The organism is Bacteroides sp. HPS0048 (assembly GCF_964240755.1).
In the GTDB taxonomy this organism is placed as follows: Bacteria; Bacteroidota; Bacteroidia; order Bacteroidales; family Bacteroidaceae; genus Bacteroides; species Bacteroides nordii.
Genome location: NZ_CAXSVC010000010.1, coordinates 1 through 181,515, shown reverse-complemented (window position 1 = coordinate 181,515; position 181,515 = coordinate 1). Strand labels below are relative to the sequence as shown.

Annotated in this window: 145 protein-coding genes, 2 tRNA genes and 6 pseudogenes; 57 read left to right on the top strand and 96 right to left on the bottom strand. The window is 39.3% G+C overall.

Going from position 1 to position 181,515, the window contains the following annotated elements; all coding sequences use genetic code 11:
• The 18 genes and pseudogenes from ACESQI_RS10630 to ACESQI_RS10545 all read left to right on the top strand — a co-directional run.
• Window positions 1-126, top strand: a pseudogene (locus ACESQI_RS10630) (glucose-1-phosphate thymidylyltransferase); the annotation flags it as partial.
• Between the two features lie 138 nt (window positions 127-264).
• Window positions 265-834 (top strand): dTDP-4-dehydrorhamnose 3,5-epimerase, encoded by a 570-nt coding sequence (gene rfbC, locus ACESQI_RS10625; RefSeq protein ID WP_007486813.1) that lies wholly within the window; start codon window positions 265-267, stop codon window positions 832-834.
• 2 nt (window positions 835-836) lie between these two features.
• Window positions 837-1,691, top strand: a complete 855-nt coding sequence (rfbD, locus tag ACESQI_RS10620) for a dTDP-4-dehydrorhamnose reductase (RefSeq protein WP_025867615.1) — start codon at window positions 837-839, stop codon at window positions 1,689-1,691.
• Window positions 1,692-1,695: 4 nt separating this feature from the next.
• Window positions 1,696-2,769, top strand: coding sequence for a dTDP-glucose 4,6-dehydratase (gene rfbB / locus ACESQI_RS10615; RefSeq protein WP_223382295.1), 1,074 nt, complete (start codon window positions 1,696-1,698; stop codon window positions 2,767-2,769).
• 661 nt (window positions 2,770-3,430) lie between these two features.
• The gene (locus tag ACESQI_RS10610) at window positions 3,431-4,540 is read left to right on the top strand and encodes a polysaccharide pyruvyl transferase family protein (RefSeq protein ID WP_002561540.1); all 1,110 of its coding nucleotides are present in this window, start codon (window positions 3,431-3,433) and stop codon (window positions 4,538-4,540) included.
• Between the two features lies 1 nt (window position 4,541).
• A complete protein-coding gene (locus ACESQI_RS10605) occupies window positions 4,542-6,053 on the top strand; it encodes a lipopolysaccharide biosynthesis protein (protein WP_237977469.1) in 1,512 nt (503 codons plus the stop codon).
• Between the two features lie 5 nt (window positions 6,054-6,058).
• A complete protein-coding gene (locus tag ACESQI_RS10600; protein WP_025867611.1) occupies window positions 6,059-7,252 on the top strand; it encodes a Coenzyme F420 hydrogenase/dehydrogenase, beta subunit C-terminal domain in 1,194 nt (397 codons plus the stop codon).
• Window positions 7,253-7,385: 133 nt separating this feature from the next.
• Window positions 7,386-8,606 carry an O-antigen ligase family protein gene (locus tag ACESQI_RS10595; protein WP_025867610.1) on the top strand — a complete coding sequence of 407 codons (1,221 nt, stop codon included), beginning with the start codon at window positions 7,386-7,388 and terminating at the stop codon, window positions 8,604-8,606.
• A gap of 31 nt (window positions 8,607-8,637) precedes the next feature.
• Window positions 8,638-9,540, top strand: a complete 903-nt coding sequence (locus tag ACESQI_RS10590) for a glycosyltransferase family 2 protein (RefSeq protein ID WP_025867609.1) — start codon at window positions 8,638-8,640, stop codon at window positions 9,538-9,540.
• A 2-nt stretch (window positions 9,541-9,542) separates the two neighbouring features.
• The gene (locus ACESQI_RS10585; protein WP_025867608.1) at window positions 9,543-10,061 is read left to right on the top strand and encodes an acyltransferase; all 519 of its coding nucleotides are present in this window, start codon (window positions 9,543-9,545) and stop codon (window positions 10,059-10,061) included.
• A gap of 70 nt (window positions 10,062-10,131) precedes the next feature.
• Window positions 10,132-11,238 (top strand): glycosyltransferase, encoded by a 1,107-nt coding sequence (locus ACESQI_RS10580; protein WP_195348609.1) that lies wholly within the window; start codon window positions 10,132-10,134, stop codon window positions 11,236-11,238.
• A gap of 29 nt (window positions 11,239-11,267) precedes the next feature.
• Entirely contained in the window at window positions 11,268-12,350 is a 1,083-nt protein-coding gene (locus tag ACESQI_RS10575) for a DUF1972 domain-containing protein (RefSeq protein ID WP_002561533.1), read from the top strand.
• Between the two features lie 130 nt (window positions 12,351-12,480).
• Window positions 12,481-13,260: a polysaccharide biosynthesis/export family protein gene (locus tag ACESQI_RS10570; RefSeq protein ID WP_002561532.1), complete on the top strand. Its 780-nt coding sequence runs from the start codon at window positions 12,481-12,483 to the stop codon at window positions 13,258-13,260.
• 15 nt (window positions 13,261-13,275) lie between these two features.
• Window positions 13,276-15,741 carry a tyrosine-protein kinase gene (locus ACESQI_RS10565; RefSeq protein WP_195661080.1) on the top strand — a complete coding sequence of 822 codons (2,466 nt, stop codon included), beginning with the start codon at window positions 13,276-13,278 and terminating at the stop codon, window positions 15,739-15,741.
• 71 nt (window positions 15,742-15,812) lie between these two features.
• Entirely contained in the window at window positions 15,813-16,478 is a 666-nt protein-coding gene (locus tag ACESQI_RS10560) for a tyrosine-protein phosphatase (protein WP_229105836.1), read from the top strand.
• Window positions 16,479-16,517: 39 nt separating this feature from the next.
• On the top strand, window positions 16,518-17,213 hold the full coding sequence (locus ACESQI_RS10555; RefSeq protein WP_195449939.1) for a CpsB/CapC family capsule biosynthesis tyrosine phosphatase: 696 nt from the start codon (window positions 16,518-16,520) through the stop codon (window positions 17,211-17,213).
• A 56-nt stretch (window positions 17,214-17,269) separates the two neighbouring features.
• The gene (locus tag ACESQI_RS10550; protein WP_373126027.1) at window positions 17,270-17,746 is read left to right on the top strand and encodes a UpxZ family transcription anti-terminator antagonist; all 477 of its coding nucleotides are present in this window, start codon (window positions 17,270-17,272) and stop codon (window positions 17,744-17,746) included.
• 560 nt (window positions 17,747-18,306) lie between these two features.
• Window positions 18,307-20,295, top strand: a complete 1,989-nt coding sequence (locus tag ACESQI_RS10545) for a glycoside hydrolase family 97 protein (protein WP_373126026.1) — start codon at window positions 18,307-18,309, stop codon at window positions 20,293-20,295.
• Window positions 20,296-20,503: 208 nt separating this feature from the next.
• Here ACESQI_RS10545 and ACESQI_RS10540 read toward each other — a convergent pair whose 3' ends face one another.
• Window positions 20,504-21,829 (bottom strand): PhoH family protein, encoded by a 1,326-nt coding sequence (locus ACESQI_RS10540; protein ID WP_195661082.1) that lies wholly within the window; start codon window positions 21,827-21,829, stop codon window positions 20,504-20,506.
• A 133-nt stretch (window positions 21,830-21,962) separates the two neighbouring features.
• Here ACESQI_RS10540 and ACESQI_RS10535 point away from each other — a divergent pair, with 133 nt between their 5' ends.
• Window positions 21,963-23,261: a folylpolyglutamate synthase/dihydrofolate synthase family protein gene (locus ACESQI_RS10535; protein ID WP_373126024.1), complete on the top strand. Its 1,299-nt coding sequence runs from the start codon at window positions 21,963-21,965 to the stop codon at window positions 23,259-23,261.
• On the opposite strand, the gene ACESQI_RS10530 is transcribed toward ACESQI_RS10535, so the two are convergent.
• The 8 genes from ACESQI_RS10530 to dnaN form a co-directional block, all read right to left on the bottom strand.
• Window positions 23,229-23,603, bottom strand: a complete 375-nt coding sequence (locus ACESQI_RS10530; protein WP_002561524.1) for a RidA family protein — start codon at window positions 23,601-23,603, stop codon at window positions 23,229-23,231. The two genes, ACESQI_RS10535 and ACESQI_RS10530, sit on opposite strands and share 33 nt — an antisense overlap.
• Window positions 23,604-24,086: 483 nt before the next feature.
• Complete coding sequence (locus ACESQI_RS10525; protein WP_025867606.1) at window positions 24,087-25,790, bottom strand: serine protease; 1,704 nt, start codon at window positions 25,788-25,790, stop codon at window positions 24,087-24,089.
• Between the two features lie 130 nt (window positions 25,791-25,920).
• The gene (gene rlmB / locus ACESQI_RS10520; RefSeq protein ID WP_373126022.1) at window positions 25,921-26,679 is read right to left on the bottom strand and encodes a 23S rRNA (guanosine(2251)-2'-O)-methyltransferase RlmB; all 759 of its coding nucleotides are present in this window, start codon (window positions 26,677-26,679) and stop codon (window positions 25,921-25,923) included.
• 122 nt (window positions 26,680-26,801) lie between these two features.
• Complete coding sequence (gene recN / locus ACESQI_RS10515) at window positions 26,802-28,466, bottom strand: DNA repair protein RecN (RefSeq protein ID WP_002561521.1); 1,665 nt, start codon at window positions 28,464-28,466, stop codon at window positions 26,802-26,804.
• Between the two features lie 144 nt (window positions 28,467-28,610).
• Window positions 28,611-29,519, bottom strand: a complete 909-nt coding sequence (locus tag ACESQI_RS10510; RefSeq protein ID WP_007486805.1) for a DUF4835 family protein — start codon at window positions 29,517-29,519, stop codon at window positions 28,611-28,613.
• A 38-nt stretch (window positions 29,520-29,557) separates the two neighbouring features.
• A complete protein-coding gene (gene coaBC / locus ACESQI_RS10505) occupies window positions 29,558-30,751 on the bottom strand; it encodes a bifunctional phosphopantothenoylcysteine decarboxylase/phosphopantothenate--cysteine ligase CoaBC (RefSeq protein WP_373126020.1) in 1,194 nt (397 codons plus the stop codon).
• Between the two features lie 63 nt (window positions 30,752-30,814).
• Complete coding sequence (locus ACESQI_RS10500) at window positions 30,815-31,600, bottom strand: 3'-5' exonuclease (protein WP_002561518.1); 786 nt, start codon at window positions 31,598-31,600, stop codon at window positions 30,815-30,817.
• A 130-nt stretch (window positions 31,601-31,730) separates the two neighbouring features.
• The gene (gene dnaN, locus ACESQI_RS10495) at window positions 31,731-32,855 is read right to left on the bottom strand and encodes a DNA polymerase III subunit beta (RefSeq protein ID WP_002561517.1); all 1,125 of its coding nucleotides are present in this window, start codon (window positions 32,853-32,855) and stop codon (window positions 31,731-31,733) included.
• Window positions 32,856-33,008: 153 nt separating this feature from the next.
• On the opposite strand from dnaN, the gene ACESQI_RS10490 reads away from it, so the two are divergent.
• A complete protein-coding gene (locus ACESQI_RS10490) occupies window positions 33,009-33,380 on the top strand; it encodes a DUF3127 domain-containing protein (protein ID WP_002561516.1) in 372 nt (123 codons plus the stop codon).
• A gap of 404 nt (window positions 33,381-33,784) precedes the next feature.
• Here ACESQI_RS10490 and ACESQI_RS10485 read toward each other — a convergent pair whose 3' ends face one another.
• From ACESQI_RS10485 to ACESQI_RS10465, 5 genes are all read right to left on the bottom strand, one after another.
• Complete coding sequence (locus ACESQI_RS10485; RefSeq protein WP_002561515.1) at window positions 33,785-35,407, bottom strand: DUF3352 domain-containing protein; 1,623 nt, start codon at window positions 35,405-35,407, stop codon at window positions 33,785-33,787.
• Window positions 35,408-35,460: 53 nt separating this feature from the next.
• The gene (locus tag ACESQI_RS10480) at window positions 35,461-36,228 is read right to left on the bottom strand and encodes an MBL fold metallo-hydrolase (protein ID WP_002561514.1); all 768 of its coding nucleotides are present in this window, start codon (window positions 36,226-36,228) and stop codon (window positions 35,461-35,463) included.
• Between the two features lie 48 nt (window positions 36,229-36,276).
• Complete coding sequence (gene murB / locus ACESQI_RS10475; RefSeq protein ID WP_320970799.1) at window positions 36,277-37,278, bottom strand: UDP-N-acetylmuramate dehydrogenase; 1,002 nt, start codon at window positions 37,276-37,278, stop codon at window positions 36,277-36,279.
• Between the two features lie 719 nt (window positions 37,279-37,997).
• The gene (locus ACESQI_RS10470) at window positions 37,998-38,852 is read right to left on the bottom strand and encodes a DUF4348 domain-containing protein (protein WP_007486796.1); all 855 of its coding nucleotides are present in this window, start codon (window positions 38,850-38,852) and stop codon (window positions 37,998-38,000) included.
• Window positions 38,852-39,805, bottom strand: coding sequence for an NAD-dependent epimerase/dehydratase family protein (locus ACESQI_RS10465; RefSeq protein WP_007486795.1), 954 nt, complete (start codon window positions 39,803-39,805; stop codon window positions 38,852-38,854). Before ACESQI_RS10465 ends, ACESQI_RS10470 begins: the two co-directional genes overlap by 1 nt.
• A gap of 134 nt (window positions 39,806-39,939) precedes the next feature.
• Here ACESQI_RS10465 and kbl point away from each other — a divergent pair, with 134 nt between their 5' ends.
• Both kbl and ACESQI_RS10455 read left to right on the top strand, forming a co-directional pair.
• Complete coding sequence (gene kbl / locus ACESQI_RS10460; RefSeq protein WP_007486794.1) at window positions 39,940-41,127, top strand: glycine C-acetyltransferase; 1,188 nt, start codon at window positions 39,940-39,942, stop codon at window positions 41,125-41,127.
• A 145-nt stretch (window positions 41,128-41,272) separates the two neighbouring features.
• Window positions 41,273-41,674, top strand: coding sequence for a DUF2721 domain-containing protein (locus ACESQI_RS10455; protein ID WP_002561509.1), 402 nt, complete (start codon window positions 41,273-41,275; stop codon window positions 41,672-41,674).
• A 38-nt stretch (window positions 41,675-41,712) separates the two neighbouring features.
• Here the strand turns inward: ACESQI_RS10455 and ACESQI_RS10450 are convergent, their stop codons facing one another.
• From ACESQI_RS10450 to purU, 11 genes are all read right to left on the bottom strand, one after another.
• The gene (locus ACESQI_RS10450; protein WP_373126017.1) at window positions 41,713-43,956 is read right to left on the bottom strand and encodes an ATP-binding protein; all 2,244 of its coding nucleotides are present in this window, start codon (window positions 43,954-43,956) and stop codon (window positions 41,713-41,715) included.
• Window positions 43,957-43,966: 10 nt separating this feature from the next.
• Window positions 43,967-47,233 carry a carboxypeptidase regulatory-like domain-containing protein gene (locus ACESQI_RS10445; protein ID WP_373126016.1) on the bottom strand — a complete coding sequence of 1,089 codons (3,267 nt, stop codon included), beginning with the start codon at window positions 47,231-47,233 and terminating at the stop codon, window positions 43,967-43,969.
• Between the two features lie 218 nt (window positions 47,234-47,451).
• The gene (locus ACESQI_RS10440) at window positions 47,452-47,931 is read right to left on the bottom strand and encodes a ferritin (protein ID WP_002561504.1); all 480 of its coding nucleotides are present in this window, start codon (window positions 47,929-47,931) and stop codon (window positions 47,452-47,454) included.
• A 144-nt stretch (window positions 47,932-48,075) separates the two neighbouring features.
• Window positions 48,076-49,236, bottom strand: a complete 1,161-nt coding sequence (gene lysA / locus ACESQI_RS10435; RefSeq protein WP_025867597.1) for a diaminopimelate decarboxylase — start codon at window positions 49,234-49,236, stop codon at window positions 48,076-48,078.
• Window positions 49,237-49,345: 109 nt separating this feature from the next.
• Entirely contained in the window at window positions 49,346-50,665 is a 1,320-nt protein-coding gene (locus ACESQI_RS10430; protein WP_002561502.1) for an aspartate kinase, read from the bottom strand.
• A 31-nt stretch (window positions 50,666-50,696) separates the two neighbouring features.
• On the bottom strand, window positions 50,697-51,392 hold the full coding sequence (locus ACESQI_RS10425; protein WP_007486789.1) for a cell division ATP-binding protein FtsE: 696 nt from the start codon (window positions 51,390-51,392) through the stop codon (window positions 50,697-50,699).
• On the bottom strand, window positions 51,377-51,985 hold the full coding sequence (hisIE, locus tag ACESQI_RS10420) for a bifunctional phosphoribosyl-AMP cyclohydrolase/phosphoribosyl-ATP diphosphatase HisIE (RefSeq protein ID WP_007486788.1): 609 nt from the start codon (window positions 51,983-51,985) through the stop codon (window positions 51,377-51,379). The genes ACESQI_RS10425 and hisIE overlap by 16 nt, the downstream gene beginning before the upstream one ends.
• Window positions 51,986-52,094: 109 nt before the next feature.
• Window positions 52,095-52,856, bottom strand: a complete 762-nt coding sequence (hisF, locus tag ACESQI_RS10415; protein ID WP_002561499.1) for an imidazole glycerol phosphate synthase subunit HisF — start codon at window positions 52,854-52,856, stop codon at window positions 52,095-52,097.
• A 48-nt stretch (window positions 52,857-52,904) separates the two neighbouring features.
• On the bottom strand, window positions 52,905-53,624 hold the full coding sequence (gene hisA / locus ACESQI_RS10410) for a 1-(5-phosphoribosyl)-5-[(5-phosphoribosylamino)methylideneamino]imidazole-4-carboxamide isomerase (RefSeq protein ID WP_025867594.1): 720 nt from the start codon (window positions 53,622-53,624) through the stop codon (window positions 52,905-52,907).
• An 82-nt stretch (window positions 53,625-53,706) separates the two neighbouring features.
• Window positions 53,707-54,297, bottom strand: a complete 591-nt coding sequence (gene hisH, locus ACESQI_RS10405) for an imidazole glycerol phosphate synthase subunit HisH (protein ID WP_373126012.1) — start codon at window positions 54,295-54,297, stop codon at window positions 53,707-53,709.
• A 101-nt stretch (window positions 54,298-54,398) separates the two neighbouring features.
• Window positions 54,399-55,256, bottom strand: a complete 858-nt coding sequence (gene purU / locus ACESQI_RS10400) for a formyltetrahydrofolate deformylase (RefSeq protein WP_025867592.1) — start codon at window positions 55,254-55,256, stop codon at window positions 54,399-54,401.
• Between the two features lie 645 nt (window positions 55,257-55,901).
• Here purU and ACESQI_RS10395 point away from each other — a divergent pair.
• Window positions 55,902-55,975 (top strand) — tRNA-Asp (locus ACESQI_RS10395).
• 58 nt (window positions 55,976-56,033) lie between these two features.
• A tRNA-Asp gene (locus ACESQI_RS10390) sits at window positions 56,034-56,107 on the top strand.
• A 118-nt stretch (window positions 56,108-56,225) separates the two neighbouring features.
• Here ACESQI_RS10390 and ACESQI_RS10385 read toward each other — a convergent pair.
• From ACESQI_RS10385 to ACESQI_RS10355, 7 genes and pseudogenes are all read right to left on the bottom strand, one after another.
• Complete coding sequence (locus ACESQI_RS10385) at window positions 56,226-56,738, bottom strand: GNAT family N-acetyltransferase (RefSeq protein ID WP_373126011.1); 513 nt, start codon at window positions 56,736-56,738, stop codon at window positions 56,226-56,228.
• A gap of 122 nt (window positions 56,739-56,860) precedes the next feature.
• Window positions 56,861-57,391 carry a GNAT family N-acetyltransferase gene (locus ACESQI_RS10380; RefSeq protein ID WP_122200619.1) on the bottom strand — a complete coding sequence of 177 codons (531 nt, stop codon included), beginning with the start codon at window positions 57,389-57,391 and terminating at the stop codon, window positions 56,861-56,863.
• 17 nt (window positions 57,392-57,408) lie between these two features.
• Complete coding sequence (locus ACESQI_RS10375; protein WP_025867589.1) at window positions 57,409-57,996, bottom strand: DNA-3-methyladenine glycosylase I; 588 nt, start codon at window positions 57,994-57,996, stop codon at window positions 57,409-57,411.
• 68 nt (window positions 57,997-58,064) lie between these two features.
• Complete coding sequence (locus ACESQI_RS10370) at window positions 58,065-58,673, bottom strand: type 1 glutamine amidotransferase family protein (RefSeq protein ID WP_234130194.1); 609 nt, start codon at window positions 58,671-58,673, stop codon at window positions 58,065-58,067.
• A gap of 2 nt (window positions 58,674-58,675) precedes the next feature.
• Window positions 58,676-58,843: pseudogene (locus ACESQI_RS10365) on the bottom strand (GNAT family acetyltransferase); the annotation flags it as partial.
• Window positions 58,844-58,970: 127 nt separating this feature from the next.
• Complete coding sequence (locus tag ACESQI_RS10360) at window positions 58,971-59,480, bottom strand: GNAT family N-acetyltransferase (protein WP_195661105.1); 510 nt, start codon at window positions 59,478-59,480, stop codon at window positions 58,971-58,973.
• Between the two features lie 103 nt (window positions 59,481-59,583).
• Window positions 59,584-60,333, bottom strand: a complete 750-nt coding sequence (locus ACESQI_RS10355; RefSeq protein ID WP_025867585.1) for an N-acetyltransferase — start codon at window positions 60,331-60,333, stop codon at window positions 59,584-59,586.
• A gap of 340 nt (window positions 60,334-60,673) precedes the next feature.
• Here ACESQI_RS10355 and ACESQI_RS10350 point away from each other — a divergent pair, with 340 nt between their 5' ends.
• Window positions 60,674-63,043, top strand: coding sequence for a sensor histidine kinase (locus ACESQI_RS10350; RefSeq protein WP_373126008.1), 2,370 nt, complete (start codon window positions 60,674-60,676; stop codon window positions 63,041-63,043).
• A 152-nt stretch (window positions 63,044-63,195) separates the two neighbouring features.
• Window positions 63,196-63,705 carry a 4-fold beta flower protein gene (locus ACESQI_RS10345; protein WP_373126007.1) on the top strand — a complete coding sequence of 170 codons (510 nt, stop codon included), beginning with the start codon at window positions 63,196-63,198 and terminating at the stop codon, window positions 63,703-63,705.
• Here ACESQI_RS10345 and ACESQI_RS10340 read toward each other — a convergent pair.
• The 4 genes and pseudogenes from ACESQI_RS10340 to ACESQI_RS10325 all read right to left on the bottom strand — a co-directional run.
• Entirely contained in the window at window positions 63,702-64,550 is an 849-nt protein-coding gene (locus ACESQI_RS10340) for an alpha/beta hydrolase (RefSeq protein ID WP_373126005.1), read from the bottom strand. The genes ACESQI_RS10345 and ACESQI_RS10340 overlap by 4 nt on opposite strands.
• Before the next feature lie 109 nt (window positions 64,551-64,659).
• Window positions 64,660-66,903 carry an outer membrane beta-barrel protein gene (locus ACESQI_RS10335; protein WP_373126035.1) on the bottom strand — a complete coding sequence of 748 codons (2,244 nt, stop codon included), beginning with the start codon at window positions 66,901-66,903 and terminating at the stop codon, window positions 64,660-64,662.
• Between the two features lie 313 nt (window positions 66,904-67,216).
• A pseudogene (locus ACESQI_RS10330) lies at window positions 67,217-67,522 on the bottom strand (AraC family ligand binding domain-containing protein); the annotation flags it as partial.
• Between the two features lie 134 nt (window positions 67,523-67,656).
• A pseudogene (locus ACESQI_RS10325) lies at window positions 67,657-67,755 on the bottom strand (cupin domain-containing protein); the annotation flags it as partial.
• A gap of 291 nt (window positions 67,756-68,046) precedes the next feature.
• On the opposite strand from ACESQI_RS10325, the gene ACESQI_RS10320 reads away from it, so the two are divergent.
• The 5 genes from ACESQI_RS10320 to ACESQI_RS10300 all read left to right on the top strand — a co-directional run bounded on the left by ACESQI_RS10320 (window position 68,047) and on the right by ACESQI_RS10300 (window position 73,199).
• On the top strand, window positions 68,047-68,967 hold the full coding sequence (locus ACESQI_RS10320) for a DMT family transporter (protein ID WP_373126004.1): 921 nt from the start codon (window positions 68,047-68,049) through the stop codon (window positions 68,965-68,967).
• An 86-nt stretch (window positions 68,968-69,053) separates the two neighbouring features.
• Entirely contained in the window at window positions 69,054-69,641 is a 588-nt protein-coding gene (locus ACESQI_RS10315; protein WP_007486745.1) for a DUF3575 domain-containing protein, read from the top strand.
• A gap of 23 nt (window positions 69,642-69,664) precedes the next feature.
• On the top strand, window positions 69,665-71,122 hold the full coding sequence (locus ACESQI_RS10310) for a DUF3868 domain-containing protein (protein WP_195449950.1): 1,458 nt from the start codon (window positions 69,665-69,667) through the stop codon (window positions 71,120-71,122).
• 208 nt (window positions 71,123-71,330) lie between these two features.
• Entirely contained in the window at window positions 71,331-72,830 is a 1,500-nt protein-coding gene (locus tag ACESQI_RS10305; RefSeq protein ID WP_122200627.1) for an L-lactate permease, read from the top strand.
• A 27-nt stretch (window positions 72,831-72,857) separates the two neighbouring features.
• Window positions 72,858-73,199 (top strand): N-acetyltransferase, encoded by a 342-nt coding sequence (locus tag ACESQI_RS10300; protein ID WP_341459119.1) that lies wholly within the window; start codon window positions 72,858-72,860, stop codon window positions 73,197-73,199.
• 98 nt (window positions 73,200-73,297) lie between these two features.
• Here the strand turns inward: ACESQI_RS10300 and ACESQI_RS10295 are convergent, their stop codons facing one another.
• The 15 genes from ACESQI_RS10295 to ACESQI_RS10225 all read right to left on the bottom strand — a co-directional run bounded on the left by ACESQI_RS10295 (window position 73,298) and on the right by ACESQI_RS10225 (window position 87,664).
• Window positions 73,298-73,645 (bottom strand): nucleotidyl transferase AbiEii/AbiGii toxin family protein, encoded by a 348-nt coding sequence (locus tag ACESQI_RS10295; protein ID WP_373126003.1) that lies wholly within the window; start codon window positions 73,643-73,645, stop codon window positions 73,298-73,300.
• A complete protein-coding gene (locus tag ACESQI_RS10290; RefSeq protein ID WP_025867577.1) occupies window positions 73,600-73,905 on the bottom strand; it encodes a hypothetical protein in 306 nt (101 codons plus the stop codon). The genes ACESQI_RS10295 and ACESQI_RS10290 overlap by 46 nt, the downstream gene beginning before the upstream one ends.
• A 74-nt stretch (window positions 73,906-73,979) precedes the next feature.
• The gene (locus ACESQI_RS10285; protein ID WP_195661113.1) at window positions 73,980-74,930 is read right to left on the bottom strand and encodes a glycosyltransferase family 4 protein; all 951 of its coding nucleotides are present in this window, start codon (window positions 74,928-74,930) and stop codon (window positions 73,980-73,982) included.
• A 58-nt stretch (window positions 74,931-74,988) separates the two neighbouring features.
• On the bottom strand, window positions 74,989-76,011 hold the full coding sequence (locus ACESQI_RS10280; RefSeq protein ID WP_195661114.1) for an NAD-dependent epimerase/dehydratase family protein: 1,023 nt from the start codon (window positions 76,009-76,011) through the stop codon (window positions 74,989-74,991).
• Window positions 76,008-76,772: a glycosyltransferase family 2 protein gene (locus ACESQI_RS10275; protein WP_195661115.1), complete on the bottom strand. Its 765-nt coding sequence runs from the start codon at window positions 76,770-76,772 to the stop codon at window positions 76,008-76,010. Before ACESQI_RS10275 ends, ACESQI_RS10280 begins: the two co-directional genes overlap by 4 nt.
• 26 nt (window positions 76,773-76,798) lie before the next feature.
• A complete protein-coding gene (locus ACESQI_RS10270; RefSeq protein ID WP_195661116.1) occupies window positions 76,799-77,902 on the bottom strand; it encodes a glycosyltransferase family 4 protein in 1,104 nt (367 codons plus the stop codon).
• Window positions 77,903-78,007: 105 nt separating this feature from the next.
• Window positions 78,008-79,228, bottom strand: coding sequence for a hypothetical protein (locus tag ACESQI_RS10265; protein ID WP_195661117.1), 1,221 nt, complete (start codon window positions 79,226-79,228; stop codon window positions 78,008-78,010).
• 100 nt (window positions 79,229-79,328) lie between these two features.
• Entirely contained in the window at window positions 79,329-80,537 is a 1,209-nt protein-coding gene (locus tag ACESQI_RS10260; RefSeq protein ID WP_195661118.1) for a glycosyltransferase, read from the bottom strand.
• 9 nt (window positions 80,538-80,546) lie between these two features.
• Window positions 80,547-81,740: a hypothetical protein gene (locus ACESQI_RS10255; RefSeq protein WP_195661119.1), complete on the bottom strand. Its 1,194-nt coding sequence runs from the start codon at window positions 81,738-81,740 to the stop codon at window positions 80,547-80,549.
• Window positions 81,737-83,179: a lipopolysaccharide biosynthesis protein gene (locus ACESQI_RS10250; RefSeq protein ID WP_195661120.1), complete on the bottom strand. Its 1,443-nt coding sequence runs from the start codon at window positions 83,177-83,179 to the stop codon at window positions 81,737-81,739. The genes ACESQI_RS10255 and ACESQI_RS10250 overlap by 4 nt, the downstream gene beginning before the upstream one ends.
• Window positions 83,172-84,269 carry a glycosyltransferase gene (locus ACESQI_RS10245; protein ID WP_195661121.1) on the bottom strand — a complete coding sequence of 366 codons (1,098 nt, stop codon included), beginning with the start codon at window positions 84,267-84,269 and terminating at the stop codon, window positions 83,172-83,174. The genes ACESQI_RS10250 and ACESQI_RS10245 overlap by 8 nt, the downstream gene beginning before the upstream one ends.
• Window positions 84,270-84,278: 9 nt before the next feature.
• Window positions 84,279-85,541, bottom strand: a complete 1,263-nt coding sequence (locus ACESQI_RS10240; protein ID WP_195661122.1) for a nucleotide sugar dehydrogenase — start codon at window positions 85,539-85,541, stop codon at window positions 84,279-84,281.
• 22 nt (window positions 85,542-85,563) lie between these two features.
• The gene (locus ACESQI_RS10235) at window positions 85,564-86,535 is read right to left on the bottom strand and encodes an SDR family oxidoreductase (protein ID WP_025867567.1); all 972 of its coding nucleotides are present in this window, start codon (window positions 86,533-86,535) and stop codon (window positions 85,564-85,566) included.
• 84 nt (window positions 86,536-86,619) lie between these two features.
• A complete protein-coding gene (locus ACESQI_RS10230; RefSeq protein WP_195661123.1) occupies window positions 86,620-87,108 on the bottom strand; it encodes a UpxZ family transcription anti-terminator antagonist in 489 nt (162 codons plus the stop codon).
• 19 nt (window positions 87,109-87,127) lie between these two features.
• Window positions 87,128-87,664: a UpxY family transcription antiterminator gene (locus tag ACESQI_RS10225; RefSeq protein ID WP_195661124.1), complete on the bottom strand. Its 537-nt coding sequence runs from the start codon at window positions 87,662-87,664 to the stop codon at window positions 87,128-87,130.
• Window positions 87,665-88,420: 756 nt separating this feature from the next.
• On the opposite strand from ACESQI_RS10225, the gene ACESQI_RS10220 reads away from it, so the two are divergent.
• Both ACESQI_RS10220 and ACESQI_RS10215 read left to right on the top strand, forming a co-directional pair.
• Window positions 88,421-88,768, top strand: coding sequence for a hypothetical protein (locus tag ACESQI_RS10220; protein ID WP_025868328.1), 348 nt, complete (start codon window positions 88,421-88,423; stop codon window positions 88,766-88,768).
• Between the two features lie 141 nt (window positions 88,769-88,909).
• Window positions 88,910-91,135: a VapE domain-containing protein gene (locus ACESQI_RS10215; RefSeq protein ID WP_195449967.1), complete on the top strand. Its 2,226-nt coding sequence runs from the start codon at window positions 88,910-88,912 to the stop codon at window positions 91,133-91,135.
• Window positions 91,136-91,398: 263 nt separating this feature from the next.
• On the opposite strand, the gene ACESQI_RS10210 is transcribed toward ACESQI_RS10215, so the two are convergent.
• On the bottom strand, window positions 91,399-91,635 hold the full coding sequence (locus ACESQI_RS10210) for a DUF4248 domain-containing protein (protein ID WP_007486702.1): 237 nt from the start codon (window positions 91,633-91,635) through the stop codon (window positions 91,399-91,401).
• A gap of 231 nt (window positions 91,636-91,866) precedes the next feature.
• On the opposite strand from ACESQI_RS10210, the gene ACESQI_RS10205 reads away from it, so the two are divergent.
• Both ACESQI_RS10205 and ACESQI_RS10200 read left to right on the top strand, forming a co-directional pair.
• Window positions 91,867-92,331, top strand: coding sequence for an HU family DNA-binding protein (locus ACESQI_RS10205; RefSeq protein ID WP_025867616.1), 465 nt, complete (start codon window positions 91,867-91,869; stop codon window positions 92,329-92,331).
• Window positions 92,332-92,535: 204 nt separating this feature from the next.
• A complete protein-coding gene (locus ACESQI_RS10200) occupies window positions 92,536-92,631 on the top strand; it encodes a smalltalk protein (protein WP_007486699.1) in 96 nt (31 codons plus the stop codon).
• Between the two features lie 138 nt (window positions 92,632-92,769).
• Here the strand turns inward: ACESQI_RS10200 and ACESQI_RS10195 are convergent, their stop codons facing one another.
• The 14 genes from ACESQI_RS10195 to ACESQI_RS10130 form a co-directional block, all read right to left on the bottom strand.
• Window positions 92,770-95,436 (bottom strand): carbohydrate-binding protein, encoded by a 2,667-nt coding sequence (locus ACESQI_RS10195; RefSeq protein ID WP_373125997.1) that lies wholly within the window; start codon window positions 95,434-95,436, stop codon window positions 92,770-92,772.
• A 181-nt stretch (window positions 95,437-95,617) separates the two neighbouring features.
• Window positions 95,618-96,742, bottom strand: coding sequence for a T9SS type A sorting domain-containing protein (locus tag ACESQI_RS10190; protein WP_234130221.1), 1,125 nt, complete (start codon window positions 96,740-96,742; stop codon window positions 95,618-95,620).
• Window positions 96,743-96,795: 53 nt separating this feature from the next.
• Window positions 96,796-99,984: an FG-GAP-like repeat-containing protein gene (locus tag ACESQI_RS10185; RefSeq protein WP_373125995.1), complete on the bottom strand. Its 3,189-nt coding sequence runs from the start codon at window positions 99,982-99,984 to the stop codon at window positions 96,796-96,798.
• A gap of 17 nt (window positions 99,985-100,001) precedes the next feature.
• Entirely contained in the window at window positions 100,002-101,534 is a 1,533-nt protein-coding gene (locus ACESQI_RS10180) for a RagB/SusD family nutrient uptake outer membrane protein (RefSeq protein WP_025867619.1), read from the bottom strand.
• A 12-nt stretch (window positions 101,535-101,546) separates the two neighbouring features.
• On the bottom strand, window positions 101,547-104,666 hold the full coding sequence (locus tag ACESQI_RS10175) for a SusC/RagA family TonB-linked outer membrane protein (RefSeq protein WP_373125993.1): 3,120 nt from the start codon (window positions 104,664-104,666) through the stop codon (window positions 101,547-101,549).
• 203 nt (window positions 104,667-104,869) lie between these two features.
• Window positions 104,870-106,300, bottom strand: coding sequence for a sugar porter family MFS transporter (locus ACESQI_RS10170; RefSeq protein WP_007486691.1), 1,431 nt, complete (start codon window positions 106,298-106,300; stop codon window positions 104,870-104,872).
• A 41-nt stretch (window positions 106,301-106,341) separates the two neighbouring features.
• Window positions 106,342-107,121 (bottom strand): glucose-6-phosphate isomerase family protein, encoded by a 780-nt coding sequence (locus ACESQI_RS10165; RefSeq protein WP_007486690.1) that lies wholly within the window; start codon window positions 107,119-107,121, stop codon window positions 106,342-106,344.
• Between the two features lie 13 nt (window positions 107,122-107,134).
• Window positions 107,135-108,910, bottom strand: a complete 1,776-nt coding sequence (locus ACESQI_RS10160; RefSeq protein WP_025867623.1) for a class I mannose-6-phosphate isomerase — start codon at window positions 108,908-108,910, stop codon at window positions 107,135-107,137.
• Complete coding sequence (locus tag ACESQI_RS10155) at window positions 108,894-109,856, bottom strand: ROK family protein (RefSeq protein ID WP_195661205.1); 963 nt, start codon at window positions 109,854-109,856, stop codon at window positions 108,894-108,896. The genes ACESQI_RS10160 and ACESQI_RS10155 overlap by 17 nt, the downstream gene beginning before the upstream one ends.
• Before the next feature lie 6 nt (window positions 109,857-109,862).
• Window positions 109,863-110,420, bottom strand: a complete 558-nt coding sequence (locus tag ACESQI_RS10150; RefSeq protein WP_007486685.1) for a glucose-6-phosphate isomerase family protein — start codon at window positions 110,418-110,420, stop codon at window positions 109,863-109,865.
• Between the two features lie 162 nt (window positions 110,421-110,582).
• Window positions 110,583-111,467, bottom strand: a complete 885-nt coding sequence (locus ACESQI_RS10145) for an AraC family transcriptional regulator (protein ID WP_002561484.1) — start codon at window positions 111,465-111,467, stop codon at window positions 110,583-110,585.
• Between the two features lie 353 nt (window positions 111,468-111,820).
• Complete coding sequence (gene uxuA, locus ACESQI_RS10140; protein WP_002561483.1) at window positions 111,821-112,990, bottom strand: mannonate dehydratase; 1,170 nt, start codon at window positions 112,988-112,990, stop codon at window positions 111,821-111,823.
• A gap of 89 nt (window positions 112,991-113,079) precedes the next feature.
• Window positions 113,080-113,892 carry an SDR family oxidoreductase gene (locus tag ACESQI_RS10135; protein ID WP_002561482.1) on the bottom strand — a complete coding sequence of 271 codons (813 nt, stop codon included), beginning with the start codon at window positions 113,890-113,892 and terminating at the stop codon, window positions 113,080-113,082.
• Between the two features lie 19 nt (window positions 113,893-113,911).
• Window positions 113,912-114,985, bottom strand: coding sequence for a substrate-binding domain-containing protein (locus ACESQI_RS10130; protein ID WP_373125989.1), 1,074 nt, complete (start codon window positions 114,983-114,985; stop codon window positions 113,912-113,914).
• A gap of 491 nt (window positions 114,986-115,476) precedes the next feature.
• On the opposite strand from ACESQI_RS10130, the gene ACESQI_RS10125 reads away from it, so the two are divergent.
• The 4 genes from ACESQI_RS10125 to ACESQI_RS10110 all read left to right on the top strand — a co-directional run bounded on the left by ACESQI_RS10125 (window position 115,477) and on the right by ACESQI_RS10110 (window position 122,408).
• A complete protein-coding gene (locus ACESQI_RS10125; RefSeq protein WP_373126032.1) occupies window positions 115,477-117,777 on the top strand; it encodes a TonB-dependent receptor domain-containing protein in 2,301 nt (766 codons plus the stop codon).
• 222 nt (window positions 117,778-117,999) lie between these two features.
• Window positions 118,000-119,397, top strand: a complete 1,398-nt coding sequence (locus ACESQI_RS10120; protein WP_373125988.1) for a DUF4374 domain-containing protein — start codon at window positions 118,000-118,002, stop codon at window positions 119,395-119,397.
• A gap of 85 nt (window positions 119,398-119,482) precedes the next feature.
• Window positions 119,483-120,706, top strand: a complete 1,224-nt coding sequence (locus tag ACESQI_RS10115) for a PepSY-associated TM helix domain-containing protein (RefSeq protein WP_373125986.1) — start codon at window positions 119,483-119,485, stop codon at window positions 120,704-120,706.
• A gap of 523 nt (window positions 120,707-121,229) precedes the next feature.
• Entirely contained in the window at window positions 121,230-122,408 is a 1,179-nt protein-coding gene (locus tag ACESQI_RS10110; RefSeq protein ID WP_373125984.1) for a DUF418 domain-containing protein, read from the top strand.
• 218 nt (window positions 122,409-122,626) lie between these two features.
• Here ACESQI_RS10110 and ACESQI_RS10105 read toward each other — a convergent pair whose 3' ends face one another.
• Complete coding sequence (locus tag ACESQI_RS10105) at window positions 122,627-124,093, bottom strand: RagB/SusD family nutrient uptake outer membrane protein (protein WP_195348569.1); 1,467 nt, start codon at window positions 124,091-124,093, stop codon at window positions 122,627-122,629.
• A 50-nt stretch (window positions 124,094-124,143) separates the two neighbouring features.
• A complete protein-coding gene (locus ACESQI_RS10100; protein ID WP_195661200.1) occupies window positions 124,144-127,272 on the bottom strand; it encodes a TonB-dependent receptor in 3,129 nt (1,042 codons plus the stop codon).
• A 249-nt stretch (window positions 127,273-127,521) separates the two neighbouring features.
• Between ACESQI_RS10100 and ACESQI_RS10095 the strand changes: the two genes are divergently transcribed.
• On the top strand, window positions 127,522-128,613 hold the full coding sequence (locus ACESQI_RS10095) for a DUF4421 domain-containing protein (protein ID WP_007486674.1): 1,092 nt from the start codon (window positions 127,522-127,524) through the stop codon (window positions 128,611-128,613).
• An 18-nt stretch (window positions 128,614-128,631) separates the two neighbouring features.
• On the opposite strand, the gene ACESQI_RS10090 is transcribed toward ACESQI_RS10095, so the two are convergent.
• Window positions 128,632-130,191: an ATP-binding protein gene (locus tag ACESQI_RS10090; RefSeq protein WP_007486673.1), complete on the bottom strand. Its 1,560-nt coding sequence runs from the start codon at window positions 130,189-130,191 to the stop codon at window positions 128,632-128,634.
• A gap of 108 nt (window positions 130,192-130,299) precedes the next feature.
• Between ACESQI_RS10090 and bioA the strand changes: the two genes are divergently transcribed.
• From bioA to bioD, 5 genes are all read left to right on the top strand, one after another.
• Window positions 130,300-132,744: an adenosylmethionine--8-amino-7-oxononanoate transaminase gene (gene bioA, locus ACESQI_RS10085; RefSeq protein WP_373125981.1), complete on the top strand. Its 2,445-nt coding sequence runs from the start codon at window positions 130,300-130,302 to the stop codon at window positions 132,742-132,744.
• Between the two features lie 115 nt (window positions 132,745-132,859).
• The gene (locus ACESQI_RS10080; protein ID WP_373125979.1) at window positions 132,860-134,032 is read left to right on the top strand and encodes an 8-amino-7-oxononanoate synthase; all 1,173 of its coding nucleotides are present in this window, start codon (window positions 132,860-132,862) and stop codon (window positions 134,030-134,032) included.
• A 338-nt stretch (window positions 134,033-134,370) separates the two neighbouring features.
• The gene (locus tag ACESQI_RS10075) at window positions 134,371-135,024 is read left to right on the top strand and encodes a DUF452 family protein (RefSeq protein ID WP_007486665.1); all 654 of its coding nucleotides are present in this window, start codon (window positions 134,371-134,373) and stop codon (window positions 135,022-135,024) included.
• Between the two features lie 2 nt (window positions 135,025-135,026).
• Window positions 135,027-135,782 carry a malonyl-ACP O-methyltransferase BioC gene (gene bioC, locus ACESQI_RS10070; protein ID WP_320969627.1) on the top strand — a complete coding sequence of 252 codons (756 nt, stop codon included), beginning with the start codon at window positions 135,027-135,029 and terminating at the stop codon, window positions 135,780-135,782.
• Window positions 135,779-136,432, top strand: a complete 654-nt coding sequence (gene bioD / locus ACESQI_RS10065; protein WP_007486663.1) for a dethiobiotin synthase — start codon at window positions 135,779-135,781, stop codon at window positions 136,430-136,432. Before bioC ends, bioD begins: the two co-directional genes overlap by 4 nt.
• A 138-nt stretch (window positions 136,433-136,570) precedes the next feature.
• Here bioD and ACESQI_RS10060 read toward each other — a convergent pair whose 3' ends face one another.
• Window positions 136,571-137,200, bottom strand: a complete 630-nt coding sequence (locus tag ACESQI_RS10060; RefSeq protein ID WP_369880842.1) for a DUF1349 domain-containing protein — start codon at window positions 137,198-137,200, stop codon at window positions 136,571-136,573.
• Between the two features lie 58 nt (window positions 137,201-137,258).
• On the bottom strand, window positions 137,259-137,831 hold the full coding sequence (locus ACESQI_RS10055) for a sugar O-acetyltransferase (protein WP_002561465.1): 573 nt from the start codon (window positions 137,829-137,831) through the stop codon (window positions 137,259-137,261).
• Window positions 137,832-137,997: 166 nt separating this feature from the next.
• On the opposite strand from ACESQI_RS10055, the gene ACESQI_RS10050 reads away from it, so the two are divergent.
• A complete protein-coding gene (locus ACESQI_RS10050) occupies window positions 137,998-139,173 on the top strand; it encodes a clostripain-related cysteine peptidase (protein WP_373125977.1) in 1,176 nt (391 codons plus the stop codon).
• A 263-nt stretch (window positions 139,174-139,436) separates the two neighbouring features.
• Window positions 139,437-139,919: a thioredoxin gene (gene trxA / locus ACESQI_RS10045; protein ID WP_320935685.1), complete on the top strand. Its 483-nt coding sequence runs from the start codon at window positions 139,437-139,439 to the stop codon at window positions 139,917-139,919.
• Window positions 139,920-140,126: 207 nt separating this feature from the next.
• Here the strand turns inward: trxA and ACESQI_RS10040 are convergent, their stop codons facing one another.
• From ACESQI_RS10040 to ACESQI_RS10030, 3 genes and pseudogenes are all read right to left on the bottom strand, one after another.
• The gene (locus tag ACESQI_RS10040; RefSeq protein WP_195661191.1) at window positions 140,127-141,722 is read right to left on the bottom strand and encodes an arylsulfatase; all 1,596 of its coding nucleotides are present in this window, start codon (window positions 141,720-141,722) and stop codon (window positions 140,127-140,129) included.
• 130 nt (window positions 141,723-141,852) lie between these two features.
• Window positions 141,853-141,963, bottom strand: a pseudogene (locus ACESQI_RS10035) (DNA-binding response regulator); the annotation flags it as partial.
• A gap of 3 nt (window positions 141,964-141,966) precedes the next feature.
• A pseudogene (locus ACESQI_RS10030) lies at window positions 141,967-142,128 on the bottom strand (histidine kinase); the annotation flags it as partial.
• Between the two features lie 120 nt (window positions 142,129-142,248).
• Between ACESQI_RS10030 and ACESQI_RS10025 the strand changes: the two are divergent.
• Window positions 142,249-143,151, top strand: a complete 903-nt coding sequence (locus ACESQI_RS10025) for a hypothetical protein (protein WP_278508432.1) — start codon at window positions 142,249-142,251, stop codon at window positions 143,149-143,151.
• Between the two features lie 38 nt (window positions 143,152-143,189).
• Here ACESQI_RS10025 and ACESQI_RS10020 read toward each other — a convergent pair whose 3' ends face one another.
• From ACESQI_RS10020 to ACESQI_RS10005, 4 genes are all read right to left on the bottom strand, one after another.
• Complete coding sequence (locus ACESQI_RS10020) at window positions 143,190-145,610, bottom strand: ABC transporter permease (protein ID WP_373125974.1); 2,421 nt, start codon at window positions 145,608-145,610, stop codon at window positions 143,190-143,192.
• Window positions 145,607-146,323 carry an ABC transporter ATP-binding protein gene (locus tag ACESQI_RS10015; RefSeq protein ID WP_044166630.1) on the bottom strand — a complete coding sequence of 239 codons (717 nt, stop codon included), beginning with the start codon at window positions 146,321-146,323 and terminating at the stop codon, window positions 145,607-145,609. The genes ACESQI_RS10020 and ACESQI_RS10015 overlap by 4 nt, the downstream gene beginning before the upstream one ends.
• Before the next feature lie 156 nt (window positions 146,324-146,479).
• Window positions 146,480-147,727 (bottom strand): efflux RND transporter periplasmic adaptor subunit, encoded by a 1,248-nt coding sequence (locus tag ACESQI_RS10010; RefSeq protein WP_007486651.1) that lies wholly within the window; start codon window positions 147,725-147,727, stop codon window positions 146,480-146,482.
• Window positions 147,728-147,732: 5 nt separating this feature from the next.
• On the bottom strand, window positions 147,733-149,040 hold the full coding sequence (locus ACESQI_RS10005; RefSeq protein ID WP_278508435.1) for a TolC family protein: 1,308 nt from the start codon (window positions 149,038-149,040) through the stop codon (window positions 147,733-147,735).
• Between the two features lie 375 nt (window positions 149,041-149,415).
• Here ACESQI_RS10005 and ACESQI_RS10000 point away from each other — a divergent pair, with 375 nt between their 5' ends.
• The 5 genes from ACESQI_RS10000 to ACESQI_RS09980 all read left to right on the top strand — a co-directional run bounded on the left by ACESQI_RS10000 (window position 149,416) and on the right by ACESQI_RS09980 (window position 155,279).
• Window positions 149,416-150,753 carry a sigma-54 dependent transcriptional regulator gene (locus tag ACESQI_RS10000; RefSeq protein ID WP_007486648.1) on the top strand — a complete coding sequence of 446 codons (1,338 nt, stop codon included), beginning with the start codon at window positions 149,416-149,418 and terminating at the stop codon, window positions 150,751-150,753.
• A gap of 5 nt (window positions 150,754-150,758) precedes the next feature.
• Window positions 150,759-152,009: a PAS domain-containing sensor histidine kinase gene (locus ACESQI_RS09995; protein ID WP_007486647.1), complete on the top strand. Its 1,251-nt coding sequence runs from the start codon at window positions 150,759-150,761 to the stop codon at window positions 152,007-152,009.
• A 54-nt stretch (window positions 152,010-152,063) separates the two neighbouring features.
• A complete protein-coding gene (locus ACESQI_RS09990) occupies window positions 152,064-153,074 on the top strand; it encodes an AI-2E family transporter (protein ID WP_007486646.1) in 1,011 nt (336 codons plus the stop codon).
• 70 nt (window positions 153,075-153,144) lie between these two features.
• Window positions 153,145-154,317, top strand: coding sequence for a glycosyltransferase (locus ACESQI_RS09985; protein WP_373125970.1), 1,173 nt, complete (start codon window positions 153,145-153,147; stop codon window positions 154,315-154,317).
• A 29-nt stretch (window positions 154,318-154,346) separates the two neighbouring features.
• Window positions 154,347-155,279, top strand: coding sequence for an endonuclease/exonuclease/phosphatase family protein (locus ACESQI_RS09980; protein ID WP_025867637.1), 933 nt, complete (start codon window positions 154,347-154,349; stop codon window positions 155,277-155,279).
• A gap of 175 nt (window positions 155,280-155,454) precedes the next feature.
• Here the strand turns inward: ACESQI_RS09980 and ACESQI_RS09975 are convergent, their stop codons facing one another.
• On the bottom strand, window positions 155,455-156,699 hold the full coding sequence (locus ACESQI_RS09975) for an ABC transporter permease (RefSeq protein ID WP_373125968.1): 1,245 nt from the start codon (window positions 156,697-156,699) through the stop codon (window positions 155,455-155,457).
• Between the two features lie 200 nt (window positions 156,700-156,899).
• Window positions 156,900-158,099, bottom strand: coding sequence for a pyridoxal phosphate-dependent aminotransferase (locus ACESQI_RS09970; RefSeq protein ID WP_122200668.1), 1,200 nt, complete (start codon window positions 158,097-158,099; stop codon window positions 156,900-156,902).
• A 198-nt stretch (window positions 158,100-158,297) separates the two neighbouring features.
• Between ACESQI_RS09970 and ACESQI_RS09965 the strand changes: the two genes are divergently transcribed.
• The gene (locus ACESQI_RS09965; protein WP_002561445.1) at window positions 158,298-159,533 is read left to right on the top strand and encodes a hypothetical protein; all 1,236 of its coding nucleotides are present in this window, start codon (window positions 158,298-158,300) and stop codon (window positions 159,531-159,533) included.
• 78 nt (window positions 159,534-159,611) lie between these two features.
• Here the strand turns inward: ACESQI_RS09965 and ACESQI_RS09960 are convergent, their stop codons facing one another.
• From ACESQI_RS09960 to ACESQI_RS09950, 3 genes are all read right to left on the bottom strand, one after another.
• Window positions 159,612-160,448, bottom strand: coding sequence for a histidinol-phosphatase (locus ACESQI_RS09960; RefSeq protein ID WP_373125966.1), 837 nt, complete (start codon window positions 160,446-160,448; stop codon window positions 159,612-159,614).
• Entirely contained in the window at window positions 160,445-162,310 is a 1,866-nt protein-coding gene (gene abc-f, locus ACESQI_RS09955) for a ribosomal protection-like ABC-F family protein (RefSeq protein ID WP_320997321.1), read from the bottom strand. The genes ACESQI_RS09960 and abc-f overlap by 4 nt, the downstream gene beginning before the upstream one ends.
• A gap of 132 nt (window positions 162,311-162,442) precedes the next feature.
• Window positions 162,443-163,267, bottom strand: coding sequence for a DUF3805 domain-containing protein (locus ACESQI_RS09950; RefSeq protein ID WP_002561442.1), 825 nt, complete (start codon window positions 163,265-163,267; stop codon window positions 162,443-162,445).
• A 168-nt stretch (window positions 163,268-163,435) separates the two neighbouring features.
• On the opposite strand from ACESQI_RS09950, the gene ACESQI_RS09945 reads away from it, so the two are divergent.
• Entirely contained in the window at window positions 163,436-164,155 is a 720-nt protein-coding gene (locus ACESQI_RS09945; RefSeq protein WP_373125963.1) for an SIMPL domain-containing protein, read from the top strand.
• Between the two features lie 26 nt (window positions 164,156-164,181).
• Here ACESQI_RS09945 and ACESQI_RS09940 read toward each other — a convergent pair whose 3' ends face one another.
• Window positions 164,182-165,375, bottom strand: a complete 1,194-nt coding sequence (locus tag ACESQI_RS09940; protein WP_025867641.1) for a hypothetical protein — start codon at window positions 165,373-165,375, stop codon at window positions 164,182-164,184.
• A 231-nt stretch (window positions 165,376-165,606) separates the two neighbouring features.
• Here ACESQI_RS09940 and ACESQI_RS09935 point away from each other — a divergent pair, with 231 nt between their 5' ends.
• Window positions 165,607-166,296: a response regulator transcription factor gene (locus ACESQI_RS09935; protein ID WP_221649456.1), complete on the top strand. Its 690-nt coding sequence runs from the start codon at window positions 165,607-165,609 to the stop codon at window positions 166,294-166,296.
• 17 nt (window positions 166,297-166,313) lie between these two features.
• Window positions 166,314-168,092 carry an ATP-binding protein gene (locus ACESQI_RS09930; RefSeq protein ID WP_025867642.1) on the top strand — a complete coding sequence of 593 codons (1,779 nt, stop codon included), beginning with the start codon at window positions 166,314-166,316 and terminating at the stop codon, window positions 168,090-168,092.
• A gap of 63 nt (window positions 168,093-168,155) precedes the next feature.
• Here ACESQI_RS09930 and ACESQI_RS09925 read toward each other — a convergent pair whose 3' ends face one another.
• From ACESQI_RS09925 to ACESQI_RS09870, 12 genes are all read right to left on the bottom strand, one after another.
• A complete protein-coding gene (locus tag ACESQI_RS09925) occupies window positions 168,156-169,286 on the bottom strand; it encodes an ATP-binding protein (RefSeq protein WP_002561437.1) in 1,131 nt (376 codons plus the stop codon).
• A gap of 81 nt (window positions 169,287-169,367) precedes the next feature.
• Complete coding sequence (locus ACESQI_RS09920) at window positions 169,368-170,318, bottom strand: glycosyltransferase family 4 protein (RefSeq protein WP_195661182.1); 951 nt, start codon at window positions 170,316-170,318, stop codon at window positions 169,368-169,370.
• Between the two features lie 97 nt (window positions 170,319-170,415).
• Window positions 170,416-171,312: an NAD(P)-dependent oxidoreductase gene (locus ACESQI_RS09915; RefSeq protein ID WP_195661181.1), complete on the bottom strand. Its 897-nt coding sequence runs from the start codon at window positions 171,310-171,312 to the stop codon at window positions 170,416-170,418.
• Between the two features lie 8 nt (window positions 171,313-171,320).
• The gene (locus tag ACESQI_RS09910; protein WP_195661180.1) at window positions 171,321-172,139 is read right to left on the bottom strand and encodes a glycosyltransferase family 2 protein; all 819 of its coding nucleotides are present in this window, start codon (window positions 172,137-172,139) and stop codon (window positions 171,321-171,323) included.
• 462 nt (window positions 172,140-172,601) lie between these two features.
• A complete protein-coding gene (locus ACESQI_RS09905) occupies window positions 172,602-173,693 on the bottom strand; it encodes an acyltransferase family protein (RefSeq protein WP_195661179.1) in 1,092 nt (363 codons plus the stop codon).
• A gap of 12 nt (window positions 173,694-173,705) precedes the next feature.
• On the bottom strand, window positions 173,706-174,809 hold the full coding sequence (locus ACESQI_RS09900; protein WP_195661178.1) for a glycosyltransferase: 1,104 nt from the start codon (window positions 174,807-174,809) through the stop codon (window positions 173,706-173,708).
• 14 nt (window positions 174,810-174,823) lie between these two features.
• The gene (locus ACESQI_RS09895) at window positions 174,824-175,804 is read right to left on the bottom strand and encodes a glycosyltransferase family 1 protein (RefSeq protein ID WP_195661177.1); all 981 of its coding nucleotides are present in this window, start codon (window positions 175,802-175,804) and stop codon (window positions 174,824-174,826) included.
• Window positions 175,805-175,820: 16 nt separating this feature from the next.
• Window positions 175,821-176,927, bottom strand: coding sequence for an EpsG family protein (locus tag ACESQI_RS09890; protein WP_195450312.1), 1,107 nt, complete (start codon window positions 176,925-176,927; stop codon window positions 175,821-175,823).
• 89 nt (window positions 176,928-177,016) lie between these two features.
• Complete coding sequence (locus tag ACESQI_RS09885) at window positions 177,017-178,297, bottom strand: hypothetical protein (RefSeq protein ID WP_195661176.1); 1,281 nt, start codon at window positions 178,295-178,297, stop codon at window positions 177,017-177,019.
• Between the two features lie 10 nt (window positions 178,298-178,307).
• Window positions 178,308-179,177 carry an alpha-1,2-fucosyltransferase gene (locus ACESQI_RS09880; RefSeq protein WP_195661175.1) on the bottom strand — a complete coding sequence of 290 codons (870 nt, stop codon included), beginning with the start codon at window positions 179,175-179,177 and terminating at the stop codon, window positions 178,308-178,310.
• A gap of 15 nt (window positions 179,178-179,192) precedes the next feature.
• Entirely contained in the window at window positions 179,193-180,710 is a 1,518-nt protein-coding gene (locus ACESQI_RS09875) for a lipopolysaccharide biosynthesis protein (protein ID WP_195661174.1), read from the bottom strand.
• 17 nt (window positions 180,711-180,727) lie between these two features.
• Entirely contained in the window at window positions 180,728-181,450 is a 723-nt protein-coding gene (locus ACESQI_RS09870) for a hypothetical protein (RefSeq protein ID WP_007486619.1), read from the bottom strand.
• Window positions 181,451-181,515: the final 65 nt, after the last annotated feature.

Genomic DNA, 181,515 nt, shown 5'->3' with positions numbered 1-181,515 from the left:
CTGGAAGGTATTGCATTACGTCAAGGCTGGATAACGGCAGATAAAATGCAGGAACTGGCAAAGCCGATGCTGAAGAATCAGTACGGGCAATATTTACTGAAAGTAATAGACGAGTTAAAGCATTGAATATCAACTGATATAAGAATGTACATTTTTGTATAACAAGAGTGTACACTTTTGCAGTGTAATAATGTACATTCTTGTCACACAAAAATGTACACCTTTATATTTCTCTTTTAAATCGTATACTTTTCCTATCAAATTATGAATATAATAAAGACTTCCATAGAAGGCGTAGTCATTATCGAGCCACGTCTTTTTAAAGATGAGCGTGGTTACTTTTTCGAATCTTTCAATCAGAGAGAGTTTGAAGAAAAGATCTGTAAAACGACGTTTGTTCAGGATAATGAATCCAAATCCGGTTATGGTGTAATTCGCGGGTTGCATTATCAGAAACCTCCTTTTGCACAGAGCAAACTGGTACGTGTGATAAAAGGTGCAGTACTGGATGTTGCCGTAGATATCCGCAAAGGTTCCCCTACTTTCGGACAGCATGTGGCTGTGGAATTGACGGAGGAAAACCATCGCCAGTTTTTTATACCCCGTGGGTTTGCACATGGGTTTAGTGTATTGAGCGAAGAGGTTATTTTCCAATATAAATGTGACAACTTTTACTCACCACAAAGCGAAGGTGCTCTGGCATGGAATGATCCCGCTCTGGAAATCAATTGGAAAATACCGGCAAACGATGTGGTTCTCTCAGAAAAAGACAAAGCCCATTCCTGCTTGAAAGATAGCGAATGGCTCTTTAATTACGATGAAAAACTGTATTAAGAATGAATATACTTGTGACGGGAGCCAACGGACAATTGGGTAACGAAATGCGTAGAGTGTCCGCAAGAAGCTCCGATCATTACATATTTACCGATGTAGCAGAACTAGACATCACCGATTTAGCCGCCATACAAAGAATAACAATAAATAATCAGGTGGATGTTATAGTAAACTGTGCTGCATATACTAATGTAGACAAAGCCGAAGAGGACGAAGCAACAGCAAATCTAATCAATAACCTGGCAGTAAAATACCTGGCAATTGCCGCCAAAGAAATAGATGCAACTCTAATTCACATTTCTACTGATTATGTATTTCAAGGGGATAAAAACACTCCCTGTCAGGAAGAATGGGATACCAATCCATTAGGAATATATGGAAAAACAAAATTAGCAGGTGAACAGTCTATTCTGGAATCCGGATGCCACTACCTCATATTTCGTACTGCCTGGTTATATTCGATGTTCGGTAACAATTTCGTAAAAACAATGCAACGGCTAACCCAAGAACGCGATACACTAAAAGTCGTATTCGATCAGGTAGGTACTCCTACTTATGCAGGAGACCTGGCTGCACTCATAATCAAAATTATAAATGAAAATCAATTAGCCAAACAGGGTATCTATCATTTTAGTAATGAAGGCGTATGTTCATGGTATGATTTTGCTAAAGAAATAGCTGCATTAAGCAACCACACATGCGATATTCAGCCCTGTCACAGTAATGAATTTCCAAGTAAAGTAAAACGCCCGCATTTTTCCGTTTTAGATAAAAGCAAAGTAAAAGAGACTTTTAACATAACCATTCCTCATTGGAAAGATTCGCTTATCAAATGTATTAACGAATTAGAAGCATAACACCATGACATTCAAAAGAAATATAATGATTACCGGCGGAGCCGGATTTATCGGTAGCCATGTAGTACGTTTGTTCGTAAATAAGTATCCTGATTATCATATCATCAACCTCGACAAACTGACCTATGCCGGCAATTTAGCTAATTTGAAGGACATCGAAAACGCTCCAAACTATACATTCGTGAAAGCAGATATCTGCGACTTCGACAGGATAATGGAATTGTTCAACCAATACCAGATAGACGGAGTTATTCATTTGGCAGCCGAAAGCCATGTAGACAGAAGTATTAAAGACCCGTTTACTTTCGCAAGAACCAACGTAATGGGAACCCTCTCCTTACTACAAGCTGCCAAGTTATTATGGGAAAATTCTGAAGATGGCTATCAAAGCAAACGTTTTTATCACATATCAACCGATGAAGTATATGGAACATTAGAGTTTGACGGTACATTCTTTACCGAAACAACAAAATATGATCCACATTCCCCCTATTCAGCGTCAAAAGCTTCATCGGATCATTTCGTACGTGCTTTTCACGACACATATGGTATGCCGACAATTGTAACCAACTGTAGTAACAATTACGGTCCGTATCAATTTCCGGAAAAACTAATTCCACTATTCATCAATAACATTCGTTGCAGAAAACCATTGCCAGTATATGGTAAAGGTGAAAATGTACGCGACTGGCTGTATGTGGTAGATCATGCACGTGCTATCGATATCATTTTCCACCAAGGAAAAATTGCCGAAACTTATAATATTGGCGGATTTAATGAGTGGAAAAACATAGACATCATCAAGGTTATCATCGAAACCGTAGATCGCTTACTGGGAAATCCCAAAGGCCATTCACTTGACCTGATTACGTATGTTACCGATCGTAAAGGACACGACCTTCGTTATGCCATCGATTCTACCAAATTAAAAAATGAGCTGGGTTGGGAACCAAGTTTACAATTTGAAGAGGGAATTGAAAAAACGGTAAGATGGTATTTAGAAAACCAGGATTGGATGGATAATATTACTTCAGGGGAGTATGAGAAGTACTATGAAGGTATGTATAAAGGAAGATAAACGGATTTAACAACATTCAAATAAAGGGTGACCACACTCCATGAATTATATAAATCATAATATTGCCGGGTTATTCATTCTAACATTGGCACTTATTGCTATTTATTTTTGGTATTTATTTATCCCCCAAACAATCCTCATTGAATACTCTGCCTCTATCATGACAACCGGTTCACTCATGTTGCTTTTGGGATACTTAAACACAAAAAAAGCACCAAGTAAATCATACAATATTACAATATGGATAATTATCCTTTTTATCAGTTATTTAATAATAAGATTATCTTTAAAACAAGATCTATTTTCCGAAAGTTATTTACACCCATCAATTTATACATTCTGTTTAAGATATCAGGTTCCGATGGATTGGCTCCTATTTTTATTACTTCTCCCAGGTATGAATACCAGTCTTGAGAAAGTACCTAAAAAACATTTGAGCACCTTCATACTTTGCTTATTTTCCATCAGCAGCATAGAACTATTCATTGCTAATCAGAATTTCAATATTTATTTTCAGATTCTTTTATTAATGTATCTGATAGGCAAGTATTTTAAATTATATGGTTTTATACTCAGCAAAAGAGTTTTGTTTTTAGTTTGGACTATTCTAATGGTAATATCTGCTTATAAAATCTGGATATTACTTTAATAAAATAACAACATGAAAAAAAACATAGGTTTAATAACCTGGTATGGAAGCAAAAACTATGGAACAAATGTTCAAGTTTATGCATTATATAAAAAAATCAAAGAGTTAGGATATCCGTGTGACTTAATAGCAGCATTTAATTCAAATAATTTTTCCTGGAAAGCTCACCTCAGATATGTACTATCCTTTTTCAACTTTGAAGAAACGATAAAATCAGTAAAAGCCATAAACGATTTAAAACAAAAAAAAATTCTCAAATTCATTCAGGAAGATATATCAATAAAACATGTATATACCCGGAAACAATATAAAGCTTTACTAAAAAACTATCCCATCTTTATCACAGGGAGTGACCAGATATGGAACCCTTTCCATTTAAGTGAATTTTACCTACTAAATTTTGCCAGTTCAAATAAAAGAATAGCATATGCCTCCAGTATTGGAGTAAAAGAACTTCCTAAAAATAAAATTGAATTATATAAAAAGCATATATCATTATTTGATCACATCGGACTACGGGAAAAAACAGGTTGTGACCTTATAGGTAAACTCCTTAACAGACAAGATATCGCTAATGTACTAGATCCAACATTCCTGTTAACACCTCAGGATTGGATTACATTTGCCCAGAATGCAGTTATAGAGTTTGTTACTCCTCAGAAATATATACTTTGTTATCTTATTGGAAACCGAGATAATTATGAACCTCAAATAATAGATATACAAGAGCGAACCGGGATTCAAAGCCTTATTATTATCCAATCTGCAGAGAACAGAAATTTTAATATCGAAGGAAGCATCGTATATACAAATGCAGGGCCCAAAGAGTTTGTTTGGCTAATTCAGCATGCTGAATTAGTATGTACAGATTCATTCCATGCTACGGCTATCAGTATCAATCTCTCTATTGATTTTATAGAATTTCTCCGTTTTAATAATGATGATAATAAATCGCAAAATTCCCGAATTTATGATCTTTTAGAACACTATCAATTACAAGAAAGAATATACACACCCCACAAAGATATTACACAAAAAATCAAATATGATCCAATTAAATGCATCTTAGAAAAAGATCGGATCGACTCCATGGCTTATTTGATCAATGCAATAGAAAGTTGAGATGAAATCCAATTATTACATATCCTCTTTTTTCTGGAGTACATTATCTAAGATACTTAATGCTATTATAAATTTTATCTCCGTACCCTTACTGTTAGGTGTATGGGGACAGGCAGACTATGGAGTACTCTCACTTGCTACAGCTTGCAATGGATATATGCATCTTCTGGATTTGGGAATGAACACAGGAGCGATTAAGTTCTACTCACAGTGGAAAACAGAAGGAAAAATAAATTTAATCTATCGCGTAGCACACTCAAATACGACATTCTACATGTTAATATCTCTAATTAACACTATAGGTCTATTGGCAATAGCTATTTGGGGAGAAGGATTATTCAACATCACTCATGAGCAATTTCTCACACTTAGACTCTGCTTAATTATTCTTGCTCTCTTCTCATTATTGACATGGGTAACAACATCGTACAATCAATTATTGGTTGCAGATAAACAAATGGCTTATACCCAACAGATACAATGCATCATCTCTGTCTTAAAAGCCATTTTGATTATTGCTACCCTATTCTTCAATATAGGCTTAACTAATTATTTCTTTTTCTTTAATTTAATAGTAGCACTTCTATTAATCCCTTATGCATATAAATGTAAAAAAGATAATTTAATCGATAATTTTAAAATAAAATTTTATTGGAACGATTTCAAAATCGTATTAATGTATAGCCTCTCATTATTTGCATTATCTCTATTTCAAGTTACAGCGACACAATCCCGTCCGTTAATATTAGGAATGCTTGCAAGCAATGCTGCCGATATAGCAGCAGAATATCGGATTATAGAAGTCATACCATTGTTTATTATTGTGGTTGGAGGTACTTTGACCGGAATATTTTTACCTAAAAGTTCTGAGTTAATTGCCCAAAAGAACCAAGATGAAATAGAGAAATTCGCATATAAGGGAACAACTATTACCACCATTTTAGCCAATATATTATGTATTCCTTTTATATTAGGAGCTAAACAAATTATCTCTGCATATGTGGGAATAGAGTATCAATACTTGTACATTTGGCTAATACTATGGTGTGTAACTGTTCTTATACAAATCCATACAACTCCCGGAAATAGCTTAATATTAGCTTATGGAAAAACGAAAGTATTAGTATATATTTCTGCTACATCATGCATAATCTCAATGATAATAAATGCATTACTCTGTAAACACTATGGAGTAGGTTCTGCTGTAATCGGTTATTTTATATATGTCATTATAGTAATAGGTTCTTATTATGTAGCCTATTACCAGAAAATACTCAAATTAAACCGACAGAAGATGTTTATCGCTTTCATCAAACCTACATTATTCTCTCTAATAGCATTTGGGGTAACATATCTACTTCCCTATGAAGTAATTCACATAGATAATATAAGTAATAAAATCACATACCTGTTTATTTTTACATTAAAAGGTATTATTTGGTTTATTCTATATTGTTTGCTCTTATGGGTATTCAAAATCATACAATTAAAAGATAAAAAAATTAGTATATAAGCTACATGATTATTTGTCCAAAAGAAAAATGTACAGGCTGCTATGCCTGTATCAATGCATGTCCATGCCATTGCATTACAATGCAAAATGATTCAATAGGAATATTACACCCCACTATAGACTACAAAAAATGTATACATTGCAATCTCTGCATTAAATCATGTCCAAATAACTGTGAGTTTGAATTTAAATCACCTATAAAATGCTATGCTACCTGGACCAAAAATAAAGAAAAACGGAAAAAATGTGCATCTGGAGGTATAGCAACTGTATTTTCTGAATACATTATAAAACAAAAGAAAGGGGTTGTATACGGAACACGTTATACAAAAGACCTGATCCCAATTACTACACGATCTGAAACGTTAGAGGATTTAGAATATTTCAAAGGATCTAAATATACACAAAGTCTGGTAGGAGAATGTTTCAAAGATATAAAAAAAGATTTAACACAAAACAAAGAAGTTCTTTACATAGCAACTCCCTGCCAGATTGCCGGACTTTATTCTTTTCTAAAAAAAGAGTACTCCAATCTTCTAACTATAGATCTTATCTGTCATGGTGTGTCTCCCACATCTTATTTTATAGATGAGATAGAGTATCTAAAACAAAGAAATAAAATTCCTCATATTACAGACGTCCGATTTAGAGGAAATGACAGAAAAAATTTTCAATTATCACTATGGGATGATAATACTCTCAAATATTGTAAATCTGCATACTCTCAATATTACTTTTCCGGATTTCTAAAAGGAATCACTTTGAGAGAAAATTGCTATACATGCAATTATGCTCGCCCAGAAAGAATATCAGATATAACCATTGGAGATTTCATCGGATTAGGGAAAGAAACTCCATTTAAATACAATCCTTATAACGTATCCATAGTATTGCCCAACACTGATAAAGGACTTACTATCTATAATACTATACGATATGATGAAACAAACGAAATACAATCGGTGGAACGTAAATACGCGGAAGCTATTAAATACGGACCTTCATTAAGAGCACCCTTTCCGAGGCATCCATATCAAAAAGAATTTATCTACTTATGCGAAAGTAAGGGATATCTGTTTGCTATAAGAAAGGTACTCAAAAGAAATATAATACAGAATCAATTATTATATATACCCGATCTTCTATTTAGAAGAATACCAAGAAAAATTTTAAAAACGATTCGAATAATTAAGATCTGAACTGAATATAAAAATGAATGATGCAGATATAAATGACACATTCAAAATCTACCAATAAGTTTAATCTCTATACTATCAAATAATCAGCACATTATTCCAATCATTGCTATAATTACTCGAATTCATACTAATTATGTCTAAATATATAGTTTTAATAACAATTTTATATGTAACAGATTGCCTACAATTTTTTAAAAGTGGAGCTCTTCTTTCTATTTGTTTTTATGGAATTATATTATTGGGAACACTGTCTTTAGGACGCGAATTATTCATAAAAAAGAAACTATCAAAGTTAACTTTTGCACTTATCCTATATTGTTTTTTATTTCCACTTTATGGTTCCTACAAAAGTTCTATTATTTTTGAACAACCCATATTCATGGGAATCGTTTCTCTAAGATACTTATGGGTTATCCTATTCGGTTTTTTTCTCTATTCTATAAAATATGATTACCGGTTATTACTATTACAAATCAATAATATAAATATCTGCATAGCTATAGTCTCAATTATAGCATTCTTTTTCTTTGGTATCAACCATGTCACAATTGAACCATATTTATTTAGTACAGACTCTGTAGAAATAACTTCTACAGAAGATTCTATAAAAGGAGCTAAATTATTCACCGGTTCAGCTATGATGCTTATATCTTATATATACTATTTACTAAAGTTCATGGATAATCCTAATGATAAAAAGATATTTATCCCCTTTATTATTTTAATGGTATATCTTATTTTTGTCAACAAAGGCCGACAACCCCTTGCATTAGTTGGAATAATCTATTTCATATATTATATTAGAATGAAAAGATTAACTATTAAACGCTTTGTATTAGGATTATCACCCATAGTGATTATTATAGCTATTATTTTATATGACTCTTCATTTTTGGAACGATTCTTTAGTATTTTCGAAGGGATAAAAACATCTGACAATTCAACGTTAGCACGTCTAAATTCGATAGAAAGTGTAATACCTTATATAATAGACAATCCCGTATTGGGCTTTGGAAATCTATCTTACAAATTTCGAGAATTCGGTTTTCATGCTTTTTTTGGTTATCAATTCTATTTAGCAGACATTGGTGTATTTGGTACAATAGCAAGAGGAGGAATAGTTCTTCTAACTATCTACTTCGGCCTATATTATTATGCATATAAACGAACCAAAGCAATGGATAATATAGAATATAGAAAATATATGAGATATATGATAGTATCATTCCTGGTGATGTTGATATTTTTAAGTAATGATACGTTGTTTTCAACAAACTGCATTAGATTTGCTTTCGTTTTCTATCCATTATTTTCAACATCGAATAATATCAATATCTTCTTTAAGAAGGCTTAGTTTATTTTACATATTCTAAAAATAACATTAAATGGACGTATCTATAATAATCGTAAATTACAATACTTGTGATTTATTAAAACAATGTATCCAATCTATTATCACAAATACCAGAGAAGTAGTATATGAGATAATTGTTATAGATAATGACTCACACGATGAATCATGCCAAATGCTCAAAAATGACTTTCCGACAGTAAAATTGATAAGAAGTAATATTAATTTAGGTTTTGGAAAAGCCAATAATTTAGGTATCAAACAAGCTTCCGGGAAGTATCTGTTTTTCCTAAATTCTGATACAATATTATGTAATAATGCTATAAAAAACTTTTTTGAATTTTCTATTTCTTATACAGACAAGTTAGGAGCAACAGGAACTATTCTGAAAGATAATAATGGAAATAATATTCATTCATACGGCAAATTCATCACAATAAAATCAGAACTCAAAAATGTCCTAACCAAATACTCTAAAATATTCGGTGTCAAAAATAATACTGACTATTTATATCCACCAGCAATAAAAGAATCAAAAGAAGTGGACTACATAACTGGAGCAGATTTATTCATTCCATATAAAGTATATCAAGAATTAGAGGGTTTTGACCCGATGTTTTTTATGTATTGTGAAGAAGTAGACTGGCAATATAGGATGGCTATAAACGGATATAAAAGATTAATAATCAATGAGCCAGAAATTATACATTTAGAAGGAGGTAGCGATCCATCCCAATCCAGTGCCTGGTCATTTAATAGAATGAAGAATATATTTACAAGTAAGCTATATTATATTAAGAAGCATAATAAGTATTCCGCTTATATATGTTTTCGTTTTTTCTATTTAGGCCTTTGGATTCCTTTAATTTTATTGAGAAAAGACCTTTTCAGCAACAAGTTAAAATTAATTCAATTACTATTTACAAAAAATATATAATTGTGGATATAAATAAATCAAATCGTGCTAAATATGATTTTAGCATAAAACGGTATATAAAAATTCTGATTTTCAAAAGTTGCAATGTTATACCCGTTTCCAGATTTTTGCGAGCAAAAATTTATCGTATTCTGGGCGTATCTATTGAAAAAGGAGTAGTACGTATTGGAAAAATATCAATAGACACGATTCACCCTGAAGATATTTTCATCGGAAAAGGAACAGCAATAGCTGATGGTTGTATTCTCTTATCTCATTACTATGATGTCTACAATCTAAAAGAGCATGCATACTATCGTGGCCAAATTCATATAGGAAGAAATGTATATATAGCAAGTAATACTATATTTACCAAGCCTGTTACTATCGGTGATGGAGCTATAATCGGAGCTGGTTCTATTGTAAATAAAGATATACCTCCTTATACAGTTTGGGGAGGGGCTCCTGCACGATTTATCTGTAACAGATATAAAGAAGAATTAGAAATCCCTGTAAATACAGAGCTATTCAAGCCACGTTAATTATTATATACCCCCAATTACTTATAAGACAGATATTATACGAAATCACTAATCTATCTCAGTTATAGAAATGAAACAAATCTTTATTGTTGATTATTTAGGTATTCATTGTGGTATGCATTATTATAATGATGCTTTCAAGAAAGTACTATCCAACCCTTTACCTAATGAAAAAATAAATATTTTATCTAACTATCCGGAAGACAAAGCTACGTCTTTCTTTTTAAACTTCTATTCAGTCAATAAGCTCATTGGAATTATTTTCTTAGTATATAATTACATTAAGTTATATATCAAGGTTCTATCTAATAAAAAAGCCTGTTTCATATATTTGACTTATGGAAATAGTATTGACATTCCCTTTCTATGGATAATTTCTAAGGCGCCAAAGCATATAATCGATATTCATGAAGCAATAGGACAGAATGTAGATGCAAATCTACGATTAAAAAAATGGTTCAAAAACATATACTCTTCTAAAATAAAAAGTGTAATAACGCACTCACAACGCACAAACAACTTTCTTAATGAATATGATTTTCAAGGATTGAGATTATCTGTTCCACACTTTAAATATTGCTTCAAAAAAACATGTAATGAAAATCAGGTAGAAAAAGAGATTCAACATTCAATTGCAAAAGATAAAATAAATATATTATTCTTCGGAAATATAAATTATAATAAAGGAATAGACATACTAATCCAAACAATTAATGCATTACCTCAAGAACAAGCTGAGAAGTTAAACATCATCATTGCGGGTAAGGATTTTGATGGGACAATTCATAAAATTCCTCTCATGCATCCACAGTCTTTTCAAGTTTTTCTAAAACATATTAATGATGACGAATTAGTATTCTTATATAAAAATACTGATTATGTAGTACTGCCATATAGAAAAACATCACAAAGTGGAATTTTAGAAATGGCCTTTTATTTTAAAAAGCCGATTATCGCAAGTAATATTCCATATTTCAATATGATGTTATCTAAATTCAAAAGTTTTGGAATGCTTACGGACTTAGATATTCCATCTTTTACCAATACTTTCTCTAAAATTATACAAAGACATACCAAGTATACAGACTACTATATAGATACAGAATATAGCACCTACACTAACAGGCAAGAAATTACATCATTCTCCAATGAATTCTCTAAATGGATAAAAAAATAATCCGTATTTCTATTATAATATTATAATTAATGAAGAAAGTTGCAATCATAGGTATACAAGGTGTACCCGCAAAATATGGTGGCTTTGAAACACTGGTAGAGAATATGATCGGTGAAAACACACCCTCTGATATTCAATATACCGTATTTTGCAGTAGTAAAGATTATGAAAAACAAATGAAAGTTTATAAAGGAGCTGTTTTGAAATATATCCCCTTTTTCCATGCAAATGGAATACAAAGCACTCCATATGATATCTATTCATTAATGAAAGTAATCAAAGGCTACGATACTATTTTAGTTTTAGGGGTATCAGGATGTATCTTCTTACCCTTCTTCCGTATGTTATGCCACAAACAATTAATAATAAATATAGACGGGATAGAACACAGACGGGCTAAATGGGGAAAGTTTGCAAGAAAGTTCCTCAAATATTCTGAAGCAATGGCCATAAAATATGCCGATGTGATAATAGCAGATAACAAAGGAATACAAGAGTATGTAAAAAATGAATATGGTAAAGAAACCGTGTTAATAGCATATGGAGGTGACCATGTACAACAAACCATATCCAGTGAACAACAATATGACATTTTAAACCATTATAATTTATCTGCTGGTGAATATGCCATAACTATCTGTAGAATTGAACCAGAAAATAATTGCCATCTAATATTGGAGGCTTTCGCACAAAGCAATATACCAATGATATTTATTGGCAACTGGGAAAGAAGCGAGTATGGAAAAGATCTGAAAAAAAAATATATTTCACATAATAATATAAAGATATTAGATCCTATTTATGATTTGCAGAAACTATATGCACTACGGAAAAATTGTAAATATTATATTCATGGGCATAGTGCAGGAGGCACAAATCCGTCATTAGTGGAAGCTATGTTTTTCGGTGTACCCATTCTTGCCTATGACGTTATATACAATCGCGAAACTACTCAAAAAAAGGCTTGCTATTTTCAAAATGAAAAAGATCTTCTTGAATTAACTCAAAAAAACAATACTATCTTACAACAAAACGCCAAAGACATGTTAGAGATTGCCAATAGAAATTATAAATGGGAAACAATTGCTAATCAGTATAGTATATATTATTAAAGCAACTATTATTTTACACTTTTATTAATAAAATTTCCAGTAGTCCCCTCCAATTGACAAATTCTCTTTTCAAATTTCTCAAATATTAATTTAAAATTCAAACAACAATAACTAATTATTTTATTAAAAAATGAAACATACATTTTTAATCTGTATGGTCGTTTTACTTGCGGCCTGTTCAGCTCCAAAAGAAGTGCTTTATTTACAAGACATTTCTCTTATCAAAGAAGAAGCAATTGATAAGAGTTATGAGGTTATCATCCACAAAGATGACCTGTTAGCCATTATAGTAAACAGTAAAGATCCTGAATTAGCTTTACCTTTCAATATGCCATTAGTAAGTTATCAGATAGGTGGACAGAACGTTAGCCAACAACGGTTAGTTGGTTATCTCGTTAATCAAGACGGCAATATTGATTTCCCTATTTTAGGAGAAATCCATGTAGAAGGGTTAACCCGTATGCAAGTGACCGAGTTAATTAAAAAGAGATTAATTGAAGAAGAATTAATCAAAGATCCTATTGTAACAGTTCAATTCCTTAACTTCAAAGTTTCTGTAATAGGTGAAGTAGGACGTCCGGGAACATTCGATATTTCAGGAGACAGAATAACATTGCTTGAAGCATTGAGTATGGCTGGTGATTTAACTATCTATGGCCGCCGTGACCGTGTAGCCGTAATCCGTGAAAAAGATGGTAAACGTAGTATCCTATATCATGATTTACGTTCATCAGATATCTTTCAGTCGCCTTGTTACTATCTACAGCAGAATGATATTGTATATGTAGAGCCAAACAATGCAAAAACGGGACAAAGTCGTATCAACTCCAACAATTCTGTCGGTGTATGGTTGTCCGGAGTATCCGTACTTGCCTCTATAACCTCACTCTTAGTGACTATGTTTAAATAAAAATGCCTTTAAATAATGAGTACTGAACAAAAAATTAATAAAGAGTCAAAAGCCTCCAAATCTTCTGAAAAGGAAGAAGAAATTAATATTGCTGATATTCTACAGCTAATATGGAGTAACCGTTATTGGTTTATACTATCTATTTTCCTGTGTGTAGGTATTGCCTTCTTTTATTTACAATCTTCATCCAAAATATATAGTCGTAAAGCCTCTGTTTTAATACGTGATGATTCAAAAGGAGGTGGGATAAGTGAATCTTCTGCCTTTGCAGATTTAGGACTTTTCGGAGGAAAACGGAATGTTGACAATGAGGTACTTATATTTCAATCCCGACATTTAATGGAAGAAGTTGCACGTCGGCTGCATTTAGATATTAGCTATAAAATAAAAGAGGGATTAAGGAATAAAGAACTTTATACACACTCTCCAATAATACTTTCTTTCCCTGAAGCAGAAGAGAGGCAATCAATCCTTGTAACAGTAACTCCAATTGATTCAGCCAGAGTCAGGCTATCTGATCTGAAAATGAGTGTTGGAGATGGAGAAGTCACTTCAAACGAGGTACTGGAAGTAAACTTACACGATACAATACAAACTCCAGTTGGTACAATGGTAGTAATGCCAACTTTGTATTATTCAGACAATTTTTACGAGAAACCCATCTCAGTCACTAAATCCAACATGGAAAGGGTTGTAGATGCTTATCAAAGTAGCATGGAAGTGTCCCTTGCCAGTAAAACTGCCACAATCATTAATCTTACTTTAAAAGATGTCTCAATAGCACGTGCAGAAGACGTAATCAATATGGCAATTGCCATTTATAATGAAGACGCTATTAATGATAAAAATCAGATAGCAGTAAACACTTCAAATTTCATCAATGAACGTCTGATAATTATCGAACGTGAATTAGGTGGAGTGGATGCCAACATTGAAGCATTCAAACGTGAAAATCAACTGACCGATATCACGTCAGAAACAGGCATGTATCTGGCAAACACAAGCCTTTATCGCCAGGAAGGACTTAGCCTCGAAAATCAACTAAGCATTGCCAAATATATTAAAGATTATTTAGTAGATCCTCAAAAGAATGCAGACCTAATTCCTGCCAATACCGGTATTTCTGACAACAGTGTGGAATCTCAAATCAGTGAGTACAATGAAATGTTGCTTAAACGTGATAAATTGGTTTCAGGCAGTAGTAGCAAGAACCCCATTGTTATCGACCTGAATAATTCTCTGGCTGCAATGAAACAGACGATTATCCGCTCCGTGGACAACCTAATCGTTGGATTGAACATCAAATTAAAGAATAACCGGGAACATGAAGAGCAAACCCAGAAACGTATTGAAGCTGTACCTGCTCAACAAAAATATGTACTAACGGTAGAACGACAGCAAAAAATAAAAGAAGAGCTTTATCTCTATCTGCTGAACAAACGTGAAGAGAATGCTTTAACACAGGCTATCACAGAAAGTAATGCACGTATTATCGATCCGGCATCGGGTAGTAGCAAGCCTGTAGCTCCCAGGACAATGGTTATTTTATTTGCAGCCATTCTGATAGGAGGCGCTATTCCTATGATATTCTTCTGGTTACAAAAGACATTGGATACCAAAGTACGTACCCGTAAAGATTTGGAAGATGCTCTAAGTGTACCCATTCTGGGTGATATTCCCCAATGTAGTGAGAAAGACAGAAAAGAATCTCCTATCATCGTTCACGAGAATAGCCGTAGCCCAATATCCGAGGCATTCCGCATTATCCGGACTAATATGGACTTCATGCGTGTGAAAACTGAAAACCTTCAGGTAGTAATGCTGACATCCTCTAATCCCGGAGCCGGAAAAACATTTATCTCATGTAACCTGGCTATGAGTATCGCACAAATGAATAAGAAGGTTATCCTGGTCGATGTGGATATCCGCAAAGGTACTTTGAGCAATATTTTCACTGATATTCCGGCTCGTATGGGACTTACCAACTATTTATCGGGAAAAACAGATAAGATTGAAGATATTATTATCACAAATGATAAATATAAAAATCTCGATATCATCTTTGCCGGTCCTGTTCCTCCCAATCCTGCCGAACTTCTTCTGAGTGAACGTTTTGACCGCATAGTTACAGAGTTAAAAAAACACTATGACTATGTTATTCTGGACAACGTACCGGTAGACATCGTAGCCGATGCTTCAATTATCAATCGAGTAGTAGACCTAACTATCTATGTAGTACGTGCCGGAATAATGGATCATCGCCAGCTTCCGAATCTGGAACGAATGTACGAACTGGATAAATTACGTAATATGGCCATCGTGCTTAACGGAGTCAATTATGACCGTAAAGGTTATGGTTATGGATATGGGTACGGTTATGGATACGGCTATGGATATGGAAATGATGAAGGACGAAAAAGTAAAAACAAAAGTTTGACAAAGCGTTTGAAAAAACGTATCTCCAATCTTTTTAATAAATAATCAAAAACTACTCTATGTTTTCCTGGCTTTCATCAGAAACAAATATCTTAAAATCGGGACTCTTAAAGGGCATGACAGACGTTCATGCCCATCTCCTTCCCGGAGTAGATGACGGGATGGCTTCTGTAGAAGAATCTCTTGCTGCCATTGAATACCTGTATGAAATAGGTGTCAGAAGAATCTTTCTCACACCTCATATTATGGAAGATATCATTGAAAACCATCCCGACTTTCTTCAAAAGCGTTTCGAAGAGTTTTGTAAAAAGAATAAATCTCCTGTTGAGCTCCGGCTGGCCGGCGAGTATATGCTGGACACAGGATTTAAGAAACAGACGGAAGAGGGATTGCTGACTTTAGGGGATTGCCATGTATTAGTGGAGACCTCCTATCTATCGGCACCTCCTGACCTCCGTCACATGCTTTATGAGTTACAAGTAAGTGGCTATAAACCCATTATAGCACATCCGGAACGATATTTGTATATGCGCGAAGAGGAACTGGTTGCACTAAAGAAAAATGGTTGTAAGTTTCAGTTAAATCTGATGTCGTTGGCAGGTACATATGGCAAAAGAGTATTACAACGGTCTCAAGTATTATTAAAAGCAGGTTTTTACGACTTTGCCGGTTCTGATCTTCACCATCTGGAGATTTATATGGATGCCCTTTCACGAATACGGTTATCACGTTCACAGCAACAGTTAGTAAAGACATTAATAGACAACAACAACCTTCTTTAATAAAATAAGGAAACTGTACCTACATTAAAAGCAAGATTAATGATTTATACTGACTTTCAGCCCTACCTCTTACCAGGTACAGATGCCTGGGCCTTATCTCCGGACAAATCAATGGAACTGTTGAACTATCTGGAAGATATAGGAATAAAGCAGGTGACATGTGTTCCACCTGTGAAAAAAGAGAATCCTGAGAACACAACAGAGAATCTCGAGAAAGTATTCAATAGTTTAAAAAATCAGTATAATGGAAGCATTGAACTGAAACTTTCTGCCAGATATCGCCTGGATAATGCTTTTGAAAAGATGCTGGACACTGAAGATCTACTGACCATTGACGGGCATAAAGAATTGCTTATTGATGTTCATCCCCTGCTAAAAAATGATAGCTTTTGGGAAGTGCTTGACTCTATTATAAACATAGGTTATATCCCTGTAGTCATGCAACCGGAACGAAGTATTTATTGGGGAACAGAGGACTTTGTACGGCTCAAAGAAAAAGGTTGCAAGCTCATGATGAATCTCTATTCTTTCTTTGGATACAATGGTGATGATGCACTGAATTATAGTAGAATGTTACTAAGAAGAGACCTGTACACATATGCTTTTTCCGGAATAGAAGATACCAAAATAATGCACTACAGTGAGTATTTCAATTCAAATGAAGATGAATGGACAGCAGGTTTGTCTAAATTAGGAATTACCATCGTATGCAATAAAGTAAATACTCTACAATAAGAAATAAATAACGAAATCACTCTTTTAAATGCTACTAATTTAAATTCAATAATCATATGCTAACAAATCAAATTCAAGAATTAAAACATTTAGCCCACGAGCTGTTATATCTGGGTGTAAATGATTCACCTATATATGCAGATTCACTCTGCCAACAGAACAAAGAAGTGCTGCAAAAAGCAAATGTTTTGTTCACAGCTCAAGCCTCTACCGATGAAGAAGAAGCACTCCTTTGCCTCGCTTTGTTGATGGGATATAACGCTCTTATCTATACCAATGATATAGAAACCCGAAAGCAAACAATTCTGGAGCGCTCATGGAAAGTATTGGAAAAACTCTCTCCTTCTCTTTTGAAATGTCAACTACTGACTTACTGTTATGGTGAAGTATTTGATGACGAACTGGCAGCAAAAGCTCATGCTATAATAGACGGTTGGGGGAAAAGAGAGTTAACAGCGGAGGAACAAGAGATTGTAGATACACTGACAAATCTGGAAAAATATCCTTATCCATGGAGTGAAGTCACCGAATAAGTATCTACAATAATAAGAAAATGGCACAACAACAGAATTAATAGTTTTTTGAAGGCATATAGTACTGTTATTCAATCTCAGTACTGTATTTTCCCGAAAGGGAAACAGGGAGTTGGTCTGATGTGAATCACGCCAGTTTCTTAATATTATTGTTTGTTTGTGTTTCCCCCTTCTGACCAGGCGTGGCCAGTAAAGGGGGAATTTTTTATTCACTTCTGTATGGTATTTCACCACAGAGTAACACAGAGTTCCACAGAGTTTAAATCTTTATTGAAACTCAGATTAACGCAGATTTTCGCAAAGGGAAACAAATCTAAGATAAAGAAATACAGTCTTTTAATCTGTGTTTATCTGTGTTAATCCGCGTTTCATCAGATAAATAATACTCTGTGCTACTCTGTAGTGAGTTTTGCTCATATCTATTCAATTATAAATCAAATCTATCTCAAACTCAGTTTTTTATATTTTTTCATTGTATATTTGTAACAACTTTATATATCACAACACGATTTCATATTAGCAACCTAAATAACCAAGGTCTAATTAAACATTTATATACCATGAGAAAACTAAAAATGACCCTGCTGTGCAGCCTGTTTCTGATAACCACAGCTTACGCACAAAAACAATTTACGTTGACTTCACCCAACGGACGTATCAGTACAACTATTAACATTGGCGAAAAAATCACCTATGACATTACACATGATGGACAATCCGTCCTGTCCCCCTCCCCCATTTCATTAATGTTAAGTGATGGAGAAGTATGGGGTGATAATGCCAAACTATCCAAAAGCAACAAACGAAACGTGAATGAAACAATCCTTTCACCATTCTACAAGAAAGATAAAATCCAGGATACATATAACGAATTGAAACTGACATTTAAAAAACAATGGGGATTGGAGTTTCGTGCATACGACGATGGAATAGCTTATCGTTTTATCAATCAACGGAAGAAGCCATTCAATATCCAAAGTGAAGAGGTCAACTACCAATTTAACGATGATGCCATGGCTACAGTGCCCTACGTAAGACCCGGAAAAGATGGAGATTATGAGTCTCAGTTTATGAATTCATTTGAGAATGCTTATACCACCGACCGGCTTTCAAAACTAAACAAAGGAAGAATGATGTTTCTGCCGTTGGTAGTTGAAGTAGGAAACGGTAAAAAGATCTGTATCACAGAATCGGATCTGGAAAGTTACCCCGGACTCTATCTGACTAATGCAAACGGTAATAACAGCCTGACCGGTAAGCAAGCGCAATATCCTAAAGTTACCAAACAGGGTGGGCACAACATGCTACAAATGCAAGTACAACAACGCGAACACTATATAGCCAAAGTGAATGGTCCACGAACATTCCCTTGGCGCATAGCGCTCCTCTCTACTACAGACAAAGATTTGGCAAACAGTGACATGACTTACAAATTAGGAGCAGTCTCACGAGTGGCTGATATCTCATGGATCAAACCCGGTAAAGTGGCATGGGACTGGTGGAATAATTGGAACATTGACGGAGTAGACTTCGTATCCGGAATCAACAATGCAACTTATAAATATTACATAGACTTTGCAGCAGCACATGGTATTGAGTATGTTATTCTCGATGAGGGCTGGGCAGTAAACCTGAAAGCTGACCTGATGCAGGTTGTGAAAGAAATCGACATCAAAGAACTGGTAGATTATGGTGCGAAAAAGAACGTAGGTATCATCCTATGGGCAGGTTTTCACGCATTCAACCGGGATATGGAGAATATCTGTAAACACTATGCCGATATCGGTGTGAAAGGATTCAAGGTAGACTTTATGGATCGTGATGATCAGGAAATGGTAGACTTTAACTACCGTGCTGCTGAAACCTGTGCAAAACACAAACTGATACTCGACCTGCATGGCACATACAAACCTGCCGGAATGAACCGCACATATCCCAATGTTCTGAACTTTGAAGGAGTGCACGGACTGGAACAGATGAAATGGAGCCCTGCTGTAGACCAGATGAAGTATGATGTCATTATTCCTTTCATCCGCCAAGTGGCAGGACCAATGGATTATACGCAAGGTGCCATGCGCAATGCGGCAAAAGGTAACTATTATCCTTGCAATTCAGAACCAATGAGTCAGGGTACAAGATGTCATCAATTGGCCATGTACATCATACTGGAATCTCCGTTCAACATGCTTTGCGATGCACCAAGCAACTACATGCGCGAACCGGAATCACTGGATTTTATTGCAAACGTACCTACCGTATGGGACGAAAGTATCACTCTTGATGGCAAGATCGGCGAATATATAGTAACAGCCCGCAGACACGGCAATACCTGGTATGTGGGTGGAATGACTAATTGGGATGCACGCGATATAGAAGTCGATTTATCATTCTTAAAAGAAAAAGGAAAAACAGTTACCCTGTTTAAAGATGGTATAAACGCACATCGCAGCGGACGGGATTATAAAAAAGAAAACATCAAGTTGAATGATAAAGATAAAGTGAAAATACATCTCGCACCCGGAGGTGGATTTGCAATGAAAATAGAATAAGGGATCAAATAAAAATCTTTGTTAGTGTTATTTTTAACACTTTTGACAAACCAGTTTTTTATTGCTTAAAAGTACGTACTTTTATACTATAAGAATACGTATTTAAGACGCTGTTAATATGCATTTTAACAATGTATTAAATACGTATTTTTATGGAACAAAATAAATAAGTAGGATTTATAGTGTCCCTATTCTTATTTATAAGTCATTACATCAGATTACTTGCCAATTCACTCAACTGGCTACGTTCACCTTTCACCAAATTGACATGGGCAAAGATATTTTGCTCTTTCATACGATCAATCATATAAACTAATCCATTGGATTGGCTGTCCAGGTAAGGCTGGTCGATTTGCTGGATATCTCCGGTAAACACCATCTTAGTACCTTCGCCCGCACGGGTAATGATCGTTTTTATTTCGTGAGGAGTAAGATTCTGAGCTTCATCAATGATGCAATAAGTTTCACTCAGACTACGCCCACGAATAAATGCCAACGCTTCAATAACCAATTGCTCGCTTTTCTGCATATCTTCCAGACGTTTCACTTCAGTGGAATTAGCTGCAAACTGGCGTTTGATTACATTCAGATTATCAAATAAAGGCTGCATATAAGGAGCGACTTTCTCCTTTGCATCACCCGGCAAAAAGCCCAGATCTTTATTGGAAAGAGCCACAATAGGACGTGCCAATAAAATCTGCTTATAATCAATCAGATTGCCTAAGGCAGCAGCTAATGCTAAAAGAGTTTTACCAGTACCGGCCTTACCTGTCAAAGCAACCAGTTTCACATTGGGATCATTCAATATTTCAAAAGCAAAACTTTGTTCGGCATTGCGAGGTTCAATTCCATAATTCTTCGTTTTATTGACCCGGCAAATAGTATGGGTAAAAGGATTGTAACGGGCAAGTACACTACTACGATCACTTTTCAATATAAAGCACTCGTTAGGACGAATAATATTTTTAAAATCAAACTCGTTGATATCCAGTCCTTCCCGGGCAGAATAGATCTGATCGATCAGCGTAGGATCAATTCCCTCAAATACTTCATTGGACTTCTCAAAGATATCTACATTCACCACTTTGTCAGTAATGTAATCTTCACAAATCACACCAATAGAACGGGCTTTCATACGTAGATTGACATCCTTAGTCACCAGTATAGTCTTCATATTAGTATGCTTGTGCGCCAGATAGTCTGCTACGGCCAGAATCTGATGATCGGGCTTACGCGAAGGAAAAGAATCACGTACAGCCGGAGAATCGACTTCACCCGTAATAACAAACAAACGTCCCAGCCCCTCTCCCAATGAGGCACCACTCGTGAAAAGATTATCATCTGTAATCAAATCGAGTTCTCTGACAAATTCGCGGGCATTATAATTAATCTGTTCATTCCCTTTCTTGAACTTATCCAGTTCTTCAATCACTACGATGGGGAGATAAATATCATTCTCTTGGAAATTCTTCAAGCAATTGTAGTCGTGAAGGATAACATTTGTGTCAAGCACAAAATTTTTCTTAGTTCCCATACTCTTCTTAGATTTAAAATGTTGATATTTGCAATCCGTTAAAGCAATCAGTCACTACGATGAAGGATTGTGGCACCTAAGATAAGAAATAAAAGGGCAATAAAGATTTCTTGCCAGTTAAATATTATAAAAGATGGACTATCAGAACACTTTAACGTACTTATATGAGAGTGTACCCATGTTCCAGCAAATAGGAAGCGGAGCATATAAAGAAGGACTGGAAAACACTAAAATATTAGATGAATACTTCGGACATCCTCATCGTGAATACCGTACCATTCATGTAGGAGGAACGAACGGTAAAGGCTCCTGCTCCCATACGCTTGCCGCTATTTTTCAAGAAGCAGGCTATCGGGTGGGGCTTTATACTTCTCCTCACCTTGTCGATTTTCGCGAACGTATCCGTATCAACGGAGAGATGATGCCTGAAGAATATGTTATAAACTTCGTAGAAAAACACCGGTCTTTCTTTGAACCGCTCCATCCCTCCTTTTTCGAATTGACTACGGTTATGGCTTTCCGTTACTTTGCCGATGAAAAGGTGGATGTAGCAATCATTGAAGTGGGACTGGGAGGACGACTCGACTGTACCAATATCATTGCTCCGGATCTATGTATCATTACTAATATCAGCTTTGACCATACACAGTTTCTGGGTAATACACTGGCAAAGATTGCAGGAGAAAAGGCGGGAATTATTAAAAAGGAAATCCCGGTAATAATTGGAGAAGCGACAGAAGAAACCCGACCGGTATTTGTTGAAAAAGCGACAGAAATGAATGCTCCCATCGTATTTGCAGAAGATAATACACTTGTCTTAAATGCGAACTCTCAAAGTAATATGCTGGTATACGAAACTCAGGAGTATCCCCGTTTAGAGGGAGAACTTGGAGGATGTTATCAGATAAAAAACACCAATACAATACTGCATGCTTTAAAAGAACTGAAAGCTTTGGGATATCGGATTGAAGAGCAAAGTGTTCGTAATGGGTTTTCTCATGTCAATGAATTGACAGGACTAATGGGGCGATGGCAGCAATTAAGTGATGCTCCCTTATTAATATGCGACACGGGGCACAATATCGGCGGAATTACGTATATCACCCAACAAATAAAATCGATCCCTTACCACCATCTGCACATTGTAATAGGTATGGTAAATGACAAAGACATTCGCGGTGTATTAAGTCTGTTGCCTCAGGAAGCGAGTTATTATTTCACAAAAGCAAGTGTAAAACGAGCCTTGCCGGAAGGAGAATTGCAAAGTATAGCCAATGAATTTGGCCTGAAAGGTACTACCTATCCGTCAGTGGAGAGCGCCGTACGTGCAGCACAAGAAAAAAGCCTCCCCAAAGACTTTATCTTTGTAGGAGGCAGTAGTTTTATTGTTGCAGATTTATTAGCGAGCCGCAATGCACTCAATCTCAACTAAGGCATCTTTCGGCAAAGCTTTCACAGCCACAGCAGAACGGGCCGGGAAGTCTCCGTTGAAATAAGTTGCATATACGCCATTCATACCGGCAAACAAAGACATATCCTGCAGAAATACAGTCGTTTTGACAATGTCCGCCATTGTCAGTCCGGCTGTTTCCAGGATGTGCTTAATATTTTCTAAAGACTGGCGAGCCTGTGCCTCCACTCCTTCCGGCATTACTCCGGTAGTAGCATCAATAGGCAGCTGTCCTGATACAAACACCATACCATTGGCTTCAATAGCCTGACTGTAGGGTCCGATTGCTCCCGGAGCCTTTTCACTACAAATTACTTTCTTCATTCTGTTCTCTATTTTATTATTAATGATGTATCAATGTGTCAATTAGTACACATGGTTAACCAATAAACCGGTGTATCCTGCTCATTGACACGTTATTTTACGCTTCGAAGATAGTAAAAAAAAGACTCTGATAAAAATTCTAAGAAAAAAAGCAGAAGCCAATGCAGTATTCTGCATACCTCCGTATTTATTATATAGTTATACAAGAGAAAATACAAGACTAACTTTAAGGAACTAAAACCTAAGCTTGACTAAGTAAGGAGATGAGAGAGAGAGAGTGTTTTTATAAAAATCTCCAAAAAGAAGCCCCTATCCAACTGCGTGGACAGGGGCTTCGCCATTTCTGTGAAATTTTTTAGTGAGTTTTTGAGTTGATGAGTTTTTGAGTTGGTAAGTTGATGAGCTTTTAATACATCCTTTCTATACATATAGTTATCATATGAGGATTTACTATGAGAACTCAAAAACTTACCAACTTAAAACCTATTTACAGTGTTTTTTTATCAATTCATCCACATTGGCATCACCCAGTTCCTTTGCTTTGGCAAAGTTGGCACAAGCCTCTTCCTGCTTTTTCAGTTGTATCAGGCAAATTCCTTTCAAACGATAAGCTTCAGCATATTTAGGATCAATTGCTAATACCTCATCCAGCACTTTTAGCGCTTCCTCATAACGTCCCACACGTAAATTTATTACTGCCTGTTCAGCACGATAAGTCAACTCTTTCGGATTGAGTTCAATAGCTTTAGCAATATCATCCAGAGCACGCTGATACTGACGGGCTTTAAATTCCGCCTGCTCACGGTAATAATAGAATACGTCATTCACCTGGCCATCCACTGCTTTGAAATAAGTGTCATAATCAAGCATTGCCGAACGATATTCTCCTGCATTCATATTCATCTGGGCACGCTCCAACACATAAGGAGCATTATCTGCGGAAATCGGCTGTGGACAATGTGCTACACAGCTATCCATCACAGCAAGCACTGCTTTCGGATCGGCATTCATTAATTCCATCGTTTTAGCAGCACTGAAGAAGGTAGCAGGGGACGCAAGATTGGTACGGTTCACTTTTTCGTAACTAACCAATGCTGCCGGATAATCTTGCTTTGCAAACTGAATATCTCCTTCCAACTGTACATAAACAGACAAAGAATCAATAGCCAATGCCTTATGAACATACTCTAAAGCCTTGTCATACGTCCAATCTTTATATACTTTCTCAGGTTTACCAAGTTGATAACTATAAATCTGTTTTGCCATATTATAGTACACATCATCTTTCTTCTGCGCTACTTTTAAGGCTTGCTCCATATCGGCCGCCGCTTTATCAAACGCAGCATCATCCTTTGCATTAAAAACAGTTGTTGAAGCCCGGCGAAGATATCCATCCGGACTGTTCGGAAACTGCTTCACAAAATCATCCAATAAAGACATATATACTTCGGGAGTAGATTGTGAAGAAGCCATATACAAATACACAAGTGCCTGTTCTTCTGTTTCAGGTAGTCCTTTTTTGATACCAATATTGCGCAAAGTAAGATCACCGAGAGACAGTGCACTAATGCTTTGAGACATGGCGAAAGCGGCTCCGGCAGCATAACAGATGTTGGTAGTATCCTTGCCGGATGACTTCTGTGCAAGCCCGAACACCTGACCATCCGTCGTAGCCACAGGACAGCTCACCATCTTGTCTTTCAAACGCATATCAAGCGTATAATAATTATAATTCTCTCCTACCTTAGTCACCTTTTGTACTTTTCCCGATGTACATGTACGATCTTTCTGAGTAGAATACGGTAGCAGATACACCTCTGCCCCTACAGCAGGAGCAGTAGTAGCTATTACCAGCGCAGGAACTTTCTTCTCAGTGATAGCCACGCGAAATTTGATCACATCATACATATCATCTGCTCCAAGAATGGCATTTACCGGCATCTGTTTTCCTTCAAAGTTAACAATAACGGCACGTTCCGCTCCTTTGAAAAGAGAATAATCCGACAGGGCTATACCATCTTCAGTAACGAAGAAGCCATTTCCGGTATTGAGTATTTTATCGTTCTTGTCGTAAGTCACTACAGAAAATACAGCACGTTTAGCTTTTTCCACCCACTTAGGGGCTTGTGCCATACTCCATTGTACCGACATACAAATAAGTATTAAAGGTAACAGAATCTTTTTCATAAATTAAAAATTAAAAAGTTAGTAGTTAGTAGCTGGCAGTTAAAAGTTAGTAGTTAGTAGTTAGAAGCTGGTAGCTGGAATCCATTCGGTTTAAAAGTTATCACGCTGCATAGATTCTGACTACTGACTACTAAATTCTAACTACTAGGTCACTGTGACGTTGTTTCACAGCCTCATATATCAAAATGCCGGCAGCCACAGATACGTTAAGTGACTCAATACTACCCAACATCGGAATCTTCACCCATTCGTCACAGAGTGCAAGATTCTCATAAGATACTCCCTTGTCTTCGGCCCCCATAATGATACATGTCGGAGTAGTATAATCGGCTTTCGTATAGTCATAATCTCCTTTCTCGGTGGCAGCCACAATATGAAAGCCACTATCTTTGAGGAACTGTAAAGTACTCTTCAAACTTTGTTCACGGCAAACAGGTAGAGTATGCAAAGCTCCTGCAGAAGTTTTCACTGCATCTGCATTTACCGTCACACTACCCCGGGCCGGAATGATAACAGCATCTACCGCAGCACACTCACAGGTACGGGCTATAGCTCCAAAATTACGGACATCCGTTATACCATCCAGCATAACAAATAACGGATTCTTACCCTGTTCAAACAAAAAAGGTACAAGAGCTTCCGTCTTCTGATAAGTCACAGAAGAGATAAATGCTACTACTCCCTGATGATTCTTACGGGTAATGCGGTTGATACGCTCTACCGGAACACGCTGCACCGGAATAAGCATACCTTTCAAGGCTGCAAACAACTCTTTTGACAAATCACTCTGGATATCTTTCTTTACCAGAATTTTATCAATCTCTTTACCTGCTTGTATAGCCTCTATTACGGCACGGACACCGAAAATCATTTCACTTTGATCAATCATCTTATTTATTTACTATTTAACTATATACAATTTACTATAAAAAAATACTCTCTATTTGCGATTCTTCCATTTCTACATTTACTCTTCCTGCCTTACGCAGCTAGATCGTAAATAGTAAATCATCAAATCGTAAATCCTAATAACGCTTTTGCATTACTCAACGCTGCCTCCGTCAAAGTAGCACCGCTCAGCATATGTGCTATTTCTTCCACCCGTTCTTCATCAGTAAGACGACGAATGTGGCTATTTGTCTCAGTATCACTATCACGCTTATACACCTTATAATGTGCACATCCACGGGAAGCGATCTGCGGCAAATGGGTGATACTTATCACTTGTCTTTCCTGCTCTCCCATCTCCTGCATAATGTCTGCCATGCGATCAGCAATCTCACCGGAAACACCGGTATCTATTTCGTCAAACACAATGGTAGGGAGTTTTACTGCTCCGGCTATCATTGCCTTAACAGATAACATGACGCGAGCGATCTCACCACCGGAAGCTACAGACGAGATGTTTTGTAATGCACTGTTCTTATTGGCAGAGAAAAGAAAGTTAACCGTATCCTCCCCCTGCAATCCGGGTTCTTTACGTACCCCCATCTCTACCTGAAACCGTACATTAGGCATACCTAACGGTATCAATCTGGAAGCCATCTGCTTCTCTACTTCACGGGCGGCAGCAACACGAGCCTTTGTTAGAACCCCCGCTTGTTTTTTCACTTTATTATACAGGATATCTCTTTCGGCTGTCAGAGCAGCAATACGATCGTCAAACGAAGTGATAGCCGACAATTTCTCTTTATATCCCTCCGTCAATCCTATTAATTCTTCAACAGTCTGCACACGATGCTTTTGCTGCAAAGAATAGATCAGATTCAAACGGTCATTAACTTCGTCCAGACGAATAGGATTAAATTCTATATTTTCACTCTGGGCGCTAATTTCATCTACTATGTCTTTCAGCTCAATGAAGCTACTATACATACGTTCTGCAAGTTCTGTTGCAGGTGAATACACCTTTTGCAAAGCTGAAAGAGAACCTGAACTTTCTTTTAATGCAGCCAGTAAACCACCTTCATCGGAAGTAAAGTTCTGTTCAATACGGTATAATCCAGCCTTTATTTCTTCGGCATGGCTCAACGTTTCCGACTCTTGTTCCAGCTCTTCTTGCTCACCCTCGACAAGATGTGCCTCTTCAAGTTGTTCAAGCTGAAAACGAATATAGTCTTCATCTTCCTTACTTTGTCCGGCCAACGTTATTAATTCGTCAAGCTCTTTATCCAGATGTTTCCAGTCTGTATAAAGCCGATGATAAGTACTCAACGCATCATCATTGTGTGCCAAAATGTCAAGTACGTTAAGTTGAAAACCTTCCTTATTCAATAATAAGTTCTGATGCTGGGAATGCACATCAATCAGCTGTTCGCCCAATTCTTTCATTTGTGTCAACGAAGCCGGAGTATCGTTAATGAAAGCCCTGCTCTTGCCCGACGCCTGCACTTCACGACGAAGAATACATTCGTCCTCAAACTCCAGTTCATTCTCTTCAAAAAAAGATTTCATACCATAGGAAGAAACATCAAAACGAGCTTCTATAATACACTTAGATGCCCCCTGACGGATAGCCTTCACATCAGCCCGCTGCCCTAATAGCAGACCAATAGCCCCCAGTATAATAGACTTTCCGGCACCGGTTTCACCCGTGATGACAGAAAATCCTGTATCGAAGTGGATATCCAACTTCTCTATTAAGGCGTAATTCTGAATATACAGTGAACGTAGCATATATAATAATGTGCCAATATACCAATTAATCAATGTGCCAATTGGCTGCGCACATAATTTTATTAATTATTTAATTATTTAATTATTTAAATCTCTCTAATTCTTTAGTCTCTTTTCATTAACCACATTAGCATAACCGGCACATTATTTTGATTTTATTTTGTCCCATACACTGTTTTGCGAAGGATTAATATTTGAAAGAATCTGATATACCTGTTCCCGTTCATTCTGGGCTGCAGGCGATTTTCCACCATAAATATTGACCAGTTCGTCTTTCTTTATTTCGGTAAATATTACTGGCAATGAAGACATCGGTTTAGTATCACGCGCCTGTTTCAATCCGGCAAGCGAAGCAGTAATAGTTGCACGTGCACGAGTGGCATTGGTTACCATTTCATCCATTCCCTTTCGATGGTACTCGTACATCATCTGACGAAGTGGACTCATACCCTCATCCAGATAGTCGGAAACAATAGCGTAGCGGTTACGACTGTCATCAAAAGCCTTCCATCCTTTTTCATTCAGAGACTGTGCGGCAGTCACTACATTTTCAGCAGCACGAAAAAGCTCTGTTCCGCCTTTTGGTGACATAGTATCCATATCCAGGCCAATCATCAGATAAGCATAATAGGCAATAACAGCAGTGAGATTATTATCTATCAGATTATCACGCAACTCCAACGGATCAAATTCACGATAATTGAACTCTACATTATTATCCTTGAAAGTAAACACGGTAGACTGATAACCAGACTGATACACCGGACGGGTAGATTGTACTATAAGTTCACATGTCCAGCGACCTTCATTCTCATTATATCCTTTCACAGTAAGATTCATAGAACAACGAATGCGTTCATTAATCTCGTACTGTGCTTGTGTCCAGTGGCGTTCATTGATAAATTCGGTCAGTGCGGTTTCAAGTGTTTTGAATACCTGTACATTCGTTCCCTGCACCTGAGCATGGTTGACAGTCACTTTACAATCAAGTTCCTGGGCAGAAAGAAACAAAGGAAACAACCATACCACGGAAGCACTCAATATCTTCCACATTACACCACACCTTATGTTCCGTATCCCCCCTGTATACTTCATTGCAATTCCTCCACCAAACGATTAATTATATCTTGTGCAACCTCCGACTTCGACTTTAACGGATAATCCGTATGCCCTTGCCGGTCAATAATACTGATTTTATTTGTATCATACCGAAATCCCGCTCCGGAATCATTCAGAGAATTAAGCACGATAAAGTCGAAATTCTTCCGTTCCAACTTACTCTGGGCATTGTGTTGCTCGTCATTTGTTTCAAGTGCAAAGCCTATCAATTTCTGCTTTGATGTTTTAACCTGCCCCAACATAGCAGCAATATCCTGCGTAGGCTTAAGACGGAGCGTCAGATCATCTTTCTCTCGCTTTATTTTATAACCGGCTGTCGTTTCCGGTGTAAAATCTGCTACAGCAGCACAAAGAATACCGGCATCTGCCTGCTGAAAATACAATTGCGCCTGATTGGCCATCTCTGCAGCAGTTTCCACATCAACGCGATGAATACACGGATGGGATGTCTGTAAACACACTGGCCCAGTAACCAATGTCACTTCTGCACCTCGTCCGGCACACGCTTCGGCAAGTGCAAAACCCATCTTTCCGGAAGAGTAATTACCAATAAAACGTACCGGATCTATCTTTTCATAAGTAGGACCGGCAGTGATCAATATCTTTTTCCCTGCCAGATCACCACTGGCCGAAAAATAAGCAGCAAGAACACGAATAATATTTTCGGGCTCTTCCATACGTCCCTTCCCCACAAGATGGCTTGCCAGAAAGCCCGTACCGGGTTCTATAATATGATTGCCATACGAACGTAAAATATCCAGATTCTTTTGAGTGGAAGGATGAGCATACATATCGAGATCCATTGCCGGTGCCACAAAAACAGGCGCTTTGGCAGATAGATAAGTAGTAATCAGCATATTGTCGGCAATTCCATTTGCCATTTTACCGATAGTAGCAGCAGTGGCGGGGGCTATCAGCATAGCGTCAGCCCAAAGACCAAGATCCACATGACTATTCCATGTACCGTCCCGCTGTGCAAAAAAATCACTGATAACAGGCTTGCTTGTTAATGCCGATAGTGTAATAGGAGTAACAAATTCCTTCCCTGCAGGAGTAATAACGACCTGCACTTCAGCACCCAGCTTTATAAGCCCCCGAATGATATAACAGGCTTTGTAAGCAGCAATACTACCAGTGATCCCAAGAATTATTTTTTTACCTTTCAACTTTGTAATTTTTGATTAATGAACTATAACTTAGTTAGTGCGCTATACATCGCATGCCATAAATCATAATTTATAACTCATATTACTCATTTCTCTCAGCCTGATTTTTGTCAGCATCGCTTTGGTATTGAGTGTAAAGTCACTATTCAGAATCCAGCTGTAATATCCAGGATCTTTCTTCAAAACTTCTGTCACGGACTGACCTTTATACTTACCGAAATTGAAAACCTCTACTCCGTTATCATCATACACCATACGTCCGGCAAAATCTACATTCTTGTTGAAGCTGGAGTAATCTGCCAGAAATGCAATGTCATTCTGTAATTCTTCCGAATAACGGTCAAGTTGCGCTTTCAAGACCTCATAGGTTGCACGTGTATCGGCCTCGGCAGTATGTGCATCTTCCAAGCTTTTCTCACAATAAAACTTATAGGCAGCAGAAAGTGTACGCTGTTCCATCTTATGGAAAATGACCTGAACATCTACAAACTTACGTTTACTAATGTCTATATCGACTCCTGCACGTAAAAACTCTTCTACAAGCACAGGTACATCAAAACGATTAGAGTTAAATCCTGCCAGATCGCAACCTTCAATATCATTGGCTATATTTTTTGCTACTTCCTTAAAAGTAGGGCAATCTGCCACATCTGCATCATAAATCCCATGTACGGCAGAAGAAGCTTCAGGAATATGCATCTCAGGATTAATACGCATAGTTTTAGTCTCTTCATTTCCATTTGGATATACCTTGAGATAACAAATTTCTACGATCCGGTCTGCATTGATGTTTGTACCCGTCGTTTCAAGATCGAAGAAAACGATAGGATTCTTAAGGTTTAATTTCATATTCTGTTTAAAGTCTTTATCTGTTAAAAATCGAAAACCCTTGTTTAGTTGAAAATTGAGAGTTGAAAATTAGCTGCGCTATCATACCGCATAGCAATTTTCAACTCTCAACTTTCAATTTTCAACTGAATCAATCGTTCAGCATCATCGGCATGAGCAACATCAACAGGTCTTCGTTCTCTTCCTGCTCTACAGGAACAACCACACCGGCACGCGATGGATCTGCCAATTCAATAACAACCTCTTCTGCCGAAATATTGTTGAGAATATCAATCAGGAACGTTGATTTAAAACCAATACTCATCGGAGCACCTGCATATTGGCATACCTGAGTTTCTTCTGCTGAAGTAGAAAAATCAATATCCTGTGCGGAAATTACTATTTCGTTCTCCTGGATACGGAGTTTTATCAAACTACTGGCCTGTGACGAGAAGATTGACACACGACGCAAAGCACCTATCAACTGCTGACGGTCTACAGTCACCTTGTGCGGATTATTCTGCGGAATTACCGAGTTATAGTTAGGATAACGGCCTTCGATAAGACGACATACCATACGATAACTTTCGAGTGTGAAAACAGCATTGCGTTCGTCAAACTCAATCACCACCATACCGTTTTCTTTTGGCAGCAGATTCTTGAGCAAAGTGGCAGGTTTCTTTGGCAAAATAAAGGCTGCACGTTCATTACCACGGGCAGCGAGTGTTTTACAACGTACCAATTTATGACCATCCGAAGCAACCATTGTGATATCTTCAGTAGTAATATCAAAATAAATACCATTCATCACAGGTCGCAATTCATCATCAGCAGTAGCAAATACACTGCGATTAATGCCACCCAGTAATATATCTGCACTCATTTCTACCCGAACGGCACTATCACCCAACGTGGCAGACTGAGGAAATTCATCGGCATTCTGCCCCACAAGGCTGTATTTTCCATTCTGATACTGCACAGTAATTTCAAGAGTTTCGGTGTTTATATCGAACGTTAACGGCTGTTCGGGTATCTCCTTCAAAGCATCAAGCAATGTCTTGCTAGCCACTGCAAAGCGACCATTCATATCACTTTCGTTGACCTCGACAGAGGTTACCATCGTCGTTTCACTATCAGAAACGGTCACAGACAACGTTCCGTCTTCCAGTTCGAAGAGGAAACAATCTAAAATAGGCAGCGCATTTTTTGAGTTTATCACACGGCTAATAGCCTGTAAATGGCTGAAAAGCGCAGTACTAGAAACGATAAATTTCATATATTTCCGAATGTTTAATTTTTAATTTTATCAATGCACAAAGTTACAAAAAAAGATTGGGGTGCACCAACAAAACAAAAGAAAAAACACCGGGTTGTGCTTTAGATATCCCTAAAAAATTGTAACTTCGCCGCAGAATTTAAATTTATCGCAATGGAATTTACAGGAAAAATTATCGCTATACTCCAGCCCAGAGGCGGAGTTTCTAAGACTGGGAACGAATGGAAATCGCAGGAATATGTTATTGAAAACCACGACCAGTACCCACGTAAAATGTGTTTTGACGTATTTGGTGCTGACAAAATAGAACAGTTCAATATCCAGATGGGCGAAGAGCTTACCGTATCCTTCGACGTCGATGCACGTCAATGGCAAGATCGTTGGTTCAACAGTATCCGTGCATGGAAAGTGGAACGCATAGCAGCAGGTGCACCCATGGCTCCGGGAGCTCCAGTTCCTCCTCCTGCTCCAACAGCAGCGCCAGAGTTTATTGCAGGTGACGCAAAGGATGATCTGCCATTTTAAGAAAACAGAACATAAAACACAGGTTACGCTAACCACGCCAAACAGGTATAGTGATAAAGCTTACGTCCAGCTTATACTGGTATACTGATGTACACCGATTAGCGTAACTTGTGCATTTTTTCCAAACCCATCTCTTCTTCCTCCACAAAGAATAGCGCAATCGGGAATTAGACTAAATATAACCGACTTTCATTCTGACTGAAGCATTTTCTTCAAATTTTCTTTTTCTTAGAAATCTTAATATTATGTTACAGGGGCATATTTTACATTTCACAGTGAAGTGTCTTATCCACCGCCCTTCCACAATGATACCTAAGCCCATAAAAAGACAGAAATATCTGGTTCAGATCGCTTTTGGATAGACCTGCCTGGTTCAAACACGATTGCAACCAATCCTCTCTATATCATTCCCCTTTATACTGTAAAACTACATTCGGATAAATCTGCCCATCCATACTCGTAAATTGGGCGGAAAGAACAAAATGACGGAAAAAGTCAGGATTACGGAAGAAAAAACCCGGAACAAGCCGAACGTAACTTTCAGGCTGAGCAAACATATTCTCCAAATCGGCAACAAGCATAAAATTATACACATCAGATAAACCGGATACACTCTCCTGATATGCCGGCAACTCTTCCAACACTTCTTTCTTATCCAAATGACCTATATAGCAGGAAAGACTCTCAGAATCGGGAGCTAACAATAATCGTCCATCATACAAACATGCATAAACATACAATGAAGGTTGCGTCACACCTGTTAGTTGGGCAAACAATGTGTTACGCGGGAGCACATAAAGGGTATATGCACGGTTGGGAGTATAACAAAAAGTTACAGGAGGCACAGAAGGAGCATCTTCCTCCTTTGGAGTATTATCTATCAGCGATTTCAGCATTCGTTCGGCCTGCACCATATCATCAACAGGCAGACTTGCTACGGCAGCCGGAAAAGCAAGAGTGTCATTACGGTGAAAAAGGCAAGTCATTATATCATGCTTACCATTCTCTTTCAGATAAAACAATAATGCCTCATCACGCGCACTGATATAATCGGAATAAGTGGCTGTAGCATACTCCTGCCCGCTTGTAAAATCAAACATTGCCTGTAAGTCACTTACCGAGCGCTGACTGAAAAAGAAAGTGGACACCGGAAGAATAGCCCCCGGAAAACCTTCCAGTGGCTGTTGCTGGCGCAACATGTTCATGAACGTCAGACATGTATCCGTATCGTGGCTGATACCCGAGAAATAAATAGCATCTCCATTGAGCTTCATATCAAACTCTGTCCAGCCGCCAAGATCCGTATGCGAACGGATACCATCAGTCATTTTACCCATATCCAGTGATTCCATCCGGGCATAAATCGTGGCAGCCACATTACTTTTTTTAGCCGCATGTATCTTAGAAAAAGAATCATCTTTGAGCAACGACTTACCTGACAAACGGGCATCAATCACCTGCTCTATCAATTTCTTCTGATAACTGACAGCCAAAAAACCGGAAGTAACATAACAAGCCAGAAAATCATCGCCCGGCAAGGGATAGATACGTATTTCTTCTCCTTTATAATCAAACAATTTAGAAGGGAATGTACTCGAACAATATTTTTTGATGAATTTTTCCACCAATTCATAATCTCCCGAACCAAGAGCACAATAGAGCACCTGATTACGATCGTTATCCGGTTCATGAAAACTAAGTAACATTTTGCTCATCTGCCTGCTCAACCCATGCGGAGTATCCTCGAGAAGCGTATAAAGATGCAGTTTAAGATAAGAGAAAATTTTAGAAATATACAAATAATTATTATCCCGACTACAGTTCAGTTCATTAATTTCCTGCACCAGGGCACACATGTCATCTGTCTCAAAAACAACCGTTGCCGTAGGTGGCACAAGTGCATAAAGCTCAAAGTCCTCCTTATTTTCTGCTGCCGACAACTTGAAAAATGAGAACACAACAAAACCTGTACACAAAAGCGCAACAGAAGTGGTAATTGCTATTTTGACGAAGGTACGAAGTTTCATAATATTGCTTCTTTTACCGACTGCAGGCAAAAATAAGGATTTCCGTTAAAGAATCAAAACTTTTGCGAAAATATTTCTAATCCATCCGATGCAAAGTACACATGAGGAGGCAGTTGTCTCTCAACTTCCGCCTGAAGCCCGATGTGATGGCTCATATGAATGAAATAAGTTTCTTTAGCTCCAATCCTCCGCGCAGTGTCAAGGGCTTCTGCCAGGTTCTGATGCGTTGGATGAGGAGCAATCCGCAGCGCATTTACCACCAGAACATCAAGCTGGCGTAATTGTTCATAAGATACATCAGGCATTGTCAGCATATCAGTAATATACCCTATATTCCCAATGCGATACCCCAGAATAGGAAGCCTGCCGTGCATTACACGCAAAGGGGTTATCGGGATATGATTAATCAAGAAAGTACGATTTTCTTCAATCTCCTGCAACGGAATATTGGGAACTCCGGGATAACTATGATCCACAAAACAGTAAGGCATACGGGTACGCAGACGTTCCGCCGTATGTGGCTCAGCATAAATAGGTACTTCACCAAAACGGCAAAAAGGCCGCAAATCATCCAAACCACCTACATGATCGTAATGTTCGTGAGTGATAAGTACTCCATCTATCTTCTTAAAGGGAAGTCCGAGCACCTGAGTCCGGAAATCCGGGCCACAATCAATAAGTATACGCGTATCGTCTGTTTCAATAAGAGCAGAAGCACGCAGTCGGTGATCACGAGGATCAGAAGAAGTGCAGACAGGACAAGTACAACCTATCTCAGGCACTCCTGTAGAAGTACCGCTTCCTAATATTGTTATCTTCATGAGTTATAATTTATGATTAATGAACTATGAGCTGCATAGCATAATTCATTAAACAAAGTTTACTTCCGGATGAATGTCAATCCCGAACTTTTCGCGTACGGAAGCCCGTACCGCATCTGAAAGCGCAATAATGTCACTACCTTTCGCACCGCCACAATTCACTAACACCAATGCTTGCCGGTCATGTACAGCAGCCGGCCCTAATGCCTTTCCCTTCCAGCCACACTGGTCTATCATCCATCCGGCAGGAATTTTCACCCTTCCGTCTGCCAATTCATAGAATGGCATACGCGGATATTCCTGTTGCAAAGCTTCAAATTGCTTTCGGGGAACAATAGGATTCATAAAGAAGCTACCGGCATTACCCATTACTTTCGGATCGGGCAATTTACTCTTACGAATATCGATAATCACACGGCGTACTGTTGGCAATGTCACCACCGGATACTTCTCCAACTCCTGACGAATTGTGCCATAGTCCAATGTATAATGCTCTTGTTTACTCAGACAGAAACATACATGAGTAACGAAAACATCTTTCATTTCCGCACGCTTAAAGATACTATTACGATAAGCATACTGGCATTCATCTACGCTATAAACACGCTGCTCCCCTTCTATGTTCATTGTCACCACAGCCGTAATCAGGTCTTTTACCTCTACACCATAAGCCCCGATATTCTGCACAGCACTTGCCCCCACTTCACCGGGAATCAATGAAAGATTTTCGGCTCCATACCATCCCCTGGAAACACATTCGGCAACAAAATCATCCCACTGTACACCGGCACCTACCCGTACCCGTACTTCCTGCTCATTCTCATCGAGAATTTCCAGTCCATCAATGAGGGAATGAAGAATTGTACCCGGATAATCTTTGGTAAAAAGCAAATTACTTCCACCACCAATATGTAAATAGGGTTTAACAATCAGCCCCTGAAGTATCAGTTCACGGAGTTCATCCACAGAAGAATATTCCAATAAACAGGCGGCTTTCACATCAATGCCAAATGTATTGTGAGATAAAAGAGAGCAATTTTCTTGTTTCATAATTTAACCGATTATTCAATATAATAAAAGAATATACTGACTGGTCAGAATATTCCTCTTATCTGTTGTGCCGCAAAATTAATGAAATTATTCTTTCTTTTGCCTTGATACAAAAGAAAGACAGAATAACCACACAAAATATTAAGTTCAAAACTGATGGAAAGGGACTAAATAGCTTTGTGTTTTCTACGGCAGTTTGATGCAAATCTGATTAGTAACAAAGATTATGGCATATTTTTCTGTGCCGGAAGTATCCCTAAACGGCATCATTACCGTTATACGGTGTTGTACTTTGGTTTTCTTAGAAAGGAACATTCCTTTTCCCGGTGCGCAGTCTTGTTTTACATGTACATGTAAAGCTGCATGAGATGTGCATGTCGTACTGTCCCACATGCACATGTCGTACTGCTTTACATGTACATCTAAAACAACGTTACACACCGAGGCTTCATACGTTACTCTACGAGAGGGGGCTTTATCAATACCGGAGAAAGGGATGGATAGTAATGGCAGACAACATTTAGCATAAACGGATCAGAAATAAGGGAAATTCACCACAGAGTAACACAGAGTTCCACAGAGTAGTATCTATCTGATGGAACGCGGATTAAAAGACTGTAGTTATTTACCATCTATTTGTTTCCCTTTGCGAAAAACTACGTTCATCTACGTTTTGGCGATGTAGCATCGCCTGTCGCACCTCCCTGTACGGGAAGCACTCAAATACTTACATCCTCAAACTTATACAACTCCCACTCTCCACTATTTTCTTTCCTTTTGAAATAGAGAATATTAGAAAGTCCATTTCCTATCCCCTTCAAGGCGAGAACCTTGGTGGAAGAATTATCAGTATTCTTTTGTCCGTAATTAATATTCGACAACCGATCGGCAGGTAATGTCGGTTTGAAGGCAAACCACTGGTTAAGATCAAGTGTTGTTTCCAAAACAGAGAAGTCATCGTCCGGATCGGTAGTTACAAACATCAAAGGTTGACGTACACGGCGACATTGAAAAAGACTATCCGTTGCAAAACGTCCGAAGAACTCTACAAAATCCTCAGTATCCCCTTTCTCTACAGGACGCAGATTGATAGCTTCCAGCATCCATGCCCCCTTCACCCGCTCGAAGTAATATTTCTTCACCATATGAGTACGAATAAAGATCCACTCTACCTGCACGGAAGTGAGCGCAGTATCCCCTACCAGGTCCATATCTTCCTCGCTATCAAAAAGTAAAGTGTAATAACTCTGCTTCGTAAACAGATCATCATGTTTCCAGTACTTCTTTTCAATTTTTGAAGGTTCATCTCCGTTATAATAAGCCAACGGAAACTTTACGCGCTGCTGTTGCAACTCGTCATCGGAAGCAAAATTATAAATAAAGTCATCGAATGATTCGTCAGCCTCTATCGGCTTCGGTTCCTCTGATGGCTTCGACTGGTGGAGCGTATCGGCTCTGTGAAGAGCCGAATCCACCTCATTTGTAAGTGATGCGAAGGGGTCAAGATTCGCCCTCTTATTTCCACAGGAAGCAAGAAGAGCGAGGACAACAGCCCCCGCAATAAGTTTTTTCATTATTTCAGTTTAGCTCTTAATTTCTCAAGCATATCCACCGTCATACTTTCCAAATCATAAGCCGGTTTCCATCCCCACTCTTCACGAGCGCAGGTATCATCCAAGCTATCAGGCCAGCTATCGGCAATACGCTGTTTCAAAGGATCTACCTGATAGATCATTTTGAAATCGGGCACATGCTTACGAATAGCTTCGTAAATTGCCTCCGGATCAAAACTCATGGAAGCAATATTGAAAGCATTACGGTGAACCAGTTTCTCCGGATCAGCCTCCATCAGCGAGATAGCAGCATTCAAAGCATCCGGCATATACATCATATCCATCAACGTACCTTTGGCGATGGGACATACAAAAGTTTCACCCTTCACGGCAGAATAATATATATCAACAGCATAATCCGTTGTTCCTCCCCCCGGAGGGGTCACATTGGAAATAATTCCAGGGAAACGAACAGCACGGGTATCTACTCCGTATTTATTATGGTAATAGTCACTCAATAACTCAGTGGTCACTTTGGAAATGCCATACATCGTACGTGGACGCTGAATGGTGTCCTGTGGCGTTTTCGTGTGTGGCGTATCTGCTCCGAACGAACCGATAGAACTCGGTGTAAACACGGCACATCCATGGATACGAGCTGTTTCAAGTACATTCCACAAACCATCGATACCTATTTTCCAGGCAAGCTTTGGTTTAGATTCAGCTACAACAGACAACAAGGCCGCAAGGTTGTATATTGTGTCAATATTATATTCTTTTACTACGGACTCAATCATTTCGGCGTTCGTTACATCAACTACTGCCGCGGGACCCGATTCTTTCAATTCTCCTTTAGGTTCTGCACCGGGAATATATCCGGCTACAACGTTCTCATTTCCATAGCGATTACGCAGTTCCATCGTGAGCTCCGAACCAATCTGTCCGGTAGCTCCAATTACCAAAATATTTTTCATTCTTCCAACTTATAGAGTATATTAAGCTAAATGGTGCGCAAAGTAAGCACTTTTTTTTCACTTTTATAGCAAATAGTCATTGTAATTTGGAGAAAAATAATGTCCTTTGCATAGAAACTAAAACTCCAAACGCTATGTACGGTAAAATGAAAGAACACCTCAGCAATACACTTGCTGAAATTAAAGAAGCCGGACTCTATAAAGAAGAACGACTCATTGAAAGTGCACAACAAGCAGCGATCACTGTAAAAGGAAAAGAAGTATTGAACTTTTGTGCTAATAACTATCTGGGACTCTCCAATAATCCCCGTCTGATAGAGGGAGCAAAGAAGATGATGGACCGCCGCGGATATGGTATGTCATCCGTCCGTTTTATCTGCGGAACCCAGGATATTCACAAAGAACTGGAAGCTGCAATCTCTGACTATTTCCAGACAGAAGATACAATCTTATATGCCGCTTGTTTTGATGCCAACGGCGGTGTTTTCGAACCATTATTCACAGAAGAGGACGCCATCATTTCGGATTCACTGAATCATGCTTCTATTATAGACGGTGTACGCCTCTGTAAAGCTAAACGTTATCGCTATGCCAATGCTAATATGGAGGAACTGGAAAAGTGTCTTCAGGAAGCTCAGGCACAACGGTTCCGCATTATAGTGACAGACGGTGTGTTCTCAATGGATGGCAATGTGGCCCCTATGGATAAGATCTGTGATCTCGCCGAGAAATACGACGCACTGGTTATGGTAGATGAATCTCACTCAGCCGGCGTGGTAGGTGCAACCGGTCACGGTGTAAGTGAACTGTACAAGACCTACGGACGTGTGGACATTTATACCGGTACATTAGGCAAAGCTTTTGGTGGTGCACTGGGTGGATTTACCACTGGACGTAAGGAGATTATCGACCTGTTGCGCCAACGCAGCCGCCCCTATCTGTTCTCTAACTCATTGGCTCCGGGCATTATCGGTGCAAGCCTTGAAGTATTCAAAATGCTGAAAGAGAGTAATGCACTGCACGATAAGCTGGTAGAGAACGTCAACTACTTCCGCGACAAAATGATGGCTGCCGGATTTGATATAAAACCGACGCAGAGTGCAATCTGTGCCGTTATGCTGTATGATGCCAAACTTTCTCAGGACTATGCTGCCCGCATGCTCGAGGAGGGTATCTATGTGACAGGGTTCTACTATCCGGTAGTTCCGAAAGAACAGGCACGCATTCGCGTACAAATTTCTGCCGGACATGACAAAGAACACCTGGACAAGTGTATCAATGCCTTCATCAAAGTAGGCAAAGAACTTGGGGTGCTGAAATGATCTTTAAATAAGTAATTAAGAGTAGTCAAGTAGTAAGTAGTTGAGTAGTAAGTAGACGATAGCCCCGTTTCTGCGATCATACACTCAATCACTATCTTCTACTTACTACTTGACTACTTACTACTTACTACTATCAAAATACATTATGGAAGAACTTACACTCACAACGCCTGCCCTACTCTTTTCGGCAGTTTCACTTATCCTATTAGCATACACGAATCGTTTTCTGTCGTATGCCCAGTTGGTACGTCAATTGCGTGATCGTTATATGGAAAATCCTACTGACATCACCGTTGCACAAATAGAGAATCTACGCAAACGACTCAACCTGACCCGTACTATGCAAGGGCTGGGCATTGCAAGTCTGTTCTTTTGCGTTGTCAGCATGTTTCTTATCTATATCGGACTGCAGTTACTATCTGCCTATGTGTTCGGACTGGCACTACTCTTGCTGATAGCTTCATTGGGAGTTTCTTTCCGGGAGATACAAATATCTACCCGTTCACTGGAGATCTATCTGAGCACAATGGAGAAAAAGATAAATTGACCAAAGTATGAACCGGTAGCGGTTTTAGAAATCACGATTTAAGATACAACGTGGCAGGGAAGTATCACTGTAAACCGACTTCCCTTAGACGGTTCGGACCAAAGTTCAATACTCCCGCCGGATTTCTCGACAATCAATTGACAAATGGATAGCCCAAGTCCTGTCCCCTGTGCAAATTCATCCTGTTTGTAGAAGCGGCTGAAAATAATACGTTGTTCTTCTATAGGAATACCAATACCGGTATCCTCCACATAGATACGTACCTGACTTTCTTCGGGTACATAGCAATAACCCAATTTAATATATCCTTCTTTTGTGAATTTGGACGCATTGTTCAGAAAGTTAGTCAACACTTGTGTCAAACGATCCTGATCTACTTCTATTTCTATCGGAATATCATCCACCTCTTCAATAAAATCCAATTGAGCAGGAATCAATACCTTATGAGTCGTATAAACCTTATTAACCAATTCCGACACCTGGCATTTGCTCATTTGAAAAGTCATATTCCCCGACTCAATACGTGACAGTTCAAGAATATCATTAATAAGCTTCAATAACAGTTCACTATTCCGGTTGATGGTGTCTATATATTCCATTTTATCTGATTCTTCCAATTCATCATCCATAGCCAGAATATTTGCAAAACCGACAATTGCATTGAGAGGAGTACGTATCTCATGACTCATATTTGCCAGAAATGACTGTTTAAGTTCTGCCTTTTCAGCCAGACGACGCGCATCGTCCAATTCCTGTTCGCGATCTTTAATGGATTGAATATTTAATAATAAACCGGCAGTCTTAGCTTGCCCGGAGGCTGAATGGGAAGTTGTATAACGAAATTCCCACCACTGGTACCCCTGCCCATCAAAATCACATTTTAACTGTACTATTTTCTTTTTGGCCAATGGCAGATTCTCGCGGTTCAACTCAAACCGATTACGCTGATCGGGATGAACATAACTCTCCAATTCATCGATTGTCAACTTCCGGGGGACTTCATTTATCGATTTCCAGAAAGCATTTTCAAGTACAATACATTCATCCTGCAATTTCCAGGCATATGTATTCCCACCCTCAATAGACAGTGCCAGTGTTTCCTTCTCGTCTGCTAAGGCATAAAGAGCCATTTTCTTTCTCTTCTGCTCACGCAGATAAAGAAACATCAACAAGCTGAATATACTAAACAGCAATATGAAAATAAGCACCATTAATGTGATCCAGATACCCCTATACTGTTCTTTAAAAGGCATATTGATAAAATGATACTTCTCCGGAATCCTTTTCTTATCCCACTGCAATTGCTTCAGTACCTGCCAGTCTACCAAAAACTCTTTCTTACTCTCGCATACAGGTATATCTGCCGGGGAAGTTCCTTCAAGAATACGAACAGCAACCTTTACTTCCTCACCTGCTTGTATAGTTATCGGAGTGATATATCCTCCCAGCAACCTCTCACCATATCCGAATGCTTCATTGATTACCGTCATCCCGGGGCTGGCTGAAACATTTCCCATATTGACCGTCGTAAAGTCGCGCTTCAACTGTATATAACATCCATTGGGAACATATTTGCTAAGACTCCAAATAAGTGCACCTCCATAGGCATTATTACCTCGCGCAGCCATTGTATTGAAAGGTATATAACCTTCTTTCTTTACTAATGAATCTCTCTCTGCACTGCTATATTCAGGATGAACCACGCCCGTTACCTTTTCGTCTTTCAACTGCTCCTTCATATCATCTTGTATAGCCCTGTCGAGAAACGTTTTATCCAATATTGCAAAAGGACGCACATTTTCTCCAAACAATTCTTTCGCTACATGAAAATTTGTCCTGTAATCTATCTTATCATGAAATCCGGTCACGTTAGGATATTGTTTTATCAATTCCCAATTCGGATAATTAACACCGGCAAACACTATCGGAACCTGCTTTGCCAAAGGGTGTCCACATTTCAGCAATGAATAGGTAGCCTGATCCTCATTCACCAAAATCACCTCCGGCTTCCAGTCCTTTAAAGAATTAAGTAACCGTCTCATTCTCTCCAGTTCCGGTTGCTCCTGATAGCTTTCACAATCCAGATAGAGCGTCCTTATATCCGGATCAATGCCTAATTTATTAAAATCTTCCTCTATCAACCGGTTAAAGTCAGGATAGGCAGCATAACTGAACTCATAAGAATGAATAACCAGTATACGACGCACCTCCTTTTCTGAACAGCCAGTAACAGATAACAGCAAAAAAAGCAGATATGTAAGTTTAAGAATTTTCTTATACATGTGTTTTTTACTAATTAAAGATATAACGTATACCAAACTGAAGCTGCCAGCAATTACCAGACAAACGATTGGGCATAAACGTTTCTGAAGGTAGTGTAACTATCCCGTCATTCGTCTGCGTCACCATAGTATAAACCGGCTCGTTTGTAGCATTTACTCCCTTAAAGTTCAACAACTTATTAGTTCTGACACTCTTTGACACTCCCCAAGAACTATTCAACAAATTACCAATATTCATGATATCTACACTAAACTGTAAAGTATTCATTGTCTTCCCGGCTTTTACCCGAAAATCCTGTGTGAGACGTAAATCAATACGATTGACCCAAGGCAAAAAGGCCCCATTCGTTTCGGCATATTCTCCTTTATGTTTTTTAAGATAAGGATCCTGATTTACAAAAGCCCAGAAAGCATCCCGTTGCTCTGCGGCTGTGAAGATGCGATCTCCTACTTTCTGGTCTTGGAAGTTCAGTTCCATTGAGCCGGACGGAATATACATCAAGTCAAAAATATAGCCATCGTTATTCATATCATTATCGTACAGATAAGAATAAGAACCTTCACGCTGTCCGGTATAGAAAAGAGAAACAGACGTTGCGTAATTATCTGCATACCGTATAGCATACGATGCTTCTGCTATCAACCGGTGAGGAGAATACAGATAGGAGGCATTATGCAAAGTCAGGTAGTTGGCTCCTTGCACAGAAGGTTCCTGTTTCCAGGCCCCATCTATCTGATTACTCTGATTATTAGAAAGTGTGCGCGAGCAAGTATAAGTATAGGATGCCATCAGATTCAATCCTTTTACCGGCATCATATGCAATGCAGCACTCAGGTTATAACTATATCCTTTATTCGTATTCGTCATCAGCATAGCATCCGTAATTTCCGGATGAATGTATTTCTCATTATTCCCCGGATAAAGATAACGTTTGTCGGGACCTGAAAAAGTAGACATCTTCGGATCATCCGGAGCTATCACATTAACATTCTGCTGTAGGATAGCATTGATATCTTTGATGAAAGTTCCTTCCAGAGTCATATCTGTCTTAAAGGGTAATGGCAACTGACAGTCCAGGGCCATTGATGTTTTCCATACCTGAGGAGTCTTGAAATTACGGTCGATTGTAATAATATTGTTTACAGCTCCGGGTTCTGTCGGGAAACGATCGGGAAATTGAGGAGCTACTTCCTGTAACACTTGTTGCGGCATTCGTATGCCTCCGGCCAGAGCAGCAAGCAAAGGATCTCCCACAGTGGTTGTCGAAACGGTTGTTTGCAGCATACCACTTCCTTCCTGCATCTTTGAAAGAAATATTAAAGGAAACCGACCGGTAAAAAGCCCCGTACCTCCACGCAGTTTGAGCCGGCTATCACCTAACAAATCATAATTAATACCCACTCTCGGAGAAATAAGCGGAGTGGCTTTAGGCCAACTACCGGTACTCAGCGTCTTTCCGTTAAAATCGTATCCGGTAATAGAAGGATTCTCATATCGCTTATTTACATAGAAAGGAATATCCATACGAACACCATACACAAGTTTCAGACGGGAAGATACATTGTAATCATCCTGTGCATATACCGAAAACTGATTGTAATGTACAGGCGATAATGCACGGTCTTCTCCTGTCAGTGAATAGGTCATTGCAAAAGCAACCGGAGCCATCCGGTTGACAAAGTCATCATAGCTGGCATACCGGTAATATCCCGCTCCATAACGCATGTAGCAGTTGGATACATCTTGTGATTCAAAGCTAAATCCCGTACCCAAGTTATGGGCTCCTATCTGCACGGAAAAATGATCGGTAATAGCCCATACTTTTTCTGTAATGCCATTTCTCCATGCATGCTGGTCATAACCGGCATTCATGAAAGCACGGTTTGTCCCTCCTTCATCGGGTTTCATAATATCTACTGTCGGGAAGTCTCCGTTACATTCACGTTTGTTACCATCATTAAAAGTAAAGCTTACCAATAGTTTATTATTCATCATCATCCCCAATCGGCTATTCAATTCAGCTGTCAAAGAGTTCACATTATTCGACTGCTTCCAGGTCGAATTTCGGAAGGTCATAGAGTAACGGCTCACCGGAGCCCCATTGATATTTAAAGCTGCGCCCACTACATTATTATCTTTCTGCTGAGAAGTATAGTTATAACGTACCATGAGTTTATGGCGTTCTGAAATATTCCAGTCCATACGCGCCATTGCACGGTAAGTATTTGTTCCTCCGCTAAAGTCCGTCCATGAACCTGTATCATAGCCATACATTGTTTTCAGATCATTGGAAAAGCGATGCATGTCCGCATCGGTAACACGAGATATCAAATGTTCTACGTCTTCTCTCCCATCAACAGAAAGTTTCCATTTATGCATCGGCTTCGGTTCATTCTCATACTCTCCATTGATAAAAAAGAAAAGCCGGTTCTTCACGATTGGCCCTCCCAAAGTAAAACCATAAATATTACGCCGCTCTTCCGAACGTTCACCCAAATCTTCCCCGTCCACTTTATTTCCACGGAGATTCTCGTTCTTAACATACATATATCCGGAACCACGAAACTGATTCGTACCACTCTTGGTCACCGCATTAACAGATGCTCCGATAAAGTTAGTCTGCCGCACATCATAAGGAGCAATACTCACCTGAATTTCATCCAGTGCATCTATGGAAATCGGATTACCGCCACCCGGTAAGACAGCTCCATCCAGTCCCATACTATTATTAAAGTTTGCTCCATCAATACTATAATTATTCATTCGCTGATCCCGTCCTCCAAAGCCACTGCCATTGGCATAAGGTGATAGCTTTGTTATATCACTCAAACTACGGTTAATGGTTGGCAACCGATTGATATCCTCAATAGTTATATGTGTGGAAGCACCAGTTTTCTCACCGGCAAACTTTGAAGACATTCCTATCACTACCACTTCATCCAGCTCTGTCGACGAACTCAACATAGCATTACATGAATAATTCTCAGCCAACCTTAAATAGATATCAGTAAATACAGCTCTGCGATGACCCACATAAGATATCTCAATCCGGTAAGGTCCGCCGATACGCATCCCCTGCAACTGATAATTTCCCTGAAGATTAGTGATAGTCCCATAATGGGTTCCCGAAGGTTCATGAACAGCCATAACAACAGCACCGGGTAACGGTTCTTTATTTTCATCTGATACAAGACCACTCATTGAAGACGTAGTGACCTGAGCATAACCCACTGTATAGCAGAATAAACAGCAAATTAGAAGTATTATTTTGTTCATGCTTTTCACTTTATAAAAAAGATAAACGATCTTTTATCTTCTTTATGATAATTGCGACAAAGATAAATAAATTTCGCAAGAAGAAAGGACCTTCTTAAAAAAAATCTTATTATTCATATACAAAGAAAATACTGAGTAACAGACAGCCATTTTTCTCACATAAAAAAAGTCCCGAACAAATTGCCCGGGACCTTTTTTATGTAAAAAGAATAGTTCGATCAGCGTTTACCCAACTGAGCATCAATAAAGAAGACACCTGCATCACCTGCACGTTTCAACTTATCTACAATCTCCATAGCAGTAGCTTCTTCTTCTACCTGCTCACGAACAAAGCCCCAAAGGAAATCCTGTGTTGCATTGTCTTTTTCGGAAGAAGCAATGGCTACCAGGCCGTCAATCATTTTAGAAACATGGCATTCATGTTCATATACATGCTCAAAAACTTCCAATGGCGTACCCCATCCGGTAGGTACCACATCGATTTTGTCTACTTTTGCTATACCACCACGTTTTATGATATAACCGGCAATAGCATAAGCATGCTCCATCTCTTCCTGTGATTGCTTTTTCAACCAGGAAGCAAAACCGGTATACCCTTCTCTTTCAAGATGGAAAGACATAGATAAATAAAGGTTAGCAGACCACATCTCTGCTGTAACTTGCTCATTCAGAACTTTCTGTAATTTCTCTGTCATCATAATAATTATATATTAGTGAATTAAACTTTTTACTTTGATTTCACAAGAAATATAAACATCGGTAAATCACTACCTGTAAAATCAGAATCCATTTTATATAAAAACAATTGACGCTTCTTATTTGTTCTAAACAAATTTAATTTTTCATACTAATTCATCCGATGTATACCCTTTCGGCAGTTCACGACAATTATAGGATGAAGCCATAATTTCGCCATATGCACCCGCAGAACGGAGCGCAATCAGGTCACCACGTTTCACTTTATTCAAATCGATCGCTTTACCGAAAACATCGGACGATTCACAAATAGGACCTACTACATCATAAGTCTGCATCGCCTCATCAGAAGTAAGATTCTCCATCTTGTGATGTGCCTGATAAAGTGCCGGACGAATCAAGTCCGTCATTCCGGCATCGAGAATAGCAAATTTCTTATTGGTGCCCTGCTTCACATACAACACCTTAGAAACAAGCGTACCACACTGCCCCACTACTGCACGTCCCAGTTCAAAATGCAATGTCTGATGCGGACGCAACTTCAACTGACCCGCATAGGTAGCAAAATAAGCCTTGAAATCAGGAATTGACTGACGATTGGGATGATCGTAATCAATACCGAGTCCACCACCCACATTAATATGCTTTACAAAAATCTGACGTGCCTCAAGTTTATTCTGCAATTCGTTTACCCGATTACAAAGAGCAATAAAATCACCCATATCGAGTATCTGCGAACCAATATGAAAGTGCAGACCGATAAAGTTGATATGCTTCATCCCCAAAGCCACATCTATCACTTTGTCCATATCTTCCATACTGATACCAAACTTATTCTCAGCAAGTCCGGTAGTGATATTTGCATGGGTATGTGCACCTACATTGGGATTGATACGAAAAGCAACATTTGCCACTTTTCCTTTGGCAGCAGCCAGTTCGTTAATAATCTCCAGCTCGGGGATAGATTCTACGTTAAAACAGAAAATATCATAATCCAATCCAAGTTCAATCTCCCAATCGGCTTTACCCACACCGGCAAATACAATCTTCTGTGCAGGGAAACCAGCTTTAATAGCTGCACGTATTTCGCCCCCACTGACACAATCGGCACCCAATCCACTCTCACGAATGATGGTGAGCACCTTCGGGTTTGCATTTGCTTTCACAGCATAATGTACGTCGAAATGTTCATAACGGGCTACTTCTTTATTGATAGCAGTCAGTGTGTCACGCAGCACTTTTGTATCATAATAATAAAAAGGGGTACGCAACTCACGAAATTTATCAATAGGGAATATTCCTTTCATAAAAGATACTTTGTTTTAGGTCTACCACAGAGAGGACAGAGGGCACAGAGTTTGAATTTCTTTTAATACTCTGTGTCCTCTGTGCCTTCTTATAGTAGATATGTGATTATTATTTTCCGTTGAACAGCATATCACTCAACGATTGTAACGCTACCTTCTTATCGCACTCACGGATAAGAAAAGAAATGTTGTAATTACTACCACCGAAGGAAATCATACGTACCGGAATATCACGCATCGCATCAAGTGCCTTGGCTTCAAAGCCTACATTTTCCCATTCAAGGTCTCCTACCACACAAATGATACACATGTCTCTATCAACCGTTACCGTACCATATTTCTTCAAGTCGTCCAGTATCTCGTTCAGATGCTTGGTATTATCTACGGTAACAGACACACCCACCTCTGAAGTACAGATCATATCAATAGACGTCTGATAGCTTTCAAAGATTTCAAATACTTTACGCAAGAATCCGTGAGCCAGTAACATACGGCTGGATTTAATCTTGATAGCAGTAATATTCTCTTTAGCAGCTACCGCTTTGATTTTTCCTTTCTCCGTATCGTTAGAGATCAATGTACCTGGAGCATCAGGAGCCATAGTATTAAGCAGACGTACCGGAATATTGGCATACTTGGCTGGCTGAATACAGGTAGGATGAAGAATCTTGGCACCAAAGTAAGCCAACTCAGCAGCCTCCTCAAAATGCAACTGACGCACCGGAGAAGTCTTGTCCACGATACGCGGATCATTGTTATGCATCCCATCGATATCTGTCCAAATCTGTATTTCAGAAGCATTGATAGCCGCACCAATCAAAGAAGCAGTATAGTCGCTACCGCCGCGTTGCAGGTTGTCAATCTCCCCATAGGCATTACGACAAATGAAACCCTGTGTAATATAGATCTCTGCATCCGGATAGAGTTCCAACTGTGCCAGCAATTTCTCCTTGATATAGATAGGATCGGGCTCTGCGTTTTTGTCAGTACGCATGAATTCTAAAGCCGGAAGCAGTACAGACTTCACGCCACACTCCTGCAAATAGAAGTTTACCATGGCGGTAGAAATCAGCTCGCCTTGTGCCAGCACTACTTTCTCTTCGAACAATGTGAAGAGATCCTTCGTATACGAACGAATGTAGTCGAAATGAGATTTGACAACTTCCAGAGCTTTCTGTTTATATTCCGGGGTAGCATAAAGTTCATCAACGTGCTGTTTATATTTAGATTCCAGCTTATTGATAATCTCGTTGGCACCTTCCGGATTCTTCTTGTACAGATAGTCGGAAATCTCCACCAATGTGTTTGTTGTACCCGACATAGCCGAAAGAACAACAATCTTTTTTTCACCATCGGTAATCAATTTGGCTACTTCCTTCATCCGCTGTGCAGAGCCTACGGAAGTTCCTCCAAACTTTAAAACTTTCATTTTCGTTACTGTATTAAAATTAGTATGTATATTAATTATTTTTCTCTGTAAATTCATCCGTCACATCATTGATATGATGCTCCGAACACCGGTATACACGTCCGGGATATTCGCGCAATAATTGCAGATTATGGGTAGTCATCACTACAGATGAACCCGATTCGCAAATACTATGCAACAATTCCACAATGGCCTTTCCTGTTTCCACATCCAAGTTTCCTGTAGGTTCGTCTGCCAGAATAATAGCAGGTGAATTTAGTACGGCACGTGCAATAACAATACGCTGTTGCTCACCTCCGGAGAGTTCGTTAGGCAACTTGTAACCTTTGTTGCTCATGCCTACCAACTGCAATACTTCTTCAATACGCTCCTTTATCTCCTGTTTATTCTTCCAGCCGGTAGCACGAAGCACAAACTCAAGATTGTTATATACGGTACGATCTGTCAGCAACTGGAAGTCCTGAAAGACAATACCAAGTTTACGCCTCAGCTGTGGGATGTACTTACGTTTGATCGTTTTCATATTATATCCCAGCACTTCCGCTTCACCATCAGCGATATCGAGTTCACCATAGAAGGTTTTGAGCAGGCTCGTTTTTCCCGACCCTACCTTGCCTATCAGATATACAAACTCACCTTTGTGCAACTGTAACGTAACGTCACTCAGCACGCAAAGTTCTTGCTGATGTATCTCTACATTGTTATATGTAATCAGTGCTTCTTCCATGAGGCGCTATGTCTTACCTGCAATTCGCGTGCCAGGTCTTCGATGCGATAGCCTTTAGAAGTTAGCAGCACGATGAGGTGATATATCAAATCGGATCCTTCGTAAATCAACCGTTCATTGGTTCCATTAGTAGCTTCTATAACTGTTTCTACCGCCTCTTCGCCCACCTTTTGAGCTATCTTATTGATACCCGATTCAAAAAGGCTGGTAGTATAAGATTTCTCCGGCATCTCTTCGTGACGCTTATCAATGAAATCCTGCAGCAGTTTGAGAAACATTACAGGTTCTTCATTCTTTTCGCCCCAACAAGTATCTGTACCTGTATGACATACAGGGCCAACCGGATTAACCTGAATCAACAGTGTGTCATTGTCACAATCGGCTTTGATAGAAACCACATTCAGGAAATTACCGCTCTCCTCTCCTTTGGTCCAGAGACGATTCTTGGTACGGCTGAAAAAAGTTACTTTCCCGGTCTCTACTGTCTTGTCATAAGCTTCCTTATTCATAAAACCAAGCATCAGCACCTTACGAGTGTCATTGTCTTGTATGATAGCGGGAACAAGCCCATTCATTTTATCAAAATCCAACATTTTATTTACAATTTATTCCCTACGGTCATGACCATTATCTATTTTTTAACACATAGGTACGTTAACGATTTACGATTTACGATTGAAATTACTTCTCCCTTCTCCCCTCTCAATTCTCCCTTCTTACAGTAATTCCCTGGCTGCAAAGATACGATTTTAAATCGGGAATTTTGATTTCTCCGAAATGAAAAACACTGGCAGCCAGCGCAGCATCTGCTTTGCCAAGAGTGAAAGCATCCCGGAAATGTTCCATCGTACCGGCCCCTCCCGAAGCGATAATAGGTATAGAAAGTTGCCCGGCAAGCGAAGCAAGTGCTTCATTGGCATATCCGGTCTTCACACCATCATGATTCATGCTGGTAAAAAGTATCTCTCCGGCACCCCGTTCCTGAGCCTCTTTGGTCCATGTCAGCAATTCTTTATCAGTTTCTATACGGCCGCCATTCAGGTAACATTTCCAACCATTTTCAGTCATCTTAGCATCTACGGCAAGCACGCAAACCTGCGAACCGAAGTGCTTTGCTATATCATCAATCAATTGCGGATTACGAATGGCAGAAGAGTTTATAGATATTTTATCGGCACCGGCATTCAGCAAACGATCCACATCACTCAATTCATTGATCCCTCCTCCCACTGTAAAAGGGATATTAATATTAGCAGCAATTCGTTTCACCAATTCGGCAAAGGTCTTACGTCCTTCATGGCTGGCGGTAATATCAAGAAAAGTCAGTTCATCAGCTCCCTGTTCGCTATAAGCACGTCCCAATTCAACCGGATCACCTGCCTGACGGAGGTTGACAAAATTGGTTCCTTTTACAGTCTGCCCATCTTTTATATCAAGACAGGGAATAATTCTTTTTGCTAACACGATACTAATATTTACGATTGGACAATTTACTATTTACGATTGAAAATACTATAAAAAACGGTAGAGATCTTTCAAGGTGATATGTCCTTCATAAAGCGCTTTGCCGAAAATAACGGCAGGCACTCCGGCTTCATGGAGGGCTTCAATATCATCCATGTTACTGACTCCACCACTTGCTATCAGATAAAGAGTGGGGTGTTCAGCAAGTATCTCTTTATACAGTTCAATAGAAGGCCCGGCAAGCATACCATCACAACTGATATCCGTACAGATCACTTTCTCTATCCCTTTATGGATGTACTCTTTCAGGAAAGGGAAAAGATCACAGGCACTCTCATCTTTCCAGCCATTGACAGCAATCTTATGGTCTTTGACATCGGCACCAAGAATAATTTTCTCACTGCCATACTTGTCTATCCAACGGCAAAACAGTTCAGGATTCTTCACAGCTATACTTCCTCCGGTTATCATCTCTGCACCACTCTCAAAAGCAATAATAAGATCCTCGTCACTCTTTACCCCACCACCAAAATCGATAATAAGAGAAGTACGGGCAGCTATTTGCTCTAACGTGCGGTAATTTACCACATGATGAGAGGCAGCCCCGTCAAGATCTACCACATGCAAGCGACGAATACCGTTGGCTTCAAACTCCTTGGCCACTTCCACCGGGTTCTCATTATACACCTTTTTACTGTCATAATCTCCCTGAGAAAGGCGAACGCATTTCCCATCGATAATGTCAATAGCTGGAATAATTTCAATCATATTATTATTTATAATTTGACGATTTACGATTTGACGATTGAAAATACATCAGACTGTACTCTCCATCGTATAATCATGAAAGTTATAGATCCAAAAAGTTTCTCAATATCTTCTCTCCTGTCCCACCACTCTTTTCAGGATGAAATTGTGTAGCATAATAATTATCTTTATGCAGAGCAGCACTGAATGGGTGTATATAATCAGTCTGGGCAGCCGTAAAATCACAAACGGGTACATAGAAGCTATGTACAAAATAGACAAATTCATCCTGCGTGAAACCCTTAAAAAGTTCACTATTCAGATGTCCTATCGTATTCCAGCCCATATGCGGTACCTTATCCTCATGCTTGTATGGGATAAAACGTTTTACCGGCACATCGAAAACTCCCAAACAGTCCACATCCCCTTCTTCAGAATAACTACACATCAACTGCATCCCCAGGCAAATACCTAACACCGGCTGACGGAGATTCTTGATCAATTCATCCATCCCGGTAGCCCGCAAGTGATTCATGGTAGTCTCAGCCTGTCCTACTCCAGGGAAAATCACCTTATCGGCAGCCTGCAACACCTCCTTATCGGCAGTGATCACAGCCTCCACTCCAAGACGCTTTAAAGCATAGTCTACAGAACGGATATTCCCGGCATTGTATTTTATTACTGCAACATTCATCCTTATTTAGTTGACAGTTGACAATTGACAATTGACAGTGAGTTCAAATAACCAGACGCTTACAACACAGCAATTGTCCACTGTCAATTGTCAATTGTCAACTAATTAAATATTACCGTTTTATTTTTATAAGCCAATACCTTGCGTTCGATATGCTTCTGCACGGCACGCGAAAGTACAATTTTCTCCAGGTCCTTACCCTTATTAACCAGATCTTCTATCGAATCTTTATGTGTGATGCGCACAACATCCTGTTCTATAATAGGTCCGGCATCCAACTCAGTCGTTACATAATGACTGGTAGCACCAATAATTTTCACACCTCTTTCAAAAGCAGCATGATAAGGTCTTGCACCTACAAAAGCCGGAAGAAAAGAGTGGTGAATATTGATAATTTTATTAGGATAAGCATTGATCATCTGCTCTGAGATAACCTGCATATAACGCGCCAGGACAATAAATGTGATGTTATGTTTAGCCAGCAGTTCCATCTCTTTACGTTCCTGCTCTTCCTTCGTCTCTTTTGTGATAGGGAAAAGGTAGAAAGGAATACCGAAACGCTCTGCCACATGCTGCAAATCGGGATGATTACTAATGATCAGAGGAATTTCCACATTCCACTCTCCTGCCGTATACCGTGCCAACATATCAAAAAGACAGTGCGACATTTTGGATACAAATATAGCCATTCGTGGTTTCACATCTGAGAAATAGAGACGGAAATTCATGCCATACTTCTGGGCGTAGAGTGTTTCAAAATAATCTTCAATCTTTTCCTGAGGAACCAGGAAATCTTTCAATTCCCATTCAATACGCATAAAAAAGATGTTTTCCACATGGTCTACGTACTGGTCCAGATAGATAATATTTCCTTTGTTTACCGTGATAAAGTCTGTCACCTCGGCCAGGATACCCGGTTTATCGGGACAGTGCAATAACAGTTTGGCAGTTGTCATCATTGTTTCTACTATTTTACTAATTCATGCAGCGTTGTTTCACTGCCTGCGATTTTAGCTTGCAAAAATAACTAATTATTGCAAAATAGCGAATAATTTGAGCAAAAAGTTTACTTTAAAAGCAAGAAATAGATCAGATAGAAAGATTGGAGCTCAAAATTCAAAAAGAAATAAAGAAAATAATGTCATCATTTTAAGGTATTCAACCGCACGACAGGCAGAAAAATATACATGAAACGAGATACAAAGATACAGATAGAGGCAAAACAGCACCATATATTACTGTATTACAAGCAATTAAAAACTACGTACTTTATAGATATAAACTATCTATTTTAATACTGCTTTAATTAGGTATTTAACGCACCATTAAATACGTACTTTTGCAGCACATAAAATCAATTGTCTAATCTACGAAGAAAATATATTAACAACACACACCTTTTGAAGCATTAGAATTCCTCTATTGAGAAAGAAATAAAAAGAATTTCTATTTTTTATTCCAACAGAAACACCTCATAATGAAGCACAAAGCAAAAAATGGCTATTTTATTCACAAAAAAACTTTTTGAAAGTATTGCAAATTACGTAAAAACAGCTACCTTTGCACCCGCAATCGAGAGAGAAAGCTGATTAAAATGAAATACTGGTGCGTTAGTTCAGTTGGTTAGAATACATGCCTGTCACGCATGGGGTCACGGGTTCGAGTCCCGTACGCACCGCTTCTTGATTTATCAAAGAAGTGTAAACAGTAAAATCAGATTAATCAAATAAATATTTGGTGTGTTAGTTCAGTTGGTTAGAATACATGCCTGTCACGCATGGGGTCACGGGTTCGAGTCCCGTACACACCGCAAAAATAAATAGTAAATTTAAGCAATCCTCTGTATTCACTTGAAATACAGGGGATTTTTTATTCTTTTCTAAATACGCCGAATGGATATGGCTGAAAAAGTGTTGGTTCGTGTGATTTCAGGAGATTACTTTTCGATAGTCCCCATCACTTTTTTTCTTGAAACCGTTACCAAGAAGTGTTTTTACAGAGATAACATTCTCTTCACAGGGATCTGCCACCATCTCTTTAGCTCCGATTCCAATAAGTTTTGCTTCCAGCAACTGAATGATAATCTTACCGATACCTTTGTTCAAATACCCCTCTTCGCCAATCAGGTAACCTATTTCATAAGTATGATTTTTCGCTGTAACATCGCCATACAATGACTTAAAGTCATGCCCTTCTTCCTCTAAATCTTTGATATAAAAACAATCGCCATAGAGACAATATCCGATTTTCCGGTCATAGTGATAAACGATGAAATGCGTCAAGAAACCGTATTTCCCGTTTCTTTCGCTTATCTCATATAACCAATCCTCTTTGTCACCAAACCATTTTTTGATATATTCTTTGTCAAGCCAACTTTCAAACAATGGTATATCTTCGTCTGTCAGTTGCTTTAATGTAATTTCTTCCTTATTTATTCCCATAGTGTAAAATACGTATTATTGCAGGTTAATAAAATATGCAATGAAACGACTCAAAAATCCTTCGCAAAGAAACTCTCAAAGCCCCTCAGAAGAAATTACCGGAAAGAAGATACGTTGCAGAATCACAATACTATCTTATACAAAATGTGTCTGTACAGAGGATGTTCAGGCTCCACTAACGGATGATTGAACTCTTTTATGCGTGTCATACCTATTTTTTGCATCACATGCTCTGAACGTTTATTAAGCAATGAAGTAAAAGAGACTATCTCTTTTAGCTTTAATTCCTCTTTTGCATAATTCAAACAAGCAATAGCAGCTTCCGTAGCATACCCTTTGCCCCAAAACTCGGGTAACAGTCTCCATAAGATTTCAACAGCCGGAACAAAGTCTACTTCAAATGTAACATTGTGCAATCCGACAAAACCAATAAAAACGCCAGTCTCTTTTTCCTCAACAGCGTATGCCCCAAATCCATATATAGTAAATTCCTCTTGTATTTGATTGTACAATGCAATCGTCTCTTGATAAGACAATTTTTTCAGAAAATACTCCATGACTTTATCATCACTGTTCAATCTGGCAAGATGCGAGATATCTTCCTCTTGCCAAGAACGGAAGATGAGGCGTTGGGTTTCAAAATATTGTTTCATCTGCTTTGTTTTTTATATCATTTCAATTGCTTTTCCTCTTTCCGGCATACACAGCCCATCAGGTGATCGTTAATAAACCCCGAAGCCTGCAAGTGAGCGTAACAAATCGTAGATCCGAAAAATTTGAATCCACGCTTTTTCATATCCTTACTCATCGCATCGGACTGGGGAGAAGATACAGGAATTTCGCTCAATGAACTAAAGGTGTTGACAATCGGTTTTCTGTCGGGAAAGAATGAGAGCGTATAGTTGTAAAAACTACCAAACTCTTTTTGTATAATGAGAAATTGCCTTGCATTAGTGATGGTTGATTTTATTTTCAGGCGGTTTTTCACAATACCATCAAACTGGACCAATCGTTGCACATCTTCATCGGTCATCTGTGCCACCCGCTCGACATCAAAATCACAAAAGGCTTTACGATACCCCTCTCGTTTTCTGAGAATGGTAATCCAACTCAATCCGGCTTGGGCACTCTCCAACACAAGAAACTCGAACAGTATTTTGTCGTCAGTCACCAATTGTCCCCACTCCTCATCGTGGTATTTTACATACAGTTCGTCGGTTCCACACCAACCGCAACGTCCATTTATTACATCTTTCATAAGCATATATTCTTTATTTTATCCACCGTTTGAATTTTTGAAAAAAGTTTTCAATGTTAATTATACGATTATTCTATTTCCGGTGCTTCCCAAACACCTGTTTTATTCATTCGATAGCTTTTCTCTATCTTTTTCGGAGTGTCAGCCCCTAAAGCATAAAGTATTTCACGAGTAAACTCCAAAGCGGAAAAGCCGTTAGCAGTTACAATATTACCATCTCTTACTGCTGGTTTATCGACATAGTGGCATTCGCCTTTATAGCCTGCTCCGCCATATTCTTTCAGATAATCCAATCCGTTGCTGGTATGGTTCACCTCATTCAGGAATCCGTGCATTCCAAGAAAAACCGAAGCGTTGCAGATGCCTGCAACCAGTTTTTTGTTCCTGATGGCATCTTCTACTAACGGGACAACAAGTTCGGCACCTGGAGTAAACCAGCTCATACCTCCGATTAATACTACTCCGGCATAATCGGCAGGAATATCATTGATAGTGTAATCGGGCAATACCTTGAATCCACCGCACGAGACAACAAAGCCTTTCGTTACCGATACCGTTTTAACTACATATTTGCTCTCACTTCCGGGCTCAACTCCCCAATTTAGGTTTGGAGCAATATAGGCTCCTTCCCAATCGGCAAAATTATCAAGCAGTACAAATAAAATCTCTTGTTTCATCCTTATATTTTTTGTTTAAAGTAAATCATATCTTTTAGTAATACCCCATCTTCAACCATTTGGTGATCGTAATTGTCAGTAAAAAAGTTTTCCACCAGATGGGAGTATTCAAAACCACAATTCGTATAAAAATTAACGGCACTCGGCATATCGCCCGTGCCAACTATCATTTGACGATACGTTCCAAGTAGCGGTCTATCACGGTCTCCTGCTCATCGGTAAGCAACAACAGATACAAAGACAGATTCCCACACGGCATCTTCAGAAAGAAGATGGGTTGTATTTTTCATTATCACTTTATTTAATTCTTTCATAATAGAGCATATCGACAAATTGACCATTTTTATATGCCCCTTTGGTAAAGATACACTTTAATGTAAATCCAGCTTTTTCAAGCACTTTTGCACTTGCTTTATTGTAGTCAAATGGAGTAGCGAAAAGCCGAACAACCTCCGTTGTTTTAAAATAATCTTCCACAGCTTCGCTCAGGGCAGCAGACATAATACCTTGCCCCCAATAATCTTCACCGATATAATATCCAACCTCTGCCGTAAACCGTTCAATATCCTCACTACGTGTAAATCCGATATTACCAACAACCTCACCATCCACAACAATACCATAACAAGTCAACAGTGGGTCATTTTGCTGAAAGTTGATAAACCACGCTGCATCCTGTGAAGTATATGGATAAGGAAGAGCATCACGTAAGTTGTCCCAAACTTTTTTATTATTCAATTGCCGAGCCAAACTGTCAGCATCATTATCCGTCAGTGGACGGAGCGAAAATTTATTATTATTATTCATATCATCACTTATTTTACCGCAACTATAAACATCTCACTACCAGACGTAAATTTATTATCACACAACAGTAGATAACTTGCCGCACAACAGCAAAATTTCACTGTCATTTTTTGAGTATCCTCTTTAGATAGTCGATATTCAGCAAATTCACTGTCTCAAAAACTCCTTTATAAAACACAGCAAAATTATTGAAGACACAAGGTAATTCCTTGGCTTTTTGCAACGTATCTACTTGAATTAAAGATACAGGAAAGTCATTCATCACACAATACTGCGCTATCGTCTCAATGTATTGATAAACGTAGGGGCATTGCATATCATAATAAATCGTCAGCTCTTCATTCTCTATTTTCAGCTTTTTAGCATTTTGTGCAAATGTCGGTACAGTTCCGTCAAAAGAAAGAGCAAGCAATTCATATCCGTTATCGGTAGTATCAACCACCTCAAAACCAAATTTCTTTGCAAATGATTGATCGGAAAGCCAGTTCTTCTGTTTTTTTGCCCCAAGCATACAAATACCGGACTTCCCCTTTTCTCTGGCATCAGCCAAACAATACTCCATCAACGATTTCCCATATCCGTTTCCTTTCGGACTACCCAAAACCCATAAGCAATACATATAATAATAGTTGTCACCTATTATGGGAACCCAAGCTGTCTCAAGAGGTGCATATTCAATAAAAACCGTAGCTTTTGCATTTAACTTTCTAAAGACATGCCCCTCGTTTAGCCTGTCAGAAAGCCATTTTCGTTTGGCATCAATACCTGGGTGGGCTTTCTTACTACGGATAATGCAGCACAAATGCTCATTGACAAGGTTCTCCGTTGTTAAGTTTACAAAATCAGTATTCATATGTATCTCTTACTTCAAATTGGATATTATCAATATAACCGGTCACAATCATATCGCTTTTTTACCGATGTTGGCAGATTGTAAAATACAAATATAGTGAATTTATGCAGATCGCCTCTATTTATGCAAACTGTTTCTCAATAATGAATACCTCCTCTCTTTATGTTCCTTATCGACCGAAAGGCCTGAATTCAGCTATTCCAGTTAGCCAGGTTTTATTTCATGCAATCAATATATTACAAATGAATATCTGATGTTGAAGAAAAAATATAAAATATTTTGTATAAAGCCATCCTTGCTTTACTGAAATATACTACTTTTGCACGATATGAATCAATATATGAAAATCATTGTCCCAAAATTTAAATATATTCTTGGTTTTATTCTCTTATTAGGAACTTTCTTATGCGGATATAATTTCAAACAGTGGTATGTCATAAATCACCGGGTGAAAAAACAGATATCTCTCGTATATTCTTTTTCAAGGAACAGTGTTGGCTACGGAAATTTTGAGAAACTTATCACCCGGGAACTAAGAAAAAAAGGCATAGAACCCATATTCAATCAATTTTATCTCGACTGTAATCAATTCAATCCTGAAGTTTGTCTTAATAACATAAATAAATACCTCGACGGTATTAAAAGCAAACCAATGGACCTCATTCTCGCAGTAGGAGATCAGGCTACCTTTTCTTTATTATCAACCCGGCACCGTCTCCTGTCTTCTATTCCGGTAGTAGCCTGTAATGTACATTTCCCCGATGAAAAACTTATAAAAGAATACAGTACTAAAGATATTTATATTCTCAGAGACAGTCCGGACTTTAAAAGCAATATAGATTTCATACAATCATTACAACCTAAAGCAGAAATAGAAATTGTATACAATATTGACCTGACCACACTCGGACGTAAATCTTATGATTTATTGACCAAGGTTGTGGATAGAAGGAACGTACAAATCTTAGGTCATAAGTCAGCATATTCCATGGAATATGAATACAAGGAAATGAACGAAATGATGAAGTACTACAATCTTATGGCTGCCGTAGCAAACGACCGTATCAAAGTCAAAAAAGATAAGTTAACCGTAAGCCTTTGTCCTTTCCGCTATATAAAAGGAGCTTCTTTACTTGTAATGATGGAAAAGTCAAAAAGTGAACAGAAGAAAAAAGCATTTTTACTCGATAAATTTGATTCAATGTCGCTCCCAATAGTAAATGCCGTTAATATACCTTCTTTCAGTTGTATTTGCGAGGGGTTCGACGAAGGAACCAAGATTGTGGGTGGCTATATGGCTACAAAAGAAATTTCCGCTAAAGTTGCCGCTGATCTATCCGTGCAATTAATGAATGATGAAAAGACAGACACACCTAAAATAAGTGATTTGCCCAAAGAATATGTACTCGACTGGAGTAATATTTCGGCGTATGGCAAACAGGCTACCCAGAACATTCCCCCAAATGTACGCCTTGTCAATTATCCGCTTTATGACCACTATCGTGTTGAACTCTATCTCCTTGCAATGCTATTTATTCTTGCATTCATTATCGTATCGCTCAGCTTGCTGCGAATGCGAAAACGTTCTCGGATAGAACGCAAGAATCTGCAAATACTTGAAGAAGCTCATAAACGTTTAACGCTTTCTACAGATGGAGGTCAGATATCACTGTGGAACATGCAAGAAGATACCATTGAGTTTGATACTAATTATACGCGCTTAATGGGCTTGAAACAACGCTCATTCACCAAAGACGACTTTTTACAATATGCATACCCGGATGACGTACAACTACTGAGTTCATTTTATGAAACACTTTATCAATCTCCAGGTATGGAAATACAGCGGGCACGTTTTTGCTTCAGAAAAAATGAAGACGACTACCAATGGTATGAACTACGATGCCGTAGCCTGAAAAATGCACAGGGTGAAATGATACTGGCAGGTATTATGCAGAATATCCAAAAACTGGTAGAACATGAACAACAACTGATTTTAGCCAAACAAATGGCTGAAAAAGCAGAATTGAAACAGTCCTTTCTCAACAATATAAGTCACGAGATTCGTACTCCACTCAATGCTATTGTGGGCTTTACCAACATATTGGCAGGTGAAGATGCTGATGAAATAGACCGGGAAGAAAAAGAAAGCATGCTCGAAATTATCAATCTGAATAATGAACTGCTTCTAAAGCTAATCAACGATATGCTGGAAATATCACATTTAGACTCCGGTAACATCGATTTTGAAATGAAGAATGATGATATAACAGAGATTGTCAGAGAAATATATAAGCACCATCAACCATTGATTCAACCTTCCTTAAAATTCAGTCTTGAATTGGACAACTCACTCTTCTTGCCCGCCAACATAGATCGTATTCGTTTCACACAAGTTATTTCCAACTTCCTAAGCAATGCAAATAAGTTTACCCAATGTGGCTCCATCACATTAGGATGTAAAATAGATAAAGAACATAATGAAGTTTGCGTGTACGTAAAAGATACTGGCAAGGGAATAGATGAAAAAGAACTTATGATGATTTTTGATCGTTTCTATAAAGCTGATGAATTTGAACAAGGTAGCGGTCTGGGACTATCTATCTGTAAAGTTATTATCGAAAGATTGGCAGGGCGCATAGAGGTACAGTCGGAAGTAGGCATAGGTAGTTGTTTCGCAACAATTTTACCTTTAATCCCTCTCTCTTAAGAAGCATTTATTTAGATAAATTAAGGGCTTCCCAATAGGGATATTTTTATATATCCCGGTCTTTTTATATGAGAAGGTCAACATTCCCTTGAATAAGTAAGGTAATCCATAACTTCCTGTAAATATCCATATATTAATAAATAATGCATCAAATGAAAAAATTACTCTTAGTTTTATGTGCCACAATCGGATTATTGACCGGATGTGGTGATGATGAAAATGAACCTGTTATCCTCCAAGAGTCAGAAGTGACCTTATTCGATAAAAGCACCCAGCCTATTGCCTACATAAACTATGTAGACAAAGATTCTACAATTTATATGTGGGATGGCACTCCAGTAGCTTATTTTGATGGAAAAGAAGACATTTATCATTTCAATGGTCACTTTTTGGGATGGTATATAAATGGTGTACTATATGACACAGATGGTTATGCTGTTGCAGCCCAAAAAGGGATTGTAAGAGGAGAAATCATAATGAGTAACACTCACCTGGAATCAGTTAAAGGAGTTAAGCACATAAAATCTGTTCCCCATATTCATTCATTAAAACCGATAACCCCATCTTTTAAAGATAAATGGAGTACCCGTCCACTATCCCAGCTACTTCTTCAGGAAGACAATACCTCTACAGATTCTCCAATAAAAGAGAATCAATATTAGTGTCGGAACAGAGACTTCAGACCGTCAAATATTCCCGGAAGAGCAACAGTACCATGCATCTCTTCCGGAAACTTTTTATAAACAACCCGTAGATGCCGTTTTTCCATATCGGGGACAATCTTTATTTTCAAACTATCTGCCAGCGAAAACTGATTTAATTTCACTCCGGGACGTCGCTGAGTGGCAAAAGCAACATATAGCTGTTTACCTGAGAAATCCTTCCCAGACACTTTTTCCTCCCACTGTCTCAGGAAAACTCCCTGATCCCACCATAAGCTGGGATCTATTGCCATAAACGTATCAAAGGATCCGGGATGCCGGAGAAGCATCTCTAAAGTGAACAAACCTGCATACGAGTGTCCTACTAGAATATTGCTGCTACCACCCAACACTCTTTTCTCCACTTCAGGGCGCAATTCTTCCGTCAGAAAACGATAAAATTGCTCAGCCCCTCCTCCCTGCGGTTTATCTCCGGAATGAATCGTTCCATCCCGTCGTGCTGCCGAATAAGTGGGAGTAAAATCTCTGGTACGATCCGTATTTAATACAGCGACTACAATACATGGAGGTAAAGAAGAAACTTTGGAAGAAGAGAAAAAACGGGTAAATCCTACTACTGAATGAAAAAAGACATCCCCATCCAGTAAATAAAGAACAGGAAGGTTTCTAATCGAGTCCCCGGCCTGTCTTTCGGGTTCATACACCCAATAAGCCCTCTCCTCATTTAATATCTGCGAAAACAGGGTATGCCGGGTTCCTATATGGATAGCATCCTGTACTTGCACTGAAAAAGGAATTAGCCCTCCTATCGCAACAAGCAATATTATTATATAAACATATTTCATTTATCGGATTTTTGGTGCAAAGTTCATGGAAAATATTGAGTTTATCAATCCCCACTTTTGGGTATTTATTTCCCAAAGAGTAACTCCCCTGAAATCATCCCCAAAAGACTTACATGCCAAATCGTGACGTATCTACTGATTTACTTTCTTTCTTTGTATATCCACCAAAGCGATAAGAGAAATGTACTGTAAATGCCCGTGAATAAAAAGCATTATCCATATCTAAATGTTGTCCTTTAAAACGGATTTTAATGTTAGGCATCCCGGTTTCAAAAATATCACTGCAACGGGCAGATACAGTCGCCTTGTCTTTGGCAAAGCTCCATTTCAAACCAGCCGTCAGATTAAAAACACTATTTACATCAAACGTCCCCTGTATGGCAGGTGTCTGCACATTCCCATTCAGTTCTAAAGACAAACCCTTATAAACTTTAAATGCATTATCAAGTGATCCGCTGAACAGCCATTTCTTCCGATTGAAAGGTATATCAAAAAAATTGTCACAGCGTTGATGCATTTGCATTCCTGTCAAAGTCAGCCGGGAATCCAGCCAACCCCCGCCTTTAAAAGGTAATATGACATTTGCACCCCACAAGCGCATATAGTTCCAGTTCGTATTTTTATAAATCAAAGCAAGCCTGTCCGTTGACTGATAGGCTGCTTGTACGAAGTAATCCGCCGTGTGCATAAAGAACATACCGAAAATATACTTTTGCTTCAGGATATAATTACCATTCAGATTGTATGTTGTCATAGGCCTTATCCCCGGAGTTCCCCACAATTCGGTATATCCGTCTATATAACTGACGGATGATTGCATATCCCAATAGCTCGGATAAGTCTTATCCGTTGACAGCGAAAACTGGAGAATATGCTTAGGTGTCTTCATATAAGTGAATGTTGCTTGCGGATAAACAGCCCATTTATGATAATTGCCAATGGTATAATATTCTCCCGTAGCTGAAGCTGAAAACGAAGTCCCTGTTTCATACTCCTTGCTCACCGACACATAAAAATTAGTAGTCTGCTCTTTTAACTTTGAATCCGTATTTTGTGTCTGAATACCACCGCCGACTTCATTATAAATCTGATAGTCATGGTCATTGGCAAATCTGTAGGAAGCTCCATAACCAAAGTTCCAGCCTCTGGTTAGTTGATGGCTTTGGTCTGCATAAATAGAATAACGGTCTATTTTCTGCCCGGCCAACAAATTAAAATGGCTCTGACTATTATCTTCATAATTTACGTTCAGGTTTTGTTCATTATCTGAAGTATAACGGGTATAATCTCCTCCTATTTCCAATCCGAATCCTGAATGATATTGCAGTGATATGTTATGCATACGGGTATCTATGTACTTATCAGTATTACTGGTCTGGTAGTTTCCGACAGTCCGGCTGTTATTGTGTTGATCGGGGCTAAAATTCCCTGTATAAGACACATTCAGATTGTTTTTATCATTAAAATTATATTCAAACGCTGTCCTCAAATTATGATTCCAATATTTGGTACTTATCCGGTTATTCTGATTAATCTCGTATATTTTGTTTTTCAATGTATGCCTGGAATAAATATTCATATATTCCATCTGTTTTACATCACTTGCACCATACATTACATCAAAAGCCATTTTGGGAGTAGACAACCGAAAATTACCGTTCATACTTCCACTATTGAAATAATGGTTCGTATAATCAGCATTTACTTCTCCCTGAAAAGAATAATCATTCGAACGTTTCAACACTACATTAATGACAGCCCCTCTTACATGATATTGGGGGGGGGCGCTATACATTACTTCTGCCTTTTCCACACGATCAACAGGAGTATTTCTCAATAAAGTTTCCAGCTGAGTAGTGTTCATCGTTGTAGGTTTGCCATTCAAAATAACAGTAACACTTCCGGCTCCTGCCAAAGTCAATCCCTCTTTATCTTCTTGTACGCCCGGTAACTTTGTTAAAGCCTCATAAGCATTATTCACCACCTTACCATCAGCCAATTGTGCAAGATTATACCCCAAACGCCCCTCCTCCACTTTCACAAAAGGGCGCTCCGCCTTTATGACTACTTCATCCAAAGCATAATCTTCGGGTTCTAATGTGACAATCCCGATGTCATTCTTCACGTCTGACAGCAATCTGGTTTTATATAACAGATGTTGGATGATCAGACGATATTGCTCCGGATGATGATTCAGCAGAAACACTCCATCCGTATTCGATATCGAAGCACCTATATAAACGGAATCCATCGTTTGTAACACAATAGTCGCTCCATCTATTGGTTGTTGATTACTATCTACAATCTTTCCTGTTATTGTCTGGGCTTTTAGTGCTACAGCAGCAATAAACATAAATGAAAATAAGACAAATAGTTTTCGTGTCATCGTTTGTTCTTTTAGGAAGCAAAAAGTGCTACACTATATTTGTCTGCAAAGGTATTGAATATAGTCCTGTTCTTAGAAACTAATTATGAAAGATTATGAACATATAAAAAAACTAATGAATCGGATAGATGGGCATAACCCTAAAATCAGACTATGCCCTTATTTTTATCTATCATTTGCCCAATCCTACCAAATACCCTACTATTTTGGGGTCATAATATGAAAAGAATAAACTTTCTTTTTTATCCAGTTTTGCAATTTCTTCCATATCATTAGCTGACAAAGCAGATAAAAACCGATCTTCAAAAATCAGCGCATAACCGTTTGTTATATGATTCGTATCCCAACTCCGTATTTCCCCCGGCTGAGAAAAAAACACGTCGCAAGGAGTCGCTTCATAATTCTGATTATCGATAGAGAAACTCCCCTCCCCCTCAGTGATGAAAGTGATATCATAATATGTCAATGTATGAATAGGGTTTTCGGATAAAAACCTTTTTATGTATTTTAATTCTACGACGTCAATTAATAATTCACTTCCATACTTAGTCTTGTAAAAAGTATATTGAGGAATCGGGTTCTTCATATTCTATATTTAACTTCTGAATAAATATCCAGCAAAGATATTGAATCTCACGAAACTTTTATCACTCCATATACTTTCTTTATACTCATCTATTAAGGCTCTCTCTATTGATGATTCATTTATGCTTCTATCTCCTTCGTAGCTTCTGCATATTGATTGTTATCGACCGGTTCCAGCCAGGTATTTTTATTTGTCTGTGGATTGATTTCAATAGCAAGATGAGAAAACCAACTAAACATTTCAGACTATTTATCACCTGTAAGAAATACGCTGATCTTTTTCGCTTCTTCTTTCATATCTGATATTTCACCACAGAGGGCACAGAGTTCCACAGAGTTTTTAGACAGAAGAACATTACTCTGGCTCTAACATCGCTGGCACAGGCTAAAAGAGTAACTTCAATCGTAAATAGTAAATCGTCTAATCGTAAATAGATTCAGTTTTAAACCATACAAACAATACCTACAACAAAAAATATGTACTTTTGCAAAACTTTTTTTAGACCAATTATTTTATTCGATGCAATGAGCAAAACAAAAGGTATTTTATATGCAGCAGTGTCCTCCTCTACTTTTGGACTGGCACCCTTCTTCTCCATCATGCTTCTCACAACAGGATTTTCCTCATTTGAAGTACTGAGCTACCGTTGGGGAGTCGCTTCTGCTACATTAATACTTTTCAGTTTAATATCCGGATGCAGTTTCCGGTTAAATAAAAAGGATTTCGGTACTGTGTTTTTATTGAGTTTATTCCGGGCAGCCACATCACTGAGTCTGGTGATTGCTTATCAGAATATAGCCAGTGGAGTGGCCTCTATCATTCATTTCATGTACCCGTTGGGCGTAGCTTTAGCTATGATGCTCTTTTTCCATGAAAAGAAGTCACTATGGACTATTACAGCTATCCTGGTATCTATCGCCGGAGCTGTATTTCTTTCATCGGGAGACATCAGTCACAGTGGAGGTAACACTACCGTAGGAATCATAGCCGCCTGCATCTCTGTATTTTCTTATGGAGGTTATATCATAGGAGTACGAAAAAGCCGTGCAGTACAGATCAACTCTACTGTGCTCACTTGCTATGTAATGGGAATAGGCGCTCTCCTTTTTATTATATGCGGCAGTTTCACCAGCGGTATCCGGATCGTGACAGACTGGAATACATGGCTGTATATATTAGGACTTGCCTTACCTGCCACCGCCATCTCTAACATGGCTCTGATCAAAGCAATCAAGCACATCGGTCCTACCCTTACGTCTATCTTCGGAGCCATGGAACCTCTAACAGCTGTCATCATAGGGACGCTCGTTTTTCAGGAATTGTTCACTCTAAAGAGTGTTATAGGAATTGTTCTGATAGTAACAGCAGTTACTATCGTAGTTTTTAGAGAAAAGCGATCAGCGATAAACGATCATTCATCATCCACCGCAAATCATTTACCGTAAAAAAATATCTTTATCAATCGAAAACAAATCCATTCCGGCAGGTGTTGGTATAGGCAGTAAATAATAAAACCTAGACCAAAACGGAAATGAAAACAATTAAATTAATTTTAGCAGTAGGATTTCTGCTCGCCTTTGCTACGGGTACATATGCCCAAAAGCAAAGAACTCAAACCTATCTACCCAAATTTGCCATTAAAACAAATGCCCTCTACTGGGCCACAAGTACTCCCAACTTAGGATTTGAAATAGGACTGGCAAAGAAATTAACTCTTGATGTATCGGGCAATTACAACCCCTGGAAGTTTTCGGACAACAAACAGTTCAAGCATTGGTTAGTACAGCCTGAACTACGTTACTGGCTCTGCGAACGTTTTAATGGCAGTTTCTTCGGCCTGCACGGACACTATGCCGATGTGGACATCAGTAACCTTGACATGTTCGGACTGGGGCATGACCGGTATGATGGTAAACTTTACGGTGCTGGTATATCTTACGGCTATCAGTGGATATTAAACAAACGCTGGAGTATGGAAGCCACCATCGGGCTTGGCTACGCTCACATCAAATATGACAAATATGAACCGGGGGACAACGGTCAGAAATTAGGTCATAATACTAAAGACTATTTCGGTCCTACCAAAGTAGGCCTTAGCTTCATCTACATTATTAAATAATAACCTATAAACCAACTGTAACAATGAAAAGAAATATTATATATCTCCTGCTGGCACTTGTCATAGCACTTCCCGCCAGTGCCCAGAAACTTTACAATGATGCCATCAGTTTATCTGACGTATCACTGTGGCAACAGGGCAACTCTCTTTATATCAGCATGACGATCGATATGAAGAATCTTGTAGTTAGTCCTCAACGTTCACTTACGTTGACTCCGCTGCTGACAGACGGCCAGCACAATGTGCCCTTACAGGATATTATAATCAACGGCCGTCGTCGCCAGAAAGCATATATACGTGGTTTGGCAATAGAAAAAGAAAAGCCTGCAGGTATCGTTATCCCTTATGATAAAAGAGAAGTGCTAAACTATACGCAGGTAATCCCTTATCAGCCATGGATGCAAAATGCAGCACTGAATCTGGTTGAAAACCTCTGCGGCTGTGGCAATAATGAAGAGATGATTGCACAGGAACTCATTACCAACGATGTATCTACCGAGGCGAAACGTTTGGCAGCCATGTCTCCGATAGTCGCTTATATTCAACCAGCTGTAGAAGTAGTAAAAACCCGTAGCGAACAATACGAGGCTCATCTGGATTTCCCGGTAAGCAAATCTGTTATCCTGACCGATTTCATGAACAATCATAAAGAGTTGATGAATATTCACTCTATGTTCGATAAAGTGCAGAATGATAAGAACCTCACCATAACCGGTATCAGTATTGAAGGTTTTGCTTCTCCCGAAGGTCCTTTGAAATTCAACGAACAGCTTTCTCAGAAACGTGCCGAAGCACTGAAGAAATACCTGAGTGAGAATGAAAAAGTTCCGGCCAACCTCTATAAGGTATCCTTTGGCGGTGAAAACTGGGATGGATTGGTGAAAGCCCTGGAAGCTTCTTCCATGAAAGATAAAGAGACGTTTATCAATATCATTAAAAATACCAGTGATGATGCTTTGCGCAAAAAAGAAATTATGCGTGTAGCAGGTGGTGTTCCTTATCGTGCCATGTTGAAAGATATCTATCCGGGATTACGTAAAGTAGATTGCAAGATAGATTATACTGTGGTAAACTTCGATGTTGAACAAGGACGCATCGTTATCAAAACAAATCCGAAATACCTGAGTCTGAACGAGATGTACCAGGTAGCCAACAGCTATCCGAAAGGAAGTGACGACTTTGTAAACGTGTTCGATATTGCCGTACGCATGTACCCGAATGATGAAGTAGCCAACTTGAATGCCGCTGCCGTAGCATTAAGCAAGAAAGATGTGAGAACTGCCATAAAGTTTATGGAAAAGGCAAACAAACAGACTGCCGAATACATCAATAATAGTGGTGTATACGATTTCCTTAACGGGGATATAAATCAGTCCATTGCAGCTTTCACGCAAGCTGCCCACATGGGTAATGAAGCAGCAAAAGCCAACTTGAAGCAATTGCAAAAAATACTGGATATGAAGAAGATGCCTAACAAATAGACATCCCATCTGATAAAAAAAAGTCCGGATATGGTTAACTAAATAAATCATATCCGGACTTTTTATTCAACTCCATAATGTAACTTATCGTTTTTTGTTTAAATCCGGCATATCACGGATAAAATCATAAAAAAATTTGCTTTTCGGGCAGTCAAAACGATCTCCAGTTTTGTTATAAGAATATTATACATTATTAAATCTGACGATTATGACACTGATTCTTGCTATTATTCCGGTTTTACTCCTTATTGTATTAATGGCTTTTTTAAAAATGCCAGGCGATAAAAGTAGTGTCATATCTCTCATTGTAACGATGCTGATAGCCATCTTTGGTTTCCATTTTGCAGTGGACGATCTTGCTTATTCATTCCTCTATGGTGCATTGAAAGCAGTTTCTCCCATCCTGATTATTATCGTAATGGCTATTTTCAGCTATAACGTATTGCTAAAGACCCAAAAAATGGAAATCATCAAGCAACAATTTTCCTCTATCTCTACTGATAAAAGCATTCAGGTATTACTATTGACATGGGGATTCGGAGGGTTACTTGAAGCAATGGCGGGCTTCGGTACCGCAGTTGCTATCCCTGCCGCTATACTTATCAGCCTTGGTTTCAAACCCGTTTTCTCGGCAGTAGTAAGCTTAATAGCCAACAGCGTGGCCACGGCTTTTGGAGCTATCGGCACACCGGTACTTGTATTGGCTAAAGAAACCAATCTGGATGTATTAACCTTAAGCACCAATGTCGTGCTACAGCTTTCCGTACTTATGTTCCTCATCCCATTGGTACTACTTTTTCTCACAGACCCCAAATTGAAATCACTACCCAAGAATGTGTTCCTCGCACTATTGGTCGGTGGTGTATCCCTTGTCAGCCAATATGTAGCCGCACGTTATATGGGAGCAGAATCCCCGGCCATTATCGGTAGTATTCTTTCTATTATCGTAATCGTGATTTATGGTAAACTCACAGCTTCTAAAGAAGAGAAAACACGCAAAAGTTCTCTTCGCGGAAAAGATATCCTGAATGCATGGAGTATTTATCTGCTCATTCTCTTACTGATAATCCTGACCAGTCCCCTATTCCCGGGACTGCGCAATACACTTGAGAACAACTGGATAACACGTATCAGCCTTCCTATCAATGACTCTACAGTGAACTATACCATCTCATGGCTTACCCATGCAGGTGTACTTCTCTTTGTCGGTACTTTTATTGGCGGACTAATACAAGGTGCAAAAGTCAAAGACCTATTCATCGTACTTTGGAATACTGTGAAGCAGTTGAAAAAAACATTCATCACGGTTATCTGCCTTGTCGGCCTGTCAACCATCATGGATACTGCCGGGATGATCTCGGTTATTGCTACTGCCTTAGCTACTGCCACAGGTAGTCTTTATCCGCTTTTCGCACCGGTTATCGGATGTTTAGGTACATTCATCACCGGTAGTGATACTTCATCCAACATTCTTTTCGGAAAACTGCAAGCCAGTGTTGCCGGGCATATCAATGTAAACCCCGACTGGCTATCAGCCGCTAATACGGTAGGTGCTACCGGAGGAAAAATCATTTCTCCCCAAAGTATCGCCATAGCTACTTCAGCAAGTAATCAACAGGGAAAAGAGGGCGAAATTCTGAAAGCAGCCATCCCTTATGCACTTGCCTATATAGTGATAACAGGAATCATTGTATTTATTTTCAGCTAAAAAGTTAAGTTACGGAAGAAAAGACTTATTAAACTCATCGGGCATATCTTGCTGACACGTATGTACGTCATACAGGAAGACGGAAGTAAATTTGAATCTTTATTAATCGCTCCCCTTTCCGTCCTGCTTGAATACCGGGACCAGGGAGTAGGTTCCGCACTAATCAAAAAGGGCCTGAAGCGCGGGCGTGAAATGGGATATAAAGCTGTATTCCTCTGTGGAGATCCTAATTATTATCACCGGTTCGGTTTTAAATCAATTAGTGAATTCGGACTCACCAATCCCGATATTCCCGAACCATACGTGATGGGATATGAACTGGAAGCTGGTGCATTGGATCATGTTACAGGGATAGCAAAGCTCGTATAATTATAATTTCCGGATAGGATGAAAAAGAAAGCCGATATGTCTCTTGTGAAAAGAGATGTATCGACTTATTATTTCTTGTATCGTATTAGTAAAATACCTTAGAAAATTTCAGATAGTATCTGGGATTTGATCTTCTCCCATGAAATATCAGTCAACATATACGGCATTATATCTTCTTCGGCATCATCAAAATATGCCAAACTTTTCATTGCCATAAAAGTGGAACCATCAGGATATTTCTGAGAATAGAAATCTAGAGCCATCGTCAACTCATCCTTACTTGCATCCACTGTACCAAAGAAATCTAAGTCGACAGACTTTCGATGCCCTATTTGTAAAGCCAACGCAGTACCTCCTACCAAACGAGTATTATGAAGTATAGGTATACTCTGCAACTTTTTCAGAAGTTCCAGTGTTGTGGAATCGACTGTTGATAAGTGTAACATCTGAACTTTTCTTTAGGAGTATTTGATATTGCAGCAACATAAGCCAAAGCACGAGGTTCCAATTCCCTCATTTTTTTTGCCTCCTCTACAATTTTCGGCAAACCATAATATGAACGAATTATTATCCAATCATTCCACATCCCATATTCCAGCACCCTTTTTATTATGTATTTAGGATACTGTTCTAGGTCAATATCTTCTTTCCGTATATCCCAAAAAAGATGACTGGAAAACGCATTTATACATTCATTTGCTGACATAGAAATTTTTCTTTGAAAACAAAGGTAATGCATTTTATTCAATTTACAAATCTTTCTTTCTCAGATAATAAGGATTAATTGAATTTATGTAAGCAGAAGAACCTCTTCATAAATAATAGATATAGCATGCTTAATAAAAAGACACTACCCAATAAATACCAGTATCCATATTCCCGTAATATCAAATACCCTATTACAACAATTGCCTGCATCATCATATAAATCAATGCCACCACCACATGAGGCATTCTCAGTTCATTAGCCATAATCTGATACATATGTTTCCGGTGAGGTAAACCAATGTTTTCATGCAACATCAATCGATGAACAATAGTTAACACACTATCTATCCCATACACTACCAGAAGTACAATCCAGCTAAAATCCCCAGTTTGAATAATCAACCTCCCAATCAAAAAAAGAATGGTAAATGCAATACTAACCGCCCCCACATCTCCGGCAAAACATTTCGCCCTCTTTCGGAAATTAAAGAAATTGAAAACCAGCACAGCACACAGCATTGTATAAATAAGATCCGGCTCAACAAACGAAACAACCGAATGATTAATAAATGCTAAAGTTCCAAGTATGATCAAAGAATATCCTCCCGTGATCCCATTGATGCCATCCATAAAGTTATAAGCATTGATAATACCTGTGCAAATGATTAACGCTACAAGGATTGTCCACCAGGGAAGAGAGAATAATCCCCATTGATAAAACATCAATCCCATAGCCGAAAAATGAAACACCAATCGCAACGCCTGAGAAGTAGAACGGATATCATCAATAAAACTGATTAAGGTGACCAATGTCAAGGCAAGCATGAACCAGGAATATTCAAAATGATTCGTAAGGAAATAAGCCAATACGCCAAAATAGAAAATGATTCCTCCACCCCGCAAAGTGATCCGGGCATGTGAACTACGCTCATTGGGTTTATCGATGATGTTGTATTTATCGGCGATATAAAAATAAAAAAGTTCTGCTAAGAAGAGCAGAACTAAGACTATTAAATAATACACAGCTTTATATATTTAAAAAGTATCTTCAATCGTAAGTCGTAAATTATCTAATTGTAAATCATTCAAAGGACTTTATTGTTTTTATCAGTCCTTCTTTTGCTGTAACAGGCATTTTATCAATACCTAATGCCCTTTTTATCTTGTCATTACTAACTACATAATTCTCCGTCAGTTTCCGTAGACGTTCTGTGTTCAAAGGCAAATGAAGTAAAGTACCAATCCCGGCACATCCTTCCATTATTCCCCTATTTATTTTCCAAATGTGCGGTTTCTTTCCCATCACCTCACACATAGTAGCTATCAACTCATTAGTAGACATCGCTTTATCATCCCCCATATGATAGATACCACCCGGAACGTCTTTCGTCAATAGTCCTTCTACCACGTAGCAAAGATTATCTATCGAAGTAAACGAACGACGATTCTCAAAAGCTCCCAAAGGCCACGGAATACCTTTCTTCACCACATTATAAAGCAAATTCAGGTTCCCTTTATTCCCCGGCCCATGTATCATACAAGGACGGAGGATATAAACCTGCTTGTTCAATTGACAGTGGACAGTGGACAATTGACAATTAGCTGCGCTATCATGCTGCATAGCAACTGTCAACTGTCCATTGTCAACTGTCAATTTATTAATAATGTATTCTTCCGCCTTGATCTTGCTTTCTCCATAAGGACCAACAGGAGCTGGAATAACATCCTCGGTGAGTATATCCCCCACAACGCTATCGGCAGCAGCTTTTACAGAACTGAAGAAAATGAATTTCTTGGCAGAAGATTGAAGAAAGAAATCAAAAATCTTTTGAGTCAAACCTGTGTTGATATCAAAATAAGACTGTGCTATTGATTGATTTTTTGTATCATGAGCTTTACCTGCAAGATGAATGATAGCATCAAATTGAGGTAGTTTTTGAAATAAGGAACAAGATGCTTCTATCTCTTTCCAAAGAAAAGTTTTCATCACTCCCTCTTTCTCGGGAGCAATGATATCAAGGCCGTAAAGAGTATGATGAACTTTTAAAGCCATAATAAGATTGGAACCCACAAAACCATGAGCACCGGTAATAAGTATATTCATTCTTTTACCAATAACAATTCAAATACTTTCACTAAATACTTTAAGAATAAAAGCGGCATGCAAGTCCAAATACCATTTTCTTTACAAGCTCTGACTATCTCTTTATTCAATAAAATATTGCTTCTTATAGATGCGGTACTGGTACCCCCTGTACGCATTTTCATAAAATCGAATGGCAAATATTTACTTTTTAATTGATGTACATACAAGAAACGAATAAGGAGTTCATAATCAGCAGCTATTTTATAATCGGTCTTATAGTAACCAAACTCTTCAAAATATTTTCGATAAGTAAAAAAAGTGGGATGAGCAGGCATAAAACCAAATCGAAACATCTCAGGAGTAAACCTCTTAGAAGAGTAATAACGTACTGTTTTATCTAAATTCTGAGGATTTACAAAACGCACGTCTCCATAAACAGCTTGTATATCATCATTCTTGAAGGCTTCAGAAACCTTCATTACAGTATCCTTTCTATGATAAAAATCATCCGAGTTAATAATGCCGATAATATCTCCGGTAGCCATCCGGATACCTTTATTCATGGCATCATAAAGACCTTTATCTTTCTCACTGATCCATTTTAGTCGACCATGAAACAAAGGTTCATACTCTTTTATTATATCAATGGTTTTATCTTGAGAACAGCCATCTACAATAATATATTCAATATCCGGATAAGTCTGAGATAAAACAGATTGAATGGTATCACGAAGAGTTCGGTAACTATTAAAAGTTACGGTAACTAAAGAAATTTTCATCAAAAACAGTCTGATTCTATTAGATTTTATCTCTCATACCACACCTTTTGATATTGTGAGAATATCGATTTCATGGTATAGCATGCTAGTACTTTTCTCTTTCCGTTAATAGCATAATCAAGATGATTATCAACACCGGAAAACTTATCAAGCACTTCTATTATTGCATCCGCTGATTTTGCTTCAAAACATATCCCGGCAGCCTGTTCACTATCCGCATCTATCATATCCCGAATGGCTCCTACCGGAGTAGCCAACACCGGACATCCCATCGCCATCGCCTCAAGTACTACATTGGGGAATCCCTCTGTATAAGATGGTAGTATGAGAGCATCGGCCTTGCTCATATATTCAAGCACTACCTCCGATGGTTGATTACCCAAGAGACAAAACCAGTCACCCTCTCTCCGTTGGGAAATAGTCAACAAATCATTCTTTATTTTTTCATCATAAGGACCTATCATAGTCAAATGAGACTCATTTCTCAATTGAGAAAAAGCATCTAATAATTCATATACTCCTTTAGTCCTTATTATCTGCCCTACAAAAACATAATGATTTTTTTGCTTCTCTTCCACATCTTGATTTGCCAACAAAGCTACTTTAGGCGAACAAGGATTACCTATGAGCCTTGTTTTACTTTCAAACCCGGTATCACATAAAGCCTTATAGGAAGGAGCATCTATAACAATAATCCGGTATGCATGTTTCATATTAAAGCATAACAAGTTCCATTCCCAGTTTTTGCGCTCACTTAATTCCGGTATCCGGCCAAAACGATAATGAAAAATACATTTCGCCCTAAAACACTTGGCTATAATAAGATAAAACACATCTTTGCATAGAGAAAGTGACCCCGGGGTAGCTATATGAATCACAGCGGGATGATGCTTTAAACATCCTGTAGTCAGCAAATAAAAGATACGTAAAGTATCCACTATTCCACTTATCAACCTATAAACCGGATGACGGGCTTTATTCGGACTTTTATACTTAATAGAACCGTCTACATGAATCACATTTTGAATATTCGCCTGCCGAATATACTCCAACATATTTTTAGTCCAACTTGTAATTCCTCCTGTAGGAAACAATGGAGATAAGAATATGACATTCCTTCTATTTCTCATCTTATCACTTTTGCAAGATTTCTTCCTATTACTACATGATCCGAGAAAGTTCCGGATACAACACTACCACCCCCAACAATAAATACACAAATCTGCCTCATCATTTCACAATTTCATAAATAAATAGGCAATACATAACATGAAGTAAATACCTAAACCTCTTTTTTGGTTCTTTACTATATAAAAAGGGTATCTTTCTTTTGCCATAACATAAAAAATATAGAGAACGGGATACATACAAATAAGTCGACGGGGATTTATATTACTTGAATTCGCTAATAAAAAAAACAAAAAGATTAACACTGAAAGAATAAGAATATTAGGAAGTGATTTCCGATAATCCTTAAAACGAATAATTTGAATAACACAAAACCATACAACAAACCAAAACGCAGGAGCTATCATCTGTGTTAAACCAATAATTAACTGAGGAAAATCTTTAGCATCAGCCACTAAGTTCCATGAAGGAAAAGGAAACATTTGAGAATATAATATGATTACAAGTTCTTTTATCCCCGTAGGTAATCGATAAATATGTTTCCCCAACCCACCTTCCTCTGCTACCGCCTGAGTGGTATGTTGATAGCGTTCTAAAGTTCCCTGAAAAGCCATTATATCAGGAATAATTAAAACACTCAAGCATAGCATTATAACAACACCTATGGTAATTAAACTATAACGAACAATTTTGCTTCCTTTAGTTTGCTCATATACATAAAGTAATGGCATAAAAAGCATGAATAGCCCATGTTCTACTCGAAAATAAAATGTAATAAAGGCCAATACACACAACACCAATAGCCGATAAAATTTAAAAGAAGAATATAACAAAGATAAACCAATTGTATATAATAGTGCGATATGTATATCTCTCAATATCCAAGGTGAATAATAAAATATGTATGAACAAAAAACAAAAACAATTGTACTTTTAAAAGCCCTTTTCACAGAAACAAAAGTAATTAATATACGGAAAACAAAGACAGGTATTAATGCTGCCAAAAATGAAACATTCAATATTTGAAAAAGAACATTATTACCTCCTAAACAATGATTCGCAAAATAGGAGGTGACGCCTAAATAAAAATAAGCTCCTTGATTTTCTGTTAAGATAAGATATACCTGATCAGTAAAGCAACCATCAAAAATAGATTTCAAATTGGGGAGCCTTCCTAAATATTGACTCATTTCATAGAAATTCTCCTGATCAGGATATTGAAAGAATGAATTATTATTTATTGCATACGCCCAATACGCAAATAAGGCAAAAATAAAATATAATAAAGAAGACAATAAAAATATTTTCAGTGCCTTTTTCCTCTCCACTATCGTATCAAAAATAATATAAGATATACAGAAACAAGATAAAATAAAAAAAAGGTATAGCACCGCAATTGCAAAAAAAATCATTTTCTAAATAAGTCTGCTAAGCATATGTATCATCAATCAGTCTCTCCCAATTAAACTCATATTTCATTCTGTCGATATTGCTCAATGCAAACTTTTCCAACTCATCATTAGATTTATTACATATTGTTGCCATACTATTTGAGAGTTCTAAAACATCAAAAGCACATAATAATCCATTTTCTCCCTCTATAACCAACTCATTGGTGGCTGTCAAGATATTATTTCCATCAGATTTATAACCTACAACAGGTAACCCACACGACATGGCTTCTAAAAGTGTTTGCCCGAAAGCTTCATAACGCGAAGTCATCATAAAGCAATCGGATAAATTGTAAAATTCATAAGGATAAGAAGTTGCATCAAAAAATAGTATTCTATCAATCAGTTTCTTTTCTTTAACTATTTTTACCAATCTTGGCTTATCAGGTCCGTCTCCAACTATTAAAACTTTAGATTTTCTTTTTACTTCATCCGGCAAATTATCATAGGCCAAAATTACATCAGAAAAACCTTTTGCTTCAATAATTCGTCCCAAACATAGAAAAATAAACGTATTTTCAAAACCTCGTTCTATCTTACTTTTCCATCTGTTTTCCGGATCAAATTTAAAAACATTTGTGTCAACACCGGGTTTTACCACAGATATTGTTCTTCGTCTTACTAATTTACCTATTTGATACTTCATATTTAAGCTAAAAGCAAAACAGTCCGCGCATCTATTAAAAGCTATATTTTGTAACCAAACGTCCAAACGGATATTCATATTTATCAAAAGCCACTCTTTAAATCTCTCCTTAAAAGAAAGCCCTTCTCTCCTCCTATCATTAAGCCCCTTAACCATACTTGGAACTAAATAAGCAACATTCTCCATACCTGCCAATATTGCAGCACATACCATAATATGGTGGCGTGCTACAATTCGAACATTTTTTCCATATTTTTTTTTCAACTGCCGGTATCCAATCCAAGCAGAATAAACAGCAAGCACGGAGTCAAGAAAGAAAAGAAGATTAACTGTATGAATTTTTCTGAAACGGTATATGTTTATTCGATTATTTCTTTCAAATAATGGTAGCCGTTCATTTTTATTTTTAGATAGATCACTAACATAAATAACCGATTCATATCCCATCTCCAATGCAGATTGAGACATATAGTGAAGTGAGTTTTCAACTCCACCAATTATCGGTTTATATGTTAAATTTGCAAATATAATTACCTTCATAATGTATTCTCATTTTATATGACGGAGCAAATTTCGCATAAATAATAATCCTTTTTGCTTATGCTGTGCATGACTCTCCGGTCCGGAAAAATTATGTTTTTCCATATTAAGATAACAACTTTCAATAATATCATCAAAACCACATTGAATGTTTTGCTGATAGTAGCAGCAGAAAGTATTAAAAACCCAAGCATCCGAGCGAATCATATCTTTTTTTTCCTGTGGAATACCTTCAGTATTCAAAATCGGATAAAAATAAGTTCCATTCCATGCATTTTTCACTATCCAATTAATAATCTTCTTTATCAGATCATCTGCCCCATTTATTTTTTGTTTCAAACTTATCTGAGCCATCATTAATCCTGAAGCGACCGAGCACAAACCCCAGGTATGAATATAACCTTTAAAAAAAAGATCGCTATTGGTGTAAGGTGGTATCTCAAAGTCATCAGATAGAGAAATAATATGCTCAGAAGCATTTCTTATTATGTCTTCTTGGAGTGTATCAAAACTCACCATTTGTGCCAGCGAATGCATTTCAACTTGTTGCATTTGATGATAATAATCAATCTTACCCAGAAATTCAACAGAAAGATCTGTCCGATCCTGCACCGGATAATACCAGAATTTTCCTGAATGGCTGTGAGTTGCAAACATGGATTTCTCAAGATAATTGATCATACCTTTATAAATGTCATTCAATTCCTGATCTTTAATTTTATATACACCTAAATAATATCCCAGAGCACCACAAGCAAACGACGTACCGTTATAAACCATTATTTCTTTTGTATTATATGGCGAATAAGGAATTGCAAAAATATTTTCTCCTTTTTTCCGGGCAAATTTCCTTATCCACTCTGCAGCTCTGGCAGCATAAGGTTCTATTTCATCATACTTATTAAAAACACGTGCATATTCCGTTAATGCCAATAACCCTACCAATTCAGGTGAAGTCGAATCTCCTTTTTTATGCAACATGCCAAAATTAAAATCATAACCAATATCAAATCCACCGTCCGGCCGTTGTATATGTTTCAATAGCGCTACGACTTTATCACAACGTTTCTCCCATTTACTTTCTTTTGTGGCCTCATACATTCTCAAACAGCCCAACAAAACCTCATAAATAGTTTGGCTACAATATTTTACATAAGGGAATGGAAACAACACCCTATATATCTTCAGTAATATTTTTTTCATTTTTTGCAGAAAAAAAGTAACGGTTTAATATTCACATTTAATATCTTCAACGAAAGCAGTACAGACAATAAATAAAGACACAAACGAATTACAAAAGCAATATCATAATGATTTAACGCAACAAAAAAGCACAGAACAATAAATAAAGCACCCAATGTTCTCATACTAAAAAGTCTTATCTTACATTTGTATATTAGCAAATAAATTAAATTTATTTGAGCAACCACAGTAGTAATTATAAAGGCAATAATTATACCTAAAATACCATATCGCGTTACAAATAATACAGATAATATAATTTGCAGAAGCACCATTATTGCATTCATTGTAAAATATGACCTGTTTTTTTCTTTTGCAATAATAATCATAGCATGTACATTTCCTAAGCTACCTATGAAATATCTTAATATCAATAATGAAAACCACCAATTATTGAGTGCCATTTTATTTGCAAAAAGTCCTAAAACCTCTTTATTAAACAATATAAAAGTCAAAGCAATAGAAAAAGTCAAAAGAAGCGTATATTTAGCCACTTTATGGTATTGTTTGGTCAACTGTGCATTTTCATCTTTTCCGTTACATCGCAAAAGTGACGCAAAAGTTGATTGAAAAACATTTCCAAGTTTTATAGGAATGAAAGTAACAAGACTGGCTATTTGAACGATTAAAAAATATTGTGCCAACTCATTAGCGCCTAGATAACTCAAAACGATAATCTGATCTACATATAAATATAAAAAAGTTAATATTGTACCTAAGTGAATAAATATAGCTTGACTCCAATATCCTTGTGGTAAAAACCACTTAAACGAAACAGGTAATTTTTTACTTAAAGCAAAAATAGCCGTACAAAAGACTATACACCAAACTGAACCTATTAAAAGAAAAAAACTGTTTAACTCGTTTCCCTTGAAGTAAGAAAAATATCCTCCTAAAACCAAGAGTAAAAAAGTGGTAACAGCAAAAATCTGACTATTACTTAAGCATGCAGATAATTTATATTCGCGCAAACCGATAAGAGCACTAACAGCAACTTGAGCCAATCCAAAAAAGAAAGTAAAAAAGAACATTATCCACCAATTAGAAATTCTTAATTCTCCAATAATCTCTTTCGGTAAATACGGATATAAATAATAAAATATTAGGAACATTACTAACATTAGTACTATGGAATTTACATAGCTACTAACTACAAATTGAAATTGCTTTGATTTTTCATCTATTTTAGGTAAAAAAGTAGAATATACATTAGTCGCCCCAAAAATAAAAAATGTACTTATCAAGCCTATCAGTATGTTTATCAAAGCAAAAGCAGATACTGCTTCTACACTTATCTTAGACAATAACCAATTTCTCAGATAACCTAATGGAAGGGATAAAATAGAAAAAAAGGAAAAAAACAGTACCCCTAATTTCAGTCTACTTATATCTTTATGCATTATTATATAAATTCTCGAGTTGTTGCATCATTTTTTCTATAGAATAGCCAGCATTGGATATGAATATACTCATATCTTTTCTCACATTAACTTTTGCCATACACAGAATCTTTTCAGCCCACACTTGCGGGTGTACATTTAATGATTCAAATTCTAAAAGGTTTGTAATCTTCACTTCCCTAGGAACCTTATCTGACGCTAAACACGGTAAAGATGATGCTTGTGCTTCTATAGCCACAATTCCCAGACCTTCATATAAGGATGGAAAAATAAAAGCATCCATAGCTTGCATATAAGAAGGAATGTCATAACATGAACCTGCAAATATTACATTAGACAACAGTCCTAATTCTACCACCTTACTTTTAATTTCCTCCAATAAACTTCCCCCTCCGACTAATAGTAATTTAGAATTTTTATTTACCCTAATGAGCTCACAAAAAACAGCAAGAATAAATGAATGATTTTTAACCAAATCAAATCTCCCAACATGTCCTAATACAAATTCATCATCAATATTCAAATCTGAACGTTTCTGTTTCCGTATAGATTCATCAACAACATACCTTTTTACATCTATAGAGTTAGGTATTATTCGGGTCGATGAAATAGAATAATATTTATTTATTTTTGCCAATTGTGTATTATTCAATGCTATAGGGACAATATGACTAAAACGGAAAGCAATCTTATTAAAAAAACGATCCACCAACCCCTTATTCTCAGACTCGATTATGCTATGAAACGTATAAAAATATTTAATTCGTTTATTCAAACCTATCATCGCAGGTATTATATATTTCATTGTCCTTAAATGACAGTGAACTACATTAGGATCAAATGCTTTTATTTGTTTACGGATTTTTAAAATAATTCCAAAATCATATCCTAAATGTTTATCCAAATAAATAACATCCAATCCTTCTTTACTTATTTGCTTGTTATAAATTGTATTTCTATCTGCGTATAAAGAAATTGCTCGAAACTGAATATTTGTACTCTCTGCAGATTGCAAATAGGTCAATACCACTTTTTCAGCTCCTCCAACGTTGAATGATGGTATAATATGTAGAACTCTTAATTTCGTCATTTGGACCTACTATAAACTTCCATCAATAATATTTTTATTTATGAAACCTTTCACATCATAAATAACATGAACATCATTCACTAACGACATGATATTCAAATCAGAGAATTCTTTATGCGCCACAGCTAAAATAACAGCATTGTATTTCGCAGAAGGCAATTCATTGATAACTTCTATACCATATTCATGCTGTGCAATAACCGGATTGGCCCAAGGATCATAAACTGTAATATCAATATGATACGTTTGTAATGTTTTATAAATATCAATAACCTTCGTATTACGTACATCCGGACAATTCTCTTTAAAGGTAAAACCAAGTATTAATATGTTGGAATTCAATACCTGAATACCTTTCTTTAACATAAATTTCACCACTTGGTTGGCTACATATTCTCCCATACCATCATTCATCCTACGCCCTGCAAGAATAATCTCAGGATTATAACCGTAGCGCTGTGCACATTGGGCCAAATAATAAGGATCTACACCAATGCAATGGCCACCCACCAAACCGGGTTTAAAAGGTAAGAAGTTCCACTTAGTACTTGCAGCTTCAAGTACATCCAATGTATTAATACCCATACGAGTGAATATCTTAGACAATTCGTTTACGAAAGCAATATTAATATCACGCTGTGAGTTTTCAATCACCTTTGCAGCTTCGGCCACTCGCATGGTAGGTGCCAAATGTGTGCCGGCAGTTATAACAGAAGCATATACTGCGTCTACTCTTTTCCCTACCTCAGGAGTAGAGCCCGAAGTTACTTTCTTGATTTTCTCTACCGTATGGAGTTTATCACCCGGATTAATACGTTCGGGAGAATAGCCGGCAAAGAAATCTTCATTGAATTTCAAGCCAGACACCTTTTCTACCACCGGAATACATTCGTCTTCGGTAACACCCGGGTAGACAGTTGATTCATAAACAACGATATCTCCTTTGGAAATCACTTTACCTACAGTGGTACTCGCACCATAAAGAGGTGTCAGATCGGGATTGTTATTTACATCGACAGGAGTGGGAACTGCCACTACATAAAAATTACAATCTCTGATATCTTCTATATCAGAGGTACAGGTGAAACCACCGGCAATGGCAGATTGCAACAGTTCGTCACTTACCTCAAGCGTAGAATCATGTCCTGCCATTAGAGCCTCTACCCGCTTTGAATTCATATCAAAACCAACCGTTTTGTATTTTGTTGAAAATAATCTTGCCAACGGCAAGCCAACATAACCTAAGCCGATCACACAAATTTTAGTATCCATATATGTATCATCTATGTTTTATCTATTTCAAGTTCTCCCAATACCAGGCAACCGCTTCTTTCAATCCGTTACGCATACTATATTGTGGGGTATAGTTAAGAAGAGCCTTGGCTTTGTCTATACATGCCAAAGAATGAGGGATATCGCCTATTCGATTAGGACCATGCAGTATTTCGATATTGGCTATTTCCGGATCAAAATCACTTAGAAACTCTTTTAAATAATCAACCAATTGATTTAAAGTGGTACGTTCTCCAAAAGCTGTATTGTATACCTGATTAACCGCTTCAGAAGAGATAGTTTCCAATGCCAACAGGTTCATCTGCACCACGTTCTTGATGTAAGTAAAATCGCGGCTATACTCTCCGTCACCATTAATAACCGGCGATTCATGATTCATCAATTTCTTTACAAAAAGAGGAATCACAGCAGCATATGCTCCGTTGGGATCTTGTCTTCGACCAAATACGTTGAAGTATCTCAAACCAATGCACTCCATACCATAAGTTTTGGCAAAGACATCGGCATAAAGTTCGTTTACATATTTAGTAATCGCATAAGGAGAGAGAGGCTTACCTATCACATCTTCTACTTTCGGAAGGCTTTTGCTATCACCATAAGTAGAAGAACTGGCTGCATAGACAAAGCGTTTCACGCCTGCATCTCTGGCAGCAACCAGCATATTCAGGAAACCGGAGATGTTCACTTCGTTGGTAGCGACAGGGTCTTTTATAGAACGGGGAACCGAGCCAAGAGCCGCTTCGTGTAGAACGTACTCATTACCTTCCACTGCTTTCCGGCAATCTTCCAATTTGCGTATATCACCTACAATTAATTTAAATGTAATGGGGTATTTATCAATCAAGGGTAACAAATTCTCAATATGACCTGTCATAAAATTATCCAAACAAGTCACCTGATTACCATCCTCAAGTAACGCCTCACATAAATTAGAGCCAATAAATCCGGCTCCACCTGTTATTAAAACATTCATTGCTATTCAATAAAACTTTCTTTGTATATTTTTCCGATTTTTCAGCTCTTCAATGGGAATTCGATATAACTATGCATACTATTTCTACTCGTCTATATATTCCCACGGATAAGGATTGTCCACCACATTCTGAAATTCTGTGATGGCTTCCTGCTCTTCAGCAGTAAGCGATGTGGAATCCCACGAAGCGATAATGGCACGGGCTTCATCCGCCAAAGGCTCATCGAACACTTCACCATAGCAAGCAGTAAGCAGACGGAGCTTCAATAAGGAAGCGGGAAGGCCATCAAGAAGATCCCAACAACGGTCCAGAACTTCCTGAATGTGTTGCTGTTTTTCACCATAATCGATGAAGGAGGCATTGTAACCCATCAGGAGAGCCAAGCAGACATGGGCCTGTTCTTCAAGGGTGGAACCTTTGGCACCGGAGTCATACAAGACAGTGGTCAAACGGTAAACCTCACTGTTACGACGGGACAAATCATCACTATAGATGGGACTATCGTCCATACCCAAATACATCAGTTCATGCGCAGCGCGCTGAAGAGAGGCGGCTTCTTCGGAAAGAGTCATACTATTTAAGGAATTTGAATTATTTAATTACTTCTATCAGATCCGGATGAATGGACGCCATGGCAACGGCGATGACACCCTGGATTTTTATGATCAGACGACGGTCACGGGCACCCTTCACTTTCAGAAAAATGCCTTCCTGACCCTCGAAGTCACCACCCGTGACACGGACTTTAGTGCCTTTGGACAAATTCAATTCATCAGGACGGAAGTAAAGGAGCTGCTCATGGTAAGTACCGGCCACGGCAATGAAACGTTGCATCTCTTGATCGGGGATGATGATCTTCTGACCACTTCGGGTATCGGTGATGTACTGCAAATAAGCAACCATGGACTTGACACGTTTCACTTCGGAAGGACAGGCATGAACAAAAATCAAATTGTAGATGACGGGAACCAGGACACGGACTTTTTTCCTGTTTTTTATGCTTATTTTATATTGCATGGGAACGAAATAGTCGATATGTTCCTTCGCAAACAGTCGCATGGCATCAGGCTCTCTACGGTAGGTGGCACGCATGGCATACCAGACTTCGGTCTCTTTATCCGCTTCCATTTTTCTATGAGTAGTTCAAAAAAGGGTGTTCTTTCGGGGCTTTGAATATCTTATACACTATTGATATTCAACCACTTGCGACGCATTCGTGTAATATACAGCAATATTTGCATCTCTCTTTTCTAATAGTTTTCTGTAGTTGTTCATTAACTGACAGATAAAATACTATAAACGAGTCAGTTGAAAGCAAAAAGCGTTTCAATAGACGTTCGTTTAATGAAACACCAATTTGGGGAGATTTACGGCTGGGCATTCTTACAGAATAATGCATCAAATAACTAATTTTATCAATTACATAAACCGCTGAATATAAAGAATCTGCACCTTTAACTTTCAAAAACAAAAAAAATATTTATAAGAATATTTTGTTATTCCAGATATACGTTTTAACTTTGTGCCATTAAACGAACGTCTATTGAAACACTTTTATAATTTCATCGACACCACATTAGCATTTACCGGATTCTCCCCCCTCTTTATACTCTTTTCCCTATAATAATGTACGTACGTGCTACACGCGCACAGACGCGTATTTTCTTCTTTTTTTAAAAGAAAAATCCCCGTGTATTAAATAGAGGATAGGGTACCCTACCCTCTATTTAATACACGGGGATATATTTTATAAATATTGAAGTTTTTCTCATAAAACTTGTATTCCATGCTAATAACCATTAATTTCGCATCGTAAATATTAATTTATGTTTTATTTTAAAACCATTATTAGACATTTATGATTAAAACTACAAATTTTAAAAAGTGACGGTAATAGATGGAAAAGTGTCCATTATTATCACAGAAGGAACGGAGATCGATACGGAACGTTTAGTTGCAAGCGTGAAACTGGCATTATCGGAAAAAATACCGATAGAAGATCAGAAAGAGAACATCTTAGAGGCATTTGCCAGGCAAGCGCATGAACAGAAAAAAAAGGATAAGAATCAGAATGTAAGAAAAATAGCAAGGATATTATCGTTGTTTTTCAAGTTCCCGAAAACAAAAGGGAAAGGCAATCTGAAAGAAGAAAGTGCCGAGGCGGAAATCTATAAATCCATCCGGGACATAGCCGAAGCGGAGGAAGAGGCACTCAACGATCCGAAACAATAAAAAGTTAAAAACAACCTTGGAAGATTAGGCTTTTTCACCGGAAAAGTCTAATCTTTTTTTTGAAATCTACTGTTTACCTTTGTACCGCTCAAGACAAACAAACATTGGGCACAAACAAACAGCTTAAAAAAAACGAATACCATGAAAGACATCACAATCACCACCTACAACGGTTACAGCACCGTGGCAGGAGAAACCACCCTCACGCAAGTGATAAAAGAGATACGGGAAGGGAAAAACCTGGCAATCGTACAACGGATAGAAAAGCTTGTACACCAAGGTGAGACGGAGAAAGCGGACCGGACAAAGAAGCAGCTACCCTACCTCACACTGACGGCCAATTACCACCAGGAGAGGTTAGCGTACAGTATCAAAAACTACAACCCGGTGATCACCATCGATATAGACAAACTGAAAGACGAGCAGATAGGCCCCCTACGCGAACGCATTGAAAGCGATCCGGACGTACTGGCGGATTTTCTCACTCCCAAACGACATGGATTCAAGGTATTTGTATACCTGCAATCGGCATGGGCCTGCAAAATGAGAAAGGCAACATTCTCAACCCGGGAGATCACATACGAGCAGTTGGAATATTACCACGCACAGATGTACAAGGCATGTCAGGAACACATTGAAATGCGGTTGGGAATACCCGTGGACAAAAGCGGAAAGGACATCGGACGGGGCTTCTTCACATCGTTCGATACGCAGGCTTATCTGAACACAGAGCTGATGGAAAAGATAGAGATGGTAGAAACGAGCATTATTCCTCCGGAAAAGAAGGAGAAAAAGCCCGGAAGGAAAAAGGAAAAGAGTAAAGGGCAGGCTTCTGAAGACGGAGAAACGGGCACAGTAGAACCCTGGGAGAAGTTAGAGTACAGAAAGGCATTACAAACCACCCGCCGCTCGGAGAAGTTCGAACCGGGAAACAGAAACACTTTTCTCTACACCTTAGGCAACCGATGCTACAAGAAGGGATTGAGCGAGAAAAGCGTTCAGCAGTTGGTACGGCAGGATTTCGCAGAGGCAGAGATAGATATAGCCACCCCCATACACAACGCATACCTCTATACGAACAAGACCGAAGAGGCGGAAAAGAAAAAGGAGGATAAGAAACCGGTCATCACCCAGGTACTGGAATATCTGGAGGCACATTATGACATACGCAGAAATACGATATTGGAACGGTTGGAGTTTATCGATTTTGAGGAGAATGCGTCCGGGATGAAAGGAAAATACCGGCCACTGAGAAACAAGGACTACAACTCGATATTCGTAAACCTCCAAATGGCGGGCATATCCTGTTTCCAGAACTATCTCAAAGCGGTGATAGACTCGAATTACGCGAAGAACTTCAACCCGTTTGAGAGTTATTTCTACGGACTGAAACCCTGGGACAGGACTACGGACTACATCGGACAGTTAGCGGATACGGTGAAAACAAAGGACACGGACTTCTGGAAGGAGAGCCTGAGAAGATGGATCGTGGGTATGGTGGCGTGTGCACTGAAGGAGGAGGCGGTGAACCAGTATGTGCTCATTCTATACAGCGAACAGGGAAAAGGAAAGAGCACCTGGATCAGGAAGTTGCTGCCACCCGAACTCGCAGAATATTACCGTAACGGGATGATAGACCCGGGAAACAAGGATGACCTGCTACTGCTGTCCAACCGGTTGCTCATCAACATGGAGGAGTTTGAAGGGGCGAAACAGGGAGACATAGCGGCATTGAAACGGATCATCACACAGGAGAGCGTGACGGAGCGGAAGGTGTACGACGTACAGGCGGAACGGTACACCCGCAGGGCATCGTTCATTGCCAGCACCAACAACCGACAGTGCATGCAGGACATGGGAGGAAACCGCAGGTTTCTGCTATCCGTACTCACGGAGATTGATTTCCACACACCGGTAGACTATGAAGGGGTATATGCACAGGCAATATATCTCTTACAGAACGGATACCGGTACTGGTACGAGGGAGATGAAATTACAGGACTGAACAAACGGAACGAACAGCACCGCATGAAGGAGCCGGTGGAGGAGAATCTGTACGTCTATTACCGGGCGGCTACCCCCACGGACATTGAGGTGAAATGGAGGCCGGCGGCAGCACTGATGGGAACCATCAGTTTGTACGGACGCATACAGGCGAACAGGCAGACACAGCAGGTACTGGTACAGGTGTTGGAAAGGGACGGATTCCCTAAAAGGATGAACGAAAGCGGAATAACGGAATACGCGGTGATAGAGTTCACACCCGATCAGGTGAGTGCGAACAGCAGGAGAGTTGAAGAAAAGGGAGAAGGGAGAATGGAGAAGGGAGAAGGAAAGGGAGAGAGACAGGAGGAGCTACCGTTTTGAGGAAGGGGATTCACCACAGAGTAACACGGAGTTTCACTGAGTTTTTATTATCCGGATAAAACGCAGATTAACGCAAATGATCACAGATTAAAATCCTGTTATTCTTTATCTTATACCTGTTTTTCTTTGCGAAAATCTGTGTTAATCTGCGTTTCAATTAGATAAGTATACATATCATGCCCCGTAACGTATATTCTAATGTAGCATGGAATATATTGTCACGGGGCATAATATATTAGGGCGTTTTATTTACAAATATTTTATCAGGGGGTATCGAGGTAGCGGACGATCAGGCTGACCTGACGGCGGGTATAGGAGTGGTCGTTCTTCCCTTCCCCACCCTGATAAAGGAGGCTATGGAGCTCTTTGTTCTTACGGATCCAACCCCGGAGCTTACACATGGCATAGGGAATGGGAAGGTTAGGGTGATACAGATGGGCAAGGTCGGCTTTGAGGTAGGACTTGACGACAAACTTCGTCTCTTCTTCATTTTCATTCATTACAATATGCTTTTTAGTTGTTTTTTCGTTCTTCAAATATAACAAATATTACGGACATCAGCAAGCTTATAACACAATATAAACAACTATGAATCAAAGTATTTGCAATACAGAATAATCTACAAAAAAGTACGTTCACCCACTCTTATGGAAGAGGTTATCTTTGTCACATCGGAAAGGAAAAGAAGCGCTGTTTCCTACCGGTAAATCAAATTTTAAAACTAAAAAATCATGGGAGTACCTTTTAAAAAGATTGCAAGAAAAGACCCGAGAAAGGCGGATGCGGTGGAGAAGTTCTACCCGCAATTGGTGACCACGGGGCCCAATGCGGATCTGGACGCAGTAGCGTTCAAAATGAAAGAGAAGAGTTCGCTTACATTAGGAGACATACAGAGTGTGTTGACCAACTTCGTAGAGGCGATGAGGGAAGTGTTGTACAGCGGACAGTCAGTCAATATCAAGAACTTCGGCGTGTTCAGCCTCTCGGCACGGACCTTAGGGACGGAAGATGTAAAAGAGTGCACCGCCAAGAACATCAAAGCGGTGAAAATAAATTTCCGACCTTCAACCAGCATCCGACCGGACATTACAACCACACGCGCCGGAGAGAAAATAGACTTCTATGACCTGGAAGCCTTGCTGAAGAAGAAAGAGGAAGAAGGGGGCGAAGGAGAGGGAGAAGACCCTTCGGTTTAATGGAAAATTGAAAGTTGAAAATTGAAAATGGCTATGCAGTGTAAAAGCAATGATCAATTAAGAAAAGAGTGCTTAGAAAATTAAGAAAGCAGGTATAATGCAACTACACTGCGCAGCCAATTTTCAACTTTCAACTTTCAATTTTCAATTAATTAAGTTCTTCTCATTTTCAATTTTCAACTTTCAATTTTCAATTAAATAAGTATGAAGAAATCAATCTGGGATAAAATCCTAAAAATTGTGATAGCAGTAGCTTCGGCTGTGTTAGGAGCGTTAGGGGCAAATGCGATGAACGTATAAGTTCGGAAGGCATGAAAATGCGACAGGTTCGCAGATCGTTTTAAATTGAAGGCTGCACAGTAGAAGATACTGCACAGCCTTCATTTTTAACATATCTTGCTTACACGCATGTACGTCATACAGGAAGACATTACAATGTCACTGTATCCGACTTATCTCCAGATAATCCAGATTGCAATCATTGGCATCTTCCCTGCCATGAGACATATTAGAATCAAATCCTTTTCCTTCCGGATTGAGTCGCAAACTGACCACATGACGTCCGGCTTTCAAATTCTTCAATATATAATTTGACCTCGTCCATTTGTTCCAATCACCTGTAGCTTCCAGAATAAATGTCCCGGAATCAACATTATCGACAAAGACAGAACGGATGGTGCAGTAGGTTCCATCCGGACCGTGCCCGTTAGCGCCGGAAAGGACAAGAGCATAATCACCATCAGCAGGAACATCAATTGTAAAGGCCACATCTGCCGGTTTAGTATATAAGTCCACTACAAATCCCTTCCCGGAATAGCCGGGATGAACATTACTGAACGTTCCCTTCGATACAGCATCTTCCGCTTCAAAAATTTCCCGCCAGTCAGTTTTAATCACCGGATTGGAACAGTCGGACTTAAAACCCCGTTTGTCCACCGAATACACAGAATAAAAGCCGGCAGGTTCTCGGCTAAGATCATATGGGAACGTTATTTCTTTATCTTCTATCTTTGTGCCACACAAGAAATAACGCAAGCCGGATTCTACCGGACAGTTAATAATCTGTCCTTTTTGTTCCAGTACAGGTTCCATCGGTGACCAATCCTCACGAGGTCCCGGCTGAACCAGATTCATTTTATCACTTGCGTGTGTTGCTGTCATCACAATATCAATTGTATAGTCTCCTTGTGCCGTAGCAGGCAACACATAAGGTAATTTTTGGTCTTGTCCATTCACTGTAATTTTTTTGACTGTATTCCCTTTTCCGGTAATATTGATATTCAGTACTGCATCCCGATAACGGAAGTTCTCCAATGAAATTTTACCGGCCACAAGATCGGGTACTACCGGAGTAAAAGTAATCCCTTCTTCTTCTATGGTCATGCCAAACAATACACGGTAAACCATACTGATATAAGATGCCACCGACCACAACTGACGGGAAGAATTCAATGCCGTACCGCAATCATAACCCGTATCATAGGTCATATTCTCTTTGTGAGTCAAAAATAGTGCACCGGCACGGACCAATGATTTTATCATATGTTCCACTACTTTCGTATTTTTCACATCACGGGCGGCATACATATAAGGGGTTTCCCAGACCGGCCATACACTCTTGTTATGATAAGAAAAGTCATCCGGAATACTCGGATATAGTACGGCAGCTCCATAAGGATAAAGCGGAAAGTTCTCTACCATTTGTATACTCTGTCCGGTAGTCGCTATATCCAATACAGCTGCCAGACCATTGGACATCACCCCTACTCTTTGAGTCGGCCTGTAACCCAGGTATTCCGGATAAAGATAGCAAGTATAGCATCCTTGTTTTTCATCCCAAAAGTGCTTATTTATATTCTCCTTCAAAAGACCGGAATATTTCTCCCACATAGCAATCTCTTCTGCCGGTTTCTGAATGATACGCCCTGCAGTTCCAAGAAATTGATAAAAGAATTTATGTAATGCATTAGTTCCACTGGAAAAAGAATCAGCAATCACCGAATTTATAAACCAGTTGGGATAGGTATGTGTACGCCAGTCCATCGAACAGGTTTCTCCTTTAAACAAGCCAACATTGGCATCAAATGCCACATGGATGTCTTTCAACGCCGTGTATTTCAGACCATCGTATACAGATTCCAACCAGCTCTTATCACCTGTGTACAAATAATATTCCCAGGCGGCCATTGCCCACACGACACGATCGGTAGAAATAGGCCAAGATCCGCCACTACCTGTATCCTGAAGTGCTTCTTTCGGATTTTGTAAAGTCTGTTTTTCTAATGTCTTACGCGAGACCTCCGGCAGTATCCAGGCATAAGAGAAATAGATACTGTACACAGCATCACGTGTCCATGTATCGGGCCATAAAGCGCCTGCCATAAACGTACTGTCCGTGCGGATATCAAGCTGCATCTCTTCCAGGGCCATATTATAAAGGGCTACCAACATACGGTTGTTTTCAGCTGTAAACCGAGGAAATGTAGAAATATCTTTTTGTAACTTCCAACGATTTTCTCCATGATAATTCGACTCTATTTCCGTATCAGAAATAGCAACAGCTTCTCTTGTCCCAAGGAAAGAAGCATCAATCACTTCCTCCGGAGTTATCATAAAAGAAAGGTCTGTACCTTTTTCACGTACAATATTCCAATGTGACTTAAAGTCTTTTACACGATCGGAAACTCCCATTGTAATTCCATCTCCCCGACGCATCAGATGTAAATCCCGTGAAGTAGCCTTGTTCTCAAGTGTATACCAACCGCAGTTCTTCTGAGTCAAGAAATCAAATCCACCATATTTCCATTTCAGATTTTCTTGTCCCTTACCATCAGAAGCTACGCACACAACCTCTTCTCCGTCAAACTGCAGGTATTTCCCGCTTTTCTTATTCTTGATCAGAAACTCTTCTCCGGGAGTACTTTCAATAATCCAAAAGAAATCATCTCCTGAGGGCTCGGCAGCGAAACAAAAAGTTCCCTCTTTCTCGCCTAAGTACTCTCCGGTATCACGATTCTGTAAACTCCACTCGGAATAGACTTTATCATTACGACAGGAAACCAAAGACAATAATACAATCAGACTAAAACATAAATGTAATTTCATATAAGTAGTACTTCAAATTTAATTCATACTATGACAACCTATCATTGAAACGCAGATTATCGCAAATTCACGCAAAAAATATCGTCCCTCAAGTACAGCAAACCTTCTAATTTGCGAAAATCTGCGATCATTTGCGTTTTAATAAAATGTTCATTTAATGAGGATACAGTACTTAAAGGAATTATTTTATAATCAATTTTTTAGTAACCACATTATTTCCGCATTCTACACGAACGAAATAATGTCCGCTGCTCCAACCATCCACTGGTATGTCTGTGGTAGGCCCTGCAACAATCGTTCTAACCAGTTGTCCGGTCACGTTATAAACAGAGATCCGATTATTATCAGAATTCGTCTTTACGGCAAACGAAGCATCTTTTTCAACGATTACAGGATAAACAGATACAGCCTCTTCCTGCTTTTCCGTACTTACGCCTGTCCCACTTCCCTTACCAAGTTTTACACCACGTACACAGGTCGGCTTAATCCCGGCAGGCATAAAAAAGGTTTCATCAAAAGAACCACGACCACTTTTACTATATCCGTTATTCTCAGGTTTAGTAGCCGGATTACGAAGGTTAACATTTACTTCTTCGTCGTTCACCGAACAGATTGCCATATCATCATATCCGTCACCATTAAAATCTAACAATAAAGGAATGTCATTTTTAGTTCCAAACTGCATATTCGTAATATCCTGATTTGCAAAATCCGGAGTTTTATATTCTGTAGCAGAAGGAGTAAAAGAGCATAGCCAATTTCCTTTATCATATAAAACGACATCTGCCTGTCCATCATTATTCATATCTCCAGCCAACAAATAATCGTTTTCCGTAATACCAAAAGCAAGATTTACATCCGGAGCCATTGCCATAAAATGTATAAGCCACCAAAGTCCGTACTCATTGTCACGGCGAATAGCAACATCACCCACGCCGTCACCGTTGAAATCTGCCGAGAGTGCTTTATCTCCTACTGCCATTCCATACACAACTTCCTGCGGATCAATAAAATTATTATTTCCATCGTTATAATAGAATCGCCAATGAATAAGCTGGTCTACCGAACAGGAACGGTCTACCTCGCATAAATCAAAATAACCGTCACCATTGGCATCATATACAAAGACTTCGGATATCTGCAAATCTTTAGTCTGCGTAGGAACCGTAAGGTCAATCTTTCCATCCAAATCGAAATCGAACTGATAACCTGCCCCGTAAGACCAATACACGATACCATCGGATTTTTGAGCATACATAAAAACAGCCATCAAACAGGCCAGAGTTGCAAGTATTAACTTTTTCATAACCATTAAATTTAAATTATACAATAGTAATTCATCAACATTTATTTAAAACTTTACCGAAGTACAACTGAAGAATATAAAGAGTAAAGACCCTTCTCTTCAGTATCATTAATAGTCAGCAGATAAGCCCCCTTCGGTAATGGAGGAATGCTGCAAGAGAGTATCCCGTTATTAAACCGGAGTCTGTCTTCATAACAGATACGGCCTCCCATATCCATTAACCGGATTTCGTAAAGATGTTCCTGTTGCATTCCACCAGATACAATCATCAGAGAACCTTCGTCAGTAAAACAGATTTTTATTTCATCTTTTTTTTTAAGAGAATCAATTCCTGTATACCCGTCAGACATGAAAATCAAATTATCATAGTCGGCACTATTCCTGTCTACCGGTCCCATGAAAACAGATATTACAATAGCATCCGCCCAATCTTCTCCCCACAATCCGATGAGGTCTTGCTGAATATTCCTTTCATATTCCACCCATTCGCCGTCTTTGGGCTTTACGGGTGTCAATGTAAGGTAAGCCAATCCCGGTTGAGAATATCCTACCCGATAGAATATGTCTTTCGTTTCCCATACAGGAGAACTGGCAGACGGTTTTATCAGACGGAAACCAAACCAACAAGCCGTGGTGTTGTGAGAACGAATCGCTATTTTAAAGCGGTTGAATTGATCAATAGGGACACGTATGGCACCATCCGAAGTGGTGGTGAAACGAATCATTCCCGGAGTTACCTGCAATGCCCTCTCACCTGTAAATGCATCCGCTATCCTATCGGCATGAGATACATTACCGTTATAGTCATTGGATACGATGAGAGGTTCCTGATCATCAAGAACTGTAATAGCACTGACTTTTCCGGAGCGTAGGGTTTCTCCTTTGGCATCGTATTGGAAAGGAAACAGATCAAATGTAGCAGCCTCTTTTCCGGGTTCCTGCGGTATCCCAACCGTATTGTTCAGATTCAGTACCAAGGTGGCAAATGTATCCAATGAAGGGAGTGACACCCGTATTTTAGTACCTTCCCGGGTATAATCCACTTTCCGGCTTTCTTCCAAAGTAATGCAATAAAGGTCTGTCGGAGTCACATTGTCCGGCAGTGTAAAAGATACCTCTACTGTTTTTGTCTGAGGGGCTGCATTAACTGCATCCCAGCGCAAATCTATTGTAGAACCATAATTTACCAAATCGACAATCAAAGCATCCATCCGGCGAGTTCGTTTGTCCCAGCGTCTCTTTAATTTGGCATAGATACCGGTGGCATTACTCAATGATAAATCCGAATAATTATAATCGGCAATCACATAGGCATGATTGGAATAATACAGATAGGCTCCGTAAGCCTCTGTAAACCTATTCCAGCTGGCTATCCGTTCGAGTACTTCCACCGGATAATTTACAGCATGGAAAGGTACGGGATCTGTAAAGCTTGCCACTCCGTCTACGACCTGTGCAGCCGGATAACCACCGGCAGAAAGGCAGGTAGCAAATTGATAATCGATATTCTGTTTGGGCCAGCCAGTCGTTAAATTCATCTCAGCAGGCGGATAAAAATTGGCAAATACAGGTTTATCCGGATAACGTGATTTTGCTTCATAAATATCACGGTAGAGGTCTGTATATTTGGTTCCCGTACCAAAAGGCCAAAGCTCCATAAACTGATGGTTGGCTACGGCTCCCGTAGTATAATGGGGAATGTTTCCACTTGTAGAAGGCAGTTGCAAAGCCGTCGTAGTGACATCTGTACGTACCTCTTTCACTGCCAAATCCAAACGATTAACCAATGGAGCCATTTCGGATGAAAAGTTACAAGCAGCAGAAGTTCCGTCACAAACATAGTTCTCAGGTAGTCCATACCAATCCCAACGATATCCGTCCCAATTATACTCCTTCTGCGCCTTCACAGCCTGAGATACAAAATAATCATTGAAATTTTTAAAAGTCTCCCCTCCTATTGTATAGGAGGCATCGACTGATTCGTTGGTAGACATCAAGTAAAGATAAGAGTTGCCATAAGTAATGAAACTGCGGTCAGCTACATTCCGCATAGCCCAATCGGGATAATTATGAGCGAAAGCCGGAGTGGCGGCATATATACCGGTATAGCAAACAGAACGTCCTCCGATACTACGGAATTTCTCTATTTTCTTTTTCATTGTCTCTTTGCTTGTCCAAAGGCGATCGTCTCCTACATAGGTGTTCCACGTTTCCGTTTGAGGAGCAATTTCTTCGTGAGCTCTCATCCAGGGATGATACTCCAATGTATTAATTCCTACAGCTTCCAGATTATGAGCCCATTTATCCACATTCAAAGAATTATCAAAAATACAGGTCCACCCGTGACGGAGATTCACCTCCCGCCCTGTTTCTTCAAAGGTAGCCAAAGGCAAAGCCGCAGGACGTGAATTATCCATATCAGCAGACATGACAGCAAGAACACCCGTTAGCGGTACTATTACAGTGCCATCGACAGTACCATACCCTTTTGAATCGGCATAATGTTCATAACGAGGCTTGTCTGCCGACCAATAATTAATAAGAACCTGTCCGGTAGAAGGACGATAAAGAGCCATATCGGTATAGCCGTCGCCATTAAAATCACCGGTAAAAGGAATATCTTCTGTTGTACCGAACACTACTCCGTTAATAGCCAAAGGCATATCGAATTCAGGATAACCGGTCAAAGAAGAAAACGCAACATACCAGGTTCCCGTAGAAGGACGATAAACAGCAAGGTCATCTACCCCATCACCATTAAAATCACCGGATAAAGGGATATCTCCGGGTAATCCGAATTGACCTCTGGCATCGACATTCCCCTCACAAGGGGAAAAGTCGATATACCAGGTGGCCAGTCCTCCGGCTCCGGAACGCATAACGGCAATATCAGCCTTTCCATCACCATTAAAGTCACCAGTCACGTACTTATCGGTAGCACTGATGCCAAAACTTACCGAAGGGCTTGTTATCCAATCTTTTTTACCATCATTTATTTTCCATACCCATTTTATATTTTCACCGCTAATCTCTACCTCACAAATATCTACCAACCCATCGCCATTATAATCGCCCACACAAGCTCCCCCTATAAAAGCAGCATCCACCGTTTGAGTAATATGAGACTGATTGCCGATATCATAACTCCATCCCGATTGTGTCCTGTAAATCAAATCGTCGTGCGCATTCATCCAGGAAGCGAGAGATCCAAAGACAACTAACAATAGAAATTTCTTTTTCATACTTTTTCTGATTCAAATTAATATCCGGGATTATTCGGTCTCAAATTGGGGTTGGCATCAATATCATCCATTGGAACAGGCAATAACAGATGTTTGGGAGTAGTAAAATTGGTTTTGCCTATACTGTGAAAGAAATTTTTTGCATACTCTCCGTTTTCATCATAACGAATCAAATCGAACCAACGGTGACCGCCTTCAAAAGCCAATTCCATACGACGCTCGTGACGAATGATTTCACGCAACTCTGCCTGGTCTTCGGTAGTAACATTAGGTAATCCCGCCCTGACACGAACACGATTCAACGGCCCTCCTTCTTCATAAGAAGCAGCAGGAGCACATGCCTCTTCGGTATGCCCGGTTTCATTCAAAGCTTCGGCATACATCAGCAACACATCGGCATAACGCAATACGGGAAAGTTCAAAGGACTATCCATTGCACGGTCCTGCCCAATATCTTCACACAAGAATTTCTTCACATTATGTCCGGTTTGAGAAACCGAAGGGTTATAGGCCCATCCTTTATACTGGTCGCCCTGACACCAGACAGATACTACCTTACGTAAATCTCCGGCTTCATATGAATTCACAAATTCCGGGTAAACGGCAAACCAGCCAAAGTTTCCCCATCTGCCACCAATGGCTACCGGAGCCAAAGGAGCCATATAGTCATTGTGCCAAGCTCCCTGTCCAAGTATGTCAAATTCGGAATAGGTAGTTATATCTTTTTCGTACTGTACCTCAAACAAGCTTTCGGGGCCATTCTCACGCAAATAATCAAAGTTCCAATCGTACCTTCTGTTTAATGAATACACATTCAAAGCATTCAATTCTTCGATGGCCTGAATGGTATCATCATATCTTTTCAGCGTAAGATAAACCTTTGCCAATAATCCTAAAGAAGCACCTTTGGTAGCACGACCAATGTCGGAAGATTGTTCATATTGCACAGGCAGCATGGTAGAAGCATCTTTCAAATCCTGTATAATCAGTTCATAAACCTTTTCTTTGGGTGTACGATGAACCTGTAAGTCGTCTCCTGCTGTCTGCTGAGTCTTAATCAGCGGAACATCTCCAAACAAACGTACCAGATTGAAATAATACAGAGCACGAAGGAAATGTGCTTCTCCCTTATATTGAGTAATCTTATCCGGACTTACATGGACAGCATCATCTATGTTATTCAAAATCCAGTTCGTACGACTGATGCCTGCCCAAGGGCCCCGCCATAATTCTTTTGCACCAGAGTTATCACTGGTAGTTATAAAATTGGCAAGTTGGGTAGTTTCCAACCCATTGCCTCCCGCTTCATTGCCTACACTACCCTCTCCGGCCACAATATCCAGTGTCCACATACGGAGATTGTACATATACGAACTTTGCAGACGCTGGTACATGGAGTTGACTCCACTTTCTATTTCTTCTGCCGTACCTTTCTCGAAGAAATTATCGGTAATAATCTGGTCACTGGGTAATATTTCCAGCTTATCCATACAACTCTGACTACAGAGTGACAGTCCTAAAAAGGCGAATATATAAATATACTTTTTCATGGCTTTATCATATTAGAATTTAACGGATACACCAAACATATAGGTACGGGCGGAAGGATAAACTCCATAGTCCAGTCCACTTAATCCGACTTCCGGATCCAATCCTGAATAGTTGGTTATAGTACAGAGATTATCGAAGCTAACATAAAGGCGTAACGCTTTTACTTTTGCCCTGTTTGTCCAGTTTTCCGGAAGCGTATAACCGAATGTCAGATTTTTGAGCTTTGCATAAGAACCATTTTCCAGCCAACGGGTAGAAGCACGTGAGTTATTATTCGGGTCGGCATATATGGCACGTGGCATAGAACTGCTGGTTCCCTCACCCGTCCATCTCTCTAAAGTAGATGCCAGTTGGTTATAGGTACTGTTCATACTCTCATGGCTGGCTCTCACACCATTCCAGACCTGATTGCCCAAAGCACCCTGAAAGAAAATACTCAAATCAAAATTTTTATAACTGAACGTGTTATTGAAACCAAAAATACAATCCGGAGACGGATTACCGATAACCGTACGGTCCAGATCATTAGTTTCACCGTTTCCATCCACATCAACAAACCACATATCACCGGGAGAGGTGTTTTTATAAGGGTTGTGAGACGCTTTGTCCGCTGCACGATTTTCCATTACAGGCCCGGTGAACACTTCATCAAGTGTCTGGTATACTCCTCCCAGTTTGTAGCCATAGAAAGAGTTTATAGGTTGTCCTTCCCGAATAAGGCTTACACCGTTCAAAATTTCAGGACCACCAATAGAGACAACTTCATTATGGTTGAAGCTCATATTAAGATTGGTCTCCCACTTAAACTCTCCTACAAAGTTCTTTGTATTGATGGTAAATTCAAAACCCCGATTCAGTACCTTACCTATATTTACCGGTGGCCAATCTGCCTGTTCCAAGGAAGTACCACTTGTTTGGGGAACCGGTTTTTTAGTTAACATATCACGTGTGTTTTTCACGTAAAAATCAAGATTTGCAACAATACGGTTCTTTAAAAAACCAATGTCAACACCCACATTATACTGTTCTACAGCTTCCCATTTTACTGACGGGTTGGATAAAAGATAAGGATATATCAAATTTACCAGATTTGATTCGAAACCACGTTGAGAACCAAAATTGTAAACTCCGTTCACGCTCAGCTTATCGGCAAAAGCATAAGCACCGATATTCTGATTACCTGTCTGTCCGTAACCGGCTCTGAGTTTCAGTTGAGAGATGGACTTCACAGATTGCATAAAAGATTCGTTACCAATATTCCATGCGGCAGCAAAGGAAGGAAAGTAACCAAAACGATTGTCTTTACCGAATTTCGACGAACCGTCTGCCCGGAAAGTTGCTGTCACTAAATAACGGTCATCATACGAATAGTGTAAACGTGCCATGTACGACATCAACGCCCAGCGCAATGAATTACCTCCTACATCAGTCGCTTTAGTTGCATTATCCAGTTCCGTAGTCAGTTCGCTGGCACGCCCGGAACCAGAGGCAGATACACTCTCTTTTTTGTATTCCTGATAAGAAGTACCTACCATGGCATTTATCCGGTGTTTCCCGAAAGACTTATCATAATTCAAAGTATTGTCCCACAAATACAACTGTTCATAAGCAGAAGAAACAGTTTGCATGGTATTCTTCGATTCATTCATTCCCCATTTGTACTTAGGAATATACGAATTATTATAATCATACCCTAACTCAGCTCCTCCTGTGGTTTTGAACTTCAGTCCTTTTATAATTTCCCACTCAAGAGAAATATTGGATAACATACGGAATCCTTTCATCCGATAATTTTGCTCATTGATAATAGCCACCGGATTTAGTGCATTTCCATTCCATTCTGCATTACCGGTAGGGCCGGCATATTCACCATTTTCATCCTGAATTGGAATAGAAGGCAAAATACGCATTGCATTTTGAATAACTGTGCCGACCGGTTGAGTACGACGATTCTCCGCACTCAGGTTTACGTTTGCTCTTACCGTTACATTCGATACAATTTTAGAGGATATATTCGATTGCAGACTCAAACGATTATAAGACGAATTCTTCATAATACCATCCTGCGTATAATAGCCCAATGAGGTAGCATGGCTTATTTTCTGATTTCCACCTAACATGGAAAGATTCACCTTTTGCATGGGTGCAGTACGGAAAATGGCATCCATCCAGTCGGTACCCGTTCCTAACGACTCCGGGTCGGAAAAAGCCGGATTTAAAGAATATTCAGGTCCGGCATTAGTACGCATTTCGTTATGTAAAGCGGCATATTGTGATGCATTCAGCATATCATATGTTTTTGCCGTATGTTGTATGCCGTAACTATAATCAAAATTAATTTCCGTATGCCCTTCCTGTGCTTGTTTAGTAGTAACCATCACTACGCCGTTGGCTCCCCGGGAACCGTAAATAGCCGTAGCCGAAGCATCTTTCAAAACATCGATAGATTCTACATCATTAGGATTCAGATACCACATACCGCCGCTGACAGGTACCCCATCGATAACATACAAAGGAGATGCATCATTTATGGTACCAACTCCACGTATAAGAATAGAGACATCACCTCCCGGAGTTCCGGAATTTTGTACAACCTGTACCCCCGACATCTTTCCTGCAATGGCTTGCATCACATTAGAAGTAGCATTCTTAGTAATATCCTCTGTCCGGACTGAAGATACGGCTCCCGTAACGTCTTTCTTACGCATGGTTCCGTATCCTACTACCACTACCTCATCCAATGCTTCGACATCTTCCTGTAACACTACTTCAATAAAAGCCCTTCCTGACACATTTACTTCCGTAGTGACATATCCTATATACGAAATAACCAGAACAGGGTGTTGTCCTGTAATATTCAGTGTAAAGTTACCATACAAATCGGTAATGGTAGCATTATTAGTTCCCTTCTGGGAGATATTGGCAGCAATAACGGGTAATCCGTCCGGCCCTTTTACAATACCTTTTACTGTCTGTTGTTGCTGTGCCCCATTCATAATTCCGGTTTCAGTATTTGTATTCAGGTCTACTGTAACACCGGCATAAAGGGTAATGGGAGAAATAAGAAACATTGCAGTCCCTATAAGCAAAATATGCTTCATACGACTCTTACATAGATACTCTGTTTTCATATTCATTGTGTTTTCATTTATTATAGTCTATTTATATCCCGATCAATAAAAGAGTTTTGGTTAGCATCGAATGACGAATGTAAAAGTACGGATAAGCAACATACCTTCTTTCCGCCATTTTAGCTGATAATTATGATATCTTACCATAATAATCATTTCAAGGTCTGTTTATTGGTATTATTCCAATATTTTATTCTGTTTTTCTATTTCAGAAAGCGTGGTTTGCCACCTTTACGCCAATACTCCTCGATCTTTTCCAAAGAGATTCCTTTGGTTTCCGGAACATAGAAGTATCCCCATATCAAAGCTGCTAAAGCCACTACTGCATAAAACCAGAATGCACCGGCCGGATTTCCCAGATTCTCACCTTCCACATATATCTCGGTGCCACTGATAGTGAAAGCATGCACAATTTTGAAAAAAGTAAAAGATACAATACTATTAAAAAACCATACGGACAAAGAACCGATGGAGGAACCCAGCCCTCTGAGTTTCTGAGGAAATACTTCGGAAATGATAAGCCACCCCAACGGACCAATGCTGATAGCGAAAAAAGCCACATAGATAAAGACCAATGTGACGGACAACCATTTACCTGCATTGCCTAACGAAGCGGAGAAAGCGAAACAAATACCTAATAAAACCAGAGAAACCGTGATTCCTGTCAGACCAGTGAAAAAAAGTTTACGCCTTCCCAACCGATCTACAAAATACACAGAAACAATGGTAAAAAGCAGATTGACGGCTCCCACTCCCACAGAAGCCCAGATAGCAGAAACCGTACCGTTAAACCCAGCCATAAGAAATATTTTAGGGCTATAATAGATGACTGTATTAATTCCCACAAACTGTTGAAAAAACATAATGCCAATACAGATGATCACAGCATTGCGTAACCAGGGTTTAAACAATTCACGATACCCGGCTTTCTCCTCACGACTTTTGACTACTTCTCTCTTAATTGCTTCAAATGACTCGTCTCTCGATTCCGGACTCTCGATACGTGACAGAACGGCCAATCCTTCCGATTCTCTTCCACGACTCATCAGCCATCGCGGAGTTTCGGGCATGTATAGCATACCTACAAACAAAACAATAGCCGGGATAACTCCGACGTAAAACATCGGCCGCCAACAATCTATCTGACTTTCATCGGCAAAAAATAAATCGGAAAGATAAGAAACCAATACTCCTATCGTAACCATCAATTGAAACATCGAAACCAAAGCTCCCCGTTTTTTTGCAGGAGAGATTTCTGCAATATAAAGAGGTACGGCAAAAGAAGAAACTCCGATAGCTACACCCAGAAATAAACGTGAAGCAATCAGATGATAAACATCGGGAGCAAATCCGGACCATAAAGCGCCAATGGCAAAAATGACAGCGGATACCAATATTACTTTTTTACGTCCGAGCGTATCTGTAATCTTTCCACAAAAGAGTGCTCCTAAAATAGCACCACACAATCCGGAAGCCGTAATTATTTCAATCATACTATTATCGATTCCAAAATCTTTCTGGAAAAAAGGAATGGCTCCTGATATCACTCCGGTATCAAATCCAAACAACAGTCCACCTGTAGCAGCAACTACTGCTATGACATAAATAAGCTTACTATTATACTCTGTTTTCATGGTAGTTAAATTGGGTTATTTATTAATGTTTCTCTGTTTTATTAAGGTTCATAATTTTCCCATACTTCTTTTTTCAGTTCCGGACGGGGAACATATAAAAATGTATCCGGGTTCTTTTCAAAAGTTGTATAGATTGCTTCGCCTTTTACAATACCCAGCTCTGAATAACCGGCAGGAGATTTACATATCAGCTCCGACTTATCATACAATGGATTTGCCTGCCACTCTATCTCATTTTTATCGTTGAAAACGGGAAACCAGGCGATGCCTTTATGCTTACGGACTCCATCATATTCAAAACCATAATCACGATCACACCAGGCACCGAATGTCAATGGTTTATCCGGATTGGCACTAATAGTGGCATGTGCCCAGTATGGAGGTACAACCACAACATCACCGGGATGGGCATAAACGGCAAAGCAACGTCCGGGATTGTCTTCTGCAAACTCCTGCATATAAATAATAGCTTCACCCGACCATATCTCATAAACTTCCGGAGTAGACCAATGACTGAACTTTGAAACCCAATGAATGTGCCCCTGGCTACGTATCGGTTCTTTGCCTAATTTTCCGGCTGCATAGGTCACTACTCCATAAAGAAGATGCCTCTCTTTCAATAACTCTGCATGGATCTTTTTACCAACATCCATAGCAATGGCATACACTACTTCCGGACCCTCACAATCAGGATCGGATAAACTCTTGCGAATGTCTTTCAACAAACGATTCTCTACCTGAGGACCAAAAACATCGGCCCCATAAACGAACCCCATGGGGTTCGTTGTAGGTTCTATATTAAAACCCGGATTAAAAATCATATCAAAAAGCAGATTAAGGATTATGTTTGACAAAAGCTTTAATGGTAGCACATTGCTTTCCTTCAGATTCTCCGTAAGGACGGATCGTATACTCCTTCACAGATTCGGGAACTATAAAAGTTTCAGCATAATGAACCACAAAAGGCTCAAATTTTCCTGTCGGACTTTCTACAATAGCTTCTCTTCCTTCCACCAAATTAAGCACATTCACACTACCATCTGTCCGATGCAAAACAGGAACCGTAAACCAATGCCGGCGGGTTTCAATAAACTCATTTTCATGCAAACCGGTTCGCTCTTCTTTCCAGCCTTCCCCTTCAGCGATTCGTTCTATCCGATTGAATATTTCTTTTTTAACCCAAGATTCTGTACGATTCCACTGAATAACTTCCTGACCATGTTTTATATTGATAGGACGTGGACGACCATCCAATCCTAAACGTCCCCAATCCCAGAGTTTGAAAGTAAAAATATAAGGGGTTGCACTAATTTCAAGTACCATCCCGTTTGTTCCGGAACAATGTATCGTACCTGCCGGTATCAACAAATGATCGTGCTTCTTAACAGGATAATTACCCACATATTTCTCCGCATCAAAATGTCCGCTCTCCTGTGCCTCATTAAGGGCATTAATCATCTCTTGCGGATCAATACCTTCTTTCACACCCAGATAGACAGTAGCATCTTCTGCGGTATCCAGCATATAGTAACTCTCATCTTGTGTATAGTGCATACCAAATTTCTCTTGTATATATTGCGTCAGAGGATGTACCTGTAAACTCAGATTTCCCCCTCCCATCGTATCAAGAAAGTCAAAGCGGATAGGGAATTCATCGCCAAAACGTCCATATACCGGATTGCCCAGCAAACGTGCCGGATAAGCAAAAACAAGATCAATAGACGGTATTTCAAAACGAACGTCTCCAAAACTGAAATAAAGGCTGTTTTCTTCAGGAACACAATCAAAGCACCAGGCAAAATTAGGAACCTCGCGGTCCAGGTCACACACCTCTTTCATCCATTGTCCACCCCAAGGTCCCGGATCAAAAAAAGGAACTACCCGAAACGGCGTACGGGATGCTTTTTCCAATCCGTTCCATACTGCCTTTGCTGTCGCCATCTTAGGAGTACCAGCTATATTCGTATCGAGCACGTAATCCCATCTCTTCATCAATTTTTTCTTAAACCGGTCGCAGATACGCCAATCAACAAAAAAAGCACGTTTATACTGTAAAGAAGCACGTTCTTCTTTGTTTTCAACACCAACGTTGGATACTTCATTACGACGGAAACGCATCTGTATTTCCCAACGGGCCATATCGGCATAAACCAATAAGTCGGATGTCGGCTGTATATAAGCAGCTCCAACTCCATAGACAAAAACAATACCTTCGGCAACGGCAGCAATCTCCGAACGGACATCTTTCAACTTCTTTTCGTCAAAATAACAATCCATTGTCTGACGAGTCATATAGCCGAATATTTCATCGTCTGTAATATCCTGTTTCAAAAGAGCATTTATCCTTTCCGATGATAACATAGCATCCTGCGAAAAGAACCAATGAGAAGAAGGGAAAAAAGACTGTAAAGCCTCTACCACTTCATCATCCAACACCCCCTGATAACATTCCAGAACTACGATCTTTACTTTTTTATCAATTTGCGACAAGTCTTTATTCAAACAATCGGAAATAGCTTCCCAACCTACCCGGCATTCTCCTTCCATACCCGGCACATTTACCACCGGATATTTATCATAATTAGATTTATCATTAAAATATCTGTTCATAGCATCTTTCTTTTTTTATTGTTGACAACGTACATGAAATTCCCAAAAGGGCCGCATTATCTCCTAATAAAGAAGTTGTTATCTCCACTTTATTTTCCGGGGCCCACACCAGACGATCAATCCGTTCTTTGAGATAAGGTAATATGATATCCGCACTACGCATAATGCCACCACCAATCACAACGATTTCCGGATCATAAGCATGAATATAATTGATGATGGCTGCCGCCCATACATCCATACAATCTTTACACAACAGAGTAGCTTCCGGCTCTCCCCGTCTCATCAGGTCAAACAAGGTCTTAAAATCATAAGAGGAAGCTTTTGCTTTATATTCACTGCTGATTTTGGGATGGGTACGAATTATTTCCGGCAGAAAGAAAGAAGAAGCCATTGCTTCTACACAACCAATATTACCACAGGTACAACGTCGTCCCCGATAATCCACAACGATGTGTCCTCCCAATGAACCAGCCTGATAATGAGTCCCCTTAATAATCCGTCCATCTAAAACAACTCCGGTACCAATACCTGTCCCGATAGTCATCATTACCATATTCCGGCTATTTTTCCCGGCCCCCATATACCATTCTCCGGCAAGTGCCAGACGAGCATCATTATCGATAATAAATGAGGTTCCCCAGTTCCTGTCAACCCAGGAAGGCAGATCTATGTCACAGGCATCATCGTATTTATCATTGGTAGAAGTAACTCTCTTTTCCTTCGGATTTACCATACCCGGAAATGCGAGCCCCATACCTGCAAGCTCTTCTCTCGGCACTTTCCATTTGCTCAACAGCCTGTTTATTACTCCTCCCATAGCAGGAAGATTACTATCCAGACTACCAGCTATGGCAGGAAATGAACTGAATTCAAGTATCTCATTTCCTTTTACCAAACCGATTTTAATGATGGTTCCTCCTAAATCTATTGCTATACAATACATTGCAAATCAGATTAAATGAGGAATACCATTTACTTCAATCAACCTTGCGGAAAATCCTTTCTCGGCAATTTCGGCATAATTGTGTCCTGCATCCGAAGGCCAACAAGCTGCAAATGAAAAAAGAGAACTTCCTACATTTGCCATCCGGTGGGCCACTCCTCCCGGAATATAATGCAAACTGCCGGGAAACACCCGCTCTGCCCATACATTGCGTTGTTCGTCCATGAGGATAAGCATTCCTTCTCCCTCTAAGCCCCAATAAAATTCTGCCCGGTCGATACTCGCATGATAATGTCCTTTCGTCATCATATACTCATTGCCGACTTTTCCCGGATACAAATAAGTAATACCGAAATACAATCCTCCCGGAGTCCCTTCCTTTTCGGGTAAAAAACTACTGACTTCGTAGGCAAGCTTGTCCTGAGGCATTTTTTCAAAAGCTTCCACATCGGCAAAGATGCCTTTTAAATCAGATAAATTCCGGGAAATTTTACAAACATCACGTCCAACTAAATTCTTATCGGTAAAGAACAGTTCAGGAAAGATAATTTTTTTATTTTCCATAATCACCTATATTTTAAGATTCCACATGTAATTCGATGGGAACAAAGGTAGGTGATAGACACAGGCGTCCTGTCTCCTATTTTCCCCGATAATTATGTTATCTTATCATTAATATAGGTATATAGATTTTAATTGATAATATTCCAGAATACAGAGTATATATTAAATAGCCTTTTTGTTTTTCACACCATACTGTTTCTGGTACTCAGTGGGCAACATATTAACTGTCTTTTTGAATTGCTCGATAAAGTTAGACAGGTTATTAAATCCCACTTCCATACTCACAGTAGAGATTTTCATCTTACCTTCTATCAAGAGCCGCTTGGCATGCCCGATACGCATATCATTCAGATATTGTACAAAAGTTTTCTTTGTCCGTTCTTTAAAATAACGGCAGAAGGCAGTAGGGGTAAGTCCTACTAAACCGGCTACATCTTCAAGTTTTATCGGCTGATTAAAGTTTTTCACCAGATATTGGTATATCTTATTAAAACGTTCAAAATCGGAAGAATTGACTGACTGGGTAAAACCGACACTGGCAAGCAACTCATACTCATCCGTATTAGCCATCATTTCCAATAGAGTGATCAGATTGGTAACCCTCACTACCCCATTTGAATCAAAAGTATTACGGATAAAATCAGCAATACGCTCGCGTGCCGTTCCTGTGAACTTTATACCCCGGCGGGAACGTTCTATCAAACTCCGGATATGCATAAATTCCGGCAAGTTGATCATCACTCCTTCAAATAGCTCTTTACGGAAGTAAACACACAAACATACAGATCGCAATCCGGTTTCTTCTCCAAAAAACTCTTTGTTGTTTCTCCACTCATGAGGCAACTGAGGACCAATAATACAAACATCCCCTACCTCATAACTCTCTATATGATCACCCACAAAACGAGTGCCACTACCTTGCTCTATACACATAATCTCTATTTCGGGATGATAATGCCACGGAACAATAAAGTAAGGTAAATCCTCCCGATAGAAATTAATGTAATTCTCCACAGAAAACGGAAGTTCTTGATAAAGTGGTTTCATAGTAATACACAATTGGCTAAGTAATCATTCTAAATTATATGATATTATTATTGAAACGCAGAAACTCACAGATTCACGCAAAAAATATCATCGCTCAAGTATAGCACAGCCATTTAATCTGCGATCATTTGCGTTTCAATAAAACGCTGTCATAGTATGAACTAAATTTGAAATGCTACTTATTATTTAATTCAAAACTATAGATGGAGCAAATATAGACGATAAATGCATAAATACAGCCTTTAGCAAACAAAAAAAAAGAATGAGATGTGTTAAAGAAGACACATCTCATTCATTATTTAAAGTATATATTTCAAATACATCATTTGACATATATACCGATGCAAACCGTACTAAAAGATAGACTTTGCAATACCCAATTCAAGACCACGTAACTCTGCCAGACCGCGGAGACGTCCCAGGCATGAATATCCAGGATTCGTCTTTTTCTTCAGATCATCAATCATCTGATGACCATGGTCAGGACGCATGGCAATAGAGCACTGGCGACGTTGCTGCAACTTCAACAGGTTCTTCATCACATTGTACATATCTACGTCTCCTTCCAGGTGATTGGCTTCATAGAAATTACCTTCAGCATCACGTTGTGTACTACGCAGATGAACAAAGTTTACTCGATCACCCTGACGCTCCATTATTCCGGCAAGATCATTATCGGCACGCACACCGAAAGAGCCAGTACATAGACAAAGACCATTTGATTCGTTAGGAACCGCTTCTATCAGTTTAACAAAATCCTCCTCCGTACTCATGATACGGGGTAAACCTAAAATAGGATAAGGAGGATCATCGGGATGAATCACCAGCTTCACTCCCACTTCATCGGCAACCGGAGCTATCTCTTTCAGGAAGAAGATAAGGTTGGAACGAAGTTTCTCGGCATCAATATCATTGTATCTGTCAAGAGCTTCCTGGAACTGCTCAACGGTGAAACTTTCTTCTGAACCCGGAAGGCCGGCAATCATATTACGAACGAGAAGTTTCTTATCGTCTTCATTCATCTGTTCGAAACGTGCTTTTGCCTTGGCTATCTCTTCATCTGTATAATCCTTTTCAGCATTGGGGCGTTTAAGGATGAACAGGTCAAAAGCTACAAAAGCCGCCTTTTCAAAACGAAGTGCTTTAGAACCATCGGGCATTGTATAGGCAAGATCAGTACGTGTCCAGTCAAGCACAGGCATGAAGTTGTAAGTAACGACCATAATACCGCATTGAGCCAGATTACGGATACTTTCTTTATAATTCTCAATATATTTCAGGTAATCACCGGTCTGGGTCTTAATATGTTCGTGCACAGGCACACTTTCAACGACCGACCAGGTAAGACCCACTTCCTCAATCATCTGCTTACGCTTCATGATTTCTTCTACTGTCCACACTTCTCCGTTAGGGATGTGGTGAAGGGCATTCACTATTCCGGTGGCACCAGCCTGCTTTATATCCCACAGACTCACAGGGTCATTAGGACCATACCAGCGCCAAGTTTGTTCACATAAATACATACTATTTTTATTTACGATTTGACAATTTACGATTTACGATTGAGATTACTCTCATTCCAACTTCTAACTACTAACTCCCAACTTCTAACTTAAATGGAGAAAGCATCGAAGCCACCATCAATAACGGCTACTGTACCGGTTACGAATTTAGAGGCATCACTAATAAGATACTGGATGGTTCCGTACAAATCTTCCGGTTCACCAAAACGGCCAAACGGAGTATGAGCAATGATAGTCTTTGCACGATCGGTCAGAGAACCATCGGGATTGGTCAACAGAGTACGATTCTGTTCAGTCAGGAAGAATCCCGGAGCAATAGCATTGACGCGCAAGCCATCACCAAATTTCAAAGCCAGTTCGCCAGCCATATATTTAGTAAAATTAGCGATAGCAGCTTTGGCCGTTCCGTAACCTACTACGCGAGTCAACGGACGAAGAGCCGATTCTGAACAGAAGTTTACAATACTACCTTTCTTCTGATCAACCATGATACTGGCAAATACCATCGTAGGCAAAACTGTTCCGAAAAGATTCAAATCTACCACCTTTTTAAAAGCATCGATCTCAAGGTCAAAGAAAGTCTTATCCGGTGCAATGGTAGCTCCCGGCATATTTCCTCCGGCAGCATTCAGCAATACGTCAATGCGTCCGTAAGCTTTCATGATTTCAGCTTTATTCCCTTCAAGTACTTCCTTATTCATCACATCAGTATAAAGGAACATTGCATCCCCTCCATCGGCTTTAATGCTCTGTACAAGTGCATTTCCAGCTTCTTCACTACGATCAAGAATTATAATCTTAGCACCTTCTTTTGCCAGATAAGCGGCAATACCTTTACCTAAAATACCGGCACCACCGGTGATTACAACAACTTTGTCTTTTACACTAAATAATTCGTTCATGATTCTCTGTTTTATTAAGTTATAATTTATTGTTCAAATAATATTTCAGATTCTCTTTAATGAGAATATCTATCGGCATCAGATTTACTTTCTCAGGGTTTTGTTTCAACACAAGATGATTACACAAAGACTTAATGCCGTTATATCCTTGTTGTTCGGGACGTTGGGCTATCAAAGCAGTAATCACTCCCTCGGAGAGTAATTCTGTGTTTTTATCAATCAAGTCGTATCCTACCAGTTTTATATTTTTCAACTCTCTTTCTTTGAGATAATTCCCTAAGATGTAACAGGTTGAATTGAATATAACAGCTCCTTCTATCCGGGGGTTATCATAAAATATCTTATCCAGTTTTGCAAAATTATATTCAGAATCAGCAATCTTTAGCTCAACCTCATGCAGTTTTCCTCCAAATCCATTCTCGTTCAGATATTGCAAAAAGCCTTCTTTACGGTTCCTCCCCTGATTGGAATCGTTCTTACCATTATGGATGATCCGGGATATCAGAATGTCCGGTTGATTACCAATCTGACTCGTCAGTAACTTGGCGGCAATAAATCCTGCATCAAAAGATTCTGTACCAAAATAGGCCAATTGGTGCTCACCCGCGATATTGGAATCCACATAGACATAAGGGATATTTCTGATATCGAGCATACGGGAAAGGCGACTCACAGAATCGGTAAACAAGGTAGCAATCAGCACTCCGTCTATCTCTTCTTTATCAAAGAGATTGCGTACAATCACATCAAAGGTACTATTATCGTACTGATCAAAAAAGAGCTTGGTTACATTGATATTATAAAGTTCCGTCTCGGAAGCGGCTTTATCTATCCCTTCGGAGATGGCTTCCCAATACTCTCCCGGCTCAAAAGAGGGAGTGATAGCAATAAAATGATATTGTTTCTTGGAAGCAAGAGAACGTGCCATCAGATTGGGCTGGTAGTTTGCCTTTTCAAGGATAGCCTTTACTTTTTTCTCATTCTCTTCGGATACACGCCCACGATTGTGGATCACCCGATCTACCGTACCAACAGATACCCCTGCCATTTCGGCAATGTCTACAATACGAATATTTGAAGATTCTTTATTCATAGGATAAATAGCTTAAACTCTATTTTTCTTCTACAAAAGTAAGATGAATAATCTTAATAAGCAACAATGTGTGCGCACACATGTTGTATACACAAAAAGTTATATATCTATAATTCAGCAAATTAAACCAACGTCCATGAATAAGAATATGTTGTCAAACATATAAAGAACTAAAGTTTAGCTTTCATTAAACTGTAATAGCATAATTGGTTGATATATTAGTTCGTTATCCTTCAGTCAATTTTATTCTATTTTAAGTAATATACCTCTAAATAGTGATTGCAGCGTATTACATCCACGATATTTCCCATATATAATATATAGATTACCTAATCATAGCGATTGTACAGACTCTAAATTATAAAGACCTTTGCAAAGTTTTAAAAATGAATAATAATAAAAGCACATTGGAAGCAAAAAGATTTAAACTGGTTCTCCTATTTTTAATAACTGCCTGCCTGTTCTCTGTTTCTGCACAAAAACAGAGAACGATGTTGTCAGGGAAAATAATATCTACTGAAACCAAAGAAGCCATTGACTTTGCCACCGTCTATTTAAAAGGTACTACCTTTGGCTGTACCACCAACGAAAAGGGTATTTATCACTTAAAGGCTCCAGCCGGACATTATACATTGGTTGTGTCTGCCGTGGGTTTTGAAACAGTAGAGAAAAAAGTAGAACTGACACAAGACGAGAGAAACAAACTAAATATTATGATCAATCCGGCTACTACTGAACTGGATGAAGTAGTAGTGACCTCCACGGGTGTAAGTCGCATAAAAAGATCCGCATTTAATGCTGTAGCAGTAGATACGAAGGAACTTCAGAATACCACAAAGAATCTAAGTGACGCACTAACCAAAGCACCGGGAATGAAACTCCGTGAATCGGGTGGTGTAGGTTCGGATATGCAACTCATGCTTGACGGTTTCAGTGGTAAGCACGTCAAGGTATTTATTGATGGCGTACCTCAGGAGGGTGTGGGAAGCTCTTTTGGATTGAATAATATCCCCGTGAACTTTGCCGATCGCATCGAAGTATATAAAGGTGTAGTACCGGTAGGTTTTGGTACGGACGCCATTGGTGGTGTCATTAATATTGTCACCAACAAAAAACGCCAGCGTTGGTTTCTGGATGCATCTTATTCTTACGGATCGTTCAATACTCACAAGTCATACGCCAACTTCGGACAAACTTTCAATAACGGATTTACTTATGAAATCAATGCTTTCCAGAACTATTCGGACAACGATTATCATGTATATGCTCCGGTAGAAGATTTTGAAACCGGCAGAATCGATAAGGATAAAAAGATACGTGTGAAGCGTTTCAACGATACCTATCATAATGAAGCCGTTATTGGTAAACTCGGAGTAGTAGACAAGAAATGGGCAGATCGGCTGATGTTTGGTTTTACCTACTCCAATATGTACAAAGAGATACAGACAGGCGTACGTCAGGAGATTGTATATGGGCAGAAGCATCGTAAAGGACATTCGCTGATGCCCTCGTTGGAGTACAACAAGCGTAACCTGTTTACAAGAGGTCTGGATGTTGTGTTAACGGCCAATTACAACAAAAATATGACAACGAATGTGGATACCGCTTCGTATAAGTATAACTGGTATGGAGATAAGAAGTTACTGAATTCACCGGGAGAACAATCCAATCAGTATTCAAAAGCGGATAACAATAACTGGAACGGTACTTTAACCCTTAATTATCGTATCGGCAAGGCTCATATGCTGACTTTCAATCATGTGTTAAATACCTTCCATCGCTCTAATACCTCTCTGCTTGCCAAAGAAGAACAAAAAGATGCCATTGCCAAAGAGACCCGCAAAAATATTTCCGGCTTGTCTTATCGCCTGATGCCATCTGAAAAATGGAACCTCTCCCTATTTGGTAAATACTACGACCAATTTGTGGCAGGTCCGATAGCTACGACTACCAACCAGGATAAATATGTACGTACCACCCGTAGCATCAATTCCATGGGTTACGGAGCAGCAGGTACCTATTTCATTCTATCCGGTTTACAAGTGAAGGTATCTTATGAGAAAGCCTACCGTCTGCCCACCATCGAAGAGATGTTCGGTGATGAAGACCTGGAGATGGGAGACATCGGTATCAAACCGGAGAGCAGTGATAACCTAAACCTTAATCTGAGTTATAATAAAACTTTCGGTAAGCATTCCGTATACGTAGACGGAGGGTTGATATATCGTAATACAAAAGATTATATCCAACGCAATATTGCAGATCTGAGTGGAGGTAAATATGCTGCTACTTATATTAACTATGGTAAAGTATTGACAAAAGGATATAATATCTCCGCCCGTTATGGGTTCGGAAAATGGTTGAGTATAGGAGGGAATTTCACACAAATGAATGTACGTGACAACATGAAAACCTCCATTTCCAGTAGCGCAGCCAATCTTGCCTATGGTGAACGTATGCCCAACCTACCCTATATGTTTGCCGATTCGGATGTATCCTTCTACTGGCGGAATCTTTGGAAGAAAGGCAATACACTGACCATGTCTTATGACAATCAGTATTTGCATAGTTTCACTTATTATTCATCCAATCTTGGTTCAAATAAAGGTGATTATGTGGTACCCAATCAATTCTCACACAATCTGGCACTCTCATATAGCCTTCAGAATGGCCGGTATAATATATCGTTTGAGTGCCGTAACTTCACGAACGAGAAATTGTATGATAACTTCAGCCTTCAAAAAGCCGGACGCGCATTCTATGGAAAGGTTCGCATACATTTTGGAAACTAAAAAACAATAAGTAATGGTTCAAAATTATATGATACTATCATTGAAACGCAGAAACTCGCAGATTCACGCAAAGCATATCATCGCTCAAGTACAGCGCAGCCATTTAATCTGCGAAAATCTGCGATCATTTGCGTTTCAATAAAACACTATCATTGTATGAACTAAATTCGAAGTACTACTTAGACAAAAATAAACAACAAATCGTTTTAAATTAAAAATAACATGAAGAAAAACTTCTTTTTAAATGGACTATTTGCAACAGCAATGGTCGGATTGACATTGACAGCCTGCTCAGATGATGAACAGGGTAATGGAGCAGGTACTGTAGGCAAAGGTGAGTATGTAATCGCAGCCTCTGTCACAGCCTCCGGAAATACAACTAACGTTCTGCTGACTTCCGAAACTTTAAACGGAGGAACTGTTTCTACTATAAATAATGGCCTTGTGAACGATGGAGCAACCCAATGGGTATTTTATAAAGACCAATATCTGTATGGGCTGACATACAATCAGGGAAATGCCGGCACAACCCGGTCGTATTTCATGAATGCCAACTATGAGGTACAGGCACGCTCAGGAGAATATGCCGTCAAGAGATTTACCACCTACGGTATCTACGACAAGTATATCATGACTTCTTCCACCGGCGACGGACCTACGGAATATGCTGACGAGAATGGATATTTGCCAAAGATGTTTTTGTTGTCTTATCTGGATGTAGCAGCCGAAACATATACTACCAATAATACCCAGAATAAAGCATACATGTCAGAAAACTTTTTGGGTAATGGCGAATTTGTAACACTTGCAGGTATCCTGGAACATAACAATAAAATCTATAGTGCTGCAGTTCCAATGGGTTTGAGCCAATATGGTGGAAAAGCCAACGGGGGGCAATGGATATTGCCGGGTAACGAAGATCTGGTAAAAACTGAAGATGGTGGTTCGAACAGTAGCAGCTATAAAAAAGGAGAACTACAGTGGACACAATACCCTAACGAATGCTGGGTAGCAATTTTTGATGATGAGACGCTTACAACCAAGAAACTTATTAAAACAGAACAGATCAGTTATGCCTGTGGCCGTATGAAGTCTCAGTACTACCAGACCATCTGGAGTGCAGATAACGGCGATATCTATGTATTCTCCCCCAGCTATGCCAAGACAATGAGCGATGCCCGTCAACGGACTACACTGGATGCCGGAGTGGTACGTATCAAAGCCGGAACAGAAGAATTTGATCCGAACTACTATTATAGCATTGAAGCACAGAGCGGCGGGAAGTCTTTCCTCCGTTGCTGGCACCTCACAGGAGATTATTTCCTGATGTTGATGTACGACCGTCCTTTAAATGAAAAAGACTTCGTTGCCAACCAACTGGCCATTTACAAAGGAACAACCGGAAAACTTACCTATGTAGATGGCCTGCCATCAGCTGATCAGATCTCTGGTTTCGGTAATACCCCGTATACAGAAAACGGTTTCACTTATATCACAGTTACAACTACTACCGGCCATCCTGCCATCTACAAGATTGACCCGACAAATGCTACCGCAACAATGGGTATAGCAGTAGAAGCAACACAAGTCAGCGGTGTTGGTAGATTGAAAGCAAAATAAATAGTAGCATAAAATAGACAGATTGAAGAGCCTGCAAGCCTTATGTATTGCAGGCTTCTTTCATGACCTCACTTAAAGAAGATATATGAAGAAGATATTTCGCCAAATACATCTCTGGCTTTCTATTCCTTTCGGCTTAATCATTACTGTCATCTGCTTCTCCGGAGCAGCTTTAGTTTTCGAAAATGAAATTATGGAATTGTGCCGGCACGACTTTTATTATGTCAGTAAGGTAGAAGAGACTCCCCTACCCGCCGGAGAACTGGCACAGAAAGTAGCAGCAACTCTGCCTGATAGTATATCAGTGACGGGGATCAGCATTTCATCCGATCCGGCAAAAGCATATCAGGTCAACCTCTCCAAACCCAGACGGGCGTCTGTATATATTGATCAGTATACAGGTGAAATTAAAGGAAAATATGAACGTGCTCCGTTTTTTACGACCATGTTCAAGCTACACAGATGGTTGCTGGATAGCATGAAACCAGATGGAGGTATCTTTTGGGGTAAGATGATTGTTGGCGTCAGCACGTTGATGTTTGTCTTTGTGCTGATATCCGGAATTATTATCTGGATTCCACGCAGTGCCAAAGCTCTGAAAAATAGCCTCAAGATTTCAGTTAATAAAGGCTGGAAAAGATTCTGGTACGATTTGCATATAGCAGGAGGACTATACACATTCATTTTCTTATTAGCGTTGTCTCTCACCGGACTGACCTGGTCTTTCGGTTGGTATCGCACTGGATTCTATAAAGCATTTGGCGTAGAAATGCAAGAGAAGGGAGAAGGGAGAATGGAGAAGGAAGAAGGAAAGAAGAGAGATATGAAAGAGAAAGAAAGAAGCGAGAAGGAAGGAGAGGACAGAAAAGGAAGAAACCAGAGAAAAGGCGAAACGCAATCCCTTCTCCCTTCTCAATTCTCCCCTCTCCCTTCTCCTTATGCCTTGTGGCAAAAAGTATACGAACAACTGAAAGTTCAAAATCCCGATTATAAACAAATCACTGTATCAAACGGTACAGCAAACGTCTCTTTCAACCGCTTCGGTAATCAACGTGCATCAGACCGTTACAGTTTTAATCCGAGAAATGGAAAAATAACTGAGACTACACTTTATAAAGACCTGGATAATTCCGGCAAGATACGTGGATGGATTTTCTCTGTACATGTTGGTAGCTGGGGAGGTATGTTTACCCGGATTCTGAGTTTTATAGCTTCACTGTTGGGTGCTACCCTGCCCCTGACAGGATATTATCTATGGATAAAAAAAGAAATAGCCCGCTCGGCAAGGAAAAGAAGAAAAAGAGGTTGATATTCGTTATAAATCAAGCAATTACATAAAATCAAGAATCCATACACCATCTTAATATTTCCTCTGAAAGGATCTTTATAATTGCTTTTTTGGTAACTATACATTTATCGAATGAAGCATAGCTATTATGTATCGAAGAAATCATTGGAAATAATAAATTAACAACATTAACAGCGTTTCTTAATCATAAATTTTAGCCTGACAAGAGTACGTACTTTTTATAGATAAGAGTACGTACTCTTCTTATATAAAAGTACGTATTTAACACACACTTAAATACGTACTTTTACAGCATAAAGAACACATTATTTAACCACACTGTCATTCAACAAATTACATTCACGTTTACTCTTTACCATCCATAACCTTAAACGACAATTATCAGTCAATAAGTACTGTTTTGATAACTGAGAACGAATAGAAAAAACTGTTCGAAAATAAATATTTATCAAAAAGAACCTGATGAATGACAATTAATTACTATGTTTGCAACCATAAGTTAATGAAAAACAGAAACAATTGTATGCAACCCACAGTAAATAAAACACCACGTATTGAAGTAATAGATGCCTTGAGAGGATTTGCCGTAATGGCAATTTTATTGGTACACAGTTTAGAACATTTTATATTCCCGATCTATCCGACCGATTCACCCGAATGGCTGAACATTCTTGATAACGGAACACTTAATGTAGTATTCTCACTCTTTGCCGGAAAGTCTTACGCAATATTTGCTTTACTTTTCGGATTTACATTTTATATCCAATGCCACAATCAAGAGAAGAAGGGAAAAGATTTTGGTTATCGCTTTCTTTGGAGGTTAGTATTATTAGTTGGTTTTGCTACCATAAACGCCGCATTCTTTCCTGCGGGAGATGTATTACTGCTTTTCTCTATTGTGGGGATTGTATTGTTCTTAGTGCGGAAATGGAGTGATAAAGCTATTCTGATCACAGCAATCTTTTTCCTGTTACAGCCCATTGAGTGGTACCATTATCTGATGAGTTTATTTGATCCGTCATACACGTTGCCCGATTTGGGTGTGAATGCAATGTATCAGGAAGTGGCCGAATATACTAAAGCAGGTAACTTCTGGAATTTCATTGCAGGTAATGTCACTTTGGGACAAAAAGCCAGTCTGTTTTGGGCTATCGGAGCAGGACGTTTTCTGCAAACAGCCGGACTTTTCTTAATGGGCCTGTACATCGGCAGAAAAGAGTTGTTCGTAACCACCGACTCGCATCTTCGTTTTTGGATTAAGACGCTCATTGTTGCTGCCATATGTTTTGCCCCCCTCTATTCACTAAAAGAGTTGATTATGCAAAGCGAAAGTGACATAGTCAAACAGACAGTCGGTACTGCTTTTGATATGTGGCAAAAGTTTGCATTTACGTTTGTCCTGGTTGCGTCCTTTGTGATCCTGTATCAAAAAGAAAAATTCAGAAAGGCGGTAACAAACCTTCGTTTTTATGGAAAAATGAGTCTTACCAATTATATCAGCCAATCTATCATGGGAGCTATCATTTATTTTCCGTTCGGATTCTATCTGGCTCCTTACTGTGGCTATACAGTCAGTCTGATTATCGGTATTGTCCTTTTCTTACTGCAAGTCCGGTTCTGTAAATGGTGGCTATCCAAACATAAACAAGGACCTTTGGAAAGTGTCTGGCATAAGTGGACATGGTTGTTGGCTGAAAAGTAATGAATATATTTCACCACAGAGTTTCACAAGTTATTTGTTTAAGTAGTTAATTCATACTATAACAGCGTTTTATTGAAACGCAGATGATCGCAGATTAACGCAAATTAAGAGACAGTTGTTCTTTCTCTTTATATTTCTTTGCGAAAATCTGCGATCATCTGCGTTTCAATAATTAATCATCGCTTGTCGTACCTCCCCGTGCGGGAAGCATCCGAAGCCTACAAATTCGGATTGGCATCGATCTCAGCTTTCGGGATAGCATACAGATAGTTGATACTGTTTGGCACAAATGCATCTCCTCCGGAGAATGTAAGGAACCAATGTCCTAACGGAGTACGTTTGGCAAATCCTCCTCCTTCCTGCCAGGCATCTACTTGCTGCGCCTGCTCTTCAACGGAAAGTGCAACACGCTTCACAGACTGTTGTGTACGCAAGATATCTGTAATACTGAAACCCTCTCCCCAAAGTTCACGACGGCGCTCCATCAGGATCTCATTGACAACATCGTCCTGTGATTTACCTGTTAAATCATAGTCACCCAATCCACGGGCATGGCGCAATTCATTTAATGGTATTACCGCTTTCTCCGGGAAACCTTCACGGGCAAGGGCTTCAGCCTCTATCAGAAGCATCTCGGAGGCACGCATCAACACGATATCGGCAGTATCATCTGCACGCATATGGAACTTTTTATAACCTAAATACCCCTCACGCATCCACTGGAATAATCCCAAACGAATATCTCCTTCGGAGAATGTATCCCTGAAATGAGGATCGGCCATAAAACTACTGTAAGCACCTACATAGGTTGCGTCCAGGTAATAAAAGTTATAGGAAGCATCGGATTGTGCAAGTGTCTGCGGATGCCCCCAGATCCATTCTTTATTAGATACATTGTTGAATCCTTCGTATTCGGCAGTCGTTGTCATCAGCGAATATCCCTGACGGGCAGCGACGGCTGCCTTTGCTGCCTCCTCCCATTGTCCGGTCAACAGATAGGCACGGGCAAGCAGCCCATTGACAACATTGGTATTCGGCTTGAATTTCTGCCCATCCCCTTTGCGGGTATAGTTCTTCAAATAACTCTGTGCCAGGTTAAGATCATCAAAAACGCGCTGATACACCTGGGCTACAGTAGATTTCGCTTTAGGCGCCGTTTCACTTGTAGTGGGCTCTGTATAGATAGGTACACAGGGAGCAGTGGGATCTTTCAGGTAAGTGAACTGATAGTGTTGCGCCAGATGAAGGTAACAAAACGCCCGCAAAGCAAGTGCCTGTCCTTTTGCCTGAAAAAATTCTTCCGAATCACCATCAATAGCAATGGCGGTGTTACAGTTATCAATCGTTTTATAAATGAGATACCAGGCAAAAGAGGTTCGGCTATTGTTCGGTATTGCTATATCATTGAACTGATAAGATGAATTAAACCCATAAGCAGGGCGGGAAACGACATCATCCGCCATCATATCGTCCTGGCACTGAAGAGCACGATAACCAATATTGGCATAGGTTGTGCCATATTCAAACAGATTATACCAGGCACCATTAAACAATCGTTCGGCATTACCGGGTACTCCAACCTCATCGGAACTAACAGAGTCCGTAGGTTCTTTATCAAGAAAGTCACCACTACATCCCGCCAATAAAAGCAGGAAGGCCATATAAGGATAGATATATTTTTTCATAAACTATAAATTAGTTAGTAGTAAGTAGTTGGGAGTTGGGAGTTAGAATCCTAAAACGTTACATTCACTCCTCCCGAGAAAGTTCTCATTGCAGGATAACGATAATAGGTCAGTCCGGTAATACCTTGTTCCGGATCGAGCCCCTGATTACGATGAATAGTAAACAAGTTATCGCTTTGTACAAAAACCTGTACATTACTCAACGACGCCCGGTTGACGAGTTGTTTCGGTAATGTGTAAGAGAGGGTAAGGTTCTTCAGCCTCATATAGGAATTGTTCTGCAAGAAACGTGTAGAGTAGGAAGTCCAGTTATTGGAAGTAGTACCCAATGCCGGAACATCCGTATATCGATTTTCCGGTGTCCAGCGATCTAATATCTCTTTTGACCATGAACGACCTTCGGCACTACCATTGTGCAGAATCATAGTGATATCACGATTCATGATATACCCACCTACGCTATAGGCAAAGATCGCCGAAAGCTCGATGCCTTTATAAGAGAATGCTGTATTGAAACCACCATATATCTTGGGCAAAGATGACTTATTGACATAATAATCAGTAGCATCTTTATACACATTCGTTGTCCCGCGACCTATCACATTTTCATCCTTATCGAGTATATCCATATACCACAACGGATCTCCGTTTTCCGGGTCTACCCCAGCCCATTCCTTCGTATAGAAATCATAGACGGAACGCCCCTCTTTTAACTTGTTTACCCCTACCGGAGGCATGTCTTTCAAAGGTAGTTCGGTGACTACGTTCTTGTAATGTGTCAGGTTGAAACCAAGTTTCCACATGAAATCCTCTGTATGGATCACCGTACCATTCAGCGTCAGTTCAATACCGGTATTTTTCAGTGCCCCCACATTCTCATCAACCGAACTATATCCCATAGAAGGAGCTACAGGGCGTGAATAGAGCAAGTCTTTGGAACGGCGCTGGAAGAAATCGAACGAACCGGATACACGATTGTTCCATAAAGAGAAGTCCACACCCACATTGAAGTTGAGATTGGTTTCCCACTTCAGTTTCGGAGTGGCAATGCGATCGGATACAAGTGCATTCTCCCCCAGGTTGGATACAATGGCATAAAGCCCTTTGCTGGCATAGTAAGTACCTAAGTTATCATTTCCCTGTGCTCCGTAACTGGCTTTTAAAGTCAAAGCCGAAAGCCAATCGGAAGTAGAAACCATGAAGTCTTCACGATCGATACGCCAGGAAGCTCCTACCGACCAGAAATTACCCCAGCGGGTCTCCGGTGCAAAACGGGAAGAACCGTCACGGCGGTAAGAGGCGGAGAAGAAGTATTTATCCTGGTAATCATACAGGAACTGAGAGAAATAACCCACCAGGGCATAATCAATCCGGTAACCGGAACCTCCGGTGAGTTGCGAACCAACTACCAGTTCGGGCATATTAGGTAACGCCATTTTCGTACGGGAAGCAGAAAGTTCATCATAACGGTAGGAATAGGCTTCCTGCCCAACAAGTATATTGAAGTGGTGCTCACCAATCGTCTTATCATAAGTCGCAATATTGTTCCACGTCCAGGAGAAAGTACGGGTGTTGACACGACTTGAGCCACCTCCGGTAGTGACCGAAGGACCGATAAGGGAATTTGTGAAATCGAGTGAATTGTAATTGATAAGGTCGAAGTTAAAACTCGTCTTGAACTTCAAACCTGGAATAAAGGTAACTTCCAGAAAAGTACGTCCCGAAAACTCATCTTTCATCCGTTCGGACTTATCAAGCGGAAGAGTAGCGGGCAGGTTCCAGTTTGCCATAGAACCGGAAGGACGATAGGGCCCGAAATCAGGAACAGGACTTCCGTCTTTATAAATGATACTTCCATCATTGGGGTTTACCTCGTAAATGGGATAGAAACCGGGCATCGTACGCCCTGCATTGATAACATTACTGGTTTTGGTATCCGAAGACACCGGATAGTTCTGCATGGAATGCGCAAAACTCATGTTAACACCACCTTTCAGCCAGGAGGTCATTTCACTGGTGATATTGGAACGCAGGTTGAAACGCTGATACCCGGATTCGAGGGCAATACCCTTATCATTCAGATAACCGGCAGAGAAGAAATACTGATTCTTCTGTCCGCCTCCGGATACATTGAGATTAAGCTCCGTACGCAAGGCTTGCTGTTCCATAGCATTACTCCAATCAAAATCCCACAGAGGGGTAGCACCGTCTACAAGTTTACCATCCGTGCCTACAGGTTGTGAATAATTGGGTCCATAGGGGTTGGGACCATCCCCCATAAGTTTGGTTACCAGATCTTTTGAAGCCTGTGCGGCGGCTGTAGCAGGAGTATAGTTCTGCGTATCCTTGGCATATTGATTGCGCAAGGCTTCCCAATAGAGCTGGAAATAATCATTGGTACCTATACGGTCATAATCACGTACGGCACGATTGGAACCACCGAAGGAGGCTTTTACATTGACGGTTGTTTTAGAGTCTGTTTGCCCCTGTTTAGTGGTGATAATAATGACTCCATTGGCACCACGCGAACCGTAAAGAGCAGCCGAAGCAGCATCTTTCAGCACTGTCATGGAGGCAATATCATCCGGATTGATAGCGTTGACGGAACCATCAAAAGGCACACCATCCACTACATAAAGCGGTGCACTGGAAGCATTGATAGACCCGATACCACGGATACGTATCTCGGCATCCGTACCGGGTTGCCCGCTGGAAGCACTTGCCTGCACACCGGAAACAGTACCTTCAAGAGCACGCGAAACACTGGCTACCTGTAGTTTGGCTATCTCATCTCCTTTTACAGTAGAAGCGGCTCCGGTAAAGCTATACTTTTTGGCTGTGGCATAAGCTACTACCATGACTTCGTCCAGTTCCTTACTGTCGGATTCAAGAGTAACATCAATGGTACTCCGTCCGTTCACAGGCTTCTCTGCCGTCTTTAACCCTACAAAACGGAAAACAAGTATCCCATCGGCAGGGGCAGATATAGAATATTTTCCATCGATATCGGTAATGGTACCGGTAGTGGCACCTTTTACCTGTACGGAAACACCGGGTAATGGTTCTCCGTCGGATATTACGGTACCCGAAATACGTTTCTCCTGTTGTACGGCCGCCTGCAACGATACAGATACAACAAAGGCCAGAAACGCTACTAATAGACGTAGATTGATTCTCATATTTTCTTGTGGTTTAGGATTTATTTACGTGAGGTATCTAACATCACATAGCCTTGTTTTGTTTAAGATACGAAACAAAATTTAAAGGAAGATTGCACAAACGGGAAGGAAATATTAATTTCGCGAATAATGAGGTTAGAAGTCAGTAGTTAGTAGTCAGTAGTCAGAATCTATGCAGCATATCAGCGTTGTCATTCCGAAAGGATTCTAACTACTTACTACTAAATTCTAACTACTTATTAAAATAGTATGAAAAAACTTGTAATTTGTCTGTTGGTGATATTGCCTCTTTCTTTGTTCGCTCAGAATGAAGAGAGCAATATCGTCATGCAGGACAGTGTGGAGACAGCCAAACGTCCCAACGGATTTATAAGAGCTTTCAACTATCTGTTCAACCCCAGTGACATCGATACTACTTATATCAGCCCAAACCGTTACAACTATGCACTGATGCTGGACCATTTCACCAACTACGAATATTATAGTCTAAGCAGTAGTACTCCTCAGTCACAACGGTTACGGTTCTCTCCCAACCCTCGTAATAAAATAGGTCCCTACTTCGGTTGGCGCTGGATATTCCTGGGATGGTCCATAGATACCGACGGGCTTTACGGCAAACAAAAAGGAAAAAGAAAAGGGACCGAGTTTGACTTAAGTCTTTACAGTGCCAAATTAGGGGTGGATATTTTCTATCGCCGCACCGGCAACGACTACCGAATACATAAAGCAGACGGCTTTGATGACGTACCCGACAATTACTCCGAAAGTTTTGACGGATTGAAAGTAGATATAAAAGGGCTGAATGCATTTTACGTATTCAACTATCGCCGTTTTTCCTATCCGGCAGCTTTCAGTCAAAGCACTAACCAAAGGCGTAGTGCCGGGTCGATGATTGCAGGCTTTTCTATCTCCACGCATCATCTGAACTTCGATTCTGCCAAACTGCCGCAAACTATCCAGGAAAGCCTGAATGAAGATATGAGAGTGGAACACATCAAATACACAAATATCAGTCTCACTCTCGGTTATGCCTACAACTGGGTGTTTGCACGCAACTGGCTCGCCTGCCTCTCACTGACACCTGCCATAGCCTACAAAACCTCACGGATTGAGAAAGTACAAACAGAAACAAACGACTGGTACCAAAACTTCAACATAGATTTCATACTACGTGCAGGGGTAGTTTACAACAACAGCAAATATTTTGCCGGGACCTCCTTTGTGGGCAGAACCTATGATTACTACCGGAATAATTTCTCACTGAACAATGGCTTTGGTACACTGCAGGTATATGCAGGATTCAATTTTTATCTGAAGAAGCAATACAGGAAAAAGCACTAAATGATAATCTGGCAACAGCTACTCCACCAGCCAACGACTGATATTTCGTGTTTCGGCACTGAACTCTACTCCCACCTTCACTATTTCACGCCCATCCGCCAGATAAGGTATCAGATAGCCCCTGTCATCAATCTGCTGTAAGGCTTGTTCTGCCGTGCCATTCAGCTTAAACTCAAAGACATAAATCTGATCGGGAGTCTTTACCACAGCATCCGCCCTTCCACGGGCACTACGTACTTCTGCCTCGGTGAACTGCCCCATCAACTTGAACACCAAATAAAACACAACCTGATAATGGCGTTCTTTGTTTTCGTTCAACTCATAAGGGAAATCGGCAAAAAACGATTGAAGACGAGTGAGGAAAGCTGCTACATCACCTGCCTGTAGTTCCTTGATGAACTTGCCAATGTAGAAACGTCGTTCTCCGTCCGGTATTGGTGTATAGAAAGGCAATATGAAATTCATAAAACCGTACTTCACTTCATCATTCGGAAAAGCCAGGCGATACATTTTGAAACGCTTATCATACTCTTTTATCGTGAGGTATCCACTCTGGTAGATTAATGGGATAGGATTACGTGCCTCTACCCGATATTCGGTAAAAGCGGTAGAAGATGCTTCCACGCCATCAATCAAAATGCGAAGATCGTAGTCGCTCTTTTTAAGCAGTTCAACGAGAAAAGTAGGTGTCCCGGTCTGGAACCAATAATCATTAAATTCTTTTGCTTTCAGCGCATTGAGTACACTAAACGGATTGAAAACGCCCTCTCCCGCAGGATGAAAATGATAACCATCATACATCCGGGTCATCTCATCCACCGTTTCTTCATAAGTGGTATCGTTAGCTCTGCCCAGCACTTCCAGCTCAGGATGGAAAGTCGAAATTAACTCTTCCCGGGTAATACCACAAACAGTAGCATAATCATACCACAGACTGATATCCTGCAATTGGTTCAAATCACTGAATACACTTACCTGGGCAAATTTGGTCACTCCGGTAAGGAAAGCGAAACGCAGGTGACGATCGGAGCTTTTCAGTACGCCATAAAAAGCTTTCAGGGTCGTGCGATACTCATCCAGCAAAGCCTCATTCTGCATGGCCTGAAGCAAGGGCTTGTCGTATTCGTCTATCAGGACAACGACATTGCGCCCGGTTAATATGCTTGCACGTTCTATGACATAAGCAAAACGTTCTTCTGGACTACGTTCCTGCTTCTCGTTACCATAAAGCAGCTCCCATTTTTCGAGATGCTGGTTGAGCATGGCTACCAAGTCGAAAGGGGTCTCATATTTTCGGGCATTCAAGTCGAGGTGCAGCACAGGGTAAGTGACCCACTCTTGCTCCAAATCTTCGATAGCCAACCCCTCGAAAAGTTCTTTCTTCCCCTCAAAATAAGCCTCGAAAGTAGACAGCAACAAACTTTTCCCGAAGCGGCGGGGACGGCTCAGAAAATAAGGAGTACTGGTACTTACCATCTGCCAGACAAGCGCAGTCTTATCCACATAGAGATATCCCTCTTTACGCAACTTCTCGAAAGTCTGTATCCCGATGGGGAGTTTACGGCTTAAATCAATCATAAGGCTATTATTCTAAGTATGACATTAGTAGTACGCAAAGATAGGTCTTTATGTTCACATACTCAAAATTTCTTTGTACATTTGCCCCGTTCAAAACCTGAAAAAAGAATGAAAACGAACCGTCCGATCCATAGACCTGCCATCCGATTCCGCTGTTGGAGCCGGAAGGGATATGCTGCCTTTGCCAGCCTGGGACACCAGGTAACCATCGGACAGTTGCATCTCAATGTGACGGAACGTTCGCTCGCCAAGCAAAAAGCTGCTCAAACTATCCCTTATCATACATTTATGACACTTGAAGAACTTAAAGACCAGGTGCTGCAAGGCGTTGATATCACGCCCGAACAAGCAGCCTGGCTGGCTAATACAGCCGACAGGGAAGCGCTATATGCGGCTGCCCATGAGATTACCGTCGCCCGTGCACAGCGCGAATTCGACATATGTTCCATCATTAATGCCAAGTCCGGACGTTGCCCGGAAAACTGTAAATGGTGTGCACAATCCTCCCATTACCAGACAAAAGCCGAGGTTTACGACCTCGTCAGTAAAGATGAATGCCTCCGACAGGCACAATACAACGAAGCACAGGGCATAGCCCGGTTCTCACTCGTCACCAGCGGACGAAAACCCTCCCCGAAACAACTTATTCAACTCCGTGATTCCACCCGCTACATGCGCAGGCATACTTCCATTCAGCTATGCGCCTCCTTAGGGCTCCTCGAAGAAGATGAATTACAGGTACTCTACGACGCAGGTATCACCCGTTATCACTGCAACCTGGAAACAGCGCCTTCCTATTTTCCGAAACTTTGCTCTACGCATACGCAAGAGCAGAAACTGGCTACACTCAATGCTGCACGCCGGGTAGGTATGGATATCTGCTGCGGCGGCATTATCGGTATGGGAGAGACACTGGAACAGCGTATTGAATTTGCTTTCACCCTCCGGGAACTTGGGGTACAGTCCATCCCGATCAACCTACTCAGCCCGATCCCTGGTACCCCACTGGAACACGCAACACCGCTGACAGAAGAAGAGGTATTGACCGCTATTGCACTTTTCCGTTTTATCAACCCGACAGCCTATCTGCGCTTTGCCGGAGGACGTTCACAACTCTCTCCGGAAACTATGAAACGGGCTTTACATATCGGCATCAACTCGGCTATCGTGGGAGATCTACTAACTACACTCGGCTCAAAAGTCTCGGAAGACAAGCAGATGATTTGTGCAGCAGGATACGAGATAAAAGATGGGAGAAGGGAGATGGGAGAAGGGAGAAGGAAAGAAATAGGGGACGAGTTCGATAGGGAACATTTGTGGCATCCCTATACTTCGACCACAAATCCATTGCCGGTATATAAAGTAGAACGGGCAGAAGGGGCTACGATTACGCTGAGTGACGGGCGGGTGCTTGTAGAAGGAATGTCGTCGTGGTGGTGTACGATACATGGATACAATCATCCGGTATTGAATGAAGCAGTACGGGAGCAGTTGGAGAAAATGTCGCACGTAATGTTTGGCGGACTGACACACGATCCGGCCATTGAATTGGGAAAGCTGTTGCTCCCTCTGGTTCCTCCTTCGATGCAGAAGATATTCTATGTAGACTCCGGATCGGTGGCAGTAGAAGTAGCACTGAAAATGGCCGTACAATACTGGTATGCCGCCGGGAAGACAGAAAAGAATAATTTCGTTACCATACGCAGCGGATATCATGGTGATACATGGAATGCAATGTCTGTTTGTGACCCCGTAACAGGGATGCACTCGCTGTTCGGATCAGCACTGCCGGTACGTTATTTTGTACCTCAACCCACCTCACGTTTTGATGGCGAGTGGAATCCGGAAGATATTCTCCCTCTGAAAGAACTGATAGAAACACGTTCCGACGAGCTCGCCGCACTTATCCTCGAACCGATTGTACAGGGGGCAGGCGGTATGTGGTTTTACCATCCCCGGTATTTACAGGAGGCAGCTAAACTTTGCCGTGAGCACAATCTGTTACTTATCTTTGATGAAATAGCTACCGGCTTCGGACGTACAGGAAAGCTCTTTGCCTGGGAACATGCCGGAGTAGAACCGGATATCATGTGCATCGGCAAGGCACTGACCGGAGGATATATGACACTGTCTGCCGTATTGGCAACCAATGAAGTGGCGGATATGATTTCCAATCATGCACCGGGAGCTTTTATGCACGGCCCTACGTTTATGGGGAATCCACTGGCTTGTGCCGTAGCTTGTGCTTCGGTACGCCTGTTATTAGAGTCCGGTTGGCAGGAAAATGTATACCGTATCGAAGAGCAACTGAAGCGGGAACTGGCTCCGGCACGTTCACTTCCGACCGTAGCAGATGTACGGGTATTGGGTGCTATCGGGGTTATTGAAACACATCAGCCGGTAGACATGGCGTACATGCAACGGAGGTTTGTTGAAGAGGGTATCTGGGTGCGTCCTTTCGGAAAGTTGGTATACCTCATGCCCCCGTTTATCATCACGCCGGAACAATTAAGTAAACTTACGAGTGGAGTTATAACAATAATGAGTAATTGAGTAGTTAAGTAGTAAGTAGTTAAGTAGTAAGTAGAATACATTAAACGAGTCATTTCTACTTGACTACTTAACTACTTGACTACTTACTACTAATTAATAAATAAGTTAAAGAATTATGACCACCATCGAACAGATGCAACAAGAGTTGCAGGAACTGAAAGAGAAAAGCAATCTACGAAAGCTTCCTGCCATTACACACGAAGGCAGAAATGTTATTGTAGACGGGCAGCGGATGCTAAACCTCTCTTCAAACGACTATTTAGGATTAGCAAACGATAGGAAACTGCGCCAGGAGTTCCGGGAAACCCTGACCACGGAGACTTTTCTGCCTACCTCCTCCTCTTCACGTCTGCTGACAGGGAACTTCAGTATTTATGATCGGTTGGAGCAGCAACTTGCCGATGACTTTGGTACCGAAGCGGCATTGACATTCAACAGCGGATATCATGCCAATACAGGTATCCTGCCGGCAGTAAGCAATACACACACGCTCATCCTGGCAGACAAACTGGTACATGCCAGCCTGATAGACGGCATACGCCTATCGGCAGCAAAATGTATCCGATACCGACACAATGAATACAACCAGTTGGAACGTCTGTTGCAAGTGAATCATTCGGAATACGAACGCATCATTGTCGTCACCGAAAGTATCTTTAGTATGGATGGTGACGAAGCCGATCTTCGGAAACTGGTTCGTTTGAAAAAACAATATCCCAATGTACTGTTGTATGTAGATGAGGCTCATGCCTTCGGAGTACGCGGACAGAGAGGACTGGGATGTGCAGAAGAGCAGGATTGCATCAACGATATCGACTTTCTGGTAGGTACATTCGGTAAGGCGTTAGCTTCGGCAGGAGCCTATATCGTCTGCCGGAAAGTGATACGGGAATACCTTATTAACAAGATGCGTACTTTCATCTTCACCACGGCATTACCTCCGGTGACAGTACAGTGGACCTCCTTCATGCTGGAACGTCTGGCAGGCTTCCGGCAAAGACGTGAAACCCTGCGGTTCCTTAGTAACCAACTCAGGGAAGCCCTGAAAAACAAAGGATATACCTGCCCTTCAACCAGTCACATCGTGCCGTTGATAACAGGAGAAAGCTGTGTGGCCATCCGGAAGGCGGAAGAACTACAACGCAAAGGATTCTATGCTTTGCCCGTACGCCCGCCTACGGTACCGGAAGGTACTTCGCGTATCCGGTTCTCGCTGACGGCAGAGATCAGGGAAAGTGAAATGAAGAAATTAATAAATGAAATATCAAAAGACGAAAAGCCTGTTTAAATTTTCCTCAAAAAGAAGATGCTAAAATGCCAACCGTTACTCCCGTTTTGTCTGAATATATAAGTTTAAACGATATGGAATCCACCTCAAACAGAATCGCATTATTTTACATACTGTTTTCTCCCCAAGCCGTACGCCTTGCCCGGCTCCGGGGAGGAGGTAGCCCGGCTCCGGGGAAGAGGTTCTTCGGCTCCGGGGAGCAGGCTGTTCGACTCCGGGGAGAAAAGCGTTCCGTAAACCCTTTAATAATCAGCGCATTACAAAGACAGACTTTAGTATTCCGAACAGTGTAACAATAGTAATATTACACAACATTATTTTAAGTATCACATCTACCTATGAACCAATATATCCATACGTCAACAAATCAGAAACAAGATCGCCTTCTCCTGTTCTTCGCAGGCTGGGGAATGGATGAACGCCCTTTCATACAATATACACCCCGTGAAAGCGATTTTATGATTTGCTACGATTATCATACACTCGATTTCGACACTTCCTCGGCAGCCCGTTACTCCCATATCGACGTTGTGGCATGGTCTATGGGAGTCTGGGCGGCCTCACAAGTACTCTCACGCATTGCACTTCCTGTCAACGGCAGTGTCGCGATCAACGGTACCCCCTTCCCTATCGACGAGAAACGGGGTATTCCTCCCGCCATTTTTGAAGGAACATTAGAGGGTTTGAACGAAGTATCCCTTCGGAAATTCCAGCGCCGGATGTGCGCCAATGGAAGTGCTTTTGACAGCTTCCGCCACATTACTCCCCAACGGTCAGCAGAAGACCTGAAAGAGGAACTCGCCGCCATTGCCCGGCAATATCGGGAACTTCCTCCTGCCAGTTTCTCCTGGAAAAAAGCCATCATCGGTGAAAACGACCGTATCTTCCCTCCCGCCAATCAACATACTGCCTGGGAAGAGACTTCCGCTTCTATCCTCCATGGTAACGAAGCTCATTATGACGAATCACTCTTTACGCAATACCTGAAATGAATATGGACAAGAATCTGATAGCCGAACGTTTCTCTAAAGCAATCGGTACTTATACGCGGGAAGCAAATATACAGCAACAAATAGCCGAAAAAATGATCCACCTCTTACAGCAATATCTCCCTCCGACCCCGTTGGGGAAAGTGGTAGAATTTGGTTGCGGCACAGGCAATTACTCCCGGCTGCTCTATCATACCCTGCAACCGAAGCAACTTCTCCTGAATGATATCTGCCACGACATGCAGACCTGCTGTGAGGACCTGCTCAATCGGGGCGTAGGCTTCCTTGCCGGAGATGCCGAAACACTCGCATTTCCCGAAGATACGGAACTTATCACCTCCTGTTCTACCCTTCAATGGTTTGAAAACCCGGAACACTTTTTTCACCGTTGCACGGACTATCTGAGTAGAAACGGGTATTTCGCTTTCACCACTTTCGGGCAAAAGAACATGGAAGAGATACGCAGTGTCACCGGTCACGGACTTACCTACCGTTCGCTCCGCGACCTGAAGGCTTCGCTCGCCCCTATGTACGATATCATTTATGCAGAAGAAGAGGTAGTCCCCCGTACCTTCACCACTCCGCTGCAAGTACTCTATCATCTGAAAGAAACAGGAGTTACGGGTACCGGTAAACACCATTGGACACGGCGCGAACTAAACCGTTTCTGCGAGGACTATCCCCGCCAATCCGGTAACAACCGCTCCGTGACACTTACTTATCACCCTATTTATATCATCGCAAAAAAGAAGAAACAATGAAACAGAATGTATTTTTTGTATCCGGCATTGACACTGATGCCGGAAAGAGCTATGCCACCGGTTTCCTGGCCCGCGAACTCAATAAGAACGGAAAGCGTACTATTACCCAGAAATTTATTCAGACCGGCAATGTAGGTTATTCCGAAGATATTGACCTGCACCGCCGTATCATGGGAATTCCTCACACCGAAGAAGATCGTGAAGGACTCACTATGCCGGAGATTTTCTCCTATCCGGCTTCGCCGCATCTTGCCTCGCAATTGGACAAGCGCCCCATAAACTTCAACAAGATGGAACAAGCCACCGCCGAACTCAGCCACCGTTATGACATTGTTCTGCTCGAAGGTGCCGGCGGACTGATGGTGCCGTTGACCGAAGAGTTGCTGACGATCGACTATGTAGCCCAAAAGGGTTACCCGCTCATTTTTGTTACCTCCGGCAAGTTGGGAAGCATCAACCACACATTACTCAGCTTTGAAGCCATACGTAACCGGGGGATCCGTCTTGATACTGTGATGTATAATCTGTATCCCACAGTAGAAGATAAAACAATACAAGAGGATACGCAAAGCTTTATCAGAAAATATATGGAAAAATACTTCCCGGACACTCGATTTATACTTGTGCCGGAAATAAAGCTCCGGAAATAAAGTATCTTCTATGGCACACAGGATGAAACGGATGACAACGGATCATCCATTCCATCCTGTGTACCCATGAAAGCATAAAACAGTTTTGATACAATTACTCCTTCGTACTACTCTCTATGGTGAAACATAATTGAAGTTTTACTTTTGCTTCTTTGCCCATTCCAACCGACGTGTATCAGGCAATTGTTTCACCTGAAAATCTTCAAAGATAGCTTCAAATCCCGTACCATCAGGACATGCTCCCATTAATCCTACCATTACCGGACAGTTATCTTGTAACCAACAGGTACGCATCATCGTATACTTCTTATCATCCAATGAGAAGAATATTTCTACGGCATCCAGCTTTCTGACAGCTTTTATCCAGATAGAACGAGGAGCTTTATCCAACTCTACCACACTCCAGTCACTTGTTTTATGTGTCACCACAGCACTCACATTCTGTTTACCATTCACATACTCCACACCTGCTTTTATCCAGTTCTCATGATCCACACGAATCATCAGTCCCATTTGGTCAAAAGTAGTCACATAGTTTCCCGTTATTTTAACTTTCGCTTCAAACTCCCCACCGTAAAGAGCATAGTAAAAAGGTGCATCATCTACCGTAAAACCATAATGGGATATTCTCCAATAATCCGTTTTCGGAGGGACTATCATTGAGAAAGTACGTGCATCCCGTATCTCCCATTTATCAGGTTCATTAAACCAATTCATCTTTTCAAGACTTTGTGCCATAATTGTTTGATATTGTACAGCAAATGTCATAAACAGACCAGCTGCAAGTAAAAAATGTTTCTTCATATTCCGTTTTATCCAAAGTATTTTATTTCAGTTCGTCTTCGGTAAGTTCCCGAATCACTTTACAGGGATTTCCCACAGCAACGGCATTGGCAGGAATATTCTTTGTCACCACACTTCCGGCACCTATTATGCTATTATCGCCAATCGAAACTCCCGGAAGTATCACTACATTACCACCAATCCACACATTATGCCCTATTGCTACCGGACAGGCATACTCCCAACCGGCTATGCGCCGTGTCACATTTACAGCATGTCCTGCCGTATAAATACTCACATTAGGAGCCAACAGTACATTATCTCCAAAAGTCACCAAAGCCTCATCTAATATCGTACATCCCATATTGGCATAAAAATTCTCACCGACACGAATATTATAGCCATAATCGCAACGGAAGGGTTGTTCGACCAGCAATTGCTTTCCGGTAGCACCCAAGAATTGCTTCAGTATTTCAGTACGTCTTTCCATGTCCGACGGACGCAAATTGTTGTATTCAAACAAAACGTCTTTTGCCCGGGCACGATCTTCTACCAACTCGTTACAAAAAGCCAGATAGGGTTCACCTGCCAGCATTTTCTCTTTATCTGTTTTCATATCTTTATACCTCCTGATTTGTGGGAAACTTGTATAGGAACAGCAAATATAAATGAATAAATAGAATAGTAACCCACATTCTCTCCCTATATTTTCTTTATTAGAGAAATATTTCTTACGTTTGTATCTGAAAGGCAAATGTATTGTTATAAAAAGAAAGAAGATAATGACCTGCCCACTGAAAGTAATGAAACGTTTTTTGCTCCTTATACTGTTAATCATTCCCTTGGCATTTACATCATGCGAACAAGAGGATTGGCCTGTAAAAACAGATCAGACCGTACTCATGTATCTTCCATGGTCCAGCAATCTTAAATCTTACTTCGAAACCAATATATCAGATTTTGAGAGTGTAGTAGAACGAAACATACTCAAGAACGAAAGGGTTGTAGTATTCTTCTGTACTTCGCCCACTGAAGCAGTACTCTTTGAGTTGGCATATGATAATGGCAAATGCATACGCAAACCCATGAAAATTTATCATAACCCCGCTTTCACTACGGCTACGGGCATTACTTCCATTTTGAATGATGTTAAAACCCTCGCTCCTGCCAACCGCTATGCCATGACAATCGGTTGTCACGGAATGGGATGGATTCCCGTACCAACCGCACAGGTGCGAAGTATAGGCCAGAAGAAGCACTGGGAATATGAAGGCGTACCTCTGACACGCTATTTCGGTGGATTAAGTCCTGAATATCAAACTAACACCACCACTCTTGCAGAGGGAATTGCAAATGCCGGAATAAAAATGGAGTATATTCTCTTTGATGACTGTTACATGGCTTCTGTAGAAGTTGCCTATGATCTGAAAGAAGTTACCGACTATCTGATTGCTTCCCCTTGTGAGATTATGGCTTACGGTATGCCTTATGCTGAGATTGGTCCGCATCTGTTGGGTAAAGTCGATTATGAAAGCATATGTGATGCATTCTACGAGTTCTATAAGAACTACGAAGAAATGCCTTGCGGGACAATCGGAGTAACGGTATGTTCCGAGTTGGAAAATTTAGCTGCTACAATGAAAGAGATAAATAACCAATATACTCTTCCTTCCTCTTCATTATATACTATACAGACAATGGACGGATACACCCCCACCCTCTTTTTCGACTGTGAGGACTATGTAGCGAAACTCTGTACAAACGCCGGCCTATTGGCACGATTTGAAGAACAACTGGAACGCACTATCCCCTATAAAAGGCATACCGATTATTATTACACCATGAACAAGGGAAAGATTAAAATCAATACATTCTCCGGTGCAACAATCTCAGATCCAAGTATTAACTCCTATGCCACTGAAAAATATCAGACTGCGTGGTACAAAGCGACTCATTAGTTCTTTAATATACATAAATAGTCTATAAGCGTTTATAATCCCACATAGAAAAAACATTTATGCATACTTTAAAACCATTACTCATTCTGATAAAATATCCAACAAGAGTCTGGCGGAGTAAAACAACAGGATAGTTCTTTAGAAAAGTTATCATGAAGAACGTTAAAAGGGAAAAAATGTCAAACATTCCAGCTAAATTGTCATTTATATATGCCTGACATCACTATCTTTGCAACAGTAAAAACTATAAAAAAAGAAAGTATATGAAATCAATTAAAACCTTAACTACAATTTTTACCCTCACACTGACTTTTATAGCAACAGCCTGTGCAGGTAATAAAGACAATAAAAGTGTTTATTCTCAAAAAGAACAAAGCGATATGGAAGTAATAGCATTAACTAAAGCAGACTTTTTAAAGAAAGTATATAATTACGAAGCCAATCCCAATGAATGGAAATTTGAAGGCAACCGTCCTGCAATCATTGATTTTTACGCCACCTGGTGTGGTCCGTGTAAAGCAATGGCCCCCATTTTAGATAATATAAGTAAAGACTATGCCGGGAAAATAGACGTATATAAAATAGATGTGGATAAAGAGTCTGAACTTGCCGGAACATTCGGTATCCAAAGTATACCCACCTTATTAATGATCCCAGTAAAAGGAGAACCAAAAATTTTACAGGGAGCAATGCCTAAAGACCAGTTGATTAAAATAGTAGACGAGTTTCTATTAGAAAAGAAATAAGAGAATAGAGGTTATATTCTGCGTAGCGTACTACATGTGGTAGCAATGACTTATATAAGTTATTACTACCACAACTTTTTTTGTAAGATTTCATCAGAAAAGTAAAAGTAGCCAAACAGAGCAATAAGACTAAGAGGCAAAGGCTTCAAGTACCTTCCCCCTTGTCCATCTAATCCATTTGATTTTACATGTACGAGGGGGAGTATTCTATTTCCCGCTTTGATCAGAATTCAAGGTTTTGTAGTATTTAATACGTTCTCCCCAAGGACGGTATTCAAAAGGAAAAACGTGTTGTTGTTCTGCCCATCGATTCCACTTCTTTTCCAAAGCTCTTACTTTCTCCGGATATTGTGCTGACAAATCCTTTTCTTCAAAAGAGTCTGACGACAGATTTATTAACTCCCAGGGTGCTTTGCCATTACTTCGTACCAACTTCCATCCTTCCGAAATAACAGCACATGATGTTTGATGCTCAAAAAACAAATCACGCGGACGTAGTTTTTTATTTTTCATGGCGGGTAAAAGACTTGTTCCGGCCAGTTTCACTTTCCTACCATTAAAAGAGGAAGGATACTTCACAGACGCCATATCCAAACAAGTAGGGAATAGATCTATAATATGACCTGGGATACGGCAAATAATACCTTTCTCTTTCACTCCGTTTTTAACATCGTTGCCGTATTTTACAATCAAAGGTGAACTCGTTCCACCCTGAAAGCACCATTGCTTATAACTACGATAAGGTGTATTACTTAAATCTGCCATCAACTGCCCTAAATAACCACCTTCACTGGTTGCTCCGTTATCACTCATAAACAGAAATACCGTATTCTCGTATATGCCTTTCTCCTTTACCGCTTCGATAAGCCTGCCTATACCGTCATCCATTATCTCAATCATAGCAGCATAAGTAGCCATATCAGTAATCCATCGTTCTTGCTGCCGAAGAGATAGCTCGGTCCATGCCGGACGTTTGTCTTTGAATTCCCTTTGATAAACCGGAAGTTCCATTGATTTATCAACTAACCCTAACTCTTTCTGACGCTCAAAACGCTGCTGCCGTAACACATCGTATCCCACTTTATAACGTTCCCTACAAGCTTCAACCCGCTTCTTTGGAGCATGTAACGGTAGATGCGGTGCATAATGCGCCACATACATAAACATAGGTACATCGTCAGGGTGCTTTCTTACAAAACTTACAGCAGAGTCTGATATAGCTGTCGTATAATAATAATCATCGGGGAACTGATTAATTCTTGTCAAACCGGAATAAACCGGTTTAGGAGTATAGTAACTACCACCGCCACTCAGACAACCATAATACTTTTCAAATCCCCGTTGTACCGGATAACTTCCATTAGGTTGATCGAAAGCTCCATCCACTGTCACATGCCATTTACCACTCATATAAGTGGCATAACCATTGTCCCGGAATACCTCCGCAATCGTAGGGATATCCGCTGCTATCTGTCCCCGGTAACCAAGGCGATGTTCATCTACAGCAGTCATCCACCCCATACCGGCTTCATGCTGATAATGACCGGTAAGCAAAGCAGCCCGGCTCGGACAACTTCTTCCCGTATTTTTAAACTGACTGAAACGCACTCCGTTCTCTGCCAGAAAATCAATATTAGGGGTATGTACTTCTCCCCCATAACAGGCGAGATCGGAGAATCCCATATCATCACATAATATCAAAATAATATTGGGGTGTTCCTTATCCGAAACAGTACCGGCAACTGTACTACTACCTCCTATCGAAGACAACAGTAAAGAACTTATCAAAAGCTTATTCTTCATAGTATATTACTCTTTTTATGTCTGACAAAAATACGACATTTTGGCTACCTTATATGTTCTAATTTAGTTATTTATTATCCAATATCGTCTAAATGTCTCACTTTTTCAAAGAAATAATATACAAACAAACTTATCTGATTCTCTTTCGTAATACAAACTCTTCAAAAAAAGCATCATGATAACTATTACCAATAGCTATCTCGTGAGACTTCATAAAGATATCGTTGTTATCAAAAGAATCCTATAACTTAAACAAAACTTTTAAAGCCTCAGCAAGATTTTTCCGTATCAGTACATTGTCATTATTGAGCATATTAAACAGGAAATGCGAATTAATCTGATTCTTGAGAAACTTCAGCTCTGATTGCAATGTAGTAGATTCGAGTTAATCAATACGCTGATTATCAATCATCCAATACCGATCAAGAAATATAAAGATCAACAGATATAAATGTTTTTCTTTTATCAATTGGATATAAAAACAAAAATATTTAACTTTACCCACCAGACAAACCAAGCAGTATACATGGAAAAACAAAGTACATTAAAACAATATGTACTGCCATTCATACGTGTCAATACGTTTATGACAGGCAGTTGGATCATTCTGGTAACTCTGTTCAGGATGAGTGAGATGGAGATTCCTTCAAGTTTATCGAAACAATATGGAACTCTCATCTTGTTTGGGATCAGTGCACTCATAAGCTTCTTATGGATTTATCGTCCTCACTTCAAAGAACTGTACCGTAACTCAGAAAAGAATGACAACATCGGATTACCTGTTGGCTCATTAGGAATGGCACTCTGCATGCTTATGTTTGCAGAAACACAATATTCTCATGCAGCCATAGCCTATCTTGCATCAATAGCTGTATTTATCCTCTTTCTGTACTGGGACTTATACAAAATGAGGCTAAGGAAACAAAAAAGACAAACAGAAAGAGCACGAAGAAACTGTATGCACACACAGAATAGAGTATCCAATAACAAAGTGATATTAGTAGAAAAAGTAAATAGTAGCGAAATTGAAATATTAGTAAAAGATTTCTGCTCCATGTACAATAAAGAAAAGGACAGAGCTATTATCAAGATACAAAAATTCACTAACAAAGCACATGTATTAAGCTTTCCTCACGATATTGATTTCGATATCTATTGCTATCTTTTCAACTATATGACTTATTCATCGAATATAGAGAGCAGACCGTTTGTCACCGGCTGGTATCCTGTTTCAAAAGAGGAAGAAGAAAGTATGTTTTATATACCCTTTAATGAAAGAGAAAAAGATTATGTCTATTATGTAACACCTGAAGGTAAAAACTACAAAGTAGATTTTGGCACAATGAAACCTTTACGGACAGAAAGTATACAACCTTATGGTCCGCTTCCCACAATGATAGAGGATTGGGTAAAAGCAGATATGGGTTAATGTCTTCCCCATATCTGCAAATGACAGATGGTTAGTATCTATTCATATCGTAAAGACCGCGCCGGTTTACTCAGAATGATATTCATCGTCTGACAAGCTACCGTGACAAAAGAAATCAGTAACATCAGTACTACCGGCAATATAAAGAACCAACCTTTCAGCTCTGTACGAAAAGCATAATGACTCAGCCAGGTATCCATACTAAACCATGCTACCGGAAGAGCAATCAGGACCGCTATTAATATCAACAGAAAAAAGCCCTTACCTAACTGAAAGAAGAGGTTAAAACGAGAAGCGCCCAAAACTTTACGGATACCCATTTCCTTAGTACGTGTAGTACAGGAAAACATAACTAACACCCACAAGCCAAGACAAGATATAAAAATAGCCAATCCGGTAAACGAGCCAATCATTACCCCAAAAGCTTCATCCTGCCGGTACTGATGATCAAAAAACTGATCAAGAAAGAAATAGTCATAACTGGAATCTTCAAAATAACGATGCCATATCTCCTCTACCTGAGATACCAGTTCTCTGGGATCACCTGATTTCATCACAACAGAAATATAACGCTGAGGTAACCAATCGATCTTATCTTTGTGGATCAACATGATAGACGTATAATTTTTACTTAATGCCTGTTGATGATAGTCCTTTACCACCCCGATAATCTGCATAGGGGCATCTGTACACTCTACAGTCACCTGCTGACCGATAGCCTCATCATTGGAAGTGAAACCAAGGTTACGTACAGCTGTCTCGTTGATAACCAACTTGTCAACATCATCGCCATACTCTTCTGAAAAGCCACGCCCAGCTACTACTGTTAACCCGTAAGCATCTACATAATCAGGATCACATGCCAGCATTTCATACAAACGGTTTTGTTTCAACGCATCATTCGTCCGCCGATTGGAAAGAAAAGTAGCCACTTCTTCACCCGGAACAGCCCCCGAAAATGTAACTTTATGAACCAATGGCAATCGTGATATCGCCTTTTTCATCGCTTCCAGTTTAGTATTCATGCCTTCGGTATGACCGGGAAACTTTACCACTAACGTCTGCCCTGTCTTCACTCCTAATGACTGATTACGCATAAAACTGAGCTGTGCAAAGACAATCAGCGTTCCACAAAGCAAAATCATAGAAGCGGTATACTGTATCACTACCAATACTTTACGGGTACGCTCTCCGGACTTACTATGGAGAAATTTCCCCTTCAACAAAGTAATCGGTTTACGATTGAGCAGAGCCAGTGCCGGATAATAACCAGAAAGAAAGATGCCTGCAATAAATACAGTAACTAATAATATCCACCAGTATCCTGCCAACCATACAGAGAATGTCACCGTACGCCCCACCAGTTGGTTAAAGTACGGAAGTACAACCTCTATCAGTCCCACAGCCAATACAAAAGCAATGAGATTCATCAACAGTGCTTCAAACAGGAACTGTGACACAAGTTGTTTACGAAACGCTCCAACCACTCTGCGTACCCCCACTTCTTTGGCACGCTCCATAGAACGGGCTACTGCCAGATTGATATAGTTGATCCAGGCAATAGCCAAAATAGCAACAGCAGCAAAGATCAAAGCAATCATAGCTGAACGATTCCCTTTCGTTTCCGCTTCATAACCAACTTGTGGTTGCAAATGAATATCTGCCAATGATACCAGAGATACCCCCCAGATTTTATTCTTCAAGGCTTCTTCTGTCTTGTACTTCTCAGCCATGACGGGAAACTCTTTCTCTATTTCTCCCTTCCGCTGAGGATTGTCAAGCAATACGTATGTATATACTTCATGCTTGTACCAGTATTCCTGCATATATTGAGGCAAAGATTTATACGAAATCAGAAAATTATAACGGATATGAGAATTAGAAGGCATCTCTGCCATTACTCCCGTTACTTCACAAGGTAACCCACCCCCACTTCCGGTAAAGATAAGTATCTTCCCGATAGGATCTTCATCTTTAAAATACTTCTGCGCAATCCGTTCGGTAATTACTACCTGCCGTGGCATTGCAAGGCAAGTTACTCTATCTCCTTTCAGTAGTTCAAAATTAAAAAGACGAAAGAACCCCGGATCTGCATAAGCTATCTGATTTTCACGAAGGGTAAGCTCGCCATACTTCACAATCTGCTCGGGTTGAAGTAATGAACCAATCCGGGTATAATCTTCAATTCCTGCTAAATTTTCTTTCATAGCTGAAGCATAGCCAAAGGAACTGCTTGCCCAATAGTCCGTCTGTACATCGCCCTCATGAAATGTGCTCTCTACGCGGAAAATACGGTCATAGTTGGAGTGCATTTTATCAAAACTAACCTCAAAAGTCACATACGTAAGAATAAGTAAAGCTGAAGCCATACCCACAGCCAGACCGAAAATGTTGATAAAACTGAATACTTTCCGCTTCATCAGATTACGCAAGGCGCTATTCCAATAATTTCCAATCATAATACCTGATATTTAGATTCAGACTTTTCTGTCATCGGACGGTTGATATTCTCAGCTACTATTTTTCCGTCAAGCAAATGGATAACCCGGTGAGCATATGTAGCATCACGCTCTGAATGAGTAACAATAATAATCGTCGTCCCTGCCTGATTGAGCTTATTCAGCAAATCCATAACTTCCACCCCATTTACCGAATCAAGATTTCCTGTCGGTTCATCAGCTAATAGTAGTTTACAATCTGTCACAACAGCACGAGCAATAGCTACCCGTTGTTGTTGTCCACCCGAAAGTTGTTGTGGAAAATGATTGGCACGATGTAAAAGGTTTACCTGTTCTAATACCTGTTTCACCTTTTCTCTCCTTTGAGCCAATTTCATCCCCATGTAAACCAATGGAAGCTCTATATTCTCATAAACCGTCAACTCATCAATCAGGTTAAAACTCTGGAAGATAAATCCCAGATTACCTTTACGAAGTGCAGTAAGCTGGCTTTCTGTCATTTTATCGACCTGTTTTCCTTCAAAAAGATAAGAACCGGAAGTAGGTGAATCAAGTGTACCAAGGATATTCAGCAAGGTAGATTTTCCACAGCCCGATGGCCCCATGATAGCTACAAATTCTCCGCGTTCCACTTGCAAGGTAACTTCATTTAATGCTTTTGTCTGCACTTCTTCTGTGGTGAAAAGCATAGATAATTTTTCTGTCTTAATCATAATAAAAAAATAAATAGAGTAGTAAGTAGTCAAGTAGTTAAGTAGTAAGTAGTAGATAGTATGGTTACTAAGTTGTTTCATCTTATTAATCAAGTAGTCATAGTATCCTACTTAACTACTTACTACTTGACTACTTACTACTTAACTACTTAACTACTATTTCAGTACCAATTTTTCATTGTCTCCAAATAATTCATAACCGGATATAATCACTTTTTCACCTGGAGACAATCCTTCTGTTACCTCGTAATACTGCGGATTCTGTCGTCCGATTCTCACAGAACGTCTCGTGGCAAATTTACCACTTTCATCAACAACATACATCCATCGACCACCTGTAATCTGAAAAAATCCTCCACGAGGTACAAGAATAGCCTGAGAAGGGTCTCCTAACTGTAAATTGATATGATAAGTCTGTCCGGCGCGAATATTCTCAGGCCGGCCAGAAGTAAAATATAAATCTGTACGAAATTGCCCGTCTTTCACCTCTGGATAAGGTTTAATTACTTCCAGTTTATAATTGCCTCCGTCACGTGTAAAGTCGGCAGGTAATCCCGGTATAACACGCTCCACATAATGCTCATCAATTTGCGCCTGTACTTTCAGGTCGGAAGTGATAATCTGTCCGATATGCTCTCCCGCAGCAATAGACTGACCAATTTGCGCATCGAGATTGCCCACTTGTCCATCAATAGGTGCCTTCACTTTCAAGTTCTCTATACGCTCACGTACCAAAGAAAGGCTACGTTTCATATTCCTGATGTTCTCATCCAGACTGGTGATCTGACTTTCCCTGAAAATATTGTCCTGACGGATACGCTCATCAATCACAGCAAGTTGTTCTTTTGCTGCCATATACTCTTCGCGGGCCTGAAGAAAATCCTCACGAGCTATAAGTTGTTCCTTCATCAGGCGTTCATACTGCTCGTAACGCCTCTGCCTGGTAATCAATTCTTTATTTACCCCAATACGTTCCTGTTTCAGACGCAATCGCTCCTGCTCCATACTGATACGTGTATTACGCAATTCATTTTCCTGATAAGCAAGGTCGGCTTCACTCTGCATAATACCAATATTGAGTAGCGGATTGCTAAGCCGTAGAATTACATCACCTGCTTTCACCATGGCTCCTTCCTCTTTCAAACGCTCCTCTACACGCCCACCCTCAATGGCATCCATATAAATAATCCGATTAGGCATCACCTGACCAATAACACGAATATAATCGTTGAACTCTGCCTTTTTCACTGTAGCAATGGTCAAGCGGTCTTTCTCTACAGTCATAGAAGGAGCTGTATCTCTGAAAATAAAAAAAAGTATCAAAACAAGCAGTACAAGCCCTCCGGCAATAAGCGAAAGATACTTGCGTTTCATTCCCGGTTTTCGTTCAATAAGTGTATCCATTTTGTCTATTCTGCTATAAAAGTTCCATTTCGATAATACTGTTCCAATCTCGATAACATCTCCATTTGTAATCGTACCCGCATCAATTCTGCTTTGGCAGAAATAAAACGGTTACGCGATTCCATCAACTGAAACACAGAAATAAGTCCTTCCTCCCATTTTCGTTCAGATTCTTTCAACACTTGTTCTTCAGCACGAAGCTGTGACAATGCTTGCCGATGCTCATTATGTCCGGCATGAATAGACAATACCGTCTGCTCCACTTCGGTATAAAGTTGTTGCTTTTCGAGTTCCGCATTGTTTTGTAACTGATAAATACTCAATTTCTGTTTTCTCAGACGTGTAAGCCGCTCTAAGCCGCTCAAAAGAGGAAAGGATATGCCGATGCCAATATATTTGCCGATATTATTTTTCAACTGGTGCGAAGAGAAACCGTTATAATAGTCTGATCCTATTGTAAAACGGACATAAAGGGAAGGTGAGAATTGCCCGCCTGCCATAGCATACTCTTTACGGGCAGTACGTTGCTGCAAATCTATCACTTTTATGGAAGGTAACACCTCAACTGACCGATCATAAATATATTGTGGAGAAGAAACCGATAATACAGGAAGTATTTCTGCATTCACCGTATCCTTTATAATCAATGTGTCACAAGCAGAAACATTTATCAATTGTTTCAGATGAAGCAGAATTAATCGCACACTATTCTTACGCGTTTCATACCGATAGATATCCCCTTCACACCGGGCTTTTACCTCTTGTAAATCAGATTCAGACTTTAATCCCAATTCAACAAATGTTTCTGTTTGCCTGAGATAGCGTTCGCCCAAAATACTTTGTTCATAGGCTAAACATTGTAATTTCCTCTCCAATAATAGTTTATAATAAGTATCCGTTATCTGATAAGCCAGTTCATTCTGTCTATTCTTCAGTTCCCATTCAGTACGTTCGTAATTCATCTTCTCGAAACGTACCCGGTTGATACGTGAGAAACCTTCAAACAAAGAGAGAGTCATATCCAAACCGATGCTCCCTTCATCAAAAGATTCAGTGGTATAGCCATTTGTACCCGGATCAATAGAACGGCCGTAACGTCTTCCGGCAGTAACATCTACCACCCCACGTGGTAAAAAAGCACCAATAGAAGCTACATAATCGGCACGTGCTCCTTTTATTCGTAAAGCACTATTCTTTATTTCCGGATTTTGTTTCCATCCCAAACGAATACAATCATCAAGTGTCAGTTCTACCTGAGCTTGCAATGATATTGTCGAAAACAGAAAACAAATCAGAAATAATCTTTTTCCCATAATATATAGTATCTTTAAATCTATATTCACCACAGAGTTCCACCGAGTTTTATTGTGAGGAATCATATAAACAGCACTCTGCATTACCTTACAGTGGGTCTGCTATATATTACTAAAAGCAAACGATATGCCAAAATTCTTAATCTTTTGATAATAAGAAACATATCTATAACACCATAAATTAACTGTCCAATATTTCAACATTACAACGTCCAAAAACTGGACACTGCAACTTTTATCAGCTTTAAAAACATAGCAATTGCCTTCTTTTACAAATTTTTCCTCCAAAAACGTCTAAATATTGGACAGTCATTTGCAAAGAGAATCAAAAACAAATACCTTTACCCAAAACTCAGAGACCGATAAAAACAGCTCATGGAAACAGGAACCATTCTCATCGTAGATGATAATAAAGGTGTACTGACTTCACTCGAACTTCTGCTCGAGAATGAATTCAGAAAAATCAAAACAGCTACCAATCCCAATCAAATCACTACCTTGCTCTCTTCCTCCAAAATAGATGTCGTTATTCTTGATATGAATTTCTCAGCAGGCATCAATAATGGCAATGAAGGGTTGTACTGGCTGAAACACATTCACGAGATAGCTCCATCGTTGCCTGTAGTAATGCTCACTGCCTATGGTGATGTGGAATTAGCTGTGAAAGCTTTAAAAAACGGAGCTACTGATTTTCTTTTAAAACCCTGGGATAACCAAACCCTGATACAGAAAATAAAAGAAGCGTTCAACCACCGGAAACAACCCATAGGAACTACCGGGAAGGAGAAAAAGAACAATCAGAATATGTTGATTGGGCGCTCACCCGCTATGATACAACTGATTAAAATAGTAAGAAAAGTAGCTCTGACAGATGCTGATATTCTAATAACCGGTGAAAACGGAACCGGAAAAGAAATGTTGGCACGCGAAATACACCAGCTTTCTCCGCGTCATTCAGAAACCATGCTCAGTGTGGATATGGGAGCCATCAGTGAATCCCTTTTTGAGAGTGAACTTTTTGGGCACGAACGAGGAGCCTTTACCGACGCCCGCGAAAGTCGCCCGGGTAAATTTGAAGCAGCCAACGGAAGTTCGCTCTTTATGGATGAAATAGGTAATCTCCCTCTCTCTCTTCAAGCCAAGCTATTGACCGTTTTACAAAATCGTAATCTGATGCGCATAGGAAGTAACAAGATTATCCCAATTGACATTCGCCTTATCTCGGCCACCAATAAAGATATTCCGGAAATGATCAAAGAGGGAGCATTCCGGGAAGATTTATTTTATCGTATCAATACAATACATCTTGAAATACCTCCGTTACGTGAACGAGGAGACGATATACTCCTGTTTATTGATACTTTTCTACGTAAATTTGCCACAAAATATCAACGCCCCAATATACAAATGCACGAGCAAACTATTGAGAAGCTATGTGCCTATCATTGGCCCGGAAACATACGGGAGTTGCAACATACCATCGAAAAAGCAGTTATTCTTTGCGATAGCAATGTCATACGTCCTAAAGATATCTTTATAAAGCAAGCCTGGAAGCCTCAATCTATACCCATTGTCCCCAACCTGGAAGAAGTGGAACGCCAGGCTATTGAAACGGCTATCTTACAGAATAACGGTAACCTCACAGCAGCTGCCGAACAATTGGGAGTAAGCAGGCAGACTTTATATAACAAACTAAAACGGTTTAAAATTTAAATGTCATGTTATTCAGCAAGCATATCTATGTTGTCATACTCGCATATATTCTACTTATTCTCGCCATTTCGGGAGCAGGTATGTGGATGATTTTGTCAAAAACAGGAATCATTATAGGAGGCTTGCTCATTCTTTGTTCTTTCTTCCTGATAGGCGCATTAACCCATAGATTGAATACGTTTAACCGAAAGATAAGACTCTTCTTTGATGCAGTACAAGATAAGGAAAACATACTCTTATTTCCCGAAGAGAATGTCAGTCAGGAACAAAAACTACTAAACCGTTCGTTAAACCGAATCAACAGTTTACTGCTACAAACAAAAGTAGAATATCAAAAACAGGAACATTTTTATCATTCTCTGTTGCAGGAAGTTCCCAGTGGAGTATTGGCATGGGATCGTTCGGGCAAAATAGTGATTGCAAACAGCGCTGCACTTCATTTATTGAAATGTAATCAATTATCCAATAGCCAACAAGTAGAAAGATTATTGACCAATAGAGAAATTTACAATCATCTTAGTATTTCGCGTAATCAAATGACACTACAAGGAGAAGTCTTCACTTTACTATCCATCAAAGATATACAAGATGAATTAAGTGACAAAGAAAGTGAATCATGGAGTAAACTCACTCACGTACTCACTCACGAAATAATGAATACAATTGCTCCTGTAATCTCTTTATCACAAACTCTTTCTTTGTATTCGGATATGAATGAGAAGGCAAAACAAGGACTCAGCATCATTCAGGGACAAAGTGAACGGCTTATGGAATTCACCGAGTCATTCCGCCACCTTTCTTATATGCCCCAACCCGAAAAGAAACCTTTTCTATTAAACGAGTTAGTACGAAAGCTCGAAATCTTACTGGAAACAGATTTCAGAGAAAATCAAATTACGTTCTCAGTACAGTGCCACCCGCTTTCTATCGAAATAAACGGAGATGAAAACCAATTATCACAGGTCTTTCTCAATCTATTGAAAAATGCTATGCAAGCTTTGGAAGGACGGACGGATGGGGTCATTAGTCTTCGTGTGTCACAAACAGAACATATACTTATAGAAATAGCAGATAACGGCATTGGTATCCCCGAAGAATTACAGGAAAAAGTGTTCATCCCCTTTTTTACCACCAAATCTGAAGGGACCGGAATTGGCCTCAGCCTCTGCAAGCAAATCATCCGACAACATCAGGGACACCTTTCCATAGGTATAAGCCAGCCGGGAAAAACAATATTCATCATAGAACTTCCATGATCTCAAACCTTTATGGCTCATTTTGCGTTTATATTTATGATAAAATATAAAACTATGAGTACAAAAGAGCAATACTGGAAATTTTCACTTATCGCCATTATTATTGGATTAGGAATCATCCTGTTCAAACAAATCACTCCTTTCTTAGGGGGGCTTCTGGGGGCATTGACTATCTATATTCTTGTTAGAAAACAGATGATGCACCTCACTGAAATACGAAAGATAAAACGAAGCATTTCGGCTCTGCTGATCACTGCCGAAGCTATTTTATGTTTTCTGGTCCCTATTTCACTTACCGTGTGGCTCGTAGTCAGTAAATTGCAGAATTTCAACCTGGACCCACAATCTATCATTGCTCCCATTGAAGAGATGGCAGGTATTATCAAGGCCAAAACAGGTTATGATGTATTGGGCAGTGATACTGTGTCATTTATTGTTTCGGTTCTTCCCCGCATCGGGCAAGCTGTAATGGGAGGCATCAGTAGTTTTGCCATCAATCTGTTCGTACTGGTATTCGTACTATATTTCATGTTGATAGGTGGTAGCAAAATGGAAGCCTATATCAACGATATTCTTCCATTTAATGCCACAAATACAAAACATGTGATACATGAAATCAATATGATTGTACGCTCCAATGCCATTGGAATTCCACTTCTTGCAATCATACAAGGAGGAGTGGCTATGATTGGTTATTTCATTTTCGGAGCTCCCGATGCTCTGTTACTTGGTTTCTTAACCTGTTTTGCCACAGTTATCCCAATGGTAGGCACAGCTCTGGTATGGTTTCCTGTAGCTGTATATATGGCAGTTACAGGTGATTGGTTCAATGCCATCGGACTGGCAGCCTACGGAAGCATTATTGTTTCGCAACTTGACAATCTGATACGTTTTATCCTGCAAAAACGAATGGCAGACATTCATCCGCTCATTACTATTTTCGGAGTAGTCATTGGCCTCTCTCTATTTGGGTTCATGGGAGTCATCTTCGGTCCTTTACTTTTATCCTTATTTTTCCTCTTTGTTGATATGTTCAAGCGAGAATATCTGGATGGACGAAAATAACCGAATGGTAAAACTGGGAATCTCCCGAAAAATTGCGTACTTTTGCAAGACCAAAACGACATAAAAATCAATGGAAGCATTTACATTCAATACTTTCGAACTGATTCTACTATCAGCAGCCGGAGTTCTTCTCGTGATTCAGTTATTCTATTATCTGGGCATCTATAACCGGATACATACACGGAATATCGCAGATAAAAAAAACGAACTGCACTTTACCAAAGAGCTTCCTCCTCTATCGGTCATTATCTGTGCACGCAATGAATCGGCTAATTTGCGCCAGTTTCTGCCTGCTATTCTTGAACAAGACTACCCACAATTTGAAGTGATTGTCATCAACGACGGTTCTACGGATGAAAGCGAAGAAGTACTCTCTGCCTTTGAAGAGAAATACCAACACCTATATCATAGTTTCACTCCGGAAAGTGCCCGGTATATCAGTCGTAAAAAGTTAGCATTAACATTAGGTATCAAAGCGAGTAAATATGATTGGCTGGTATTCACCGAAGCCAACTGCCAACCCGCAAGTAACCAGTGGTTACGACTGATGGCACGTAACTTTACCCCTCATACCCAGATTGTATTGGGATACAGCGGATACGAGCGTGGCAAGGGATGGTTGCATAAACGCATATCATTCGATGCTCTATTTACATCATTGCGTTATCTGGGATTTGCCCTTGCCGGAAAGCCATATATGGGACTGGGACGTAATCTAGCATACCGGAAAGAGATGTTTTTCAAAGAAAAAGGATACTCTACCCACCTGAATCTGCAACGGGGCGAAGACGACTTGTTCATTAACCAGATTGCGACTCCTGATAATACACGGGTAGAAACAAATAGCGATGCTGTAATACGGATGCAACCCGTAGAAAGATATAAAGACTGGAAAGAAGAGAAAGTGAGCTATATGGCTACTGCACGTTATTTTAAAGGTGGCCAACGCTATTTTCTTGGTTTTGAAACCTTTTCACGCCTGTTGTTTTATGCGGTTTGTACAGCCGGTATTGTATTCGGAATACTAAACTTTCATTGGTTAGTAGCCGGTATTGCTCTATTTATATGGTTAATACGTTATATTACACAAGCTATTGTGATCAATAAAACAGCGACAGAACAAGGAGACAACCGACACTATTATTTTTCTCTTCCCGTATTTGACCTGTTACAACCCCTTCAGACTCTCAAATTCAAACTCTATCGTTTCTATCGGGGAAAAGGAGACTTCATGAGAAGATAACACAACAAACCTACTTTAAATACATTATTATGAAAAAGAATCTTTTAATTTTAGCCGTCCTGCTCATAGGTTTACTCAGTTGCCAAAGTCAAAAACCGATTGAACACGGAGCATTTACAGCAGCATCTTATAACCTTCGTTATGTTAATGAAGGCGACTCTATTGCCGGAAACGGTTGGGGGACGCGCTATCCGGTTATTGCCAAACTCATACAGTACCACGACTTCGATATCTTTGGAACACAAGAAGGATACATTCGCCAATTGGAAGATCTGAAAACGGCATTACCCGGTTATACCTACATTGGTGTAGGCCGTAACGATGGCAAAGAGGCAGGAGAACATTCTGCTATTTTCTACCGTACAGATAAATTTGATCTTCTCAAGAAAGGAGATTTCTGGCTGTCGGAAACACCCGATACAGCAAGTATAGGTTGGGATGCCGTATTACCCCGCATCTGTAGTTGGGGACATTTTAAATGCAAAGATTCCGGATTCGAATTTCTGTTCTTTAACCTCCATATGGATCACATTGGTAAAAAAGCCCGTGTAGAAAGTGCCTTCCTCGTACAAGAGAAGATGAAAGAACTGGGAGCTAATCTCCCTGCTATCCTCACAGGAGATTTTAATGTAGATCAGACACACAGTTCTTACAAAGCATTAACCGAAAAGGGAGTACTTGTTGACTCTTATGAAACAGCAGACTTCCGTTACGCTACCAATGGAACATTCAACAGCTTTGACCCGAATAACTTCACGGAAAGCCGGATAGATCATGTTTTTATATCTCCGCTATTCAAAGTAAAAAAATACGGGGTACTGACAGATACTTATAGAAGCGCAAAAGCTACAGGAATAGAAAAAGCCAATGCAAAGGATTGTCCGGAAGAGATTTCCATTGAAAGCTACGAGGCACGCACACCCTCCGATCACTTCCCGGTAAAAGTGGAACTGATATATTAGTGCTTGTGCTTCCCGCACGGGAAGGTGCGACAGGCGATGGGTGCAAAGCTATTAAAACGCAGAATTAACGCAGATTTTCGCAAAACCACAAAAGAGAGAGAATATCAGCACTTTAATCTGCGTTTTATCTGGATAATAGTATTCTGTGTTACTCTGTGGTGAACCGTATTCATCATTATTCATACCGCATTGAACTCGCAGGATTAATCTTTGTTATCAGATAAGAAGGACCTAACAGCATCAATACAGAGGCAAACAACGTACCCATATTAATCAACAGAAATAATCCGATATTAAAAGAGACGGGAACAGAATCTACATAGTAACTTTCCGGATCGAGCTTAAAGATATGAAACTGGGATTGTAACACACAAAACAACAATCCAATAGCATTTCCCCAAATCATTCCTTTACCAATCAGAAAGACAGAGAACCAAAGAAAAACCTTACGAATAGTGAAATTATTGGCTCCTAAAGCCTTCAGGATACCAATCATATTGGTACGTTCAATAATAATAATCAGTAAACCGGAAATCATCGTAAACCCGGCTACACCTACCATTAAAATAAGAATTACCCACACATTGAGATCAAGTAATCCTAGCCATTCAAATATCTGAGGATTAAGCTGCTCTATATTCTGTACAAAGTAAACGCCCCCATATTTATCAGCGCGGTTATCCGTACTCTCTGCCACTTCATAAGTAATGCTTTCCAACCTGTCATAATCATTGACCTGCAACTCTGCACCACTTACCTGTTCCGGTTTCCAATTGTTCAGACGATTCACTGTATACAAATCCGTCAATAGAAACAAATTATCATACTCTGAAAAATTGGTCTGATAAATCCCTTTGATAGTCAATGGCCGAACACGAACATTATTCTGTATATAATAAGTATATATCTTATCACCCAGTTTCAACTTCAACTTATCAGAAAGTGTTTTAGATATGACAACCTGGTTGGTTGCAACCGAATCACTAAATGCAGGAATCTCCCCCTCAACCAGATTACTACGAAAAAAAGAAGCATCAAATTCAGGTCCCACTCCTTTCAGAACCATTCCCTGAAAAGCATCATCCGTCTTTATCATTCCCGGCTTTGTAGAGTAACGTTGCACATGCTTCACATCCGGATAAGCAGAAAGCGCAGCCATCATACTATCACTCACCACAACAGGATGTGTTTCAAAGGAACGGACAGCATCAAAATTACTGATCTGAATATGCGATCCGAAACCAGTGACCTTATTACGAACCTCTCCCTTAAAACCAATGACCACTGCCACCGTAATGATCATCACCGCCAAACCAATAGCAATCCCCACCATAGCGATGAGAACAGCCGGACGTGATACCTGCTTTCCGCCATCGGTATCACGATAAAGGCGACGGGCGATGAAAAGGGATAAAGACATGAGGGAATTTACGATTAGACGATTTACTATTTACGATTGAAATTACTTGGGTTGACATGAGGGAATTTACGATTAAACGACTTACTATTTACAATTGAAATTACCTGGATTTACGATTAAGTTTGCATTTGATAATTATATCATAATTCAAAGTAATTTCAATCGTAAATTGTAAATCGTCTAATTGTAAATAATAGATGTTATTCCGTCTTTCCCGGATATGCCTCCAAAGCCTTTTGTAACACAAAGAGGGCACGATTCAAATCTTCTTTTTTGAGCACATAGGCTATACGTACCTGATTTATTCCCGCACCGGGAGTAGTATAAAAGCCGGAAGCAGGAGCCATAAATACCGTCTGACCTTCATACTCAAAATCAGAAAGGCACCATGCACAGAATTTATCTGAGTCATCTACCGGCAACTTAGCTACCGTATAAAATGCTCCCATCGGAATGGGAGAATATACCCCCGGAATACGATTTAATCCGTCAATCAGACATTTACGACGTTCTACATATTCGTCATACGTATCACGCAGATAATCCTCATTGGCTTCAAGTGAAGCCTCAGCAGCAATCTGACCAATCAATGGAGGACTCAGACGAGCCTGACAGAATTTCATAACAGCATCACGTATTTCTTTGTTCTTCGTAATCAAAGCACCAATACGAATGCCACATTCCGAATAACGTTTTGACACTGAATCAATCAATACTACATTATTCTCTATTCCTTCAAGATGACAAGCAGAAATATAAGGAGAACCGGTATAGATAAACTCACGATATACCTCATCCGAGAAAAGAAACAAGTCATACTTCTTCACCAGATCACGAATCTGGTTCATCTCCCGGCGACTATACAAATACCCTGTCGGATTGTTCGGATTACAAATAAGAATGGCCTTCGTACGTTCATTGATCAGCTCTTCAAACTTTTCTACTTTAGGCAATGAGAAGCCTTCTTCGATAGTAGTAGCGATCGTACGAATCTTTGCTCCGGCAGAAATGGCAAATGCCATATAGTTTGCATAAGCCGGTTCGGGAACAATGATTTCATCCCCCGGATTCAAGCAAGAGAGAAACGAAAAAAGTACAGCCTCCGAACCTCCGGAAGTTATGATTATATCGTCTGCAGTAAGATTGATATTAAACTTCTGATAGTATCCCACCAGCTTCTCGCGATAACTACGATATCCGGCACTTGGACTGTATTCCAACACTTTACGATCAATATTGCGTATCGCATCAATCGCGACCTGAGGAGTGGGCAGGTCTGGCTGTCCGATATTCAGGTGAAACACATGAACCCCTCTTTGCTTGGCTGCATCAGCCAGAGGAGCCAGCTTTCTGATAGGAGATGCAGGCATCTCGTTTCCGCGAATAGATATTGTTGGCATAAATCTTTATATATGGTTTAATAAGTTATGAATTGTCAATTATCAATTGTCAACTGTCAATTGAGGCAGCAAATGTACACAATAAATCGGAGACAGAGACATAAAAACTTTAAAAACCTTATCAAGGTTAAAAACGTTATGGTATTATGAAAAGAAAGCTATACATTTGTCATATATGAAACCTAAAACAATACCATAATGACCATAAACCTCATCACATTCGCATCATTACTACACAAACAGTCTTCGATACGCAGCTCGCACGAAGCAATTCTAAGCGAATTAGAGAAATACTTCACTGTACGGTTTGTTAATTATGAAGATATTGACAAACTCAGCAATGACGATTTTAAAATAATATTCATTGCCACCGGAGGAGTAGAAAGATTAGTTATACAGCACTTCGAATCTCTTCCCCGCCCTGCTGTAATCCTTGCAGATGGCATGCAAAACTCACTTGCCGCTGCACTTGAGGTATCTTCCTGGCTTCGCAACCGGGGAATGAAAAGCGAAATTCTGCATGGCGAACTTACCTCTATTATCAAACGCGTACATATCTTATATAATAACTTTCAGGCACAACGTTCATTGTTTGGTGTCCGTATCGGTGTGATTGGTACTCCTTCTTCCTGGCTTGTAGCGAGCAATGTAGATTACCTGCTGGCCAAGCGCCGATGGGGAGTAGAGTACATTGATATACCATTGGAACGAGTGTACAAAGTCTACGACCGTATCACCGACAATGAAGTCGGAGCCTCTTGTGCCGCTGTTGCCTCGCAGGCATTGGCCTGCCGGGAAGGAACTCCGGAAGATATGCTCAAAGCGATGCGCCTCTACCGTGCTATCAAAAGGGTATGTAAAGAAGAGAAACTAAGTGCCGTCACTTTGAGTTGTTTTAAGATGATAGAACGGACAGGGACTACCGGTTGCCTAGCATTAGCAATGTTGAATGATGAAGGTATCCTTGCCGGATGTGAAGGTGATTTGCAATCTATATTTACTCTTCTCGCAGCAAAAGCATTGACCGGGAAAGTTGGGTTCATGGCAAATCCTTCGATGATTAATACCCGTACCAATGAATTGATTCTGGCCCATTGTACCATAGGTTTAAAACAAACAGAAAAATATATCATTCGTAATCACTTTGAAACAGAAAGCGGAATCGGTATTCAGGGATTACTGCCAACAGGAGATGTTACCATTGTGAAATGTGGCGGTGAATGTCTGGACGAATATTATCTGTCAACAGGCACACTAACGGAAAATACGAACTTCATCAATATGTGCCGTACGCAGGTACGAATAAAGATGAATACTCCTGCCGAGTACTTCCTGAAAAATCCATTGGGCAATCACCACATCCTGATACAGGGCAACTATGAAGTCTTATTAAATGAATTCCTGCAGGCAAATACGTGTAAAAGAACAGAATAACTGAAACCTCCCATAATAATATATGTAATGCCCCATTAGAATATACCTAATGGGGCATTACATATATTGGCATTTTATTTACAAAATACTACATTCCACCCATTCGCCTTCATGCATTTCCATTACAGTTTTAAATCCGGCCTGCTTCAATGCCTTCAAGGCTTCCGGACGTCCGGCATTGATCTTTTCGGGATAATGGGCATCACTGTTTACCATCACCCGGATACCCAATTCTTTCAACAAAGGGAAATAACGTTCATTGGGGAAAAATGTACCGTATAGATGATAAGCTTTAGAGTTTATCTCTACCATATAGCCATAACGGGCAATCGTTGTGAAATAATCACGCATCAGGTTTTCATACCACAGTTCATCCAACAAACCGGGACGATAAGAAGCCGCATTATAATGCATCTTATCCGCATGCCCTAAAATATCAAAACCTCCCAACTCCATCATACGGAGTTGACGATCATAATAAAGGCGGATCACCCGGTCAAGGTCACCATGAAAGTGTTCATCCACTATCTTACGAAACACAGGAGGAGCTACATCAATATCCACAACTTCTCCTTTATTATTATATAACAGATGCACAGAACCAATACGATAGTCAAGAGGCAACTCACGGAAACGAGCTATCGAAGGATTACTCTCCTCATTCAAATAATCAATTTCGAGACCGGAATAGAATTCGATCTTGCCCGCATACTTCTCTTTCACCCGGCGGAACTCAGCCAGATAATCTTCCATTTGATCCCATTCCATGGTCCATGCAGTAGGGAAAGGAAGCGGTGCATGAGAAGAAATGCCATACGATGTAAATCCTTCAGCAATTGCGAAACGGATAAATGCATCCATATCAGCGCGCCCGTCACAATACAGGCAATGACTGTGATAGTTTGTCAGATTCATGATTCTATTTCGCTTAATTCCAACCAACGCATTGTTTTCTCATCAATCAAATCATTCACTTCGGGCAGACGTTTAGACTTTTCAGTTAATTCGTCTACAGAAAGCATACCGCTACATAACTGCTCTTCAATCGCTGCTTTTTCAGCTTCCAGTCCGGCTATCTCTTTCTCCAGTTGTTCAAACTCCCGTTTTTCCTTGAAACTCATTTTACGTTTCTCATTCAGGCGAACACGGGCTGTCTTCTCTTCCTGTGGTTTTTCAGCCTCTTTCTCCTGCTGCGCTTTGGCCTCTTTCCAGTCACGATAGTCACTGTAATTACCCGGGAAATCCCGAATATCCGCTTGCCCGTTAAACACCAGAAGATGATCTACCACCTTATCCATAAAATAACGGTCATGAGATACAACTATGACACATCCTTTGAAATTCTGAAGATATTCTTCAAGCACATTCAACGTGATAATATCGAGGTCATTGGTAGGTTCGTCCAATACGAGGAAGTTCGGATTACGCATCAGCACTGTACAAAGATAAAGGCGACGACGTTCTCCCCCACTCAATTTATAGACATAGCTGTGCTGGGTCTCGGGCGTAAAGAGAAAATGTTGCAGAAACTGCGAAGCTGTCAGCTTCTTACCGTTACCAAGTTCTATGACTTCGGCAATGTCCTGCACAACATCAATCACTTTCATCTGTTCGTCAAACTGGAGCCCATCCTGAGAATAATATCCAAAACGAACGGTCTCACCTATATCTATCGTACCACTGTCCGGTTGTACCTGCCCCATCAGTATCTTGATAAAAGTAGACTTACCCGTCCCGTTATTACCAACAATACCCATCTTTTCATACCGGGCAAAGATATAAGAGAAATCTTCCAGTATCTTCAAATCACCGAAACTCTTGTATAAATGATCGGCCTCAAAGATCTTACTACCAATATAAGATGCTTTTACATCCAACTTTACATTATCATTATTAAAGCGCTGTTTTGCTACTTTTTCTATTTCATAGAAAGCGTCCTGACGATATTTTGCCTTGTGTGCACGAGCCTGTGGCATCCGTCTCATCCAGTCAAGTTCCGTGCGATAAAGATTATTGGCACGTTCAATCTCTGCATTCGTAGCCTCAATACGTTCCTGCCGCTTCTCCAGATAATAACTGTAGTTTCCTTTATATTGATACACCTGACGATTGTCTATTTCTATAATTTCGGAGCAGACCCGATCCAGAAAATAACGGTCATGCGTTACCATCAACAAACTAAGATTGGTACGGCGCAGATACCCTTCGAGCCATTCCGTCATATCGAGATCAAGATGATTGGTAGGCTCATCCAGAATCAGCAGATCAGGCTCAGTGATTAAGGCATTTGCCAAAGCTACCCGTTTAAGCTGTCCACCCGAAAGGTACTTCACCTGCTGATCGAAATTACGGATTTTCAATTGCGAAAGAATCTGCTTGGCTTTTTGTTCATATTCCCATGCCTTTTCATGATCCATACGAACCAACAGATCTTCCAGTCCCGGATGTCCCTCTGTCTCCATGCAGCGTTCATATTCTTTAATCAGTTCAACCACACTGTTACCATGATGAAAACAGGCTTCCAGTACGGTAAGTTCCTCAGGATATTTAGGATCTTGTTCCAGGTAATCAACACGGAGGTCACGACGAAATACAATATTCCCGCTATCATATCCCTCCTTCCCGGAGATTATATTCAATAACGTAGTCTTTCCTGTTCCGTTTTTAGCTATCAAGCCAATACGTTGTCCTTCGGCAATGCCAAAAGATATATTTTCAAATAAGACTAAATCTCCGAAAGATTTAGTGAGGTTATCTATCTGTAAATAAGGAGTCATATGATTAGTAGTTAGTAGATAGTAGTTAGTAGATAGAATCTATGCAGATTAAAAAAATTAGTATATGAAACAGGTAGTTAGAATCTATGTAGGCACCATACTTACATCCTCCTACCACAAGGATTTCAATGACTAATCACTCATCGCTAACAGATCACTTATCACTAATTTATACGTTTCCCCTGCTTTTACCCTGCTCCACAAAAGTTTCATAGGATCAATCAGTTTTCCATCTTTATACTGCAACACCGGCACTTCCCGGTTACCATCAATCAATGTCATCCACTCCAAACCTTCTATTTCATTGGTTAGTATAGTACAAACAGTAATGCCAATAGCCAGCCAATCTTCTTTCTTTTTACCGATCACACCACTATCAATCACCTGCTGGAGTTTAGGTAAATCTTCCTCCAATCCTTGAAAATCCTTCTTCAATTGTTTCTTTACGGTGTTTACTGTCCATTCATATCCTTCATTAATGACATAAACCTCAGACAAACGTACAGGTATTACTTCCGCCGGATATTTCTGCCCGTCTTTACGGATATCCAGCGTGGCAATCACTTCTTCCGCTTCTTTCACTTCGCCCCCTTTGGGTACGGTGAAAGAACATTCAAAGGCTACATTATCTATACCGGTTATCCACAGATGAGTAGTATAGTAAGCTCCTTCTTCCTGAAACATTTCTTTACTATATGCACATTCCAACCTGCCAACTTTCACCAGTGAAGCCGAAGGATTATCTTTTAATTCCTGTTTTACGGCCTCTCTTCCATAATTTATACTACCACGCGCAGCAGCATCCGCTTTGAAAGCCGAAATTCGAAAATTCCCTGTCCATACGTCGGGATTATAAAAAAGAAAGGAACCCTCACCATCTTCAAACTCACTCCAGGTTGAAGGATAAATCATAGTAAACCAAGCTCCCGGAGAGATAAATTTCTTACCTTGTATCATACTTATTCTGACTTTTTCTTTTGTGCAATAGATAATATTCCGACAAAAATAACACTCCCAAAGCGGATATGCAAAAAACAATAAACAATAAATGTTGTCTCATTTGTTTTTCCTTCACAGAACTCTTATCTTCGGCAACAAATACAATAAATTAAAAGTAGGAAGAATATGAAAACATTCGCAGTGCTCATTGCCCTATGGTTAGGGGGGATCGTATCGTTATCGGCTCAGGAACCGGACGTAAACGCCCGCTATATTGAAGTTACCGGAAGTTCCGAAATAGAAATCATTCCCGATGAAATTCATTTTATGATTACTATAAAAGAATTCTGGCAGGAAGAGTTCGAAGCAAAAAGCAAACCGGAAGATTACAAGACGAAAGTCCCCATAACAGAAATCGAACGTTACCTGATGAATGCTTTAAAGCGTGCCGGCAACCCCCAAACAGATATCCAGACCCAGGAAGTAGGAGACTATTGGCGTGAACAGGGAAAAGATTTTCTGATAGCCAAAAGATTTGATATAAAACTACAGAATTTCGGGCAGATAGACCGGATTATAAAGTATGTCGATACCAGAGGAATTCAGTCAATGAACATCGGTGAACTAAAGAACAAAGACATGCAGGAGTATCGTGCAAAAGGGAAGATAGAAGCCTTAAAAGCTGCACGGCAGAAAGCCACTTATCTGGTAGAGTCTTTGGGACAGAAACTCGGCAATGTTCTTCGGATCATAGAACCGGAAGACAGAAACTACTATCATTTCCAACCCCAGTCTGCCATGAGTAATGTTGCTTTGCAAAGTTATGATAGCAATCCGGAGAATTTTAAAACAATCAAGCTGAGATATCAAATGACAGCACGTTTCGAAATACTCTCCGCTCAATAACTCAAGGCCAGCCGATAGGACCATTTCTACTTTCCTATCGGCTGGATCTTTCTTCGTACATCTTTTGATATTTCAAGAAACATATAATTCAGCCTGCCGGAGTGAATTCCTTTTTCATTCTCCTTGTACTTCTTATTCGCATACTGCTTCGACTTCTCAAAAGTAAGCAACGACATTTGATTCTGTGACTTGCCTACCATGGTAGAATCCAGTTGTTCATCCGGGAAGAAATCATCCAAATCAACATCACCAATCATTGTAGTCTCCAGAAAATTCATCTCTTTATGAGAGTTATCTGTATAATAGCCCACAAACATATGCCCCGGCGTACGTACCAGAATAGGATCAATATTAATGGCACGAAGTAAAGAAGCAAACAATACACTCCCATCCACACAGTTTATCTGCGAAGACTCCAATGCATCATCAAACGTGCGTACCCGTTGCGAAAAGACCACATTGCTCGAAAGGCTGGTATTAGAAACCGAACTGTAACGAAAATTACGCTTCTGAAGCACATTCCAAAGAGCATATACCTGCTTGTCTACCGCACCGGCTGTTGTATTCTGATACCCTAAAAAGCGATTTACAATACGGGTATTCAGTGCCTCACGCAACAGTTTATCAATCATCGGATTTTCTTCATTGACATAAGCTGCAAAAAAGATACCGGTATCATGAAATTTTGTTCCGTTAGTGACATACCCCAACAGGCACTCATTGACGCTACGTACCGAAAACGTTCGTACCCGTTGTCCCATATCTTCACCATTCATCTCTACCGTAATAGCCACACTGACCGGTTCTGCCTGCACATTATTTTTCAGTGCTTCATAATTCCAGATAATATCAGGATAGATCGTGTACTCTTTTCGTGGTTTCTCAAGAATGAATTCAGACACCGAACGTGAAAAGAAAGGAGTCTCGGCCACTTCAATGCGCACCCGGCTATAAGCCGAGCGAGATTTTACTCTTATAGCAATACACGATTTCGGATTGCCTATATAAAGAGAATCAGACGGTTCAATCACCTGTGCATCCGTCGTAGCTACGGACAAGATGGCAGAAGGGAAAATATTCCCACCCAAATCATCCATTATTTCAAAGCCGGAATGAAAAGAAGTACATTTGTATATAGACATACCGCTCACAATGATAAGCAATATGGCAATAACACCCAGCACCTCCCGTTTCCGCTGTTTCAAATCTATTTTCATCATTTTGTCTTCCGTTTGTTTAGATATAACAAAGATAGTTCTTTTTTGTTGGAAAACAGAAAGTCGTAACGCAATTGTAATACGTGTTTCACTCCGTCGTAACAAAAAGGCCTCACCTTTGCAACGAAATAAAATAAAGATTATATTTGTAATATGAATAATATGCCTGTCGGTTGCGTTACCTTCTTTTAATTGGCATACTATCATATTGGCACATTAAATAATTATTAAATTATGAACGATTACCGCATTTTAGTTGTCGACGACGAAGAAGATCTCTGTGAGATTCTGAAATTCAATCTTGAAAATGAAGGATACGAAGTAGACACGGCCAATTCTGCCGAAGAAGCTCTGAAAATGGACATCAGCAGTTATAACCTGCTACTATTGGATGTGATGATGGGAGAAATTTCAGGATTCAAGATGGCTAATATGCTGAAAAAAGATAAGAAAACAGCCCACGTGCCTATTATCTTTATCACAGCCAAAGATACAGAGAACGATACGGTTACCGGATTCAATCTCGGAGCAGACGATTATATCTCCAAGCCTTTCTCTTTGCGTGAAGTGATAGCCCGCGTCAAAGCTGTATTACGCCGTACTGCTACTATAGAAACAGAAAAAGCACCGGAACAGATCACTTACCAAACCCTAACTATCGACATCACCAAAAAGAAAGTAAGTATAGATGATGAAGAAGTAGCATTAACAAAAAAAGAATTTGAAATTCTCTTTCTGTTATTACAAAACAAAGGTCGCGTATTCTCCCGCGAGGATATCTTAGCCCGGATATGGAGTGATGAGGTATATGTACTCGATCGAACTATTGATGTCAATATCACCCGGCTGCGTAAAAAAATAGGTATCTATGGCAAGCGGATTGTAACCCGCTTAGGATATGGGTACTGCTTTGAAACAGAATAAAATAATAATTATTTATCATGAATCTACCTGTCAATCAAAAACATTTTCTCTCTTTCAGCCGAAAGCTTTTTCTTTCAGTCATCTCTTTGTTTCTGGTCTTTGCAGCCTGCTTTATAGCCTACCAGTATCAACGTGAAAAAGAGTATAAGGTAGATCTCCTGCATTCACAGTTACAGGACTATAATGCCCGTCTACATGAGAAGATCCCTACTTCTTCCTCCATACAGAAGGAGTTGAATAACTATATCAGTAGTCATGCTTTAAAAGATCTTCGTGTGACAGTTATTGATTTGGATGGAAATGTGCTTTATGACAGCTATGAAAAAAACAACTCCCGGTTTGAAAACCATATTAATCGTCCGGAAGTGGTAAAATCTCTAACGGCAGGCAATGGTTTTGATGTACGGCGTACCTCCGAAACTACAGGTACACCTTATTTTTATTCCGCCACTCTCTACAAAGATTATATTATACGATCTGCCTTACCTTATAATGTCAGTCTGATAAACAACCTGAAAGCGGATTCACATTATATATGGTTTACTGCTATTGTAACTTTATTGCTGGTTATTATCTTCTATAAATTCACCAATAAGTTAGGAACCTCTATCAGCCAACTGAGAGAATTTGCCATGCGGGCAGACCGGAATGAACCTATTGAAATGGCTATGCAATCGGCCTTCCCCCATAACGAACTGGGAGAAATATCCCAACACATCATTCAGATATACAAACGTCTGCACGAGACCAAAGAGGCTCTTTACATTGAGCGTGAGAAGCTAATCACTCACCTTCAGATTTCCCATGAAGGACTGGGTGTATTTAATAAAGACAAGAAAGAGATATTAGTAAATAACCTGTTTACACAATACAGCAACCTTATTTCGGACTCTAATCTTGAGACGGCTGAGGAGGTATTTACTATCAGTGAGCTGAAAGAAATCACAGACTTCATCAATAAAGCTCCCAAACGCCCATCCGGTAAGGAAGAGAAACGAATGTCCATCACCATTAACAAAAACGGTAAAAACTTTATCGTAGAATGCATTATCTTCCAGGATATGAGTTTTGAAATAAGTATTAATGATGTCACTTTGGAAGAGGAACAGGTACGTTTGAAACGTCAACTCACTCAGAACATTGCTCATGAATTAAAGACACCTGTCAGTAGTATTCAGGGATATCTGGAAACAATTGTCAGCAATGACAATATCCCGCGTGACAAGATGAACGTGTTCTTAGAGAGATGTTATGCTCAAAGTAACCGCCTCAGCCGACTGCTACGTGACATCTCAGTACTGACCCGCATGGATGAAGCAGCCAATATGATAGATATGGAAAAGGTAAATATCAGTATATTGGTGACCAACATCGTCAATGAAGTATCGTTGGAATTAGAAGAGAAACACATCACAGTAGTCAACTCTTTGAAAAAAGACATTCAGGTACGCGGCAATTACTCCCTACTCTACTCTATCTTCCGTAATCTGATGGATAACGCCATTGCTTATGCAGGGAGTGATATTCATATCCATATCAACTGTTTCCGTGAAGACGAGAACTTCTACTATTTCAGCTTTGCAGATACCGGTGTAGGTGTCTCTCCCGAGCACCTGAACCGTTTGTTCGAACGCTTCTACCGGGTTGACAAAGGACGCTCACGCAAATTAGGCGGAACAGGGTTAGGACTTGCTATTGTGAAGAATGCAGTGATTATTCACGGAGGAAGTATTTCAGCGAAAAACAATCAGGGCGGAGGACTGGAATTTGTGTTTACATTGGCAAAAGAGAGATAAGAAAGAATTGCGTGGTTCCTAATATATGCACCTTTGAATCGATCCTTCTCCCGAAAAAGTATTTTAATAATTTCGTCTTAGCCAAACACCCAATAGTTTGTCATAAACCTGATAAACTCCTTGTTCTTGCGTCACCATATCTTTTTCCATCAATCCTTTCAAACCGGATTGCACCGAACTGGAAGAGCTTAGACGATATTGTTTTATAAATCGGGCAGAAGTAACTCCCTCCGCCTTTTTTTCTTTTGCGATGGCAACAATCACCTCCTTCTGTTTGTCCGGCAAACGGGAGAATATTTCCTGATAAGTAAAATCCTGCATGGCTATAATATTGTCCAAAGCAGTTTTGAGCATTGGTTTATCACACGTTTCTTCTTTAGCAGTCAGTATATACAATTCATTCATAGCTAATTGTACATACCAGGTATGCCCTTCAAAAAACTCATAAACCTCTTCAACCAATTCGTCTGTTATATATTTCCCGTTTTCGGTAAACAACTCCTTTACGAAAGGTTTGTATGCCACCAAAGGAATAGCATCCAGATGCATCATGCTTACACTTTGATAAAAAGGTCGGGCTGGGCTATTGAATATATTCATCATGATATGTCTTTGACTTCCGGCAAAAATGAAAAAAGAGTTCCGACAATGCTGCACCTTTGTCCTCAATACCGCTTCCACATTTCTTTCAGCATAGGTACCTATCTGCTGAAACTCGTCAATAGCTACAATACAGGGTTTATCCGCTTGTTCCAGATAAGTGAAAATCTCTTCCAAAGTAGTCTCTGCTGCATGAATATCCCCCAAACCTATATCAAAAACAGGCTCTCCCGTCACACTGTCCAACTTGAATCCTGCACGCAGAGAAGAAATAACAGAAAAGAAATTATCTATAAACCTCCTTCCTTTAGGTTTCAATTTCTCAAAAATCTCTTTCCCCAAAGCAAATACAAATTCACGTAAACTTGAAGTGGCATAGATGTCTATAAAAAAGGTATTATAATGCTCTTTTACCTCCTTTTGATAGAAACAATGCCGTATCAGCCCTGTCTTTCCCATTCTGCGAGTAGAAATAAGAGCCACATTCCTACCATTTGTAATATTACGAATTAATAGTTCTGTCTCTACTTCTCTATCACAGAAGTAATGAGGAGAAATGTATCCCCCAACAACAAAAGGATTAGCTATATGCATATTATACGATTATTACATTTACAATTATTGCAAATATAATAATTATAATTTAGATAATAAGAGGTAATTGGAAGAATTATATTATATCAAGAAATGTAAACGGAAATATTTCCTCATAAACAAGATGTACGTTCCACTTAGGATAAGTATGCTCCCTAACAAATACCAATAGCTATATTCCTGAAAATAGAAATATCCTGCTATTACCAATGCCTGTACTATCATATAAACAGAAGAAACTACCACATGAGGTACCTTCAGTTCATTTGCCATAATCTGATACAGATGTTTCCGATGCGGCAATCCTATATTTTCATGAAGCATCAGACGATGAATAATGGTAAGTACACTATCTACCCCATAAACAACCAATAGTATAATCCAACTGAAATCCTCCGTCTTGATTATCAGCTTACCGATAAGAAACAAAACGATAAATGCTATACTCACCGAACCTACATCACCGGCAAAGCATTTTGCATGCTTTCGGAAATTAAAGAAATTAAAAACCAGTACGGAACAAAGAACAGTAACAATCAATTCTTGTTCCACAAAAGAAACAATCTCTCTGTTTATATAGGCAAGAGCTACTAAAATAATCAGAGAGTATCCGCCTGTGATACCATTAATACCATCCATAAAGTTATAAGCATTGATAATACCGGTACATATTATTAGCGCTACAAGGATTGTCCACCAAGGAAGAGAGAACAGTCCCCACTGATAGAACATCAAAGATATAGCAGAGAAATGAAACACTAATCGCAATGCCTGAGAAGTAGAACGGATATCATCTATAAAACTGATTAAGGTGATCAATGTCAAGGCAAGCATGAACCAGGGATATTCGAAATGATTCGTGAAGAAATAGGCTAATACTCCAAAATAGAAGATGATTCCCCCACCCCGCAAAGTGATCCGGGTATGCGAACTGCGCTCATTGGGTTTGTCAATGATATTACATTTATCAGCAATACGGAAATAAAAAAGTTCTGCCAGGAAGAGCAGAACTAAGACTATTAAATAATACATTATTCGTTTTTATTAATCAGATAAAACCACAGTTGGAGGCCACTAAAGATTAAAATAACCAGACCTAATAAACCTCCTATAACTCCCCAAAGCATAGTTATTCAATTTTAAAATTCTCCAATACATTCATTGGTTTCCACCCCAATTCACGCACTGCTTTCTCATTACTAAAAGTCAAAGATTTGGTTATTTTATTCAGTTTTAAAGAGTTAATAGGCGCTTTGCTTCCCAAACAGTCACCGACAACAGCCATACTTTTTGCCAACCAATACGGAATGGAAAGCGGCATTGACTTACCAAGTTGCCTACATATCACGGATTCTAATTCCCGGAATGTAGGCTGATAGGTATCACAAACATTATAGATACCACCCTGCTCTGCTAATAATGGGATCAGATTCGCAATATCTTGCACCATCAAAACACTTTTCCGGGCTCTGCCACCAGCTATGCTGAAATATTTACCATTACGTATCCCATTGATCATAGCACCTAAATTTCCCGGAGGATTAGGTCCTGCAATCAATGAAGGGCGAATAATTCCTAAAGTCACATGATGTTTATTACACCATTCCTGTAAATATTGCTCTGCTTGTATTTTACTTAAGGCATAAGGTGTCATTCCATTTAGAGGATGTTCCTCTGTTATATTCTCACCATAATCACAGCCATAAACAGCAACAGTACTGACAAAAATGAAAGATTTGGGTACACCACTATTTTCTAAGGCAGTACATAAATGTTTAGTACCTTGTAAATTGATATCAAAAAAAGCCTGTTTCTCCTCCTCTGTTTTAGGAATTGAATGGGCTTTACCGGCAGCATGAAGAACAATATCATACTTTTCTGTTAGATTAGGTATTTCTATAGCTAAATTGGCGGAATAATTATCTTGTAAAGCCAATCCGATAGTAGCAATAGAATAATTATCTTTTAATAGAGGATAAATGTTATTGCCCAGGAAGCCGGAAGCTCCTGTAAATAGAAGATTCATAGAAGTGATTATTTTACTGAATAAATAGTTTTTGTTTTTCTATTTATTAAAGTACGTTCCTTATCAAAAAACCATCCCCACTTATTCAAATAATATATAGCAGCCTTAATATGAATCCACAATAATCTAAAATTTTTATGAGACCCCTTCTCAAAATTATGGGTTATGACTGCTTTAGGATAATACATCGTTTTATATTTCTTATAAATTCGTCTATTCAAATCAGTATCTTCACCATACATAAAAATACCCTCATCGAACACACCGATTTCTTTTATGACAGTTTTACGTAAAAACATAAAACAACCTGATAAATATGGTACATTCATCTCGCTATCATAGTCCGCGAAATGCATTTCTAAATTATAATCGATTCTTTCTTTTATCTTTTTTATAGGAATAAACATTCTAACAATCCAGTCTTGAGGAGTAGGTAATAGTTTACATAAATATTGAAGTTCACCATTTGGAAAAATAACTTTAGGCATTACATTTCCAACATCCAGATTGTTTTCCATATAATCATACAATTTTTCCAATGTTCCCTTTTCAAAAAACACATCAGGGTTTAAAACTAAATGATATTTCCCCATTTTGGATGCATTACGTAAAATCACATTATGCCCTGCTCCAAAGCCATTATTAGAGTTCATAAATATATATTCTACACGAGGATCATTACAAATATTCCTTAATCTATCTGTTGGAGAATTATCTATAATATATAACCGCACTTCAACTTTTGTATTCAAAAAGCTTTTGATAGTTTTCAACAAAATGGAATCAGGATTCCTATATGTGACAATAGTAGCTGTTATTTCATACACTTTATTCTAAGTTTTAGTTAATACTCAATTTAGATCATTCCGCTATTTTAGGCACTTTTCAGTGCCTAAAAACGTATATAATTAAAATTTAAACGATTTATTAGCGGTTAATTACTGTCAAACCGATGTTTCGAGGAGTGAGATTAACATAACCTCTGTACCCATTAAAAAAAATCTTAAAAAAATTACACAAATATTCCAAGCCGATCGGCCATGGAACTTCACTGTACTTATAGCACTATGATAAGCTGCTACTATATTCACCCCTTCGTCACTACCGAAATGAAGCATATTGTTACACTGAGTGGTCAGCTTTCGTAAGGTTCATTCCTTAAGGTTATTGATAGGTTACACTCATTTTCTTACTACTTTTACCACCATTTCTGACGATACCGTAGTTTAATGGAATATAATGTCTATGGCTATTAATGTCCAATTTAATAATCAAGTTATGATTGTTTCTCAGAACTTAATTTTTAGTCTTAAAATCTTTGCCCAATGATTAAAAGCATTCTTATCTCCAATCATCACGGGACAATAACGGCGAATAAATTTTACGACAACAGTTATCATTAATGAGGTGATAACTGCCATAAATAGTATCTCTATATATCCAAATTGTTGTTGAATAGCAATCGGCAGATGTAAATTCAATCTATTACAGATGGCAACTATAATCGTAATAGCTCCACCATTCAAGTAATAAAATACCAAGCTATTAACTCCTATAAAACAAATCCATGGTATAGGGGGTACCAGCTTCACAAGCCTTACCATCATCATAATACCTAAAACAGCATAACAAAGATATAGCATGAAATTATGATAATCCTTGGGGCCGAAGGCCGAAGTCATGGTATGCCAATGCATCGAATCATAGATATAGAAACCAAAATAACAAACTACTAAAAGCAATAACACCCACCATTTCACTGGCACGTATCGATCAACTATATTTTCATAGATACGATAAAAAAATCCCAATCCAAAGAATGGCACAATTAATAATGCTCGATCGAAATAGTAAGGCAAACGCTCAGGATACCAAATAGAAATACAATAGCCCAATATCAGGCACACTAAACTAAAGGTAAAAATTGCTTTATGGTTCTTAGTCTTGCTTAATACCCATCCGAACATCACCTGTGCTACACCTAAAGCTACCACAAACCAAGAAGCCCAACCTAATACAATTTCTTGTAATCCAACAGATAAAGGAATATTATGACTGATAGATTTAGGAACAAATAATATAAGAGTAAATATCAGATATGTCCAAACGATTCCTCGTAAAATTTGAAGCATCTTACGTTTCAGCGAAAATTGCAGGTAGTTAGATGTAAATAAATAGCCTGAAAGAAAAAAGAAAAACGGCATCCTAAAGTATGCAAACAGATAGCTAAAATTATAATTTGTGATAGGGTAATAGACTTCACTATGGTAGAGTACTACTAAAAACATTGAAATTCCCTTGCCGAAATCCACCCATTTCTTTCTTTTGCCTCCAATTAATGATTTGTTAACATCTTGATCATTATTTGTTATCTCCAACATGGTATATAAGATCTATTTCAATAGTTTATTAAACAAATTTGTCCATGTATACACGACATCATCAGATTCAGCCTCTTTAGGAACTAATTTGAAATGACTCAAGTTCCCTTCAATAACCTCACTCATTCGAGCCATCAAATCTTCAGCCGATTCTGTATTGAAGAAAGCGGTTTGTTTAGCTCCCATAGCAGTTTCGTATGCATAAGGTAAGTCGGCTACAATCATTGGCTTATTAAAAGGAATGAATTCCGAAATAGGCAATCCCCATGTTTCAAGTTTCGAAGGGAATATCAAACAAGATGACTTGACATACATCTCCGAAACCTTCTCTTTAGACATTAATCCTGCAAATTTGATTTGCTTGATATTTCCATAAACTTTTAAAATGTCACGTGTATAGCGGTTTTCACTTCCATCAATCGTCAGCACCACTTTAAAACTATTCACCCCCTTTTGGAGCAACAACTTAGAAGCTTCACAGATTATCTCAAAATTCTTAAAAGTTCGTGGTAAAGACGGATAGAAAAAAGTAGTAATACTATTGTTATCAGGTCTCAATGAGATCTCTACCTCAGGAGAAGGATTTTCAAAAGGCTTAGCCACAATTATTTTCTTATCTTCCAAATTATACAACCCCATAAAAGCCTTTTTCAACCAATTTTGCTGCACTATTACAGCATCATTTTTTTTGATATTTATTCGATAAAGGTATTTATAAAACTGGGAGAAGAGATACTCTTTATAACTATACTTAATAGAAGATAGCTTTGGATGGTAGAAAGGAGTGGGATTATGACAGTAAACAACTCGTAATGTTGCAGTTACGTCCGGTGTCATATCATGAATGGCTAACCATAGATATGCGTTAAGCTTTTTAGAGAGTGAACGACAAAAGAAATATTCAAAATATACACGATTAATCCATCTCTTCTTCACCCATGGATACTCAAGATATTCGATATTGGGGAAATAAGCCAATTTTTTATCATGTACCAAGGCAATAATACGATATCTTTCCGCAAAATGTTCGTTCAACTCTGTAAGTGCATTTTTGAAAATTGTTAAGGTACCACCTTCTACTAAATTCACAGCAGAAACTACTATGATTTTTTTCATAAATTCGTTTATACTTAAAGCGACTTATATAAATTCATGTATTGTTTAGCGATTTCCTGACTTTGGAAACGCATGATGTTCTTTAATCCATTTTCAACGAGACGCAATCTCAGTGTGGAATCATTTATTAAGTTCAAAAATCCTCGACGCATATCTTCAACATCGTAAGGAGATACAAGAAGGGCTGCATCACCTGCAATTTCGATAAGCGGTTCGATACAAGAAGTTATCACAGGACGCCCCATAGCGTTCCCTTCAATAATAGGCATTCCAAAACCTTCATAAATTGAGCAAAAACTTACGATGTCACAAGCCCGATATTCTTCGATAATCTCCGCATCTCTCAATTTTGTTTTTATAATGTAATCCATTTGATGCTTTTTGAGCGCATTAGATATTTCGTCATTTAGATGGCCGATTATAATTAACTGACATTCAATGCCACTCAATGCTTCAATTGTGCGGACCACATTCTTATTAACATTGGTTCCAATCAAAAGAATATGGGGCTTCTTATGGTATGGAACAGGCTGAGGTTTTTGTCGAAGAAATGAATCATCTACTGCATTGTAGATCACCTCTATATCCTTTCGTTTAGAAAATTGCAGTACCCTACGTTTTGTTTCAGTAGAGATGCATACCACTTTCCCAGCAAATCTAATTGGTAACTTAAACCAAAACCAACGAAACACCCATCGCTTCAGCGGGTTCCTGCAGAAATCATACATATTCGTGTCGTGGATAGTCAGAACCGATTTGCAACCTAATAAAGCCATAATGCAATAATGAATATCACCTGTTATATGGTTTATTGCATGTTTATTACGATGCCGGAAAACAAATAATAAATTCCTCAGCAGACTTATTACATCAGCACGATTAAAAGGAGCATAAAACTCTTGGTAATCATCTATTTTTCGAATAAAAGTCTGTGATACTTTATTTATACTAAAGCCACATTTGATATTTCTGTGAAAGAACAAAATAGGTTTCATTATACAACTCCAATTATTAATGTAATGCGACATATTCAGAATCAATATAAACGGCATTATATGGCCTAAATATATCAACTCCGAGATAACTATATGCATCCATACTTTTATTCATAGAATATAACCCCCAAATAATCAAAAAGCAAAAAGCAATTTGTTTTGCTTTTACACTATTAAGTATTCGAATTAAATAAGGGATGAGTAACACTTCAAAAATAGAGTAAAATAATACCCCGCGCGATACTAATATTTGCAAAACCGTTCCACTAAAAAATATATATAAGAGTAAGGATAAAAGACTTACGTTAAAAACAAAATCAAAACTCTTATCAACAGAAGGTATTCGATTCCGCAGTAATAAAACCGAGAACACTATTATGCCACGACGAGCGATACCTAATAGTTTTGAGGGAATTGAAGAAGTGAAATCAGAAGTATTTTCTATATAAAAAGACATCTTATGATCCAAATCATCACTTGCCACAAATAACATTTCAAAAGGCAACTTGTTGATTACTCCCGAAATAGATACTAAAGAAATTATTAACAAAGAAAACCATATAATTTGAGATGGAATTCGTCTTGTAAAGAATAACAATGGTACAAACATTAAGGCACTGATATGAAATAAGCACGCAAAAGCAATAATAACAATACTTACCATATACTTATGTCTTAGTATAAAAGGAACAGACAATAAACATATAACTAATGCCAAGTATTGCCTATTCATTCCCAAATAACCTATCATCGAGTAGTATAATACCAAAAGACTCATTAGCGGATAGGGTGAATACTTTTTAGTAAACCAATAGAATACTGAATATACAACAATTGCATGCAATAGTAAATATACAGTATAGCTGTCTGTAAAGCCCCTAACAAACTTATTCATCAAAGCATAACCAAGCTCAAATCCGGTTCGATTATCTGACATCAGACAATTTTGAAAATACTTATAATAAGGTGTCCAGTCAGATCCTATCCCCCACCTTAAACCATCATGCAATATAAACCATACTATACATAAGATTAATAAAGTACCTATGGACCTTTTTGTCCACCCCTTTGTTATCTCTATATACGCGCACAACGCTAAAAACAGAAAAGTAATGTAATACATTCAACTAACGACTATCAATGTATATAAATCACACAATCTGTAATTTATGGCTGCCTTTACGAATAAATTCCTTAATAAACATGCTACAATTAAAGTCTTCTGAATTTATAACTTTCAGTTCCTTTGGTTATTAAAAACGAATGATTTTCCCAAATTCCATATTTGCGCAATGCCCTTGTCAAATTATAATATCGATCTGCACCAATGATTTTAAATACAAAACCAAATAAAGTATTAATTCGAGATATCGTTTTTTGAGTATTTTGCGATTGTTCATTATAAACTACTGAGTTAAACTCTTGATTCTTTCTCACAAATCCCTTACTACTTAAACGGTTAAAGAAATCTGAATTACAATCAAATGGATTTTCTATATCATTACCATTTTCAACCAACCCTCTAAATAATCTTCTAACAGCCAGACTAATGGTATATGTATGATTAGAAAAATAATTATAGGTATATTTTTGGTCTATAAAAGCTGCAATGTTAGCTTGCTTAAGTGCAGATCCATACTCATTGAAAAGCACAATGATATCTTCGTACTGTTTGATGTCCGATATATTCTGTTGAATCACTTCACCCGATATGAGTGATTTATAATTATATCCAGAGTAATGCACAAAAATCAAATTATCTAATTCTTCATCCAGCAGTCTTGATCCTATTTTTAGTTTTTCTGTACCTTGAATGACTTTTCTTTCATGAAAATTCCAAGGAGCAACATTCATCCCTTTATTTCTTGACACATATAGCTGTGTACCTAAAAAGCAAGGAAGCATATCAACCCACTTCTGGTCTGTAAACAAATTCAGATTAGAATCGGCAAAACAATAGTCTTCAAGACGATTTTTCCACCATTTTAAGAAATTAGTAACATCACGAGTCTGTTTAAAAGCTCCAAAACCCATATTAAATACTCCAGAATAGAGTAATCTCTGTTCCTTTAAATTCCCCGAATATTCAACTTCTGCCGTTAATATGTGAGGAGTAACAACAGCACTGTAATCATTCAACTTGTTCCAAACGAAATCCAAACTGTCAAAAGTAAGAATGTCAGGATCGAAATATATAACTTTATTGTAACCTTTAGCAAAGAAATATTGTATAGAAGCAGGCTTGATGGCAGTACAAAACTCTGTTAGATTATACTTAAATGCCATTTCATACCATTTCGAATCGGAATATGACAATATTTCTTTAGCTACAAATACGTTACATGGTAATTTTGATTTTACTTCACCAGCAGGTTCATCTGCAACAACAATATAGAAATCAACATCCTTATTATATTTTTCAATGGATTTCTGCAAAGCTTGCGCCAGTCCAACGTAGTTGGTGGCAACTATAGTAAATACACAATTTTTCATAAATATAAAATTATAATTTAATCCATTCTGCTGGATAAACATCAGGAGTGGATAAATCTTTTATATACTCCTCCGGAGTAATTACGATTTTATCATCATATTCACAAAGCCAAGCACCCCACCATGAGAAAGTACTATTAGAATTAATATGATGACGACAAAGAGACATAAGATATAAATCACGCCATGAATTTAAACCATTATTGCAATCAACAAAGTGATATTCATTACCGATAAAATGTTCTCGGCACCAATTTATGTCATCTGAAAATACATAAAAAGAAGGATTATTTATATGCTTAATTGTGTATTGAATAGCCTTTTTAAAGTAATCATCTGTAGCAACCCCTCCAAATTGATAAATGCTATTTGTTTTCTTCAGATAATCTCCTCTTCTTATATGCAACGAAACAGAAGTTGGATTCTTTTCTATTTCAGTTTTCATTTTATTAAACACCTCATCTTCTTCAGAATTTGGGAATGAGAAAGTTCCCTTCACCTCTTTTTCTATTGCCTTAAAATGCTTCTCGCTAGGCCATCCTCCCCAATAAAAATTAATACCCAAAGGACTCTTAACGAGCAAATCTTCATTAAAAAGATATTTGTTGTCTTCTTTTATTATTCTAATTTTCAGTAATGATAAAAGTGAAGATACGATTTTTCTCTTTTTGAGTTGAAATAGCCAATATAGAATTCTATTTTTTATAGTATTGGGGATTTCAATGCCAAAGAGACGATTCAATTCGAAACCATTATGGTTATTAACGCCCCGCGAATCAAAAATACAGGTACAATTTTTACAGTATTTCTGTTTAGCCAAATAAAAGCTATACTGAGATAACTGATTACCTAAACCATTAAATATGACTACTACATCCATAACGCTTTATTAATTTCATATCTTTCTTTTATGGAAAAAACGATGGTATAATTGTTTTTTTTCATTGCCAGTTAACCCCAACAAATAAATTATAAAAGCAACATAAGGCATCCCTAAAAAAAGAACTGCTACAAGTCGATAACTATTATGAAATAATGTAACATATAAAAGAAGTGGTAAAAGTAGACTAAGAAATGTAACAACTAATAATCTCATTACTACCTTTCTCAAAAAATAACCTATAGGAAAATTAAACATTTTCTTAGCATATATAACCTTAATCCCTATTCCAAATAGCACAGGAAACAAAGAAGAAATAAAAGCAAATACAGGAGATAAACCTAACGAAGAAAATAAAAGGCAGAAAGGTAACGCGGTACAAATACTAACAAAAAAAATTGCTATCATATATTTTTTTATATTACGACATCCCACTATAGCTATTACTACAGTACCTGTAAGACTTTCCAACAATGTACCTACAAAAGTTAAACGCACAAACTCAACAGTATACGGAGGATATTCATTCAACCATAGCTTTAAAACCAAAGGAGCTTCCAATATAATAGGTATAGATATTATTAATACTAAATAGTAAGAAAACCTGGTACCATAAAAAATTAAATCATATAATTCGTCATATTTTTTTTGAGCTAAATTTTGTAATATTTGAGGTCTGATTGCCAAAAGAAAGTTACTAACAAATCCAGTAGCCATCGTGGATATTTTAACAGAAATTCCTCTTGAAGCATTTATAACAGAACCATAAAAATAATTCATCACTAAATCAATCCCTTGCGTCCTCGCTAGAATTGAAGAATCACCTAAAAAATTCCAACTCGCATAGCCAAACATATCTTTTATTACGGCTTTATCATAAATCAACCGAAAATGCGTTTCATAAAAATTTCGAGTACAATACAGCATGTAAATGCCCAACATCAATAAAGATACTAAAAATAAAAGAAACGAATAAAAAATCAACTTATCAAAAGTAGATACTTGTAATAAATAAACGATTATGAGTTTTAATAATACATCAACTATACTTATATATGCAAAAATTCCCATCTTTTCGTGAGCTATAATAGAAGCATTATAAGGAACAGCGAACAATTGAGCGATCAGAGTAAACAGACTAAATTGTAAACACCAATTTGCCGCATATAAACGATCAGGCGTAATGTTCATATATGTATTTAAATACCACAACCCTATAGTTTCTACAAACACTACAAGTATTAATGATAAAATAGCCATAATCATTAGAGATGTGGAAAACATTAAATTTAATCTGTTTCCAGATTGTTTCCCCATCTCATATGTAATAAATCGACTACAAGCGTTAGAAAGAGAAGATGTTAAAATTGTAAATGTCGTTACAAGTCCACCTACAACATTATATATACCAAAATCATCAAAACCTAAAGCTGATAAAATAATTTTTGTAGTATAGATTCCGACCAGTAATACTACAACTAATCTTATATATAAAAAGAAAGTATTTTTTAGTATACGTCCTTTATTCCCCATACTGTAGTAAGAAAAAATTAATCCTCGTGATCTTTAGGATCCTCATCAAACGGGTCTCTATAATAACCAACGCCTACAATAGTTGCAGGATTACCAGAAACAATACATTTGTTGACAAATTCAGTTCTTTTCGTTACAACCGAGCAACCTGAAACTATAACATCATCGCAACTATGAGTACCTTTTAAAACTAAAGTCCGGTAACCAAACCAATTATTATTTCCTATTACAATTTCTTGATTAGCTTTAGAAACCTTACCTGTTTTAACGTTTTTAAAAAGATGGCTATCAGTATCCGTTATCCGAGATAATGTACCAACAGAACAATTACTCCCTATTTTTATACTTTTACGACATTTCAATTCTGAAGATGTCATACCAAACCGATTTCCAAGCTCTAATATTGCATTGTCACCAATATCAATAATACTATCATTTCCAATAAAACAGCTCCCCTTAAATTTTAAAATTCCACCACTATTAATAAACGCTATCCCTCTTGGACGGTTATAAGCAAGATGCATGGCTCCCATTTTTATCATACCAGGATAAATTTTATCCGATTCAATAACTAACCTACCTTTAAATAAACAATAGTTTCGGTATGTAATCCAAACAGGTAAAAATATAGCTTGCTTAAAAGGTAAATAATGAAAATTGAAATAGATTGTATTAAACAAAGAATATTTTCTAAAATCAAGAAAAATTCTTTTTATTTTTAATAGTTTTTCTTTTGTCATAATAGAACTATTTTTTACCCAACAGAAGTAATCGACTAACTTTATTCTTATTTACTATATTCAAG

What these genes read in the sequence shown, in the direction of transcription:
- ACESQI_RS09930 (WP_025867642.1), top strand. Translation starts at nt 166,314, where the DNA reads ATGAATCTACCTGTCAATCAAAAACATTTTCTCTCTTTCAGCCGAAAG.
- trxA (WP_320935685.1), top strand. Translation starts at nt 139,437, where the DNA reads ATGAAATCAATTAAAACCTTAACTACAATTTTTACCCTCACACTGACT.
- ACESQI_RS10230 (WP_195661123.1), bottom strand. Translation starts at nt 87,108, where the DNA reads ATGACTCTTTCCGAAGAAGCCGCCTCTCTTCAGCGCGCTGCGCATGAA.
- ACESQI_RS10570 (WP_002561532.1), top strand. Translation starts at nt 12,481, where the DNA reads ATGAAACATACATTTTTAATCTGTATGGTCGTTTTACTTGCGGCCTGT.
- ACESQI_RS09945 (WP_373125963.1), top strand. Translation starts at nt 163,436, where the DNA reads ATGAAAACATTCGCAGTGCTCATTGCCCTATGGTTAGGGGGGATCGTA.
- ACESQI_RS10090 (WP_007486673.1), bottom strand. Translation starts at nt 130,191, where the DNA reads ATGATTGATTTAAGCCGTAAACTCCCCATCGGGATACAGACTTTCGAG.
- hisA (WP_025867594.1), bottom strand. Translation starts at nt 53,624, where the DNA reads ATGATTGAAATTATTCCAGCTATTGACATTATCGATGGGAAATGCGTT.
- rfbC (WP_007486813.1), top strand. Translation starts at nt 265, where the DNA reads ATGAATATAATAAAGACTTCCATAGAAGGCGTAGTCATTATCGAGCCA.
- ACESQI_RS09950 (WP_002561442.1), bottom strand. Translation starts at nt 163,267, where the DNA reads ATGATACAAGGTAAGAAATTTATCTCTCCGGGAGCTTGGTTTACTATG.
- ACESQI_RS10210 (WP_007486702.1), bottom strand. Translation starts at nt 91,635, where the DNA reads ATGAATGAAAATGAAGAAGAGACGAAGTTTGTCGTCAAGTCCTACCTC.
- ACESQI_RS10360 (WP_195661105.1), bottom strand. Translation starts at nt 59,480, where the DNA reads ATGAATAATAATAATAAATTTTCGCTCCGTCCACTGACGGATAATGAT.
- hisIE (WP_007486788.1), bottom strand. Translation starts at nt 51,985, where the DNA reads ATGTTGGATTTTGATAAAATGAATGGGCTTGTTCCCGCTATCATACAA.
- ACESQI_RS10350 (WP_373126008.1), top strand. Translation starts at nt 60,674, where the DNA reads ATGAAAATCATTGTCCCAAAATTTAAATATATTCTTGGTTTTATTCTC.
- ACESQI_RS10020 (WP_373125974.1), bottom strand. Translation starts at nt 145,610, where the DNA reads ATGATTGGAAATTATTGGAATAGCGCCTTGCGTAATCTGATGAAGCGG.
- ACESQI_RS10500 (WP_002561518.1), bottom strand. Translation starts at nt 31,600, where the DNA reads ATGAAATTAAACCTTAAGAATCCTATCGTTTTCTTCGATCTTGAAACG.
- ACESQI_RS10245 (WP_195661121.1), bottom strand. Translation starts at nt 84,269, where the DNA reads ATGACGAAATTAAGAGTTCTACATATTATACCATCATTCAACGTTGGA.
- ACESQI_RS09980 (WP_025867637.1), top strand. Translation starts at nt 154,347, where the DNA reads ATGAAAAAGAATCTTTTAATTTTAGCCGTCCTGCTCATAGGTTTACTC.
- ACESQI_RS10575 (WP_002561533.1), top strand. Translation starts at nt 11,268, where the DNA reads ATGAAGAAAGTTGCAATCATAGGTATACAAGGTGTACCCGCAAAATAT.
- ACESQI_RS10170 (WP_007486691.1), bottom strand. Translation starts at nt 106,300, where the DNA reads ATGAAAACAGAGTATAATAGTAAGCTTATTTATGTCATAGCAGTAGTT.
- ACESQI_RS10225 (WP_195661124.1), bottom strand. Translation starts at nt 87,664, where the DNA reads ATGGAAGCGGATAAAGAGACCGAAGTCTGGTATGCCATGCGTGCCACC.
- ACESQI_RS10215 (WP_195449967.1), top strand. Translation starts at nt 88,910, where the DNA reads ATGAAAGACATCACAATCACCACCTACAACGGTTACAGCACCGTGGCA.
- ACESQI_RS10050 (WP_373125977.1), top strand. Translation starts at nt 137,998, where the DNA reads ATGACCTGCCCACTGAAAGTAATGAAACGTTTTTTGCTCCTTATACTG.
- ACESQI_RS10380 (WP_122200619.1), bottom strand. Translation starts at nt 57,391, where the DNA reads ATGAAACAATATTTTGAAACCCAACGCCTCATCTTCCGTTCTTGGCAA.
- bioC (WP_320969627.1), top strand. Translation starts at nt 135,027, where the DNA reads ATGGACAAGAATCTGATAGCCGAACGTTTCTCTAAAGCAATCGGTACT.
- ACESQI_RS10305 (WP_122200627.1), top strand. Translation starts at nt 71,331, where the DNA reads ATGACACTGATTCTTGCTATTATTCCGGTTTTACTCCTTATTGTATTA.
- ACESQI_RS09965 (WP_002561445.1), top strand. Translation starts at nt 158,298, where the DNA reads ATGACCATAAACCTCATCACATTCGCATCATTACTACACAAACAGTCT.
- ACESQI_RS10485 (WP_002561515.1), bottom strand. Translation starts at nt 35,407, where the DNA reads ATGAAACTTCGTACCTTCGTCAAAATAGCAATTACCACTTCTGTTGCG.
- ACESQI_RS10560 (WP_229105836.1), top strand. Translation starts at nt 15,813, where the DNA reads ATGACAGACGTTCATGCCCATCTCCTTCCCGGAGTAGATGACGGGATG.
- ACESQI_RS10385 (WP_373126011.1), bottom strand. Translation starts at nt 56,738, where the DNA reads ATGGGAATAAATAAGGAAGAAATTACATTAAAGCAACTGACAGACGAA.
- ACESQI_RS10540 (WP_195661082.1), bottom strand. Translation starts at nt 21,829, where the DNA reads ATGGGAACTAAGAAAAATTTTGTGCTTGACACAAATGTTATCCTTCAC.
- ACESQI_RS10450 (WP_373126017.1), bottom strand. Translation starts at nt 43,956, where the DNA reads ATGTATAAGAAAATTCTTAAACTTACATATCTGCTTTTTTTGCTGTTA.
- ACESQI_RS09925 (WP_002561437.1), bottom strand. Translation starts at nt 169,286, where the DNA reads ATGCATATAGCTAATCCTTTTGTTGTTGGGGGATACATTTCTCCTCAT.
- ACESQI_RS10535 (WP_373126024.1), top strand. Translation starts at nt 21,963, where the DNA reads ATGGACTATCAGAACACTTTAACGTACTTATATGAGAGTGTACCCATG.
- ACESQI_RS10320 (WP_373126004.1), top strand. Translation starts at nt 68,047, where the DNA reads ATGAGCAAAACAAAAGGTATTTTATATGCAGCAGTGTCCTCCTCTACT.
- ACESQI_RS10025 (WP_278508432.1), top strand. Translation starts at nt 142,249, where the DNA reads ATGGAAAAACAAAGTACATTAAAACAATATGTACTGCCATTCATACGT.
- rfbD (WP_025867615.1), top strand. Translation starts at nt 837, where the DNA reads ATGAATATACTTGTGACGGGAGCCAACGGACAATTGGGTAACGAAATG.
- ACESQI_RS10160 (WP_025867623.1), bottom strand. Translation starts at nt 108,910, where the DNA reads ATGAACAGATATTTTAATGATAAATCTAATTATGATAAATATCCGGTG.
- ACESQI_RS10180 (WP_025867619.1), bottom strand. Translation starts at nt 101,534, where the DNA reads ATGAAAAAGTATATTTATATATTCGCCTTTTTAGGACTGTCACTCTGT.
- ACESQI_RS10445 (WP_373126016.1), bottom strand. Translation starts at nt 47,233, where the DNA reads ATGAACAAAATAATACTTCTAATTTGCTGTTTATTCTGCTATACAGTG.
- ACESQI_RS10565 (WP_195661080.1), top strand. Translation starts at nt 13,276, where the DNA reads ATGAGTACTGAACAAAAAATTAATAAAGAGTCAAAAGCCTCCAAATCT.
- ACESQI_RS09885 (WP_195661176.1), bottom strand. Translation starts at nt 178,297, where the DNA reads ATGAAAAATTGTGTATTTACTATAGTTGCCACCAACTACGTTGGACTG.
- recN (WP_002561521.1), bottom strand. Translation starts at nt 28,466, where the DNA reads ATGCTACGTTCACTGTATATTCAGAATTACGCCTTAATAGAGAAGTTG.
- ACESQI_RS10255 (WP_195661119.1), bottom strand. Translation starts at nt 81,740, where the DNA reads ATGAAAAAAATATTACTGAAGATATATAGGGTGTTGTTTCCATTCCCT.
- ACESQI_RS10075 (WP_007486665.1), top strand. Translation starts at nt 134,371, where the DNA reads ATGAACCAATATATCCATACGTCAACAAATCAGAAACAAGATCGCCTT.
- ACESQI_RS10355 (WP_025867585.1), bottom strand. Translation starts at nt 60,333, where the DNA reads ATGAATACTGATTTTGTAAACTTAACAACGGAGAACCTTGTCAATGAG.
- purU (WP_025867592.1), bottom strand. Translation starts at nt 55,256, where the DNA reads ATGATGACAACTGCCAAACTGTTATTGCACTGTCCCGATAAACCGGGT.
- ACESQI_RS10250 (WP_195661120.1), bottom strand. Translation starts at nt 83,179, where the DNA reads ATGCATAAAGATATAAGTAGACTGAAATTAGGGGTACTGTTTTTTTCC.
- ACESQI_RS09870 (WP_007486619.1), bottom strand. Translation starts at nt 181,450, where the DNA reads ATGACAAAAGAAAAACTATTAAAAATAAAAAGAATTTTTCTTGATTTT.
- ACESQI_RS10590 (WP_025867609.1), top strand. Translation starts at nt 8,638, where the DNA reads ATGGACGTATCTATAATAATCGTAAATTACAATACTTGTGATTTATTA.
- ACESQI_RS10235 (WP_025867567.1), bottom strand. Translation starts at nt 86,535, where the DNA reads ATGAATGTTTTAATAACAGGTGGAGCCGGATTTATTGGCTCTAATTTA.
- ACESQI_RS10610 (WP_002561540.1), top strand. Translation starts at nt 3,431, where the DNA reads ATGAAAAAAAACATAGGTTTAATAACCTGGTATGGAAGCAAAAACTAT.
- ACESQI_RS10105 (WP_195348569.1), bottom strand. Translation starts at nt 124,093, where the DNA reads ATGAAAAAATATATCTATCCTTATATGGCCTTCCTGCTTTTATTGGCG.
- ACESQI_RS10145 (WP_002561484.1), bottom strand. Translation starts at nt 111,467, where the DNA reads ATGAAACCACTTTATCAAGAACTTCCGTTTTCTGTGGAGAATTACATT.
- ACESQI_RS10600 (WP_025867611.1), top strand. Translation starts at nt 6,059, where the DNA reads ATGATTATTTGTCCAAAAGAAAAATGTACAGGCTGCTATGCCTGTATC.
- ACESQI_RS10295 (WP_373126003.1), bottom strand. Translation starts at nt 73,645, where the DNA reads ATGTTACACTTATCAACAGTCGATTCCACAACACTGGAACTTCTGAAA.
- ACESQI_RS09915 (WP_195661181.1), bottom strand. Translation starts at nt 171,312, where the DNA reads ATGAATCTTCTATTTACAGGAGCTTCCGGCTTCCTGGGCAATAACATT.
- ACESQI_RS10345 (WP_373126007.1), top strand. Translation starts at nt 63,196, where the DNA reads ATGAAAAAATTACTCTTAGTTTTATGTGCCACAATCGGATTATTGACC.
- ACESQI_RS10545 (WP_373126026.1), top strand. Translation starts at nt 18,307, where the DNA reads ATGAGAAAACTAAAAATGACCCTGCTGTGCAGCCTGTTTCTGATAACC.
- ACESQI_RS10095 (WP_007486674.1), top strand. Translation starts at nt 127,522, where the DNA reads ATGAAAAAACTTGTAATTTGTCTGTTGGTGATATTGCCTCTTTCTTTG.
- ACESQI_RS09975 (WP_373125968.1), bottom strand. Translation starts at nt 156,699, where the DNA reads ATGTCTTTATCCCTTTTCATCGCCCGTCGCCTTTATCGTGATACCGAT.
- ACESQI_RS10135 (WP_002561482.1), bottom strand. Translation starts at nt 113,892, where the DNA reads ATGAACGAATTATTTAGTGTAAAAGACAAAGTTGTTGTAATCACCGGT.
- ACESQI_RS10190 (WP_234130221.1), bottom strand. Translation starts at nt 96,742, where the DNA reads ATGAAAAAGTTAATACTTGCAACTCTGGCCTGTTTGATGGCTGTTTTT.
- ACESQI_RS10605 (WP_237977469.1), top strand. Translation starts at nt 4,542, where the DNA reads ATGAAATCCAATTATTACATATCCTCTTTTTTCTGGAGTACATTATCT.
- ACESQI_RS10470 (WP_007486796.1), bottom strand. Translation starts at nt 38,852, where the DNA reads ATGAAAAAACTTATTGCGGGGGCTGTTGTCCTCGCTCTTCTTGCTTCC.
- ACESQI_RS10260 (WP_195661118.1), bottom strand. Translation starts at nt 80,537, where the DNA reads ATGAAGGTAATTATATTTGCAAATTTAACATATAAACCGATAATTGGT.
- ACESQI_RS09970 (WP_122200668.1), bottom strand. Translation starts at nt 158,099, where the DNA reads ATGCCAACAATATCTATTCGCGGAAACGAGATGCCTGCATCTCCTATC.
- ACESQI_RS09890 (WP_195450312.1), bottom strand. Translation starts at nt 176,927, where the DNA reads ATGTATTACATTACTTTTCTGTTTTTAGCGTTGTGCGCGTATATAGAG.
- ACESQI_RS10240 (WP_195661122.1), bottom strand. Translation starts at nt 85,541, where the DNA reads ATGGATACTAAAATTTGTGTGATCGGCTTAGGTTATGTTGGCTTGCCG.
- ACESQI_RS10150 (WP_007486685.1), bottom strand. Translation starts at nt 110,420, where the DNA reads ATGGAAAATAAAAAAATTATCTTTCCTGAACTGTTCTTTACCGATAAG.
- ACESQI_RS10425 (WP_007486789.1), bottom strand. Translation starts at nt 51,392, where the DNA reads ATGGAAGAAGCACTGATTACATATAACAATGTAGAGATACATCAGCAA.
- ACESQI_RS09895 (WP_195661177.1), bottom strand. Translation starts at nt 175,804, where the DNA reads ATGAAACCTATTTTGTTCTTTCACAGAAATATCAAATGTGGCTTTAGT.
- bioD (WP_007486663.1), top strand. Translation starts at nt 135,779, where the DNA reads ATGAAACAGAATGTATTTTTTGTATCCGGCATTGACACTGATGCCGGA.
- ACESQI_RS10480 (WP_002561514.1), bottom strand. Translation starts at nt 36,228, where the DNA reads ATGAAGATAACAATATTAGGAAGCGGTACTTCTACAGGAGTGCCTGAG.
- abc-f (WP_320997321.1), bottom strand. Translation starts at nt 162,310, where the DNA reads ATGACTCCTTATTTACAGATAGATAACCTCACTAAATCTTTCGGAGAT.
- ACESQI_RS10165 (WP_007486690.1), bottom strand. Translation starts at nt 107,121, where the DNA reads ATGATTTTTAATCCGGGTTTTAATATAGAACCTACAACGAACCCCATG.
- ACESQI_RS10370 (WP_234130194.1), bottom strand. Translation starts at nt 58,673, where the DNA reads ATGAAACAAGAGATTTTATTTGTACTGCTTGATAATTTTGCCGATTGG.
- lysA (WP_025867597.1), bottom strand. Translation starts at nt 49,236, where the DNA reads ATGAAAGGAATATTCCCTATTGATAAATTTCGTGAGTTGCGTACCCCT.
- ACESQI_RS10430 (WP_002561502.1), bottom strand. Translation starts at nt 50,665, where the DNA reads ATGAAAGTTTTAAAGTTTGGAGGAACTTCCGTAGGCTCTGCACAGCGG.
- ACESQI_RS10205 (WP_025867616.1), top strand. Translation starts at nt 91,867, where the DNA reads ATGGGAGTACCTTTTAAAAAGATTGCAAGAAAAGACCCGAGAAAGGCG.
- ACESQI_RS10440 (WP_002561504.1), bottom strand. Translation starts at nt 47,931, where the DNA reads ATGATGACAGAGAAATTACAGAAAGTTCTGAATGAGCAAGTTACAGCA.
- ACESQI_RS10010 (WP_007486651.1), bottom strand. Translation starts at nt 147,727, where the DNA reads ATGGATACACTTATTGAACGAAAACCGGGAATGAAACGCAAGTATCTT.
- ACESQI_RS09960 (WP_373125966.1), bottom strand. Translation starts at nt 160,448, where the DNA reads ATGAATCTGACAAACTATCACAGTCATTGCCTGTATTGTGACGGGCGC.
- ACESQI_RS10335 (WP_373126035.1), bottom strand. Translation starts at nt 66,903, where the DNA reads ATGTTTATTGCTGCTGTAGCACTAAAAGCCCAGACAATAACAGGAAAG.
- hisH (WP_373126012.1), bottom strand. Translation starts at nt 54,297, where the DNA reads ATGAATGTTGCAGTAATAAAATACAATGCCGGGAATATCCGTTCTGTA.
- rfbB (WP_223382295.1), top strand. Translation starts at nt 1,696, where the DNA reads ATGACATTCAAAAGAAATATAATGATTACCGGCGGAGCCGGATTTATC.
- ACESQI_RS10270 (WP_195661116.1), bottom strand. Translation starts at nt 77,902, where the DNA reads ATGAGAAATAGAAGGAATGTCATATTCTTATCTCCATTGTTTCCTACA.
- bioA (WP_373125981.1), top strand. Translation starts at nt 130,300, where the DNA reads ATGAAAACGAACCGTCCGATCCATAGACCTGCCATCCGATTCCGCTGT.
- ACESQI_RS09905 (WP_195661179.1), bottom strand. Translation starts at nt 173,693, where the DNA reads ATGTTGGAGATAACAAATAATGATCAAGATGTTAACAAATCATTAATT.
- ACESQI_RS09900 (WP_195661178.1), bottom strand. Translation starts at nt 174,809, where the DNA reads ATGAAAAAAATCATAGTAGTTTCTGCTGTGAATTTAGTAGAAGGTGGT.
- ACESQI_RS10125 (WP_373126032.1), top strand. Translation starts at nt 115,477, where the DNA reads ATGTTGTCAGGGAAAATAATATCTACTGAAACCAAAGAAGCCATTGAC.
- ACESQI_RS10455 (WP_002561509.1), top strand. Translation starts at nt 41,273, where the DNA reads ATGGAAGAACTTACACTCACAACGCCTGCCCTACTCTTTTCGGCAGTT.
- murB (WP_320970799.1), bottom strand. Translation starts at nt 37,278, where the DNA reads ATGAAACAAGAAAATTGCTCTCTTTTATCTCACAATACATTTGGCATT.
- ACESQI_RS10340 (WP_373126005.1), bottom strand. Translation starts at nt 64,550, where the DNA reads ATGAAATATGTTTATATAATAATATTGCTTGTTGCGATAGGAGGGCTA.
- ACESQI_RS10510 (WP_007486805.1), bottom strand. Translation starts at nt 29,519, where the DNA reads ATGTGGAAGATATTGAGTGCTTCCGTGGTATGGTTGTTTCCTTTGTTT.
- ACESQI_RS10200 (WP_007486699.1), top strand. Translation starts at nt 92,536, where the DNA reads ATGAAGAAATCAATCTGGGATAAAATCCTAAAAATTGTGATAGCAGTA.
- ACESQI_RS10055 (WP_002561465.1), bottom strand. Translation starts at nt 137,831, where the DNA reads ATGAAAACAGATAAAGAGAAAATGCTGGCAGGTGAACCCTATCTGGCT.
- ACESQI_RS10280 (WP_195661114.1), bottom strand. Translation starts at nt 76,011, where the DNA reads ATGAATATACTTATTACCGGTGCTCATGGTTTTGTGGGTTCCAATCTT.
- ACESQI_RS09920 (WP_195661182.1), bottom strand. Translation starts at nt 170,318, where the DNA reads ATGTATTATTTAATAGTCTTAGTTCTGCTCTTCCTGGCAGAACTTTTT.
- ACESQI_RS10375 (WP_025867589.1), bottom strand. Translation starts at nt 57,996, where the DNA reads ATGAAAGATGTAATAAATGGACGTTGCGGTTGGTGTGGAACCGACGAA.
- dnaN (WP_002561517.1), bottom strand. Translation starts at nt 32,855, where the DNA reads ATGAAATTTATCGTTTCTAGTACTGCGCTTTTCAGCCATTTACAGGCT.
- ACESQI_RS10310 (WP_195449950.1), top strand. Translation starts at nt 69,665, where the DNA reads ATGAAAAGAAATATTATATATCTCCTGCTGGCACTTGTCATAGCACTT.
- rlmB (WP_373126022.1), bottom strand. Translation starts at nt 26,679, where the DNA reads ATGATTGATCAAAGTGAAATGATTTTCGGTGTCCGTGCCGTAATAGAG.
- ACESQI_RS10595 (WP_025867610.1), top strand. Translation starts at nt 7,386, where the DNA reads ATGTCTAAATATATAGTTTTAATAACAATTTTATATGTAACAGATTGC.
- ACESQI_RS10040 (WP_195661191.1), bottom strand. Translation starts at nt 141,722, where the DNA reads ATGAAGAATAAGCTTTTGATAAGTTCTTTACTGTTGTCTTCGATAGGA.
- ACESQI_RS10580 (WP_195348609.1), top strand. Translation starts at nt 10,132, where the DNA reads ATGAAACAAATCTTTATTGTTGATTATTTAGGTATTCATTGTGGTATG.
- ACESQI_RS10290 (WP_025867577.1), bottom strand. Translation starts at nt 73,905, where the DNA reads ATGTCAGCAAATGAATGTATAAATGCGTTTTCCAGTCATCTTTTTTGG.
- ACESQI_RS10175 (WP_373125993.1), bottom strand. Translation starts at nt 104,666, where the DNA reads ATGAAAACAGAGTATCTATGTAAGAGTCGTATGAAGCATATTTTGCTT.
- kbl (WP_007486794.1), top strand. Translation starts at nt 39,940, where the DNA reads ATGTACGGTAAAATGAAAGAACACCTCAGCAATACACTTGCTGAAATT.
- ACESQI_RS09935 (WP_221649456.1), top strand. Translation starts at nt 165,607, where the DNA reads ATGAACGATTACCGCATTTTAGTTGTCGACGACGAAGAAGATCTCTGT.
- uxuA (WP_002561483.1), bottom strand. Translation starts at nt 112,990, where the DNA reads ATGTATTTATGTGAACAAACTTGGCGCTGGTATGGTCCTAATGACCCT.
- ACESQI_RS10100 (WP_195661200.1), bottom strand. Translation starts at nt 127,272, where the DNA reads ATGAGAATCAATCTACGTCTATTAGTAGCGTTTCTGGCCTTTGTTGTA.
- ACESQI_RS10555 (WP_195449939.1), top strand. Translation starts at nt 16,518, where the DNA reads ATGATTTATACTGACTTTCAGCCCTACCTCTTACCAGGTACAGATGCC.
- ACESQI_RS09940 (WP_025867641.1), bottom strand. Translation starts at nt 165,375, where the DNA reads ATGATGAAAATAGATTTGAAACAGCGGAAACGGGAGGTGCTGGGTGTT.
- ACESQI_RS10530 (WP_002561524.1), bottom strand. Translation starts at nt 23,603, where the DNA reads ATGAAGAAAGTAATTTGTAGTGAAAAGGCTCCGGGAGCAATCGGACCC.
- ACESQI_RS10060 (WP_369880842.1), bottom strand. Translation starts at nt 137,200, where the DNA reads ATGACATTTGCTGTACAATATCAAACAATTATGGCACAAAGTCTTGAA.
- ACESQI_RS10490 (WP_002561516.1), top strand. Translation starts at nt 33,009, where the DNA reads ATGGAATTTACAGGAAAAATTATCGCTATACTCCAGCCCAGAGGCGGA.
- ACESQI_RS10130 (WP_373125989.1), bottom strand. Translation starts at nt 114,985, where the DNA reads ATGAATAAAGAATCTTCAAATATTCGTATTGTAGACATTGCCGAAATG.
- ACESQI_RS10550 (WP_373126027.1), top strand. Translation starts at nt 17,270, where the DNA reads ATGCTAACAAATCAAATTCAAGAATTAAAACATTTAGCCCACGAGCTG.
- ACESQI_RS10015 (WP_044166630.1), bottom strand. Translation starts at nt 146,323, where the DNA reads ATGATTAAGACAGAAAAATTATCTATGCTTTTCACCACAGAAGAAGTG.
- ACESQI_RS10155 (WP_195661205.1), bottom strand. Translation starts at nt 109,856, where the DNA reads ATGTATTGTATAGCAATAGATTTAGGAGGAACCATCATTAAAATCGGT.
- ACESQI_RS10275 (WP_195661115.1), bottom strand. Translation starts at nt 76,772, where the DNA reads ATGAAAATTTCTTTAGTTACCGTAACTTTTAATAGTTACCGAACTCTT.
- ACESQI_RS10465 (WP_007486795.1), bottom strand. Translation starts at nt 39,805, where the DNA reads ATGAAAAATATTTTGGTAATTGGAGCTACCGGACAGATTGGTTCGGAG.
- ACESQI_RS09995 (WP_007486647.1), top strand. Translation starts at nt 150,759, where the DNA reads ATGTTATTCAGCAAGCATATCTATGTTGTCATACTCGCATATATTCTA.
- ACESQI_RS10080 (WP_373125979.1), top strand. Translation starts at nt 132,860, where the DNA reads ATGACCACCATCGAACAGATGCAACAAGAGTTGCAGGAACTGAAAGAG.
- ACESQI_RS10195 (WP_373125997.1), bottom strand. Translation starts at nt 95,436, where the DNA reads ATGAAATTACATTTATGTTTTAGTCTGATTGTATTATTGTCTTTGGTT.
- ACESQI_RS09880 (WP_195661175.1), bottom strand. Translation starts at nt 179,177, where the DNA reads ATGGATGTAGTAGTCATATTTAATGGTTTAGGTAATCAGTTATCTCAG.
- ACESQI_RS10315 (WP_007486745.1), top strand. Translation starts at nt 69,054, where the DNA reads ATGAAAACAATTAAATTAATTTTAGCAGTAGGATTTCTGCTCGCCTTT.
- ACESQI_RS10005 (WP_278508435.1), bottom strand. Translation starts at nt 149,040, where the DNA reads ATGGGAAAAAGATTATTTCTGATTTGTTTTCTGTTTTCGACAATATCA.
- ACESQI_RS10525 (WP_025867606.1), bottom strand. Translation starts at nt 25,790, where the DNA reads ATGAAAAAGATTCTGTTACCTTTAATACTTATTTGTATGTCGGTACAA.
- ACESQI_RS10185 (WP_373125995.1), bottom strand. Translation starts at nt 99,984, where the DNA reads ATGAAAAAGAAATTTCTATTGTTAGTTGTCTTTGGATCTCTCGCTTCC.
- ACESQI_RS10120 (WP_373125988.1), top strand. Translation starts at nt 118,000, where the DNA reads ATGAAGAAAAACTTCTTTTTAAATGGACTATTTGCAACAGCAATGGTC.
- ACESQI_RS10110 (WP_373125984.1), top strand. Translation starts at nt 121,230, where the DNA reads ATGCAACCCACAGTAAATAAAACACCACGTATTGAAGTAATAGATGCC.
- ACESQI_RS10115 (WP_373125986.1), top strand. Translation starts at nt 119,483, where the DNA reads ATGAAGAAGATATTTCGCCAAATACATCTCTGGCTTTCTATTCCTTTC.
- ACESQI_RS09985 (WP_373125970.1), top strand. Translation starts at nt 153,145, where the DNA reads ATGGAAGCATTTACATTCAATACTTTCGAACTGATTCTACTATCAGCA.
- ACESQI_RS09990 (WP_007486646.1), top strand. Translation starts at nt 152,064, where the DNA reads ATGAGTACAAAAGAGCAATACTGGAAATTTTCACTTATCGCCATTATT.
- ACESQI_RS10000 (WP_007486648.1), top strand. Translation starts at nt 149,416, where the DNA reads ATGGAAACAGGAACCATTCTCATCGTAGATGATAATAAAGGTGTACTG.
- ACESQI_RS09875 (WP_195661174.1), bottom strand. Translation starts at nt 180,710, where the DNA reads ATGGGGAATAAAGGACGTATACTAAAAAATACTTTCTTTTTATATATA.